Source organism: Pseudodesulfovibrio sp. lm2024 (assembly GCF_051175575.1).
Taxonomy (GTDB): Bacteria; Desulfobacterota; Desulfovibrionia; order Desulfovibrionales; family Desulfovibrionaceae; genus Pseudodesulfovibrio; species Pseudodesulfovibrio caledoniensis.
In genome coordinates, this window is the sequence record NZ_CP195092.1 from 2,938,806 (window position 1) to 3,169,491 (window position 230,686).

Below are 230,686 nucleotides of genomic sequence, written 5' to 3' on the forward strand. Positions count from 1 at the left end.
CATGCCCGCTGTCCAGAAACTTCTTGAGCACGCGCCGGGCGCTGCGCTCGCCGATCCCCAGACATGCGGCGAGGTCTCCGGAATCGAACGTGTTTTTCCCCGTCTTGTCCATGATGGCCCGAATGCGATCCACGTAGCTCGGGGTGACGCCGATCTCCCGGGCGATACGCAACAGGGTGTCGTCCCCGATGCGGGTGCGGTAGTGCAGCTCATCCTCCTCTCCCAGGGGGCCCCGTATCTGATCGTCGTGGGCGAGAAACACGCCGCCGTGAGGCCGTTCCCGGCTGTGGGAGAGAGCCGTGCGTGCGGATTTCTCCGCCTCGAACGCGGTGGAGCCTATGCCTATGCCCGAGCAGACCCTGAGATTGTTCTTGCGGCTCCAGTTCAGGATATCTCCGAACAAGCCCAGATGCACCGGGCTTTCGATGACCCCACGGGTCGAAAAGATGGCGTATTCGCGTTTGCCTATGTTGAAGACGCTGCCCTGGATGGCGCGGACATAATCGAGCAATTCCAGGAAGAAAAGTCCTTCATCCCGCATGCGGTCGTACTGGTTGTTCGAGTTCCCCTCGTTGCGGAACAGGCGGATGATCTGAATGGCGATGCCCGCGGAGCGCAGGCCACGGGCCGCGATGGCCCCCAGGAGATGCTCCACGGTGTCGCGGACTTGCAGGGAGCTGGGAAGCATGCGGAACACCGGGCACCCCAGGCCGATCAGCTGCTGGTAGACCGAGCCGAAACCGGAAATGGCCAGGTCCACCTTGTCGGATTCCAGGAGTTCGCGGTGCCACTCCAGGAACTCCTGCTCGGTGTGCTGCGTCGTGAAGGGCATGGAGTACACCTGGCCGAAGGGGATGCCGAACTCGCGGATGACCTCGGAGATCACCTGCTGGGTGACGACGTCGATGCTGATGCGGTCAAAGGACAGGCCGCGGCGCTGTATTTCGGAAAAGGCGCGTATCAGGCTGTATGCGCCGCGTTCGATCTGGGTGTATGGCTTTGTCAGGACGCCCCTGGCCTTGGCCGCCTCCTGGACGCCGATGCCGGAGAAAAGCAGGCCGTCGCATTCGCTCTGACTCTGCTCCAGGACTTCGTGGACATCCTCGGTCCGCTCCCGGACGTAGGCCTTGAACGCCACATCGGGAAAGAACCGTTTCATCGATTCCCGCATGATCTCCACGGAGTCGGACGGACCGACAAGGGCGAGTCTTTTTCTCATCAGCTTCCAGCGGTTACGCAAGTGATTTCATGAACCGTTCGGCAACGCGGCAATTACGGCCACGTCCCAAAGATGTCCATAATTGGTTACCCAATGCCATTGAAATGGAAGCCCTGTCAATGGCCGCGCACCAAGCCGGGAAGAATACGATTCGCCCCGGCTGCCCGGAGCATCGGAAGCGGTTCCCCGCTGCCGCCCAACCGGATGGCTCCTTTCAGGATACAGTCGGGCAGGCACCCTCCGGGCTGCTACCTTATCCAGCCAATTCCTTTATATTTATCTCACAAAAAGGACTTGGAAGAACACTCTAAGCCGTTACATTCACAGGTGGAGCGAAGGGAATTGAACCCACGGCCTCAAGCCGCTCTCTGCCGTCAGGATCCTCCACCTCAGGGCGTTCCGAAATGCTCCCTGTAAGAGAGCGGAGAAACACCAAAGGCGCGGACAAAGGCTCTTCGCATCAGTTCCGCGCTTCGAAAGCCGCAACGGTCGGCAACCTCCTTGACGCAGACGAATTCGGACACCTCCAAATGCTGCCGTGCAGCCTCCAGGCGAAGCCTTTCGACGTAACGGGCCGGGGTTATACCCATCTCACGGACAAAGACACGGGCAAAATTGCGGGGGCTCATGGCCACGCGTGAAGCCAGGGACTCGACGGAAAGGTCCCCCCCTATATTTTCCGACATCCAAACCTGCAATTCAAACAAGGGGGAACTGGCCGAGCGCTGCTGAGAAAGCGAAACGCTAAACTGCGCCTGACCTCCCGGGCGGCGCAGGTACAGAACCAGCCTTCTGGCCACGTCAAGAGCCACCATGCCTCCGAAGTCCTCCTCGACGAATCGCAGCGACAGGTCCATCCCCGACGTCACGCCGGCCGAGGTATATATGTTCCCGTCCTGAATCCAGATGGGATCGGCATCGACTTTGACCTTCGGATACCGCGATGCGAATTTTTGCGCATACTCCCAGTGGGTCGTGGCCCGCCGTTCATCCAGGAGCCCGGCTTCGGCAAGCAGGAACGCCCCTGTACAGACCGACCCGATTCGGCGAACGCGAGCGGCCATGAACCGAAGCCAATCAAGCACCTCCGGGGCGCTCCCGCGCATTGCGCCCCGGCCGCCGGCGACAAGCACCGTATCGACATCATCATTGATTTCACCAATGAGACGATGCGCAACCAACGTGCATCCGGAAGCCCCGGCCACGTTCATATCTGGTCCCGAGGTCGCCAAGACGACTTTGTATCCCCGCTTCCCGGCAACGATCTTGTTGGCTGCCTGAAAGACATTGAGCGGACCGGTGACATCGAGCTCCAACACCGGCGGGGGAGCAAAAATCACCACATTGCGATAATCGGAATCCATTGTTCCCGCTTTCTGCATATCCATCACCATTGAGACTTGGTTGTGTTCAGTTCCCGCTTCCACTTCACTCTCTCCTGTCCACAATAAGGCGTATTGCCCGAAAGGGAACTGGGGGGGCCGCAGCGTGGCAGAAAAAGTGGGGTGTTTGTCATTTATCGACAAGACCTCCGCCGATAGACAGGGGGCGTGGCTGAACGCCGCACCGCCTGTACCACGAAACATAAGGAGTTTTGGAAATGGCAAATCGAAAATGCGACAACTGTGGCGACTTGATCGACATGAAATCCTTTCCGGAAACGTGCCCGTCGTGCGGTCGGCACCATGGGTTCTCCGCCTTGAAGGCCATCCTCCAGCGGGACAATGAGACGTATGCGGTAGCCCCGCATATCCCCGGAGGAATCATTACGGACTTCAACCTCCTGCGGAAGCTCGCCGACGTGGCGGAGCGTTACGAGGCGCAAGCGATCAAGATCACCTCGGCCGGACGTTTCGCCCTTGTGGGATTCAAGGAGACCGACATCAACTCGGTGTGGGAGGATCTCGGGCTTCCGCCTTCGGCGGGCAGCGGGCTGTGCGTGCGATCCGTCAAGCTTTGCCCCGGCACAAGCTTCTGCAAGCGCGGCCTGCAGGATGCCGTGGGCGTCGGATTGAGGATCGACGAAAAATACTACGGCTACAGCCTCCCCTACAAGCTCAAGATCGGCGTCTCCGGCTGCACCAATACTTGTGCGGAATCCACCGTCAAAGACATCGGGCTGATCGGAATGAAAGGCGGCTGGAGAGTCGTTGTCGGCGGGCTCGTCACCGGCCTGAATCCCCGGTTCGCCGACGTCATCGCCGACAACCTCGATGACGAACAAGCTCTCCGCGTCGTGGACGACCTCATCGAATGGTACTGCGCCGCCGACATCCCCAAACGGATCGGGCGCATCATCGACGACATGGGCCTGGATGCGTTCAAGGCGGAATTGGGGCTTGCCGGATAATTCCGGCCGGGTGTCGAAAGGAGGCTCTCTCAGCCCATGCGGGCTGCATGGAGCGCAAGCATAATCACCGACCTCAACCATATGCCGAAGCGACCCACTCGGCCCGGGCAGATGAACCCTTTCCCTCCTGTTGGGGTTCCCTGGCCGGGCCGGGACTTCAAGGACTGTCGGCTAAAGAAAGAGCACCATGATAGCAGTTTATGATCTCCAAAAGTCTTATGGTCGTATCCACGCGCTGAAGGGGGTAAGTTTCTCCGTCCGTCCGGGCGAATGCTTCGCATGCCTGGGGCCGAACGGAGCGGGAAAAACAACGGCCATGCGCATCATGTCCGGGCTCGCCCGTCCCGACTCGGGGCAGGTCTTCGTGCAAGGGCGTGATCTGCTGCGCAACCCGGCGGGCAAAGGCGCCATCGGCGTGGTGACGCAACGGATCAACATGGACCAGGACCTGTCCGTCGAGCAGAATCTAGACATCCACGGCCGCTTCTTCGGCATGGACAAACGCTCACGCAGGGAAAGGATCAAGGAGTTGCTGGACCGCACCGGCCTTGCCGGTCTGGAGCGGGCCACGGTCAAGTCCCTGTCCGGCGGAATGAAACGCCGGGCGATGATCGCCCGTGCGCTCATGCACGGACCTTCGGTGCTGTTTCTGGACGAACCGACGGTGGGACTCGATGCGGACATCCGGCGTTCCATTCGGGCGCTGCTCAAGGACTTCCAATCTTCCGGCGTGACCATTTTCCTGACCACACATTACATCGAAGAGGCGGAGACCCTGGCCGGAAGAGTCGCCTTCCTCAAGGAAGGCGAAATCACCGCCCTGGATACGCCCGGAAACCTCATACGGAATCTGGGGGCATGGATGGTGGCCGATCGCGATACAACCTCGGCGAGTTTCCATGCGGATCGGGCAACCGCCCTGCTCCAGGCCGTCACGCGCCCGAACTCGACAGTCGGACGGACCTCGCTTGAGGACGCATACCTGCACGCAATGGGCAGCACCCCCGTTGAACGTCGGAAGGAGGTTGAGAACAACCATGCCTGAACACAGGCTAAAGACGGATAATCCGCAAGGCTGCCATCCGACATCATGGCATCCGCTCAAAGGAGCAATCGGACGCATCCTTTCCATCTACTACCGGGAGATAGTCATCATGCGTGGACGAGGGTTGCGCCTTCTGTCCGGCATGGCGGTCTCGCCCACCCTGTATTTCGTCATCTTCACGCAGACCATGGACCACACGCGGCTCGAAGGCGTTCCGTACTCCACCTTCCTCCTGCCGGGACTCGCAGCCATGGCGTCCATGACACAATCCTACGCTCTGGCGACTGAAATCAACATCGCCCGCTTTTACTTCCACACGTTTGACGAGATACAGGCCTCGCCGATCCGGCCAGTGGAATATGTGATGGGAGAGGTCCTGGCCGGTACCAGCCGCGGGTTGGCGGCGGGAGGCGTGGTGGCTGCCATAGGCGGCCTGTTCAGAGTGCCTTTCCACGCCGGGCCGTTATTTTGGGCAGGTATTTTCCTGAACGCCTTCTGCTTCGCATGCATCGCGGTGGCCATTGCCATGGCGGTGCGGTCCCACCGGGATCAGGCTCTGCTCAACAACTTCATCATCACCCCCATGGCTTTTCTCGGGGGCACCTTCTTCTCCGTGAAGACGGTACCGGAATGGGCTTCATTGTTGCTCAATATGCTCCCATTGACGCAGGCGTCATCCCTCATTCGCCAGGCCAGCCTGGCGTCGCCTGTGGAACTGTCCAGACTTGCAGTGCTCACCGGCCTGGGCGCCGTATTTTTCATGGCCGCCGTACTGTTGACGAAGCAAAGCCGAGAGTGACTCATTGCGAAAACAACAATCGGGGAGGTCACGCCATGACCCCGTCTCCAACAACAAAGAGACATTCTCTCGATTTCATTTGTATATCCTTTAGTGTATTCCACGAAAAAGGCTTAGAAGGAAAACTTTCTAAGCCTTTATAATCATAGGAGAGCTGGAGGTAATTGAACCCACGACATCTTGAAAGCCACCACAGCTTCTCCCAACCAAGGGACTCCCTCCTTCTCGTCATTATCCTGGCGGCGCTATTCGCCATCCACGCCGTTGCCGGGCCCCCGGCGCAAACGCTTTGACATCCTCCGGCGTTCGGCTATAAGAGGCCGCATTCTAAGGAGCCTGACATGAAACTGCACCGACTCTTCCTGATTTGCCTTTTTGCGGCGCTGCTTAGCGGCTGCGTCGGAAAGATCACCGCCCCCACCTCCGGTCCCACGGCCAAGGTCACGGTGGAGGTGACGAACTTCGCCCCCAACCGCTCGTTGACGAACATTGAAAACGGCTACTTCACCATCAGCAACGCCGACGAAAGCTGGGGCGGCCAGCAGATCCTGCAGAACGACAGCCCCAACTTCTCCCAGCTGGTTCCGGCCGGCGAGGAGTTGACCTACATCGTCCATCTCATGCAGGGCGGCGGCGGATTCTCCTCCACCTGCGGCGTGAAATTCCAGATGACGCTGCCGGAAAACGCCGACCTGCACATCAAGTTTGAACTGTTCCGGGGCGAGGGCCCCGAAGTCATCGGCTGCGTCGCCACCCTCTACTCGGGCGACAAGCTCATCGGGACCTACAAAGGCAGCTCGAGCATCACCCTCTACAAGGTGAAGTGGGTCTACTGATCCAGGTTGCGCCGCATCCCGGCATCCGCCCGCTCAACGAAGACAAGGCCCGGAAGGACATCCTTCCGGGCCTTTCGTTTTCCTCGCAGAGGCCATCGACATCCGCGACTAGACGCCCCCCCCTCGAAGGAGGCCGGTCCCTATTGGCAAGGAGAATTGCAACCGCAGAAGGAGGTCCCTCCCGCGCCGAGCAAGTTCCTTACGGCATACCCGTCAAAGCATCCCGTCGGAACCGGCGGATACAAAGCGGACATATTTCTTAATCCGCCATCGGGCACAAAAAAGGGATTCCAATTATCAACTTGAAATTCTCATTTTTCTTATGGTGGAGCTTGCGGAAATTGAACCCACGACCTCTTGAAGTCCACTCAAGTGGTATTACTTATAACTATTTTGAATAGTTATTGTTTCTTTAGCGGGAGAGACATCTCAAGAGTATGTCGGCGGGTAAAAGAGACAGCAATATTTCTTAAGCCCCAACAATGTGGTTGGACCACATCGGCTAGCCGACTGGGTTGTTGCCGGGAGTATGCTATGAGCCACAGGAGCTGTATAAACCAATATTTACCCGGAGTTATCTGAGGATGCAATCCAACAACTTTTTTACACGCCATCTGGCGTTCAGGTATATAGGATGCGTACTTGTCGTACTTGTCCTTTTTGCCCTGGCTTTCGGCTCCTATCTGCACAGGAATCAGGTGCAGGAGGAGCTCAAGACCGACCGGGCGGAAAACACGGCCACCCTGCAGGCCCTCTCCCTGGCGTTGACCGACTGGATCAACGGCCAGGTGAACCTGGCCAAGCTCATCGCCAGCACCGAATCGGTGGTCTTGGCGTGCTCCTATCCGGAAGACCTGTCCATGGTGGCGGAGGCGCAGCGTTTTCTGCAAAGCATCCACGACCGATACGGCTTCTACGAGAACATCCCCCTGGCGCTGCACAGACCCAACGGCGCACCGCTGAACACTACGGTCAACGGCGAGTCGCGCGTGGTCCGCGACGGCGGTTTCTTCGTGGACACGGTGGGCGGCAAGACCATCGGCAAATGCAGCACGGAAATGAGCTTCATCAAGGCATCGCGCGAGGGGAGGGAGTATTTCATCAGCCAGGTCTATCCAAGCCTGTTGCGCGGCAATCCGATCTTCGTCATCGCCGTCCCGGTGCTCCGCGAGGGAAGACACGTGGGCACCGTGATCCTTGCGCCGCAGATGGACTACTTCACCAACATGTTCATCAAGAAACGCCGCATCGGGAAAAGGGGACAGGTCTTTTTCAGCGACGACCGCAACGTATTCATCGCCCACAGCGACCCCTCCCTGATCCTGAAGAAGGACCTCGGCGACCACGCGCAATACCTGCAAAGGATCACCGATGGGAACACCGAGTTCTTCTCCTCGGCAGGGACCGGCGAAGAGTTCCGCTATCTCTCGGCGCGGGTGGGCATCCCCGCCTCGAACATTCAGCATGCCTGGTTCCTGACCGCGGCCAAACCCACAGCCGAAATCGAAGCGGGCGCCGACGAGTTCCTCAGCAAGCTGTGTTGGGCCGGGGCCGGACTGATTCTCATGCTCGCCCTGGTGCTCTACGGCCTGACCCGGTGGCTGGTCACCAGCCCCCTCTCCAGGGTCGCGGCCTATGCGGGCAGCATTGAACAGGGCGACTTCGAGGCAACCCTCACCCTTGACCGCTCCGACGAAATCGGCGCGTTGGCGCAGAGTCTGCGCAACATGACCGAAAGCATCATCGGGCAACTGCGCAAGGAGATGGGACTGTTCCGGGGCATCCTGAGCGGGATTCAGAACCCGTTCGCCGTGGTGGACACGGAATTGGGCGTCATCAACTGCAGCGACAGCATGATCCGAACCACGGGAAGGACCGGCCGTGTCGAGGACTTCCGGGGCTGGCCCGTGGCCAGGTTCTTTTTCGACGACCCCAACCGCCATGTCGTCCTGACGGACGTCTTCAAAGACGGCCAGCCGCGGAAAAGGGTGCCCTTCGCCTATACCAACCCCAAGGGCGAATCCTTTGACATGCTCATCGACGTGGTCCTGGTTCGCGATGACGAGGGCGAGGTCCTCGGCGGCATCACCTTCTGGAACGACGTCACCGAAATCAAGGCCCAGCAACGGACCATCGAAGCGCAGAAGGAACGGATCGAAAAGGCTGCCGCCGAAGCGGAGCGTCTTTCCCTGACCACCGAGAAACAGATAGGGCTCTTGATGGAGGATGTGACCAACTCAAGCAGACTGACATCCGAGCAGGAAGACAGTCTGCTGGAGACCGTGGCCGCCATCGACGAACTCAGCGCCACCATCCAGGAGGTCGCCCGCAACGCGTCCCACACCGCGCAAAACGCGGACGGGACCAGAGAGCAGGCTCACAACGGCGTCATGGTTGCCGATGCGACCATCAGCTCCATCCACTCCGTCCGGGAGCTCGTATCCACCACCCAGCGGGACCTGAAAACGTTGGAGCAGCAGGCCGACGCCATCGGCGAGGTGATGAAGATCATCAACGACATCGCCGACCAGACCAATCTCCTGGCGCTGAACGCCGCCATCGAGGCGGCCCGGGCGGGCGAGGCCGGGCGCGGCTTCTCGATAGTTGCCGACGAGGTGCGCAAACTGGCGGAAAAGACCCTCAACGCCACCGGCGAGGTGGATGGCGCCATCAGGGCCATTCAGGGCAACACGCGCCAGTGCTACGCCTCCATCACCCATGTGGAGGCCGAGGTGTCCAACAGCGTTCAGAACGTTCAGAAGACGGACACCGCCTTCAAGAAGATCGCGGAGATTGCCGAGGTGACCAGCGGCATGGTCACCGGCATCGCCACCGCAACGGAACAGCAGTCGGCCGCCACCGAACAGATCGCCAAGACCGCCGCCGAGGTGCGCGCCATGGCCGAAGAGACCAACCGGGTCATGACGCGCTCCGACGACAGCGTGCATCAGCTCAAGGACGCCTTCAAGCAACTGCACGACATCATCGTTTCCATGAACTAGCCGATGCGGCCGGCCTTCCAAGGAGGGCCGGCCGCACCCCTTTCCCCCGTTTTTCCCCCACGTTGGCGTTGTGGTACAGCCAGACACACGCTATTTGCCAATCGTTCTCAAAACACGTTATGAGTCGACTTTCGACCACATATCCAAGCCGCATCACAGAGGACATTCATGCCGGATTCCACTTCAAAACCGAACAGCCATCCCGAAGAAAGAATCCTGGCCAACTATTTTGAGGAACTGCCCGGCATTGTCTGGCGTATCGATGTCGTCAGCAACGAGATCACATTCCTGAACAAGCACGCGGCCTCCCCCGAAGGGGAAAGGATCAGGGCCGTGCTCCAGAATCCGCAGATTCCCCAAGAGGTCATCGTTCCCGAAGACAGGGAGCAGTTCCGTTACAGCCACCAGCTGATCCGCAGCCGCAGGAGAACGGCCTGCTCGTTCCGGGTACGCACGGAAACCGGGCGGATAAAATGGTACAAACTCATGGGCATGCCCGACCCGGCCCACCCCCGTTGCTCCCTGGGGATTCTCCTGAACATCTCCGACCATGCGGAAACCATCATGAAGGCCACCGGGAGTCCCCAGTTGTCGGACAAGATCGACATGGTGGACCAACCAGTGCTGCTGGTCCGCTTCATGGACCGGACCGTTCATCTCGCCAACCAGGCGGCCCGGCAACTCCTGAGCTACGACGACAATACCCTGTCGCAACTGACCCTGCAGGATCTGCTGTGCGACAATCCGGACACCGACCTCTACCAGGTCTACGAAGGGCTGATCTTTTCCGACCACTGGAACGGGGATCTGCTCGTCACCGACGCGCTGGGGCGGAGCCATCTCTGCGCCGCCCGAATTCAGGCCATTTCCCGACAGGAGGACAATCTCCTCTGGATTACCCTCTCCCACCACAACAACTGCACGGCCTGCAAGGGCGTGCCGGTAAGGGGAAACGAAACCGTGGCCCCCAGGTTCTCCGGCGCATCCCTGCGACGCTGTGCGTCGGTCAAGACCCTGCTCAAGACCCTGCTCCGGGCCCTGCCCGAGAAATCCCCCACCAATGCCCTGCTGCTGTCGCGCATCTTCATCGACGAGAATGTCGTGTCGGTCACCGGCGTGGGCACCCCCTTCGACAAGGACCCCGAGGATTTCGCCCACCCCTACGAGGGATCCATCGCGGAAAGCATCCTGCGCTTCAACCAGCCCAATCATGTGGTGGCGGAAACATCCAAGAGCATCAAGGCCATCGACTGGGCACTGTTCATCCCCCGCGGCATCCGCTCCTACTTTGCCCAGCCCTTTTACACCGAAAAAGGGCTCACCTACGTGCTGATCTTCTGCTCGACCGAACCGGACAGCTACGATCCCGACTCGGAAGCCCCCCTCAAGGGACTGCACCAGGAATTCATCGCCAACCTGGAACGCTGCCTGGCCAAAAAACGCTGATTCTGGCCCAACCAATTCCCCCGTTCCCTTTGTCACCGTCCGGGTACACCGGCAGACGCAATTGTCGTATATCCCACTCCATTAGTCAGCTTTTCTTCAATTCCTCACATAATTAAAGCCGGTTACCAGAAACCCTCCCGATTCCTCGCTCTGCCCGGCCTATCTGGTTGGGCCAGTTTGGCAGAAATTTTTGCCTTTCCCCTTGCCTACTTCCATTTTCAGACCGTAGACCAAAGATGAACAGCTACTCAAACGTCAGATAACTCCAACTGGTTGGGCCAGACATGACGACAACAACACAACGTCCCATTATTTGCCGCAGGATGGTGGACATGCTCAAGGGCGGCGCCTTTTCGGTCGGCGACAAGCTGCCCGGAGAGCGCAGGCTGGCCGCCATGTTCGAAACAAGCCGCAACACGGTGCGCGAGGCGCTCTGTAATCTCGAATCCATGGGCTATCTTGAGATTCGGGAAAAAAGCGGCTGCTACCTGAGAAGCATGGACGGTCGTCTCAACTGGGAAAATCTCCGTTCCCGCAAGAATGCCGAGGCCTTCCGCCAGTTGGTGGAGGCATTGGGCATGATCGCGCCGGGGCTGGTCCGCTCCCAGGCGGACAAGCTCACCGCCACGGACATGGCCAGGCTGGAGAAGGCCACGGTCAACATCGGCCGGGCCATCGTCAACTCGGACCCGTCAACCATCGGGAACCGCTACATATCCTTCTACCTCGTCCTGGCCGAGATCGCGTCCAACGACTACCTGATCCTGCTGCTCAAGGAACTGGGCATGGCCTCGGCCAACCTCTCCAGCAGCGGAGGCGGCCTGTCCGAGGTGCAGGTGGATTCCCTGTTCGCCTACCATGTGGAGCTCTTCAACGCGCTGAAGGGCGGTCAGGCGAATACGGCCGAGCAGCTTGCACGGGAATGCATGCAGGCCCTGCATCGACTGGTATTGCCCGAGTATTGATCTCCCCCCGCAAGGACAACCCGTCGGATTGACGCAATGAAAAGAAGAGAATTTTTCGGCCGCTTGATGCCTTTCGGCAGCCAGGCAAGGGAGCGCTCGCGCCAAGAGGCGTCCCGTTCGGAGGAAGAGACCGTGCCTCTGACGGAAAACGAGCTGTTCCTGCGTGCCATGGCCCAAGGCATCGATCCGGCTACCGTCACCCTCGAACAACTGGAAACAATGATTTCGAAATCCGCACCCTCAACAACATTGTAACAAGCAGAGTTGCAGTTCGGGGACCGATCACCCCCGACCGGCAAACTTGGGTCAGGAGTGTAAAATGGACAACAGTAGTGTCAGCTACCTTGAGAGTCGGAAGCTGGTCAAACGCTGGAGCGGGCCGATCCCCGCTCTGGTGAACACGATCGTCATCTTCGCCTTTTTCTATGCCACCTGGTGGATATTTCAGGATCCCCGGGGCCTGATGCGCATGTATACCCCGTACGTGGGCTACATGGTCTGCCGCTGGCTCCTCATCCTCTTCATCTGGGTCGCCTACATCTTCGATTTCTGGCCGTTCAAACGGTCCTGGCTCAAGAAAACGCACCCCCTGATCAAGGGGACGGTGCTCACCCTGGTCAGCGTGGCGGCCATGGTCATCCTCATCAAGGGCTTCTTCGTCGAGATTCTCGGCAACTTCGGCATCGCCTACTTCGACCCGGCCCGGCTCGAAGCCATGGGCATCACCGACTTCTACTCCATCGAATACGCGGCCGAGGCGATCATGATGTTCGCCGCCATCGCCTCCTGGCTTTCTCCGAGTTGGGTGGTGGCCTGCGAAAACGCGCCCTGGCAAAAACTGGAGCAGCCCGCCCGAGGCATCACCATCGCCGTGGTGACCTTCTTCATGAGCATGATCGTCTACTTCCTGACCATGCACTCGCACATGGCCATCCTCTTCTATCCCTGGCAGAAGTTCACGGCCATCTGCCCGCCCTACTGGGAAAACTTCGCCCACACGGTCTCCGGCAACTTCCACATCGCCTGGATCATGTGCTGCACCGTGGTGGTCTGGCTCTTTGAGACCATCTGGGAGCGCTACCCCTTCAACCTGATCAAGCACAACGCCCTGCGCAGGACCGCATCCTTCTTCGGCATCATCGCCATTGCCGTATGCCTGTGCTTCTTCCTGTACTACGCCCAGGATCTGGTCTGGGGCGAGACCATCCGCGGCACCCGCCGTCTGATGGCTCCGGACTGGCGCTGGCTGCACGTCGGAGAAATGGCCATCTTCTGGCTGGTTCCCTCCCTGTACCTGACCTTCTACTGCAACAACTGGCCGACCAAATTCAGCCGACCGGTCAACGTCTGCATCCGCACGCTGCTGACCGCCGTCATGGCCGCCGTGGTCTACATCGTCTACTACAAGACCTCCCACCTGTTCCTGGGAACCCAGAAGGGCTTCTCCCATCCGCAGCAATTCCCGATGATCCCGATGATCTGGCTGATCAACATCTTCCTGATCAACGTCTGGTTCATGGACGGCTGGCCGGGCTGGAAGGCCGTGCCCAAGACCGAAGCCGAGATAGCGGAAGTCCGGGAAGAGATCGTGGCCCACGATGTCAAATGGACGCCGGGCCTGGCCAAGGGCCTGCTTATCGGGCTGTGCGTCGGTGTGCTGTTGTACGTCGCCATCATCAACATCCTGCCCTGGATCGGCGCCAACTTCACCGTTATCAAATAAGCGGGGAACAAGGAGAATACTATGAGCAACGATAAAAAGAATATCAGCAGACGCGACTTCGTGAAGGGAGCCGCCACCGGCCTGGTGGCCGGGGCGTTCGCCGGCATGGGAATGTATTCCTACACCTCCTCGGCCTACAACCGCCTGCCCAAAATCGAAAGAAAGATGCAGAACTTCGGCGCCTGCCGCAGCGTGCGCGTGACCAACATCTCGGAGACGAGCTGGTTCAACAACGCCCACCTCATCGGCGACATCCACGAGGCCGGAGGCCTGCTGGTCAACCAGTACACCCTGAACTGGGCCCCGTTCGCCAACGGCAAAGGCTCGGCCAATGGCTCCTACGAGGAAGGCATCGGCTCCATCAAGGAACTCCTGCCCAATGACCTGAAAAAGGCCTGGGAGATTCAAAAGAAGCTGGCCCTGCACCCGGAAAACCCGGGCGGCTACTCCTGCCTGCTGGAGGTCGAAGCCCTGGACGGAACGGTCCACAAATACCTGCTGGACACAGGCTGGTCCTATGAGTGGATGGAGGACAGCTTCAAACGCGAGGGCATCGACAAGATGCTCGAGGAGCAGCAGATCGAGGCCCTGTTCATCTCCCATGAGCACTGGGACCACTTCTGGGGCCTGCCGGTCACGGTCAAATACGACAACCGCATCCCTCTCTACGTGCACGACGGCTTCTACAAGGAAGGCCTCCAGTACATCAAGGACTGCGGCTACAAGGGCGACATGACCATCGTGGACAAGCCGATCACCGAGATCATCCCGGGCATGGCCCTGCTCAAGTTCGACGTGCCCATCATCAACCGCGTGTTCGGCGAGACCTCCCTGGCCTTCAACATCAAGGACAAGGGGCTGTTGCTCATCTCCGGCTGCTGCCACCAGGGCATCCTCAAGTTCGCCAACTTCGCCCAGGCCAACCTGAAATACGACAATGACCGGTTCTACGGCATCTACGGAGGGCTGCACATCTCGCCGTTCGAGGACTGGGATCCCAAATATGACGACCTTGTCATATCCCTCGGCCAATGGGGCTTCGAGCGCATCGGCTGCAACCATTGCACCGGCCACCTGACGGCCAAGAAGTTCATCGAAGCCGGTTATCCGGTGGTGCGCGGCACCGCCCGTTTCCGTTCGGCCTCCAAGGACTACCTGGGCAATGGAGACAAGATCAGTTTCGGTTGTTAGTCACCTCACCTCAACACCACCCCCATCAGGCCCGGTCCGCCGTCACGGCGGGCCGGGCCGCCCCAAGCGAGGACCCGCCATGCGACTCACAGCCGTACTGCCGAATCAACGGAGCCTGAACAGACGGATCGACCTGCCTGAAATGCTGACCAACTGCCTGTTGGCAGCCTGCCAACACCAGGAGTTCAAACGGCTGGTCGGCTGGAAGGGGATGGCCGTGAGTCCCCGGGGCGCACAGGGCTGGACATTGAAAATCCGCGCCCGGCCGGGTGTTTTCGGGCTGGCCACGGAACACACCTGGAAGGACGGGCAGGGGCAGCACGCCCGGCTCGGGGTGCACTATTTCCCGGCGGCGGAGGAACCGCTGCTGGAGACCATGTCCCTGGCGGCCAATCACGCCTCGGCCCAGCCTGACTATCTCGAAACGGTGCGCCGTTTTACGGCCATGGGCGAATGGGCGGTCCCCTTCCGCATGGGCGCCCTGACGGCGTCGCTCGCGCCGGAGGAAAACGGGCTGATCCTGCAGTGCGAGGCACTGAACAGGAAATTGAGCATTGCCCGGGACGGCGTGAAAACGCCGGACGACAGGTGGGTCATCCCTCCCGGCGAGGCCGAGGAGGATTTCCCGGCCCACGAGATCTCCCTGGATTTCCTTCTGGTGCTGGCCGCGGCCGTAGCCAACAGCCTGAACGAGCCCCCGTGCAGGGTGGGACGCGGCAGGACCCCTGACAACGGGATACTCTTTGACGGCACCGGCAGGCGGTCGCTCCTTGACCATGGCATAGAGAGGGTCAACGACCTGCTCTGCTGGGGCGACCGGGAAACCCTGGCCGCCATGGCGTCTCTACCGCTTGCGCAGTGCGAGGTTGCCGCCGGTCCCGATGCAAGGGCCGCCCTGCCCGCCCCGCTGAACGACGCCCTGTTCTGGAGGACCCACGACATGCAGGGACTCTCCCTTGACCGGACCTATGCCCCGGCCTTTGACAACCGCCCCGGCCTGATCGTGCTCAGCGGTTTTCTCGGCTCGGGGAAAACCACATTTCTCAACCAGCTGCTGGAGTACTACGCGGCCCGCGACGAGCTGGTGGCCATCATCCAGAACGAAATCGGCCAGACCGGCGTGGACGGTAAGTTGCTGGAAGGCGACGATTCCATCGTGGAGCTGGACGAAGGGTGCGTATGCTGCACCCTGGCCGGCAACCTCTCCAAGGGCATACGACAGCTCAAGGCCCGGTTCTCCCCCAAGGTCATCGTGCTGGAGGCCACCGGGCTGGCCAACCCGTTCAACATCCTCAACGAATTGGACACGCTGCGTCCCCTGGTGCGCCTGGAGTCCATCACTACCCTGGTGGATGCGGCCAATGCCCCGAATATTCTGGCCAACCACGAAATCGCCCGCGACCAGATCTCGGCGGCGGACACGATCCTGCTCAACAAATGCGATCTGGCGGACAAGGATGAACTGACCGCCCTGCGCGAGACACTGCGCGAACTGAACCATCGGGCCGTTCTGGTGGAAACGGAGTTCGGGGCCGTCAACCCCGGCCACATCTACGACATGGACCCGTTCGAACAGCACGCGGGCCTCCTGCCCTCCTTGCCGCACCGGACGCACCACGATCATGCCCGCGAAGGCTTCACCTCGCAGCGGTTCATCTTTTCGTCCGCCCTCGATCGCGGTCAACTGCTGAACACGCTGGACGGCCTGCCTGAATCCGTATTCCGGCTCAAGGGGATAGTCCACCTCGCGGACTGTCCGCAGCCTGTGGTGGTTCAATATGTATGCGGCCGCCACGAACTCTCCCCCCTGGGCGACGAATTCGACCAGCCGGGCTTCCTGGTGGCCATCGGCAAAGACCTTATCGACCTCCCCCGGCTGGAGGAACTGCAAAGAGGAAACGCATGAGTATTCTGCAACAGGGCGGCTTCATGATGTGGCCGCTGCTCATTCTGTCCGTGGCGGCCCTGGCGGTGATCCTGGAACGGTTCGTGGCCTTCACCACCCGCCGCTTCCCCTCTGCGGAGGCGCTGAGTTCCCTGCTCGACACGTTCCGCACCCAGGGCGGGGAGGCCGCCATCAAAAGCGTGGAGGAAACAGCCCCGGCCTTTGGCCCCTTTTTCTCGGCCTGCTTCTCCCCGGATACGGGAAACCGTGAAGCGGACATCCAGGCCGCCGGCGACGAGGTCCTCTTCCAATTCAACGCCCGGCTCGACTTCCTGTCCACGGCCGCGGCCACGGCCCCGCTCATGGGACTGCTGGGCACTGTACTGGGCATGATCAACGCCTTTTCCCGGCTCTCATCGTCGGGAGACGTGGACATCACCATGCTGGCCGGGGGAATCTGGCAGGCCCTGCTGACCACGGCCGCCGGGCTGAGCATCGCCATCCCGGCCGTGCTGGCTCACCGCTGGTTCTGCCGCGAATACGACAAGATCGCCCATACCATGCAGCACGCGGCGCGCCACATCCCCGTTCCGGATACGGAGTCATGATCAATTTCAAGCGCAACGCCCCCAGACCGGCCTCTCCGGACATCACTCCGCTGCTGGACGTCGTCTTCATCCTGCTCATTTTCTTTGTGGTCTCCGCGGTCTTCACGGCCAAGGGCGTGGACATCGAACTGCCCTATGCCGAGACGGCCAGGGCCGTGACCGGCAGGTCCATGGAAATCGAGCTGAAGGAGAACGGGGATATCCTCTGCGACACCGCACCGGTCACGCTGAACGACCTGACCCATCTTTTGCGCGACACCTCCGACCGGCCCGTCTCCCTGCAACCGGACCACATCCTGTTGAAGTCCTCACCCGAGGCGCGGGTGGAGCGTTTCGTGAAGATCGTCGACCTGGTGCGCAAGACCGGGTTCAACAACCTGGTCATAGCGACCAACACCCGCCCCCACGACACGGGAGAAACGGCCCAGTGACTTCCCGGCGGACAATCTGGGCCTGCCTGGCCATATCGCTCTGCCTGCACTGGTTCTTGCTGCAGCAGCCCTTGAGGCAGGCCCCGGAACCTTCCGGCGAGACCATCGCTATCCAGGCGAACTTCGACCTCTCAGTCTCCACCACGGGCAGCACCGAACTGGCCCTGGAACAGGGGGTGACGCCCGACGAGGATGAAATCGACCACGAGGATGCGGCCAGACGGCTTCGGCAACAGGCCCTGAAAAAATTTCTGGCCCGGGTGCACAGCGCCGTGGAACAACGCCGACGCCCGCCGGGAAGCGACCTCGCCGACCTGATCGGCAATGCCCGCTACCAATTCCGCATCCGCCCGGACGACACCTTCTCCGACATCGTCATGCTCCACTCCTCGGGCAATTCCAGGCTCGATGCGGCCGCGCGGCAGGCCATCCAATCCGCCAGCGGCACGATCCAACGTCCCGCCATCCTCAAGGGCCAGACATGGACCATTTCCATTACGGTCAAGTACCAGTATTCGCTTTAAATCCTAGGTGGATGGCAAGGCGGAAAACAGGCGCCCACAAGGGAATAGCGCCCCAGTAAACTCAAGGAAGGCTTCGGGATCGACAGTTCAAATCGCCCAAAGCGGTCCGCCGAAAACGGCGGACACAGAGCGGGCATGTTCCTGAAATTCCGCCATCGGGCATGAAAAATAATTCAGTACATCTACTTTAACCCATGGACTGTATTGCTTCGCAGCTGAAGGGAATTAACCCCCCGCCCCCTTGAAGGCCATTCCAACTCTTACGGGGGACACTCAGAGAATGTCCGAAATGTCCGAATTCAAAAACACTGAAGAAAACTGTCCATCGATAGACTCAGTCGATGAAAACCTTTCTATACGTTGTCAAAACTATAGAATAACGTATCCGTCATTACCTTTTGTTGTCGGCACTCTCATGCATCCTGGCCCTCGGCACTTATCTCGGGGAACCGCTTTTCCGATACCTCCGAGTGCATGGGAGGGTGTCGGAGTGAGACGACTACTCAATTGACAACACACACTTTCCTATGCAAATTGAGCCCCCTCTGAAGCGCGCGTTGGTCGCGGTGCCAAGGAGAATCAGGACGCCGAAAACAGTCCTTTATCCCCTCCGACATCCGATTCCTCCCTCCCGCAACTCCCGTCCGCTTCCGGCATCCTGTTCCGGAATATTGTTTTTCTAATTTTTGAGAGGTGTTGATGAGCTTCAAGTCCCTGCTGAGAAAGACGGCCAAATGGCTGCTCCCGTCCCTGCTCCTTTTGACCGTCGCTGCGCCCGGGGCCATGGCCCGGACGTCCAGCCACCCCGACACGCTGGTCGTGGCCACCACCTACGACGCAAAGACGCTTGACCCCTACATGACCAACGACGTGGCGTCTTCCAACGCCATGCGCCAGATCTACGAAACCCTGGTAGCCATCGACGACGCGGGCAACGTGGTCCCGTCCCTGGCCGAGAAGGTCGAACGCGTCGACGGCACCACCTACCGCTTCACCCTGAAGAAGGGCGTGAAGTTCCACAACGGCGAGCTCCTGACCGCCGACGACGCCCTGTACAGCCTGCGGCGCGCCTACGAGAAAGGTGCTGCGGTCCGCCACATCATGGGCGTCATCGACCCCGTCGGCTTCAAGAAGATCGACGACTACACCTTCGAGGTGAAGACCAAGGAGCCCATGAGTTCCTTCCTGGCCGCCCTGACCCACTTCGGCGGCGGCGTCATCCTCAACCGCAAGGCCGTCGAGACCGCCGGTGACGACTACGGCTTCAACCCGGTCGGCACCGGCCCCTACGAGTTGGTCACCTGGAGGAAGGGCGACCGCATGGAGCTGGAGCGGTTCGAGGACTACCACGGCGCCAAGCCCGATTTCCGGAAGATGGTCCTGCGCGTCATCCCCGAGGCGTCCAACCGGACCATCGAGCTGGAGAGCGGCAACGTGGACATCGCCTTTGAATTGTCCTCCCTGGACGTCTCCCGCGTGAAGGCCAATCCGAACCTGAAGCTGGTCTCCCTGGTGGACAACTCCGTCACCTATCTCGGCTTCAACTGCAGCAAGCCGCCCTTCGACAACCAGAAGCTGCGCCAGGCCATCTTCACGGCCATCAACATCCCGGCCAGCGTCAAGGCCGTGTTCCGCGGCAACGCCTATCCGGCCGCCGGCGTCATCGCCCCCAACGTGAAGTACGCCAACCCGGCCCTGGAAGTGCCCAAGGCCGACCTGGAAAAGGCCAAGCAGCTGCTGGCCGAGGCGGGCTACCCCGACGGCCTGACCACCACCCTGTGGACCAACTCCAAGAAAGTCCGCGTGGACATGGCCACTATCATCCAGGCCCAGCTGAAGAAGATCGGCGTGGACGTGAAGATCCAGGTCCTGGAATGGGGTGCCTATCTCCAGGGCCTCAAGGAGTTCAAGCACGAACTCTTCCTCGTGGGCTGGACCTGCCAGACCCCCGATCCGGACATGGCCGTGTACCCGACCTTCCACTCCTCGCAGATAGGCGGCAACAACTTCGCCGCCTTCAGCGATCCCGCCGTGGACGAGCTGCTGGCCAAGGCCCGCGTCACCCCCGACGGACCAGAGCGCCAGTCCATGTACTACGAGATCCAGGACCAGCTGCGCGACAAGGCCCCGTGGGTGCCCCTGGCCAACAAGAAGTACGCCTTCGGCCTCCAGGACTACATCACCGGCTTCACGCCCAGCCCGTTCGGGTTCCACGCCCTGTACGAGGTCAAACTCAAGAAGTAGCGATTGCGCGGGGAAGACGGCCCGAGGGCCGTCTTCCCCTTTTCCTTCCACTGCCCGGCGCACGCCCGACAGGCCGCGTCCCTCGGAAGGCGGACTTTATCCAACAGCACTCCTCTTGCTCCGGCGCGCTGGGCCCGGCCCCATCCGGTCCGCCCCCAGACCGCCTCCGAGCGAAACGAAAAGGAGATTCCCGTGCTCAGATACATCCTGAGACGTTGCGTCATGCTGATCCCCGTGATCCTCGGCGTCGTTTTTATCGTATTTCTCATGCTCTACGTCACGCCCGGCGACCCTGCGCGGATGGTCCTCGGCGAACAGGCGCCCCAGGCCGACGTGGACAACCTGCGCCAGGAGATGGGCCTCAACGATCCCTTCCTGCTGCAGTTCGGCCGCTACGTGTACAAGGCGGCCGTGGAAGGCGACATCGGTCGTTCCTACATCACCAAACGGCCCGTCTGGGATGAGCTCATGGCGGCCTTCCCCGTAACCCTCAAGCTGTCCGCCCTGGCCATGGGCATCGCCCTGCTCGTGGGCATCCCGTGCGGCATCGTCACGGCCGTCAAGCAGTACTCGATCTTCGACAACATCGTCACGCTCTTCGCCCTGATCGGCATATCCATGCCCGTGTTCTGGCTCGGCCTGCTGCTGATCCTGCTGTTCACGGTCAAGCTCAACTGGCTCCCGCCATCGGGCTTCGACAGTTTCGACGCCATGATCATGCCCGCCGTAACCCTCGGATTGCAGAGCGTGGCCATCATCACCCGCATGACCCGCTCCTCTATGCTTGAAGTCGTGCGCCAGGACTACATCTGCACGGCGCGGGCCAAAGGCCAGAAGGAGAGCGTGGTCATCCGCAAGCACGCCCTGCCCAACGCCCTGGTGCCGGTGGTGACCATCGCGGGCATCCAGTTCGGCATCCTGCTCGGCGGCGCGGTCCTGACCGAAATCATCTTCTCCCTGCCCGGCCTGGGCAGGCTCATGGTCAGCTCCATCGAGATGCGGGACTATCCCGTGGTCCAGGGCGGGGTGCTCTTCATCGCCCTGGCCTTCTGCCTGGTCAACCTCGGGGTGGACCTGATCTACGCCTGGCTCGATCCCCGGATCAAATCCCAGTACACCTAAAGGACCTTTCCCATGCAAAACAAACGGCATTCCCTCTGGGGCCAGGTCTTCGTCCGCCTCAGGAAGAACCGCATGGCCCTGTTCGGCCTGGCCATCCTCCTCGGCCTCGTGCTCACCGCGATCTTCGCCAATGTCATCGCCCCGTTCCCCTTTGACGAACAGGACCTGTTCGCCACCCTGGAGGGACCGTCCGCGGCCCACTGGTTCGGCACGGACGAGTTCGGCCGCGACATATTCAGCCGCATCATCTACGGCAGCCGCATCTCGCTCCAGGTGGGCTTCGTGGCCGTGGGTTTTTCCGTGGCCGTGGGCGGCTTCCTCGGCGCGGTGGCCGGCTACTACGGCGGCAAGATCGACAACATCATCATGCGCGTCATGGACGTCCTGCTGTCCATCCCCCAGCTGCTGCTGGCCATCTCCGTGGCCGCCTCCCTGGGACCCGGCCTGCTGAACCTGATGCTCGCCGTGGGCATCGCCGCCATCCCGCAGTACGCCCGGCTGGTGCGGGCCTCGGTCCTGTCCATCCGCGACCAGGAGTTCGTGGAGGCGGCCATCTCGGTCGGCTCCAGCGACCTGCGCATCATTTTCAAGCACATCCTGCCCAACTGTCTGGCTCCGATCATCGTCCAGGCGACCCTGGGCGTGGCCTTCGCCATCCTCATTGCGGCGGGGTTGAGCTTCATCGGCCTGGGCCTGGAGCCGCCCACCCCGGAATGGGGCGCCATGCTCTCCGGCGGCCGCGAGTTCATCCGAGACTACCCGTACATGACCCTGTTCCCCGGCCTGGCCATCATGATCACCATCCTCGGCCTCAATTTCCTGGGCGACGGCCTCAGGGACGCCCTGGACCCGAAGCTGCGCAACTAGACAGACAACAGTCCCCAACGGGAGTGACCATACATGTCGAACACATCACTGTTATCCATCAAAGACCTTCACGTCCGCTACACCACGGACAACAGCACCGTGCAGGCGGTCTCCGGCCTGAACCTGTCCATCGAGAAGGGCCAGACCCTGGGACTGGTGGGCGAGACCGGCGCCGGAAAGACCACCATGGCCATGTCGGTCATGCGCCTCATCGCCGAGCCGCCGGGCAGGATCACCGACGGCGAGATCCTCTTCGAGGGCCAGGACCTGCTCAAGGCGTCTCCCGCGACCATGCGCAAGGTGCGCGGCGGCAAGATCGCCATGATCTTTCAGGACCCGATGACCTCCCTGAACCCGATCATGCCGGTGGACGAGCAGGTGGCGGAAATGATCGCCCTGCACAACGACGTCAACAAGCAGGAATCGCTCAAGCGGGCGCTGGCCATGCTCGAAACCGTGGGCATCCAGCCCGACCGCGCCGGAGAATACCCCCACCAGTTCAGCGGCGGCATGAAACAGCGCGTGGTCATCGCCATCGCCCTGGCCTGCAACCCCGCCCTGCTCATTGCCGACGAGCCGACCACGGCCCTGGACGTGACCATCCAGGCCCAGGTCCTGGAGCTGATGAAAGGGCTGAAACGTAAATTCGACACCGCCATGATCATGATCACCCACGACCTCGGCATCGTGGCCGAGACCTGCGACCACGTCGCCATCATGTACGCGGGCCGCATCGTGGAGCAGGCGGACACCGCCTCCCTCTATGCGGACCCGAGGCACCCCTACACCAAGGGGCTGTTCGCCTCCATCCCCAACGTGGAGGAGGAGCGCGAGTCCCTGGCCGTGATCCCCGGCCTGCCGCCGGAGCCGACGGACATGCCCACGGGCTGTCCCTTCCATCCGCGCTGCTCAAAGGCCATGGACCAATGCAGGGTGGCCGCTCCGGCCCCGGTGTCCGTGGGCGGCAACCACCTCGTGGCCTGCTTCCTGGAAGGAGGTGCGGCATGAGCGCGCCCTTCGTTCAGGTCAGGAACCTGAAAAAGTACTTTCATACCCGGAAGGGACCGCTCCACGCCGTGGACGACGTCACCTTCGACATCGCCAAAGGCGAGACCCTCGGCCTGGTGGGCGAATCCGGCTGCGGCAAGTCCACCACCGGCCGCGCGGCCATCCGGCTGCTGGAGCCGTCCGAGGGCCAGGTGATCATCGACGGCCAGGACATCCTGCTCCCCCAGCGCCGGGAGGTGAAGGCGCTGCGTTCCAAGATGCAGATGGTCTTCCAGGACCCATACTCCAGCCTCAACCCCCGGCTGTGCGTGGCCGATCTCATAGCCGAACCCCTGGACGTGAAGCGCATAGGCTCCTCGGCCGAAAGGGCCAAGCGCGTCCGAGAGCTGTCGGACATAGTCGGCCTGAGCCGCAACCTGGAGAACGCCTACCCGCACGAGCTGGACGGCGGCCGCAGGCAGCGCGTGGGCATCGCCCGTGCCCTGGCCCTGAACCCGGAGTTCATCGTCCTGGACGAGCCGGTCTCGGCCCTGGATGTATGCATCCAGGCGCAGGTGCTCAACCTGCTGGACACCCTCCAGAAAGAGATGGGACTGACCTACCTGTTCATCTCCCACGACCTGTCGGTGGTGCACCACGTCTCCGACCGCATCGCGGTCATGTACCTGGGCCGCATCGTGGAGCTGGCCGACTACAAGACCATCTTCGCCAACCCGCTGCACGCCTACACCAAGGCGCTTCTCTCGGCCATCACCATCCCCATTCCGAACCTGGCACGCAATCGCATCATCCTGGAAGGCGACGTGCCAAGTCCGATCAACCCGCCCTCCGGCTGCCGCTTCGCGGGCCGCTGCTACTACGACAAGATCGACGCCTGCACCTGCGAGACGCCCAAGCTCACGGAAGTGGCCGAGGGGCATTTCGTGGCCTGTCACGTGGTCGAACGCCAACTGGCCGGGCTGGTCTAGCCGGACCGCGCCGATCAGCCGCGTCAACAAGGAGAATACATGTCCGCTTCAAAACTCGATATCATGGAAGAACGGTTCGTCCGCTACTGCAAGGTGGACACCCAGAGCGATGCCGATTCCCCCGCCACTCCCAGCACCTCCTGCCAGCTCGCCCTGTCCCGCATGCTGGTGGACGAATTGAAGGGACTCGGCATCGACGACGCCGAGCTCACCGAATACGGCGTGGTTTTCGGCACCCTGAAGGGCAACGTCGCCGACCGCGAGGTCCCGACCATCGCCTTCGTGGCCCACGTGGACACCGCCCCCTCGTTCTTTGCCGAGGGCGTCAAGCCGCTGGTCCACCGCGACTGGGACGGCCGGGCCATCGTCCTGCCCGATGACCCCGAAGTGGTCATCGACCCGACCATGCAGCCCTACCTGAGAAACAAACAGGGCGAGACCATCGTCACCGCCAGCGGCACCACCCTGCTCGGGGCCGACGACAAAGCGGGCATCGCCATCATCATGGGCCTCATCGACCACCTCAAGGCGCATCCGGAGATTCCCCGTGGCGACGTCCGCATCTGTTTCACCCCGGACGAGGAGATCGGCCGGGGCGTGAGCGACGCCATGGTCCGCGACCTCAAGGCCGACTTCGCCTACACCCTGGACGGCGAGAATCCCGGCGACCTGGTGGCCGAGACCTTCTCGGCGGACAAGGCCGTGGTCAACATCAAGGGTGTCTCCATACACACCTGCTGCGCCAAGGACAGGCTGGTCAACGCCCTGTACCTGGCCTCGGAGATCATCGCCCTGCTGCCCAAGGACCATCTCAGCCCGGAATCCACCGAAGGGCGCGAAGGATTCATCTTCGTGGACAGTATCGAAGGCAACGCCGCCGAGCTGAACATGGCGATCAACCTGCGCGACTTCGAGCTGGACGGCCTGGAGAAGCAGGTCACGCTGCTCCGGACCCTCTGCGAGCAGGTCAACCGGACCGAGCCCAGGGCGCGGATCACCTGCACCGTGACCCCCCAGTACCGGAACATGCGCTACTGGCTGAAGGACGACCCCCGGCCCGTGGACATCGCCAAAAGGGCCTACGCCGACGAGGGATTCCCCCCGAACATGCTCGCCTTCCGGGGCGGCACGGACGGTTCGATCATGACCGAGAAGGGCATCCCCACCCCGAACATCTTCTGCGGCATGCAGGCCCCCCACGGCCCCATGGAATGGGTCAGCCTCCAGGACATGGACAAGGCCCTGAGCATCTGCGCCCGCGTGGTCCGCTACTGGGCCGAGGACGCCCGGGCGTAACCTCGCCTTGCGGACGCCACGAACCGAAAACAAGGGCCTGCGGAGCAACCCCGCAGGCCCTTTGGTTTGTCGCGCGGCCACAATCCCCGCTCCACGGTTCCACGCACGGACTCCGGCCAGCCCCCCTGCCCTCCGGGCTCTCACCAAAAATCGGCGGGAAGCCTCTACTACTAGCTGGCCCTAAGATGGGGGACTTTACATCATCACAAGTTCTTCACGACAAAGTAAGAAACTGTCCTATTGATAATTACACAGACAAAAAGCGTTACGAAGTACAATCCCGCGAATATGGGAATTGTATGAGAAAGGCTACTTGCCGGAAAGTTGCCTATGGAATGATACGGATCAATGCGCCATGTCAGAAGCATCGTTCCTGCCGCCACGAATGAAATTAGTCCGATTTCGATGAGAACCATTTTCCCTTTGATGCTTTCAACGAAAAAATACAGTGGGATCGTTGCGGCAGCACAGGCTCCGAACTTGATAACGTCATTGCTCGTTGCCGCGCTCGCATAGAAAAACAATTGAGATACGAATGCAGGCCATAAAACGATGAGGACAATACTTGTTTTGTTCATATCTCATTTTGGGGAGGCTTCGTTCCAACGAAGCCTTCCCAACCTCGCTATTTCACTTTGACTTTCACAGGTCTTCTTTGCTTTTGCAACAAGGGGAACAATTCCTCGTCGCTGCTTCCGACATCCACACATCCTGCCGATCCAGGCCGCTTCCCTCCGTGAAGGAAGAATCCAGATCTACCATGCGTGTCTGTCTTGCCGTCAGGGTGCATCGGGGCACGATATTTTCCCCAGTCACGCCAATCCAGATGCTCTCTCATCCAACCGGCCTTGCTCACTTCGTCTGGCTTGACAAGATACTCACCGGGAGGAATCGGACCCTTGTTCTTTAATGTATAATCCTTGACTCCAGGCTTGCCCGATGTGGCTTCGAACCGTTTCCGCGTTTGGCCGTCTTCATCAAGTACATCCAACTCCTCCTTGTCGTTGGTGTACTGCAATCCGCCAATATTGAAAAACAGCCCGGCCTCGGAATCCGCACCGGCGTACTTCTTCGAAGCAAGCCCCAGCGGGTCCACCTCGTTGACCGGGTCATCAAGGCAGTACCCATACCAGTCCGGATCGCCACCGCGATCTCCAATCGGATCAGGTGCGGTCCATCGGCCGGTGAAGGTGTCGTAGTCCCGCCAGCCGAAACGGACGAATCCCAGATCCCGGTCATGCAGGCCACCCGCAAAGCCTATGGGGACGCGGAAACCGGGGTTGGTGTCCTCGATGATCCCGCCGAAGGGATCGTACAGGATTTCCTTTATCACGTCGCCATCCGTGTCGACAACCACACGCAGGGAACCGACCTGGTCGTAACGCAGGGTGAACACGGCCCCGTCCTCGCGCCGCATGGCCGATGGAAGGCGTGCATTATCCGCGTAGCCGAACTCGTAGCCCATGCGCCCGTCGTGGAACGCGCCGAGCCGGATGAAGTCGAGCCACCCATAGGCCTCGACAAGCTGGCCGTTGAAATACTTGGCTGCCCGCTGGCCCTGCTCGTCGTGGCGAAAGGCGTAGACGCGGTTCTGGTTCTCCACTTCCATTTTGAGCAGCCGGTAGTCCGGCGCGTACTCGTACAGGTGGTAGGTGCCGCCGTTTGGCCAGATGGACCGGAATCCGTTTTCGTCGTGCGTAAACCCGTTGTTGCCCGCGCTCATAAGCCGGTCGTCCAGGTTGTACCGGTAGTCGCGGTAGCTGGACCCCACGATGGCCGGGAAGTAGTCCCGCTGGCGGCGGCCGTCCCGGTCGTAGTAACACTGGCAGACAAGCCGGTTGTCCAGGTGCGCCTCGAAGAGCCTCCCGGCCTTGTCGTAGGCATACTTCCAGACTACGGGCCGACCGGCCACGATTTCCGTTTTCTCCACGATTCGACCGTCCCGGTCATGTTTCAGCCTCATTGCAAATACACTGATATTTATCTCCTTCGGGCCACTGAGCAGGACGGCCCTGTCGTTATTTGCGAGGAGCGTATCACGGGTTTTTCGGCCGAAACTGCCGGAACACGGCGATGTCGATGGAATGCAGCCGAATGTCGGTCGAATGCACGGTGCAGTCGATGAAATACATCGGAAAAACCGTATGTTCCACTTGACAAATTTCACCCAAGGGGCTGGTGGGGCGAAATGGTTGGGAGCACACTTTCCGGCGGGGGGAAAGATCGTCTCGCGTTGCGCGCCAACGACTTCCGGTTTCACCGATCCCGATTAGCTCGGGGGCGTCTGAACAATTGATGACAATCTTTGAATCCTTTTCTTGGGGTTGCTGACAACACTTTCAGATCCCCTAGAAATGGGGGGACTACCGTAGCAGCGCAACTCTTCATAAGCTGCCATGAGACTAGCGAGAGCATTTTGCTACTGATTCACCAAGGGCGGCTTTGGGATGCCGACATCCTCATGCGGTCGATACTTGAAGGGTCAGTAAAGTATTGCTTCATGTTAAGTGGAACCGAAGAGGAAATTGAGGCCAACTGCAGGGAATTTTGGGATATCCACCCTGAACTACTCTTGCGCAGGGACGGAGCGCGGGCAAAAGAAACACTCAGCAGAATAGGCACATCCGGCAATGGCGACAATCCCATATGGGAACCCTTAAGAGATATGGTTGTTTTGGGAGAGAGCCCAAATGATTCATGGGACAAGTACGGACGAAAAGGCAAACAAGCACTCGATTATAAATGGTCTGTCTCTGGAATATTAAAGCATTTCGCATCATGTGACGATGGACTATTCGCCAGCCTAACAGGACCACATTATGGATATGGCATGAGCTGTCACCAGTCACATCTTGATGGCATTGCATTAGGCCAAAGGAGGGACAGAATAACAGGGCCACGGAATAGAGAACGGGCATTGACAATCGGTCACGCTGCCCGACTAGTATCGGACATAATAACATATTATCAGATCAGAATACTCGTCTTCAAACGTGCATACAACGAAGCGCCAATTGACATATTCAATGGCAATAGGGATTTTCAAAAGTTAGTTGGTGAGTTGGAAGAGGCACAAAACGAATTTGCTAACGTCGAATTTGGCGACAAGCGACAAGCCTCAACCCGCGACAAATAAAAGCCAGGAAGCATGCTTCAAGAATAGCAACTGGTTAACAATTGTCCGTAAAAAGCACTCACAACTACAAACAGCCCTAGAGTGATGTTGGCATGCCAACCACGCAGGGCAAATTGGCGCATGGCCAGATAGTGCGTCCCGGCTTGATCTTACTCAAAAGTTTCTAAGCACATCCGATGTAAGGCATTGCTGATCTCACCCCGTTGTGTGGTGAAGGGCTCCTCACTCGGATAGCCACAATCAAACTCAGGATCAACTCAGATGGATCTTCTAGGATGGTATGGTGGGTTATTCATTAAATAGGTATGGTGTCCCTCTCCCCCCCAGTATATAAGGAAAAAGCCGTTGACTACGAACCTGACAAAGAGATGATGTGAGCAAATCGCCATAACATGCCGAACATGGGCTGGGTCGGAATTTCCAGTCCTTTCATTTTTGTAGCTTGCAGTCCATTACATGATGTTCTATTTGGTGTGAATATGTGTGCAGCAATCAAAATAGAAGACTACTTTACTTTGGATAATATTTCTGAAGTTTACGACAAACGAATCCGATCCAAATCAGGACGTGGAATTGATCGAACATCCGTTGTTGATTTCGATAAAGACGCAGAAGGGCACTTCGAAGTAATTAGGAGAAAATGCGCAAACTCGACATATCGCTTTTCACCCTACCTACAACGCTTGATTTTGAAAGGTCCAAAGAAGTTTCCGAGATCAATCTCGATTCCTACAGTGAGAGATAAAATAGTTCTAAGCATTTTGAATTCTCTTCTCCAAGACGCTTTCCCCGACAGTGTTAAACGGGAACTACCCAATGTGAAAGTCAGAAACCTGGCAAAGGCACTCAACAAATCTAACGGAGCACGAAGCCTTCATAGAGTGGATGTCGAAGCATATTATGACAACATTGATCACGAGCAACTATTTTCTGAATTAGACTCAAGTGAGTTGGCAAGTGAATTTCTAACCCTCATTCGAAGAGCGGTAAGAAACCCTACAGTCCCTGAAGGTTACCACAGAGAAGATCGGCAAAACTATGCCCACAAAGACGGCAAAGGTGTCCCTCAAGGTCTTCCGATTTCAAATGTACTCGCAGAAATATACCTCAAAGATACAGATAAGGTGCTTGAGAAACTTTGCTTCCACTACGACCGATATGTCGATGACATCGTAGCATTGACCGACCCAAAAGTTGATTTTGAGGCTGTGTGCCAAAGTGCACTTAAGGACAAAGACCTTGGACTGAACACCGACAAATCAGATTTCTGCTGTCAGGACGAGTGCACGATCTACTTGGGGTATACTCTTTCCGGCTCCGATATTTCTGTTAGACAAAGCACCTTAGAGAAGCACCTTCACTCCATCTCGATGATGTTCGTCAGGCTAAAAAAGGCCATCTACATCGATGGAAAACGAAAGGACAAGCAGATCGGAGTAGAGAATATAAAAATGGCTTTCCTTGAAGACCTCAACGTCAAGATCACTGGCGCAAAGTTTCAGACCAAAAGATACGGCTGGCTCCAGTATTTTTCAGAAATTAATGACAAAAAGATACCGTATCTCATTGACAATTTCGTGCGTGGTCAATTCAAGCGGTGCTCGGTTTTCCCGGCGATCCCAGATGACCTTAAGAAAGCATCAAGAGCTTTTTATGAGCTTAAATTCAATTGGCGGGATTCAACCTATCTGCATGACTATGAACTATCGGACTTCAAGGATAAACGTGCTTGGTTGACAAACCGAGGACTGGCCTTGGGACAATTCAGTAAGGACGAGATCGATAGACTATACGACTATCATGTTGGACGGTTTTTAAATCAAATCGAAAAGGATATGGGAGTTGACTACAAAATTTGAGGAGGGGGATCTCCACCCGAGAACCTGCGACAGCTTTAATGAGGTTGCGGCTAATCTAACCTACACGTTTAAGTACAGCTAACCGAACGGGCATGACCCTAGTAAGTACAAGAACCCCTGAGCATTGCTTTGGATGGTAACTGCTTTAAGGTTTTTCCCCTCCTCATCCTTTTACCGACACAACGAGAGGCAATATGCGAAAGAAACTTGAAGCACTGTCCAACAGAGTGTGGAGCACTGAGAAATCACGCTACACTGCGGCTGAAAGATCAAGAAAGAAGCACCAGGCCCTTGTCTTTGCTATTTCATTCCTATCAATTTTCCAGGTAGTTATCGCAATATCAACAATTTGTGGATTTTACATCCCCTTTGTTGGTGAAAGTAAGTCAGAATACTTAACCTTGATGGCATCTGTAATCATTCTCGTGATCGCCAACCAAGACTCCTTGAGCAAACTGCTAAGCCATTCAGATAGCTACCATAGATGTGCCAATAGGCTCCACAGGCTGCAACAGGCAATTGCAATTGAACTAGGCAATGAAGCTATTGACCCAAATGAAGTTCAGGACTTTGCTGATCAATACTCTGAGATAATAGACTGCCATGACCTTAACCACCTCCCTGTAGATTACAGGAAGATGATCTCAGAATACCCAGAGGATTTTACCACAACTCGCTGCGCTAGAAACTTTTATCGGCTAATGTACTTTATCAATATTTACATGCTGCCAACAGTATACTGCGCTGCTCCATTTGGGGTTGTCCTGATAGCAAAAAAAGTAATCTCAAATTAGTAAAAATTAGAGATTTCAACGAACTAATCTATAAGAGCGTATCGGAATTAGGAGGAGACATCATACCTAATTCCCCCATCCCCAAATCAAAATTTCATCCACCCGATATCATTTGTATATTCTTTTGTATATCCCACGAAAAAAGGCTTAGAAGGAAAACCTTCTAAGCCTTTATAATCATTGGTGGAGCTGGAGGGAATCGAACCCACGACCTCTTGAATGCCATTCAAGCGCTCTCCCAACTGAGCTACAGCCCCACGTCGTTGGGAAAGACAACTTGTCCCAAGGGGGTGGTTTTTGTCAACAGGAAATGCGCACAAAATTCACCGGTTCAGGACACTTTTTTATCGGGGTCAGAAATCCGCCCTGCGGATGGTCCCTCCGGGGCGTTGGACCGTGCGGTGATATTTCACTGCGGGCTTGCCGAAGGACATGGCGCAGACCAGGAGGTGGTCCTCCGGGATGCCGAGCCGGGCACGGAACTGGGGCACGATACCCGTGAACAGGGCGCGGACGATGCCGTTCCAGACCGTGCCCAGGCCATGGCTGCTGGCCAGCAGATCGAAATAGCTCATGGCGATGTGGCAGTCCGCCATGGGCGCGAGCGAATCCTCCGGGGCCGAGGCCAACAGCAGATGCGGGGCGTTGCGGAAAAGGATGTCCGTGCCGTCCTCGCAGCCGCGCACATAGTCGCCCAAGCGTTCCCAGCCCGTAGGGAAGCCTTCCTCGTGCAGTATCCTCAGGGCCTCGGCGGTCACTTCGCCGCGCAACCGGTCCATTGCGGCCGGATCGTCGACCACGGTCAGGGTGACCGGACGGAGGTTCACGGCCGTGGGCGCGTGGGAGGCGACATGCAGCAAATGATGAATCAGGGCCGGGTCCACGCCCTCCTGCTTGTACCGGCGGGTGGAGCGGCGACCCATTATCAGGGTCTCCATCTTCGCCGGGTCCGGGAACATGTCCTTGAGCGGCAGACTGTCCGCCGGGTCCTTGCCGAAGACGCTCAGCGCGCCGGGCTTGCACACGGCCAGGCAGTGCTGGCACTCGATGCAGCGGCCCTCGTTTTCAGGCCGGACCACAGGCAGGTCGTCCATCTCGATGAGGCCCCGCAGGCAATCCCTGGCGCACTCCCCGCAGCGGGTACACTTGTCCGCATCCACCATGAAATCCATCATGATCATTCTCCTGTCTGGTTGGTTTCGCCCACAATAACAGGATTGGCCGAAAACGGAAGCAGGCACTTTTCCGTGCGGAGGTTCCCCGCAGGGAGGAATCAAGTCTTTCCGCCCGGTTAGGCAATCACCTACAGAGCCGCACCGGCATGCCGGTCCGGGCCTGAAGAAACGCGTCCCGGCGGGCGTCTTCATATGAATAGGGCCGAGTTCCGAGCCGTCCGCAATAGGCAGCCTTGGGGCCAGAGAACCGTTCAGCAACCACATCCTGTTCTCCAGCAGCCCTAAGCCGATTCAGCCCCCCCAGGCAGCGACCTGTGACACGGTCCGGGGCATGACCGGCGAACCGCTGCTTCCTCCTCGAACCGTGCGAAAGCCTTGCGGGACGGGCGTTCCAGGCGATCCTTCCCCTGCCTGCGACGCATCCGCATGCCTTTCTTGCCGTTTTTTTCAAGGCACTATCCGGCTCCAAAACCCCACAAAATAAAATGAAGATAAGACTGATTCCTTCTTTGAAAAATTTTATCCTGTAATCTTTTGGCGTTGTCGATAGCGGTAAAACTACCGGGCATGGGGAAAAACCTTCGGCCACCAACTATTTTTAAACATACCCATGTTGAAAACATGAATTTTCATTAACCATTTACCGATAACACCGATTTCAAATCAAGCTTGCAACCACTGTTCTAAACACCCGATATAGCGTTTTATCCACACCTTAACTCACTGGCTTATTGAATTATTTAATTTTGACTAAAAATCGATCAATAGGTATAAAATAGGACAGATTGCTCACTAAAAAAAACCTTAAAGCACATTAAGCCCCAGGAGATCACCATGGCCGACACAACCATACAAGAAATGCAGATTTCGCTTCCCGGCAGTGGCAATACCGAGGTGTATCAACTTGACGGCGACATCCCGGTCAAATTCAACTTCGACCCGAGCAACGCCGTGTTCACCGGCGAGAACGGCAACCTCGAGATCGCCGTCGAGGGGGGCGGGACAATCATCCTGGAGAACTACCAGGACCTTGCCGACGCCGGACAGCTGCCGATGTTCGAGATGCCCAGCGGTGAAGTGGTGGCGGGCGACGCCTACCTCTTCGCCTTCAATGGCGCAGATCAGAACGGCGACCTGGAAACCGCGGCCGGCAATGCCGGATCGGGTTCCGGCGCGGGCCAGTACAGCGACGACCACGGCGCGCTCTTTGACGGCATCGACGCCCTGGGCGGCCAGGGCGACGCCTACGACCCGCACGCCTTCCCGACGTCCGACCCGGTCACCGGCCTGCTGCTCGAAGACGCGGCCGGACCGGGGAACGAGGCCCCGACCCTCGACCTGTCCGCCCGCACGGTCACCTTCGTCAGCGAGGATGCCGACAACAACAACATGATCGGCCTCTACCATCTCGACGAGAACGGCAACCCGACCAACCCGGAAATGATCCTGCTCAACTCGAACACGGCCACGCCTGGACAGGTCCTGACCACACTCGAAGACGGCGAGGAACTGCACTATTTCCTGGTAGTCGGCGCAGACCATGGCGGCGCCAACCCCACCTTCAGCCAGAACAGCTCCGGAGAATGGGTCATTACCTTTGAAGGAGACCCCAAGAGCTATGAAGTGCGTTTCGACGACCCGTCCATAAACAACAACTTCGAACCGACCTTCCTGATCACCGACGGCCCCAACGGACGCGTGATCGCGGTGGACGACCAGATGCGCAACGACCAGAGCGAGCTGGGCGACGATGACGACGACTTCAACGACACCATCATCCAGGAAAACGCCAACGCGGGCACCGGATTCGACAACACCTTCCATGAAGGACTCGGCTCGGTACACATCGCCGCCGAGGTGAACATCTCCGACGCCGATTCCACGCACATGTCCCAGGCGGTCATCACCCTGACCAATGCCCAGGCCGGAGACGTCCTGGCTATCTCGGGCATCCTGCCCGGCACCATCACCGCCACTGTCGTCGGCAACGTCATCACCCTCACCGGCGACGCACCCATCTCGGACTACGAGTCCGCCATCGAACTCATCACCTACAACAACACCGCCACCCACCCGAACACCGACCCCAGAATCATCGAGGTCCAGGTATGGGATAACTACACATCGCCTACCGGCGCAGCGAGCAATGTGGCCACGTCGACCATCGAAGTGATCGCCGACCCGGTGCCCGAAAGCGCGTCCCTGGCCGCCGCCAGGCTCGCCGCCCCCGCGGACGACGCGGTCGACGCCCACACCCAGGTCGCCGACGCCGACTCGGCCGACAGCGCCATGATCTCGACCGCAAGCGGCGAGACCGCCCAGGCGACCGGCAACCTGCTCGACATCTACGGCGGGGACGAAGCCAATTTGACCGCAGGTATCGTCGGATCGGCCATGGGCTCCTGGGGAGCCCTGGATATCGCGAGCTCCGGCGAATGGGTCTATACACCGTATAATAGCGACAGCATCGGCGACACCTCCGGTCTCGACCAACCGACCGTGGAGGCGTTCACCTACCAGGTGACAGACGCTCACGGAGGCACCGAGACCGCGACCCTGTACATTCCCGTACATGTGGACGCCGCTGTGGCCGCGGACGGCACCCCGGGCAACGACGTGGTTTACGGCGACAACAACGGCAGCACCATCAGCGGCCTGGAAGGCAACGACTTCCTCTACGGAGGCGCGGGCAGCGACCATATCGACGGCGGCGCAGGCCACGACTACATCAGCGGCGGCGCGGGCAACGATGTGTTGAACGGCGGCGACGGAAACGACTACCTGTTCGGCGGCAGCGGCGACGACGCCATCCAGGGAGGCAACGGAAACGACATCATCTGGGGCGGCGACGGCAACGACACCATCGATGCCGGCGCAGGCAACGACACCGTGTTCATCAGCTCCGGACATGACACCGTGACCCTGGGCGCAGGTGCGGACACCGTCTCCATCGACCCGACTTACCTGACCCCCGACGGCGGAGACGGTTCCATGACCGTCACCGACTTCAACGTGAATGAAGGCGACCAACTCGACTTGAGCGGCCTGACCGGCGGCGTCGTGGACGTCACCTCCAGCAGCACCAGCGGCGACCTGATCCTGACCATCGCCGACGCAAACCATGCCGGGAATGATATCACCATCACCCTCCAGGGCGTGATGGCCTCCTCCCACGCGGACATCGCCCACTCGGTGGACCTCACCGCCACAGGGGACGAGCTGAACCATCTGATCCAGCACATCATCAGCACCGGCACGGACACCACCACCTAAAAGAACCACCCACCCCCGGCCCGGTCGTCCGACCGGGCCGGGATTACACCCGCCAAACCGCCTTTTCTGATCGCTTCACTGGACCGCCTCTCCGGCCCGCCCTACAGGCCCGTTCGCCGTCATAACCGTTTTTTGGCTCGAACCGCCCCTCGCCCCGTGACCGATCGAGAATCGCCTCCATGCCGTTATCACCGCCCATAGCAGGAGTAGGACGCGGCCTCGCCCCGACTGCGACCGGTCTCAAACACACTCCCACAAAAATCAACCATCTTTACATATTGTGACAACAGGCATCCGCCAGCCGTCGGCTTCATCACCCGGCAATCGTGAAGCCGCAAGAACTCACCCCAACCAAAAAACAGCAACCATTCTCATTATTATTTTTTAATCAAGTTAAATCACAATGTTAAAATAGGGAAAAGGCTTGGCACGCATGGGGAAAACCGTAAGTGGCAAGTAATGTTTTCAACATATTGCTGTTGAAAAATACTAGTTATGGTCAGAAACAATCAGAAAACAGCAATCTCAAGACACCCCGCAATTTCAGCCTCAAACGCTCATCGCATGCTTTTTTCCACATAACAACACATTGAATTACAATATTTTTTCTTAATTGACTAAAAAACTGCCATTGAGGTACCTTAGCGAATACGACGTACAAACAATCGCTTTACTTCAATACCAGGAGTTCACCATGGCGGACACGACGATACACCAGCTTCACATTTCGCTTCCCGGGGCTGGAAACATACAGACCTACCAATTGGATGCCGACACCCCGGTCAAGTTCGACTTCGATCTGGCCAGCGCTGTGTTCACCGGCGAGAACGGCAACCTGGAAATCACCGTCGAGGGCGGCGGAACCGTTATTCTCGAAAACTATGAAACCCTGGCCGATACGGGCAGCCTGCCGCTGTTCGAGATGCTCAACGGCGAGCAGGTGGCCGGAGACGTCTACCTCTTCGCCTTCGAGGGCCCGGCTCAGAACGGGGACCTGGAAACCGCGGCGGCCAACGCCACCGGCAGTTCCGGCGCGGGCCAGTACACGGACGACGCCGGCACGCTCGGGGACAGCCTCAACGCCCTGGGCGGCCAGGAGGACGCATACGGCTCGCACGCCTTCCCGACCCTCAGCGGCGTCCTGGGCCAGGCAGCCCCCATCGCCCCCACCGCCAACGACGACTTCGCGTCCACCACCGAGCAGGGCGACCCCGACTTCATCGTCGGACGCCACATCGTTTTCGTGGACAACGTGGAGGCGTACCAGGAAGCCGTTCATCTCTACGCCAACGGCGAAGGCCCCGCAGTGGGCGAATTCTTTCCCCTGTCCTCGGGCGGCGGGTTCTACATCAACAACCCCAACCCTCCCCAGACGGACGAGACCATCGAGGGCAACGTCATCGACAACGACGTGGACCCCGATGGTCCCAACAGCCAGCTGTCCATGTACTCCTTGGACTACGACGGCGTGAACCATGACGGCGTGGACCCCGGCGCGGTGCAGATAACCTCCGACGACACCGTGATCGTGGGCAAGTACGGCGTGCTGGTCATGGATACCGACGGCCACTGGGAATACACCCTGAACCAGGAATGGGCCGACGCGCTGAACGAGGGCGAGTCCTACGACGAAATCTTTCAGTACAATATTATCGACTCCGACGGGCTCGTCTCCAACTCCGCCACCCTGACCATCACGGTCAACGGCGCCAATGACATGCCCGTGGCCCACGACGACCTGAACGTCCAGGCCGTGGAAGGCGGCGACTCCACCGACTACGGCCTGCACGCCAGCGTGTACGACGCCGACCTGAACGACGGCGCGGGCGGCGACGTGACCGTGCACGACAGCGAGCACCACGACTACAGCCAGGACGGCTCCGTCGTGGTCCACGGCAACGTCCTGTCCGGTGACGACGCGGGCTCCGTGGCCGACACCGACGTGGACAGCGGCGACTCCCCGGACGGCCAGACCATGTTCGTGGTCGGCGCTTACTCCCACGCCACCGAGACCATGGACTACGTCCTGCCCCACGAGCAGAACCCCGATTTCACGCCCTCCGCCGACCAGGCCTACGACCAGGCCCGGATGGACCCGAGCGCCTCGGTCACGGTCAACGGCGAGTTCGGCGTGCTGACCATCCACGCGGACGGCTCCTACGACTACCGCCTCTACACCCCCGGGGACGGCGACGCCTACAACGCCCTCAACGCCCTGAACTACGGCAGCGAGGACAACGTGGACGCCTTCTCCTACGGGATCATGGACGACTCCGGGGCCCTCAGTTACGCCAACATCTCCTTCACGGTGAACGGCGCCAACGACGCGCCCGTGGCCAATGCCGACCAGAACAACGTGGCAGAGTTCGGCCTCAGGTTCGAGGGCGGCGACTACTCGGCCGTGGTCTCCGGCAACGTCGTCACCGGCGACGCGCACGGCGGCGTGGCCGACACCGACGTGGACGACACGCAGATGTTCGTCTCCTCGGTCTCGTCCCAGACCGACCACAACGGCACCCTGTACACCGACGACAACATGGACCCCAACGGCTCCGTGACCATCGACGGCGAATACGGCACCCTGACCATCCACGCGGACGGCAGCTACGACTACACGCTGCACAACGAGTGGGACAACGTCCAGGCCCTGCAGGAAGGCGAAGTGAAGACCGACGTCTTCACCTACACCCTGACCAACCCCTACGCCGACGGCGTGTACAGCGAACCCGCCACCCTGACCATCAACGTGACCGGTTCCAACGACGCCCCCACGGCCATGGCGGACACGAACACGCTGACCGAGTCCGTGGACCTCGACCCGGTCGCCAGCGTGAGCGGCAACGTCCTGGCGGGCGACGCGCACGGCGGCGTGGCCGACACCGACGTGGACAACGAGGTCGGCGACTTCACGATCACCTCGGTCACCGGGCACGGCGGGACCGACTCGGATGCCGACGGCGGGTTCGACATCGTCGGCCAGTACGGCACCCTGCACATGAACGCCGACGGCTCCTACACCTACACCGAGAACCCGGACGCCACCGATTTCCTGAACAACGACAGCGCCCCGGTCACCGACGTGTTCACCTACACCATGACCGACAACGCGGACGGCCACCCCGGCACCGCCTCCTCCACCCTGACCATCACCATCAACGGGGCCAACGACGCCCCCACGGCCATGGCGGATACGAACACGCTGACCGAGTCCGTGGACGACGCGGCCCCCGCCAGCGTGAGCGGCAACGTCCTGGCGGGCGACGAGCACGGCGGCGTGGCCGACACCGACGCGGACAACGAGGTCGGCGACTTCTCGGTCACGGCCGTGACCGGCCACGGCGGGACCGACTCCGACGCATCCGGCGGATTCGACATCGTCGGCCAGTACGGCACCCTGCACATGAATGCCGACGGTTCCTACACCTACACCGAGAACCCGGACGCCACCGACCACCTGAACAGCGACAGCGATCCGGTCACCGACGTGTTCACCTACACCATGTCCGACAACCAGAGCGGCGACGCCAAGGAAAGCTCCGCCACCCTGACCATCACCATCAACGGGGCCAACGACGCTCCGGAGGCCTCCGACGACTACAACCTCGCCAAGGAAGCGGGCTTCTACACCGACGGTTTCGACGCCTCGGGCAACGTCATCCACGGCATGGACCTGCCCATTATCGGCAACATCGGCGGCGACACCGACGTGGACAACACCGACCTGACCGTGACCCACGTCTCCTCGGACGACAACGCGGGCAGCGAGGCCGACGTCAGCGGGACCACGACCATCACCGGCCTGTACGGCACCCTGTACATCGAGCCCGACGGCTCCTACCACTACGAGGTCAACAACGACCTCGACATCGTCAATGAACTGAACGTGCAGGACCACCCCACGGACAACTTCACCTATACCGTGTCCGACGGCATGGGCGGCACCGACACCGCCACCCTGCACATCACGGTCTGGGGTTCCGACGACGCGCCCACGGCCGTCGACGACGCCAACAACGGCTCCGTGATCGAAGCGGGCTCGGAAAACGAGGGCAACGCCATCGCCCACGGCTTCGTCCTGGCCAACGACAGCGACGTGGACAGCTCCGTCATCTTCGTGACCAAGGCCGGAGCCGGGGCCGAAGGCTCTGAAACCGGCGGCCAGGCAGGCTCGCACCTGCTCGGCTGGACCTCGGTCGAAGGCCAGTACGGCACCCTGTACTTCAAGCCCTCGGGCGAATACCGGTACGAGTTGAACAACAACGACCCCGACACCCAGGCCCTGGCCGAAGGGCAGGTGGTCCACGACGAGTTCAACTACACCGTCAGCGACCTCCTCGGCGCGACCGACACGGCCACCCTGTCCATCGAGGTCACCGGCGCCAACGACGCGGCCACGATCACCGGCGACTCCACCGGGGCCGTGACCGAGGACGTGAACGTCTCCACCGGGGGCCTTTTGACCGATTCAGGCCAACTGTTCGCCTCGGACCCGGACAACCCGGACAACCTGTTCCAGGCCGACACCATCACCGACTCCCAGGGCGGCACCTTCCACATCAACGCGGACGGCACCTGGACCTATGAGATCGACAACGGCTCGGTCCAGCACCTGGGCGAAGTGGACGGCGTGAACAGCGGCTTCTCCAACGATTTCACCGTGCACTCCGCCGACGGCACCGAGCACACCGTGACCGTGACCGTGAGCGGCGAGAACGACGCCCCGCTGGGCGCCGACTTCTCGGTCCACGGCAACGCCTACGGCGAGCCCATCGGCATCGACTTCGACCAGGCTCCCATCACCGACGTGGAAGACGACCACAACGCGGGCGACGGCCTGGACACCGGCGTGGTCATCACCGGCCTGCCGGATCACGGCACGCTCTACTACGGCGACCATCAGGTGACCCAGGATGACGTCGACAACGGCACCCGCTTCGACGACCTGGACAACTTCACCTACAAGGGCGAAGCCCCGGCCGGCCAGGGCGTGCTCATCGGATCCCGCCTGGCCGAAGACGCCGGGCTGGACACCTGGGGCGAGGCCGACGGCAACGCCACCCGCAAGCTGTCGGTGGACACCGACGGCGACGGCACCCCTGACGTGACCGTGACCACGCACATCAGCGAGGGCAGGCTCAAGGTCTACGCGGACCAGCAGAATCACATCGACCACGGCCTGGCCAACCAGAGCCACAACGGACTGGATTCGGGTGAGACCCTGACCATGACCTTCGAGGGCCGGGACGTCTCCTACGCCGACATCGGCTTCGGCGGCCTGGGCGGCTACTTCGACCACGGCAGCCAGCAGAACGGCCAGGCCACCTGGGCCGTTTACGACGGCGACCAGCTGATCGCCTCGGGCACGGTCGACAACTCGGTCATGACCTGGACCAACGCGATCACCGGCCAGTCCGGGACCATCACCGGCGGCGACGGCGACACCTTCCAGTCCCTGGTCCTCGACCAGACCATCCTGGGCGGCGAACACTTCGACAAGATCGTCTTCGGCACCACCGAGGACGGCCCCCGCGACTGGAACGCCAACTGGGAGCTGCAGTACGTGGACGTGGAGTTCGCCGGATCCGACACCATCACCTACCGGCCCGTCGACAGCGAGGGCCAGGTCAGCGACAGCGACTACACCGTGACCGTGGACGTGCTCCCCGGCCAGGCCAACGAGGACCCGACCGCCGTGAACGACGCGGCGTCGGTCAACGAGCCCAACAGCGACGGCCTGGACTACTCGGTCTCGGCCAACGTCCTGGCCAACGACGTGGACACGGACAATACGCACGGCGAGATGTCCGTGACCAAGGTCACCTTCGGCGACACCACCGTGGACTTCGCGAACCACCAGATCACCGGCACCCATGCGGAATGGGGCGCGGACGGCACCGTGATCATCCACGGCGAGCACGGCGACCTGGTCATCGGCGCGGACGGCGACTACACCTACACCGCCACGGACAACACCCTGGTGCCCGGCGACGCGCCCACAGAAACGTTCAGCTACACCATGACCGACGGCCACAGCGTGGACAGCGCCGACCTGGCCATCACCGTGAACGGTCTCAACGACGCGCCCGACGCCGTGGACGACGGCGTGTCCGGCCTGACCGGCGCGACCCACGACGTGGCCTTGAACATCGCCAACGGGTTCGCGGCGGACGGCATCACCATCGTCGAGGACCAGACCACGGACAACACGATCATCCACGACACCTTCGGCCTGGGCGTGAAGACCGGCCCCGGGGACAACCCGGCCATCGACACCACCCAGGGCGCGGGCACCGAGAAGGTCACCTTCCAGTTCGACGACCCGCAGACCCACGCGACCATCACCCTGGCCGACTTCAACAACACCGACCACGACGACGACGCGATCATCACCCTGCTGAACGCGGACGGCGAGGTGGTCGGGACCTACAACGTGGGCGTGGACCAGACCAACCCGACCATCGACCTGACCGGCTCCGAGCCGTTCGTGTACGTGGTCGTGGAACCGGCCGGCAGCTCCGAGGACGGCTTCTACATCCAGTCCATCTCCGGCCAGGTGACCGACTACTCGTCCACGGACGGGGCCATCGTGGTGGCCGAGGACTCCTCGATCACCATCGACGTCCTGGCCAACGACACCGACCCGGACCTGCCCAACGACCATCTGTCCATCACCGGCCTGGGCGACCCGGCCCACGGCTCCGTCGCCATCGTGAACGGCGAGGTCGTCTACACCCCGGACGCCGACTACAACGGCGCGGACTCCTTCACCTACACCATCACCGACGACCATGGCGCCACGGACACGGCCACGGTCTATCTGAACGTGACCCCGGTGAACGACGCGCCGGTGGCCGCGAACGACACCGTCACCGTGCTCGAGGACCACACCGCCACCGGCAACGTCATCCAGGGCGCGGGCGCGGAACACCTCGGCCAGGACACCGACATCGACGGCGACAGCCTGACCGTGACCGGTTTCACAATCCAGGGCGACGCCACCTCGTACGCGGCGGGTGAAACCGCGCACATCGACGGCGTGGGCGACCTGGTCATCAATGCCGACGGTTCCTACACCTTCACCCCGACGGCCGACTACGACGGCGAAGTGCCCACGGCCACCTACACCGTGACCGACGGCAACGGCGGCTACGACTCCGCCGACCTGTCCATCGACATCACCCCGGTCAACGACGCCCCGACCATCGACCTGTCCATGGGCACGGTCACCTTCCAGAGCGAGGACGCGGGCAACAACAACATGGTCGGCGTCTACGAACTGGACGCCGAGGGCAACCCGGTCAATCCGCAGATCATCCTGGTCGACTCAAACCACGGCACCGACGGACAGCTGCTGACCACCTTCGGGGACGGCCAGGAACTGCACTACTTCCTGGTCCCGAACACCAACGTCGGCAGCGGCGTCCCGACCTTCGTCCCGAACGGGTCCGGCGGATGGGACATCTCCTTCGACGGCGGGGCCACCTCCCACGAGGTCCGGTTCGACGACGCGGGCATCAACAACAACCCGGAGAACACCTTCCGGATCACCACCGACGCCAACGGCCGCCTGGTCTCGATAGACGACCAGATGCGCGACGACCAAAGCCCCCTCGGCGACGATGACGACGATTTCAACGACCTCGTCATCCGGGAGAACGACCACGCGGGCACCGGATTCGAGAACACCTTTGTCGAGGACGGCGGCCCGGTGCACGTCACCGGCGAGGTGCACATCTCGGACGTGGATTCCGCGAACATGTCCCAGGCGGTCATCACCCTGACCAACGCCCACGACATGGACGCCCTGAACATCGACACCAGCGCCCTGCCCGACGGCATCACCGCCACGGTCAACGGCACCCAGATCATCCTGTCCGGCGACGCGCCCATCTCGGACTACGAGTCCGCCATCGAGCAGATCACCTTCTCCAACGGCTCGGACGACCCGGACGCCAGCGATCGGCTGATCAACGTCCAGGTTTGGGACGACGCCTCCGACCCGACGGGCGCGCCGAGCAACGTGGCCACTACCGTGATCCACGTGGTCCCGGTGGACGACAACACCCCGCCCGTCGCGGTTGACGACACCGGCTCCGGCTCGGGGACCATCTCCGGCGACGGCGGCGTGGGCAACGCGGAAGGCTCGGACGCGTTCCACCTGGTGGCCCAGGAGTTCGACGCCCAGTCCGGCAAGTGGGTGCAGGCCACCTTGAGCGACTGGGGCAACAACAACGGCTCCCACTACGGTGTGGAATCCGCCTCGGGCGGCAAGGGCAACGGCAACGGGAACGGCGGCAACAGCGGCGACGACAAGTTCATCGAGAACAACAGCAACGCCGAGCGGCTGCTCATCCAGTTCGACGACCCGCAGACGTCCGTGAGCCTCAAGCTCACCGGCGACGGCAACGGCCAGGAATCCCTCCAGGCCTGGGATGCCGACGGCAACCCGATCACCGACCTGACGATCAGCGAATCCGGCGACGTGGTCACGCTCTCCAGCCCGACCGCCGCCATCGGCACCGTCGTGGTCATGGCCGATCCCGACGATCCGAACGCCTCGGTGGCCCTCAAGGAGGTCACCGGCTCCGATCCGGTGGACCACCTGTCGGGCACTTATGAAGCGGCCGTGATCACCGGCAACGTGCTGGCCAACGACCACGACGCCCAGGACACCGACTACACCGACGGCCCGGGCTTCCCGGCCGGTTCCACGGAACTGACCGTCACCGGCGCGGCCGCGGGCGACCTCGACGACCTGACCCAGGCCCAATACGACCAGCACCTGGCCAACGGCGACTTCACCGGCGACTCAGGGACCTTCAGCCTGTCGGATGACGGCGTGGGCGTGACCGTCCACGGCCAGTTCGGCGACCTGGTCATCGCCGAGGACGGCTCCTACACCTACACCACCCACGACGGCCTGCCCGTCGGCGACTACACCGAGTCCTTCACCTACCAGGTGTCCGACACGGACGGTGCCGTGGACTACGGCGTGATCGAGGTCAACGCGACCATCAACACCCTGGTCGCCCACGCGGACCTCGGCCACGGAGCCATGGTCACCGACACCCTGGAGCCCGCCTACCAATGGCAGGGCGCTTCGGGCCACGACATCAACTTCGCCAACCAGACCGACGGCAACCCCAATGAATGGCAGACCCTGGCCGACAACATGGGGCTCAAGGTGTCCGCCACCATCGACGGACTCCCGGCCTGGGTGGGCGAAGTGGAGGGCCTCGGCATCGGCGTGAACACCCCGCTCGTTCCCGACACCCATGAGATCGAAAACGGCCCGCTTTACCGCGAGGCCCTGACTCTGGATTTCGGCCAGGATGGGCACGCTCTGCCCGAGCAGCTCTACCTGATGCTGAACAACGTCAGCACCGGTGAAGACGTGATCTTCACCATCACGGACAGCAACGACCACACCTACACCGTGCACGTCGGCTCCGGCGGCAACAACGCGACCTACAGCGACGGAACCGGCACCATCGTGCTGACCAAGGCCAACAACAACCAGTACTACATCACCGGCAGCCACCAGGGCCAGGACGGCACGGGCGAACTGCTCATCAAGTCCGTGACCCTCGGCGGCGCGTGGCACACCAGGTTCTCGCTCAACTACATCAACGCCACCACGGGCGGCCATTGGGTCCAGAACGGCACTACCGGCGAACTGACCCTGCCCTCCGTGAACGGTTCCCTGTTCGGCAATGTCTACAGCTCCGACGACGCGGCCATGACCGCGGCCATCGTGGGCTCGGGCGTGGGCGCATGGGGCACCCTGCAAATCGCGGCAAACGGCGAGTGGACCTACACTCCGAACGAGAACGCCCACTCCATCACCACGGACGGGCTGACCGAGCCCACGGTGGAGCAGTTCACCTACCAGGTGACCGACTCCCACGGCCTGACCGATACCGCGACCCTGTACATCCCGGTCCACGTCAACGCCACTGTCAACAACGGCACGGACGGGGTCGACGTGATCAACGGAACCGACGGCAACAACGTCATCTACGGTCACGGCGGCGACGACGTCATCCACGGCCAGGGAGGCAATGACTTCCTGTACGGCGGCGCAGGCGACGACATCATCAACGGCGGCGCGGGCCACGACTACATCAGCGGCGGCGACGGCAACGACACCCTGCACGGCGGGGACGGCAACGACTACCTGTTCGGCGGCAACGGCGACGACGTCCTGTGGGGCGGAGCCGGAAACGACGTCATCCACGCCGGTGCGGGCAACGACACCGTGTTCATCAGCTCGGGCCACGACACCGTGACCCTGGGCGCTGGCGAGGACACCATCATGATCGACCCCAGCTACCTGACCTCCGGCGAGGGCGGCGGGTCCATGACCGTGACCGACTTCAACATCGGCGAGGGCGACCATCTCGACCTGAGCGCCCTGTCCGCGGGCTTGGCGGACGTCACCTCCGCAGGCGACAGCGGCGACCTGATCGTGACCATCGCGGACGTGAACCCGGCCGGAGACGACATCACCATCACCCTCCAGGGCGTGCTGCCTCCGACACACGACGCGGTCGACCATCAGGTGGATCTGTCCGCCACCGGCGAGGACCTCAACACGGTGATCCAGCACATCATCAATTCCGGCGGGCACTCCTCCTAAACGAACGACACCCCCGGCCCGGCGGCAAAACCGGGCCGGGGGATGATTCCGGATGGATTTTTCTCCTATACAAGGAGACCAATATGACCGATAGTACTACTATGACCCAGACCACCATGCTCGGCACCTTCACCCTTGACGGGAACATCCCGGTCGATCCTGAGATAGTCCTTTCCGACTGTCAGGACACGGCCATGCTCGGCCAGTTGGTGGGCATGTTCGCGGGCGACGCCGACATCCGTTTCTTCCTGCTGCCGGACGTGGACCGGGCGGCCGTGGACATGGGCGCGGACTTCCATTTCATCAAGGATTCCGGGAACTGGGTGCTGGCCAACAGCAACACCTTGCACGACGTCCTGTTCGACGACGCCGGGTTCAACCCGGGCGGCCATGAAGGGACCTTCTCCATATCCCTGCTCGGCGACGGCTCCTATGCCCTGAACCTCGGCTCCGCCGACCCCGGCGCGGACCTGCCGCACGACTCCCTGCTCGTGGATCTGCCCGAACACGATATCTTCGCGGAGGGCCACGCCCACCTGGACGGGCACGCGGACCACACCGGCGGGAGCGAGCTCCACGCGGGCGGAAACGCCGACGGTTTGTTCATCGACCCCTCGGTCCTCGACCACGGCCAGAGCGAGATCGTCGTTTCCAACTTCACCCTGGGCAGCAACCATCTGGAACTGCCGGACACCCTGTCCGTCAAGGACGTGGTGGTGGACAACGAGCACGACCTGACCTCGGTGATCCTCGCCCAGAACGACCACGCGGGCGACGACATCGTGGTCAAGCTGCTCGGCGTCTCGCATCCGGACATGCCCGGCCACGATCTCCATATCGACGCGGACCACTCCGGAGACGACCTCATCGCCCATCTGATCCATTCCGGGCGACACGTGGACTAGGCCGCAGCGGGCGTGCCCGAGGGGGCGGTTTTCAGGATGGCGGCCGACACCGCCGTGCGTACTATATACGACAATGGATCACACCCAGACTTGAACCCGTCTTCACAGCGAATATCGCATCCCCTGTATCAGCCTGATATTTCATAAAAAACGATCACCTCTGCCGAAAAGCCGACATTTTCTCGTTTTTAAGAGATCAGGTCCCCTACATTCTTGACCATATTTATATAAACGGCTACAAGTCTAGCAGTAAGTACCTTTCACAACCCTTACATGGGGAAAAAAATGAAAAAACATGTTCTCGCAATCCTCATCCTTGCCCTGTCGCTGTCGGTGCCCGCTTTTGCCGACAACGGCACGATGACGCTCAAGGACAGCGTCGTCGCTGCGGTCAAGCAGCATCCGCAGATCAAGTCGCTCCTGAACAACAAGGACGCCGTGGCCAAGGCGAAACTTTCCGCTCTGGGCCGCTTCTTCCCGTCACTCGACCTGACCGGCGAGTACGGAAAGCAGCAGTACAGCAGCGCCGCCACCCGCAACAACGACACCGATGAACGCTGGCGCACCCCGACCGACTTTCGGGCGACCCTGACCCAGCCCATCTTCGACGGCTTTGACCGCTGGCACGATTTCAAGCGCGAAGGCGCCCGCCTGACCTCGGCCGAAGGCCGCCTGGTGGACAACGTCGAGACCGTGGGTCTGGACGCCGTCCGCGCCCATGTGGATGTGGTCCGTCTGCGCAAGCTTGTCTCCCTGGCCGAAGACAACATCACGGCGCACCAGAACCTCCTCGATTCCATTTCCGAGCGCGTCCAGGGCGGAGCGGGCAACCGCGCCGACGAGATGCAGGCCAAGGGCCGCGTGGCCCGCGCCGAGACCACCCTGGTCACCTACACCGGCGAACTGCGCACCGCCGAGGCCCAGTACATCCGCACCGTGGGCAAGTCCCCCACTTCCCTGGCCGACCCCCAGTACCTGCCCAACTACATCCCGGGCCAGGCCGACCAGATCCTGGAGATTTCCCTGGACAACAACCCGAAGATCGCCGTGTACAAGGCCGAGATCGATGTGGCCGAACAGACCAAGGGCCAGCTCGAGTCGACCATGTACCCGACCGTTGACGCCTACCTGTCCACACGCCACACCGACAACCTCGACGGCGTGGACACCTATGTCCAGGACAACAAGGCCATGCTGCGCGCCCAGTGGAACATCTTCAACGGCACCAGCGACTATTACGACATCCAGACCGCCGCCGCCCGCATCCGCGAGGCGCAGGACAACCTCCAGGACACCACGGACGACATCATCCGCCAGGTGGCCTCCACCTGGGCCGACTACCAGTCCAGCCTGAACCAGATCGAGAAGTACCAGGAAGCCCTGCAGTACAGCCTCGAATCCCTGGACATGTACCTGATGCAGTTCAACGTGGGCCAGCGCTCCCTGCTTGACCTTCTGGACGCCACCAACGAGGTGTTCTCCAACCGCGTGCAGCTCGAGACCGCGACCATGAACCGCGACTACACGGTCTACAAGTTCCTGGCCCTCGAAGGCCAGCTCATGAAAACCCTGGAGATCGCGCCCGACACCTACGAGAACGCGTCCATGGAGACCGCCGCCAAATAGCAAAGAAGAACTGCGAGAACAGTCTTCAAGGGACGCAGCCGTCGTGGCTGCGTCCTTTTTTTTATGGTCGAACGCCACGTACTTCCAGTCCAGCGGGCCAACGCGGCGCAGACGCCAGGGATTGTCTGAAGGGCCCATGAATCCAGACTTTCCAAGTGCGCCTTGAATTATATAGACTTATACATTTAATGACGTTAATACTAGGCCACTGATATTTGATCCGGCGACTTTAACGGCACGCATTAGATATTGCATATTCGAATTGCTTCCGCGCCAATATCCCGGAACTGTCGGCAGGGGATTCAAAATCAACCGGTGCCCCGATACCGTCCGGTCCATCATGCAAGGCAGGAGGCCGGACCAAGGGTTGATCCGATGCCCCGGCGAACAGCATCCATCCAAACAGGCGATGCATAAAGACGACCTTGAACAAAGCCCGGCGGATAAAGCCGGAACGCGCCGCCCGCGACAGGAAGGGGCCGAAGCCGAAGTATCCGCCGGAACGCATCCACTGGGAGCAGCGCGGGACGACAGGGCCCCGGCTTCCGGTTGCTGCGCCGGGATGCTCAATGAGTGGATCGGCAAGGCTGACCTCTGGTTTGCCACGCATCGGCGGCTCGCTCTCTTCCTGGCGCTGCTGCTGATCGCCATCGTTTCGCTTTCGGTGCGCTTTTTCTGGTCGCAACCGATCCACATGGGCGGCGACGCTTTCTACAAATGGGGCCTAGTCAGACGGGCGGCGGAAAACCTGGCGTTCCCCATCGACGCCACCCACCACGGGATGCGCTGGTCGATCATGCTCCCGGTCTACCTGATCCAGCTGGCCTTCGGCGATGCGCCTGAAAACTATTACATCTGGCCGTTTGCCTCCTCCACCTTGCTGGCCTGTTTCGCCTTCCTCCTCCTGGAGAGGATGTCCAACTGGCGTTGGGGCCTGTTGGCGGCGTTCATGTTCATCACCTACAACGGCATGGCTTTCAGCGGCTCCCAATTCCTGCCCATGGGACCGGCGGCCATGTACCTCGTAGCGGCCCTGTACTGCCTGGCCCACCATATCCAGGAACGCAGTCAATGGGCCCTCCTGGCCTGCGCAGCGCTATTGTTTTGCAGTTATGGCGCGAAAATCACTTCCATCTATTACTTCCCGGCCTTCTTCCTGATCATCGCGCTCTCCGCCGCCGACACCCCCGAAAGGCGCATGGCGCGCTGGAAATCACTGGCGGTCTTTTTAGTGGCCCTCGCGTCACTGTTCATGGTCGAAACAGCGGTGGTCCAGGTGACGCTCCATGAGCCGAACCGCATCGCCGTCTTGAAAGACGGCATCCACGGGGACAAGCCGACTCACCATTTTTACGACAACCTGGACAAGGCTGAGAGCTACTTCGCCCAAAACCCCTATGCCCTCCCGCCGTACCCGCGTGACATCAACTGGATACAGCTCTCCGTCACTCCATGGGAGTATTCTTGGAATTTCCTGGTCTACTTCGACCATAACCCCAGGTCTCTGTCCTTCAATCTGACCATCTACGTGGCGTTCCTGCTCGCAATCGTCACGCTCGTCCGCCGAAACAGTCGGCTTTACCTCCTCAGCATCCCCTACCTGTTCGGCTTTCTTGCGCACGCCTACGCCATTCGCGGCCTGAACCCCTTCCTGCGGCCTGAACGCATCCTCGGCAGATACCTTCTCCTGCTATCCCTGCTGGCAATCGCGATGATAGTCGCCTTCACGGCCGATATGATGAAGAAAAGGAATACGCATGCCATCCTGCGATACGCACTGTTTGGCCTGGTGATCGTCCTCGCTGCGAAACAGGCCATTGAAACCCTGACGACCTTACCCGGAAGAAGCGGATACACCGTGACCGTCGAGACGGCACACGAGGTGGCCGCCGCCAGACGAAACGGCCAGGCAATCGTCGTTTCCGCTTCGAATTACAAGAATATTTGGGGATACCACCAGATCTTCGGAAATCCGGAGGTCGTACCCGATTACCTGGATTTATTTTTTTACGTGGAAGATTGTCCCGATTACCACTTCCCGGCGTTTCGTGCCGGTGATACGTCGATCTACGATTACCAATTCGCCGGCCGTGCCGACAAGGATTGGAGCAACTACCTGGTTATTGTCGAGCACAACGGCAATTCGGACCTCAACGCAGCAGAAAACTACAGGGAGATCAGTCTCCAGGGTCAACCGTGAAGAACTACGACGCCAAGGCCATGGTAAACGGCCGTACCCTTGCCACCGAAAATGGAATTGTCGTTGGCAACGTGGAAAACAAATACGCTTCCAACAACGTGGTATTCAGATATGTCACAGGCAGATTCCTCCATGCCTTCGATGACTTTGTTCAGCTGACCGGGGCGACATCCGCGCTGGAAGTCGGATGCGGAGAGGGCGAGCTGTCGAACAGGATGACCGGCATGGGGCTCGACGTCCGGGCCTTTGATATGTCCACGATGATCATCGACAACGCCAAGGCCGCCCACGCGGGCAAGGGAATCCAATTCGAGGTAAAGAGTATCTATGACCTCACAGCGTGCGACAAGGCACCCCTCATCGCATGCTGTGAGGTCCTCGAGCACCTGGAAGATCCTGTGCTCGGCCTGGAACGCATCAGCGATGTGGCGGAAGACTGGGTGATACTCTCGGTCCCCAGAGAGCCGCTGTGGTGCATGCTGAACATGTTGCGCGGCAAGTATTTGGGATCATGGGGCAACACGCCGGGACATATCCATCATTGGAGCAAATGGGAGTTCCTCGACATGGTCAGCGGCTTCTTTTCCATAATAGAGGTCAACACTCCGCTCCCCTGGACCATGTGCCTATGCCGAAAGATGTAATGAAGATTGCCAAAGCCATATTCTCCTGGCTTCTGCTGCTCGCCTGTCTATACTATATCTATACTGTATACGACAGAAACGCGGCCAAGCTGACGGAATACGCCTGGACCGCCGAGCACCTGTCGATCCTGACGGCAGGAGCCGTCTTGCTCGGTGCCTTCTACTTGTCCCTGGCCTGGGCCTGGGTCCACATGGCGACGGAATCGAACCAGGGATACGCAAGATGGCAATTGCTCTTCATCTACGCCCGGACATCAATATACAAATACCTCCCCGGGAACGTGTTTCACCTCCTGGGGCGCAACGTGGTCGGCGCCAAATCCGGAGTATGCCAAGCCCAGCTCGCTTCCGCGACCTTTTTCGAGATGGTCCTGAGCGTGTTGAACTCCTTCGGCGTGGCCGCGCTCCTGCTCCTCCTCTCCCACTCGCGTCTCTACCCCCGCAACCTGATCCTCATCACTTGCGGCGCGTACCTGCTTCTCCTGGCGATCATCATCCTCATTCCCACAAGAGGCAGGCTGCCCGAGGGCCAAAGGAGTTTGAGGAAATTATGCGCCACGGTGATCACCCCGCCCCGGGGAGTCATCGTGGCCATCCCGCTGACCATTCTGCTCTATGCGGGCATGGCCTTCGTCGCCGTATTCATCTGGGTGCAGCTGATCGGGATTCCCCTGAGCTGGGCCGAGATCGGCGCCTGTTATGTATTGGGTTGGCTCGCAGGGTATGTCGTCCCGGGCGCTCCGGGGGGGATTGGGGTCAGGGAAACCTTTCTGCTCTTCGCCATGTCCACGCAGGCCGGAGAAGCGGACATCCTGCTTTTCGCGCTCTTCATGCGACTTGTCGCGACTGGCGCTGACATCACTTTGTTCCTGCTGGGAAAATTGCTCGAAAAGGCATTCTCGGCGAGACCTGACGCATCCTTCCACGCTCATCGGGAAGACGCGCGCCCATAACCGCAGCCCCCTCATGCGGAGGACGCTCCCTGCAGTCCTCCTTGCCCATTGAGATCATAAAAAAAGGCCCCGGCATGTGCCGGGGCCTTTGCGCAACCAGATGGAGTGGAGGTTAATCCTTTTCGGCTAGCAGCCTTTCACCGACCGGGGTCCTGATGACGTCGGCCAGGGCGGCGACCACGGCGGGGTCGAAGCGGTTGCTCTCGCTGGACAGGATCTCCAGGGCCTGTTCCGGAGCCTTGGCGCCCCGGTAGGAGCGGGGGCGGATCATGGCGCAGAACGAGTTGAGCACGGCCAGGATGCGGGCCAGGACGATGATGTCGCCGTCGCTGAGCTTCTTGGGGTAGCCCGTGCCGTCCAGCCGCTCGTTCATCTGGTAGATGGCCGTGAGCACGCCCTCGGCGATGTCGATGTCCTTGAGGATGCGGTAGGCATGCTCCACATGCCCTTCCATGACGGTCATCTCCTCGGGGGTGAGCTTGCCCGGCTTGGTCAGTATCTCGTTGGGCACGAACATCTTGCCGATCTGGGACAGGTTGGCCGCGGTCTCGATCTCGGCGATGTCCATCTCGGACAGGTGCATGGCCTTGGCCACTTCCACGGACAGCCCGGCCAGCAGCTTGGTGTGCCCGCCCAGGTACGGGTCGGCCGCCTCGATGGTCGAGCCGAGCGCCTCCATGGCGTTCTTGATCAACCGCTTGTTCTTCTCCTGCGCGGCCACGAATTCGGTCACGTCGCGGTAGACCTCGACGATTCCCTGGCAGTCGCCTTCCTTGGTGCAGTACGGCGACTTGGACACCTGAAACTGGTGACGCCGAGAACGCAGGAAGATGGGCTCGCTGATGGTCATCTTGCGGTTCTCGCGCACGACCACCTCGTCGATGGACTCCAGCCGCTTGGCCGTGTCGAAACCGAACACGGCGGCGGTGTCCATGCCGATGAGCTCCTCCTTGGGCCGCCCGGCGGCGGCCGCGAAAGCGTCGTTGACGTAGGTGAACTTGCCCTGCGCGTCCTTGAGCACGATGAACTCGTCGATATTGGCGTTGATGGAGTCGATGAACAGCCTCTGCTCCTCGATCTGGGTGGCCAGGGCGCGGAACTGCTCGGCGATGCGCTGGCTCTGGACGCCGGTCAGTATCCACCAGGCCAGCCCGGCGATGAGCAGCGCGGTCAGGATGCCCAGCCCGGCCACGATGTAGACGGTACGGTCATAGTCGACCACAGGCTTCATGGCCTGGGCGTAGTCGATCTCCTGGACCAGCCACCAGGCCGGGCCCGGGATGCGCACGCCCAGGGAGAAGACCTGTGTGTCCGCGTCCTCGATGCTCGGCCGCAGCCCGAACGGGATGTGCCCGTCCTCGTCGACCTTGACCGGGAAGCCCACGTCCAGGAAGCCGTCAGCGGTCCAGGGCGCGATCTCGCGGTAGCCCGCGCCGCTCTTCTGCATGAGGCGGGTCTTCTCGCCCTTGGCGGCCAGGGGCGAGTTGGACAACAGCTCGGTGATCTTGCCGGAAATCTGGCGGGTCATCATGAGCACGCCCACGGCCTTCTGGCCGGTGGCCTCATCCGTGCCGCCCACCGCGTCGGGCGGGTAGACCGGCACGAAGACGTCCATCTCCAACCCCTGGGCGGTCTTGCGCAGGGTGGAGTATTGCGGACCGTTTTGCTCGATGGCGGCCGTGGCCAGCCCGATCTGCTCCTGATTCATGGGCGGCAGGTAGCCGTCGGTGGCGATGTACGCCTCGCCCTTGCGGCTCAGGATGCGGGCGTTGAGGAAGCCCGCGTATGTGGAGAACTCGCGGAGCATGTTCTCCATCATGGGCAGCTGTTCGGCCAGGGTCGCGCCCTCCTGCCCTTCCACGGACTGGTCCGAATGCAGCCGCCCGAAGAGGTTGGACAGGTCGCCCGCATAGGTGTCCACCTCCGAGGCATAGAGCCGAAAGAGGTCAGACTTGATCAGCCGGTCGCCCTGGTGGGACAGGTTTTCGAGCCAGGAGCCGATAACCTCGGTACGCCCCTGGGTCAGCAGTTGAAATCGCTTCTGCTGGTTCTCGAGCACCGAGGCCTCGTTGTCCCGCACGGCCCTTGCGGCCAGCAGGACGATGCCCACCGAGATGACCAGCACAAAGGCCAGGACCACGCCTATCTTGACGCCCTGTCCGGCCCCTCCGATAGACTTGGGGACCTCTGCGGTCTTGGTAAGATGTTCAGCCATGTCGATTCTCCATCTGGTTTATGGCCAGCCCGAGCGGGCGGGCCTTATTGCTTCGCCTTTTGATAGGTGGTCCGCTTCTGCGGGGCCACGTGCATCCAGCGGTAGTGCTCGTTGACCGAGTACTGCGGGATGTAATGCTTGTATTTCTCGTGGGACAGGACCATGTCGGTCTGGTTGTCGAGGATGTAGATGTCGTCCTTGGCGTAGACCGCCAGCACGGCGTGACCGATGCCCCGGATGGCGTCCCGGACGGCCACGATGCGCAGCTGGTCGCCGGTGAAGCCGAGCTCCTCGAGGGCATAGAACTTGGCGATGGAATAGTCTTCACAATCGCCCGATTTCTTGAGGAATTCCCAGGGTGTCGCCCAGTAGTCGCTGACGCCCCAGTTGGCCTTGTCCAGCCGATACGGCCACTTGTTGAAAAATTTGGTCACCGCCTTGAGCCGGTCCAGCTCGGACTTGCCCTTGGCCTGGGCCTTGAGGGTCTCCCAGGCCTTCCTGGACGGATGGTTGGCGGTCCTGTCGTCCTTGAAGTACCCCTTCCAGGCCTTCATCTTGGCGAGCACACCGGTCCACTTGGGCAGCTTCTGCAGCTTGCCCTTGAACTCCATGGTTCCGAACAGTTGGCGCTTGCCGGACTGGGCCGAGGAAGGTTTGGACGCGGCGGGCTTGGCCGACGGGGCCTCGGCAGCCATGGCCGCCTGGGGACGGAGCAGGGCTGCGGCGACGCAGGCCGCGCAGAGCGCGGCCGCGAGCGCCGAGTATATCCCCCGCACCGCCCTCATCCGCGCCTCATCGTTCCCGCAGCGCGTTCTGCTTGGCCTTGAGCAGCGGCTTGAGCAGGTAGGCCAGGACCGACTTACGGCCGGTCAGGATGTCCACGCTCGCGGTCATGCCCGGAATGATGGGCAGCTGCTGGCCCCGGTAAGTGATGGCGTTCTCCTTGGTGCGGACCTTGACCAGGTAGTGGCTCTCGCCCTTCTCGTCCTCGATGGTGTCGGCCGAGATGTTCTCCACGGTGCCGTCCAGGCCGCCGTAGATGGAGAAGTCGTAGGCCGTGATCTTGACCTTGGCCTTCTGGCCGGGGTGCAGGAAGGCAATGTCCGAGGGCTTGACCTCGGCCTCGACCAGCAGGGTGTCGTCCAGGGGCACGACCTCCATGATGGACTCGCCGGGCCGGATGACGCCGCCGATGGTGTTGACCATGATGTGCTTGACGATGCCCCTGACCGGCGAACGGACGTCGGTGCGGGTCACGCGGTCGCCGCCGGAACTCAGGTTCTCCAGGATGGAGTTGAGCTCCTGCCTGCGGGCGTTGATCTCTTCCAGGGCGTTGGCGCGGTACTCGGCCTTGGCCTGGTCGATGCGCCCCTTGGCCTCCTTGGCCGCCCGCTGCACGCGGGGGATGCCCAGGGTCAGGGCCTGCATGTCGCCGTGCAGCTGGACCACGGTCTGTTCCAGGCGCAGGTAGTCGAGCTCGGAATGGATGTGCTTCTCCACCAGGGGCTTGGCGATGTTGCGCTGCTTCTCGGCCACATCCAGGCTCTGGCGCAGCTGGTTGCGCCTCGCGACCATCTCGTTCACTTCCTGCTGGCGCTGCTGGTACTGGTCCTCGAGCAGGCCGATGTCGATGTTCAGCTTGTTGCGCTGGGCCATGAAGATGCGCCGCTGGTCCTCGACCAGTTGCGGGGCCTTTTCGACCACGCCGGCCGGAAAGTCCGGTTCGTCATCGCCGTTGGCCTCGGCCGTGAGCCGGGCGATGGCAGCCTGGTGCTCCAGGGCCTTGCTCTGGGCGTCGCGATAGTAGCTGGCGGCCTGCTCGTTGGACAGGCGACAGAGGATGTCGCCCTTTTCCACGGTCTGGCCTTCCTGAACGAACAGCTCGTTCATGATGCCGCCCTCCAGGTTCTGGATCTCCTGGATGCGCTGGGACGGGATGACCCGGCCGAAGCCGCGCGTGCGCTCGTCGAGCATGGCCCAGTTGGCCCACAGGATGAAGATGATCAGCAGCAGCAGGATGGACGTGGACATGATGTAGGCGAGCTTGTGGCCCTTGCCGTACATGGCCTGGTCCACCTCGCTCATGAACAGCAGCGTCTCTCTATCGAATTTCTTGCTCATTGCGTCCTCACAGGGAAACCTTGATTTGACCCGACCGCAGTCCGTCCAGCACGGCCTTCTTGGGCCCGTCCACGACGATCCTGCCCCGGTCCATGATCACCAACCGGTCCACGAGATCGAGCATGGAGTGGCGGTGGGTGATGACGATGAGCGTCTTGTCCTCGATATAGTCCTTGAGCCGCTCCTTGAGGCGGAATTCCGACTGGTTGTCCATGTTGCTCGACGGCTCGTCCATGATCAGGATTTCCGGGTCGGGCAGGATGGCCCGGGCGATGGTCACGGCCTGGCGCTGGCCGCCGGACAGGGAGGTGCCCCGCTCGCCGACCATCATGCCGAAGCCCGCCGGGTGGTCGCGCACAAAGTCGTTGACCCCGGCTATCTCGGCCGCCGCGTTGATGGACTGGTCGTCCGCCTCGGGCAGGCCGAAGGCGATGTTGTCCTTGAGCGTGCCGTAGAAGAGCAGGCTGTCCTGGGAGATGTAGCCCACCTTGCGGCGCAGGTCGGCCACGTCCATCTGCCGCAGGTCGATGTCGCCCACCTGCACCGAGCCCTCCACCGGCTGGTAGAGGCCCACGCAGAGCTTGCCCAGCGTGGTCTTGCCCGCGCCGGTGCGGCCCACGATGCCGACCTTCTCGCCCGGCTTGAGCTTGAGGTTGACTTCGTGGAGCACGGCCTTGTCCGTGCCGGGATAGCTGAAGGACACGTCGGTCAAGGTCACGGACGGCTCGATGGCGCCGTAGTGGAAGGTCTCCTTGTCGTCGGGCCGCTCGGACGGCATCTCCATGAGCATGTCCAGGGCGTTCAGGGCCATGCGGGACTGCTGGAAGCGGGAGAGCAGCCCGGCCACGGCCGACAGCGGGGCCATGGACCGGCCGGACAGGATGTTGCAGGCGATCAGTCCGCCCACGGTCAGCTCGCCCTTGGAGATGAGATACACGCCGGTGATGACCACGGCCACGGAGACCATCTGGGTGACGAAGACCGAGAAGGTGATGGACACGTTGGCGAAGATCTTGGCGCGGCTGTTGGAGTGGGCGGACAGGCCGACCACGTTCTCCCAGCGCGCCTGGATGCGGCCCTCGGCCATGCTGGTCTTGATGGTCTCCAGCCCCTGCACGACCTCGAACAGGAGCGCGTATTTCTGGGTCGATTCCTTGTAGTGGTTCTCGATGATCCGCTGGAAGGGAATCTGCATGAACACGCCCACCAGAATGACCAGGGGCACGGCCACGAAGATCGGATAGGCGATGGGCCCGCCGATGTAATAGATAACGCAGATGAACAGGAGCAGGAACGGCAGGTCGATGAGCGCCACCAGCGACGACGAGCCGAAGAACTCGCGCAGGGACTCGAACTCGCGGATGTTGTTGGCCACCGCCCCCGCCGACTCCGGCATGTAGTCCAGCCGCGCCGAGGTCAGGTGGTTCATGATCCTGGAGCCGATGAGCACGTCGGCGTTGCGCCCGGCCACGTCCACGAAATAGGAGCGCAGGTTCTTGAGCAGGAAGTCGAACAGGTAGGCGATGCCGATGCCGATGGCCAGGGCCCAGAGGGTCTCGGTGGCGTTGTTCGGAATGACCCGGTCGTACACGTTCATGACGAACAGCGGCGAGGCGATGATGATTACGTTGGTCATGATCGAGGCGCCGATGACGTGCTTGTAGATGGGCCAGAACTTGGCGATGACCCCCCAGAACCAGCGCTTGGTCTTGAGCAGCTTGAGCTCGCTGGCCCGCTTGTCCAGCTTGGACGTGCGGTGGCAGAAGATGGCGTAGCCGGTGTACTCCTCGTTGAGGGTGGCCACGGGAATCTCGGTCTCGTCCATGCCGTGGCCCGGCACGATGACCCGGGCCGTGGTGCCGGCGAAGTCCAGGAGCACGCAGGCGTTGCCGCCGCGCAGCAGCAGGATGCAGGGCATGACCAGCTTGGTGATGTCCTGGAGCTTTTCGCGGTACACGGTCTTGGCCTTGATGCCGATGCGCTCGGCCGACCGGACGATGGAGGCGGCGGTGATGACGCCCTCCTGCTGGGGGATGCCCGCCTTGAGCGTGGCCGAGGAGACCGGCTTGCCGAGCAGGCGGCTGATGATCGACAGGCAGATGACCAGGGGCGGCTGGAAATCGATGTCCTTGGGGGTCAGCCGCTCGTCGGTCTCCACCCGGATGGGTTTCTGCTGGCCCGGCATGCCGGGCATTCCGGCCATGCCCGGAGGCATCTGCCCCTTGGCGGGCTGACCGGGCTGGGCCGGTTGGGGCTGCCCGGCCTGCGGCTGTTCGGGTGTGGACTGGCCCGGTTGGGGCTGGGCCTGCTGCGGCTTGCCCTGCTGCGCGCCCTGCCCCGCCGGGGCGGAATCGGCCTGGGCGGGTTGGCTCCCCGAAGCACCCCGCGCGTCGGCCGCGCCCGAAGCGGCCGGTCCGGCAGGCTTGGCGGCGTTGCCCGGCATGGGGCCGGTGTCCAGCCGCGTGGATCCGGCTGCGGCCTTTCCGTCGCCGGCCTTGTCCGGTACGGGACGGGACACGCCCGAGGCGGGCCCGGTTCCGGCCCGGCTGGGCGTGGCTTCGGCCCCGTTGGCAGGGGTCTGTGCGGGCTTCGAGACTGCTGGTGACGCTGGCTTTTTCTCGGCAGGCATAAATTTCACTTGGATGAGGATTGGTTTCGCTCGCGGCGACCGCTCAACAGGGCCGCCGTCCAATTCTTACAGTTATAGTGACATAATCTTTATCTTGAGACGTATTTTGTCAAGTTTCAATTAGATTCTTCCTTGTATCCCGCACAGTTCAAATTACGTCCGGGAGGAAATACCGGCTCCGCGATATTCGGCGGCCCGGCGGTTCAACTTTGAACCGAAATCCCGATCTTGCCCATGGCCTGTCCCTCTTCCCAATAGCGGTGGGCCGAGGCGATGTCGCGGAAGCCGAAACGGCGCTCGTCCAGAAGCACGGCCAGCTCGTCCGCGTCGATCAGTCCGGCCACGCGGTCCAGGATCTCGCCGTGCCGCTCCCGGCCCTCACCCGTGACCAGGGGCAGGAGCATGAAGACCACGTGCAGGGACAGGCTCTTGGCGTGCAGCGGGCCCAGGTCGTGGCTGGAGCGGGTGTTGGTGGAGACCACCCGGCCGCCGATGCGGGCCGCCTTGAAGGAATCGTCCAGGACCGGACCGCCCACGGTGTCGAAGACCGCGTCAAACCCCTTACCGCCGGTGTATTCGGCGACGTACGCGTCCACGTCCATGGCCGTGTAGTCGATGGGCGTGCCGCCCAGAGCCTCGACCACGGCCGCCTTGTCCGGGGACGAGACCGTGGCGAAGACCTCGGCCCCGGCGTGGACCCCGAGCTGCACGGCCATGTGGCCCACGCCCCCGGCCCCGCCGTGGACCAGCAGCCGCTCGCCCGAGGCCAGCCCCGCCTTGTCGAACAGGCCGAGCCAGGCTGTGACGGCCACCAGGGGCACGGCCCCCGCGTCCACGAGGTCCATGGTATCCGGCGCGCGGCCCAGCAGCCGCTCGTCCACAGCCACGTATTCGGCCAGGGTGCCGGGCAGCCCCTTTACCCCGCCCGGACAGCCGAAGATCCGGTCACCGACCTTGAAGCGGGCCGCACCGGGCCCGACCGCCTCGACCACGCCGGACATGTCCATGCCCAGCAGGGCGGGCAGTTCGGGCGCAAAGGCCAGGGCCGGGCCCAGGGTGGCGATCTTGTTGTCTATGGGGTTGAAGCTGGTCCCGGCCACGCGGACCAGGACTTCGCCCGGCCCGGGTTCGGGCATGGGCACGTCGTGTTCGGCAAAGGGATATTCCCCGCCGTATTCCTTCAGCAGCATGGCTTTCATGAGCAAATCCTCCGGTCTGAACATAGTACCCGTATCCCCCGGGCCTGTACAGGGCCGAAGGCGGGCCGGACAACGGGCGGCGGCATGGGGCGGACGCGGAAAATTGGTGGACCTGGGCGGGCGCGTGGTTCATCATGGACGGATGTCACGCAAAGAACACACGCACCCCCTCCGCCAGCCCAAGGTCCTGCCCATGTCCCGCGAGGAGATGGACGCCCTCGGCTGGGATGAGCTGGATATTCTCCTGGTCTCGGGCGACGCCTACGTGGACCATCCGTCCTTCGGCGCGCCCCTGCTCGGCCGCTGGCTGATCCGCCACGGCTTCCGCACCGGCATCTGCGCCCAGCCCGACTGGGACAGGCCCGACGACATCCTGCGCCTGGGCCGCCCCAGGCTGTTCGCGGGCGTCACCGCCGGGTCGCTCGACTCCATGCTGGGCCACTACACGGCCTTCCGCAAGAAGCGCTCGGACGACGCCTACACGCCGGGGGGCAAGGCGGGCGCGCGGCCCAACCGGGCATGCATCGCCTACACCAACGCGGTGCAGCGGGCGTTCCCCGGCCTGCCCGTGATCCTGGGCGGCATCGAGGCGTCGCTGCGGCGCATCTCCCACTACGATTTCTGGTCCGACTCGGTGCGCAAGTCCGTGCTGCTCGACTCCAAGGCCACGGCCATCACCTACGGCATGGCCGAGAACTCCATCGTCACCCTGGCGCAGACCATAGCGACCATCCTGGACGAGACCGGCGAGGTGGACCTGCGCGCCCTGCGCCCCCAGCTGGCCGGGCTGCCCGGCCTGGCCGTGGCCGGAACCCGGGACGACATCCCGGCCGACGCCGAGGTCATCGACTTGCCCTCCCACGAAGCGATCCTGGACGATCCGAAACAGCTCATCGAGGCCACCAAGCTGCTTGAGAAACAGGTCCACCAGAACAAGGCCTGGGCCGTGCAGGAGACCGGCGGCCGGATGGTCCTGGTCGCCCCGCCCGGCCCCCTGCTCGACACGGCCGGGCTGGACGAACTGGCCGGGCTGCCCTTCACCCGGCTGCCCCATCCGGCTTACAGGGAGCGCATCCCGGCCGCGGACATGATCCGGACCAGCGTGACTACCCACCGGGGCTGCTCGGGCGGCTGCTCGTTCTGCACGCTCGCCCTGCACCAGGGAAGGACCATCCGCTCGCGCAGCAAAAAATCCATTCTGGGCGAGGTCCGGGCCATCACCGAGGTCAAGGGGTGGACCGGGTCCATCTCGGACGTGGGCGGCCCGAGCGCCAACATGTGGGGCGCGCACTGCGCCTCCGACCAGTCGGCCTGCGAGCGGCCCAGCTGCCTGACCCCGCGCATCTGCAAGCACTACCGCGTGGCCCAGCGCGACTTCGTCTCCCTGCTGCGGGCCGTGTCCGACGTCAACTCCGTGGACCACGTGCGCGTGGCCTCGGGCTGGCGCATCGACCTGGCCGTGACCGACATGCAGGCCCTGACCACCATGATCCGCGAGTTCGTGGGCGGCCAGGCCAAGGTCGCGCCCGAGCACCAAGTGGACCACGTGCTCAAGCTCATGCGCAAGCCCGGCTTCGAGACCTTCGAGACCTTCCTGGACCTGTTCGACAAGGAGTCGAAGAAGGCCGGGAAGAAGCAGTACGTCATCCCGTACCTCATGTCCGCCTTTCCGGGCTGCACCGAGGAGGACATGCGCGCCCTGCACGACTGGCTCGACGCGCGCGGCTGGAAACCCGAGCAGGTCCAGTGCTTCATCCCCCTGCCCGGCACGGCGGCCGCGGCCATGTTCCACGCGGAGTGCGACATGCAGGGCAAGCCCATCTTCGTGGCCAAGACTGACGCGGAGCGGCTGCGCCAACACGCCATCCTCATGCCGGACACCGGCCGCGCGCCGGGCGGCAAGGGGCGCGGGGGCAAGGGACGGCACGGCAAGGGGCCCGGACAGGGGCGGCCCGCCGGAGACCGCCGCCCACGCAGGCGACACTGAGGGACCGCGCAATATTGCAGATATGTACATCCTGCGTCTTTGAATTACATATTTGTTAAATTAATTCTCCTTTTTCGTATGTGGCGGCGGCCCGCAAAGCCAAGCACCGCGCCACATTCCGCGCATGGCATCGTGCTTGCTTATCACTCGCCATGCTCGCGAATGTCCCAGGATTGAAACTGTCGGCCCTGCAGTCCATCTGCCAAGTCATCGACCAGGCCATAGACCTGCAGTCGGCACTGGACGGCGTGCTGAAGATTCTTTCCGAGCAGCTGTCCATGCAGCGGGCCACGGTCACCCTCTTCGACCCCGAGACGGGGCAGCTGTCCATCAACGCCTCCTACGGCCTGACCATCGAGGAGAAGCGGCGCGGCGTCTACAAGCTCGACGAGGGCGTCACCGGACGCATCTTCCAGACCGGCGAGCCGTACTACGTGCCGGACATCGACAAGGAGCCGCTCTTCCTCGACAAGACCGGGTCGCGCCGGGTCAAGCGCGGCATGATCTCGTTCATCGGCGTGCCGATCATCCTGCACGGCGACCCCATCGGCGTGCTCAACGTGGACCGCCTGTTCGAGGACGAGATCAGCTTCGAGGAGGACGTGGACTTCCTCAAGGTGGTGGCCACGCTCATCGGCCAGTTCCTCAGCCTGAACGAGAAGATCATGGCCCGCGAGGCCGCGCTCAAGCGCGAGAACACCTCGCTCAAGTACCAGATTTCCAAAAATTCCAAGGGCCCGTATATCGTCGGCCAGAGCTCGGCCATGGTCGAGGTGCAGCGCCAGATGGAGAAGGTCTCGCCCACCCGGGCCACGGTCCTGCTGCTCGGCGAATCCGGCGTGGGCAAGACGCTCATCGCCCGGATCATCCACGAGCTGTCCGAGCGCAAGGGCAACCCGTTCATCAAGGTCAACTGCGCCTCCATCCCGTGCAACCTCCTGGAGTCGGAGCTCTTCGGCCACGAGAAAGGGGCCTTCACCGGGGCCACGGGCACCCGGCCCGGCCGGTTCGAGGAGGCGGACACCGGGACCATCTTCCTGGACGAGATCGGCGAGCTGCCCATGGGCTTGCAGGCCAAGCTGCTGCGCGTGCTCCAGGACAAGGAGCTGGAACGGCTCGGCTCCAACCGCACCCGGACCATCGACGTGCGCATCCTGGCCGCCACCAACCGCGACCTGGGCCACCTGGTGGAGCGCGGGCGATTCCGCTTGGACCTCTACTACCGGCTGAACGTCTTCCCCATCCGCGTGCCCGCCCTGCGCGAGCGCAAGGAGGACATCACCGGCCTGCTCAACCATTTCCTGCACAAGATGGCCAGCGACTACGGCCGGAGCATCCACCTGACCTCCACGGCCCTGGACGCCCTGATCCGCTACGACTGGCCCGGCAACGTGCGCGAGATGCAGAACCTCATCGAACGGCTGGTGATCATGTCCGAGGAGGACCGCATCAGCCTGGAATTTCTTAAGTCCTACCTCGCGCCCGGACAGTCCGCCACGGTCCAGGAGGCCATCCCCATGTCCGAGGACGCGCCGCGCCACACCTCGCTCAAGGAGTTCGAGCGCAACGAGGTCATGGCCGCCCTGGAGCGCAACGGCTGGGTCCAGTACAAGGCCGCCGAGGCGCTGGGCTTGTCCGCCCGCCAGATGGGCTACCGGGTCAAGAAGTACGGCCTCGAATCCATGATCGCCGAGGGCAGGGCCAAGCTGCGGCGCATCAAGGAAGGCCAGACCTAGAATTTCGGCATACACACCTCCACCCCACGCAAGACACCCCTCGCCGGACGGCCCGGCGGGGGGTGTCCGCCGTTTGAAACAGCGGCTTCCTGTTGCCTTTGCGCCGGGAGGCCTTATGTATTTGGGAGTTGACATCGTCCGGCCAAGGGCCGGAAAGGAGGCTGCCAAGACCTATGTTACCGCAGCGCGATTCGACAAAAACCGTCTGGAGACCGACGAGGCGCTCCGCGAAGAGGCGAACCGGGTCCAGCACTACCTGGAACAGATAGCCCTGGACGTCGGCCTCGACCCGAACAGGAACGTGACCCGCGTCGTGGTGGACGATGAAGTCCGCATCGGCATCAGCGAGGAAATGGACGAGTTCTACCGCGAGGCGCCCGGAACCTGGCGTTTCTACTGAAGCGCCGACGAACGCACAAGAACAAGGCCCCGCCGTGATCGGCGGGGCCTTGTTTATTCGACGGGACGGGGGCCGCTATTCGACCGTGCCCAGGGTACGCACCGAGGCGATCTTTTCCCAATCGTAGTAGGTGTTGATGTTCATGCCGTCCTTGACGCAGGTCACGCGGACGAACTCCTCGCCCAGGAACAGGGTGGCCCCCTCGTAGACCTCGCCCTCGTTGACCTGGATCTTGACGTCCTTGCGCAGCTTGCGGGACATGGTCCCCTGCACCGGTTTGGACGCGTATTCGAAAACTTTCTCCAATGTCGCCTTGTTCATGCGTTCCTCCATGGGTTCCTTCTGGTTGCGGGCCGAAGCCCGGAAAGACCGTTGTCCCGGCGGGTTAGCCGCAGCCCGCGCCGCCCCCGGCGCAGCCCGAGCCTATGCCCGCCCGGCGGACCTTGAGGGCGTTGATGTCGCCGCCCTCGAAGACGAAGCGCAGGGCGTCCTCGATGAAGCCGTCCACGGTATAGGATTTGATGTCGTGCTCCTCGAGGAGCATGCGCGGGGTCTCGCCCACGGCGGCGCAGAGCACCGCGCGGCAATCCTTGAGGACGGCGGCCAGCTCGGACCAGCGCTTGGGGCCGCAACCGGCCTGCGGGGCCTGGCGCTCCTCGATCAGGCGGTAGCCGCCGGTCTCGGACTCGCCCCAGATCTGGAAGGACTTGGCCTCGCCCAGGTGCTGGTTGACCAGCAGCCCCTCGCGGGTGGCCACGGCCACGAACGGGCGCGCCATGGTCGCCTCCAGGGGCTTGAGCTTGGAGCAGGCCTGGAGCGTGCCGCACAGGGCCACGGACTGGTCGTCGCTGAGCAGGCCGACCGCGTCGGCGCGGCAGCGCTTGCAGTGGGTCATCTGCTCGATGAACGGCTCGGCCTCCTTGCGCAGGGGCAGGACGGTCTCGCGGCCCGGCTCGGGAATCCCGGCGAACGGGGTATCGGCCGTGGGTTTGAGCGGAATCATGTTCTGGATGTCCGCGCCCAGCGAAGCACAGACCTTGGCGACCTCGACGATGTGGTGGTCGTTGACGCCGGGGATGACGATGGAGTTGATCTTGACCGTGATGCCGCGCTCCTTGAGGCCCTTGATGGCCTTGAGCTGGCGGTCCAGGAGGATCTCGGCGCCCTTCTCGCCCCGGTAGACCACGTTGCCGTCCTTGACCCAGGCGTAGATCTTGGCCCCGATGGCCGGGTCCACGGCCGAAATGGTGATGGTCACGTGGGACACGCCGAGTTCGGCGATGTCGTCCAGGTACGGCAGGATGCTCATGCCGTTGGAGGACAGACAAAAGAGCAGCTCGGGATGGCGCTCGTTCAGCAGGCGCATGGTCTCCAGGGTCTCGCCGGGGTTGGCGAAGGGATCGCCGGGACCGGCGATGCCCGCCACGGTGATGCGCGGTTCCTTTTCGAGGACCTTGTCCATGTATTCAGCGGCCTGGAACGGCTTGAGCACGCCGGAGGTCACGCCGGGGCGGGACTCGTTCACACAGTCGTACTTGCGGTTGCAGTAGTTGCACTGGATGTTGCACTTGGGGGCCACGGGCAGATGTACGCGGCCGCAGCTCCCGGCGCTCTTCTTGTTGAAACAGGGGTGCTTGGTGGTATCCTTGGACATATCGGTTCTCCTGTGGTTGTCCGGCGGCCGGGGACGGGGGCCGGGCTGCTTGTCGGTTCTGGCTCTGCCGCGTTGGAGTTTCGTTCCGGGTTAAATATATCCGTAGCCGATGGGTGAATCGGCCTGTTTCTTCTCGATGACCGCGTTGACCACGCGGTCGAACAGGGTCTGGGTGCCCTTGTAGCCGAGCGTCAGGGTGCGCTGGCCGCCGAACCGGTCGTGGATGGGGAAGCCCACGCGCACCAGGGCACGTCCCACGCCTTGGCGTAGCGGTAGCCCTTGGAGTGCCCCACCAGCAGGTCCGGGGCGAGCTCTCCGGCCTCGGCCGCGATGTCGTGGAAATCCACGCCCTCGCGGACCTCGGGGGCCATGCGGGCCACGCCGTCGGTGACCTTGGCGATGGCCTCCTCAAGCCCCTTGCCGCGCGCGCCGGTTCCGGCCAGGACCACGTCCACGCCGATCTCGGACAGGAAGGCGCACAGGCCGACGACCAGGTCCTCCTCGCCGTAGACCACAGCGCGCTTGCCGAAGATGTACTTGTGGCCGTCCACGTAGGCGTCCACCAACCGGCCGCGCTCCAGTTCGTAGCGCCGGGGCATGGGCTTGCCGGAGATCGTTTCCAGGGTCTCGAAGAAGCGGTCGGACTCGCGCAGCCCCATGGGCAGGCCGATGCGGTGGTTGGCCACGCCGAAACGCTCCTCCAGGCTGGTGCCGCCGGTCTTGGGAGGCAGGCAGCGGCCGAACTCGATGGTCCCGGCCGCCGCGCTCATGGTCTTGATCTCGCTGATCGGCGTGCCGCCCTCGGGGATCTTGACGTAGTCCTCGAGCGCCGGGCCATCCAGGGACTCGGAAATGTCGGGCAGGATGGTCGCCTTGATCCCGAAGTGGTCGCAGATGTCGCGCAGGTGGCGGACATCCTCGCAGGAGAACAGGCTGGGCAGGATGTTCACCCGGCCGTCGCCGTCCGCCTTTTCCAGGCAGAGCTGCTCCACCAGGGAGCGGACCGCGCCGTGCCAGCCGTCCATGTGCGTGCCGTTGTAGCTGGGGGTCGAGACCCGGACCAGTTCGGGCAGGTCGAGGTCGCCGAACTCCTTGAAGAATTCATTGAAGTACATGGGCACGTCGTCGCCGATGGTCTCGGTCAGGCAGGTGGTGGCCACCCCGATCAGCTGCGGCTCGTACTTCTTCATAACGTTGAGGATGCCCTTCTTCAGGTTCGGGCCGCCGCCGTAGATGGCGTTCTTCTCGCCCAGGGCCGAGGAGGCTATGTCCACGGGTTCGCGGAAGTGCGAGATGATGTAGCGGCGCATGTAGGTGGCGCATCCCTGGGAGCCGTGCAGGAAGGGAATGGCCCCCTCCACGCCCCGGAAGGCCATGGAGGCCCCGAGCGGCGTGCACAGCTTGCAGGCGTTGGTCGTGGAAACGAAATTGGGCCTTGCGGTCTTGACCTTACTCATTGACGGCCTCCTTCCGGGCTTCCTTGATACGGTTGGCGCGCCTCGGGGCGAACCGCCAGACCGGGGACATGGCCGAGGCGTGGATCTCGCGGGCGAAGTTGAGCATGCCCGCGAACCCTTCCAGGGCCTCCTTGCGCTCGTGGTTGTGGTCGCAGAAACCCACGCCCAGCTTGTAGGCGATGGGCCGCTCCTTGACCCCGCCCACGAACACGTCCACGTCCTTCTCCTTGATGAAGTGGGACAGCTCGAGCGGGTTGGCGTCGTCGATGATGACCGTGCCGGGATCGGTGATCTCGGCCAACTCGGCGTAGTCCTCCTTGGTGCCGGTCTGGGAGCCGACCATGACGACCTTCATGCCCAGATGGCGGAAGGCCTTGACCAGGGAGAACGCCTTGAAGGAGCCGCCCACGTACATGGCCACGCGCTTGCCCTCCAGGTCCTTGCGGTAGCGGGCCAGCTCGGGCATGAGCTTGTTCAACTCGTCGCGGACCAGGGCCTGGGTCCGTTCCACGATGCCGGGGTCCTTGTCCTTGAAGAAGTCGGCCACCTTGTACAGGGAGTCGGCCATGTCCTCGATGCCGAGGTAGGAGACGCGCTGGTACGGGGTGCCGAACTCCTCCTCCATCATCTTGGCCAGGTCCATGGTGGCCCCGGAACACTGGACCAGGTTCAGGGCCGCGCCGTGGCAGCGGCCGATGTCGGCCACGCGGCCGTCGCCGGTCACGTTGGCGACCACCTGGACACCCATCTTCTCGAAGTACTCGCGGATGATCCAAATTTCGCCGGCAAGGTTGAAGTCGCCGAAAATATTGATGGAAACAGGCGAGATGTCGGACGTGTCGCCCTGGCCGATGAGCCGGAACATGGCCTTGCACGCGGCCAAATACCCGGCCCGCTTGTTGCCCTTGAACCCTTCGGACATGACCGGGAGCACGGGGATGCCCTTCTTCTCGGTCATCTTGCGGCAGACCGCCTCCAGGTCGTCGCCGATGAGCCCCACGATACAGGTGGAGTAGACGAAGGCGGCCTTGGGGGAATGCCGGTCGATGAGTTCGTCCAGGGCGGCTTCAAGCTTTTTCTCGCCGCCGAAGATCACGTCGGTCTCCTGCAGGTCCGTGGAAAAGGACAGCCGGTGGAGCTCCGGGCCGCTGGACAGCGAGCCGCGGATGTCCCAGGTGTAGACCGCGCAGCCGATGGGGCCGTGCACCAGGTGCAGGGCGTCGGCTATGGGATACAGGACCACGCGGGAACCGCAGAACACGCAGGCGCGCTGGCTGACGGCGCCCGCCAGGGACTCGCGGTTGCAGGCGATGTCGATGGCGCCTTCGCCGGTCCGATGGATCTGGTCCTGTCTTTCCTCGAGTATGGTCGAACTGGTCGTACTCATTATACTTCCCCTATATCGATAGATTACAGTCGGTTGCCCGGACGTTGGGCGTTGTTTTCCAATCCGGGAGCCGGGGCCGCGTCCGGGTCTGCGAGGAGCATGAGCCTCCCCGCGCTGTCGGCCCTGGCCCACTCGGTGAGCCGGTGAATCAGCAATTCGCCGAGGCCCTGGCCCCGCCAGTCCTCACGGACAACCACATCTTCGATGAGGACGGCGGGACCGCCTTCAGCCACTTGGATCGTCAGCCGTCCCGAGCACATGCCGACCACAGTCCCGTCGGCCACGCTCGCGATCAGGATGCGTCCCCGACCGTTTTTCAGCATCAGTTCCGGATCGCGCCGTTGCCCGTCCCTCGCGGCCGGCCCCTCAAGGAGAGAGGAGACCGGGCCGAGCAGGGACACGAGACCGGGAAGGTCCGTGCGGGTTGCGGGGCGGATGACGACGGCTTCAGGCATGGGACTCTCGATTCCTTAGGACGCCAGGTATTCTTCGGCGGGTTCGCCGTCTTCCAGGCCGTCCAGAATAGCGTCGATCGCTTCCTCGGAATCCACGCCCTTGAACCACCAGTTCTCAGGCTGGATGACCATGACGGGACCGGATTCGCACTGCTTCAGGCAGGTGGAGCCGACCACCAGGGCGTCCAGGCCGCGATCCAAAATTTCCTCCTCCACGTACTGCAGGAATCCGTCGGTCTGCTTGTGGCAGATGCCTTTGGGGTCTCCGGCCGCACGGAAGGACTGACAACAGATGATCATTCTCTCGGGAATCGCCATTTCCTTTACTCTCCTTCTTGTTACTTCCTGTTCTTCTTGCCTTTCTTACCGCCCCCGTAGAGCACATCCACGGTTCCCTCGATCTCGCCGTCCGTGATCAGGACGGACAGACCCTTGCGGCTCAAAATTTGTCTCGGGTTCTCGCCGGCCGACGCGGTCAGCAGGACGAAGCAGTCGGCCAGCGTGTCGGCCAGGTTCTCCCAGCGCCGGTTGCCGGAACCGGGCTCGGGCAGGTCGCGCACGCCCAGCAGGCAGGCCAGGCCGTCGCCGCGCGGGCCGTAGATCATGGCCTTGACGGCGTGGCCCAGGTGCAGGTCGATATCCATGCCGGTGGAGCTGACCACGGCCACGTTGGGCCGCTCCTTGGTGGGCTTGGGCAGGACCGTGACCGGGGCCCCGGGCTTGTCCGGGGAGTCCAGGCCGACCATGTTCTCGCCGCACTCGGTGAATGTGGGCATGAGCTCGATGTGCCGTCCGGCGCGTTCGCGGATCTCGGACAACAGCTCCATGTCCGTGGCCTGGGGCGCGTCCTCCACGCCCTCCTCGGGGTGAAACGGGACCACGGCCATGATGTCCGCGCCGAGTCCGGACATGACGGAGGCGATCTTCTCGACGTGGCCCGCGTTGTAGCCGGGGGTACACGGTGGTGTTGATCTTGACGGTCAGCCCGGCCTTCTTGAAGGCGGACACGGACCGGGCCTGATCCGTGACCAGCAGCTCGGCGGCCTCCTTGAGCGGCAGGGTCCGCTTGGCGGGCCGGATCCAGGCGTAGATGTTCTCCGCCACCTCGGGGTCCACGGCGTCCACGAGCACGGTGATGTGGGACAGGCCGATCTCGGCCAGCTCCTCGGCGTACTCGGCGCCGTTCATGCCCAGAGTGGTCAGGCAGAGGGAAAGATCGGGGTACTTCTCCCGGACCAGGCGCAGGGTGCGCAGGGTCAGTTCCGGGGAGGTCAGCGGGTCGCCGGGCCCGGTGATGCCCACCACGGAGACGGGCTTGCCCTGCTCCATGACGTGGTCGAGCCAGGTCACGGCCTCCTCGGGCATCATGGCGGGCTTGGTGCCGTTGCCGCCCGCGAAGCGGACGCGGGCGTTGGCGCGCGGGGCCACGGGCAGGTGCAGGCGGCCCACGGTCTTGCGTGCGGTCATGCCGAAACAGGGATGGGCGGAACGGTCAGCATTGGGGGACATGACGGCCTTCTTGGGTTGAGTGTTTGGTCCGGGGCGGAGGGGGAAGGACTCCGCCCCGGACCGGGTATGAACGCTACAGGACGAGTTCGAACGTCGTCTCAGGATCGTCGCGGTCCTTACGATCCATCAGCAGTCCCAGAATCTTCTCGAGAAGCCTGAGTCCGCCCTTGTAGCCGACTGTCGGGAAGTACTGATGCCCCTGGCGGTCCAGGATGGGGAAGCCCCAGCGCAGCAGCGGGATGTCCTCGTCGCGCGAGATGTACTTGCCGTAGGTGTTGCCGATGAGCAGGTCGACCGGCTCGTTCTTGATCCACTGGTGCATGAGGAACATGTCGCCCTTGGCCTTGACCTTGACCTCGAAGGGCTGGTCGGCGCAGATGGCCTTGATGCGGCGCTCGAACGCCTTGCCCGGGGTGCCGGTGACCACGTAGACGGGCTGCATGTCGAGGGAGACCAGGAACTCGCACATGGAGATGAGCTGGTCCGGGTCGCCCCAGATGGCCACGCGCTTGCCGTAGAGGTACTGGTGCATGTCGGAGATCATGTCCACGAGCTGGCCGCGCTCGAAGGCTACGGAGTCGGGGACCGAGACGCCGGCAACGGTGCGCAGCACGTCGATGAAGCGGTCGGTGGCGGCCAGGCCGAACGGCATGTCCAGCACGGTGCACGGGACCTTGCACTTGGCGTCGAGCCAGCGGGCGGCGTCGGCCGAGCACCACTCGCCCAGGGCCAGGGTGCCGAGCGCGTCGCCGGTCTTCTTGAGCTCGTCGATGGTCACGCCGCCGTCGGGGAACATCTTGTACTCGCCGGTCAGCGGGGCGTTGAGCACGCCGTCGGTGTCCGGAAACAGGGTGACGTCCACGCCGACCATGGCGCACAACCGCTTGATCTCGGCCATGTCGGCGGGCTCGACCCAGCCGGGGATGACGTTGACCTTGTGGGTCTTCTTCCCGGAGGGCTCGGCCAGTTGGGCCATGGCCTTGACCATGTTGGAGAAGCCGGTCACGTGGGAGCCGACGTAGCTCGGGGTGGGCGCGCCGATGCAGGTCTTGCCCTCGGGCACCTTGCCGCTCTTCTGGGCCTTGTCGAAGATCTGGTTCAGGTCGTCCCCGATGGTCTCGGACAGGCAGGTGGTGTGCACGGCGATCACTTCGGGGTCGTAGACCGTGAAGATGTTGTCGATGGCCTGGACCAGGTTCGCATGGCCGCCGAACACGCTCGCCCCTTCGGTGAAGGACGAGGTCGCGGCGGAGATGGGCTCCTTGTAGTGCCGGGTCAAGGTCGAGCGGTGGTAGGCGCAGCAACCCTGGGAGCCGTGGGAGTGCGGCAGGCAGCCGTGGATGCCGAGCGCGGCGTACATGGCGCCGATGGGCTGGCACGTCTTGGCCGGGTTGATGGTGAGCGCCTTGCGCTCCTTGATCTCAACGGGTGTATGTTTCAGTAAAGCCATTGTATTCTCCTATTCCCAAACAAAGGTCGCGGTCAGTTCGGGGGATTCCTGCCAGGGGGCCTTCATGTAGGACCACACCTTGGAGGACACGAGCCGATCAATTTCCTTGTAGAAGTTGATGGCGCCCTTGAACCCGGCATACGGTCCGCCGGAGTCGTAGCTGTGCAGCTGCTTCATGGGCACGCCGAGCTTCTGGATGGAGAACTTCTCCTTGATGCCCGCGCAGAAGATGTCGGGCTTGAGCAGTTCGACCAGCTTGTCGGCCTCGTACTGGTTCAGGTCGTCGATGACGAGGGTGCCCTTGTCCATCTGCTCGTTCAACCCCTCGTAGTGCTTGAACTCGTAACCGGCGTCTTCCAGGGCCTTGATTTCGTCGGGCGTCTTGCGCGGGTTGTAGAGCTTTTCGTCGGCCTCGACCGTGATCTCCTCGATGTTGCGGGAGTCGGCGTCGGGCTTGAGTTCGGGGATGACCTGACGGCCTTCGTAGTCGTCGCGGTGGGCGAACTCGTAACCGGCGGACAGGGTCTTCATGCCCATCTCGGCGAAGAGGTCCTGGTAGTGATGGGCGCGGGAACCGCCGACGAACAGCATGGCGGTCTTGCCTTCGGTGCGGGTGCGCACGTCGGCGGCCACGGCCTTCACATCGGGCATTTCCTCGGCGATGACCTCCTCGACGCGGTCGATGAGCTCCTTGTCGCCGAAGTACTCGGCTATCTTGCGCAGGGACTTGGCCGTGGACTCGGCGCCGATGAAGTTCACCTTGATCCAGGGGATGCCGTACTTGGTCTCGAGCATGTCGGCCACGTAGTTGATGGACCGGTGGCACATGACGCAGTCGAGGTCGGCGTGCTGGGCGGACGCGAACTGGTCGTAGGTCGAGTTGCCGGAGAAGGTCGAGATGTTGGTGATCCCGCACTTCTTGAGGATGCGGTCGATCTCGAAACCGTCGCCGCCGATGTTGTACTCGCCGAGCAGGTTGATCTTGTACTTGCCTTCCTTGGGCTCCTCGTTCTCGCCGACCAGGTTGGTGAAGACCTGGTTGTTGGCGATGTGGTGCCCGGCGGACTGGGAAACGCCCTTGTAGCCCTCGCAGGAGAAGGCGAAGACGTTGCAGTCGCCGAACTTCTCCTTCATCTTCCTGGACACGGCGTGGATATCGTCGCCGATCAGGCCCACCGGGCAGGTGGCGAAGACGCAGATGCCCTTGGGATGGAAGATGTCGTAGGCTTCCTGGATGGCGGCGGCGAGCTTCTTCTCACCGCCGAAGATGATGTCCTGGTCCTGCATGTCCGTGGAGAAACAGTAGGGCATGTAGTTCACGCCGTCCTTGCTCGCATCGGTCTGGTTGCGGCGGGTCAGCCAGGAGTAGAATCCGCAGCCGATGGGGCCGTGGGTGATGTTCAGGATGTCGCGGGTCGGGCCCATGATAACGCCCTTGCAACCCGCGTAGGTGCAACCGCGCATGGTGATGATGCCCGGAATGGTGCGGACGTTCGCCAGGATCTCGGGCGGCGCCTCGGCTTCCGTGGCCTCGTTGATCATTATCTGCTTGGCGCGCTTGCGGGCGACCTTGGGAGGGTACTTCTTGAGAAGTTCTTCCTTGATGTCGGCGGGCATGAGCTGCACCACTTTCTTGGTCTTGGCCATTCTCAATACTCCTTGATCTCGGCTAGGCTATGGCCTTTGCACCGGTTTCGGCGGTTCTGACGCGTACCGCGTCCCCCACGGGCAGGACAAAGATCTTGCCGTCGCCCGGTTTGCCGGTCTTGTTGGCGGCCATGACGGCTTCGACGACGTCTTCCACCATGTCGTCGGGGACCACGACCGTTACCATGCGCTTGGGATAGAGCTTGCCCTTCTCGCCCAGCACCGCGGCGGCCTCTTCGTAGCCGCTCTCGGCGCCCTCGACGACGGCCGAATTGACGAACCCCTTGCCCCGGCCTTCCGCTGCGTGGGCGAAGAAGGCGTCCACGCCGGCTTCGCTCAGGGCGGCCTTGGTCTGGTTCATCATGTTCATGCGCACGACTGCGATGACTTCCTTCATTACGCGGCCTCCTCGCTGGCTGCGGCGGTCTCGTTCACGCCGGAGCTGATGGTGTAGACGTCCTCGACGTCGGAGACGAATATCTTGCCGTCGCCGAACGCGCCCTTGGTGCCGGAGCGGGCGGCGTCCATGATCGTGTTGATCACGAACTGCTTGTCAGCCGCGTTGACGACGCACATGAGCATGGTCTTGGGAATTTCGTCGTAGGTGACCTCGCCGATCTTGATGCCGCGCTGCTTGCCGCGACCGGCCACGGAATATTTGGTGACGGCGGGAAAGCCGTTGTCCATCAGAGCGGCCAGGACGGTATCCGCTTTCTCGGGCCGCACAATTGCTCGTACCATGATCATCATTTTTGCTCTCTCCTATCTCTTCGTTATTAAAGGACTTTGATTGTTTTCATTTTCCACATCCGCCCTGTTTTCGGGCTGGTTGTCCCCTGTAGGCACGGAATCCTTTCGAATTCCGCGCCTGCCGGGGCCGCCGACCGGGCGAAATGTGAGGGGAGAACTAGGCGGCTTCCATGATGCCGTAGTCCATGAGTAGCTGTTCCAGGTCTTCGATCTCGAGCGGGGTCGGGATGGTGAACATCTCGTTCTCGTCGATGGCCTTGGCCAGACCTCGGTACTCGTTGGCCTGGGGCACGGTGCCGTCCCATTCGATGACGGTCTTGCGGTTGATCTCGGCGCGCTGGACGTCGTTGTCGCGGGGCACGAAGTAGATCATCTGGGTGCCCAGCTTGGCGGCCAGCTCGGTGATCAGGTCGGCCTCGCGGTCGGTGTTGCGGGAGTTGCAGATCAGGCCGCCCAGACGGACGCCGCCGGATTCCGCGTACTTCATGATGCCCTTGCAGATGTTGTTGGCCGCGTACATGGCCATCATCTCGCCGGAGCAGACGATGTAGATCTCCTGGGCCTTGCCGTCGCGGATGGGCATGGCGAATCCGCCGCAGACAACGTCGCCGAGGACGTCGTAGAAGGCGTAGTCCAGACCCTCGGACTCCTCGTAGGCGCCGAGCGACTCGAGCATGTTGATGGAAGTGATGATGCCGCGACCGGCACAGCCGACACCCGGTTCCGGGCCGCCGGACTCGACACACCAGGTGCCGCCGAAGCCGGGCTTGCGGATATCCTCGAGTTCCACGTCCTCGCCTTCTTCGCGAAGGGTGTCGAGCACGGACTTCTGCGCCAGGCCGCCGAGCAGCAGACGGGTGGAGTCGGCCTTGGGGTCGCAACCGACGACCATGACCTTGCGGCCCATCTCGGCCAGACCGGCGACAGTGTTCTGCGTGGTGGTGGACTTTCCGATTCCGCCCTTTCCGTAAATTGCTACTTTCCTCATGATTTCTCCTCCATGGGTTTGTTTGCGTCGATGAAGCCCTTAAGGCAAACGCCGTGCCAAATCACCTACACAGTGTTAACAACCTGCAATAAAAGGAAAAACCAAGATTCCTACAGCGGTGTAGCCTCCTACAAAAAGTGTAGGTTCACACCAAACACGCAGACACAAGTGTTGCAACCTACAAAAACGTAGGCAAATCACTCTCTTTTTCGTAAATTATTTAGTATTATAATATCAACATGTTAGATTCATTTTTAGAATTGGCATCCTTCCTGCTCATGGAGAGGCAGCATCACCCGCAACAATAAGAAGAGGACAAACCACATGCTGATCGACACCACACTCAGAGAAGGCGCACAGCTCTTCGGGGCCTACTTCTCCATGGAGGCGCGGGAGAGAATCGTGTCCGGCCTCCTGAGTATAGGAGTGGACGAGATCGAGTTGGGCTGGGTGGGACAGGAAGGACTGGACGAGCTCATACGGAGGATAGGCAAGCGGCGCGGCCGCACCGCCCTGTCCGTGTGGTCTCCCTGCCGCGACGCGGACATCCGCAAGGCCGCCGGTCTTGGGGTCGACCGCATCAACATCGGCGTGCCCGTGTCCGATCTGCACATCGAAAACCGACTCGGGACCGACCGCGAGGGGCTGCTGGAACGCCTGGCCCGAACCGTTCTCGCGGCCGGGCTCCTGGGCTTGGAATACGTGTCCGTCGGCCTGGAGGATGTCTCCAGGGCCGACCTGGACTTCGCCCTCAAGGCGGCCGGACTGGCGCAGGACGTGGGCGCGTCCCGCGTGCGCCTGTCCGACTCCCTGGGGCTGCTGACCCCGCCCGCGACCACGGCGCTGGTCGCAACCTTCAAGAAGGAACTGGACATCGACCTGGCCGTGCACTGCCACGACGACTTCGGCATGGCCACGGGCAACGCGGTCACCGCCCTTTCCTGCGGCGCGGACTACGCCGACGTCAGCCTGCTCGGCATCGGCGAACGGTCCGGCATCGCGGCCACCGAGGAACTGGCCGCCTACCTGACACTCAAGGAGAAAAGCCATGCATACAAGATTGAAGACCTTCGCGGCCTCTGCCATTTCGTTTCTCAAGCTGCCGGGGTGCCGATTCCCCGAACCAAGGCGATCGCGGGCAAGGACATTTTCGCTTGCGAGTCCGGCCTTCACGCGCACGCCCTCAGCAAGTCGCCTGAGCTTTTCGAGCCCTTCGATCCCGGCCGCATCGGCGCGGACCGGATGGTCGCGATTGGCGGAAAAAGTGGGCGAGCGGCGGTCGCCAGCGCCCTTGCGGACAACGGCCTCGATCTTCCGGAACAGGGCCTCCCGGCCCTTGTCGATGAAGTAAGAAAACTGGCCTGGGAGCTGGAACGCCCCCTGACCCGCAGCGAACTCTCGAAACTCGTCAAGAACTAGGAGGTCCCGTGTTCAAGAAGCTTCTGTACGTCTGCCTGTGGCTCTGCGTCCTGTCCGGCACCGCCTCCACGGCCACGCCCCCGGCTGCGGCTCCGGCCCTAGCGGCGTCCGTGTTCGTGACAACCGTCACCCCCTAGAAGCGGCATGGACTTCACGGCGCTGACCATAACCGGCAAGCTGGCCCTGGCGGTCACGCCCCTGCTGCTCTGCCTGTGCATGCCCCTGGCCTACTGGCTGGCCGTGTCGTGCATGCCGGGCAAGCGGTACGTGGAGGCGGCCTGCAACCTGCCCATGGTCCTGCCGCCCACGGTGCTGGGCTTCGGCCTGCTCATGATCATGAGCCCCAGCGCGCCCCTGGGCGCGGCCTGGGAGTCGCTGTTCGGCTTCCCCCTGCCCTTCTCCTTTTCCGGGCTCGTTGTCGGCTCCCTGATCTATAGCCTGCCCTTCGGGGTGCTGCCCATGCGCGCGGCCTTCGAGAAGATCGATCCGGGCATCGTCGAGGCGGCCCGCTGCTCGGGCATGACCCACGTCCAGGCCTTTTACCACGTCATCCTGCCTAACGCCATGGGCGGGCTCACGGCCTCGGCCGCGCTGATCTTCGCGCACACCGTGGGCGAGTTCGGCGTGGCGTTGATGCTCGGCGGGTCCATACCGGGCGAGACCAAGGTCGCCTCCATCGCCATCTTCGAGCACACCGAGTCCCTGGAATACGGCCAGGCGGGCCTGCTCTCCCTGGCCCTGCTGATCATCAGCTACGCGACATTGCTTTTCATCGGACGCCACGGCCTGGCCGGACGCCCCGCACCCTCACGGATTCCGGACGGCTGCCGCTCCCGGCGCCGCCCCGCCTTCCAAGACTCCAGGAGAGGTTATCATGCAGACCATATCCACGCAGTACGGTGAGTTGATTCCCCAGCACACGTCCGACGATTTGCGCAAACGGGAGATTCTGCCCGTGGAGTACCACGACTCGGGCGGGCTCAAGTCCGTGCCCCTGGAGATCCAGACGGTCATCGCCACCCCGGCGGGCGACATCCCGGCCGAGCTGATCTCCTTCCACGAAAACGGGACCATCAACCGCATCTTTCCGTTGAACGGCAAGCTGTCCGGCTACTGGAGCCAGGACGACGAGGCCGCGTTGGCCAAGCCGCTCACCCTGACCACGCCCATCGGCCCCATCCGGGTCAAGGCCATGAGCGTCAGCTTCTACGACGACCGCAGCCTACGCAGCCTGACCCTGTGGCCGGGCGAGACCCTGTCCGTGCCCACCCCGGCCGGGCCCATCGAGGCGCGCATCGGGGTCAGCTTCACCCGCGACGGCAAGGTCCGTTCCCTGGAACCGGCCAAGCCCACCTCCGTGCCCACCCGGGCGGGCGAGATGACCGCGTACGACCCGGACGCCGTGGGCGTGAACGGGGACGCCAATTCGCTGGTGTTCGACGAGGAAGGGAAGGTCTGCCGGGTGATCACCACCCTGACCAAGCTGACCGTGGTGCACCCGGACGGGCACACCCATTGCCATATCCCGGAGAACCGGGAGAGCCTGTGCAGCGAGGCGGAACAGGAGGTGGTGCCCATGATCGTGACCTTCACCAAGGACGCGGTCAGCGTGTCCACCGACCCGGACCTACCGCCCACGACCCTGCCCGGGGAGGGACACGTCTTCTTTGCCGAGCCCTACCTGCCGCAGCTGGCCAACCCCTTTGTGGAGCTGCACTGCTCGGTCTAGGCCGGGCTATTCCAGCCCCTGTTGCATCATGAACCGGAAGATGGTCTCCACGAACTTGCCGGAGACCACGTCCGGCAGGGCGAAGCGCGGCATGTCGCCGGACGCCATGGAGCTGGTGTAGGCGAACCATATCTCCGCTGAAATCTTGTTCAGGGCCGGGTTGATCATGGTCCCCCACAGCCCCGCGTCGTCCTGGTCCAGGCCGAAGGCGCGACACTGGATGGGCCGGTGCTCGAAGAGCAGGCACTTGTCGTTCTCGAGCAGGGGGCATACGGCCCCGGCCTCGGACAGGCAGTATTCCCCGTCCTTGCCCACCGCCAGGTCCCTGGCCGCCTTGCGTTCGGCCTGGGCCGTGGCCACGGCCCGCTCGATGACCTTGAGGCGCTCCTCGCCGGACAATTTCTGGTTGATGCGGTGGGAGATGTACACGGCCTCGGCCAGGGTCAGGGAGACCGGGGTGGTGCAGCACTGGCTATGGTCCAGGCCGCAAGCCAGCCCCTCGGTGGCCTGGCCGCTCTCGTCCACCCGCGCGACCAACTCCGAATAATCGTTGAAAAACGGCGACAGGTCCACCAGCCGCTTGAACTCCAGGGACGGCTCGCGCACGGTCAGCTGGCCGGACTGCTTGCCGTATTTGCGGATGGTCCGCCACTGGACGAAATTGGCGGGCTTGCTCTTGAGCTTCTTGAGCGCCTTGCCCGCCAGCTTGTGGCCCAGGCCGCGCCGCAGCAGGTAGGCGTTGAGCACCGTGCCCGTCCGCCCGATGCCGTGGCGGCAGTGGATGAGCACCTTCTTGCCCAGGTAGATGGCTTCGTCCAGCCAGGCCAGGGTCTTTTCCAGCTCGATCAGACCCGGGGCCTCCTCATCCTCCAGCGGCAGGTAGTGGACCTCGAAGCCCGCGTCCTTCTCGATGTCGTGCAGGTCGCAGAACTCGCCGCACAGGTTGAGGATGGCGTCCACGCCCTGGGCGCGGATGGCCTCCAGCTGCGGATAGCTCATGGGCGCGCTGCCCACGCCGAGCTGATCCGTGACCCAGGTGACCTTGTAGGCGGCGGTCTTGTCAGCCATCGCGCGACTCCGCATCAATGATGAACCGCTCGACCTCGGCCGCGACCTGCTCCTCGTTGTCCATGCGCATGTCCATGAGCCGGGTCACGGCCATGAGGTAGCCCAAGCGCATGAGCAGCCGCCGGGTGTCGTTCTCGGGCAGCCGGGAGCACTTGGCGTCGATCATGTCGCCGCGCGTGGCGGTCTCGAACCCGTAGCGCTCCAGGACCCGGCGGATGAACTCCAGCCGGAGCAGCCGCTGGTCGAATCCGGCCCCGCCGCCCTTGAAGCGGAAATTGATGTAGTTGGCCCCCTGCTCGGGCCCGCAGATGGAGTCCACCACCGAGAAGTGGTAGCCGAAGCGGACCATCAGGTGCAGGTAGTCCTCGGAGATCAGCCCGTAGCTGGCCAGCAGCTTGGAGTCGAAGCTGAAGATGCCGCCCGAGACCTTGTCGAACTCCTCCCAGTCCATGGCCGTCAGCCGCGAGGGCCATTTGACCCGGTCGTCGGCCAATCCGTACCACAGGGCCCACATGGGGCGGCACTTGATGTCCTGGGGCGAGACGGTCCTGCCCTCGCCCGCGTTGGCGAAGAAGCCGCCGCCCAGGTCCAGGACGTACATGACCAGGGGCAGGCTGGTCTCCAGCCGCTTGGCCGAGTGCATGCCCCGCCCCTTCTTGTCCATGACCGCGAACATCTCGTTCACGGATTTCTCGTGGCAGAAGCGGATAACGTCGTGCAGGGACTTGCAGCCCATGGGGGTGAAGTCCTCACTTTGGGGATCGGTCAGGTTCAGGCGCACGGTCAGGGGCGCGACCTTGGCGTACTGCTCGACCACCCGCGCGGAGACCTGCTGTCCTTCGCGGGCCCGGGTCATGATCTCCTGCACGCAGCCGTCGTAGATGGCCCCGTTCGTGCCGTCCACGGTGACCAGCTGGCCCTGTTCGAGCTTGGCGTCCACGTCGCCGACCACCACGGGCACGCCGGATTCGCGGGCCACGGAGGCGAAATGGCTGGCCCGGCTGCCCGTGGCCGCGATGACCCCGTTCATCTTGCCGATGAAGGTCAAAAGCGACGGCTTGAGGCTCGGGGTGACGACCACGGCCCCCTCGGGAATCTGGGCGATGCGCTCGCCCGTGGAGGCGAAATACACGGTCCCGCAGCCCGCGCCGGTGGAGGCGCGCTCCAGCCCCTCGGCGATGGGTTGCAGCGATATGGGCAACGGCTCCTGGGCGGCCAGGGCCTCCTCGCGCTCCTCCTGCAGGGGCCGGGTCTGAAGGATGTACAGTTCCCCGGTGACGTCCTCGGCCCACTCGATGTCCTGGGGCCGCCCGAAGGCCTCCTCCAACCGCATGGCCAGCTGCCCGAGCCGGACCAGGGACTCCTCCGAGGGCAGGCCGCCCGTATCCGGGGTGCAGTCCGCGTCCAGGCGCGGGGTCGCCTCGCGGGTCAGCACGGCCTTGTCCGGGGAGGTGGAGCCGTCTACCAGCCCGTGGCCCAGGCCGCGCACGCCGTACACGCCCATGGCCTCGCGCCCCCGGCAGTCCGGGTCGCGGGTGTAGAGCACGCCCGCCGTGTCCGCGTCGATCATGGGGATGACCAGCACGGCCATGGCCGTCTCGCTGTCGGTCAACCCGTTGGAGATGCGGTAGGCCACGGCGCGCGGGCAGTACTTGCCCGCCAGGACCCGCTTGTACGCCTCGAGCACGTCGTTGGGCTGGACGTTCAGCTCCGAGGCGTACTGCCCGGCAAAGGATATCTCGCCGTCCTCGGCCAGGGCGCTGGAGCGGACCGCGATGAGGTCGTCGCCGTCGATGATCTCGGACACGCCGTAGCGGATGCCCCGGGCGATCTCCTCGGGCACGTCGGCGGCCAGGATGAGCTCCTGCATCTCGGCGGTCAGCCGGGCCAGCAGGTCGCGGTCGCCCACGACCATCTGCCGCAGCCGTTTTTCGATCTCCTCGCCCAGCCCGTTGAAGTCGATGAAATAGTTGAAGGCGTTGGCCGTGACCACGAAGCCGGGCGGCACCGGGATGCCGTCCAGGGACTTGGCCCGGCCCAGATTGGACGCCTTGCCGCCCGCAAGCCTGGGCAGGGCCCCGGCCTCCTCCAGGGAGAGGATGTACGGCGGGCCCACCTCGGGCTGTTCGAGCTCGAGCGCCATGTGCACGTAGAAGTCGATCTTGCGGAAGTATTCGGGCAGGTCCATGTACCGGGTCGGGTTCATCTCCACCAGCTGCCCGGCCATGGTGGACACGGCCGAGGACAATCGGTTGGTCATCCAGAGCGCGCGCTGGCGGTCGGCCAGCCGCTTGCCGTAGAACATCTCCTCCAGGTCGGCGACCAGTTCCAGAGCCACGGCGTCGTGGGCCAGCAGGGACTTGAACGCTTCGTACTTGCGCCGCAGCAGGGTGCCGGGAGCGAAGACCTGATAGGTCCAGTGCCTGAAGAGCTGTTTGAGATACATGGATCGTCCTTGGCTTTACGGTGTGGTTCGCGGCCCGCGGGCCTACGCCCTGTCCTAGTCGCCGCTTTCGAGGACCTCGGCCACCTTGGCCTCAAGCTCCTCCTTGTTGATCGGCTTGACGCAGTACTCCTGGGCCCCGAGCCGGAGCGAGTCGCGGGCGGTCTCCAGGGTGGGATAACCGGTCAGCATGATCGCCTTCATGTCCGGGTTGACCTTCTTGAGTTCCTCGAGGGCCTCCACGCCGGTCATCTTCTTGAGCTTGATGTCCAGTATGGCCAGGTCCATCCTGGTCCCGGCCGCGTGTTTCAGGGCGTCTTCCTCTTCGGTGAAGTTCCACACCTTGTGCCCCTTGCGTTCCAGGATGCGCTTGACCAGCATGCCTGCGTCGCTGATATCGTCGAGTACCAGTATATTCGCCATGATCTACTCCTTTTCCGGTTCCCCGCCATCGGCCTGATGGTCCAGGGGGAGGTTCACTTCAAAGACCGTTCCACCGCCCTCGGTCCCCTTCTTGGCGTCGGGGAACCCGAACTCGTCCGGGACCGGGCTCTCGGCGCGGATGTCGCCGCCGTGGTCCTCGATGATCCCGAAGGACACGGACAGCCCGAGACCGGTGCCTTTGTCCACGGCCTTGGTGCTGTAGAACGGATCGAAAATCTTCTTGAGCGCGTCCTCGGCGATGCCCGAGCCGCTGTCGGCCACCCACAGGGAGACGATGCCGCCCGGGGTGTCCAGCCGGGTGCGGATGAGGATGGTCCCGCCCTGGCCCGCCATGGCGTCGCGCGCGTTGGTCAGCAGGTTGATCCAGACCTGCTTGAGCTTCTCCGGGTCGCCGTAGATGATCGGGTAGCGGTCGTCGAGCTGGGTGACGATCTCCACCTTGTCGAGCTCAAGCGTATGGCGCACCAGGGAAACCGCCTCCATGACCGAGTTGTTGAAGCACATCTCGCGCTTGGCCGACTGGGTCTGGCGGGAAAAGCCGAGCAGGTCGGCCACGATCTTCTTGCAGACCTGGGTCTGCTTCTCGATGATGGCCAGGTCCTGGTGGATCTGGCCGCCCTCCTCCACGTCCTCCTGGAGGAGCTGGGCATAGCCCAGGATGATGCCCAGCGGGGTGTTGATCTCGTGGGCCACGCCGCCGGCCAGAAGGCCCAGGGACTCCATTTTCTGGGCCTGGATGAGCTGGTTCTCGTAGCGCTTGATGTCCGAGATGTCGCGGTCGGTCCGCAGCAGCCCGTCGATGCGCCCCTCGTCGTTGAAGACCGGCACGCAGACCACGTGGAACCAGTGCTCGCCGCCGCCCGCCTCGACCATCAGCTGGGTGTCCAGCCTGCGCCCGGACTGGAGGATGTCGCGGGCGGCCATGTGGCGCTCCTCGGCCTCGGCCTCTGGGAAGAGGTCGAAGTCGGTCTTGCCCTCGATCTCGGCCAGGGACATGCCCACGGACTCGGCGAAGCTCTTGTTGCAGCCCCGGTAGCGCATGGTCGAGTCCACCAGGGAGACGCGGTCCGGAGAGACGTCCAGGATGGTCCTGGTCAGCCGCTGCTGGTCGCGCAGGTTGCGCTCGGCCTCGCGCAGCTCCTCGATGTGGGTCTTCAGCGACAGGGCCATGACGTCGAAGGTCTCGGCCAGATCCTGGATCTCGTCGCCCGCGTTCTCGCGGTAGACCACGCACCGGCGGCAGGACTCCAGCCTGCACTGAAAATTGCCCTCGTTGTTGCAGTCCGGACACATGGTCCCGGCGATGTACCAGCACCGCCGCCTCGTCTCGCCGTAGGCCGGGCACTGGGTGGTGCCGCACTCCTGCTTTTCCCAGCAGTGGATGCCCCACGTGGGACCGGAGGTGATGTCCAGGTTGCCGGTCAGCATCTCCTCGGCGTGGGAGCGCAGCCGCCCCAGCCGGGCGGTGACGCGCCGGGCGAAGACCGTGCCCAGCGAGGTGGCCAGGATCAGCGCACCGGTGAACAGCCCGGCCATGAGAGTCAGCTGGCGCTGCACGGCCATCTGGATGCGCGCCTGGGACAGGCCGATGCGCACGGTCCCGAGCCGCCCGTCCGAGACCAGGACCGGGGCCGCGAAGTCGTAGATGCGCCGCGAGCCGTCGGCCAGCAGCTGGATGTGCAGGGACTCGCCCGAGGCCGCACTGTTCGCCTTGATGAGGTCCACCGGGAATCCCTTCTGGAAGGTGTGGACCAGGACGAAGCCGCTCTTGTCCTGGATGAAGGCGTAAATCACGTCCTCCACCGTGGACTGCTTGTCGACCATGTTCTTGAGCCGCAGGAAGTCGCGGGCGAGCATGGGGTCCACGGCGCGCACGGACAATCCTTCGGCCAGGGCCGAGCCGCGCTTCTTGCTCTCCTCCACCAGGGAGTTGGCGCTCATGGTCCCGACCAGCGGCAGCAGAAGCACGGCCATGCCCACGAGGATGGCGGACATGCCCAGGTTGAGCTTGGTGCGGAACTTGAGGCGGGGGAAAATACGCATGAGCGGTTACCGGTTCAGGTCCAGTTTTTCGGCCAGCTCCCTGACCGGATCGTAGTCGAGATCGCGTGCCGGAATGATGCCCTTCATGCCGGCGGCGGACAGGATGGCCCGGTGCTCGGGGGTGTCCACGTCCAGGGCGAACATGGCCCGGGCAATGGCGTCCACCACGGCCGGGTCGAGCCCCTTGCGGGCCGCGTAGACCCAGCCGGGAAAGGCGCGGGTCTCGGCCAGGACCCGGATGGAGCCGAGGTCGATCTTGTTCTTGACCACGTCCAGGGTGCCCTTGCGGATGGTGCCGATGTCGTACACGCCCGCGTGCACGGCCAAGACGACCTTCTCCTGCTTGCCGCCCGGACCGGGCGCGAAGTCCACGGTCTCGAAGTCGGAGTGGCGGATGCCGTGATCATAGAAAAGCCCCAGAGGAAAAAGATAGCCGCCCGCCGAGTTCGGGTCCACCGCGATCCACCGCTTGCCCCGGCAGTCGCTGATGGTGTTGATGGCCGCGTTGTCCGCGCGGGAGATGATCTGCCCACGGAAGTAAGGTTCGCCCGAGGGCTCGATGACCCGCGCGAACGCCTGGGCCCCGGCCTTGGCCAGGCGCACGTAGACGAACGGGTTGGAATAGGAGATGTCGATCTCCCCGCGCTCGACCATCTTGACGTGCTCCTCGAAGGTGTCGGGGAATATCTGCCTGAGCGGCAGACCCGTGGCCTTGCGCAGGTACTCTATCAGCCTGCGGTGACGCTGGTAGGAGATGGTGTGGGAGTACTGCGGCAGGTAGGCGTAGGTGATGGCCTCGTCCATGCGGGGGGCCACCAGGTCCTCGCGCTTGGACAGGTCCACCTTGACCGGCTTCTCGTCCGAGCACCCCGTTACGAGGACCACGGGCACGAGGAGCGTGAACAGGACCATCCAGGTCGTCATGTGGATTTTCAACGTTTTCATCATCGAATCATCGGTTTCGGACGCTCCCTGCGCCCCGTTTCGGACGTGCCTGGAAACAGTACAGAAATTCAGGACGCATTCCAACAAGTCTTATCCCTTGGCAACTCGCTCCCAAGTCAGTATGAAAGGAGGCCAGCACACGGGCGTGCCCAAGCAAGGAGACGTACATGACGACTATTTTCAAGATCCCCATGAGCAAGACCGTGCTCACCTTCTTCCTCCTGATCGTGGCCGTTGTCGCCGCAGCCGTGGCCTGGAGCTTCAACTCCGGCCTGAACTGGACCGCCATCTGCCTCATCGCCGTGGCCGGGCCGCTGTCCATGTTCTACTGGTACATGCTCTACATCACGCCCAAGCGGGCCACGGTCACCGTGGCGGACGAAGGCGTCCTGCTGTCCGCCCCGCCGTTCGCCTCGGCGGTCATCCCCTGGGCCTCGGTGGTCAAGACCTTCCGCGTGGACCTGAAAAAGGACGCAGACTTCAAGTTCACCAAGACCAGGAAGTTCATGACCTTCGGCGCCTACAGGTCCGGCGTGGTCGAGATCGGGGACGGCCTGGAGACGGTCGTGGTCACCAACCGCTCGGACGTGCTCTGCATACAGACCGAGGACCGGTATTACCTGATCGGCCCCTCGGACCTCCCCGGCTTCCTGGAGGCCGTGGAAAAGGCCGCTCCCTAGACCGGCCCGGCCGGACATATCAAAGAACAAAGCCGCCCCATGGGGCGGCTTTTCCTTTTTTCGAAATCGCTAGGACCCTTCGGGGACCGGCTTGCTCTCCATGAGCCCGGGCTTGGACTTGGCCCGCTCCTTTCTCTGCATGTATGCCTGCTTGTCCTCTTCGCTGAGCAGGTCCGTGAACTCCAGCATCTCGTCGCCGGCCTCGTTGTCCTTGACCTTCTGGCGGATGGTCTTGAAGACCGGCAGCCACGGCTTGGCCAGGCTGAACAGGTAACGGACCAGGATGTAGACCGGGATGAACACGAAGGCCGGGCCCACCGAGCCGAGGAACGGCACGGTGAAGTCCACATGGCCGAAGCGGTAGAACAGCCAGCCGATGCCGAACGGGACCACCCACAGGGACGATGCGAACAGCGCGATGCGGGCGAAGAAGTTCTTGCCGAAGGCGTCGTTGGCGATGGAGTTGCAGGCCTTCCACGCGGCCTTGTTCTTGGCGCCCAGCGCCTTGACCGACAGATTGTGGTGGTCGACCATGTCGCGGTTGATGGTCCTGAAATGCTTCTTGTTGGTGAAATAGACCCCGGCCATGCACAACTCGCCGATGACGGTTGCCACAAGGGAGACCCAGATCAGGCCGATGGCGAAGCCCACGTAGGCGTTGCCTGTGGTGCGGAAGGCCCAGATCATCCAGGGGTCGAGAAATTCGTATACGATTTGGCCGGTCATGTTCTTTCCTGTCAGAGGTTGGTTATGGGGGCCGCCCGAAACGGGCGGCCCCTCTTTCTTGCTGTCAGTCCGCGCGACTTAGAAGGGCGGGACGACGGAGTAGCCCAGGAAGCCCTTGGTGGTGTAGCGGATACCAACGTACAGAGCCAGGACGATGAAGATGTACTTCAGGACCTTGTCCGGGATGAACTTGGAGGTCTTGGGTCCGACGATGGAGCCGATGACGATGCCGACGAGTTCGGCGCCGATCAGGCCCCAGGCCACCGGAGTCTGCTTGAGCAGCATGTAGGAGGCGATGGAGTTGGCCATGCCGATGAGGACCGCCAGGGCGGAGGTACCGGCGACCAGGTACATGGGCAGACCAGCCACGGAGGTCAGGAACGGCACCAGCAGGAAGCCGCCGCCGACACCCAGGAAGGAGGCCAGGGCCGCGATGCAGAAACCGCCGACCACGGGGATCAGGGGATTGAACTTGAACTCGACGCCGAAGAAGGTGAATTCGCAGATGGTCGGGGTGAACTTCTGGACCTTCACGCCCATCTCGGCCATGTCGACGGTGCCGCCCTGCTGCTGTTCCTTGACGGACTTCTGGAAGGCCTCGGCGGCCTTCTTGGCGGCCTGCTTGCCGGCCTGACCCTTCGGGGTGGTCTGGTAGAACAGGTAGCAGCCCAGGAACAGGACGAACAGACCGAAGTAGCCCAGGTAGGCCTTCAGGCTGATCTTACCGGCGGTCAGCCAGGGCACGAGCCAGGAACCGGCCACGGAACCGATGGCCAGGGCGATGCCCAGGGGCAGCACAAGGCGACCGGCCTTGTAGTAGTTGAAGGAGGACAGGGCGGCGGAACAACCGACCAGCCACTGGTTGGACACGCGGATGGAGTCGGTGACGACCTTGTTCATCTTGGAGCCCTTGCCGAAAGAGCTGGCGTAGTCGCCCAGGCCATAGATGGTGATGTGACCGACACCGGCCATGATGCCGCCGAAGGCGCCGACGGTGGAGAAGATCCAGCCTACCCAGATCGCCCACAGGAAACCGATGATGATGTTCAGTTGCGGGCCGCCGGGGATGCCCATGTAGCCGGGCTCACCGGTGGGTTTGGCCTCGGCGATGGCGTCGGCCAGACGATCGGCCAGGGCGGGCTGAGCCATGAGGCAGACAGCCGCAACCAGAGCCAGCATCAGGAGAGTTTTCTTGGAACGTAACACAGTTACCTCCTCCTCATAATGAATGTTAAAAGGACCCCAAAATGTCACTCCGCGTCCCCCAAGGCCGCGAAGTTGGTACCTAGACTATTCCGGCCGCACGAAGCTCAGGGCGTTCGCCGTGCAGCCTACAACGCAGGCAGGGGTGCCGCCGGCATCGACCCTGTCCACGCAGAAATCACACTTCATGATCTTGCCGGTGGCGTCGTTGAACACCGGCACGGTCCACGGACAGGCGTCGATACAGCTCTTGCAGCCGTCGCACTTGTCCAGGTCGACCAACACCAGCCCGTCCTCGCGCTTGTACATGGCCCCGGTGGGACACGCGCTCACGCACTCGGGCTTCTTGCAATGCCGACAGTTGGTATACTTCAGCTTTGCCGAAGGCTTGCCGTCCTCGTCGGCCACGGGCCCCTCCGCCTCCAGGCGGTTGAGGGAAAGCCCGGCGGGCACCTTGTTCTTCACCTTGCAGTGAACCAGACAGGCGTTGCACGCAATGCATCGCTTCTTGTCAAATTTCATTCTGTAACCAGCCATTTTCCACCTCTGCAGACTTGGATTTGGGCGCGCAGTCTTGTTTGTAGTCCAGGAACTGAAGAAAAATCCGCACTTGGTCAACAACCACCCCTCTTGTGAGAAATTTCTCAATCAAAAGAGATCATAACCCGAATTTTTCCTCGAATGGAAGAAAAATCATGTTATAGATTTCACATGCCGGGTATGTATTGCCCACGGTGGATAGCCACGCATAAGGTCCATCATAATTCAAAGAGCGCGCAGAATTCATCACTGTCTGTACAGGAGGAGTGTATGGGTAAGGAATTGGTTAAGAGCATATGCGGCATGTGCTCTGTACGATGTCCTATCGAGGTCGAAGTGGTCGACGGCAGAGCGGAGTATATCCAGGGTAATCCCGATGCCCCCGGCATCATGGGCTCCCTGTGTCCGCGCGGCGCTGCCGGTACGGCCCTGACCTACGATGAGGACCGCCCGCAGTACCCCATGGTGCGCACGGGCAAACGCGGCGAAGGAAAATGGAAGCGTGTGTCGTGGGACGAGGCCCTGGATTACGTGGCCGACGAACTGACCCGCATCCAGGACACCTACGGCAAGAATTCGGTCCTGTTCTCGGACCGCGGCGGACCGTTCCGCGACTTTTACCGCGCCTTTCTGCGCGGCATCGGCACGGCCAACTACAACAACCACGATTCCGCCTGCGCGCGCAACGTGCAGAACGCGGCCCTGTCCGTGTTCGGCTTCGGCCGCAAGGGCGTGTCCTACGATCTGAAGAACGCCAAGCACGTGGTGCTCCAGCAGCGCAACATGCTCGAGGCCATCAACGTGGCCGAGGTGAACAACCTGTTCGCGGGCCTCGAGAAAGGCGGCAAGCTGACGGTCATCGACATCCGGGCCAACGTCCCGGCCACCAAGGCCGACAACTTCTTCATGGTCCGGCCCGGCACCGACTACGCCTTCAACCTGGCGGTCATCAACGTCCTTATTAATAATGAACTGTACGACAAGCAGTTCGTGGCCGACTGGGTCGAGGACTTCGACAAGCTCGTCGAGTTCGTCAAGCCCTACACCCCGGAGTGGGCCGAGGCCGAGACCGGCGTGCCCGCGGCGAGCCTGATCGACTTCTGCAACCAGCTGGCGGAGGCCGCGCCGAGCGTGATCTGGCATCCGGGCTGGATGACGGCGCGCTACTCCGACTCCTTCTACATGACCCGGACCATCTACATCATCAACGCGCTGCTCGGGGCCATCGGCGCCAAGGGCGGCCTGCCGTTCATGAACAAGCCGGGCGACGTGGGCGCCAAGGGGCTGAAGAGCTTCATGGAGCTCTATCCCAAGCCCGAGGGCCAGCGCGCGGACGGTATCGGCTGGATGGAAGGCCGCAAGCACTTCGACGCGGGCCCGGGCTTGGTCCATCTGGCCTACGAGGCCGCGGTGGAGGAAAAGCCCTACCCGATCAAGGCGTATATCGCCCAACGCCACGACCCGCTCATGGCCTTCCCGGACAAGGACGACGTCATGGCCAAGTGGAAGGACATCGAACTGCTCGTGGCCGTGACCTTCTCCTGGTCCGACACCGCCTGGAACGCGGACGTGGTCCTGCCCATCTCCCCGTATCTCGAACGGGACGAGATCCTGATGACCAAGAACGGCCCCAAGCCCTGCTTCCAGGTGCGCAAGCGCGCCATCGAGCCGGTCTACGACACCAAGGCCATCTGGGAAATCTACGCGGGCCTGTCCAAGCGCATGGGCCTCAAGGAACTGGACTACACCAACATCGAGGACATCTGGAAGTTCCAGCTCGAAGGCACCGGCGTGTCCATCGAGGACTTCGAGAAGACGGGCATCGTGTCCCTGGCCTCCGATCCGCTGTACAAGCCGGTGAAAGAGGGCTCCTTCAAGACCCCGTCCGGCAAGGTCCAGATCATCGACGCCAAGCTCGAGGGCGACGGCCTGCCGTCGCTCAAGCCCTACGAGGCCCCGGAGCGGGTGCCGGACGGCAAGTTCCGCATCACCTTCGGCCGCTGCGCCCTGCACACCCAGGGCCACACCGTGAACAACTCCCTGCTCTTCGAGCAGATGCCCGAGAACGTGTTGTGGATCAACACCAAGCGCGCCGAGGCGCTGGGCATCGCGCAGGACGAATACGTGACCGTGGCCAGCAACGGCTACAAGGCCAAGATCAAGGCGTTTGTCACGGACTTCGTCCACCCCGAAGCGGTCTTCATGATCCACGGTTTCGGCCACGACCTGCCGTGCGAGTCCCGCGCCAAGGGCATGGGCGCCGCCGACAACATGCTCATGCCCAAGGGCATCGACAAGTGGGACCGGGGCGGCGGAGCCATCGCCATGCAGGAGCACTTTGTCTCCGTATCCAAATAAACCTACCACACCCCCATAATATGAAAAGGTCGGCACCTATGGTGCCGGCCTTTTCTAGTTAAGCGGCTTCCGATAGCGGGCCATCTACACATTTTTTCCGGCCGGGCCAATCCTCACGTAGACGGCTACGCTGCGGTTGCCCCGGCCGGAAGAAAATGCACAGCTGATCCACTCTCGAAAGCCTTGTGCTAACGCGATAAATGAGCCGCTGTCGGGTGTTGCGCACCCGAATCGCTCCATTAAGAGAAAGGCAGGACCTTCGCCTCATTTTTGAGTAGAAGGCTTTTTTAGCGACCAGCCCCGCGAAGCGGCGATAAGAAGTTTAGGAAAGGATGGGGATGGGGGTCCGGGGGAAGGGGAAGGAAAAGCCCTTTTCAAAGGGTTTTCCTTCCCCTTTCCCCGGCCGCCGGAGGCGACAATCAAAAGGGCGCGGACCTGATGATCCGCGCCCTTTTTAGTGATGTAGATTGATACGCCTAGCCTTCGGCGATCCAGGCTTTGAGTTTTTCTTCGAACATGGACCGGATTTCGTCGAGGCGTTCCGGGGTTTCGGCTTCGAAGCGCAGGACGAGGACGGGCTGGGTGTTGGAGGCGCGGATGAGGCCCCAGCCGTCTGGGAACACCGCGCGCACGCCGTCGATGTCGATGGCGTCGAACTTGGAGCTGAAGTATTCCACGGCCTTGCCGACCACGCGCTCCTTCATGCTCTCGGGGCAGTCCACGCGGATCTCCGGGGTGGACCAGGTCTTGGGCCAGTTGAGCTGCTCGCTCATGGGCTTGTCGGACCGGGACAGAATCTCGACCATGCGCAGCGCTGCGTAGGTGGCGTCGTCGAACCCGTAGTAGCGGTCGGCGAAGAACATGTGGCCGGACATCTCGCCCGCAAACTTGGCGCCGATCTCGCGCATGCGCGCCTTGATCAGGGAGTGGCCGGTCTTCCACATGACCGCGTCACCGCCATGGGCGCGGATATCGTCGTACATGAGGTGCGAGCATTTGACCTCGCCGATGATGGACGCGCCCGGGAAGGCCTTGAGGATGTCGCGGGCGTAGATGGCCACCAGCTGGTCGCCGAAGAGCAGCTCGCCCTTTTCCGTGACCACGCCGATGCGGTCGCCGTCGCCGTCCAGGCCGATGCCGATATCCGCCTTCTCCCTGAGCACGGCCTGTTGCAGGGCGACCATGTTCTTCTCCACCACCGGGTCGGGGTGATGGTTGGGGAAATCACCGTCCGGCTCGCAGAAGATGCGCACCACCTCGGCCCCGGCCTTTTCCAAGGCGTCGGCCGTGAGCGTCCCGCCCGTGCCGTTGCCGCCGTCCACCACGACCTTGACGGACTTGGCGAAGGTCACGTCCCCGGACAACTCGTCCACGTACTTGCCGAGCATGTCCTCGTGCCGCGAAGAGCCCTGTCCTTGGGGGAAAGCGCCCTTGTCCATGAGCTCGAAGACGTCCTGAATCTCGTCGGAGTGGATGGTGCTGATCCCCTGCCATACCTTGAACCCGTTGTATTCCGACGGGTTGTGGCTGGCGGTGATCATCACGCCCGCGGACTCGCCGAGCTTGGTCACGGACCAGTAGAAGGCCGGGGAGGAGACCTGGCCGATGGTGATGACGTCCACGCCCGTGCCGTTCAGGCCGCGCGTCAGGGCCTTGGCGTAGCCGGGCGAGGAATGGCGGCAGTCATGGCCGACCACGGCGGTCTTGGAGCCGCGCTCCAGAAAATACTGGCCGCAGGCCCGGCCGAGCCGCTCGACCCATTCCTCGTCGAAATCCCTGTCCACCACGCCGCGAATGTCATAGGTTCTGAACACTTCCCGCGAGATAGGCTTCATGTGTATTCCTCCCTGCCCGTATGCCGGGCGATAGGTCTTTTCGTACTTTGGTTCCGGCCACCGGGCCGGTGTGTCATTGCGTCATTCGCCGGGGTCCGTCGCCGGGGAGTCATCCCCCGGGCCGCCGGTTTCCACCGGCGCGCACCCCGACACATGACACTGTATACAGACATTTCAGCGGAAATTCCACCGGACTGTTACACATGCCCGGCGTGAAATCGTCACGCAATTGCCATTGACATATCCGCATAAGCGGATATTTATCAATCCATGGAACAACTCGCACTGCGATTCAAGGGGCTCAGCGAGCCCACCCGGCTCAGGGTCCTGCGGCTGCTCGACCACGGAGAACTGTGCGTCTGCGATCTGATGGCCGCCCTGAACATGCCCCAGTCCACGGTCTCCCGGCACATGTCCTTTCTGCGCAACGGAGGCTGGGTGAACAGCCGCCGCAAGGGCAAGTGGGTCTATTACACCCTGGCCACGCCCGGTGACGCGATCCAGTCCGAGGTTCTCGGGATACTGAGAAAACGGCTGCCGGACCAGGAACAGGCGAGGCGGGACCATGAACGGCTCATGACCCACCTGGCGAACAAAACCGAAGAAACCTGCTCGAACTAGGCAAAGGAATCCGCAATGACCGAAACCACTTTGAAAAGGCTCTCCTTCCTGGACCGTTACCTGACCCTGTGGATATTTTTGGCCATGTTCGCGGGCGTGGCCTGCGGCTACTTCTTCCCGGGCGTGAAACGGGTCATTGACGCCTTCCAGGTGGGGACCACCAACATCCCCATCGCCATCGGCCTGATACTGATGATGTACCCGCCCCTGGCCAAGGTGAAGTATGAGCAGTTGGGCAAGGTCTTCCGCAACGGCCGGGTGCTGGCCCTGTCCCTGGTCCAGAACTGGGTCATCGGCCCGGTGCTGATGTTCGGCCTGGCCGTGACCTTTTTGTCCGGGCAGCACGAGTACATGGTCGGCCTGATCCTCATCGGCCTAGCCCGGTGCATCGCCATGGTCATCGTCTGGAACGAGCTGGCCAGCGGGGACTCCGAGTACTGCGCCGGACTGGTGGCCTTCAACTCCGTGTTCCAGGTGCTCTTCTTCTCGGTCTACGCCTATGTCTTCATCACGGTCCTGCCCGGCTGGTTCGGGCTCGAGGGCGCGGCAGTGGACGTGTCCATGGGCCAGATCGCCCAGAGCGTGTTCATCTACCTGGGCATCCCGTTCCTGGCGGGCATGGCCTCGCGCTTCATCGGACTCAAGATCAAGGGGCGCGAGTGGTACGAGACCGTGTTCGTGCCCAAGATCAGCCCGCTGACGCTGGTCTTTCTGCTGTTCACCATCCTGGTCATGTTCTCGCTCAAGGGCGACCGCGTGGTGGCCCTGCCGCTGGATGTCGTCCGCATCGCCATTCCCCTGACCGTCTACTTCCTGGTCATGTTCCTGGTCTCCTTCTACCTGTCGTGGAAGGCCGACGCCACCTACGAGCAGGCCGCGACCCTGAGCTTCACCGCCGCCTCCAACAATTTCGAGCTGGCCATCGCCGTGGCCATCGCGGTCTTCGGCATCGACTCGGGCGAGGCGTTCGCCGCGGTCATCGGCCCGCTGGTGGAGGTCCCGGTGCTCATCGCCCTGGTCAACGTGGCCGTACGCTTCAAGCGCCGCTACTTCCCCTTCGCCAAGGAAACCATCGGCGGCGTGTGCCACGTCCGCTGCGAAACCTCCAACGCCGAATAGGAGCCGCGCCATGAACATTCTCTTTCTGTGCACCGGCAACTCCTGCCGCAGCCAGATGGCCGAAGGCTGGGCCAGGGCGCTCAAGGCGGACGCGTTCACGGCCTGGTCCGCCGGGGTGGAGACCCATGGTCTGAACCCCCTGGCCGTGCGTGTCATGGCCGAAGCGGGCGTGGACATCTCCGGCCACACCTCCAAGCTGACCAGCGACCTGCCCGAGGACGTGGACTTCGACTACGTGGTCACTGTCTGCGGCCACGCCAACGAGAACTGCCCCTATTTCCCGGCCAGGACCAAGGTGGTCCACGTCGGCTTCGACGACCCGCCCGCCCTGGCCAAGAACCTGACCGACGAGGCCGACATCCTGGACGCGTACCGCCGCGTGCGCGACGAGATCAAGGCCTTTGTCCAAGGGCTGCCCGGCTCCCTGGAGGAACCGGACGGCCGTTGAGGAGTTCACAATGAAAAAGCACTGGTGGAAACGGATCCGGTCCTGGTCGCCCCTGAGCGCCTGGACCGCGTGCATCCGGGTGAATGAAAGCGGCGAGCTCCGCTTCTCCCTGTTCTCCTAGGCAATACGCAACCGGACACATAACAAGGCCCGGCGGGACTCCCGCCGGGCCTTTGATTTCATGCGGACACGGCCACGCTCGCTCCGAACCAGCCGCCGCCCCGCGATCACCTGCCCCTCCCCGCGCCCCCTCCGGCGTCTTGCCGCGTCCCACCGAGCCGCTACTCGCCTGACGCCCCCTGCGACGGATGCTCGCCTGAGCGCCTGTCGCGCCCATCCATAAAATTGAGAAAGATCATTTTCCGCAGTGGGTTACGATAACAGCCCCGACTCCCGGTCGCCCTCGCCGCCCCCCGTCAAAACGCGTCGGAAATTATTTTTAAAATATTGTCGCTACCAAGCCGTTTTCGGTCTATGTTAATCGTGATTATCGCCAGAAAAAACGCGTCGTACAATCAATAAAAAATCAATTTTTGACATGATGGAGTTAATCCGATAGGATCATGAATTGGAATTTGACGATGCACATCGAAAACTGTTGTTTTCAAACTGTAACAAAAAATTACAGCGATAATACAGTAATAAATCCACTCTTACAGTTGCTCCTCTCTGATACAAAAGATTGTTGCAGCAATTGATAACTGTATTATTGGAAAAACAACATAAACTTTAGTGCACCAATAAGATTTACATGCCACTGACTTCGAAATGCCATAGCGGACAAGGAACCCTGTCCGTACGTCGGCCACGCGCGGCCACCCCTTGCGGTCTCCGCGATCGGGTTCCCCTCCTCTGATTCCACATTTCGACCGTCTTCTTTCCGGACGCTCCCACGCCAGCACGCGCGGGAGCCCGTCGCCACTTTCAACGGAGTAACCATGGGACAAATCAAAGTAGAAAACCTTTACAAAATCTTCGGGAGCAAGCCCCGAAAAGGCCTTGAGCTGCTGCAGAAGGGGCTCGACAAGGCCGAGGTCTTGGAAAAGACCGGCATGACGGTGGGCGTGAACAACGCCTCCTTCACCATCGAGGATGGCGAGATCTTCGTCATCATGGGACTGTCCGGCTCGGGCAAGTCCACCATCGTGCGCATGCTCAACCGGCTCATCGAGCCTACTGCCGGGCGGGTCCTGGTCAACGGCGAGGACGTCACCGCCATGGACGACGACGAACTGGTCAAATTCCGGCTGCACAACATGAGCATGGTTTTCCAGTCGTTCGCACTCATGCCGCACCAGACCGTGCTGGACAACGCCGCCTTCGGCCTGGAGCTGGCCGGGGTGGACAAGGCCAAACGGCACGAGCGCGCCCGCGAGGCCCTGGCCCAGGTCGGCCTGGCCGGGTGGGAGGACCAGTATCCCAAACAGCTTTCCGGCGGCATGCAGCAGCGCGTGGGGTTGGCCAGGGGCCTGGCCGTGGACCCCGAGATCCTGCTCATGGACGAAGCCTTCTCGGCGCTCGACCCGTTGATCCGCACCGAGATGCAGGACGAGCTCATCAGCCTCCAGGAAGAGCACCAGCGGACCATCGTCTTCATTTCCCACGACCTGGACGAGGCCCTGCGCATCGGCGACCGCATCGCCATCATGGAGGGCGGCAACGTGGTCCAGGTGGGCACGCCCGATGATATCCTGCAGAACCCGGCCAACGACTACGTGCGCGCCTTTTTCCGGGGCGTGGACCCCACCGGGGTCATCAGCGCCGGCGACATCGTGCGCGACTCGCACCCGACCATCGTCATCACCAAGGGCGGCAGCCTGCGCATCGCCCACGAGATTTTGAGCGGCAGCGAGCTCGAGTACGCCTATGCCGTGGACTCCCGCCGCCATTTCCTGGGCGTGATTTCGTCCGAAGGCATCCGCAACGCGCTCGAGGCCGGGCTGCCCGAGCATCCGCTGAGCCAAGTGTTTCTGCCCGAGGCGTTCTCCGTGCACAAGGACGACTCCATGCAGGACATCCTACCACAGGTGGCCGCCGCCACCTGGCCCGTCCCGGTGGTGGACGACAACAACCGCTACCTCGGCGTGGTCTCCAAAAACCGATTCCTCAAGACCCTGCACAAAACGGAAGTCACCCTTTCCGAAGGAGGTGAGCAATAATGTTTCAAGACGCAATCATCCCCCTGGACCAATGGGTCTCCGTGGCCGTGGAATGGCTGGTGGACAACTATCGTGAATTCTTCCAGATGCTCAAATGGCCGGTGGACTGGCTGCTGACCGGCTTCGAGCACGGCCTGAACAACGTGCACCCGCTCGTGATTATCATTGCGGTCTGCCTCCTGGCCTTGAAATTCTCCGGCAAGCGGCTGGCCATATTCTCTCTGGCCTCCATGCTCCTGGTCGGCTTCCTCGGACTGTGGGAGGACACCATGATCACCCTGGCCATGGTTCTGTCCTCCGTGGTCATCTGTGCGGTCATCGGCATCCCGCTCGGGATCATGTCCGGCCGCAGCGACCGCTTCGAGGCCGGGCTCCGGCCGGTGCTCGACGCCATGCAGACCACGCCCGCGTTCGTCTATCTCGTGCCCATCGTCATGCTCTTTTCCGTGGGCAACGTGGCGGGCGTGCTGGCGACCATCATCTTCGCCCTGCCACCCATCATCCGCCTGACCAGCCTGGGCATAAGAGGGGTCCATCCGGAACTGGTGGAAGCGGCCCAGGCCTTCGGGGCCACCCGCTGGCAGGTTCTTATCAAGGTTCAGGTTCCCCTGGCTATGCCGACCATCCTGGCCGGCCTGAACCAGACCATCATGATGGCCCTTTCCATGGTCGTCATCGCCGCGCTCATCGGCGCGGGCGGACTCGGCTCCCCGGTCATCCTCGGGTTGAACACCCTGGACATCGGACGCGCCGTGGTCGGCGGCCTGGGCATCGTTCTCATGGCCATCGTCCTGGACCGCATCACCCAGTCAATGGCCCAAAAGAAATAAACGAAATCGAATCCGAGGAGGTTCCATGAAACTAATGAAATTCCTGCTGGCCGCCCTGTTTGCGGCCCTGATCGCGTCTTCCGCGTTCGCCATGGACATGCAGCCCGGCAAGGGCGTCACGGTCCAGCCCGCGCGCGCCACCTGGAACACCGGCTTCTTCCAGGAAGCCCTGGTCCGCAAGGGCCTCGAAGCGCTCGGCTACGAGGTCAAGAAACCCCGCGACCTGACCAATCCCATCTTCTACAAGTCCGTGACGCTCGGCGACGTGGACTACTGGACCAACGGCTGGTTCCCCATGCACAACGCCCAGCTGCCCAAGAACTTCGACAAGAAGGCGCAGAAGATCGGCTATGTGGCCAAGGCTGGCGGCATGCAGGGCTACCTGGTGTCCAAGAGCGACGCGGAGAAATACAACATCAAGTCCCTGGACGACTTCAAGCGTCCCGAGGTCATGAAGGCCTTCGACTCCAACGGCGACGGCAAGGCCGACCTGACCGCCTGCCCTCCGGGCTGGGGCTGCGAGCAGGTCATCAGCCACCACATGAAGGTCTACGACCTCGATGACTACATCAACCCGGTCAAGGCTTCCTACGAAGCGGGCATGGCCGCGGCCATGGGCGAATACAAGTCCGGCAAGCCGGTCTTCTTCTACACCTGGACGCCCAACTGGACCGTGTACAAGTTCAAGCCCGGCCAGGACGTGGTCTGGATCAACGTGCCCGAGATCAAGCCCACCGAGGCCCAGTCCGCCAACGCCGACCGCATGACCGTGTCCGGCGTCGAAGGCGCGGTCTCCGATCCGCTCAAGGCCGGTTTCGTGGTCTCCGACATCCGCGCCGTGGCCAACAAGAAGTTCCTGGAAAAGAACCCGGCGGCCGCCAAGTTCCTGGAGCTGTTCACCCTGCCCCTGGCCGACATCAACGCCCAGAACACCCGCATGAACGAAGGCGAAAAGTCCGACAAGGACATTGCCAAGCATGCGGACGAGTGGATCGCCGCACACCAGGACGTCTGGAACGGTTGGCTGAAAGCCGCCCGCGAAGCCGCAATGTAATCCGGCGAAAATACGGCGGCCCTTTTAGGGGCCGCCTTCTTTCGCATGGGGGCGGCTTCCGATAGCGGGCCATTTGCACATTTTTTCCGGGGGCTTCCATCCTCACGTAGACAGCTACGCTGCGGTGAAAGCCCCCGGATGAAAATGCACAGCTGACCCACTCTCGACAAATCCGCAGGACAGCGGATTTGGACGTTGCGGTCTTCCGCAACGCCCCGAAGGGGTGAGCCCCAGGACGGGGCGAATCAAAGCCTTGTGCCAGCGCGATAAAAGAGCCGCTGTCGGGTGCTGCGCACCCGAATCGCTCCATTAAGAAAAAGACGAGGCCTTCGACTTGGTTATGAGTCGAAGGCCCTTTTTTGCGCCCTACCCCGCGAAGCGGCCACAAGAAGTTTAGGAAAGAATGGGGATGGGGGTCCGGGGGAAGGGGAAGGAAAAGCCCTTTTCAAAGGGTTTTCCTTCCCCTTCCCCCGGCCGCCGGAGGCTCCCTACTCGCCCGTCAGTTCGTAGCGGGTGGAAGGGCCTTTGCCTGTTTTGGTCAAAAGTCCCCGTTTGACGAAGTCCTGGAGGTCGTAGATGGCGGTGCGGGTGGGCAGGTTGCCGCCGACCAGGTCCTGGTATTGTTTGCGGGTCACGGTGCCCTGCCTGCGGATGACGTCCCAGGCCTCTTTCTGGCGCGGGTTGAGGCCGGTGTCGGCCTCAGGGGCGGCGGGCTGCGGGGGCTGGGACGCGGGGATGTCCGTGGGCTGGACGTGCGGGGCACGGACATCCGTTGGGTCGACGGCCTGGGGTTGCACGGGCCAGGCGTAGAAGTCGCTCTCCAGCCGGATCTCCTCGGGCTGGATGACGTCGGTTTCGGCCATGACGGCGGCGCGGGTGATGCAGTTGACCAGTTCGCGGACGTTGCCGGGCCAGTCGTGGGACACGAGCTTGGCCAGTGCGCCCTTGCTCAGGTCCAGATGCTCGCGCCCGGCCAGAGCCTCGGCCTGCTTGAGGTAGTACACGGACAGCAGCGGGATGTTCTCGCGGTTCTCACGCAGGGCAGGCGTGTTGATGGAGATGACCTTGAGCCGGTAGTAGAGGTCCTCGCGGAAGATCTTGTCCTCGATGAGCGACGGGATGTCCACGTTGGTGGCGGCCAGGATACGCACGTCCACGGTGACCTCGCGGTCGCTGCCCAGCGGCTTGATCTTGCGCGACGCCAGGGCCCGGAGCAGGGACTGCTGGACCTTGCCGGACGCGGACTGGATTTCGTCCAGGAAGAGGATGCCGCCGTCGGCCTCGACGAACGCGCCGTTGCGGTCCTCCCTGGCCTCGGAAAAGGCCCCCTTGACGTGACCGAACAGGGCGTCGAGAAGCAGGTTCTCGTCCAGGGCCCCGCAGTTGATGGAGATGAACGGGCGGTCGGCCCGGCTGGAGTGAGCGTGGATGGCCTCGGCCACCAGCTGCTTGCCGGTGCCGGTCTCGCCCGCGATGAGCACGTCCACGTCCACCTGGGCGGCCTTGAGGATGTTGACCTTGAGGTTGGCCGTGGCCGAACCAATGCCCACGATCTCCGGGATGCGGCTCAGCTCGTTCTCGACCAGCAACTCCCGCTCGCGGTCCAGCGAGGCGCGCTCGCGCTTGTTCACGTTGAGGATGGCCTCGTCCTTGGCCTGGATCTCGACCACCTGCTGTTTGACCCGGCGGATGATGTTGTTGATGGACTCCTGGAGCACGGTGATGTCGTAGCCGCTGTACGGCAGATGAATTTCCTCCATCTCTTCCAGAGAGTTGAGGGTGTTCATGCGGGCGGCCAACTCGCGGATGGGCTTGGTCAGGATGCGCCCGAAGAGAAAGATGAGGATGGAGATGACCACAATGCCGCCGAGGGTCACGAAAAGCATGACGTCCATGTTCTTGTAGCCCGCGATGATCGGCAGCTGGCTGCGGTCCACGAAGATCACGCCGCCGTAGACCGTGGGCGGCCCGGCCGGGTCGGCCCTGAACAGGACCGGGGCGTAGCTGAAGTAGTGGAAGTCCACGCCGGACCGCTGCGCATGGGACTCCTCCACGCGGGTCAGCCCGTTCTCGCCCTTGCCCATGGCGGCCACGGCGTCCCAATACAGATTGTACTTTTCGTTGGGCCTGAACGCGGCCGCGTTGCCGGGCTTGCCCAGGGAACCGTCGAACCCCTCGCGGGCCAGATAGGTGGTCAGCTCGTTCCCCTGTTTGTCGTAGTCCTCGGACTGAAAAAGCATCCACCCGTCATGATTGAGAAAATAGCTGAACCGGAGTTCGTCGCTGCGGGGGAAGGCCCATAGCGGCGACTTGCGCGAATTATACCAGGAGAGGATATTGCGCAGGGTGGTGGCTTCCACGGACAGGAAGAGCAGGCCCGGAGGCTCGGCGCCGTTGCCGGGGCAGGCGGTGTAGAAGCGGACCACGTTGGCCGTGGTGTAGCGGTTGGCGCTGTCCTTGGTAGGCATGGGGTAGGAAACCTCGAGCACGTCCGAGGCCGCCACCTGGCCCGGCTTGAGGTCGGCCAGCCGGTCCAGTTCGGCAAAAGGGTTGGGCCGCACCCGGTCCAGGGTGTCCGGGGCAACGGCGCGGACCGTGCCGTCCCGGCTGACCAGGACCACGGGCTCCCCGCCCGAGGCCGGGAGATAGCAGAGTTCGAGGTATGGCTTGCCGCCCGCCTTCATGAGCCGGGAAAAGGCGTCGCGCAGGCTGTTGGTGTCGGTCCGCCCCCCGGCGAAGAAGAGCAGGTCCGTGCGGCAGCCTTCCAGGTACTGCTCCATCTCGTGGGCCACGGCCATGGTGTTCTGGCGCACGGTCCGGCTGAGCGCGATGTCGATGAACTCGTCCGAGACCCGGTAGGAGGCCCAGCCCGTGAACAGGAGGATGCACACGATGGACGGCATCAGGGCCAGGAGCAGCTTGCCGCGCAGGCCGAGCCTGCGCACCAGCCCGGGCAGATGCCTCCGTATCCAATCGGACGCCCAGGACCCCGAAGAGGGAAATGACGACATGACAACCTCCATCGTCTGCTTGCGGCGGATCGAACCGATGCATCCCGCCTCATATGTTTTGCCGTTATGCCGTCCAAAACCACTTTGTCAAATCTTTTCCGGCACGATGGTTGCTAAATATACCATGACGCCATTACGCAAGGTGCGTATTTTGCGCGATTTTTTAACTATTTGGAATAAATATTAATTTTCAAAAAATCTTGCAAAAGAAATCAGGCAGAGAAACCATGGCCAAGCAAAAGTCCCTTTGCGGGATTCACAGACTGCTCCTCGTCACCATGATTGTCATCCCGGCGATCCCCCTGCTCATATCGGCGGCCATCGGGTTCTATTCCTTTGCCGGGGCGTCCAAACGGTTCGCGGTTTCCTCCATACGCCAGGCCGCCGTGGACCGGGCCGCGCTCATCGACGAGTTCCTCCGCGAACGGCGCAACGACCTGGAGTCGTTCATGGCCCTGCTTCCCACGGACGCGCTGCACGGCCAGAGGGCCCGGGAGGAGGTGGCGGACTGGCTGCGCTCCGGCGGCCCGGTCTTCCAGGACATGGGCCTCATCGACCCGCAGGGACGCCACGCGGCCTACGTCGGGCCCTTCGGCCTGGCCGACAAGGATTACCGGGACGCGGGCTGGTACAAGGAGACCCTGCAAAACGGCTATTTCATCAGCGACGTCTATCTCGGCTACCGCAAGGTGCCCCATTTCGTCATCGCCGTGACCCGGCACATCGACGGACGGGTCTGGACCCTGCGGGCCACGGTCAACCCGACCCTCTTCGGCAACATGGTAGGCGCGCCGGGCATCGGCGACACGGGCGAGGCGTACATCCTCAACCGGGAGGGGCTGCTCCAGACCAACCGGCGGTCCGGCGGCGGACTGCTGGAACGCGACGGCTACGCCTACCCTCCCCAGGACGAGAACCTGATTACGTTCACGGGCTCGGACAACGGCGAGGGATACCTGTTCGCCTCGGCCCGCCTGAACGACGGCAAGTGGCGGCTCATCGTCCGCCAGAAGAAGGAGGAGGCCTTCCAGACCGTGGTCATGGCGGGCTACACGGTCATCTTCGTGCTACTCTGCGGCGGGGCGGTCATCGTGTTCCTGGCGCTGATCGTCAGCCGCCGGTTGTCCGAGACCCTGCGCGGCCAGGCCGAAGCGGTCAACAAGCTGGAAGGCCAGCTGCTCCAGGCCGCCCGGCTGGCCGAACTGGGCGAGATGGCGGCGGGCTTCGCCCACGAGATCAACAATCCGCTGCAGATCATGAAGACCGATCTGGCCCTGCTGGAGCTGACCCTGAAGGACGTGACCGACGTGTGCGCCAACCGCGAGGCGTGCGACGAGCTCAAGGAGATCGCGGACCAGTTCCAGATCCAGATCGGCCGGTGCGCGGCCATCACCCGCGAGATACTGCGCTTCGGGCGGCAGGACGCCCCGCATGTGGAGGATGTGGACCTGGCCGAATTCCTGCCCAAGGTCGGGGCCATGGTCCAGAACAAGGCACAGGTCAACGGCATAGACGTGACCTGCGACGTGTCCCCGGACGTGCCGTCGGTCCTGGCCGATCCGGGCCAGCTGCAGCAGGTCATGGTCAACCTGCTGAACAACGCCATCCACGCGGTGGTGGACCGCCACGGGTCAAAGGGCGGGCGCATCGACGTGGCCGCCCGGAGCGACGACCGCGGCCGGGCGGTGATCACCGTGGCCGACAACGGCTGCGGCATCAATCAGGAGAGTCTTTCCAGAATATTCATGCCCTTTTTCACCACCAAGGCGCCCGGCCAGGGGACGGGGTTGGGCCTGTCCGTCTGCCACTCGATCGTCGACTCCCTGGGCGGGGAGATGACCGTGGACAGCACCAAGGGCGAAGGCACTACCTTCACCGTTCGTATCCCCGGCAAGGGCGCATGACGCCGCCCCCGCGCGGGATGGGACCCCAACGGGGGGGGCGGAGCCTAGGCTTCGTCCCCCGCTATCTTCCGCAGGGCCTCGTCGGTCATCCTGCCGATCTCGTCCAGGTAGGCTCCGTAGCGCGTCAGGTAGAAGGACAATCCCTTGGCGAAGTTGCGCCCCACCAGGCCGTCCACGAAGAGCATGGACACGGATTGCTCCTCGCGCAGGATCTGCTGCGAGGCCAGGAACACGGCGACCTCGTCCTCGGACATGGCCTCCAGGGCCTGGCGCAGCGCCTCGTGGGCGCGCGGCTTGTAGGCCATGATGTAGAGCAGGTCCAGGGCGTTGGCGATGACCTCGGGCACGTGGTTGAAGTTCGACTCCCGGGAAAAGGCGATGAACTCGGCGGGCCGATTGAGCATGCCGAGCATGTCCCTGGTGGGGAAGGCGATCTCCAGACGCGAGTAAATCTCGAAGACCTGGCGCAGCTTTTCCGAATAGTCCCAGCGGCGCATGGCGATGTTCCGCCTGCGATCCGCGAATCCTTCGATAACCCCGGCCACGCAGTCCGAGGCCAGCTTGGAGATGACCGCCGCCCACAGCTGGAGCGCGGCCATGGGATCGGCCGAACCGGCCAGGACGAGCATGCCCTGGATCGCCCAGTTGAAGAGCATGGCGATGGGGATGGACAGGACGCTGCGGAAGAAGTTGGCCGCCGCCGCCTCACGGGGCAACCCGCGGACCACGTTATGGGTCGAGATGTACACCCCGTTGGTCAGGGCCATGATGGAGTAGAGCAGCAGCGGATTGGTGGCCGTGGTCACCCCGAACCCCTTGTCCAGGACCACGGACTTGCACAGCCAGTCGAGCAGGGGCACGGAAAAGCCCGTGTAGAGCAGGGATTCCGAGATGCGCTCCCAGTCGATGTAGTCGTTCCAGGCCAGAAACGGCGAGCGCCGGAGCCCCCCGCCGCCGAGCACGGACTGGATGACGTTGCGCAGGCCGGTGATGGAAAACCAGATGACCCCTCCGAGGTAGGCCAGGACCCACCAGTCCTTGGTCAGGTAGAAGGTCAGAAAGGCGGGTATGAATCCGGCCAGAATCTTGAGCACGTTCTTGAGCCGGGTGTTCAGGTGGCCGGGCGAGGGACGGCGCTTGCACGAATCCTCGGCCTCGAACAGGGACAACCCGTTGCCCTCCTGCCGCCGTCCGCCCAGGGCGACCAGATTGCCGCCGGTCTCGGTCACGGCATATTCCTCCACGCGCCACCGGGTGCACATGCGACAGACCAACCGCCGCAGGCCGGATAATTGGGAGGCCATGTGGACCAGCCTGCTCCAGACGCCCTTGGTCTGTCGCGGCATGACGTATTCGTTGGACCGGATGGCCGTGCACTGCACCGGGATGCGGTCGCCCGGACGCAGCCGCGCGGCCTCGCGCTGGGCGCGCATGGGCAGGGTCTCCAGGACCGCGAAGCCCATGCCGTGGGTTCGGGTGGAACGGCCCGTGGAGCCGGAGCCGATGCTCGTGCCCAGCGGCACCCGCCGGTAGAATTCCAGGAGTCGGTCGAACCGCTCCAGCAACCCTTCCAGGACCTCCAGCCGGTCCTCGCCGTCCGGCCCTCCCCGTTCGCGCACCGCTTCCATGCACCCCCGGATGAGGCGCTTGAGCTTGACCGCGTTCTGCTCGTTGAGGGCCTGCTGCAACTGGCTGAACGGCATGCGCAGCCGGGTCTGGCCGGGGTCGAGATGCTTGGTGTTGAAGACCTCCAGGTGGGTGATGCGTCCCTGGCACCGGAACAGGATTTCCAGGACGTCCTCCAACTCGAGATCGGCCAGAATCAGGGTCAGGTGACTGGAGTGGGCGGCCTTGCGCAGCCTGGTGGTCAACTCGGTGGGCGTCAGCGAGAGAAGCGCGGGCATGCCCTCGTCGCGGGGCAGGTCCGGGTCCGGGATGTCCCGGTTCTCTTCCGGCGAAAGATAGCGGGCCACCAGGGTGTCCACGTCCAGGGCGTCCAGGGACTCCACCTGCATGGCGATAGCCGCCCGCGCGTCGTAGTCGGCATCGTCGGCCCCCTGTCGCAGGGCGGCCACCCGCTCCTCGAAGAGCGGCATGGCCTGTGAGTGGATGTAGTTGCCCAGGTGCAGTAGGGACGGCTGGTCCACGCCCACGGCGGCGACCATCTCATCATAATCTACGGGCGGCAGCATGACCCCGAATTCCTTGCGGATGGACTGGCGGTGCCGCTCGTTGTAGGCCCCGATCACGGCCCGCACGTATTCGCTGCGGGTCTCGCGCACCTCCCTGCCCTCCTCCATGAGTTCGCGCACGGCGTCCACCCGGAACAGGCTATCAATGTCGCAGTCCTCCCGGAGCCCGCCGGGGCACCAGACGAACTTGACGAACCGGCCCCGGTGCATGGCCCGGTACTCGATGCCGATGCGCACCTTGATGCCCAGGATGGCGGCCGAGGCCAACAGCTCGCGGGCCACGGGCAGGTCCACGCAGTCATAGTAGACCACGGTCAGATAGCGGATGCCCTTGATCCAGGCGTCCATGACCAGGTGGGTGGCGGACTTGCGGCCCTTGCTGTTGGCGTCGTGCACGCGGTCGTCAAAGGCGATCTGGTTCCACTCCTCGGGCATTTCCAGGAGATGGTAGCGGCGCATCTGCTGCCTGAGGAAGCCGATCTTCCCGGCCGCGGCCCGGCGGAAGTCGTGGGCCAGTGCCAGCTGGCGGCAGCGGTCGCCCTTGGCCCGGACCAGCTCCTTGCCGATCTGGACCAGGACCCGGGCACGGTTGTTGCGCATAGCCCCCTTGGCCGCGGTCAGGGTCTCGTCGCGCAGGGCGATGAGCGCCTTGGTCCGCTCCGAGGCCTGGTCCGATTTGAGGGATTCGAGCAGATGCATGATCGCATAGGCGATGCGCAATCCCCGATCCGCTGCCAGTTCCTTGATGCCGTGCGGCTTCAGATACGGTTCGAGCAGGGTCTTGAACTGCGCCTTGTCCACCCCGCGATTTAAAACATCTTCTACTATTTCAAGTAGTTTATGATCATTCTTATCGTAATACAGCGAAGGCATGAGACACCTTTCCCCTTGGTCTGCGCGACCTCTTTCTTAACACGAACGTAACATAGCCTAGCAGTATCCATGCCTTCCGTCATGTGGGATGTGTCTGCCAGCGCCGGATTTCTTCAGCCATCCCTTGGCGCTGTAGGCCCTCGTCCCCCCAACAGCCGCCCCTGCTTCGCCCGCAACTACATGCGCCACGGCCGGATTTTGCGTGCAATACCATCTCGCAAGGCTTTCTCGCAATCAATTTTGCAAGAAAATATGAAGTAAAACCCAATTGTTACAGTTGGCATGTGAGTTGCTTAGTCGGAGCAGATTTTGCGGAATAACAACCGATCAACCCAACGGTGACATCATGGAACAGATGAAAATCCTGCTCGTGGACGATGAGGAGCGACTGCTCAGCACCACGAAGAAGCTCTTCGAGAAACTCGGCATCGAGACCCGCACGGCCACTTCCGGCGCCGACGCCCTCGACGTGCTGAAGACCTATGAAGCGCATGTCATCTTTCTCGACATCAAGATGCCCGGAATGGACGGCATGGAGACGCTGCAGCACATCAAGAAGGACTATCCCATCAGCGAGGTCATCATCCTTACCGGACACGCCACCATGGAGACCGCTGTGGAGGGCCTCAAGCTCGGCGCCCTGGACTACCTGATCAAGCCCGTCAGCATGAAGGACTTCCTCGGCAAGGCCGAGGAAGCGTTTGAAAAAGTTACGCTTCAAAAAAAGAAAATACATTCTGCCCGGATGGCCGAGTCCGCCGGACAGGGTGAACTGCGCTAGCTAACTTCAAGGAGGTTGTAATGGTTAAAATCAAGGTCCTCATGGTCGACGATGAGGAACGCTTCCGCACCACCACTGCGAAGATATTGGCCCGCAAAGGATTCGACACGATCCTGGCGGCCAGTGGGGAAGAGGCGTTGGAAAAACTGGCCGAAAAGCCGGACGTCGTCATCCTGGATGTCAAAATGGGCGGCCTGGACGGCCACGAAACACTCAAACTGATCAAGGACAAGCTGCCGGAGCTGCCGGTGATCATGCTCACGGGCCACGGCGACATGCCCGGGGCCAAGAAGGCGCTCGACACCGGGGCCTTCGACTACCTGGCCAAACCCTGCGACGTGGACCTCCTGAGCACCAAGATTCAGGACGCCTTCGAGTACGCCACCAAGGCGCCCTACGTCGAGAAGCTGGCCAAGGGGATCATGATCCCCCTGGACGAGTACACGCAAATCCCCCTGAACAGCACCGTTCGCGACGCCATCAAGGCCCTTGAGGAGTCCATGCGCCATCTCCTGGCCACGGACCGGCTCATGGACACCGGGCACCGCTCGGTGGTGGTCACCGCCCCCGACGGCAGCGTGGCCGGCCTGCTCAGCCCCCTGGACCTGGTGGAGGCCATCCGGCCCGACTACCTGTCCGCGCCCAAGCCGTCCATGGCGGACAGCCTGCAGTATTCGGCCATGTTCTGGCAGGGGCTGTTCTCCTCGCGCGTCAGGGAAATCATGGGCAACCCTGTTCGCGACATCATGTCCGACACCCTTCCGTTCATCAGCGCCGACGCCAACCTCATGGACGTGGCCAACACGATGATCACGCTCCCGGCCAGGCGCATGCTCGTCCGGGAAGGCAACCGGGACATCGGCATCGTCCGCGAACAGGAACTCTTCTACGAAATCGCCAAGATCATTTCGTCCAGCTAACCCGAAGCCCGATTGCGAGGTTACAACATGGCTCAAGCAAAGAAGAAAGCGACCGGTTACGATAAGTTCGTCAACTGGAAGCTGCTCATAATTCCGGTGGTACTTTTCGCTGTGATCCTGGTCCTTCCCACCCCCCAGGGGATGAAGAAGGTGGGCATGCAGTATTCGGTGGGCCCCAAGGTCGTGACCAACTATCTCTGCCAGGAGCTCTTCCAGAAGAAAAGCTCCGACTGCGAGCAGTGGGAGATCCTGACCGCGCGCATGATGGAACAGAACATGCGCATGGGCGCCCTGTCCAAGGAACGCTTGATGAAGCGCAACGAGAAGTGGGCCAAGAAGTACAAGATCCCCGTGGACGCGGCCAACTTCAAGCGCGCACTGGCCTTTGTGGGCGACACCATACCCGCCGACAAGTATTTGGTCATCATGAAGGGCGCGTTCGACAAGCGCATGAAGGGGATGGACTACCAGGAACTGTCGCAGAAGGACCAGAAGAGCGCCAACAAGGGTGCCTGGAGCATCAAGGTGGCCATCGCCATGGTCGTGTTCGTGGTCTTCTGCTTCATGACCGAGTGCATGCCCCTGCCCGGCGTGGCGTTCTGCATCGGTTTGATCCTGGTCTTCACCGGCGTGGTCTCGCGCAGCGAGGTGGCCGGACTGTACTGGGATGACGCGGTCTGGTTCATCATGGGCTCGCTCATGTTCGCCGCCGCCTTCGTCAAGACCGGCGTGGACAAGCGCATGTGCCTGCTCATGTTCAAGAAGCTGGCCGTGCCCAACGTCCGTTGGATCACGCTCATCTTCTTCATCGTCATCTCCCCGCTGGCCGCGTTCATCTCCGACCACGCCCTGGCCGCCATGTTCCTGCCCATCGGCATGCTGCTCTACCAGAACAGCCTGACCGACGAGGTGCCCGAGGACAAGGAGCTGGCCAAGATGCTGATGATCTCCATCGCCATGGCCTGTAACATCGGCGGCCCCGGCGCTCCGTCCGGCGGCGCGCGCAACGTCATCATGATGACCTACCTGACCGACATGTTCGGCATGGACATCGGGTACGCGCAGTGGATCATGTACTGCTTCCCGTTCGTCATCATCATGATCCCGATCACCTGGTTCGCCACCAACCTGCTCTTCAAGCCCCGGATCACCTCCCTGGCCCCGGCCATGCGCCACCTGGAAGGCGAGATCAACAAGATGGGCAAGTGGAACAAGCACCAGATCTGGGCCATGGTCATCTTCGCCGTCATGGTCTTCGGGTGGTTCACCGAGAAGGAATTCTACAACATGGGCATCTACCCCATCCGTCTCGGCATCGGCGTCATCGCGGTCGCGGGCGCTGTGGCCTACCTGCTGGCCGGCGTGGTCAACTGGCGCGACTACCAGGAAAAGGTCGACTGGGGCGTTGTCTGGCTGTACGCGGGCGCGATCATCTTCGGCCGCACCCTGGACAAGACCGGCGCCGCCTACTGGCTGGCCCAGTCGGTCATCGACCTGCTGGCCCCGCTGGGCATGGACCACGGCATCCCCTTGATGCTGACCTCCAACGGCCTGACCGCCGTGCTGACCAACCTGATGGCCGACGGCCCGGCAGCCGCCGCGGTCGGTCCCATCACCCTGAACATGGCCAGCATCGTGCACCCGGGCACCACCTTCCTGCCGTTCATGGCCATGTCCACCGCGGTGGCGTCTTCCTTCGCCTACTGCCTGATCATCGGAACCCCGCCCAACGCCATTGTCTACGCCTCCGGCTACCTGGAGCCCAAGGACTACCTGCGCGTGGGCATTCCCATGTGGTTCATCGCCAACATCATGATCGTGCTCCTCACGGCGGTCTACTGGAGCGGCATAGGATTCGGCAGTCTGCCATCGTTCTGACGACCCTGACCTGAAACAACACAACCGGCGGCCCGCCTCCGGGCGGGCCGCCGACAACAAAAGGAAGACACGATGCAAGAGCAAGACAAGCAAGAACACGAATTCGTCCACAAAAACGGCGTGACCTACTTCAGCAAGCAGACCGAACGCAGGATCCTGTTCGTGCTGACCATGGCCATGCTGATCTGGGGCCTCTTCGAATGCACCAGGGACCTGTTCTAGACCTTCGAACCATCAAATTACGTGGGGGCACCATGGAAGCGACGCGCGAAACAACCGCCAGGATGGGGATCCGGGAATATTTCGAGACCTTGATGGACGTCATGCGCACGCCCGTGCGCCATTTCGAGCGGGTGGCCGACGAGCCGGGCTCCCGCCGGGCGCTCTTTTTCCTGATGATCTCGGCCCTGTTCTACTGCTCGGTGAGCATGGCCTACTTTTTCGAGAACTCCCTGGTCATGGGGGTGGTCATGATGCTCAACGCCATCCTCATGCCCGCCTTCGGAGCGGTCATCACCTTCATCCTCATGGGCATGACCGGCCGGGACCGGACGCAGTTCGGCCGGGTCTTCAACATTTACGCCTACGCCAGCGGCGCGGTCATGGTCGTCTCCTGGATTCCGGGCCTGGCCATCATCATGGAGCCCGTGCGCGCCGTGCTCATCGGCGTGGGCCTGCACAAGGGGCTCGGCGTGAGCAAGGCCAGGGCGCTTCTGCTCATCGTCCTGACCGCCGTGGTCATGCTCCTCTTCTTCTGGACCGCCGCGCCCATGGTCATGGAGCTGAAGCAATTGTTCCAATAGGAATGTCCCCCTGCGCACGGGCGACCGCGCGCACGCATTCCTTACCCTCCCCATCCGGCCGGGGGCGCGCCCCCGCCCCCGGCCCCTGGAGGGGAGACTCCACACGGGAGGACCGCCATGAAGAAGATACGCCTGCTCCTGGTCGACGACGAACCCGACTTCCTGACCGCCTACGCGCGCCGCTTCAAGCGGAGGAACGTGGAGATCACCGAGGCCCAGAGCGGCCAGCAGGCCATCGACCATGTCCGCGAGAGCGACTTCGACGTGGCCATCCTCGACGTCATGATGCCGGAGATGAACGGGCTGGAGACCCTGCGCCGGATCAAGGCCATCAAACCGGACCTGCCGGTCATCATCCTGACCGGCCACGCGGACTCCGGCGTGCTCATAGAGGGCATGGACATGGGTGCATTCGACTTCCTGCTCAAGCCCGTGGGCACCGACGAGCTCTATTTCAAGGTGCTGGACGCCGTCCGCTCCCACCGTCGCGGCCAACCGTAGCCCCGGAGGTTCGCCATGAAGACCGCGCTCAAGACCCTGTTCCACTTCATCCACGGAAATCCCGAGGGAAAGCGTGAAGCGGTTGAACATTTTCTGAACAAGTCCGAAGACTTCAGGCTTCTTCTTGCGGCCAACGGCAAAGCCCTGGAGCTCATGGCCGAGATGACCGAGGCGGCCCGCTCCGGCCAGCCGTCCGGGATCACCCGGGTACGGGCTTACAGCGTCATGGTCGCCTCCAGCGTGCGCCAGATGATCGAGCGGCTGTGCCGCATGGCCCCGGGCCGGTACGACGGTCTGCGCGATGTGTTCAACGGCATAGTCCGGGACATGGACCAGGCCTTTGCCGGGCCGCCCAGAGGACCGCTCGGGCCGCCGGTCGTGCGCATGGCCGACCTGCGGGCCATCGACCTGCCCGAGACCGGGTCCAAGGTGGCCATGCTCGGCGAGATCAAGGCCGAACTCGGCGCGGTGGTGCCGCGCGGCTTCGCCATCACGGCCTCGGGCTTCCGCCTGTTCATGGAAGCCACGGGCCTGGACGACGAGATCAACCGGCTCATCCAGATCCACGACGGGACCTCGCTGGAGGAGCTCAACGACCTGGCCCGGAGCATCCGCCAGGCCATCGACCTGGCCCCCATGCCTGACGAACTCGAAGCGGCCGTGCGCGCGCAGTGCGCCCGGCTGGGCGACATCCGTTTCGCGGTCCGTTCGAGCGCCCTGGGCGAGGACTCGGAACAGGCCGGGTTCGCCGGGCAGTTCGTCACCCGGCTCGGGGTCAAGCCCGCCCAGGTGACCGACGCCTACCGCGAGGTCGTCTCCAGCATGTATTCGGCCACGGCCATGACCTACGTGCGCAACCGGGGGTTGCGCGAGGACGGCATGGTCATGGCCGCCGGATGCATGGAGATGATCAACGCCGTGGCGGGCGGGGTGGTCTACACCCGTCCCCCTGTGGACGGCGACTCGGACGCGGTCATCGTCAACGCCGTGCCCGGTCTGCCCTGCGCCGTGGTGGACGGCAGCTCCATGGCCGACTCCTACGCCGTGGACCGCGAGACCGGCAGGATCATCGGCCGGGACATCGCGGAAAAGGAGATCCGCTTCGTGCTGACCTCGGGCGGCAAGGTGCGCAAGGAGAAGCTCTTCGGCGGCAGGGAACTGGAACCGGCGGTTTCGGACCGCGACGTGGAGCGGCTGGCCGCCCTGGCCCTGCGCATCGAGAAGCATTTCGGGCACCCCCAGGACATCGAGTGGGCCAAGGACCGCGACGGCCTGATCGTCATTCTGCAATGCCGTCCCCTGACCGTATGCGGGGACGCGGCCTGCGCCGGGTCCAAGCCGTGGGCCGATGACGAGGAGAGCCGGGGATTGGCCATCCTGTCCGGGTGCATCCCGGCCAGTCCGGGCGCGGCCGCGGGCTACGTGGTCAAGGTCGAGACCGAGGAGGACATGTTCCGCTTCCCGGACGGCGCGATCCTGCTGGCCCGCAACGCCCGCCCGCAGCTTTCCGCCCTGCTGCCCAGGGCCGCGGCCCTGGTGGCCGAGTTCGGCAGCTCCGTGGGCCATCTGGCCAACGTGGCCAGGGAATACGCCGTCCCGGCCCTGATCGGCGCGCCCGGGGCGGTGGAGCGGCTCTCGGGCGTGGGCGTGGTCACGGTCAACGGGACCAACGGAACCATCTACCTGGGCCGCCGCAAGCGGATGATCCGGCAGGAGGCCCGGCCCACAGCCCGGGTGCGCGTGACCGACGTGGGGCTGGCCCTGGAACGGGTCCTCAGATTCATCACCCCGCTGTCCCTGACCGACCCCGAGTCCCCGGACTTCCGGCCCGAGGGATGCCGGTCCATGCACGACATCACCCGCTTCTGCCACGAAAAGGCGGTCAGCGAGATGTTCGCCCAGGACGACCGCCCGGTGTCGGGCGCGCGCAGGCTGGCCGGAGAGCGGGCCATGCAGTACTGGCTGGTGGACATCGGCGGCGGGACCTCGGCGGACGCTGCCGGGGAAGCCGATTCCCGTCGGGACGTGACCATCGAGGCCGTGCGCTCCACCCCCATGCGCGCCCTGTGGTACGGCATGATGGCCGTGCCCTGGGAGGGCCCGCCGCCGCCGACCATGGACGGATTCATGTCCGTGATGACCAGCGCGGCGCAGAACCCGGCCCTGGCCGCCGGGGCGCGCAACGACATGGGCGAGCGCAACTACTTCATCGTGGGCGGCCGCTACTGCAACCTGCAATCAAGGTTCGGCTTCCACTTCTGTACCATCGAGGGATTCGCGGGCGACGATCCCAACGTCAACTACGCCCTGTTCCAGTTCAAGGGGGGCGGGGCGAGCATGGACCGCCGCCACCTGCGCTCGCGCCTGGTAGCCGAGATACTGGAAAAGCGCGGCTTCATCGCCGAAATCCGGGACGACGCCCTGTTCGCGCGGCTGGAGGGCGTCAGCCGCCAGGCCGTGGAGCAGGCCATGGCCGTGCTCGGCTACCTGCTCATGCACACCCGGCAGATCGACATGTCCCTGGCCGATCCTGCCATGGTCGTCCGCTACCGCGACAAGTTCGAGGCGGACATCGAAAAGCTGCTGGAAGGACTGCCCGAGGAACTCCGGGAAGCGGGGTGCGCCGCATGAACGCCACACCGTATTCCCGGCTCAAGTGGTATCTGGTGCTGATCACCCTGGGGCTGTCCCTGGTTCCCCTCTTCGCGCTGGGCTACGTCATCCACAACGAATTCCGGCAGACCTACGAGGAGAAGCTGACCGACAACCTGCGCCTGATGGTCGCCAACCGGCGGGACGCCATCTCCATGTTCCTGAACGAGCGGGTGGTCCAGCTCCAGATGCTGGCCGACATCCACTCCTTTGACGAGATGTCCAACCAGAAATACCTGGACCGGGTCTTCGCCGCGGTCCACGGCACGTCCAGCTCGTTCTTCGACATCGGGGTCATCGGCCAGAACGGCGGCCACGAGGCGTACTGCGGGCCTTTCGATCTGAAGGACGTGAACTACCGCGACGCGCCGTGGTTCCACCAGGTCATGCTCAAGGGGCTGTACGTCAGCGACGTGTTCATGGGTTTCCGCAACTTCCCGCACTTCATCATCGCGGTGAAGCGCCAGGAGGCGGGCCGGACCTGGATTCTGCGGGCGACCATCGACTCCGAGGTGTTCACCTCGCTGGTGCGCAACGTACGCACCGGCAAGCAGGGCGACGCCTACATCGTCAACGACAAGGACGTGCTCCAATCCCCGTCGCGCTTCGGCGGCAAGGCCCTGGAAAAGGTCACCCTGCCCCCGCGCCAGGAGGGCGAGGGCGTGGAGATCGCCTCCTGGCGGCGGAACGGCGTCCCGGTCATCGCCGGGATCACCCCCCTGCCCGACACCAACTGGCGGCTGGTCATCACCGAGAACCCGGACGAGGAGCTCTCCCCCCTGGTGCGCACCCGCTCCATCGTCTACGCCCTGCTCGGCGCCTGCGGCCTGATGATCTTCCTCGGCGCCTACCTGACCGTGTCCTCGGCCGTGGCCCGGCTGCGGGCCTCGGACCGCCAGCGCGCGGACATGGACGCGGCGGTCATGCAATCGAGCAAGATGGCGTCGCTGGGCAAGCTGGCCGCCGGGGTGGCCCACGAGGTCAACAATCCCCTGTCCATCATCCGCGAGAGCGCGGGCTGGATCAGGGATATCATCAACGACGGCGAACTGGGCGAAGGCCCGGCCGTGGACGAGCTCGAGGAGGCGGTCTCGGACATCGACCGCCACGTGGAGCGGGCGCGCACCGTGACCCACCGCATGCTCGGCTTCGCCCGGCGCATGGAGCCGCTGCAGGAGGACGTGGACCTGAACATGCTGGCCAACCAGACCGCCTCCTTTCTGGAGAACGAGACCCGGCACCGGAACATCGCGCTCAAGACCGACCTGGACCCCGAACTGCCGCTGATCACGACCGACGCCAACCAGCTGCAGCAGGTCATCCTGAACCTGCTGGAAAACGCCATCGACGCCATCGACCGGGACGGCGAGATCTCGGTGGTCACCCGCACGGGCCGGGACGGCGTGGTCCTGAACATCGCCGACAGCGGCGAGGGCATCGCCAAGGAAAACCTGGCCAAGGTGTTCGACCCCTTCTTCACCACCAAGCCCACCGGCGAAGGGACCGGCCTGGGGCTTTCCATCGTCTACAGCGCCCTGAGCAAGCTGGGCGGGACCATCAAGGTCAACAGCGAACCGGGCCAGGGCACGACCTTCACCATCCGCCTGCCCCTCACCGGGCCGCAATTCCCTGGCGGTAAGGAGGAACCATGAACCAGATCCGCGTACTAGTGGTCGACGACGAACCCGATTTCCTGAAGCTGATCAAGCGCAGGCTGACCAAGCGCAACGTGCACGTGGACACCGTGACCAACGGCGAGGCGGCCCTGGCCTTCCTCCGGGAGAACCCGGTGGACGTGGTCATCCTGGACGTGCGCATGCCGGGCCTTTCCGGCATCGACACCCTCAAGGAGATCCGCAAGCGGTTCCGCGACACCGAGGTCATCATGCTGACCGGCCACGGCTCGCTGCAGTCCGGCATCGAGGGCATCAGCCTCGGGGCCTACGACTACATCCTCAAGCCGTTCTCCATCGACAACCTGCTGGGGCGCATCCGGGCGGCCAACGAGCACGCCAAGCTGCGCATCGCCAGGCGGGGGCAGCAATGAGCCTGACCTACGCCCGACGGGTGGTCATGCTCGGCCGCTCCGCCTACCCCGTGTCGTGCCTGGCCGTGGGCGCCGCCGCCTGGTTCCACGGGCGCACCGGCGACGCCCTTGCCCTGTTCGTGGCCCTGGCCGTGGCCGCGGGCATGTGGCTGCTGCTCTGGGCCTCGTCGCGCTGGCTGGACCAGGCCGAGGCCGAGCGGACCGAGATGGGCGACCAGCTCATCCAGTCCCAACGGGTCCTGGCCCTGGGCGAGTTGTCCACGGGCATCGCCCACGAGATCAACAACCCCCTGAACATCATCCTCCAGGAGGCCGAACTGATGCGCTGCGACCTGGCCGAGGCGACCTCGCCCGAGGCCCTGCCCGAGGTCCTCGAAGAGGTCCGCAACAGCCTGAACGTCATCCATGCCCAGGTCTCCCGCTGCTCGGACATCACCCACAAGCTCCTGGACCTCGCCCGCAAGCGCAAGCCCGTGTCCCAGCCCGCTGACATCAACCAGCTGGTGGAGGACATGCTCGAACTGGTGGGACGCGAGTCCGAGCCCCGGCGCATCCGCATCCACCGCAGGTTCGACCCGAACCTGCCCACCGTGACCTCGGACCCGCCCCTGCTGCGCCAGGTGTTCCTGAACCTGCTCATCAACGCGGTCCAGGCCGTGGACCGCGACGGCGACATCTTCATCACCACCTACGGCGAGGGGACCATGGCCTGCACCGAGATACGCGACACCGGGCCGGGCATCTCCGAAGAGCACCGGGAGCGCATCTTCAACCCGTTTTTCACCACCAAGGCTCCTGGCCAGGGCACCGGGCTCGGCCTGTCGGTCAGCCTGCGGATCATCAATGAACTGGGCGGGGACATCCTGGTAACGTCCTCCCCGGGCAAGGGAGCGTCGTTCACCGTGCGCATTCCCTTCAAACGATAAGAGGTGTACCATGACCCCCAAGGCGAGAATTCTCGTGGTCGACGACGAAGACCGGTTCCGGCAGTCCCTGTGCCGCCTGCTGCACGCGGAGGGGCTGACCGTGGACTCGGCCGCAAGCGGGCTCGACGCCCTGAACAAGCTGGCCACGAACGAGTTCGACGTGGTGCTGCTGGACATGAAGATGGACGGCATGTCGGGCGCGGAGACCTTCAACGAGATACAGTTGCAGGGCTTTGACGTGGAGACCGTCTGCCTGACCGGACACACCTCCATCAGCGACGCCATGAAGCTGTTGCACAACGGGGTCTTCGACTACCTGCTCAAGCCAGCGTCATTGCAGGAGATCCTCGATACCGTGCAGCGGGCCATGGAGCGCAAGCTGCTGCGGCACGGGCAGATCGGGGTGTCGGAACTGATAGACGGAACGGGCTCCCGCTAGGCCGCAGGCCAGAGGGAAGCGCACGGAACGGACCGGAGGACGTTCATGGACGATTTCGCATACGAGAACCTCGGCGTCTGCTACTGGAACGGGACCCTCGGCCCCTTCAACGTGGGCGTGGTCGGCACGGGCTCCATGCTCCGGGTCCTGCTCGACATCATCTACAACGAGGCCTTCCGCGAATTCCTGCCCGAGATGTGTTTGTCGGCCATCAGCGACACCACGCCGGGCGAGCCGCTGCCCGAGGACTGCGAGACCTGCCCCGTCTACCCGACCTACCGGGAGATGCTCGACGCCCACCCGGAGATCAACCTGGTGGTCGAGATCACCGGCGACCGGGGGGTCGCGGCCGCGCTGCGGACCATGCTGCCCCCCACCGTCGCGCTGATCGACCACCGCGAACTGATCTTTTTGTGCGGGCTGCACGATATGGCCGTGGTCAAGGGCCACTACATGACCAGCCTGGACCACCAGCGCACCCTGATCCGGTCCATCATCGACGAGATCCGCGAAGACATCTTTCTCCTGGACAAGAGCGGGAACATCCAGGACCTGAACCGCACGGTCTGGCAGCGGGCGGGCGTGCCGCGCAAGGAACTGCTCGGCAAACCGTGCTGGGAGGCCGCCAGGCTGCGGGACGGCTCGACCTTCTGCAACCAGCTCGACCCGGTCTGCCCCTTCCACAAGACGCTGCTCAGCGGCCGCAAGGAGGAGGCCCTGGTCACCCGGGTCAACGGCAGCGGGTTGCTGCAGTACTACCGGCTCTACGCCTACCCCATCTTCGACATGCGCGGGCACATGTCCCACATCATGGTCATGCACCGGGACATCACCGAGCGGACCCAGCGCGAGAAGTACCAGCAGCAACAGGACAAGTTCGCCATCATCGGCGAGATATCCACCTACCTGGCCCACGAGATCCGCAACCCGCTCTACGCGGTGGGCGGGTTCGCCAACGCCCTGCTGCGCTCCCCCAAGCTGGACGAGCAGGAGCGCGAGAAGGTCCAGATCATCGTGGAGGAGACCCGCCGCCTGGACAAGTTGTTGACCAACATGCTCAATTTCGTGCGCCCCTCGCCCGGACCGGGCTCGGCCGTGGACCTGGAGGAGGTCTGCCGCGACGTGGCCGAGCTCATGGACGTGGGCTACGGCCGCCAGGGATACGCCATCGTCATCAGGGCCAACGACCACCTGCCCTCGGTGCAGGGCGACGCCGACTCCCTGAAGCAGTGCCTGGTGAACATCATCAAGAACTCCATCGAGGCCATGCCCGGCGGCGGCGAGATCACCATCGGCCTGTCCATGGGCGACGGCGACGTGGTCGTGCGCATCACGGACTCGGGCACGGGCATGAGCGAGACCGAGCTGGACCGCGCCTTCAACCCCTTCTACTCCACCAAGGCGGACGGCAACGGGCTGGGCCTGCCCCTGATCAAGAAGATCATCGAGGAGTCCGGGGGGAGCGTGACCCTGGCCAGCCGTCCGGGCCAAGGCACCACCGTGACCCTGCACCTGCCCCCGGCCATGGACGTGGAACACCCGATCCGGGACGGATCAACCGATATTTAGACCCCTCCCCCTCAACCCCAAGCAGCGAGCCCCCGCGTCGAAAGGCGCGGGGGTTCCGGCTTGGAGGCGTCCGCGCAGCACCTGCGGCCGGGGTTGAAAAGCAAAGGCCCCGCGCATTGCTGCGCGGGGCCTGCCCTGCGGGGCTGCGGATGCCCCTGACGGGAAGAGGAGTGCCCGGACTATTCCGGGGACTTGGGAGAAGGAGTGGTGTGTTGGGGGGAGGGGAAAGCGGGGCCGATGTGCTCCGGACCGCCCTGGGCCAGCTCGCGCCTGACCTCTTCAAGGTCGATGATGCGCGGAGCCACCAGGGTGAAACCCGAGGCGTCGCACCAGTCGTGGCTGGTGGCGAACTCGTTGCCGTAGCGGATCTCGTCCAGAATGTAGTAGCCCTCCTCGCCCATGATGCGGTCCCACTGGTGGACCATGAACTCGAACTTGGAGGGGTCGTACTCGGAGGCATCGCTCCACTTCCAGGAAAACTTGCACATCTCGTTGTCGAAGCCGAGCACGCAGAGATACTTGGCCCGGCTGTCGAGGTACATGCGGCGGCGGATCTTCAGCGGATCGGAGATAATCCGGTTGTAGTCGAACTCCACGGGCCTGCCGTCCACCGTGACCTGGATGTTGCACATGTCGTCGATGCGCATGCCCCAGGTGGCGGTCTTGCCCTTGCGCCACCACTCCAGGGCTCTCATGGAGTAGACTTCGGCCCCGTACTTCTGGATGGTCTTGGCCGTCTTCTCGGAAACCGGATGCAGTGCAAGGTCACAGGAGTGACCGTGTGCGCTAAAAACTATTTCCATTATCCTTTCTCCTTGTTGGGTGGTCGCGTTTCTTGCCTCACAACTTTGCATAGGGCATGCCGCATGGGGCGAAATCAAAATATTTTTTTCACTTGATTGATATAATTGAATAATTATAATTGCGAGATGTGCCAAAATCCCTGTCTTGCCAGACTCCGGTCACGCTGGCGCAATCTTGCAAGGCACGTTCGCGGTCCTTGCGCGTTCAGGGAGGGATTTTGCGGGATGGGACGGGGCGACCCGTCGGCCGCTACAGCCATGGCCCGCCGCTATCCAGAGCGGCGCGTCCAAGGCAATTCGCGCGGCTCGCGATTCGGCCGAAGCGGGAAAGGACTCTTGTAAGCAGGGGCGCGGGCTGCTAGCCTGCCCGCATGAACAGTGAAGAAATCAAGAAATTCGCGATGGAGGCGGGCGCGACCGTGGCGCGCATAGCGGACCTTGACCGGCTCCGGGGCATCGAGACCATGCCGCCGGACCTGCTCGACGGATTCCGCTACGCCGTGTCCATGGCCGTGGCCCTGAGCAGCCCGATCATCGAGACCATTACGGACCGGCCCACGCCCATCTACGCCTCGCACTACTCGCGGGTGAACGCGCTCTTGGACGAGGCGGCGCTGCGGCTCACGCGGTACATGGAGGAGCGCGGGGCCCGGGCCATGCCCCTGCCCGCCAGCCAGGTGCTCGACGCCGAGCGCAACGTCTCCTACCTGTCGCACAAGGCCGTGGCCGTGGCCGCCGGCATCGGCTGGCAGGGCAAGAGCCTGCTCACGGTCAGCCCGGACTACGGCCCGCGCATCCGCCTCGTCACCGTGCTGACCGACGCGGACCTGGTCCCGGACGAGCCCGTCAGAAATCGCTGCGGCGGCTGCACCAAGTGCACGGACGCCTGCCCGGCCGGGGCCATCCGCAACGTGAACACCGACTCGCACTACGCATCGCGCGACGAGGCCCTGCGCTTCGAGCGCTGCGTGCACCACGTGCGCGAGGTCTGCGCCAGGATGGAGAACATCGGCTCTTCCATCTGCGGCGTGTGCATCAAGGTCTGCCCCTGGGGCGCGAAGAAGCGGGTCAAGGCGGCCTGAGGCCCGACCGCCTTGTCATTCGGGTCGGAACTCCGGAATCAGTGGGTGCCGCCCATCAGAGCGACGCAGAGCTGGTCCGCGCAGGAGGTGTCCTTCCTGCCGCAGGTGATGCCCTTGAGCTTGTCGACCACGTCCTCGACCTTCATGCCTTCCACCAGGGCGGCAATGGCCTTGAGGTTGCCGTCGCACCCGCCGGTGAAGTCCAGGCGGGTCAACCGGCCGTTCTCGACCTTGTAGCGGATCATCTTGGAGCAGACGTTCTCGGGCTTGAAGGTTTCGAGGTCCTGGTCGGCCGGAGCGGCCAGATCGAGGGAGGCGATCGGAGCGAGTTCGGAGAGATTGGTTTTCATGTCTGAAGCAGTGGGGTTGATGTTGGCGAAACGGCTCGCAGCGCCGGAGCGGCCCGCGCGAGCCAGTGAAAAAACCGCTTTCCGCCCAAAGGCGGTCCGCGGTCCCGGCCGGTCAAAAGGAACCGGCGCGCTCCCGACGTTGCGGCGAGATATTCAATATACCCCCCGGTGGCATGTTCCGCAAGGACAAACCCGCCTCCTTTTCCGAATGGGCCCGAATTGTATGCCACATAATTGTCAACTTGAGTATCAATCCGATAACATCCCGTTACCCGCCGCCGCTCTCCCCTGAACTATCGTCATATCAACGAGTTGAAACCACGTCGCAGCCTGCCGCAGCCATATCTGTTCTCAAATTGATACGAAAGAGGCTTTGCCCGACCGGGTCCAAGGTGCGCCCACCTGAAATCCCCGCCTCACCATTCGCGGTCCCGGTTAACCTCTTTCAGGTCTCTCTGAAATACGGGCGCAGACGAGACAGGCCAATGGCTGGTCTGTTTTTGCAATAACGGCAAAATGTAAAAACTAGATCATGAACACACCCGTTATTTTTTACATTTTGAACAATATACGCCGCTCTCGCCGCCGTAGTGGTACGCATATTGCTCAACTCGACCATATCAACAACGCGCGCCTGCCACTCGAGCAGAACCACACCAAGGAGGACATATGCGCAGAAGGGAGTTCCTGAAATATTCGGCCATGGGCGCCATGGGCACCATGCTCGGAGCCGTTCCGGGCATGTCCTGGGCCGCCGACAAGGCGGTGCACTGGCTGACCTGGGAGAATCTGGCCTACGACAAGTACGTGGCCGACTTCGTCCAATCCACCGGCATTTCCATCGACAAGGGGTTCATCGGCTCCGATGACGAACAGTTCGCCAAGATCCGCGCGGGCGGCGGGGCCGACTGGGACCTGATCACCCCCGGACTGGACAAGGTCGAGCTCTACGTGGCCGCCGATCTGCTCCAACCCCTGGACCTTTCCAAGATCCCCAACGCGGCCAAGCGCTACGCCCCGTTCATGAACACCCCGCTGGGCAAAAAGGACGGCCGGGTTTACGGCATCCCCTTCTACTGGGGCATCAACCCCCTCGTCTACCGCGCCGACCTCATGGACGAGGAGCCCGACTGGTCCACCCTGTTCGAGGGTGAGAAATACAAAGGCCGCCTGGCCATGCGCGACTACGCCCTGGAGGCCATCGCCATCGCCGCCATGTACGTGGGCATTCCGCGCGACCGCATCTTCAAGATGGACGACAAGGAGCTGGCCGAGTGCAAGAAGGCCTGCATCGCCCAGAAAAAGCTGCTGCGCACCTACTGGAACTCCATCGCCGACCTGACCAACCTGTTCGCCACCGGCGAGGTGGTCTGCGCCTTCTCCTGGGTCCCGCCCTACTACGACCTGCGCGCCAAGGGCATCGACATGGGCATGGCCAAGCCCAAGGAAGGGGTCATCGGCTGGTGCGACACCTGCGCCATCCCCAAGGACGCCTCCCCGGAAGGGGCCGCCGCGGCCCACGAGCTGATCAACTACGTGCTCGGCCCGGACTACGGCTACAAGCTCGCCCTGGACGGCCCGTACGCCATCTCCACCTCCACGGCCCGCGAAAAGCTGACCCCCGAGGAGCAGGACCGCATCTTCATCAAGGACCTCAGCGTCATGGATAACTTTGTCTGGAAGGAAAACCCCGCCGACTACGGCAAGTGGGTGCGCATCTGGAACGAAGTGAAGGCCAGCTAATACATGAACCGCCATTGCACCACGACCCCGGCCTCCAGCGTCCTGCTGGAGGCTCGGGGCCTGATCAAGGATTACGGGTCGTTCCGCGCCGTGCACGGGGTGGACTTCGACATCCCGGATGACTGTTTCGTGACCATCCTGGGCCCGTCCGGCTGCGGCAAGACCACCATCCTGCGCATGATCGGCGGGTTCGAGTCCGTGACCGACGGCTCGCTGACCCTGCAGGGGACCCCGCTCATGGGGGTCATGCCCTACGAGCGGCCCATCAACACGGTCTTCCAGAACTACGCCCTGTTTCCACACCTGCGCGTGGCCGACAACGTGGCCTTCGGCCTGAACCTGCGCAAGCTGCCCAAGATCGAGGTCAAGCGGCGTGTGGACAAGGCGCTCGAGACCGTCAAGATGGAGTCCATGGCGGCCCGCTACCCGTCCCAGCTCTCGGGCGGGCAGCAGCAGCGCGTGGCCCTGGCCCGCGCCTTCGTCAACGAGCCCAAGCTGCTCCTGCTCGACGAGCCGCTCGGCGCGCTGGACCTCAAGATGCGCCGCCACATGCAGGTGGAGCTGAAAGACCTCCAGCAGCGGCTGGCCATGAGCTTCCTCTACGTCACCCACGACCAGGAGGAGGCGTTCGCCCTGTCCGACATCCTCATCGTCATGAACGGCGGGCGCATCGAGCAGGCGGCCTGCCCCGAGGAAATCTACCACGCCCCGGTCAACGCCTACGTGGCCGACTTCATCGGCGGCGCAAACCTTATCCCGGGCACGGTCGCGTCCGTGGACAAGGCGTCCGGCAAGGCGGTCATCCAGACCCCGCTGGGCACCATCGAGGCCGCGTGCAGCCCCACGGTCGAGGTGAACGAGCCCGCCTGCCTGTGCGTCCGGGCCGAGGACACCCAACCCGTGGGCGTGCCCGAGAGCCCGTCCCTGACCTTCAAGGCCACGGTCACCCACGTGGTCTTCCAGGGCAGCGTCAAGATGGTCGAGGTGGAGGTGGCCGGTCAACGCATCGTGGCCAGGCTGTCCCACGACGTCCCGGCCGAGCCCGGCGATTCCCTGGACCTGGCCGTGCCCGGCCACCGACTGCGCGTGGTCCACGGCACGCCCCCCGAGGGAGGCGGCGCGCTATGAGTGCAACGCGCATCGACCGCGTCCGGCAGCTGACCCTGCTGGCCCTGACCGGGCCCAATGTCCTGTTCCTGACCTTCTTCTGCGTGGCCCCCCTGGCCGTGCTCTTCAGCTACAGCTTTTTCCAGGTGGATTTCGTGTCCATCCTGCGCGAGCCCACCCTGGCCAACTACGTCCGGGTGCTCGAAAGCGAGACCTATCGCGGCCTGGTCGTCAAGGCGCTCATGTACGGCATCGGCATCGCGGCCGTCTGCTCTGTCATCGCCTACCCGCTGGCCTTCTTCATCGCGAAAAGGGTCAAGATCTACAAGGCCCCACTGCTCACCCTGCTGCTCATCCCGCTGTACACCGGCGACCTGATCCGCATCTTCGCATGGCGCGTGGTCCTCGGGGCCGAGGGCGTGCTCAACTCCCTGCTCATGTGGCTGGGGATCATCAAGGAACCCATCTGGGTCCTCCTGTTCTCGCCATTTTCCACGGCGTTGGTCCTGACCTACAACTACCTGCCGTTCATGGTCCTGCCCCTGTGGGCGGCCATCGAGGCCATGGACGACTCCTACCTCGAAGCGGCCATGGACCTGGGCTGCCGCCACACGGCCACGTTCTTCAAGGTGGTCCTGCCCCTGACCGGGGCCGGGCTCGTCGCGGGCTTCATGATGGTCTTCGTCCTGGTGGTCGGCGACTACCTGACCCCGCAGCTCATCGGCGGGTCCTCGGGCGTGACCGTGACCAGCGCCATCCACGACATGTTCGGCGCGGCCTTCGACTGGCCCACGGGCTCGGCGCTGGCCTGGGTGCTGTTGACCGCCATGGCCGCGTTCATCACCGCCGCCGTGTACCTCTTTTACAAGTCCCCCTGGGGACGCGGCATCCGGAGGGCGAACTAATGCGCTTCTCCGGCTGGGCCGCCCTGCGCGGCTATTCCATCGTCGTCTACGGCTTCGTCTACCTGCCGATCATGCTCATGGGGCTGTTCTCCCTGAACTCCTCGGACATGATCGCCTTTCCCCTGACCGGGTTCACCTTGGACTGGTACAACCAGATCCTGCACGACGGGCGCATCTTCAAGGGGTTGTTGACCACCATGGCCGTCGCCTTCCCGGTGACCATCATCACCACGGTGCTCGGCTCCATGGCCGCGCTGGTCCTGACGCGCCACAAGTTCAAGGGCAAGACCGCCTTCCTGGCCCTGCTCGTGCTGCCCTTCTTCGTGCCCAAGCTCATCTTCGCCATCGCCCAGGTGACCTTCCTCAACGACGTGGGCATCGCCAAAGGCCTCTACACCGTGTGGATCTCCCAGGCCATGATCATCCTGCCGTTCGTCACCGTGATCATCGCCTCGGTCCTGTTCCGCGTGGACAAGCGGCTGGAGGAGGCCGCCGGAGACCTCGGGGCTACCCCCTGGCAGACCTTTTGCCGGGTCACGCTTCCGCTGATGAAAAACGGCATCCTGGCCGGTTCGTTCATCTCCTTCGTACTGTCCAACGCCGAGTACACGGTCTCCTACTTCACCAGCGGCCGGGCCCAGCCCCTGTCCGTACTGGTGGCCTCGGACTTCCGGTTCCACCTCTCGCCGAGCCTGAACGCCCTGGCCATGCTCATCGTCCTGTTCAACATCCTGGTCATCGTCGTCAGCGAATGGTTCCGGCGCCGCTCAGTACAGGCCTGACCGGAACGCGAGGCAATACAATGAAACTGCTCATCAAAAACGGCCTGGTCGTGAACGCCGACCGCTCGGATAACGCGGACGTGCTCATCGAGGGCAACGTCATCAGGGAAGTGGCCCCCACCCTGTCCGCAGGCCCGGACTACCGCGTCATCGACGCCCAGGACCTCATGGTCATCCCCGGCGGCATCGACCCGCACACGCACCTGGAGATGCCCACCCCGGTCACCCGCACCGCCGACGGCTTCGACAACGGCGGCCTGGCGGCCCTGTCCGGCGGGACCACCATGGTCATCGACTTCATCAACCCCAAGTACGGCCAGTCCTATCTCGAGGCCTGCGACATCTGCATGGAGCGCGCGGCCAAGGCCACCTGCGACTACTCCTACCACGCCACCGTGACCTGGTTCGACGACCGGGCCGCCCGGGAGCTGCGCATCCTGGCCGAGGAGCGCGGCGTCAACTCTTTCAAGCACTTCACCACCTACAAGGGCTCGCTCATGCTCGAGCCCGACCAGATGCTCGCCAGCTTCTCCCTGGCCCGCGAACTCGGCGCGCTCTGCACGGTCCACGCCGAGAACGACGAGATCATCGCCTACATGCGGAAAAAACTCCTGGAAAACGGCATCACCCACCCCAAGGGCCACGCCCTGTCCCGGCCGCCCATCGCCGAGGGCGAGGCCACCTACCACGCCATCGCCCTGGCCAAGATCGCGGGCGCGCCGATCTACATCGTGCACATGAGCTGCGAGGACGCCCTGCACGCCGTGACCCGCGCCCGACAGTCCGGCCAGGAGGTCTACGCCGAATCCCTGTGCGGCCACCTGCTCCTGGACGATTCGGTTTACGACAACGATCCCGAGATCGCCGCCCGCTACGTCATGAGCCCGCCCTTCCGCTCGCCCGAGCACCGCGAGGCGCTGTGGGAAGGCATCCGCAGCGGCGACATCCAGATCACGGCCAGCGACAACTGCACCTTCACCCAGGCCGACCGCAACCGGGGCCTGACCGATTTCACCCAAATCCCCAACGGCGCGCCCGGCATCGAGGACCGCATGCGCATCGTCTTCAGCGAAGGCGTGGCCAAGGGCCGCATCACCCCGGAACAGTTCGTGGCCGTGACCTCCACCAATGCAGCGAAAATCTACAATATCCACCCGCGCAAGGGCGTCGTCGCGCCCGGCGCCGACGCCGACGTGGTCCTCTGGGACCCGAAAAAGCAGCACACCGTGTCGGTCAAGACCCACCGCCACGCCATCGATTACAGCATCTTCGAGGGCATGACCTTCACCGGCTCGCCCACCATGACCATCCTCGGCGGCGACATCGTCTTCGAAAACAGCCTCGTCACCGCCAAACCGGGCCAGGGCCGCTTCATCCCCCGCCCCCCACGCCAACGCATCCCGCCCTGCCATAGCTAGGCGGCGACGAAAAGGCCGGATGCGCTGACGCGCACCCGGCCTTTTTTGCCTCCGGCGGCCCGAGGGGGAACTTTTGGAAAAAGTTTTCCCCTCGGGGCTCTCCTTTCAAAACTTTTTGTGTGCCTACGGCATGGGGGAAGCGACAAGTTGAGATACTGTATTTTCATCGGTGCTTGGGTGGCTTGACCCGGCTCTGCGTTACTCGGTATGCTGAGGGGTTATAAGCGGTAAGCATCCTATAAAACCGCTTTTCTTCAGCCCTGAAATGGGGAGATATGCATGTCGGAAAATATAGAAATCAAAGCCCGTGTTGCCGACCCGGATGAATTGAAAAGAAAAATCGAGGCGGTCTGCGGCCCCTGCCACGGTCTGCTATTTCAAAAGGACACCTTTTACCAACTGAACAGGTATCGCATTAAGCTCAGAAATGTTAACGGAAAATCCGAGCTGATCATCTACAGCAGAAGCGACGCCCCCGGGCCGAAACACTCCAAGTACCTGCGCATCCCGATACTCTTCCCGCAGATCATCCACGCCCTACTCTCCACCATTCTCGGGGTACGCGGCAAAGTAGGTAAAAAACGGACGCTCTTCTTCTCAAGAAATACGCGAATCCACTTGGACGAGGTAGATAATCTCGGCAATTTCCTGGAATTTGAAGTTGTTCTGGGTAAAGAAGACACCACCACAGACGGCGCCAATATTGCCAAAGAGCTAATGCAACGCCTCGAGGTCAAAGAAGAAAACCTCATCTCCGGATCCTACATAGACCTTCTGGAAAACAACCCCTCAAACTAAAAGCCAGCAAACCCGCCGCCACCAAAAGCGGTTGAAGCCCCCGGAAGAAAATGCACAGCTGACCCACTCTCCCAAGCCGCCTACTCCAGCCCGTACTTCTTGATCTTGCGATAGAGCGTGGCGATGCCGATGCCGAGTTTTTGGGCCACGAGTTCTTTGGCCGCCTTGGTGCCGGTATCGTTGCCGAAGGCCTTGAGGGCCTGTTGGATGAGGGTGCGTTCCATGGTTTCGAGATTGTAGTCGGCGTATTCGGACTCGTGCACGCCGGACCGGACCTTGAGGGGCAGGGTTTCGCGGGTGACGACGGCCGGGGAATCGACCACGTTGGCCACGTACTCGATGGAGTTCTGCAATTCGCGGACGTTGCCGGGCCAGTGGTATTCGCTGACGGCGGTCCAGAAGGACTCCTTGATGGTCAGGATTTCCTTGTCCAGGCGGCTCATGCTCTGTTCGAGGAAGACCTTGGACAGCAGATGGATGTCTCGGGGGCGTTCGCGCAGGGGCGGGATGTGGATGGGGATGACGTTGAGGCGGTAGAAGAGGTCCTCGCGGAAGGTGCCGTTGTGGACCATCTCCTCGAGGTTGCGGTTGGTGGCCGAGACCACGCGCACGTCGATGGCCGTGGGCTGGGTGGAGCCGAGCCGGGTGACCTCGCGCTGTTCCAGGGCGCGCAGCAGCTTGGCCTGGAGGTGCAGGGGCATGTCCCCGATCTCGTCCAGGAAGAGCGTGCCGCCGTTGGCCTGCTCGAACCGGCCCATCTTGCCCTTGGGGTTGGCCCCGGTGAACGCCCCGCCCACATAGCCGAACAGTTCGCTTTCGAGCAGGGTCTCGGGGATGGCCCCGCAGTTGATGGCCACGAACGGGCCCTCCTTGCGGCCGCCCTCCTCGTTCAGGGCGCGGGCCACGAGTTCCTTGCCGGTGCCGGACTCGCCGGTGACCAGGACCGAGGAGTTGGAATCCGCGAACCGGGCCACCTGCTCCTTGAGAGTGGCGATGACGTCCGAGGTGCCGAGGATGGCGTCCAGGCCGAGGCGTTCGTGGGAGGAGGCCAGCCGCAGGGCGTCGTCGTGCATGAGCTGGGCGTCGCGGAACATGAACATGCTGGCGCTCTCGCCGTGCTGGAGACGGTATTCGTTCCCGGCCACATCGTGGGACCGGCCCAGGAGGTTGACCGTGTACTCGGTGTATTGGAGTAGCCGGTTTTCGCCGCGCCGGAGTTCGACCGTGATGGCGTCCTGGCCTTCGAGAGGAAAGTCGAGAATCTGCTGGGCGGCCTTGTTGGAACGCACGATGCGCCCGTCCGGGGCGAGCAGGAGCACGCCCTCGTCGACCTTGTCCACCACGGTCTCGAGCAGCTGGCCGAGCGCCAGGCTGCGGGCGTACTCCATGGACTCGACCACCTTGGAGGCCAGGATGTCGGACATCTGGGCCAGGAAGTCGAAGAAGACCTCGAAGTTGTCCTGAATGTGATCCTTCTGCTCCTCGGTGAAGCAGACGAACCCGATGACCCCGACCACGGTGCCCTTGTACAGGATGGGCGTGCTCATCTCGAAGGTCTCGTCGCAGGACTGCCAGTTGGGGCAGTCGGCGCAGAACTCGGAGAATCCGGGTTCACGGATGACCAGGGGCCGCCCGGTCTTGAGCACCTGGCGGTACACCCCGCTGGCCGAGGACATCTGCTTGCCCACCAGCCCGGCGAACCGCCCGGTCCCGGCCACGCGGTACAGGTTGCCGTCCACGATCTCCACGTCCACGCGCAGGACCTTGGATATGACCGCCGCGTACTTGCCCGCCGCCCCGCTGATCTCCCACAGGTCCTGGGGCACGTTCTCCATGTTCACTTCCATCATCTGCTCCGTCGGGGCGTCATCCCCCGTATCAGAACGATACCAGCCTTGCGCCGCAACCATTGACGGATGGCCGCAACAACCCGGCATCGTGCCGTTTTAGCCCGACGGCCAGGCAAAGCCTCCGCCGTTATCAAAATGAAAACACTTGTGACATAATCGTAATCGCTCCGGGGTTCAAGCAATATCGCACCGTGCCGAAAGAAATCTACTGGTTAATAATTTGCAGTTAACATACTGATATCATAGTGTATATTTAAAAAATACCAAAACGGCAAAAAACCCGGCAGCAGCCTCCGGAACTGGCACGGTATCTGCTCTATAAGGGCATCACCTCAACCACACACACTATGCACACACAAGAAACAACACCCTTCGTCAGCCTCGCGAACTCCGTGGAACGGTTTTCCTACCGGTTGAACTACGTCCTGGAGCGGGTCTGCGCCCTCCTGGTGGCCGCCATGATCGGCGTGGTCTGGTTCGGGATTCTCGAACGCTACGCCCTGGCGCTGGGGGCCACCTGGACCGAGGAACTGGCCCGCTACGTCATGATCTGGGCCGCGCTCCTGGCCGTGCCCTGCTGCGCCTACCGGCGCGAGCACATCGGCCTGGACCTGGTCTTCTCGCGGCTCCCGCTCTCCTGGCAGATGCCCGCGCGCATGCTCCTCGACCTGCTCGGCCTGGCCTTCTTCCTGTTCCTGACCTGGTACGGCGTGACCATGGCCAAGGGCGGGGCCAACCAGTACGCGACCATCTTCGGCATGACCATGTTCGTGCCGTTCACCGCCGTGCCGGTCACGGCCGGGCTCACGGTCTTCCAGATCGCGGCGGTCATGATCCGCGACGCGGCCGGGATCACCCCCGTTTTCGCCAGGAAGGAGGCCGCCTGATGCTGACCGTCGCCATCATCTTCTTCGGTCTGCTGCTCATCGGCGTGCCCATCGGGTTCGTGCTCGGCATCGCGGGCGTGGCCGGACTCGTCCAGGTGGGCGGAGACAACTTCCTGGTTATGGCCCCCAAGCGATTCTTCGAGGGACTCAACCTGTTCACCTTCATGGCCATGCCCTTCTTCATCCTGGCGGGCGAGATCATGAACCGCGTGGGCATGACCCAGCGCATCGCCAACTTGGCAGACGCCCTGGTGGGCTACCTGCGCGGCGGCCTGGCCCACTCCAACATGCTGGCCTCCGTGCTCTTCGCGGGCATGACCGGCGCGGCCGTGTCGGACACCGCCGCCTTCGGCAACACCCTGGTCCCGGCCATGGTCAAGCAGGGCTATACCCGCCCGTTCGCCTGCGCGGTCACCGCAGCGGGCTCGATCATCGGCCCGACCATCCCGCCGTCCAACCTGATGGTCATCTACGGCTCGCTGGCCGGCGTCTCCATCGCCGGGCTGTTCGCGGCGGGCATCCTGCCCGGCCTGCTCATCTGCCTTGTGTGCATGGCGCTCATCGTGGCGCTCGGGCGCAAGCTCGGCCTGCCCAAGAAGGAGGGCTGCCCGTCGCTCAAGGAGATTCTCTGCGCCTTCAAGGGCAGCATCCTCGCCATGATCATGCCCGCCATCATCCTGGGCGGCATCCTGGGCGGCATCGTCACCCCCACCGAGGCGGCGGCCATCGCGGTCTTCTACGCCCTGTTCGTGGGCGTGGTCATCCACCGCAACCTGACCTTCAACGACATCGTTCAAATGCTCATCCGCACGGCCAGGATAACCGGCGTGGTCTTCCTGATCATCGCCTCGGCCTCGATCCTGAGCTGGTGGATGACCTTCATGCAGATCCCGCAGCAGATCGCGGACGCGTTCCTGTCCCTGTCCACCACCCCGTGGATGGTCAAGGCCATGATCCTGGCGCTGCTGCTGGTCATCGGCATGTTCATGGACATCAACGCGGCGCTGATCATCCTCACCCCCATGCTCGGCACCCTGACCCAGGCCATCGGCATGAACCCGGTGCACGCGGGCGTGATGATCGTCCTGACCCTGAACATCTCGCTCATGACCCCGCCCGTGGGGGCCTGCATATTCGTGCTCTCCTCGGTCACCGGCGAGCGCATAGAGCGCATCAGCGCCGCGCTGTGGCCGTTCATACTCGTGGAGGTGGGCGTGCTCTTCATCACCACCTTCTGGACGGACCTGGCTATGTTTTTCCCCAAACTTCTGCTCGACATGTAGCGGAACAAACCATGAGAGGATCCTATGAGAATCGGTAAGAGACTGACTGTCCTGATCGCCGTGGCGGCTCTGATGCTGTGCTCGGCCCAGGGTGCGCTGGCCGCCAAGGTCATCAAGATGCACCACCTGAACAAGAACGGCGCGTTCGACAATCCGTCCGGCGCGGCCGCCGTGGTCTTCAAGAACCTGGTCGAGTCCGGCACCAACGGCGAGGTCCAGGTCCAGATATTCCCCAGCGGCCAGCTCGGCAAGGACGCCGAAGTGGTCCAGCAGGTCAAGGACGGCATCATCCAGCTCGGCGTGCACTCCGTGGGCGCCATCGGCAGCGTCTACCCCATGATCTCCGTGCTCGACGTGCCCTTCGCCTTCCCGAACCACGCCGTGGCCTATGAAGTCTTCGACGGTCCCTTCGGCAAAAAACTGGCCGGCGACATCTCCGCCAAGACCGGCATGAAGTGCCTGGGCTTCTCCGACTCCGGCGGCTTCTTCCAGTTCACCAACTCCAAGCGCCCGATCAAGACCCTGGAAGACATGAAGGGGCTGAAGATCCGCACCATGGGCCTGGACACCCACAAGATGCTCGTCTCCTCCCTGGGCGGCCAGCCCGTGTCCATCGCCTGGTCCGAGGTCTACACCTCCCTGCAGACCGGCGTCGCCGACGGCCAGATGAACCCGGTGCCCATCGTCGAGTTCGCCAAGCTGTATGAGGTCCAGAAGTACCTGACCATCTCCAACCACCTGTTCGCGCCCCACGTCTGGATGATGAACGCCGACTTCTACAACTCCCTGACCCCGGCCGAGCGGGAGGTCGTGGAGAGCGCCGCCAAGACCGCCATCGTGGTCTCCAGGGGCATCGCCAACGCCATCGAGGCGTCCGATCGCGGCCTGCCTTTCCTGTCCTCCAAGATGGAGGTCTACACCCTGCCCGAGTCCGAGAAGGAGCGCTTCCGCGCCGCTTCCCAGCCGGTCGTCATGAAGTACCTCGAAGAGCACTTCGGCGACGAGGGCAAGGCCATGCTGAACGCCTTCCTGGACGCCATCAAAGAGGCCTCCAAATAACCCGGCCCAAGGCTTGAACGCCGGGCGGCAGGCTCATCCCGCCGCCCGGCCATAACAACCGCAAGCAGAAAACATGAACAAGACACCAAGGCCCGATCACATCACAGGAATGCGCTGCACCATCTGCGGCAGGACCTACCTCCCCGGCGAGGTGGACTACGTCTGCCCGGACCACGGCAACGAAGGCATCCTGGACATCGAATACGACTACGACGCCATCGGGCGACGGATTTCCCCACAGAGCCTGGCCCAGGACAGGACATGCAGCCAGTGGCGCTACCGCCCGCTCCTGCCGGTGTTGCCCGACACCCCGGTCCCGGCCGCCGCCGTGGGCTGGACCCCGCTTTACAAGACCGACCGCCTGGCGAAATCCCTGGGATTGAACGCCCTGTACGTCAAGGACGACTCCCGCCAGCCCACCGGCTCCCTCAAGGACCGGGCCAGCGCCCTGGCCGTGATGAAGGCGCGCGAGGCCGGAGCGGACATGATCACCACCGCCTCCACCGGCAACGCGGCCGCCGCCCTGGCGGGCATGTGCGCGGCCAGCGACATGGCCTGCACCATCTTCGTGCCCCGCTCGGCCCCGAGGGCCAAGGTGGCCCAGCTGCTGGCCTACGGGGCCCGCGTCTTCCTGGTGGACGGCAGCTACGACGACGCCTTCGAGCTGTGCCTCAAGGCCGCCGACAGATACGGCTGGTACAACCGCAACACCGGCTTCAACCCCTACATGGCCGAGGGCAAGAAGACCGCCGCCTTCGAGATTTGCGAGCAGCTGAACTGGCAGTGCCCGGACACCGTGTTCGCGGGCGTGGGCGACGGCTGCATCATCTCCGGCCTGCACAAGGGGTTCATGGACCTCTTCCGGCTGGGCTGGATCGACCGCATGCCCCGGCTCATGGGCGTGCAGGCGGAAGGCAGCGACTTCCTGCACCGCTGCTGGAAACAGGGGGCCGATCCGGTGACCTTCCCTCCCATCCAGGCCCACACCGTGGCCGACAGTATTTCCGCGGGGCTGCCCCGCGACCGCCGCAAGGCCATGGCCGCGGTCAACGGCACGGGCGGGGCCTTCCTGCGCGTGTCTGACGAGGCCATCCTGGCGGCCATCCCGGAACTGGCCCGCATGACCGGCGTGTTCGCCGAACCCGCCGGGGCATCGCCCCTGGCCGGGCTGCACGCGGCCCTGGACCAGGACCTGGCGGCCCGTGACGAGACCTGCGTGCTCCTCGTGACCGGCTCAGGGCTCAAGGACGTGGACGCGACCATCAGGGCGTGCGACGCCGCGCCCCCGGTCATCGCTCCGACCCTGGACGCCCTCGCGAACGCGCTGGGGAACGCCCTGGACAACGCCCAACGCAAACAAGAATCATAACCGATAAAGGACGGACAACCATGCTTGACCTGACCATCAACCCGCAGGGTCTGGAAAGCGCCGTGGCCTGCGCGCGCGAGAAGAATATCATCATCCCCACCCTGGAACAGATGTGCCACCCGGAGAAGATTCCGGCCGCCATCAAGGAGAAGCTCGGCGCGGTCGGGCTGTGGGATCTCAACCCGATCAACCTCTTCCGCATCTCCTGGAAGAACGAGCCCGCCGTGAGCGGCGGCGCATACGCGGGCGTCAACCACATCGAGCTGCCCTCGTCCCTGACCGGGGTGGACGCGCGCATCGTCCTGCTGGTCGGCAAGTGGTTCCCCACCGGGGCCCACAAGGTCGGCGCGGCCTTCGGCTGCCTGGCCCCGCGCCTGGTCACCGGCCAGTTCGACCCGCGCAAGCAGAAGGCGGTCTGGCCGTCCACCGGCAACTACTGCCGTGGCGGGGCCTACGACTCCAACCTGCTCGGCTGCGAGTCCATCGCCATCCTGCCCGAGGGCATGAGCCGGGAGCGGTTCGACTGGCTGTCCAAGGTGGCGGGCGAGACCATCAAGACCCCGGGCTCCGAGTCCAACGTCAAGGAGATCTTCGACAAGTGCTGGGAGCTGCGCAAGTCCGGCGACGACATCATGATCTTCAACCAGTTCGACGACATGGGCAACTACCTGTGGCACTACACCGTGACCGGCCGGGCCATGACCGAACTGATCGAGTCCCTGTCCGACGACGCCCAGAAGCACTTCAAGGGCGTGGTCCTGTCCACCGGCTCGGGCGGCACCTTGGCCAGCGGCGACTACCTCAAGCAGCAGTTCGCGGGCGTCAAGGTGGCCGCCTGCGAGGCGTTGCAGTGCCCCACCCTGCTGAACAACGGGTTCGGCGCGCACCGCATCGAGGGCATCGGCGACAAGCACGTGCCCTGGGTCCACAACGTGCGCAACACCGACATGGTCATCGCCGTGGACGACGAGGTGCCCATGAACCTCATCCGGCTGTTCAACGAGCCCGCCGGCATCGAGGCGCTCAAGGAGAACGGCGTGCCCGCCGAGATCGCCGAGAACCTCCACCTGCTCGGCATCTCCTCGGTGGCCAACATGATCTCGGCCGTCAAGTTCGCCAAGTACTACGAGCTGGGCAAGGACGACGTGGTCCTGACCGTGGCCACGGACTCCATGGAGATGTACCAGAGCCGCCTGGCCGAGTTGACCGCCGAAAAGGGCGAGTACGACGCCAAGGACGCCGCCTACTCCCGGGGCATGATGGCCGCCACGACCATCGACAACATGCAGGAGCTCGGCTACTACGACCGCAAGCGCATCCACAACCTCAAGTACTACACCTGGATCGAACAGCAGGGCATGGCCTTCGAGGACATCCAGGCCCAGTGGTTCGACGAGAGCTACTGGACCGGCGTCCAGAAGCTGGCCCCCGAGGTGGACAGGCTGATCAATGAATTCAACGCCAAGACCGGCCTGCTCGAGGGCTAGGAGGGCGACATGGCGAACATGGAAAAATACTGCAACCTGAGCGTGGCCCTGTGCCAGGAGCTCGTCTCCCTGCCCAGCGTCTCCGGCGAGGAGGAGGACGTGGCCAAGGCCCTGGCCGCCGCCATGGAGGCCAACGGCTTCCACAAGGTCACGACCGACCGCTACGGCAACGTGGTCGGCCGCATCAAGGGCAACACGCCCGGCCCGTGCATCCTGTTCGACGGGCACATGGACGTGGTCCCGGTGCCCGACCCGTCGGCCTGGACCCACCCCCCGTTCGGCGGCGACATCGTGGACGGCAAGGTCTACGGTCGGGGCACCTCGGACATGAAGGGCGCGCTGTCCGCCATGGTCGGGGCCGCCTGCTGGTTCGCCAAGGAGACCAAGGGAAGATTCGCGGGCGAGGTCTGCGTGGCGGGCGTGGTCCACGAGGAGCTCTTCGAGGGCATCGCCGCGCGCGAGATATCCCAGGCGGTCAAGCCGGACTTCGTCATCATCGGCGAGGCGTCCGAGCTGAACCTCAAGATCGGCCAGCGCGGCCGCGCCGAGATCGTGGTCGAGACCATGGGCGTGCCCGCCCACTCGGCCAACCCGGACGCGGGCGTCAACGCCGTGCACCTGATGACCGACCTGATCCGCGAGATCGACAGGATTCAAGCACCCTCCCAGGACGTCCTGGGCAAGGGCATCTGCGTGCTCACGGACATCAAGTCCACGCCCTACCCCGGCTCGTCCGTGGTGCCCAGCGGCTGCCGGGCCACTTACGACCGCCGCCTGCTGGTGGGCGAAACCCCGGAATCGGTCCTGGCCCCCATCAACGAGGCCATCGCCCGCTTGTCCGAGGCCAACCCGGACTTCAAGGCCAAGGTGTACTTCGCCAAGGGCCGCGAGAAATGCTACACCGGCGTGCACATCCAGGGCGAACGGTTCTTTCCGGGCTGGCTGTTCGACAAGGAAGCCCCGTTCGTGACCGCCGCCCTGGACGGGCTCAGGGGGGCCGGGCTCGAACCCGGCCTGTCCCACTACTCGTTCTGCACCAACGGCTCCCACTACGCGGGCGAGGCGGGAATCCGCACCCTGGGCTACGGCCCGTCCCGCGAGAATCTGGCCCACACCATCGACGAACACATCGAGGTGGACCAGCTGCACAAGGTCACCAAAGGCTACAAGGCCATCATCGAGGCCCTACTGGCCTGCGAATAGCCTTCAAGGAATCGCCATGAGCATCCGCATCGAAAACGCCCGCATCATCGACGGCACCGGCAGCCCGGCCACGCCCGGCTCCGTGCGCGTCGAGGGCGGCGTCATCACCCACGTGGGCCCGGAAGCGCCCGAGGCCGACCAGACCATCGACGCCGAGGGGCGCGTGGTCTGCCCCGGGTTCATCGACACCCACTCCCACTCGGACCTGGTGGTCATGGAGGACCCGTTCATCCTGCCCAAGATCCGCCAGGGCGTGACCACGGAAATCCTGGGCCAGGACGGCATCTCCATGGCCCCCCTGCCCAAGCGGCACATCCCGGCCTGGCGCAAGAACCTGAGCGGCCTGGAAGGCGAGTCCGAGACCCTGGACTGGACCTGGGAGACCACCGACGGCTACCTCTCGCGCCTGGAGCGATCCGGCGCGGGCACCAACCTCTGCTACCTGGCCCCGCACGGCAACGTGCGCATGGAGGCCATGGGGCTGGACGACCGCAAGGCCCGCCCCGGCGACCTCAGGCTGCTCCAGGCCGTGCTGCGCCGCGAACTGGAGGCCGGGGCCTTCGGCTTGTCCACCGGGCTGATCTACCCCCCCTGCACCTACGCGGACAAGGGAGAGATGGAGGCGCTCTGCTCGGTGGCCGCCGAGTTCGGCCGCCCGCTGGTCATCCACCAGCGCAGCGAGGCCGACACCATCCTCGAATCCATGGACGAGGTGCTCGACATCGCCCGGCACACCGGCGTGCACGTACACTTCTCCCACTTCAAGATCTGCGGCAAGTACAACGCCGACAAGTTCGAGCGCGTCCTCACCCTCCTCAACCGGGCGGCCGACGACGGCCTCAAGGTGACCATCGACCAGTACCCCTACGTGGCCGGTTCCACTATGCTCGGGGCGATACTGCCCCCCTGGGCCCACGCGGGCGGCACGGACAAGCTCCTGGAACGCCTGGCCGACGAACAATCCCGCGCGCGCATGCTCCGCGACATTCGCCAGGGCATCCCCGGCTGGGACAACTTCGTGGCCTTCGCGGGCGTGGACGGCATCTTCGTCACCAGCACGCGAACCAAAGCCAACAGCGACGCCGTCGGCAAGACCCTGGTCCAGCTCGGCGAGATGCGCGGCAAGCCGCCCCTGGAAGCTGCGCTCGACCTCCTGCTCCAGGAGGAAAACGCGGTCGGCATGGTCGATTTCTACGGCCTGGAGGAACACGTCAAGGCGATCATGGCCCGCCCGGAAATGAACGTCTGCACCGACGGCCTGCTCGGAGGCACGCCCCACCCGCGCACCTACGGGGCCTTCCCCCGCGTGCTCGGCAAATACGTGCGCGAGGAAAAGGTCATGCCGCTCGAAACCGCCATCCGAAAGATGACCGGCAAACCCGCCGAGACATTCCGGATCGACAAACGCGGCCTGCTCAAGCCCGGCTACCACGCCGACATCGTCCTGCTCGATCCGGACACCGTGCGCGACAACGGCACCTACACCGAACCACGCCAACACCCCACCGGCATAGACCTGGTCATGGTCAACGGCACCGTCCTCCACGGCCCCACCGCCCCGGACACCCCCACCCCGTGCGGGCAAGTGCTCAGGTTGGGAAGATAAGATTGCCTCCGGCGGCTGGGGGAAGGGGAAGGAAAACCCTTTGAAAAGGGCTTTTCCTTCCCCTTCCCCCAGACCCCCATCCCCATCCTTTCCGAAACTTTTTGTCGCCGCTTCGCGGATGTGCGGGCGCGTAGATTCACCTTTCTTTACCGACCATTCATCTAGCTCGAATAAAGTAAAGAAGAGAAACACGATTTATCGTGCCCCTCCGCACGCGCGCATGCGCATACAAAAGGTTTAGAAAGGGAGAGAGGATGGGGGTTCGGGGGAAGGGGAGAGGGAAAACCTTTTCCCAAAGGTTTTCCCTCTCCCCTTCCCCCGATTCTTCCCTACGCCACACAGTTCGCCGTAGCGCCGGATTCAGTGCGGGAGAAGGTGCAGAACCGGGAGCGGTCTTCGTCGTTGCCGATGAAGGCCACGAGGTCGCCGGTTTCGAGGACATAGCTCGCGTCCGGGTTGGTTTTGAGCTGGCCGTCGCGGACCACGCCGACGATGGACGCGCCGGTAGCCTTGCGGACATTGCTGTCGCCGATGGATTTTCCGGCCAGGGGGCTGGTGGCCGGGACCTTGATCCACTGCAGGTCGAACTGTTGTTCCGCGCCCCGGAACTGGACGAGTTCGCGATATTCGTTGGAGGAGTCGGCCAACACGGAATAGAACTCCTGGCGGATGCGGTCGGTGTGGCGCTGTATTTCCACGGGCGGCTTGTTCAGCCGCAGCAGGGACTGGCGGGACATCTCCAGGCTGGCCTCGAGTTCCGGGAGCACGGCCTCGTCCGCGCCCAGTTCCTTCATGTCGTGCAGGTGGTCGCGGGTGGTGGACCGGGCGATGATGTCCAGATCCGGGTAGTCCTGCCGGACGTGCTGGATGATGGTCCGGATGGTCACCAGGTCGGGCACGGTGACGATGAGCTGGGCCGCATGGTCCAGCCCGGCGGCCTCGAGCACGATCTCCTGGCTGGCGTCGCCGTAGACCGCCGGTATGCCCGCCTTCTTGGCCTGCTCGAACCGGCGGTGATCCAGTTCCACGACGACGTGTGTCTGGTCGAACCGCCTGAGGATCTGGGCGATCTGGAGCCCCACCCGGCCTGCGCCGAGGATGATCACGTGGCCGTCCAGGCCGTTTTTGGGCATGTTGGTCGATTCCAGCTCCTCGTGGGAGAACCAGCGCTTGCGCAAGGCGTAGAGCCGGGCGGTTTGGCCGGAGATGATCGGGGTCAGGACCATGGAGATGATGGTCACGGTCATGATCATGGAATAGACCTCGCGCGGAATGGACCCTGTGGACAGGCCGAGCCGGGCCAGGACAAAGGCGAACTCGCCGATCTGGAACAGACCCAGGCCAACGGCCAGGGGCACCACGTTGCGGTAGCGAAAGACCTTGGCCACCACGGCGAAGATGAGCCCCTTGCCCGCGCAGAGCACGACGAGCAGCCAGAATATCTGGCTGAAGTGCTCCACCAGGTACATGGGGTTGAAGAGCATGCCCACGGAAGAGAAGAAAAGCAGCCCGAAGATGTCGCGCAGGGGGATGATGTCGGACAGGGCCTGGTGGCCGAAGTCGGACTCGGACAGGACCATGCCGGCCACGAACGCGCCGAAAGCGAAGGACAATCCGGCCAGGTAGGTGACGTAGCCCACGCCCAGGCCGATGGCCGCGATGGCCAGCAAAAAGAGTTCGCGCGAGCCGAGTTGGGCGATGCGGGCCATGAGCCAGGGCAGCAGGCGCGTGCCGAGCAGGATCATGGAGGCCAGGAACAGGGCGGCCTTGACCAGGGCGAAGCCGAGCTTGGGCAGGCCGACCACCGGGTCGTTCAGTTCGGGCAGGACTATCATCATGGGCACCACGGCCAGGTCCTGGATGATGAGCATGCCGATCATGACCTTAGAGGACAGGGTGCCGAGCCACCCCTGGTTCATCAGGGTCTTGAGGATGACCATGGTGCTGGAAAAGGAGGCCAGGGCGCCCAGCCACAGGGAGGACTTCCAGTCGAAGCCCATAAACTGGCCTATGGCGAAGCCGAGCGCCATGGTCAACAGCATCTGTATGGGGGTGCCGACGAGGGCCACCCACTTCACCGGCTTGAGGTCCTTGAAGGAGAACTCCAGCCCCAGGGCGAACAGGAGCAGCGCGATGCCGATCTCGGCCAGCAGTTCGATCTCGTGCGCCCCGGACACGGTCAGCCCGCCGGTGTACGGCCCGAGCAGCACCCCGGACAGGATGTAGCCGAGAATGATCGGCTGGCCCACCCGCTGGGCGGCCAGCCCGCAGAAGAAGGCGAAGACGATGATCAGTATGATGTCCGTGGCAAGGCCCATGTTCAGGTCCACCTCGTGTTGCGTTGTTGCGCGCGTGCCGGGAAACCGGCCCTGTCGGCGGGAGGGCGACAGGCCGTCCCGTGGGCGCGGACTTTTACCATAAAGGGTATCCCGGCCGGAATCCAGATGAAAAGGAAACGGACGGCCGACTGTACAACACATCTGTTTTATTACCTTTCCGCCTGCCACCCCCGCCTGGCCCGCCACCGTGCGCACGTTCGCACAAGGCCCGCGGGCCGAGCCTGTCGGGCGATATGCCGCCCCTGGACGCAAATACTACATTTTTGTGTACAACTTATTTCAAATATGTACGAAAACGCACAATTGTAGACATGATCAGATGTTCATTGTATTGTGATCATTACATTTCCAGTGATGGCACAGTGTATGCTCACAGAGACATAAATACCCAAACAAGGCGTACTGAATGAAGATCACCTACCGACCCATAGGCTTTTTCCATACCCCGCACAAAAACACCACGGGCATGCCCATCCAGCCCTCCGGGGCCCAGGGCATCAAGGGGACCATCAAGATCCTGCCCGAGTTCCGCGAAGGCATCCGGGACATCGAAGGGTTCTCGCACCTGATCATCCTCTACCACCTGCATGAGATACAGGGCCAGGAACTGACCGTGATCCCCTTCCTGGACAAGAACCCACACGGCATCTTCGCCACAAGGTCGCCCAAGCGGCCCAATCCGCTGGGGCTGTCGGTCATGTCCCTGTGCGGGGTCTCGGACGAGGGCATCATTCTGAACAACGTGGACGTGCTCGACGGCACGCCGGTCATCGACATCAAGCCCTACGTCCCGGACTTCGACGTCTGGCCCGCCGACCGCGTGGGCTGGTTCGAGGGCAAGTCCTGCAACGCGACCACCAAGCGCAGCGATGACCGGTTCGCGGCCTGTTCCCTGGAGGACACGGGGAGCTAGGGGAATTTTTCGCAACGGCATCCCGAAGCGCTCGCGGACCCAAGGCCCGTGCCCGGCCGACCGATGCAAACACCATGTGAGGTGAACCATGGCAGTCTTCGTTCTTTTGCACGACGCATTCCAGGGCGGTTGGGTCTGGCGCCAGACGGCACGCGAGTTGCGCGACCTCGGCCACGAGGTCCACACCCCGAGCTACGCCGGGCGCACCCTGCCCTTTGACCCGGACAAGGCGGACAGCCCCGCCCGGGCCGCCCTGGACAACCTGGTCCGCTATTTCGAGGCCGAGGACATCACCGGCGCGGTGGTCGTCTGCTCCGGCTGGTCCGGCCTGCTCGGTCCGGCCCTGGCCGAGGCCCTGCCCTCGACCATACGCAGCCTGGTCTTCTGGGACGCCGTGATCCCCGAACCCGGCAAAAGCTTCATGGAGGTCTGCCCCGCCTCCCTGGCCGCAGCCATCGACGGCAACAGCGAGTCCGCCCAGGTCGCGCCCTTCGTGTCCGGCCCGCTGCTCTGGCTCGGGTTCGGCGAAGACAGCGCTTCGCTCCTGGCCCCCTTCCCCAGGCGGGCCTTTACCGAGCCGTATGGCGGACCGGCGCGTGGCCATTGGCCCGTATCCCTGTTCGTGCACTCCCCGGACGAGGACGCGCCCGGCTCGCCGTTTTGCCGCGAGGCGGTCGACGGGGCGGGCATGCCGTGGTTCGAGTTGAACATGGACGAGTATCCGCTCCTGGGCCGGGCGCAGGAACTGGCCCTCCTCCTGGCGTCCCGGACCACGTCCGGCCTCCCGCGCAATGAAGACGGCTGCGGCCGGAACACCATGCCGCACGAGATGCGCATGCAATATTGTTCGCATTACAGGAAACGCCACGAGATGGCCGTGGCCTGCGAAGGAATTGACGCCTGACGGCGGGCTACCTCCTCCCGCCCGTCGGCATGACGGCCCTCGCCACCCGGGCCGCCAACCCTCGTCACCGTCCGCGCCGGAAGCCGCACCCTTGTCCGGCGCGGACGGGTCGTCGGGGGATGATCCCGCCTATTGTTCCTTCTTGAAGATGATCAACGGGCAGTTCTTGCACACGTCCGCGCCGGGGAAACCGTCGCCGGGCCGGGTGATGGAGCTGCTGCCCGCCTCGATCCGATCCATGAGCCGGCTGAAGACCGCGCCGAACTGCTTGCCCGGGATGATCACGTTGATCTCGCCGCGCTCGGTCTTGCCCGCGTTGTAGCTGCCCGAGCAGGCCGGGAGCATGTTGAACTCCTGGGACACGTAGGTGCTGACGTTGCCGCCGCAGGCCGACGAGTTCATGGTGATGGTCGGACGCAGGGGGTGGGTGTCCGTGGCGGCCATGTAGTCCACGGCCAAGTGGTAGGCCTGCATGTTGTCACAGTAGAAGTGCACGGTGTCCGGCTCGTAGAGACCGTCCACCGAGCCCAGCGGGGCCACGGCGATGCCGAGCAGCCCCTCGGGCAGGCGCGATTTGGAGCGCACGAACCGCTCGGCCTGGTCCAGGTCCTTGGTGTACTTGGCGTGGCCCTTGATCTCGGCGTCGTCCAGCTCCTTCCAGCCGAAGCTGTACTTGGCGTTGCCGCAGCCCAGCCCTTCCGCGCCGGAATAGACGATCTGGCCCTTCATGCGCGCGCCCAGCTCCCACTGGCAGAAGGTCATGGCCTTGACCGGCGTGTAGATCTCCGGGGCCGCCTTGTGAAAGGCGTCCAGCTCGGCCTGGTCAAAGAAGAACTTGACCGCCACGGGGTAATGGTAGAGGCGCAGCTCGCGCATCAGAACTTCCTGCATTTCCTTGTACGACATGAGATTCTCCTTCTTGTCTTGGGATGTAATGGACACCGGATCGGACAAGAAGGCCCTATCCGGCATTCTCCCGCTATGCCCCGGCCTTGCCGTGGTCAAGCGGACACCGCCTTGTGAAATCCGTCACACCATTATGCTTGAAAAAGCATAATACTCTCTTTGGAACCCCTGATCTTTGCACCGCATTTCGCAAGCGGCAAGAGAGTCACGAAAACAGGTCGGTTGCGGACCTTTTTCCGATACGGTGAAACAAGAGGGAGTGGATGGGAGGGTGGCGGCGGAGCCCCCGGACAGGGGTGGGGGCTCCGCCTCCGGTTCGGTCATGGGTCAGCGCAGGATAAGCATGGATGAGGAGGCGTGATTAACCAACGCATTGACCCGTTTGGAGTGAAAAAACCGTTGCAGGGGCGACTTGTGCCTGAGCCACAGGGCCATGAGGTCGTCCTTGCGCCCGGATTCGATGAAGGTCTCGAGCGAGTCCTCGTCCACCACCCGGATCAGGGCGTTGACGTCCCGCTTCAGGTAGTAGTCCAGGACCTCGCCCATCTTGGCCTCCACCGCCTCGCGCAGCTCGCCCTTTTTGAGCACGCCGACCACCTCGAGCCCGGCGGCGTAGATGGTCACCCACTGGTTGATCAGTTCGAGCGACTCCTGGGAAATGTCGCCGTGGTCCAGGCAGCAGACCACGCGCGAGGTGACCGGCTCCTCGCGGATGACGAAGACCGAGCAGTCGGCATCGTCGGCCACCCGGCCGGGCACGTCCGAACCACGGCCCCAGCCGCCCTCGTGCTGGCCGCAGCCGAGGATGACCAGGTCGCATCCCTCGGCCCGGGCCTCGGCGGTGATGGCCTTGACCGGGTCGCCGCCGCGCAGATGAAGCTTGAAGGTCTTGCGCCCGGAGAGGTCCTGTTCCAGGACCTTGTCCTCCCGACGGGTAAGCGGTCCGTCCCCGCGTCCGTCGTACAGGTCCACGCCGGGCCCCAGGGCGTCGAGAAAGTCGGCCCGGTAGCGGTTCAGCAGCCGCAGCCTGGGATGGGCGTGGGACGGGTCCAGCTCCTCCTCGGCGATGTAGGAGCGGTTCTTTTCGATGGCCAGCATGACCACGTCGGCCCAGGTGTTGGCCGCCAGACGGGCGGCCTGGCGCACGGCGTACCGGCTGTAGGCGTTTTCATCCACGGCGACGAGAATCTTCATGTCAACTCTCCCTTGGTGCGGTTACCAGCAAATGAGGATGGGGCTGGAGGCCAGGCCCAGGACCTCGGACAGGGGCGACTTGCGGTTGGACCTGCGGTCCATGTGGGCCACGATCATGCCGTAGTCGCCCAGGTTGCGCGCGGCGGTCTCGGGCGAGCCCAGCAGGGTGAAGGCGCGGGCCGGTTTGTAGCCCAGCCCGGCGAGCAGCTCCCCGCCCTCGCTGAGGAGCTCGTCCGGGTGCGGGTCCTGGTGCAGGTCGTCCATGGCGTAGGCGCACAGGTCGAAATCCACGTCCCGGCCGCCGAACAATTGGTGGAAGCGGGCCACCAGGGACTCCACGTCGGTCTTCTCGTCCAGGACCAGGGCCAGCCGGTCGGACTGGATCATGTTGCGCACCAGCAGGACCGGGCACGGCATCTGGCGGTAGAGCTTGGAGCGCAGCCGCTTGCGGAAGGCGCCGGTGTTGAAGTTGGCCACCTCCCCTTCCACGAAGAAATCGTATCCGCCCAGGCGCAGCTCCTCGAGCAGGGTGTCGTCCCTATCGCCCACGCGGACGATGGGATTGGGCAGGATGAAGCAGTCGAGCTTTTCGCTGTTCAGGATGCGCTGCACCTCCTCGAGCCCGGCCTGGCGCAGCCCCGATTCCCAGGAGCGGCGTATCCAGCCGGTTTCCGAGGAGTGCGGCTTGTGGTCCGGTTCCTCCACATGCACGGGCTGCACGGCGATGCCGAGCAGCTCCGCCTTCCGGCACAGGTATCGCAGGGCCACATTGGACGCCAACGTCATCTCCACGGGGACAAGGGCTTTCAGCATGTCCATGGGCGCACCTCGCTTGTTGAATGGTTCATGAAATTCCTATTCCTTCCCTTCTTTGCCGAGGCGGATGTGCTCCTCGGCCTTCCTGATGACCTCCTGGATCTCGCCGAGCTTGAACGGCTTGGCCAGAAAGTCGAACACACCCTTGCGCATGGACTCCTTGGCCGTGTCCATGGTGGCGAACCCGGTGATGACGATGACCTCGGTGCGCGGGGAGAGCTTCTTCACCTCGGCCAGGAACTGCATGCCGTCGATGCCCTCCATCTTCAGGTCGGTGACGACGATGTCGAAGCTCCGCTCGCGGATGCGGGCCATGGCCCGGGCGCTCTCGTAGAAGCTCTCCACCTCGTAGCCCTTCTTTTCCAGGGCGGGCTGGAGCCGCTTGCTGACGATCGGTTCGTCGTCGAGAATGAGAATACTGGTCTTCGATGTGGCGGTCATACTGCCAACCTCCAATAGCTAATTGCCCACCGCCTCTTCGGCGATGTGTTCAAACTCCTGACAATGCTCGAAAATCACGGCGTCGCTGACCATGGAGACGTCCAGCTGGCGGGTGTAGGCCACCAGCAGGCCGAGGATGCGCATGAGCCGGTTCAGGTCGCGGGCCATCCACCCCTTGGCCCGGGCCACCACCAGGTCGTCCTTGACGGTCACGGAAAAATCGAACCCCTTGAGCACCTCGGACAGAAAACGCGCCCGGCGGGAGCGGCGCACCGCTCCGGTCACCCCGCCCGCGAAGCGGAACTGCACGCTGTTGCGCGAGTCGTCCTCGCTCTTGTAGCAATCGATGAGGGTGAAATGGTAACCGAGCTTGAGGCTCAGGTGCAGGTAGCGGTCAGAGACCACGGCCAGGTTCTGGCCCATGCGATTGACCCCGGCCGAGTCTGCTGAGAACGTCCGGGTCATGCTCGACATGAAGCTGGAGAAATCCACGGGCACCGGGTGGGACTGCCAGACCCCCTCCAGGGTCACGCCGTCGATGAAGGCGCGCAGGGTCTGCGAGCGGACCTGCTCAGGCCGGATGGTCCTCCTGCGGCTGGGCGTGTCCTCCCCGGCGCACTCCTCGGCCAGCCCGCCGCCTATGTCCAGGACCACCAGGTCAATGGGCACCGGGAGTTCCAACCGCCCGCCGGGGCAGGCCCCGCCCGCCCGGGCCGTGGTCGGGATCTCGGTCAGGATCTCCACGGCCTTCTCGTGGATGAACCGGGCGATGTCGTGCATGGTCCGGCACCCCTGGGGGGTGAAGTTGTTCTCCTCCGGGTCCACCAGGTAGAGGGGCTCGATGAGCTTGAGCATGCGCCGCAGCAGCCGGTACTCGTAGGTCTCCTCCATGCGGTCGCTCATGAAGTCGTGCATGCGCAGCTCGCGGACCAGACCCTGGTAGACGGTCTTCTGCTCGGCATCCAGGGTGACCACCTCACCCTCCTTGAGGACCAGCGTGGCCCGGCTGGCGTTGAGCAGCGCGGGTACCCGGTACTCGCGGGCGATGGTCGCCATGTGCCCCAGCGGCGAGCCGATGTCCGTGATCACGCCCGAAGCCTTGGGCAGGACCGCCGCGTACTGGGGCGAGGACAGGTGGGCCACCAGGACCGCGCCCACCGGGAAATCCTCCAGGTCGCGTCCTTCCCAGGCCACGAAGACCGGGCCCGAGGCCACGCCCTGCTGGGCCACGTCTCCCTCGCCGCTGAGCAGCACGGGATACTCCTTGAGGATCTCGCTCAGGGCCGGGGACTGCGGGTCGTCGCCCGCCTCCATGCGCAGGGGCCGGGACTGGAGCACGATGAGCGCCCCGGATTGGTCGAAGGCGAACTCCATATCCTGGGGCTTCTTGAAATACTGTTCCAGCCGGATGGCCGTGTCGGCCAGCTGCCGGACCTCTTCGGGCGACAGGCTGGGCGCGTCGCGCAACGGTTCGTCCACCTCCTCGGTGACCACCGACCCCTCTGGGCCGGGACGCAGGGCCGTGGGCTTGTGGGCCACGGTCTGCCGGAGCAGCTTGTGTTCCGGCCCCCGCCCCACCAGGAAGCGGTCCGCCTCCACCTCGCCCGAGACCACCGGGGAGCCGAGCCCCCACGTTGCGGCGATCTCGATGCCGCTCACCCCCTGCCGGACCGGGGACAGGGAGTAGACCACGCCGCTGGACCGGGCCTTGACCATGGCCTGCACGGACACGGCCATGAAGACCTCGTCGGGCTTGAAGTCGTACTCGCGCCGGTACTCCATGGCCGCCGGGGAGTAGGTGGAGGCCAGGACCTTGCGGTAGGCGTCGTGCAGGTCCTCGGGCCGGACGTTGAGAAAACTGTCGTACTGACCGGCAAAGGACAGGTCGCCGTCCTCGCCCCAGGCCGAACTGCGCACGGCCAGGCGCAGGCCGCCCTCGCCCGCGCTGCGGCGCAGGGCCTCCAGCTCGCGGCCCATGGCCCGGCGCACGCGCGGCGGGATGGACCCGGCCAGAATGCGCGAGCGGATCTTGCCCGAGGCCTCCTGCACGGTCATCCCGCCGTCGCGCCAGCCGCCTTCCAGGCGGACGATCTCGTCCTCGATGTCGTTGAGCTCCATGAACAGCCGGTACGCCGAGGTGGTCACCGCGAAACCGGGCGGCACGCTCCCGGCCGAGGCCTTGGCCAGCATGACCAGCCGGGTGGACTTGGCCCCGGCCGCGTCCATGTCCCGCAGGCGGATGTCCGCAAAGGGGATGGCCATGACGTCGGGCAGCACCGGGCGGCGCTCCATCTCGCTCTCCAGCTTGTGCCGGATGTCGCGGAACGCGGCGTACAGGCCGGGATACCGTCCGGGGGCCATGGCGTCGAAGGCGTCGATAAGCTCCCGGACGGTATCCACGATGAACTGCTTGGACGAGCGCAGGTACTGCACGTCGAAGATGTAGTCCCCGCCCAGCTTGTCGTGCATGGAGGCGATGGCCGTGAGGATGCGGTTGTTCAGTTCGAGCACCTGCTGGAACTGCCGGAACAGGGCGGCCAGGGAAACGCGTTCCCTGCGCCGCCTGCGCAGCAGCCTGGTGCGGATATGCTCAAGCAGCCCGAACATGGCCGATCCCCCCGCCCTAGTGGGCGCCTCCGCGTTCCTTGAAGACCAGGCTCATGAACAGTCCGGCCAGGATGGCGATGATCACGGCGGCCACCCCGTAGAGCAGCGAGTGGTCGAAGGCCAGCCTGGACAGGAAGGCGGGCAGGCCGGTCAGCCGGGTGTGCAGCTCCTCGGCGGCCATGTCCGCGATATGGCCGTCCTTCACGGCCAGGACCTCGACCCGGTACACGCCCTGGTGCATGGCCGACGGGATGGACAGCTCGGCCCGGAAGGAACGCTTGCCCTCTCCCTCGCCGGTGTATTGGATAATGCCGTTTTCGACCTCATAGAAGCCGTCCTCTTCCATGAGCTTGATGAACTCGTCATAGATCCAGTCCTCGGTTTCGCCCTTGACCGAGCTGAAGCCGAGGTCCGAGTGCTCCCAGTTGATGTTCGACGCGCCGTCCGTGCCCACCAGGAAGACGTCGGGCACGCCCTTGATCTCCACCTCGCCGAGGTTCATCCACAACAGGCCGAGCGCCTTGCCCTTCTTCTTGAAGGTCTTGTCGCTCGGCTCGCCGAGCAGGCGGATGACCGCCGAGTCGCCCTCGGGCACCGAGCCCGTGACGGTCACTTTGGTGCCGTTGAAGCCGGTGCCGATGGTCACCAGGTTGGGCCGGATGGTCATGCCCACCGGGGCGGCGGCAAAGGCCGGACAGGACAGGGACAGGGCGGCCAGCAGGGCCGCGCAGACGTATGCGATCTTCTTCATGACTAGTGACCTCCGGCCATGGCCAGCAGCACGTCGGGCGTGACCAGCAGGTTGAGCAGCATCTTGACCATGACGGCCAGGACCAGGGTTGCCAGCAGGATTTTGAGCTGTTCGCCCTTGAGCTTGCGGCTGATGCGGGTGCCGAACTGCGCGCCCAGGGTGGAGCCGAGCAGGAGCAGGACCGCCAGGACGAAGTCCACGGTGTGGTTTGTGTAGGACTGCAGGATGGTCACGTTGATGCAGGTGAACAGGATCTGGAACAGGCTGGTGCCGACGACCACGTGCATGGGCATGCGCAGCAGATAGACCATGATCGGGACCATGATGAATCCGCCGCCAACGCCCATGATGGCCGCGAGCACGCCCACCAGGACGCCGAGCACCAGAGGCATGAGCATGGACAGGCGCACCCCGGACTTGACGAAGTCGGTCTGGAACGGAAGCGCCTCCATCATGGCCGCGTAACGCGATTTCCTGACCGGCTTGGCCGGCGCGTCGGCCTCGGGCGCCTTCTTGCGCAGGCTCTGGACCGACTCGATGAACATGTAGGCCCCCACGCCGCCGAGCATGAGCACGTAGGTGATGTTGATCAGAAAGTCCGCGTTGCCCATGGCCCGCAGGACCTTGATCACCTGGACGCCGCCGAAGCCGCCGAGCACGCCGCCGATGAGCAGCAAAAAGCCCATCTTGAAGTCCACGTTGCCCAGCCGGTAGTGGGCCAGGCAGCCCGAGGTGGACGCGCCCACGATCTGGTTCGAGTCGGAGGCCGCGGCCACGGTCGGCGGAATGCCGAACATGATCAGCAGCGGCGTCATCAAGAAGCCGCCCCCGACACCGAAGATGCCGGAGAGCAGGCCGACGAACCCTCCCAGGGCGAATACCAGGAACACGTTGACGCTGTTCCCGGCGATGGGAAGATACATATGAAACATCGATACTCCTCCACTAGGTTGAATTCCATGTTCAGGCCCAAGCCCGCGACCGGGCTGGACCCGAGCCGACCTGCGCCGTCCGCCTCGCCCCCTTCGGGAGGCGGACTCACCTGCGCTTGCCGTGCGCGGACACCTTCTGCACCACCTCCACCTCGCAGCGGGTGGTGGTGTTCACCGCGTCGATCACCTTCATCAGTTTCAAGTAGAGTGATTGGCGGCCGGACGGAGGGGCGCCGATGAAGAGCTTGGTCACACTGTTCTCGCGGATGAACTTGGGGATCTCCTCCTCCATCCGGCCCCGGACCACGTAATAGTCGAGGCGGGCTCCTTCGGATCGGCCTTCGGCCAGGATCGACTCCAGCCGCTTCTCGGGCGAGCCGATCCACTCCTCGTCGTCCCCGGTCCCGCCATCGAACTCCTCGTCCACCACCAGGAGGATGGAGACGTTCACGGCCATGCGCCGGGTCAGCCCCATGGCGTAATAGGCCAGCCACAGGCTCGATTCCGATTTGTCCACAACGATCAAAACATTCTTCATTTTTTCCTTCCGTCGACCACCCAAGAGCAAGGCCGGTGCCAAGGAAGGATCAGAGAGGAGTCAATCAACTTGTTAATATATAAGGAGTTTTGTTTTCGAGAATGGCTGTCGGAAGCGATTTATCCCTGTTTTATGTTTCAAAATGAAAAACAATACACTTGTGCCACTGACCCCCTGCCGGATCGGGAACGGCAAAGCGAATAACCACTCAACTCACTATAATAATAGATATTTCTTAAAAATAGGTCATGGAAACGGACTGTATGGCCACAAGACATGGTTGTTTCATTCTGAAAAACCAGGGCCGGATATTAGCGATTCGGACCACTTTTGCGGCAAAACGTGTTTCAAAATGAACAGGCAGGAGAAAACGGTTCTGAACGCGGAAACGATAATCCGCATTTTTTCTTGAAGGCGGGCTAAAAAAAAGGGCGTCCGGAAAGCGCCGGGGGTTGGCGGGAAGACGATCGGTATTGCCGAAAAAGCCCGTGGGGCGAGGGCTCACGGGGACGAGCGGCGGCTATTCCTCGTCCGTGTCCAGGCCGAACTTCTTGAGCCGCCGCCAGAGGGTGGTCCGGGGGATGCCCAGTATGGAGCTGGCCAGTCCCTTGTTGTTGCCCGTGGCCTCGAGCACATGGAGGATGTGCCGTTTCTCGACCTCGTCCAGGGGGAGCAGTCCCGGGGTGCCGAGGTTGCTGAAGGTCAGGTTGAGCAGGTCGGGCGGCAGCTCGCGCAGGCCGATGACTGCGCCGTCGGCCAGGGCCACGGCGCGCTGGACGATGTTCTCCAGCTCGCGGACGTTGCCCGGGTAGTTGTACTGGGTCAGGACCTCCATGGCCTGGGGCGAGATGGACGCCACCTCCTTGCCGAACCGGGCGTTGAAGGTCTTGAGGAAGTGCTCGGCCAGCAGCGGGATGTCCTCGCGCCGCTCGGCCAGGGTGGGCAGGTAGATGCGGACCACGTTGAGGCGGTAGAAGAGGTCCTCGCGGAACTGCCCGGCGGCCATGGCCTCCTGCAGGTCGCGGTTGGTGGCCGCGATGATCCGGATGTCCAGGTCGATGGGCTGGGTGCCGCCCACGCGCAGGATGCGCCGGTCCTGGATGACGTGGAGCAGCTTGACCTGCATGTTCAGGGGCATCTCGCCGATCTCGTCCAAAAAGACCGTGCCGCCGTTGGCCGATTCGAGCAGCCCGATCTTGGTGGCCGTGGCCCCGGTGAAGGCCCCCTTCTCGTGGCCGAACAGTTCGCTGGAGATGAGCTCCTCGGTGAACCCGCCGCAGTTGAAGGACACGAAGGTCCGGTTCTTGCGCGGCGAGAGGTCGTGGATCGCCTTGGCCGCCCGCTCCTTGCCCGTGCCGGTGTCGGCCTGGAGCAGGACCGTGCAGTTGACCGGCGCGACCTTGCGGATCATGGCGAAGACGTCGAGCATGACCTGGCTGGCCCCGAGAAAGTCCTTGAGCGGCGGGACGTCATCCAGGGCCGCTTTCAACCGCCGGTTCTCCTCGCGCAATTCGAGTTTCTCCAGCGCCTCGCGGGCCACGGCGCGGATTTCCTGGAGCCGGAACGGCTTGACGATGTAGTTGGCCGCGCCCTTGGCCGTGGCCTCCACGGCCGAGGCGATGGACCCGTGCCCGGTGATGATCACGGCCTCCACGTTCTCGAACCCGGTCTTGACCGCCTCGAGAATCTCGATGCCGTCCATGTCCGGCAGCTTGAGGTCGATGAAGGCGAGCTGGAAGGGGTCCTCGGCCATGCGCGCCAGAAAATTGTGCCCCAGCCCGAAGGTCTCCACCTCGAAGCCGAGCTTGGTCAGCGCCCTGCCGACCATTTTGGCCGCCTGGGCCTCGTCGTCGATGACCGCCGCGCGGAACAGGGTCATGCCGCTTCTCCTTCGGCCAGGACCGGCAGGCAGACCGTGAAGGTCGTGCCCTCGCCCTCCCGGCTCCGCACGTCGATGGCCCCGCCGTGCTTCTTGAGGATGCCGTAGATGATGGACAGTCCGAGCCCGGTGCCCTTGCCCACCGGCTTGGTGGTGAAGAAGGGATCGAAGATGCGGCTCTGGGTGTCCTTGTCCATGCCGCAGCCGGTGTCGGACACGTCCACGCAGACGTGCTCGCCGTCGGTCCGGGCCGCCACGGTCAGGATGCCGCCCCGTTCCATGGCCTGGTCCGCGTTGAGAAAGAGGTTGATGAAGACCTGCTGGAGATAGTGCATGTCGCCGTGGATGTCGGGCAGGCCGTCGGGCAGGCTGGTCTCCACCCTGATGCCGTTGAGGGAGAGCTGGTTGCCGACCAGCTTGAGGGTCTGGCGGATGACGTTGTTCATGCTCAACCGGGCCAGGGGGCGCTCCTCCTGGCGGGAAAAGTCGAGCAGGTTGCGGACCACCTCGGAGGCCCGGCCGGTCTCGTTGATGATGTCGCCGAGCAGCTCGCGGACCTCCTCCTCGGGCAACTCCTCAAGCTCCTCCAGCAGGGTGTCGGCGGTCAGGGAGACGTTGTTCAGCGGATTGTTCAACTCGTGGGCGATGCCCGAGGTCAGGGTGCCGATGGAGACCAGCTTGCGGGCCTCGACCAGCTGCTCCTGGCGCTCGTCCAGCTGGGCGGCCATGGACCGGAAGGCCGAGCGCATCATCACCGACACCGGGTCCTCGCTGGTCAGGTGCTGGATGGCCTCGTAGTCGCCCTTGGCCACGCCGTCGGCGGCCCGCTGCACGTAGTTGAGCCGCCCGAGCATCTTGCGCGCCTGCCAGACATAGACCGCGGTGATCAGCACCAGGATCAGAGAGCTGACCGCAAGGGGCATGAACAGGATGCGGTTCAGGGCGTCGTGGATGGTCTGCTTCTTCTTCACGAGCAGGGCCTGGGCCGTCTCCACCAGCCGGGTGCCGTGCTGCCGGGTTTCGTCGGCCACGGACTTGTCGCCGTTGGCCAGGGAGTGCAGCAGCGTGCGGTAGGCGGCGATGTCCTCAAGCACGCCGTCATAGGTCCCCCGGCCCAGGATCTCGACGATCTGGGGCTCGAGCAGGACCACGGTGTGCTCGGCGCGGTCCAGGTAGACCAGGGCCTCGGACAGGCTGCCCGGCTCGGGATAGAACATGAAGTTCTTCTCGTAGCGCCGGGTCTCCAGGATGTCGGAGACCACGTCGTGGAACTCGTCCATGATGATCAGCCGCTCGCGGAAGGCCACGATGTTCCACCAGTACATGCCCATGGTCAGGAGCATGAACAGGACAAAGGCGAGGACCACCAGAAAAACCTTGATCTTCAACGAGTGCATACGGGCTCCGAAGTTTGCTGCGGCGGGCCCGGCGACGCGTCCCCCCGATCGGACGGGGAGGCGCCGGGCGCAGACCGTACCTTCGCCCCAAACCGGGGTAAAAATCAACTTCCGTCCCGATACCCCGTGAAAATCCGGGTCATTGCGACCCGGTTTTTTTTTGCGTTTGGGTCATTAGGCCTCGGAATGGCGGGCCTCGGCGCAGCCCGGAAACAGCGTTTTACCCGACACGTAAAATTTCATGCATTTTTTACAAGCAATCGGTTTTGCACAGCTAGTATTATGCCCAAATCATGCACGAAATGGCTCTGCGGAACCCTGTCTGGAAACGCTGGTCCCGGAATTGCTCACAAAGGGGCATGCGGTTCAATGCGAAAACCAACAGGAGGCTTCTGTGAACACCATCAAGGCAACGGACCATACATCGGTTGAAGAGACGGCCGCCGATAGCGTGGCGGTCAAGAAGGAAACGACACCGTCCAAGGGCGGGGGCATATCGCGGCGCAAAATGCTCGGTTTCCTGGGCATCCAGGTCGTGGCCGGAACCCTGGCCACCGCGGCCATCGCCGCCCCGAAGAACTTCAACCCCAAGCACTACAACCGGGGGATCACCCCCGACCAGCTGCCCGCCACCCGGGCCTGGCTGGTCACCGATCCGACCACCTGCGTGGGCTGCCGGACCTGCGAGATCGTCTGTTCGCTGGCCCACGACGACATATGCCGACCGGCGCTCTCCCGGATACATACCACCTATGATCCCCAGCACCGGCTGATCAAGCTGGCGGTCATGCCCGATGTCTGCCGCCAGTGCAACATGGCCGACTGCTACCTGGCCTGCGAGTACGACGCCCTGGTCCTCGACCCCAAGACCGGGGCGCGGATCATCGACCCGGCCAAGTGCGAAGGGTGCGGCGAATGCTTCGCGGCCTGCCCCTACGACATGATCGTGGAGAACGAGGAGAAGAGCGTCTTCTCCAAGTGCGACCTCTGCGGCGGCGACCCCATGTGCGTCAAGTACTGCCCGGCGGACGCGCTGAAGTTCATCGAGCTCGGTTAATCAGACAATGCAAGGAGATAGCACTATGTACGGATGGGCTGGAAAGATATTGCGAATCAACCTGGACGACGGCTCCGTCACCACGGAGGACACGTCCAAGTACGTGGAATACACCGGCGGCATCGGCTTCGGCTACAAGGTCATCTTCGACGAGGCCCCCATGGCCGGGCCCTTTGACCCCGAAAACCGGATCGTCTTCGCCGTGGGCCCGCTGACGGGCTCCCTGGCGCCCTCCTCCGGACGCTCCGAGGTCATCTCGATCTCGCCCCACGTCTACGCCCCCAAGTCCAAGAAGCCCCTGGTGACCCGTAGCGGCTTCGGCGGATACTGGGGCGCGGAATTGAAGTTCGCCGGGTATGACGCCCTCGTGGTCCGGGGAAAGGCCAAGAAGCCCGTGTTCATCAACGTGGTCAACGACGAGGTGACCATCGAGGACGCGAGCGCCATGTGGGGCAAGGACACCTTCGAGACCCAGGACATGATCAAGGCCAGGACGGGCGACGAAAAGACCCAGATCGCGGTCATCGGCCCCTCGGGCGAAAACCTGGTGCGCATCTCGCCGATCATCCACCGCATCGGCAACGCGGCGGGCCAGGGCGGCTTCGGCGCGGTCATGGGGTCCAAGAACCTCAAGGCCATCGCCATCCGGGGCACCAAGGGCGTGCGAGTGGCGGACAAGAAGAACCTGATCAAGTACGTCAAGAGCGTGCGCGAATTCCAGCCCGGCCCCCTGGGCTCCACCCCGCTGTCCCACGGCCCGCTCAGCTGGACCGAGAAGCACGTGGATCCCAAGGACATCAACAAGCAGGCCCTGCGCTTCGACCAGACCGAGAGCTGCGCGCCGTGGCTGAACAAGTACCACGTCAAGTCGCAGTCCTGCTACTCCTGCCCCCAGGGGTGCTACTCGTACATGAACGTGGACGGCATGGGCGGCGGCGCGGTCAGCTGTACCCAGTGGTTCTACTCCTGGCTGGGCAACCGCGACAAGACCACCTTCCTGGCCAACCAGCTGGCCAACAAGCTCGGCGTGGACACCTTCGAGATGTTCCCCATGGTCCAGTTCGTCTGGTTCCTGCAGGACGAGAAGGTGGACGGCAAGTCGCTGCTCGACCACATGTACGACAAGAAGCTCGTCAGCGCCGAGATCAAGAAGGAGCTGGAGAACGGCCACTACACCCCCGACGGCGTCCTCGGTTCCGGCGGGCTGGAAACGCTGATGAACATCATCACCTACCGCACCGGCTACCTGGGCGACACCCTGGCCGAGGGCTTCTGCCGGGCAATGTACAATATCGCCGCCAAATTCGAGTCCCTCGGCATGAGCGAGGTGGCCCGGCGCGTCACGCGCTTCGAGGACATGGAAGGCATCATGGGCGGCGTCGTGGGCGGCAACGGCGGCTGGGGCATGTCGGCCCACTACGACCCGCGCACCTTCGGCTACTACTGGGCGGTCAACTTCGCGGTGGAGAACCGCGACCCCAACCGCCACTCCATGACCAACCTGGTGGAATGGACCGGCCTGACCTTCGAGCAGGCCATGCCCGTGGCCATCAACCTCTGGGGCAGGGACATCGCCGAAAACGCGCTCAACGACCTGCACCGGGAGCGCGACGTCTCACTGACCTGGAACGGCGACAAATCGGCCAAGGCCAACGCCTACCTGGGCCAGTTCATCCACTACCGGGGCTGCGTCAAGGACAGCCTCACGGTCTGCGACTGGGTCTTCCCGATCATGACCAGCGGCCGCAAGGACCGCGACTACTCCGGCGACATCTCGGTGGAGTACAAGCTCTTCGAGCTGGTCACCGGCCAGAAGATGACCCAGAAGACCCTGGACGACAAGGCCGCCCGGATATGGGTCCTGCACCGGCTGCTGACCGCCATGGAATGGGGCGGAGGCCGCAGGGTCAACCTGCGCGAGGAGCACGACCAGCTGCCCGAGCACTTCTTCGCGGCCGAGGAATCGCGGCTGCTGCCGCCCTTCCCGCCCGCCGAGCCCCCGCATCCCCCGCTGGTCCGCGAGAACTTCGAGGCCGTCAAGGACGAGTACTACAAGCTCATGGAATGGGACGGGACGACCGGCCTGCCCACACGCCGCCTGATGAAGCGGCTGGGCATGGACAAGGAACTCGCCCGGTTCGAGAAGGAGGCCTTCGCCCTGCCGGCGTAACGCCGCAACCGTTCCTGGTTCACCTCCGTGACAGGGGCGTCCGACACCCCCGGCTCCCCCCACCGTCCTTCCCGGGGGAGCCGGGGCATACCCCGTTAAAAACCGTTCGCGCGCAACACGACAAGGAGAAGATGGATGAAGGTACTGCTGCTGACCCCGCCCGCGCCCCGGCTGCGCAACCCGGCCACAGCCGAGGAGGACCTGCTCCCGCCCAGGACCTGGGTGCCGCTGGGCATCGCCTACCTGACCAGCGCCCTGCGCAAAAACGGCGTGGAGACCGCGTTCGCCGACCTGCACGAACACTCCTGGCCGCGCGTCGCCGCCCTGCTGCGGCGCGAGCGCCCGGACGTGGTCGGCATCAGCTGCTTCACCCTGGGCCGGACCAACGCCCTGCGCCTGGCCACCGAAGCGCGGCAGGCCCTGCCCGAGGCGCGCATCGTCATGGGCGGGCCGCACGCCACCTTCTTCCCGGAGCACATGCTGGACAACCCGGCCGTGGACGTGGTCGTCCTGGGCGAGGGCGAGGAGACCATCGTCGAACTGGCGGCCCGCTTCGAGGAGGGCGGCGGACTCGCGGACATCCCCGGCCTGGCCCTGCGCTCGGCGGACGGCGTGTTCCGCACCCCGCCGAGGGAACGGTCCACGGACCTCGACCACCTCGCCTTCCCGGCCTACGACGCCTTCGACCTCGCGCGCTACAAGTCCCCTGAGATTCCGGAGCAGTACCGCGCCCTGACCGGCACCCACCTGCTCAGTTCGCGCGGCTGCCCCTTCCACTGCGGCTTCTGTTCCGTAAACCGGTTCTTCGAGGGCCGCTGGGCCAGACGCTCGCCGCGAAACGTGGCCGACGAAATCGAGCACCTCATCGAGGACAGGCACGTCCGCCACCTGTACTTCTCCGACGACCTGTTCACCCTGGACCGGCAGCGCGTCCTGGATCTGTGCCGCGAGATCATCGTGCGCAAGCTGCACTTCGTGTGGATGGCCGAGACCCGCGTGGACCTGGTGGACGAGGAGCTGCTGGGCTGGATGTACAGGGCCGGGTGCTACCGCATCTACTACGGGGTGGAGTCCGGCAGCCCGCGCGTGCTCAAGGCCGCGGGCAAGGGGTTCACCGTGGAGCAGGTCCGCCGGGCCTTCGTCATGACCCACGAGGCGGGCATGGAGCCGTGCTGCTTCCTCATGGTCGGCAACCCCGGCGAGAACCCGGAGACCATCGGCGAGACCGTGGAGCTCATCCACGCGATCCGCCCGGCGACCATGCCCATCCTGGGCATCAACACCCTGCTCCCAGCGTCAAGCCAGTACGACCGGGCCAAGGAGGTCGGGTTGATCAGCGACGACTACTGGCTCGGGACGGACCCGCCGCCGCCCTACACCCTGGAGCACGACGTGGACGACCTGATCTACCTGCAGATGCTCCTGACCCGGGGCATCGCCCCGGAGCTCTTCGAGCAGATGCGCGCCATGGGCTTCGACGAAAAATACTTTCTCATGCGCCGCATGGCCAAAGGGTTGATGGACCGCGTCTGACGACGGACGGGATATCGCGGCAACATGCCTGGGAGAATGAAAATATCACGGCAAGCGCCTTGATAGGAGATGGGCTAGGCGATATAACCGTACCAAAGGATAACACCGTGGACATATTCAAGTTCGCCATACCGGAAGTGATTTTCGGCAGGGGAAGCCTGCAGTACGCCAGCATCTGCGCCAAACGCCTGGGCGCGTCCAAGATCTTCGTGGTCTCGGACGCTGGCGTGGAGGAGGCGGGCTGGGTGGACGCCCTGCTCGACATCCTGCGCCAGGAAAATCTCGATTTCGTCTATTTCAACGACGTGGTCCCCAACCCGCGCGATTTCCAGATCCACAACGGCGCGGACCTGTACCGCCGGGAAGAGGCCGACGTGGTCATGGCCCTGGGCGGGGGCAGTCCCATGGACGCGGCCAAGGGCATCGCCCTGATTGTCAGCAACGGGGGCGTCATCGCCGACTACGAGGGTGCCAACCTGGTGCGCAACCCCCTGCCGCCCATGGTCTTCATCCCCACCACCATGGGCAGCGAATCGAACATCTCCCAGTTCACGGTGATCACGGACGTGGACCGGCGGGTCAAAATGACCGTCATCAGCCGGACCCTGGTGCCGAACATCTCCATCACCGACCCGCTCCTGCTCCAGACCCTGAACCGCGAGCAGATCATCCCGCCGCTGTTCGACTCCCTGGCCCACGCCGTGGAGTCCTACGTCTCGCCCATCGCCAACACCTTCACCGAGTCGCTGAGCCTCAAGGGGCTGGACCTGCTCATGAAGCACATCCGCCCGGCCCTGGACCGGCGCGGGCTGGACGACCTCGAACAATTGGCCATCGCCGGGACCTCGTCCGGCATGGCCTTCACCAACGCCAGCGTGGGGCTCGGGCACGCCCTGGCCCACGCCCTGGGCGGCATGCACGACGTGGTCCACGGCGTGGCCCACTCCCTGCTCCTGCCCAGCGTCATGCGCTACAACCTTCCGGTCTGCGAGGCCAAGATGGCCCGGATGGGCGAAGTCATCACCGGCAAACGCCTCAAAACCGACGAGGCCACGGCCCTGGCGGGCATCGAGGCCCTGGAGAGGCTGCGCGAGGAGATCGGCATCCCCTGCCGCCTGCGGGAGATCCTGCCGGAGCGGACCATGCTGCCCCAGGCGAGCCACAACGCGGTCAAGGACATCTGCCTGCTGACCAACCCGAGGCCGGCGGACTGGAAGGATATCCTGAACATCTACTACGAGATGTGGTGACATGACCAAAGAGAACGGCAGCGGCGGACCCGCCGGGAGCGCGAGCCTCAACGACATCATCGGCATCGAGTCCATCAAGCTCGGGTTCTTCAAAGAGGTCCAGAAGACCATCAACGAGCTCAAGGCCTCCAACAGCGAGCTCGAGCGCAAGCGGCGCGACGTCCAGGACATCCTCAACGGGATTCCCGACGTGGTGGCCGTGGTCTCGCCGGACTACCTCGTGCTCTCGGTCAACAGCGCCTTTTCCCAGACCTACGGCGACCGCGACCCCATCGGCCGGCCCTGCTACGAGGTCTTCAAGGGCGGCCAGCGGCCGTGCTCGCCCTGTCCCCTGGTCATGGCCCGCGAGGAGGGCCGCAAGGTCTGCCGCCAGTTGCAGATCATGAACGTGGACGGCGAGAACCGGCAGATCGAGTGCTCGGCCGCGCTCATGCCGGGCACCGGGGACACGCCGGGCAAGGTTCTGCTCCTGCACCGCGACGTGACCGTGGAGAAACAGTACCAGGCCAAGTATTTCCAGGCCGAGCGCATGGCCACCGTGGGCGTGCTGGCCGAGGGCGTGGCCCATGAGATCAACAACCCCCTGACCTCCATCTCGGGGTTTGCCGAGGCCCTGTCCGGGCACCTGGGCCGCCTGGCGGCCTGCCTCAAGGACGACGAGTCGTGCGGGGACCTGCTCGGGACCTTCGAGGAGTACCTGGACATCGTCCTCCAGGAGTGCCGCCGCTGCTCGGATATCGTCCAGAACCTGCTCAGCTTCGGCCACCGCGACCTGCGCGCCATGGCCATCGTCAACATCAACAACATCATCCTCAACTGCCTGAAGCTGCTCCATCCCCGGCTGTCCACCCTGCCCTCCGGGATCATCCGGCTTTCCCTGTCCGAGGACGAGCCGTGCGTCATGGGCCACCCCGGCGAGCTGATGCAGGTGGCCCTGAATCTGATCCTCAACGCCCTGTACGAGGTACAGGACATCGGGACCATCGACATCTCCACCCGCGTGGCCGGGAGCATGGTCCTGCTGCGGGTCTCGGACTCGGGCAGGGGCATCGCCCCGGAGAACATCGACAAACTCTTCGAGCCGTTCTTCACCACCAAGCCCGCCGGCCAGGGCATCGGCATCGGCCTGTCCACCTGCTACAACATCATCATGAAGCACGGCGGCGATATCACCGCCTCGAGCGAGCCCGGCGAGGGCGCGGTCTTCGAGGTCATCCTGCCCCTGCTCGAGGAGTAGTGACGCCATGGCGAATCCCGAGACGAACCGTGTCCTGGTGGTGGACGACGAGCCCTTCATTCGCAAGCTGGCCGAACGCGAGCTGGCCCGGCCCGGCCGGGAGGTGACCACTGCGGCCACGGCGGCCCAGGCCATGCGCATGGTCAAGCGGGGCGGCTTCGACGTCATCCTGCTGGACGTCCGCCTGCCCGACGGCAACGGCAACCGGCTCCTGGAGCACTTCCGGGAGACCCTGCCCGACGTCGAGGTGATCATGATCACCGGCTACTCCGAGGTGGCCAGCGCGGTGGAGGCCATGAAGGCCGGGGCCTACGACTACGTGACCAAGCCCTTTTCCCTGGACCGCATCAACCTGCTCATCGACCGGGCCTACCAGCGCCGGATCATGCAGCGGGAACTGCGCAGGCTGCGCATGAACAAGGGCGGCAAGCCCAGGCAGCAGCTCATCGGGACCTCGGCCGCCATGCGCCGGATCGGCTTCCTGATAGACAAGGTCGCACCCACGGACGCGCCGGTGCTGATCACCGGAGAGAGCGGCGTGGGCAAGAACGTGGTGGTCAACGTCCTGCACGGCCGCAGCTCCCGGGCGGACATGCCGCTCATCGTCAAGAACTGCGGCGCGTTCAACAAGGAACTGTTGCGCAGCGAACTGTTCGGCTACTGCAAGGGCGCGTTCACCGGGGCCGAGACCTCCCAGGAGGGCGTCCTGGCCCAGGCGGACAAGGGTACCCTGTTCTTCGACGAGGTGGGCGAACTGCCGCTCGAGGTCCAGGCCAGCCTGCTGCGCGTCTTCGAATCCCAGCGGTACCGGCGGGTGGGCGACCGCGAGGAGCGCGGCGTGGACGTGCGCTTCCTGTTCGCCACCAACCGCGACCTGGCCGGGGAGGTGGAGGCGGGCCGCTTCCACGAGGCGCTGTACCACCGCCTGAACGTCTTCAGCATAGATATCCCGCCGTTGCGGGAGCGCAAGGAGGACATCCCCCTGCTCGTGGCGCACTTCCTGGAGAACCTCTACCCGGACCGTCCGCCCTACCGCTTGTCCAAGCGGGCCGGGCAGAGCATGATCGCCTACGACTGGCCGGGCAACGTCCGCGAACTGCGCAACGTCATCGAGCGCGGCATCATCCTGGCCGAGAACGACCTGATCACCACCAAGTGCCTGCCCTCGGACATCGCCCGCTCCCTGGAGGAGTGTGAGAACTGCGCCCCGCTGCCCACCCTGGAGCAGCAGGAGAAGCGCTACATCCTGCGGGTCATGGAGCACGTGAACCAGAACCGCACCCAGGCCGCGCGCATCCTCGGCATCGGGCGCAAGACCCTGTACCGCAAGCTGCTCGCCTTCGAGGAGAGCTAGGCCCGGCGGCCGGGTCAGTACTCCCCGGCCGACAGGTCCACGCCGAACGTCTTCCACTGGGCATCGGCCAGGGCAGTGGCCTTTTCGACCAGCTCCGTCTCCCACGGCTCCAGGACCAGTGTCTCGGCCACCAACTGCCAGATGTACTTCACCTCATACTGGTAATCCTTGTAGTACTTGGGCAGCCGCTTCATGATCTGGTCGCGGCAGTTGGAGCAGCCGACCACGACCACGTCGGCCCCGGTGCGCTTGATCTGCTCGAACTTGTGCCGCCCGTGCCAGGCGGACTGGTCGTCGAACGGGGCTGGCCACATGCCGCCGCCCGCGCCGCAGCAGTAGTTCAGTCCCCGGTTTGGGGTCATGTCCACGAAGTCGTCCACGCATTGGGAGATGATCCAGCGCGGCTCATCAAAGTACCCCTTGCCGAAGTGGCGCTGGAGCTCCCGGCCGTGCTTACAGGAGTCGTGCCAGGTGAACCGCTTGCCCGCGTTGACCGACTTGTCGAGCCGGATGCGCCCCTCGCGGATGATCCCGACCAGGTAGTCATAGAGGTAGGTGAAGCCGACCTCGTTGTTCGGGTCCTCGAGCACGCAGGCCTCCATGCCCTTGCGGCAGCCGTAGGACCCGCCGCCGCAGTCGGGCATGATCATGCGCTCGATGTTGTACTTGTGCATGTAGTCGATCTTGCGTTTGGCCAGAAACTTGTTGGCCGCGTAGTTGCCGGTGAACAGGGCCCAGTCCACGGCCTCCCACCCCTCCGACGGCACGGTCCAGTCCTCGCGGGCCGCGTAGAATATCCTCCACCACCAGAACTGGTCCTCGAAGTCGCCGTAGACCTCCTTGGAGTTGGGGAAGAAGAGGATCTTCGCGTCCTGCTTGTCCACGGGAACGTAGAAGCCAGGACACTCCTCAGCCAGTTCGTTGCCCAGGTCGGCCATGCCCTCCAGGTATTCCCCGCGGGCGATGGCCAGGTTGTTGCCCGTGTCCACGTTGTTCTGCATGCCCTTGTGCAGGGAGCCCGGCACCCTTTCCCTGTCGCGCAGGGACTTCATGTGGGCCATGACCGCCGGGATGTCGATGTTCACGGGGCAGGAATAGGCGCACCGCCCGCAGCCGGTGCAGACCCACGGGAAATCGGACTCGACCACCTCGTCGACCATGCCGTAGGCGAGCATGCGCATGACCTTGCGGATGTCCCACTCCTCCATGCCCGGGGTGGTGGTCACCGGGCACCCGTTGGAGCAGGTACCGCAGGCCAGGCACCCGCTGAAATCGAATTTGTTCAGGAACTCCCTGACTTCCGCGTCCAAGGGCTTGGGCATAACCGTCATGGCTCACTCCTTTCGCATCGCCCGGCGCACGGACGCGCCCGGGCGTTCCGGGGACGGCCGCCCGCCCCCGGAACCGGTTTGGTTCAACGCCGGATCAGGCCAGGGCCTCGGCCTGGACCACCTGGCCGCCCTGGTCGTACATCAGGCCGCAGCGCAGGTCGAAGTGCCGGTTGACGCTCATGGTCGGGCACGGCGCGTTCAGGGCCACCTGGGTCACGGTGGAGCCCAGAAACGCCTTTTCCGGGTCGCGCTCCTTGGAGTGGTGGGCCATGATCAGCAGATCCGCCTCGCCCTGGCGGGCCGTGCGCAGGATCTCCAAGGCCGGTTCGCCCATCTCGGCCTTGAACGAGCACTCCGGGATACCGTCCAGCCGCTTGCCGTAGGTGTCCTCCAACCGGGACAGGCACTGGCCGCGCCCCTCGCCGCCGGGCTCGCTGACGTGCATGACCACCAGATTGGCCTTGTACTGGCGGGCCATCTGCCCGCCGTAGGACACGGCGCATTCGGCCTGGTCCGAGAAGTCCGTGGCCACCACGATGTTGGTGAACAGCGGCTCCTTGCAGGCCACGTCCTTGTGCACGATCATGACCGGGCAGCGGGCGCGCTGGCTGACGCGCTCGAGCGTGCTGCCCGCCATGCCCCACATCTTGGAGCGCCGCTCCTCGTACTCCTGGGTGTGCGGGCCCATGACGATGAGGTCCGTGTTCTTGGACCGGGCCAGACGCAGCAGCTCGTTGTGCGGGATGCCCGGCACGACCACGATCTGCGCGCCCGGCACATCGCCCAGGTATTCGTTGTACATCTCGCGTATCTTCTCGCCGATCTGGTCGGTCTCGCCCGAGGGCGCGAGGTGCTCGATGGAGCCCCAGCCCTGCTCCATGCCGGCCACGTGGACCAGATAGAGCTTGGACTCGAACTTGGCGGCGAACTCGGCCGCCGCCCGAACCGCACAGGCATCGATGCCGGTGGGCGTGACGCCCACGATGATGTCCTTGAACATGACTACCTCCCTCTCCTTTCCGGTTTATCCGTTCAAACCCGCTGTTTCCTCGTCTTCGGCGGGCGCGGGCTCGGCCCACGCCCTGATTGCAATGTCCCGCCTGACCGCCGGGGTCATGGTCAGGTTGGCGGCCAGTTGCACGTCCTTCTCGGACAGCCCCATGGCCAACCCCATCAGCTGAGTCAGGTAGAGCACGGGCACGCTCTGCCCGCCCGCCTTGCGCGCCCTGGCCTGGTACGCCTCCAGGTTCATCTGGCACAGCGGGCAGACCGTGACGATGGCGTCGGCCCCGGCCGCGTCGCTCAAGATGTCGGCCACGGACCGGATGGCCACTTCGGCATGGCCCATCATCAGCGAGGCCCCGCAGCACCGGTTGCCCATGTCCCATTGGTGGACCTCGCCGCCCATGGCTTCGATGAACGGCTCCATGGAGACCGGCCTGCCCGGCTCGTCGAAGACCGGATAGGGCCGCAGAATCTGGCAACCGTAGTACGGCGCGATCCTCATGCCCTGGAGCCCGTCGCTGATCTTCTGTTCCACGATCTTCGCGCCCACGTCGTTCTTGAGCACGTCGAGCAGATGGCGCACCCGGACCTCGCCCCGGTAGTGCAGGCCGGACGCGGCCAGAACCTCGTTGACCCGGCCGTGCAGACGCCGATCGCCGAGCACCTCGCGGTTGACCTTGAGCAGATTGAGGTAGCAGGCCGAGCACGGCGCGAGCACGTCGGTGAGGCCCTGGTCGGCCATCTCCCGTTCCACGATTGCCAGGTTGCGCGCGGGCAGGGCGTAGTTCATCAGTTTGCTGACCGGTTCGGCCGCGCTCGCCCCGCAGCAGGTCCAGTCCGGAATCTCGACCAGCTCGCAGCCAAGCCGCTCCACGACCAGCCGGGTGGACACGTCGAACTCGCGGGCGCTCTCGGTCAGCGAACAGCCGGGATAGTACGCGTACTTCATGACAATCCCTCCATTTCACGGGCCTTGGCGAACAGGGGCCTGAGCACCCCGCCCCGCCCCCTGCCCGGCATGCGCACCTTGCCCTTGCCGAGCATGCGCACGCCCAGCGGGACGTAGGAGAGCGGCAGCATGGGGTCGCGGGCCTTGATGAAGTACCGCTGCATCATGCTCGTCTCCTGGACCCGGCCGTGGGCCTCCACGTCGTCCATAAAGGCGGCGTAGAAAGCCCGGTTCTTCCGCGCGCCCTTACTCCCCTCTATCCCGGCCAGCCGCTTCAGGCCGGCCATGGCCGAGGTCAGCTTCAGGCCGCGCGGGCAGCGCAGCGTGCACATGTAGCAGGCCGAGCACATCCAGAATGTCCTGCTCGCCAGTATCTCGTCGAGCATGCCGAACTGGACCATCCGCCACATGGCCCTGGGGGTGATGTCCATGGCGTGCCGGTTGGGGCACGACGCCGTGCAGGTGCCGCACTGCATGCACGCGCCCACGGCCTCCCGCAGTTCCTTGAGCACCATCCGGTCGGCCTCCGGGGCCGGGCTCCACGTTTCCCTGACTGCTTGGTTCATGATCCGTCACTCCTTGGCAATGTGTTGCCCGGCCCTAGGCCGGTTCCTCCAGGGCCGCGTCGATGACCGACAGCATCGGCCCGTCGTGGAACCCCTTGAGCACGGTGGCGCTGTTGGGGCAGACCGCCGCGCACGCCCCGCACCCCTGGCAGAGGATCTCGTCCACGATAATCCGCTCCTCGGCCATGTCCACGCTTCTGGCCCCATACGGGCAGGCGCTGACGCAGGCCTGGCACAGGGAGCACAGGGAGTCGCGCACCGTGGCCACCACGGTCTCGCGGGCGATCTTCTCGGCGTTGAGGATGCGCAGGGCCCGCTGGGCCGCCGCCTTGGCCGAGGCCACGGTCTCGCGCATGCGCCGGGGCCCCAGGGCGATGCCGCACAGGTAGATGCCCTGCTTGAGGAAATCCACGGGCCGCCACTTGAAGTCCGCCTCCCGGTAGAAGCCGTCCTGGTCGATCTCCACGTCGAAGACCTCGAGCAGGTCCTCCACGTCGTTGGGCTCGATGCCGCTGGCCAGGGACAGGATGTCCGGGCGCAACTCGATCTGTTCGCGCAGAATGGGATCGAAGCCCCGGACAACAGGCCTGCCGTCCTCGAAGGTCACCTGGGGCGAAGTCAGGTCGTCGTAGCGGATGAAGACCGCCCCGGCCTTGCGCGCCCTGGTGTAGTATGTCTCCAGGAACCCCTGGGTCATGATGTCCCGGTAGAAGACGTAGATGGGCAGGTCCGGATTGCGCTCCTTGAGGGCGAGCACGTTCTTGAGCATCTCCGGGCAGCAGACCTTGCTGCAATAGGTCCGGTCCTGGCCGTCGTTGCGCCAGCACTGGATCATGACCACGGAGGACAGCGCCTTGGCGTCGAGCTGGCCGGTGGCCAACTGCTCCTCCAGGGCCAGGTGGGTCATGACCGGCTTGTGCACGCACAGCCCGGACTCGTAGACCTTGGCCTCGTGCCCGCCCGTGGCCAGGATGGTCACCCCGTGCTCCAGGGGGAAAACCCCCTGCGGGCTGGCGATGGCCGAGCGGAAGTGCCCGGCGTGGCCCCTTGAGAGAACCACCCGCGCCTCCTTGAAGACCTTGATGTTCGGGTGCTTCTCGACCTGGGCGATGAGCTCCTCCATGTAGGCGCGCGGGTCCGAGCCGTCCAGCTGGGTGTGCAGCCGCATGGCCGTGCCGCCGAGATTCTCCTCGGCCTCCACCAGGCAGACCCCGTACCCCTGGTCCGCGATGGACATGGCCGCGACCATGCCCGCCAACCCGCCGCCGACCACCAGGGCCGAGCGGACCACGTCCACGGTCACTGCCGGGCCGGACGGGTCCACGCCCTGCAAGCGGGCCACGGCCGTGGCCAGGGAGGAGTAGATCTCGCGCTCGATGCGCTTGTCCCCGTTGCCGCCCACGGTGGCGGTGTAGACGTCGACCACGTCCATGAGCGCGGGGTTCAGGCCGATGGTCCGGCCCAGTTCCTTGAGCTTCGGGATGTAGGCGTACGGCATGCACGCCCCGATGAGCACGCGGTTGGGCTTGTACTCCATGGCCGCAGCCTCGATGTCCTTCCACCCCTGCGGCGTGCAGGCGCTGCGCACGCGCATGACCTCGCAGACCGAGTGGACACGCTGCATGCGCTCGGCCAGCGCGTCCAGGTCCACGGCCTGTTCCAGGGTCGGGCAGGAGGTGCAGATGGTCACCAGGGTCCGCGCCGGGTCCCTGGACACGTCCGGGTATTCGGGCTCGGGCTCGGACTCGATGCCCGCCAGGACGTCGTAGGCCTTGATGATCCTCGACGCGGCCTGGGCCGCCGCCCCGGCGTGGATGACCGACTCGGAGATGTCGCGCGGCTCGCCGCAGGCCCCGGCCGCGAACACGCCCACCCGGCTGGTCCTCTCGGGCCGGTACGGCAGGGTGTCCACAAAGCCCCACTCGTTGAGGTCCACGCCCATGGTCAGGGCGAACTTGTCCATGCCCTTGGGCGGCCGCGCCCCGGCGGCCAGGACGACCATGTCGTATTCCTCGGCGACCAGTTCGCCCGAGTCGGTCAGGTACTCCAGCCGCAGCCCCCTGCCGTCGTCGGTCGGCTGGATGGAGTGCGGCCGGCTGCGCACGAAGCGCACGCCGTATTCCTTTTCCGCATTGGTCCGGTAGCGCTGGTACTCCTTGCCCGAGGTGCGCATGTCCATGTAGAAGATGGAGGTCTCCGCCTCCCCGCCCGTGGCCCGCTTGGCCAGCAGCGCCTCCTTGATGGAGAACATGCAGCACACCCCGGAACAGAAGTCCGCGTTCTTCTGCGCGTCGCGCGAGCCCACGCACTGGATCCAGGCGATGCGCCTGACCGGTTCGCCGTCGGGCCGCCGCAGATCGCCGCCCGTGGGCCCGGTGCCCGAGAGCAGCCGCTCGAACTCCACGGCGGTGAGCACGCCGGGATGATGGTAGTTCCAGATGTCCGCCCCGCCCTCGGGGTCCATGTCCGGGGAGTAGCAGTCGAAGCCCCCGGCCAGGACCACGGCCCCGACCTCGAGCTTGTCCGTGCGATCGGACAGAATGCGCACGTAGAGCTTGTCCAGCCAAGGCACGAAGGCCTTGCCCGCAAGCGGCTTGACCAGATATTCGCGCGCCCCCTGCATGACCAGGTCCCCGGCCTGCTCTTCGCCGCCCGCGTCGGCCAGGACCACCACGGGCAGGTCGGGCCGCAGTTCGCGGCTTCGAGTCAGGACCCGCTCGGCGTCCATGTCGTCCAGGTCCATGCCCACCAGCAGCAGACCCACGGGGGCGTCCGAGGCGAGCATGTCCACGGCCTCGCGGCCGGATTCGGTGAAGTGCAGCGGGAAGTTCTGCTCCTCGAGCTCCTTCTCCATCATGGCCCGCACCTCGGGGTCGCGGTCGGCCACCAGGATGTGGAACTCCTTGCGCTCCTCGAACTTGAAGTCGATGGCCCCGGTGGGGCACGCCTCGAAGCACTTCCAGCAGCGCTGGCAGCTGTCCAGGTCGAGCACGTAGTGGTTGGGGATGGCGTGGGGCACGGGCAGGTGGACCGCCGTGCGCTCGGTCAGCCCGGCGTTGAACTCGCTGGGCACGCGCACCGGGCAGACCTCGGCGCACCGGCCGCAGCTGATGCACTTGGCCGGGTCGATGAGCGTGGACTTGCGCTTGAGCGAGACCAGGAACTTGCCGGGCTCGCCCTCCATCTCCTCCACCTCGGTGGACAGCATGAGGTCGATGTTGTCGTGGAACAGCCCCTTGCGCAGGCAGAACTGGCTGGAGGAGTCGCGCGACATCAGCGGAAGCATGCGGCACATGCCGCAGTGGTCCGTGGGGAACTGGTGGTCCAGCTGGCTGAGGATGCCGCCGTGGCTGGGCCTGCGGTCGATGAGCGCCACCTTGTGCCCGGTGACGGCCAGGTCCAGGGCCGCGCGGATGCCGCCGATGCCCGCTCCGACCACCAATGCGCCGTATTGCTTTCTCATGTCTTTCCTCCCCTATGTCGGGCCGTGAATCGGATCAGGCCATGTGCGAAACCGCTTCCTGGAACTCGTCTTCCTTGAAGACCGACAGCGGCGGCGGTTCGTCCAGGCTGCGGCCCGGCACGTAGTCGAAACTCTCCTGGGTGCGCGCGGCCACGGTGCGGAACAGCTCCATGACCGGGATGTCGTTGGGGCAGGCGTTGGAGCACTGGCCGCAGCCCACGCAGGCCATGGACATGTGGGCCATGCGCGTCAGGTGGTAGAAGACCGTGTCCGTGGGCATCTTGAGCGAGCCCTTGCGCTTGGCCCAGCCCATGTACTGCCACGGCTTGTGCTCGAACACGTCGGTGTTGAAGACGCACTCCTTGCAGTAGCAGACCGGACAGGCCACCCGGCAGTTGTAGCAGTTGACGCAGGAGGACAGGTACTCGGACAGGTCGGTCAGGGTGCCGGTGGCCGCCCGGGTGCGCTCGAACATGGCGTCCCGGTTGGCGGTGCGGACCTCGACCATGGCCTTCAAGGCCTCGTCGCGGCCGCCGCCCGCCTCGGCCTCGGGCAGCCCCAGGCCGAGGAGCAGGGATTCGCCGCGCGGCGTGGCGGCCGTGACCGGGATGTGGCCGGCCAGGTCGGCCCCGGCCAACCCGAGGATGATGTCCGCGTTCTCCGGGGCCGGATGCTCGCAGGCCATACAGGCCGGGGCGATCTCCGCGCCGCCGTTGCCCACCCGCTCATGGAAGTCCAGGGTGGACTCGAACGGGTCGCGGTCGCCGCGAAACGCCTTGTAGCCGACGTTGTCGTATGCCCCCATGCAGTCCAGGCCGACTAGGATGACGTCGTCGATGCTCCCCTGGTTGAGCTTGACCAGCTCGACAAAGGCGCGGATCTCGCACGGCCGCATGACCGCCGCGATGCGCTCGCCCGCCTGGCCCCGGGTCAGCCGGGCCAGGAGCTTGGCGCTGTTCATGGGAAAGGCCGGGGCCAGCGGGTCCGCCCCGGAGAGCTGGGCCGGGTCCGTGACCAGGGTCGGCATGGGGATGCCCTTGCCGAACAGGTGCATGGGCACCAGCACGCCGCCGATGTCCGCGTTGTCCATCAGCCCGCGCAGGAACTCCTGTACCGCCGTGATCGGGTTGCCCCCGTCGATCCGGATCATTGCCGTGGTAGCCATGTCACGCCTCCCGTGCCTAGATCACGGCCATGGAACGCGCTTCCATGGGGCCGAGCTCTCTGATTTCGTTGATGAAGTTGTTGACCGTCGCGGCGAACTCGTTACCCTCGCTCGCCCCCACCCAGGTCAGCTTGACCCGCTCCTTCTCAATGCCGAACTGGGGCAGGATCTCGTTGAGGAGCTTGATCCGCCGCCTGGCCTTGTAGTTGCCGTTGATGTAGTGGCAGTCGCCCGGATGGCAGCCCGAGACGAGGACCCCGTCCGCCCCGGAGAGCAGGGACTTGACGATGTACTTGGGGTCCACCATGCCGGTGCACATCATGCGCACCATGCGCAGGTTGGGCTGCTGGATCATCCGCGAGGTCCCGGCCAGGTCCGCGGCCGTGAAGGTGCACCAGTTGCAGACAAAGGCCAGAATGGTCGGTTCGAACTCGCTACTCATGACGCGCCTCCTTGACGGGCCGTTCCACGGGAATCTCCACCGGCCGCGCCCCGCCCTGTTCCGGCGGCGGCCAGCCGGGGACCATCCCGAGCAGCCCGTCTATTTCGTTGAATATCTGTGTCTCGTTGAAGTGCTTGATCCGGGCCGCGCCGCTCGGGCAGTACCCGGCGCACGAGCCGCACCCCTTGCACATGGCCTCGTTGATCACGGCCACGTTGCGCCGCTCGTCGAACTCGATGGCCGAGTAGGCGCACAGCCCCACGCAGACCCGGCAGCCCACGCAGATGTCCGGGTTGATCCAGGAGGTGGTCGGCGAGATGGAGACCGTGCCCTTGGCCGCCAGGGCCAGGGCCTGGGCCGCGCCGCCCGAGGCGTGCGAGACCGCGTCCGGGATGTCCTTGGGCCCCTGGCAGGCGCCGGCCAGGAAGACCCCGTCCGTGGCCGTGGAGACAGGTCCGAGCTTGGGGTGCTCTTCCAGCAGGAAGCCGTCCTGGCCCTGGGCCACGCCGAAGACGCGGGCCACCTCGGTCATGTCCGCCCTGGGCTCCATAGCCGTGCACAGGACGACCATGTCCACGGGCAGGCGCACGTTCATGCCGAGCAGGGTGTCCTCGCCCACCACCACGAGCTTGCCGTCCTCCTGCACGATCTCGGCGGGCCGCCCCCGGATGAAGGTCACGCCCTCCTCCTGGACCCGCCTGAAGAACTCCTCGTACCCCTTCCCGAAGCAACGCATATCGATGTAGAAATTGTACACCTGGGTGTCGTGGCCGACCTTGTCCTTGATCAGGTGGTCGTACTTGAGCGCGTACATGCAACAGGTCCGCGAACAATACTCGTGGTAATTCTTGTCGCGGCTGCCCACGCAGTGGATGATGGCCACGGACTCGGGCTTCTCGCCGTTCTTCATGACGATCTTGCCCCCGGTGGGGCCGACCGCGTTGTTCAGCCGCTCGAACTGCAGGGCGGTGTAGACCTCGTCGTAGCGCCCGAAGCCGTATTCGCGCATGGGTGTCGGGTCCATGGTGTCGTAGCCCGTGGCCAGGACGATGGAGCCCACGTGGAAGACCTCGCGGGTCTCCTTCATGTCGTAGTCGATGGCCCCGGTGGGACAGATCTTCTGGCAGACGCCGCACTTGTCCTTGGTGATCTTCTTGCAGATCGTCCCGTCGATGACCGGGGTGTTGGGCACGGCCTGGGGCGAGTTGCGATAGATGGCCTTGCGGTATCCCAGCCCCTCGTTGAACTCGCTGATCGCCTTGGTCGGGCACTTCTCCAGGCAGGCCCCGCAGCCGGTGCAGACGTCCGCGTTCACGAAGCGCGGCTTGTGCTTGACCGTGACCGTGTAATTGCCCACGAACCCGGTGACCTCCTCCACCTCGGACCAGGTCATCAGGTTGATGTTCGGCTCCTGGCTGACCGCGACCATCTTGGGCGTGGAGATGCAGGCCGCGCAGTCCAGGGTCGGAAAGGTCTTGTCGAACTGGGCCATGTGCCCGCCGATGGACGGGCTCTTCTCCACCAGGTGGACCTTGTGCCCGGACTTGGCGATGTCCAGCGACGCCTGGATACCCGCTATGCCCGCCCCAACGATCATGACGTCGGGCAGGACCTCGACCTCGCGCGAATAGAGCTTCTGGTGGTCGGCCACCCGCTCCACCGCCGCCTCGACGATGTGCCGCGCCTTGGCCGTGGCCTCAAGCGGGTCCGCCGTGGTCCAGGAGCAGTGCTCGCGGATGCAGCAGTGCTGCATCAGGTACGGGTTGAGCCCGGCCCGGGCGCAGGCCTGCTGGAAGGTCTTTTCGTGCAGCCGGGGCGAACAGGAGGCGACCACCACCCGGTCCAACCCGTATTGCCGGATGTCCCTGATGATCATCTCCTGGCCGGGGTCCGAGCACATGAACTGGTAGTCGCGGGACACGACCACGTCCTTGAGGGTGCCCGCAAACTCGGCCACGCCCTGACTGTCGACCTTGCCCGCGATGTTGGACCCGCAATGACAGACATAGACACCGATCTTTCTGGACATGTCCCCTCCTCCATGAAAAGCGCGTTCACCGCGTGGGTTTGCCGCTGGTCAACTCCAGGGTCAGCTCGCCCACCAGCTTCTTGAGTTCCTCGTTCTCGGCCGCCAGCTCCATGTCGCCAAGCGGCAGGGGCGGCTTCTCGAACACGAGGTGGCTGTTCTCCAGAAAATGCCCCCGCCACTTGTAGTACTGGCCCGGCCGCAGATCGTGGGCCCGGCAGAGATCGTTGACGCACTCGCCCATCAATCCCGCCAGCACGATCCTGGCCTTGGTCTTGGAATCCCACTTTCTCCTCATCCGCCGACCCTCCTGCCGATATTCCAGGTCTCACCGCTGCCTGTGCTTCCCTCTGGAGAGCCGGTGAGTCCGACACCCTCCTCCGCCATCTTTCGGCCCATGCTCTGTCTCCGGCCAACCGCCCGGATCGGAAGACGAAATCCGCGATCTTCAGGATCAACACGCCGTCCGCGCGGCCGACTCACTTTGTCTCCAAGTCAAGATGCGTGCCGTTTCAAACATAGAGAGGAATATGAAGATGATAATGAAGAGACATGCCGACAGGAGCCGCATAACCGCAAAGAAAAACGGGTTTTTTTCGTCTTGTCGCGCAAGACGGTTCTTGCGCGGCAAGACGGGCCGGACCGGCGAAGAGAGTCGAGAACCGTTTTCATCTGGTGTTTCAAACACCTTGCGAAGGGGCACACTCTCCTCGTCCTCCCGGGTTTTCCGGCAAGACGCCATCTCGCCGGGCAAGATACCGGAGCGGGACGGGAGAGAATCGAACGGGATTTTCTCAATGATCCCAACACACAAAATGCATTGCTCAAAAATCGAAAATCGTGCTACCTATGAACCGTCATTCATGCTGCAAGGGGAGAGGCGCCCCATGACAGACATTCTCATCGTAGACGGAGACGCGGCCTTTACCGGGGGGTTGGCCGAATCGCTGTTGGAGCACGGCTTCGCGTCGATCTCCTGCAACTCGCTGTCCAGGGCACTGGGCATCCTGCACACCGGCTCGTTCAAGGCGGTGCTGCTCGGGGACGACCTGCCCGACGGGGATGTGGTGGACTATCTGGCGCATATCCGCGAGGTACCTTCCTTTCCCGAGGCGATCATCGTCACCCGCAGGCGGGACCCGGACATAGCGGAAAGGGCCATCCAGTCCGGGGCCTGGAACTACGTGACCAAGCCCCTGAACCTGCAACGGCTCCTGGTCCTGCTGGAGCGGGTCATCACCTACCACACCAAGGTCCACTCCGGGTTCTGTCCGGTGTCGCTGAGACGTCAGGGGATCATCGGCAACAGCCGGCCCATGCTCTCCTGCCTGGACGCCGTGGCCCAGGCCGCGACCTGCGACATCAACGTGCTGCTCATCGGCGAAACCGGCACGGGCAAGGAGCTTTTCGCCCGGTCCATCCACAAGAACTCGGCCCGCATGAACAAGCCGTTCGTGGTCGTGGACTGCGCGGCCATGCCCGACACCCTGGCCGAGAGCCTGCTCTTCGGGCACGAGCGCGGCGCGTTCACCAGCGCGGACGCGCCCTCGGTGGGGCTGGTCAAGCAGGCGGACGGGGGCACTCTGTTCCTGGACGAGGTGGGCGAGCTGCCCGTGCCCCTGCAAAAGGTCTTTTTGCGCGTGCTCGAGGGGCGCAGCTTCCGGCCGGTGGGCTCCGCTCGCGAGATCGACAGCGACTTCAGGCTGGTGGCGGCCACCAACCGCGACCTGGAGCGCATGGTCGAGGACGGCGAGTTCCGACGCGACCTCTATTTCCGGCTACGCGGCATGCACATCCGCCTGCCCGCCCTGCGCGACATCACCGAGGACATCAACGAGATGACCTGCAAGTTCATCCAGCGCCACTGCGAAAAGCTGAAGATATCCACCAAGGGATTTTCCCCGGACTTCCTGGACGCGCTCATGCATTACCAGTGGCCGGGCAACGTCCGTGAGCTGATCCACACCCTGGAACAGGCCCTGTCCCGCGCGGGCAACGACGCCGTGCTCTTCCCCCGCCACCTGCCCAAGGCGATCCGCGCCCAGATCGCCCGCCGGGCCATGGAACCGGAACACCGTGCCGCCAAACCGGCCCACCACCACGAGATCGCCCCGCCCGAGGCGTTCCCGGACCTGCGCACCTACCGCGACCAGCAGATCGCCCAGAGCGAGGAGCGCTACCTCAGAAACCTCATGGAGATCACCGGCGGCGACCTACCGTCCTCCTGCCAGATCTCCGGCCTGTCCCGCGCCCGCCTCTACGCCCTGCTCAAACTCTACGCCATCACCCGCAAATAATTAACCCATTCCCGCTCCTCACACCCAACGCACCACGGCCAGGGTCATGTCGTCGCGTTGGGGGGCGGTGGAGCGGAAGGCGGTCACGGCCTGGTTGACGGTCCGGACCAGGTCGGCGGCGCTCTGGTCCGCGTGTCCGCGAACCAGGGCTCTAAAGCGGTCCTTGCCGAACATATCGCCGCCGGGCGAGACGGCCTCCCAGATGCCGTCGGTGCCGATGACCGCGATCTGGCCCGGAGCGGCCTTCCGGCGGCCCACGGTGAATTCGGCGTCCGGGATCACGCCCAGGGGCAGCCCCTCGCCCTGCAGCTCCTCGAAGCGGTCCCCGTCGGGATCGAAAAGCAGGGCCGGGTCATGGCCCGCGCGGACCCATTCCACGGTCCCGTCCTCGAAGAGTTCAAGGAGGAACAGGGTCATGAACCGGCCCGAGCCGTCCGTGTCCTCGAAGACCAGCCGGTTCACGGCCGGGACCGCCTCGCCGAGCGGCGCGCCGCCGTACAGGAGGCTGCGCAGATAGGCCCGGGCTGAGGCCATGGTCAGGGCCGCCTGGAACCCGTGGCCGCTGACGTCGCCCACGGCCACCACCAGGCTGTCGCCACGGTCGGTGGCGCGGGGGATGAAGTCGTAGTAGTCGCCGCCGGTCTCGTCCGAGTAGGCGCTGGCCCCGGAGACGTCCGCGCCCGGAAATTCCGGGTCATGGCCGGGCAGGAGGCTGAGCTGGACCTCCTGGGCCACTTCCAGAGAGTTCTGCATGCGCACCTTGTCCTGGAGTTCGGGGATCATGGCGTTGAAGGACCGGGCGAGCTGGGCCACTTCGTCGCGGGAGCGCACCGCGACGCGGACCGAGAAGTCACCACGGGCCACGCTGCGGACCGCCTGGGCCAGTTCCCGGATGTTGCGGGTGAAGAGCTTGGACAGGAAAAAGGCCATGAAGACCACGACCAGGGCCACGGCCAGGACGACCGCGCCCATCTTGGCGTTGTGCTCGCGCACCTGGCCGGCCACGTAGCCGCGCGCGGCCCGGGCATCCCGGACGATATCCTCCTCGGGCACGATGAGCAGCAGGGAGACGCCGCTTTCGTCCATGGGCGCGAAGGCCCAGAGTTCGACGCCCGAGGGTTCCGACATGCCGATGACGCCCGGTTTCCCGGCCAGCATGGATTCGGCCATGCGCTGCAGGGGCTCGGTGTCCTCCGGGGTCAGCCAGGCTTCGGCCTCGGGTATCCACATATGGCCCATGCCGACCTGCCCTGCACCCTCGCGGGCCACGATGCGCAGGCCCGCCTTTCGGGTGGCGGGATCGAGCTGGGGCGCGACCAGCAGGGATTCGGTGTCAGCGGTGAACGGACTGTTGCGGCTCTCCTCGTTCAGGACCGCGTCCACGGGCACCACCAGGGTCAGACGGCCCTCGACCGCGCCCTCGACGTCCCGGATGGGCGCGCTCAGAGCAAAAACCATGCGCCCGGTGACGCGGTCCACCCTCGGGGCCGCCCAGATCAGATCCGAGGGAAAGGCGTCGCCGCCGGGCTCCAGGCCCATGGGGCCCTTCATGTTCCGCCCCCGGCCCATGCCGCCCTGCCTGGCGCCCATCATGCCCATGGGGCCGCCCGCCATGCCCTGGCGGACCTCGGGATAACGCACCCGCTCGCCCTCCTTGAGGGCCACGTCGATCCACAGGAGCAGGCCGGGATGATCGAGCTTGGCCTCTCCCAGGACCGGGGCCAGCTCGGCCAGGGGCGTTTTGGCGTCGCCGGACCGGACGGCCACCCGGCTGAAGTCGACGTCCAGCGGCTGAAGGGTCCCGCCCATACCCAGGCCGTAATACTCGCTCTTCAGACCGGCCAGGCGATCTTCGGGCGGGGCGTAGGCGCTGCCATGCGCGATGTGCTCATGGCCGGACAGGACGCCTTCCACCCGGGAGGCCAAAAGCCGGGCCGTGGCCTCGAGAAGCTGGCGTTCGCGCAGCAGGATGGCCGCGTGGTCGGCCACCACCCGCTCCAGGGACTGGCTGGCCTTGTGCACCAGCAGGTTGCCGCTGCGGTCGGCCAGGTTCTCGCCCATGGCGGCCATGTCGCGGCGCACGCTGCCCCAGACCAGCAGCAGGGGCGCCAGGGAGATGAGAAGAAAGAAGACAAGCAATTTCGATCGAATACGCATTGATCCATCCTGTAATTCATGGCCACCGCGCCCGGGGGGGGAGCGGCCGGGACGCGGGCGGTCACAGTGCACTCCCATTGTACGGACGATCCCGCCGCCGGACAGTATTAATTATCCGCCTCCGGTCCAAGGAGACGGCCCTTGTGCGGCTATCTGCACGACCGCTTTGCACATGACGTGCAACAACGTGCAGCATTTTACCCTGTAAATCCGTAAAAACAGCTTTTAGAAAGCGGAAAATCGGATCATACATACCCCAAAAGGCCCTATTCGCGACAAAAACAGGCTATGGCACGAACATTGTTGCAAACCCGGGTCCAAGAGGGGCCGAACGGAGCCCCCACCGCCCGGCCCATCGCCGGTGGACAAAACGACAACCACCCTTTCCCCAAGGGCCCGGGACGGGTCCGGGGAGAGCGACGAGCGGGCCCGCCCCGCAAAAGGAGAATAGCATGAACAAGGTCACCCCTCTCATCCTGACCTTCACCCTGACCCTGATGGCGGGCTCCCTGGCCCTGGCCATGGACGACGAGCTCAAGCCCGAATACATGGCCATGCGCCAGGACGTGCTCGCCATGGACAACAGCATGCGCGGGCTGGAGCGGGCTGTGAAGGATTTGGATGACCCGGACCTGTGCCAGGAAGCCCTGAAGACCATGGACGGCCACATGACGGAGATGCGCCAGCGCATGCACAAGGTGGATACCTACGCCGAGCTGTCCGGCGACATGACCCTGACCGCCTCCATGCACCAGTTGGACAAGGCGTTGACCGCCACCATGCAGGGCATGGGCCTGTGCCTCAGGGACAGGGACACGGCCATCCCCATGGTCCGGAACGGCCTGGACCGGATGCGCATCGCCCTCGACGAGGTCAGGGCCGGGATCTAGCCCGGACCGCTGTATGGAAAAAGGCCCGGAAGGTTTCCCTCCGGGCCCGTGAAGACTTGCCTTGGCCGCGCGGATCAGACGCGGTCGCTCAAGAGAATGCCCCCGCCCATGGCGATGAACAGCCCGCCGGTGAGCTTGTCGATCCTGCGCCCGAAATCCTTGAACGACAACCGGTGGCCCGGGGAGGCGATCAGGTACGAGTAACCCAGGTGCACGCTGGCCACGATGCCGCAGATGGTCACGAACATGACCGTGAACTGCTCGGAAACGGGGTGCACGGTATCCAGGAACTGCGGCAGGAAGGCCGCCGGCAAGAGGCTGTCCCTGGCGGGCGGAAAATGGGCGTGATCGGCATGCTTCTCTCGCTGCTTGGCAAAATCCCGCCAATCAGGCTATCCTTCCGGACGAGGCGACAACCCGCCTCCGGAGGATGACCGACAATGCAAGATTTTTTCGCACCGCACCTGCTGGACCTGCTCTGCCTGGCCGTATCCGCCGGGCTGTTCACCTTCTACCACCTGTACGTGCGGTACAGGCTCAAGGACAACCCGACCTATTCGCTGTACGGGGCCACCACCATCGCCAGGACGGCCTGGGTGGTCAACGTCATGGAGGAGAAGAACGACATCCTGGCCGTGCAGACCCTGCGCAACTCGACCATGGCCGCCACCTTTCTGGCCTCGACCTCCATCCTGCTGGCCGTGGGACTGCTGACCCTGTCCGGCCAGGCCGACAAGCTGGGCGAGACCTGGCACGCCATGAACCTGTTCGGCTCCAGGGCCGAAAGCACCATCACCCTCAAGCTGTTGATCATCCTCGGCAACCTGTTCATCGCGTTCTTCAATTTCTCCTTCGCCATCCGGCTGTTCAGCCACGTGGGCTTTTTGATCAACACCCCGCCCGAGGAGGGCAGCTACGGGGCGTCCATCACCTTCGTGGCCATGGAATTGAACAAGGCGGGCGGCTACTTCCACATCGGCATGCGGGCCTACTACTTCCTGGTGCCGCTCATCTTCTGGCTGTTCAGCCCCCTGTTCATGGTCGCGGCCACGGTCACCCTGGTGGTGCTCATGTCGCGCATAGAGAAGACCCCGCACCTGGACTGCGAGTACCTGAACACCCTGTTCAAGAACGCCTGCCCCCTGCCGCACAAGTAGCCCCGGTCAGGAGACCACCCACACGGTCCGGTCCTTGGCGTGGTGGATGAGCTTGTTGGACACGCTGCCGAACAGGAACTCCTCGGCCTTGGACACGCCCCGGCGGCCGATGACCAGGGTGCCGCACCCCTCCCGCTCGGCGATGGACAGGATCTCCAGGGCGATGTTCCGGCCGTGGCTGCAATCCTCGGCCCCCTCGGGCCGGACCGCGCAGCTGTCGATGTACTGGCTGCACACGGCCTCGCCGGACAGGCCGCCCTCCTCCAGCACCTTCCCCGCCTCTTCGAGAAACTCGCGCATGGCCTGGGAATGCTCCCGGCACTGCCCGGCCCAGGCCGACTCGTCCGGGAACATGTCCCGCTCCGGCAGCCGCTCGATGTGCACCAGCCGCACGGCGTACCCCATGCCGCCGCCCAGGATGGCGGCCGCGTAGCGCACGGCGCGCAGCGAATTTTCGGAACCGTCCACGGCGATGAGCACGTTCTTGAAATCCATGGCGTCCTCCCCTTTGGGCCGAGGTTGACGGCGCGGCTTCCGCTCACCCGAGGAGCCCGCGGCACGGCCGCAGCTCGTCGAGGAACTCCTCCACGGTGTCGTAGAAGACCTCGGTCTGTTGCGAAAAATGCATGAACACGTTGTTCAGTTCGGCCGGGATGTAGGCGAAGAGTTTGCGCAGGTTGACCACCCGGTTGCGGATGACCAGGGAGTGGTCCCCCGGCCCCAGCCCGTTCAGGGTCTCGGCGGAAAAGCCGCCCTCGCCCAGGTTGCCCACGTTCCAGACCTGCTTGCCCGCGCAGTAGATGAGAATGTTGCCCAGGCCGAAAATATCCAGGCCGTAAGGATTCTCGTGGAAGTCGAAGGTGTAGTCGAAGTCAATCCAGCGGTACTGGCCGGTGCCGTACTCGATGAACAGGTGGTCGCGCCGGATGTCGCCGTGCTTCTCGCCCTTGGCGTGCAGGGTGGCGATGGCCTCGCACGCGCCCAGGAAGTGGTCGAGAACGGTGGGGAAATGCTCGCGGAAATAGGTCTCGTGGTCGGCCTTGATCCCGTAGACGTACGTGCCGATCTCCCGGCCCTGGACGATGTCCAGGACGCGCACTGGGTTGTCGTGATCGTCCAGGCGGGTCACGCCGTGCATGAACCGGGGATCATCGGCCACCAGGTCCAGGATGCGCGATTCCTTCTTGGGGCTGCGGTAGCACTGGACCTCGAACTCGCCGACCTTGAGGGGGAAACGCTCGTAAAAGACCAGCTTGAGGATCTTGCGCTCGCCGGTCTCCAGCTCGCGGCACCGCTTGACCCAGTACTTGGGGTCCTCCATGCCGAAACGCCGCTCGCTCTCGTCCTTGAGCACCAGGTAGTGCAGGCCGCCCAGCGCGATGACGTCCCCGTGGTTGATGTCCATGAACTGGGTGGTGTCCGTGAACACCCTGCCGCATCGCCGGACGGGAAACTCCGGCATGTACCGTTCCACCAGACCCCTGACTTCCTCGGACATGGCGAACCTCGCTTGGCCGGTTCTCGGGGGAATTCCCTACTCTTAAACAGTATGGGCCCCGGCGGGGAATGGCAAGTAGAGATTCCGGCGCGCGGCCGGGCACAATGCGGGCGAAAGAACGGGCGAATCCGGCGGCCGGGCGGCTAGCGCCCGTCCAACCGCTTGCGCAGGGTGTGGGTGAAGTCGGTGATGATCCCGAAGCAGCCCGCGTCGATGAGGGACAGGGCCCGGTCCATGTCGTTGACCGTATACGGGGAGACCCGGACGCCCGCGCCGGTCAGACGGCGGACCAGGTCCTCGTCCAGGATGGCCTCGTCCGGGTGGTAGCCCACCGCGCCCAGGTCCGCGAGGTATTGCTCGATGTTATCGGGGTGCTCGCCCTCCACCAGCGCGGCCAGGGGGATCTCCGGGGCCAGCCGGTGCATCTCGGCCAGGTAGTCGTGGTTGAAGGAGGAAACCAGGATCAGGTCCTCGGCCTTGGCCTCGCGGATCCGGCGCAGGACCTGGGAGACGATGGACAGGTCGCCCGGGGCGTACTCCAGGTCCTTGATCTCCAGGTTCATGGGGAAGTCGTTGCGCCGGGTGAAGGCCAGGGCCTTTTCCAAGGTGGGGATGCGCTGGCCGCGCATGCGCCCAAGATCGGCCGGGCGCACCTCGCCGCGGGCGATGGTCCCGTAGGGGTCGGCCTCGGCGAACCACGTCCCGGCGTCCAGGGAGCCCAGCTCCTTCAGGTCGAACAGCCGGATGGGCCACGGCGCGCGCTCGCAAAACTCGGGCCGGGCCGAGACGTCGGTGGTCCGGCCCAGGTCGTCGTCGTGGAAGACCACCAGCTCGCCGTCGGCGGTCCGCTGGACGTCCATTTCCCAAAAATCCGCGCCGTGCACCAGGCCCAGCTCGGCGGCCAGCATGGTGTTTTCCGGCGCCAGGGCACGCGCGCCACGATGGGCGCAGACATAGCCCGCGCCCTGCAGGTGATCGAAGAACATCAGTCCGTCTTCCTGGTAAAATAGAAGTTGATCAGGGCAAGCAGCGAGGTGCCCACGATGAGCATCAGCGACACCGCGTTGATGACCGGCGTGGAGCCGTCGCGCACCTGAAGGTAGAGGTTGATGGGCAGGGTCGGTTCCGAGCCCACCAGAAACAGGGTGGTGTTGAAGTTCTCGAAGCTCATCAGGAAGGCCACGGCCCCGGCCCCGACGATGGCGGGCCGCAGGAACTTGAGCGTGACGTGCCGGATGACCCCGAAGTGGGTGGCCCCGAGGTTCAGGGCCGCCTCTTCCAGGGCGGGGTCGAACTTGCGCAGCCGGGCCGAGACCACCAGGGTGACGAAGGTGGTGATGAACGAGAACTGACCCAGCACCACCAGCCAGAAGCTCGGTCGGAAAAAGGGAATGTCGATGCCGAAAGTCTCGTCCACAAAGGTGCCCGCCGTGTTGGCGGCCAGCAGCTGGGAGATGCCCAGGATGACGCCGGGGATGACCAGCGGGGCGAGCATGATCATGTACAGCAGCCCCTTGAAGCGGAACTCCTCCTTCTCAAACAGGAAGCTCGCGCAGGTGCCGACCACCACGCTCAGGATGGACACGAAGAAGGCGGTCTCGAAGCTGGTCACGATGGAGCGCAGGTTCTGCGCGTCGTGGAACAGGCCGATCCGGTCCGGGCCGTCGGCCACGAACCAGTCCAGGCTGAACCCTTGCCACGGCAGGGACGGGAAGTCCGAGTTGTTGAAGGCCAGCACGCAGGTGACCACCAGCGGCGCGAACAGGAACACGAAATAGAGGATGATGAACGCGTTGAAGGACCAGTCGTAGGCCTTGGAGCGCGGCAGCGAACGGATCATGAGGCCACCTCCCCGAGTTTCTGGCCCGAGAGCTTGAGCCCGGCCCAGATGATCAGGGAACTCAAGACCAGGAGCAGGAAGCCGAAGGCCGAGCCCTGGTTCCAGTTGAAGCTGGCGATGAACTGGTTGTAGATCTGCTCGGTGAACCACAGGGAATTCTTGCCGCCCATGAGGTTCGGGGTCAGGTAGTTGCCCAGGGTGAGCATGAAGACCACGATGGCCCCGGAGGTGATGCCCGGCTTGCAGTGCGGGATGATGATCGTCCGCCAGATGGCCAGCTTGCCCGCCCCGAGGTCGTGGGCCGCCTCGATCAGGCTGTCGTCCAGGCTGTCCATGACCGAGACCAGGGGCACGACCATGAAGAGCATGGAGGTGTAGACCAGCCCCATGATCATGGTCGCGTCGTTGTAGAGCATCTCCACGGGCTTGTTCAGGATGCCGATCTTGACCAGGAAGAAGTTGAGCACCCCGGACTCGCGCAGCAGGATCATCCAGCCGTAGATGCGCACCAGCTCGCTGACCCAGAACGGCAGCAGGATGAAGATCATCAGCGCGCCCTGCAAACGGTGCCGGGCGAGCTTGGAGATGTAGAAGGCCACGGGCATGGCCAGAACAAAGGTGATGGCCGTGGTGACGACCGCATAGAGCGCGGTGCGCACAAAGGTCAGCCAGTAGATGGGCTCGGTGAAGAAATTCAGATAGTTGTGGGCTGTCCAGACCATATCGCCGTAGTCGTTCTCACCCCGAAAGCTCATGGTCAGCAGATCGAGGTGAGGCAGGACGATGAGCAGCATGAGCCACATCAGCACCGGCGCCAGGAATATCCAGAAGGCGAGTCGCGAGCGGGGCACGGATCAATCCTCCGCCCGGAAACAGATGCCGGACTCCGGGTGCCAGCCCACGTTGATGGCGTCACCGGGCCGGATGTGGTCGAACTTGCGGTTCTGGGGCAGGGTGACGATCAGCTCGCGGTCCTCCTTGGTGACCGTGAGCAGACGGCTGTTGGCCCCGTCGAAGAGGATGGACTTGACGGTCACGTCGAAGGTGTTCAGCCCCTCGCTCTCACGGGGCTCGATGCGCATGGCCTCGGGCCGCAGAAATAGGTCCACCCTTTGTGCGCCCGCGCAGGAAGTGTGCGCCAGGGTGCGGAAGGAGTACCCCTCGTCGGTCGTGAGGATCACCTCGCCGCTGTCCAGGGCCTGGGAGACGGTCCCGCTCCAGCGGTTGTTGTCGCCCACGAACTGGGCCACGAACGGGGTCTCGGGCTGGCCGTAGAGCTCCTGGGGCGTGCCCACCTGTTCGAACCGCCCCTTGTTCATGACCGCCACGCGGTCGGACATGACCAAGGCCTCGGACTGGTCGTGGGTGATGTAGATGAAGGTCGTGCCCACCTTGGCCTGGAGCTTCTTGAGCTCCACCTTCATCTGCTCGCGCAGCTTCAGGTCCAGCGCGCCCAACGGCTCGTCCAGAAGGAGCACCGACGGCTCCAGGACCAGACAGCGGGCGATGGCCACGCGCTGCTTCTGTCCGCCGGACAACTGGTCGATGCGCTTGCCCCCGAATCCGGGCAGCCCGACCCGTTCCAGGATGGCCTCGGTCTTCTTCCTGATCTCGGCCCCGGCCACGCCGCGCCGCTTCAGGCCGAAGGCCACGTTCTCGGCCACGTCCATCATGGGGAACAGGGCCAGGTGCTGGAACACGAGGTTCACGGGCCGCTGGTTGGGCGGCACGCCGAGCATGTCCCGGCCCCGGATCTCGATGGTGCCCGAGGTCTGGGTCTCGAATCCGGCGATCATGCGCAAGAGCGTGGTCTTGCCGCAGCCGGACGGACCGAGAATGGAAAAAAAGGACCCGTCGGGAACATCGAAGGTCACGTCGTCAACTGCGGTGAAATCGCCGAAACGCTTCACCAGGGCTCGTACGGAAAGATCGTTGGGCATATATTTACAACTGCTGAGGTACGGAATGAGGCGGGGAGCCTCCTCGGCTCCCCGCCCCGTGCCATTGTCGTTGGCCGGGTCAGATTAGTTGGCGGCCTTGATCTTGTCCAGGACTTTGCCTTCGATGCTTTCCAGCTTGGCCGGAACCGGCGGATACCACTTGATGTTGTCGATGGTCTCCTGCGGGAAGGAACGGGCGAAGTTGTCGGCCACGGCCTTGTCCGTGAACTTGAGGGCGTCCTTGGACGCGGTGGCGTACTTTTCCTGGGAGGAGAAGTAGCCGCAGTTCTCGGGCTTCATGATGAAGTTGATCCACTTGTAGGCGGCGTCCACGTTCTCGGCCTTGGCCGGGATGGCGAAGGTGTCGATCCAGCCCAGCGCGCCTTCCTTGGGGGCCTTGAAGTCGATGGCCGGATTCTCGGTGTGCAGCTTCCATCCGCCCGCGTCCCAGGCCATGGCCACGAAGACCTCGCCGGAGCGCATGGACTCGAGCAGGGCGTCGCCGTTGGCCCAGTAGTTCTGGACGATGGGCTTGGCCTCGATCAGGGTTTCGGCGATCTTGTCGAGCATGGCCTTGTAGCCTTCGACGTCGCTGTACAGGGCGAACGGGTCATAGCCCAGCGCGAAGCCCATGGCGATCAGGGTCGGGCGCTTCAGGCGGTAGCTCACGCGGCCCTTGAACTTGGGATCGAGGAGCGCCTTGAAGGAGTCCACGCCCGGGGCCTTGTCGCTGTTGATGATCAGGCCGGAGGTGCCCCAGCAGAACGGCACGGCGTAGGACTTGCCGTCCACCAGGGTGTTCTTCTTGACCGCCTCGAGCATGGACGGGATGAACAGGGGCGCTTCGATCTTGGAGTAGTCCAGGGCCTGGTAGATGTGGAATTTCTCCTGGACAGAGGAAATGCGGTCCTGGGAGGGCTGGGCCAGGTCGAACCCGGCGCCTCGGGTGGCGCGCAACTTGGCGATCATCTCCTCGTTGTTGGAGAAGGTCACCTCGACCTTGATGCCGGTCTCCTTTTCAAACTGCTCGATCAGCTTCTGGGGGGCGTATCCCTTCCAGGTCAAGAGTTTCAGGGTCTCGGCCTGCGCCGTACCGGCGAAGGCGAACATAGCCAGCATGAAAAGCACGAAAATCCGTTTCATCATCGTCTCCGTTTGCACGTAGTGGGTTAAATTCAAACGCTTGTTACATTTATCCGGTCCGTTGCGCAATAACGCATTGTTACAAACACCTTACGTTATCAGACATGTTGCGGAAACGTCACCTACTCGGTCAGCCGCCCGGCCTCCTCGCCCGGCGCAAGCGCCAGGGCGTCGTCCACCTTCAGGGCCACGCCCGACACCCCCCGCCTGAACGCCTCGCGCATGAGCGCGCACAGGGTCCGGACGGCCTCCGCGTACCCCAGCCCGGCGGGCCGGATGTTGGAGATGCAGTTCCGGGCTTCGTCCGTCGTATCAGATTTCGGGCCGTATGTCATATAAATGCCCATGCTGTCCGGGGAGCTCAAACCGGGCCGCTCGCCGATGAGGACCACGGCCATGCGCGCCCCGAGCGCCAACGCCACGCGGTCCCCCAGGGCCACCCTGCCCTGCTCGGCGAAGCACGGCGGTGCCGCCTTCAGGCCGAGCCCGTCCAGCGCGGGCGCGAACGCCCGCCAGAAGGGCGCGAAATTCTTTTCCACGGCCGTGGACGACAATCCGGCCGAGACCGTGAAGGCCACGTCGAAACCGTCGCCCGCGCGGGCGGCCAACATGGCCTCGCTCTCCGGGGTGAGCAGCCGCCCGAGATCGGGCCGCCGCAGGAACACCGTCCGGTCCGGGGCCCGGCTTTCCACCTCCAGATATTCGATTTCCCCGAAGGCGGCCTCGCGGTCCAGGACCTGATGCACCGCGTCCCGCGCCCGGGCGTGGTCCAGCTGGAAGGCGAGCACGTCGCGGGTGCGCTGGCTGACCCCGGCCCGGCCCAAAGCGATGCGCGCGTCGGTCCAGGACCGCAGCCCGGCCCAGAAATCCTCGGCCACAAGGTCGTCAGGCTTCGCGTCACCGACGGGATGCACGGATTTACGAGGACAGGCCACGGAACCGCTCCTTGTCGGGGATGTGCAGGGAATGCTTCGGGGCCTTGAGCCGGCCATCCTGGAACACGCCGGTGCGCTCCAGCCAGGCCGCGAACTCCGGGGCCGGGGAAAGGCCGAGCTGGCGGCGGGCGTACAGGGCGTCGTGGAAGGAGGTGGACTGGTAATTGAGCATGATGTCGTCCGCGCCGGGCACGCCCATGATGAAATTGCATCCGGCCACGCCGAGCAGGGTCAGCAGGGTGTCCATGGAGTCCTGGTCCGCCTCGGCGTGGTTGGTGTAACAGACGTCCGTGCCCATGGGCACGCCGAGCAGCTTGCCGCAGAAATGGTCCTCCAGCCCGGCCCGGACGATCTGCTTTTCGTCGTAGAGATACTCCGGACCGATGAAGCCGACCACGGAATTGAGCAGGAACGGCTCAAAGCGCCGGGCCACGCCGTAGGCGCGCGCCTCCAGGGTCTGCTGGTCCACCCCGCAGTGCGCCCCGGCGGACAGGGCCGACCCCTGGCCGGTCTCGAAATACATGACGTTGTCGCCCACGGTGCCGCGTTTAAGCGACCGCCCGGCCTCGAGCCCTTCCCGCAGAATGTCCAGGGTCACGCCGAAGCTCTTGTTTACGCCCTCGGTGCCGCCGATGGACTGGAAGACCAGGTCCACGGGCGCGCCCCGCTCCACGGCCTGGATGGTGTTGGTCACATGGGTCAGCACGCAGGATTGGGTGGGGATGTCGTACTCCCGGCGCAGACGGTCGAGCAGCTCCATGAGCCGCATGGCCGAGGCCGTGCTGTCCGTGGCCGGGTTGATGCCGATGCAGGCGTCGCCGCTGCCGTACATGAGCCCGTCGAAGACCGAGGCCACGATGCCCGCCGGGTCGTCGGTCGGATGGTTGGGCTGCAACCGAGCGGCCAGGGTGCCGGGCAACCCTACCGTGGTCCTGAACCGGGTGACAACGCGGACCTTGGAGGCCACGTGAATGAGGTCCTGGACGCGCATGAGCTTGGACACGGCGGCGGCCATCTCGGGCATGAGCCCCGGAGCCAGGGCCGTGAGCGCCTCCCCGTCGGCCTCGGCCGAGAGCAGCCAGTCGCGGAACCCGCCCACGGTCAGCCCGGCCACGGGCTTGAAGGCCTCGCGGTCCAGGGTGTCGACGATCAGCCGGGTCACGGCGTCGTCCTCGTAGGGGATGACCAGGTCCTCCGGGAAGGCGGACAGCGGGGCCTCGGCCAGGCAGAGCTGGGCCACGGCCCGTTCATGGGCCGAACGCGCCCCGATCCCGGCCAGTTCGTCCCCGGACTTGGGCGCGGAGGCCGCGGCCAACAGGGTGCGCAGGTCCGCGTACTCTCGGGTCACGCTGTCTATGGTAATGGCATACATGGCGGCACGGTGTTCAGGGTTAGGTTGAGGAGGCCAGGGGCTCGAACGGCTTGTTTCGATTTGCGAAAACCGTTCCACTTTCCGGGAACAGTCCCCGGCCCGGCCCGATCCGTCCCACCATACCCCGTCCGGCCCGCCCGAGACAAGGGAATTGCCGTCCTTTCCGCCCGCCCGGGCTGCGCGGCCCGGAGGAGACGGACGGCCCTGCCCGCTGACAACATTGTCAGACCAAGGGAGCCGATTGCCCGATATTGTGCAAATATCACATGTTGCGCGGACTAGACCCGCTTGGGCATTCCCATGCAGCCGAGGACGCAGTGGGCGAACAGGGCCGCGCCCGGAGCCAGGCAACGCTCGTCGAAATCGAAGCGCGCGTTGTGATGCCCGGCGGCCAGGTCGCTGCCGAGCATGAGGTAGGTGCCCAGCCCGCCCCGCCGCTGGACCTCGGCCAGCATCAGGGCGAAGTCCTCGCTGCCGCGCAGGTCCAGGCTGTCGAGGATCGCGGCGGGATCGAAAAAGTCCATGGCCTCGGCCGCCCGCCGGACCACCGCCGCCAGCTCCGGGTCGCTCCGCCCGCTCACGCTGCGCCCGACTTCGGCCAGGGTGAGGTCCACCCCGTACATCCGCGCGGCCCCGGCCAGGACCTCACGGGCGCGCTCAAACGTGAAGTCGTTGATCGCGGTGGTCGCGCCGCGCGTCTCTCCCTTGATCAGCGCGTTCGGGGGCACGACATTGCGCCCCTGGCCCGCGTTGAGCACGCCCACGGAAATCCGGGAAGCGCCCTGCCCGTGGCGCGGTATGGCGTGTAGGTTCAGGGCCGCGCTGGCCGCTGCCAGCAGGGCGTTGCGCCCCTGTTCCGGGGCCGCCCCGGCGTGGGCCGCCACCCCGGTGAAGGTGGCGTCGAACTTGGTTGTCGCCAAAAATCCGCCCACGCCGCAGACCAGCTGCCCGGTCCGGGGGGCGCGGAACCCGATATGCCCGCCCAGGAGATAATCCACCCCGTCAAGCGCCCCGGCGTCGACCATGGGCACGGCGCCGCGCACGCCCTCCTCGCCGGGCTGGAAGATCAGCCGGACCGTACCGTGAAGCCGGTCCCTGAGCCCGGCCAGGAGCTCGGCCACGCCCAACCCCATGGCCACGTGGCCGTCGTGCCCGCAGGCGTGCATGGCACCGGGGTTGATCGAGGCGAACCCTTCTCGCCAGGGGCGGTGGCCGTCGTCGCACGCCTCGTCCAGGTCGTTGGCGTCCATGTCGAAACGCAGGGCCACCACCGGGCCCTCGCCGCAGACAAGCTCCCCGACCACTCCGGTCAGGCCGCCGCGCATGCGCTCGATCAGGTCCGGGTCGCCGCCCTGGGTCACGGCGCGCTCCATGTGGGCCGCGAGCTCGTCTTGAGAAGGCACGCCGAGCATGGACTCGCGGCACACCGTGTCCCCGCCCAACCGGACCTCATACCCGGCGGCCGAGAGCGCGGCCGCGACCATGGACGCGGTCCGAAATTCCGTCCAGGCGGTCTCGGCACAGCGGTGCAGATCGCGCCGCCGTTCGATGAGCCTTGCTTCCAACCCCGCAGCCAGCCGTTGTATATCCTCGGTCATGTCGCCCTCCGATTGTGCGTCCCCCTGTTTTGGCCCATCGGCCGAGCAAATGCAAAGGGGAAGCGGCACTCGTTCACCGCCGCGACCTCAGGCCGCCGCCCACGCAAAAGGCCCGGAAGTCTGCCTTCCGGGCCTCTGCCGCGCGGCCCCATGGCCGTGGAGAAATCGTTCGCTATACCGTTTGCGCCTAGTCGTGGCTGTGCCCGTGGCCGTCGCCGCCGTCGTGGGCGTGGTCCGCGTCATGGCTGTGCGCACCGTGTCCATGGGTGTGTTCGCCCTCGGCCCCGTGGCTGTGCCCATGGCTGTGGCCGTGGCTGTGCACGTGGCAGTGCTCATGGGTATGGGTGGTGCCGTCCTCGTGGGTATGCTCGTGCACGTGGGCGTGTTCGTGCTCATGCTCGTGCTGGTGCGCGTCCTGGCCGCCATGGGCGTGCGTATGGGCCTTTCCCTTGCCGTGATTGCAACCGCAGTCCTTGCACATATCGTTGCTCCTTTTGTGGCTGGATTACTTCCCTCTATGGAGAGTATGTATTTGATCCATGCCGCTGGCAAGCCCCGCAAGAAAAGACTTTTCATGCCCGGACCGGGAGAACTTCGCCTGACGGATGACACGCTTTCGCACGAAATCCGCTTGCGTCGCTGCCCCGGCGCACGGTGCGCCGCCAAGTGCCCGAAATCAGCCGTCCAACCCGGCCACGTAGTCCATGATGGCCCGGGCCGAGCGCTTGGAGCGGGAGACGGCCTCGGCCACGGTCTTGGCCCCGGTGACCACGTCGCCCGAGGCGAACACGCCCTCGCGGGTGGTCCGGCCGTCCTCGTCGGTAATGATCAGGCCGGTCTTGCCCACCTCCAGGCCGACCAGGTTGGAGCGCGGGGCCTGGCTGACCGCGATGAAGACCGAGTCGGCCTCGAACAGGAACTCCGAACCCTCCACCGGAACCACGCGCGCCCGGCCGTCGTCGCCTTCCACAAGTTGCGTCTCCACGCAGACCACGCCCCGGTCGTTGATCTCCTCGGGAGAGGTGTAGAACTGGAAGCGGACCCCGTCGACCTTGGCGTACTCGTACTCGTATTGGGTGGCGGACATGTCGCCCTCGCCCCGGCGATAGAGCACGGTGACCTCGCGGGCGCCCTTGCGCAGGGCGGTCCGAGCCACGTCCATGGCCACGTTGCCCGCGCCGATGACCGCGACCTTGCGGCCCAGGCTGTAGACCGAGGGGTTCTTGAGGTAGTGGATGGCGTAGTGCACGTGGCCCAGGGTCTCGCCCTTGAGCCGAAGCGGCCTCGGGTTCCACACGCCGGTGCCGATGAAGACCGCCCGGTACTCATCGCGGAACAGGTCGTCGATGCCGATGACCGGCCCGATGAGCGTGTTGGGCCGAATCTTCACGCCCAGTCCCATGAGCTTTTCCTTGAGCTTCTCCAGGATGTCCTTGGGCAGACGGAAGTCCGGGATGCCGTATTGGAGCACGCCGCCGATCCTCTCCTTGGACTCGAACAGGGTCACGTCGAACCCCTGCCGGGCCAGGATGAAGGCCACGGTGATCCCGGCCGGGCCGGAACCGACGATGGCGATGCGCTTGTCGTTATTTTCGTTGACCGGGCGCTCGGGCTGGAACTGCTCCAGGTAGTAGCGGGAAATGTACTGCTCGATGCTGCTGACCTGCACCGGCGCGCTTTTCCTGCCCAGAATGCAGTGCCCTTCGCAGAAGTTCTCGTGCGGGCAGATGAGCGAACAGACCGAGGTCAGCGGGTTGTTCTCGAAGAGCATGGCCCCCGCCTTGCGCATGTCGCCCTCGAGCAGGGCCTCGACCATCAGATTGGCCGGGGTCGATACGGGGCAGCCCTTGCTGCACAACGGTTTCTTGCACTGCAGGCAGCGCGACGCCTCTTCGATTATATGCTTGCCCATCTCGTTTCCTCGTCTGTTGTCGTTGCGGCCCGGCGCGCCGGGCGGAAGGATGGTCCTACAGCATGTGCGGCCGGGGTGCAATTCCCGCGCGATCCTCCACCCCGGAGCCGGTGCCGAATCATCACCGGCTTCGATGCTGTTGACATGTTAGATAGAGCATAATAGGCGAATTTGTGGTCGGCGGTCCGTCCGCCGTCCGTCACCCGTCAACTCACGGCCGGGAGCCCGCTCCCCCGAAACCGGTGGATAACCGAGAGGCCCGCATGCGTTACTATCTGTGCATCGACGATACCGACAATCTGGAGACCAAGGGGACCGGCTGGCTGGCCGAACGGGCCTGCGACGGGATGCTGGAGCTGGGGCTGGGCTCGTTCTCGGCCATCAGCCGCCACCAGCTTTTCGTCCATGAGGACGTGCCCTACACCTCGCACAACAGCTCCATGTGCGTGGAGATAACCGAATGCGCCGAGCCCGATGCGGTCATTCGGTACATGCGGAACTTTCTCGAACAGAACGGCGCGCCCGGCTCCGACCCCGGCCTGTGTCTGGTCCCCGAGACCCTGCCCCATGCCGCCAGGGAACGACTGATCAGCTTCGGCGTCGAGGCCAAATGCACCGTGTTGAACAAGGGGCTGGCATACGGGCTGGCCCAGGAGATCGGCGTGCACCTGTCCGAGCACGGCGGCACGGGCGACGGCGTGATCGGAGCCCTGGCGGGCGTCGGGCTGCGCATGAGCGGCGATGACGGCCGCTACCGGGGCTGGATGCACCTGGGCCCCGAAGGCTCGGCCATGCCCGCAGGCGAGATAGCCCGACTGTGTGGTGCCCGTCACGTGCAGGACGAGGCGGACAACGCCCTGGCCGCCGACACCCCGGTCCTGCTCCAGGAGCGCATCAAACTCATCCGCCGCCACGGCATGCCCGTGCTCATGGCCCGCCCCGACGCGCAGGGCGGCGCCATGCGGCTGCTGCACAAGAGCGAAGTGAAGGCATACTGACACCCAAGCCCGAGCGCGGCCCGAGAACGCCCGGTGCCGGGGCGCGTTGCCCGGCTTTCCCGTCGACACCTCGATAATACCGGCCATCCGCGCGGCTTGAGCTCATGCACTCTCCCGCAATGACGGACGCTCCGCTTTCGCCCCGGAGCGCGATACATTGCGGAACGTTGCACCGAGGCCACGGGGTTGACGCCGGACTGTTTTTCCCCTAACCACCTCGCCAGGAACGCCATGGACCGATCGAGCGGCGCCACGGGTTCCTCATGGTTATGCCAGGCCAAAGGCCATCCCGACCAAATCGGGATGGCCTTTTTTTGTGTCCAACGACCAACAGGGGGAACCAACATGCTGGGCAAACTGCTCGTCCTCGTCACCTACATCATCGCCATGCTCGGGCTGGGGCTGTACATCCGGGGCCGGGTCCAGGACTCGCCCGCCGAGTATTTCCTGGCCGGGCGCAGGCTCGGCCTGTTCGTCCTGCTCGGCTCCATGGCGGCCACCAACTTCAGCGCCTTCACCGTGTTCGGGGCCTCGGGCGCGGGCTACCTGCACGGCCTGGCCTTTTTCCCGATCATGGGCTTCGGCACCGGATTCATGGCCCTGACCTTCCGGCTTATCGGCAAGCGGGTCAACCGGCTGGGCAGGCTGCACGAGCTGGTCACGCCCTCGGAGCTGGTCCAACACCGCTACGGCAGCCGCCCGCTGTCCGGCCTGTTCGCCCTGGTCATGGTCGTCTTCACCATCCCCTACCTGGCCCTGCAGCCCATGGCGGGCGGCTACGTGCTCAACCAGCTGGTCGGGCTGCCCCAGGCAGCGGGCGCGGGCATCGTCACCCTGGTCATCCTGGCCTACACCCTGCGCGGCGGGCTGCGCTCCGTGGCCTGGACCGACACCCTCCAGGGGCTGATCATGATCGCCATGCTGGCCGCCGCCCTGGTCATGGCCGCCGAACACCACGGCGGATTCGCCCAGGCCATGGGCAAGGCGCTCCAGGCCGATCCCGAGCTGTTTTCCCGCCCCGGCGGACTGGGCCGGTTCGGGCCGGGCATCTGGCTGTCCTACATCCTGCTCTGGTTCTTCTGCGACCCCATGTTCCCGCAGCTCTTCCAACGGTTCTACACGGCTCGGGACGAGAAGGCGCTGCAACGGACCATGCTCCTCTACCCGCTCATCTGCACCGTGGTCTTCGCCATGCCCGTGCTCCTCGGCGTGCTCGGGCGGCTCGACTTCCCGGGGCTGCACGGCAAGGAGGCGGACGCCATCGTTCCCCTGCTCATGACCTCGGTGGGCGGCGACTTCATGGGCGCGCTGGTCCTGACCGCCGGGCTGGCCGCCCTGATGTCGACCATGGACTCCCAGTTGCTGACCCTGTCGTCCATCTTCACCCGCGACGTGTACCCCTTCTTCACCGGCGGCAAAACCGGCTCGTCCACGGTGGGCCGCGTCTTCGTCTGCTGCCTGGCGGCGGCCGGATACGCCATGGCGATCAACCCTCCGGGCAGCATCCTCAAGATCGCCACCCAGACCTTCACCGGCCTGGCCGTGCTCTTCCCGACCATCTTCTGCGGCCTGTATCTGGATCGCCCCCGCGCCCTGCCCGCCATCGCCTCCATCCTGGCCGGCGAGGCGGCCATGGTCTGGTTCGCCCTGGCCGGTCCCGGCGATATGTCCGTCCTGCCCGCCATACCGGTCATGGGCGTGGCCTTCGGCGCGTACATCCTGGCCCACCTGCTCAGCGGTGCCGGGTTCGCCTGGCAATGGTCCGCCGCGTCCCACAAATGGGCGGCGGCCTTCGGACTGCTCCTGCTGGCGGCCTGCGACTTCTGGCAATGGACCGACCACACGCCCCTGTTCCTCGGCCTGCCCGGCTGGGTCTGGTATTTCGTGGGCCTGAGCGGCCTGCAGACCGTGCTCATGTGGCGGATGTGCCGGGAGGAGAGCGGAAATATTGCTGCTCCTCTCGGAAATGAGAGTCCTTCGAGATAACGGGAGGGAGGAGGGGGAAAATGGACCCGCCCGACAGCGGCTCAAGCCGGGGGCAAGAGAGTAATGCCCCGCGCCCAAGTGCCGGTGCGGCTCTCCGCTATCGGCTTTTGCGGTATGCGCCGGGGCCGACGCCGAATTCCTGCTTGAACCTGCGGGAGAAAGACGCGGCCGAGGCGTAGCCGCAGCGCACGGCGATGTCCTCCAGGGAGGCGCTGGTCTCGGCGAGCAGCGCCCTGCCCTTCATGAGCCGCCACTGGGCCAGGTAGTTGATCGGGGGCACGCCGACCAACCTGGCGAACCGCTCGGCGAACCGGGCCCGGGACATGCCCGCGGCCGAGGCCAGGGATTCGAGTGTCCAGCCCGCACTGGGATCGCCGTGGATGGCCTGCAGCGCCTTGGACACGTTGTTGTCCTGCATGGCCGCGATGAAGCCCGCCGGGTGATGCGCGTCGGCATCCCCCCTGCCCCGGACCGCCTGCAGGAAGACGATCTCGATCAACCGGCTCACGACCCCGATCATGCCCGGGTGCTATTGCGAGGACCGCAACCGCTGCCGCATCGCCGTGTTGAGCGAGGTCCTGGCCGAGCTCGACGCCGAGTTCAGGGACGGCGGGTAGCGGCGTACGCCATGTGACGGAGCGCGGCGCACCCGGAGGCCGGTCAGGATTTCAGTTTCAGGAAATCCCCGTCGATGATCAGCAGCTTGACCCCGGTCTCGGTCACGGACCGGTGGGAGCTCAGGTCGTCGGAGACGATATAGGACATGCCCGGCTTCAGGACCGAGCTCGGACCGTCCTGCCGCTCGTTGACCACCTCGCCCTCCAGGCAGTAGACAATGTGCCCCTTCTCGCACCAGTGGTCCGCCTTGTACCCTTTCGAGTACTCCACCACCCGGACCCGCAATCCGTCGAAGTGCAGCGTCCGCCAATAGGCGACGCCGGTCTCCCCCTTGTGCTCCGTTCGCGGAACCAAGGACCAGTCCACAGTCTGAAAGGGGATGTTCTTCTCGCTCATCGTTGCACCTCTCGGCTCTTCATTCAGTGTTCACAAGAAGATACGCAGATATCCGTGCTCCACAAGGGCTTTCTTGCGGACGCCGGTTCACGCCGGAGGAGCATCCTGGACACCTTGGGCGCAACCAGGGTCAAGGGTTCTGAGCGGGGGCTAATCGAACGTATCCGCTGCGGACCTGTCGGCCAGCATCCAGGCCGCGCCGAGCATGAGGAACTCGGCCGCCATGAGAACGATACGGAACAGGACCAGGGCCACGACAATGAGGGCCGGATTGACCACATGCAGACACCCCCCCAGCAGATACGCCGCCACGCCTTCCCGCACGCCGATGCCGGACGGCGCGAAGAGAGCCAGGATACCGGCGGCCGAGGCGAATGAATACGCGCTGATCACCATGGAGACATTGTAAAAGGTCCAGGGAAGAGGCGTAAAGCACCGCAACAGGGCGAACAAGGCCAGGCCGGTGGAGACCGCAACCAGGAAGGCGTACGGCAGCACGCTGAATATCTGCCCCTTGGTCAGGAAAAGGGAGTTTTCAGGGGCCTCCATCTTGAAAATCCTCAGGGCCACCAGGAAGGACTTCTCGAAGTAGGGCGAACCGATGAAAAGCAGGGCCATGACCATGAAAACAACGCCCGCTACAACGTAATGCATCACATCCTTGTCACTCCGCAGCGCGGCCACCAGGGAAGGGAAGGCGAGCATGGTCGCGACGATCACCAAAAAAAGATTCTCATAAAGGGTGCTGATGGTCAGCGCCTTCTTGGAAAAGCCGAACTTCTGGAAGTAGTTGATGCGCCCGAAGATCATCGCCACCTTGCCCGGGACATAGCGACCGACATGCCCGAAGATGAAACCGCAGAACCACTGGCTCCATGAGAGAGGCCGCGCCGGTTGCTCCACGCCCTTTTGCGTGGACACGAAATTCAGCAACAGACCGATGTAAATGGGTGCCGACAGGATGACGGACGCGGCAAGCCAATAGAAATCGAGTCTGGCCAAGCCCTCTTGCAACGAGTCGGCGTTGGCATGGATATACCAGACACAGGAGAGAAGGACGATCGTTATGTAGATGATATTGAATATCTTTTTGAGCGAAGGCATGGAAACCGCTTTGAATGGACTTTGCATTGTTACGACTTTCCGGGGGCGCGGTCGACCTGTCGCCGCAAAGACAGGAAAACCTGCTTGTATTTCTCGCCGCACACATCCCAGGAGAAATGGCTGCGGGCGTATTCCTGGCCCTGCAACCGGACCCGGTCCGCCTCTTCCGGATTCGCCAGCACCCTTTCGACGCAATCTCGAATCGATGCGGGATCCTTTTGCTTGAATCGATAGCCGGTGACACCGTCTTCGATCATGCCGTCTATGGTCTTGATATCGCTCGTGAGCGTCAGGCATCCGCTCATCATGGCTTCGGTGAAGACCACAGGCGCCCCTTCATTGAGCGATGGTCCCAGGAGCATGTCCGCGGCAGCATAGTACCGCACCAATTCCCGGTTCGGTTTCGGGCCCACAAATGACACATGGGATTGAAGTCCTAGCCTGTCAAAAGCCAATGCTTTCAGATCGTCCTCAATCTCACCGGTGCCCACTATCACCAGATTGATTTCAGGGTGCCGGGCGACGAGGTCCGGCATGGCCTCAAAAAGATATTCAAGCCCCTTTTCCATGCACAACCTGCCCACGGCAAGCAACACGGTTCCCTGCAAGCCGAGTTCTTCCCTCAGGGCATTCTTGGATTCGGCGCTGAGAAAACGGTCCGGGTCGGCCCCCATGGGGATGACGGCCCTGGAGATGTCCTCTCGAACGCCCATATCCAGCATCTTTTCCTCCAGGTCACGCGAGACGGCGGTAAAGCAATCGCACCTGTTCACAAAGAAGCCCTTTACCCCGTCCAGCGGGTGCAAGGTATTCAAATCACTGCCGTGCGCTGTACAGACGATGGCGCAATCGCCTCGGACCAGGAACCTGGCCATTACGGCCAGCACTCCCTGCGGGATGACCCAGTGGGCATGAATGAAATCGGGACGCAAGCTCCTGATCGCCCGAGCAATGGCGATCAACTCGAAAAGCAGCAGGAACGGCACCTGGAACAGGAACCATTTGTTCTTCTTCAAGGAAGGCAGTATGGCGCCGTCCGTCACCCGATTTGAAAAGGGCCAGAAATTGAAACGGGTAATGTGCATGCCGTCTTTTTCCTCCCGGGGAGCGCTTCCCCGGGAATAAGGGGCCAACACGTGCACATCAAAGGATTCCGCCAGCCGCTTCGACAACTCGTAGACAAAGGGAGGCGTATGGTCATTCTCATACTTGGGGAAGGTGGAAGCCACAACCAAGATGCGTTTACATCCCTTCTCCACTTCTGACGTCATCTTAGAATCCTATTGTTTTATTTGAAAGCACGACCGCAGAAGCCACGGAGAGCCCATGCCCTGGACAAAGGCCATCATCCCGGCCTTGAAGCTAATGCACTCCAATCAGCGATTTGATGGCGTTCAATGCAATATCCCACACCCAGCCATCGCTCGACTGCGAAACCCATGCTGTCCGGTACAGTATGGAGTGGACCACGCAGACGAACGCGGAAAAGACACTCCAGGCGGCAAAAAAGCCGATGAAACGAGCGTTCTTTCCATCGGACCGGACCGGGCCTTTGGCCGCGAACAAAACACAGAACCCCAGGAACAGAAACGGCCAGAATTCAGCCTTATATCTCACCGTTATTGTCGGATACGACAAGATCAAAATGACCGGGATCAATACCGTCAGGGCCAGGACCAAGTAGGATTGTCCGGCCGTCTCCCCGATCAGTTTCCTCCGCATCCTCCGAAAGACGTAGAACCCGGAAAACAGCCAGGGGCCCCACATCAGCAAAAGCGGTGAGGGGTTCTCCAGGCGCATGACCCCGGTGCCGAACATGCCGGTGAGACCGTCATAAACCGAATAGGCTCGCCCGGCCATCCCGACGCCGGTGAGGTGAAAAACCAATCCGGGAACAACGCGGCGCAGGTTGAACCGGCCCAGCTTCTTGACCGCGGCGTGCCGCCCGGACCATCCTTCCCCCTGGACAAGGAAGCCGTATCCCTCAAGGGGCGCGGGGTTGAGGGGGTCTCCCCATTTGACCCAGTTCGTGAAGAGAAGAAGGGCACCGAACACAAAAAGAATGAACATGGGGGCCACAACGTATTTCGGAGACAGCAGCGCCTTGAAGAAGCTTCTCCAAGGCCCGTTCTCGCCTCTTAATTGTTGGTACAACCGCACGATATGGAGCAGACAGAACAGGCAAACGCCGAAATACAGTGCGAGGGCAAACGTCAACCGCATGTGAAGGACGCACCCGGCGATCAGCGCGAGCAGGCTCATTTTCTCCGGTGCCGCCTCGGAATGCAGCAATATGCCGCGCAACACCACCCACATGAACAGCATCACACCCAACAGCCCCAGGACTATCGGCTCATGGTACACCGATCCGTTGGAGGAAAGGATCAGTACGGGCGAGGCGAACCAGATCAGTAGATTGGCGGACAGGATCAGCCACTCGTTCCATGCCTGATCCGCCGTTTTCCGCATTATGTCTTTCACGATATTCTGAGAAACAATGGCCACCAGCACCGCGCTGACGAAAACGATTATCCTCGAAACCGGAACCGTTTTCAGATCGACAAAAGGATGAAACGGCGCCCTGAGCAAAGCGGGGAATACCCCCCAGTAGGCATACGCCCGCCCGTCCGGGCTGAAGAAGGCCTCCTTGCCTATGCACGCCGGATCGATATCCAATCTATGGTCCATGATGCTCAGGAAAAAATGGTTGAACACCATGCCGTATTTCCCCATTCCGAAGAAATTCAACGTGCCATTGGTGATCAACAATGCGCACCAGACTATCCCGACAAAGGAAATCGCATAGTATAGGGCTCTTTTCATTCCTGAAAGGTGCAAATCTCTGCTCGCAAGAATCATGCATCAACCCTCATAGCGCGTAGCAGGACAACGCCACCGCCCAACCGTCATCCACTTTTCAACAGGAGTTCCAAGCCGCAAGACAACGTCCGGCGACATCACAGATCGTCTTCTTCCCCCAACTCGAGCCTTCTTACCTTTTCCAGCGTGATCTCTATCAAGTGTCTGTTGAAGTTGACGATGTCGGCTATGATGCCGAACATATACGCGATAAAGCCCAGCACGAGAAAAACGCCGCCTATGACGAGAGATTGAATGTGCCCGGCCCCATTGCCCGTGGCGTACAGAATGATGAAGCGGACGATCGGAAACAGCCCGATAAGCCCCAGGATGGTGCCGACGTAGAAACACACCCGCAACGGCTGGTACATCGCGTACATGCGCACCATGGTGGACAGCTGTTTCTGGATGAAGGAGGGAATACTCTTGAACAGCCGGGATTCCCGGGTCTTTTGGTTGGTCTCCACCGGAACGGAAGCTATGGCCATGTGCTTTTTGCCCGCCTGGATGAGCATCTCGGTGGTGTAGCTGAAACTGGAAACGATATTGAGCTTCAACGCCGCTTCCCTCGAGATCGCACGGAACCCGCTGACGGCATCCGGTATATCGACCCCCGCAAGCCTCCCCACGGCCCTGCTGCCGAACCGCTGGAGCAGCTTCTTGCGTTTGGAAAAATGGTCCACCTTGTCCGTCTGCCTGTCGCCGACGACGAGTTCCGCATTTCCATCCAGAATCGGCTGGATCAGCTTCGGGATGTCCCACCCGGCGTATTGGTTGTCCCCGTCTGTGTTCACGATGATGTCGGCACCCAGCTTGAGGCAGGCATCCAAGCCTCTTCTAAACGAACGAGCCAGCCCTAAATTCCTCGGATTTTTAACTATGTGATCCACGCCATGCTCTTGAGCGACCCGGATCGTGTCATCCGTCGACCCATCGTCGACAATGAGTATCTCCACGACGTCAACCCCTTCGATCTCACGCGGGATGTCCGCAAGCGTGGCGGGCAGCGTATGCTCTTCGTTGTAACAAGGGATTTGGATAACCAGCTTCACGTCGCGTCTCCCCATCTATAACAATTCCACTCAAAAATTGCGTTCTTGATATGGCAAAGCGAATTTAACACCATAGCATTGATATATTAGTTTATAGTCTGTCGCAAGTACTGACTTTCATCAGGCTTTTTCCTAACAGTTACGCTACGCTTCTCCCTTTCCGGTCCGGCGTTGCGCCCCCGTCATCGCGCCCGCTGACCGACACCGAATCAACCCATGGAATCGGGCCGCCCTATAAGGGGCCAAGAGCGCGCGAAGGACCGAAATGCCGAATACGGGACCAGGCAAATCGGATACGCATCTTCTTACATGCCATATATAAGGATAAACGGTCCGCAATTTGATTTTCCGGACACGGCCCGCCCGCTCCGGTCCGCCGGATGCCGCGCCCGCCGGGGATTGCGTCCCTTTCGGCCGACGGGGAAATCACCCTTTTGACTTGGTTTGAAGTCTCAGGTAGGGGGGATTTTCCTTTGGGGCGGACCGGGCTTTTCCCGGTCCTTCGGCCCGAGGGTTTTCGCACCGAGCGAGGAAAACGAGATGCAACGATCCATGGCCTGCAATGATTTGGAATTTCTGGCCGACTTCAATTTCGCCAACTGTCTGGTATGCGGCACCTGCGCCAACGTCTGCCCGACCACCGGGGCGCCGGGGCTGGGCGGGCTGGATACGCGCAAGGTCATGCGCATGCTGGCCAACGGGCTGGTGGAGGAGGTCGTGGCCTCGGACTTCCCATGGCTGTGCACGGGCTGCGGGCGGTGTACCGGGGCCTGCCCGGGCGGCATCGACATCACCTCGCTCATGGGCAAGCTCAAGGGGCTGCGGTCCCGCGACCAGGTGCCGGGCTCCCTGCACAAGGGCATGCTCAACAACCTGGAGACCGGCAACAACCTGGCCATCCCGCAGCAGGAATATTTCGAATCCATGGCCGACCTGGGCAACGAGCTGGCCGAGGAGGAGTGTCCCGGTTTTTACGTGCCCATCGACAAACAGGGCGCGGACACCCTGTTCTTCCCCAATTCCAAGGAAGTGTACGGCGATTTCGAGGACCAGTTCTGGTGGTGGAAGATTTTCTACGCCGCCAGGGAGAACTGGACCGTGCCCGGCAAGAACTGGGAGGCCGTGGACTGGGCCCTGTTCACCGGCAACGAGGAAGGCAACAAGGAACTGGCCCGGCGCAAGATCGAGTACATGAAGGAGCACGAGATCCGGCGGATGATCATGCCCGACTGCGGCGGCGGCTCCTACGGCGCGCGCAAGGGCATGGCCAAGCTGGCCGAGGAGAACCCGGACAACCGGGTGGATTTCCTCTACCTCTACGACTACCTCATGGAGATCATCCGGGACGGCCGCATCCGGCTCGACAAGTCGGTGCACGCGGGCCGCACGTTCACCTTCCACGACTCCTGCAAGCACGGCCGCGAATTGCAGCGGACCTTCGGCAAGGGATATTTCGAGGAGCCGCGCTGGATCATGAAACAGTGCGTGGACGACTTCGTGGAGCTGACCCCCAACCGGGAGAAGAACTACTGCTGCGGCGCGGGCGGCGGCCTGTGGCCCCTGCCCTATGAGAAGCAGTCGGCCTGGCACGCCCGGATCAAGCAGCAGCAGATCGAGGACAGCGGGGCCGACGTGGTGGTCGTGGGTTGCTCCAACTGCCGCGACCAGCTCATGCGCCGCATCCCCAAGTTCTACCAGGACCGCAAGTTCGAGGTGAAATACCTCTGGCAGTTGGTGGCCGAGGCCCTGGTCATCGAGCCGTGGGACCGCGAGCGCATCGACGCGGCCGAAGCCGAGGCCAAGGCCCAGTGGGAATCCCTGGGCGTGGCGCTCGACTGATCCCGTCTTCGGCTTCCATCACGAAATCATGCCCCGGACCGCTCGACTGCGGGCCGGGGCTTTTTCTTGCGATCGGGCAGAGCCCGGTGCTACCCTGCCCTCTCAACCGACTTCAACCCGGAGATCCCATGCAGTTCACCTTTGCCACGGCCTCGAACATCCTGTTTGCAACCGGCGCGGCGCAGCGCATCCCGGAGCTGGCCGAAACCCTGGGCAGCCGCCCCTGCCTGGTCACGGGCTCCGATCCCGAACGCGCCCGCTGGCTCGTGGACGGGCTGACGCAAACCCTGTGCGAGCCGCTGGTCGTCCCGGTCTCGGGCGAACCGGATACCGAAATGGCTTCGGACGCCGCCAAGGCGGCCCGCGAGGCGGGCTGCGACGTGGTTATCGGGTTGGGCGGCGGCTCGGTCATGGACACGGCCAAGGTCGTGGCCGCGCTGATCACCAACACGGACGACATCTACGAATATCTGGAGGTCGTCGGTAAAGGAAAGCCGCTGACGCAGCGGCCCGTGCCCCTGATCACCGCCCCGACCACCTCGGGCACGGGCTCCGAGGTCACGGCCAACGGCGTGCTCCTCAGCCCAAGTCACGGGGTCAAGGTCAGCCTGCGTTCCACGGACATGATCGCGGATATGGCCGTGGTGGACCCGCACTTGGCCGCGTCCATGCCGCCCCATGTCACGGCGGCCACGGGCATGGACGCCCTGACCCAGCTCATGGAGGCCTTCGTCACCCACAAGAGTACGCCCATGACCGACGCCCTGTGCCGGGAGGGGCTCATGCGCGCGGCCACGGCCCTGCCTCTGGCCTATGAGGACGGCTCCGACATGTCGGCCAGAGAGGACATGGCCCTGGCCGCCCTGCTGTCCGGCATCTGCCTGGCCAACGCGGGGCTCGGCGCGGTGCACGGGTTCGCCGCGCCCATCGGCGGCAGGAGCCACGCGCCCCACGGCGCGGTCTGCGCCGCCCTGCTGCCCCACGTCATGGAGGCCAACTTGCGCGCTCTGCGCGAACGCGACCCCGATTCCCCGTCCCTGCACGCCTACCGGGAGGTGGCGGTTATGCTGACGGCGGACGTCGCCTGCGAGGCCGAGGACGGCGCGGCCTGGGTACGCGAACTATGCGAAGACCTGTCCATTCCCACCCTCGGGGAACTGGGGGTTACGCGCGCGGACTTCGGCCTGCTGGCCGATCAGGCGGCCAAGGCGAGCAGCATGCGGGGCAACCCCGTGGAGCTGACCCGCGACGAACTGATCGGGATCCTGGAAAAGAGTTGGTAGAGCCGATTCACGACACCAGGCGCGGCAGCAGCGGCCCCTTTGTCCGGGGTTTGCCCGCCAGTTGCGGCAGGTAGCGCTTGAGCAGCCAGATGGCGGGCAGGCAGGCTGCGAGCGAGAGCACCGTGAACCCGAAGGTCACGGCGGTGACAGCCGCCCAATGGTCCGGAAAAGTGCGCACGTACCAGTCCGCGAACGGACCGTTGAAGTAGTGATAGAATATCCCGTTCAGGCAGAACAGGATGAGCACGTTCTCCCCCAGGAACATGAGGAACCGGTTGGCCCCGACGCTGCGGGCCACAAGCAGCAGGAACAGGCTGCCGATCAGGGCGGTCAGCGGGAAGAGCAGCACGTTGCCGTGCCCCGAGACCAGGACGACCACGGCCTGGAACAGGCGAAACGGCCCCTGGTTGAGGTCGAAGGTCAGGATGACGCCGAGCAGGCACAGCCCGGCCCCGGCCAGGAACCGCCAGCGCGGCTGCCCGCCGATGAACGCGGACTCCCGGCGCATGAGCACCCCCACCAGATAGAAGGCGTAGGACACCGGGGCCTCCGGGATGAGCCAGTAGGTCGGGCCGGGCAGGAGCGTGACGTGCAGGGTCAGGTAGTAGCCGCCCACATAGCAGGCCAGGGCGGCCACGATAATCTTCAGGTTGGTATCCAGGAACCGCCCCACCGCGAAGTGGAGGACTTCCACCACGACCAGGGCGGCCAGGAACCACAGGGGGATGTTGAACAGGGGGAAGCCCAGGAGCGTGTACCACAGTCCCTTGAGGTACTGCTCCCCCTTGGTCAGGTCGAGCAGCGGGAAATGCCCGGTAAAAAACAGGCTCAACCCCAGCAGCAGGGCCGAGAAGACCACGTAAGGCACCAGCCGGGAGGCGGCCAGCCGCTTGAGGAAGCGGCCCGCCGGCAAACTGACCTTTTCCGGGGCCAGGGTAAACCCGGCCAGCAGGAAGAAGAACGGCATGTGGAAGGAGTAGATGAACTTGTACTGGGCCGTGGCCACCGGGCTCTGGAGATACATGATCCGCTCCACGGCATGGCCGTAGTAAACCAGGAACATGCCCAGGAACCGGGCCACGTCCAGCATGGGGATACGCCCGGCCGATCTCGCTCCGCTCGCCATCTCGCCTTCCTTCGCTGAGTTACTCCACCCAGCCGTAGGTCCGTTCCACGGCCTTTTTCCACCCGGCGTATTTCTCGGCGCGGACCTTTTCGTCCATGTTCGGCTGCCAGGTCTTGTCCTCTTCCCAGTTGTTGTAGAGCTCCTCGCGCCCCGACCAGAAGCCCGAGGCGATGCCCGCCGCATAGGCCGCGCCCAGGCAGGTGGTCTCGGCCACCTTGGGGCGGACCACCGGCACGTTCAGGATATCGGACTGGAACTGCATGAGCAGCTCGTTGTAGACCATGCCGCCGTCCGCCTTGAGGGACTTGAGTTCCACGCCCGAATCCTTGTTCATGGCCTCGACGATGTCCTTGGTCTGGTAGGCCGTGGCCTCGAGCACGGCCCGGGCGATGTGGTTGCGGTTGATGTACCGGGTCAGCCCGACCATGACGCCGCGCGCGTCGGGCCGCCAGTACGGGGCGTACAGGCCGGAAAAGGCGGGCACGATGTACGATCCGCCCGTGTCCTCCACCTTGGCGGCCAGGGCCTCGATCTCGGGCGCGGATTCGAACATCTTGAGGTTGTCGCGCAGCCACTGGACCAGGGCCCCGGCGATGGCGATGGACCCTTCCAGGCAGTAGGACGGCTTGCGGTTGGAGAACTGGTAGGCCAGGGTGGTGATCAGCCCGTGCTTGGACTGGATGGGCTCGTGCCCGGTGTGCATGAGCAGGAAGCAACCGGTGCCGTAGGTGTTCTTGGCCTGGCCGGGCGCGAAGCAGGTCTGGCCCACCAGGGCGGCCTGCTGGTCGCCCACCGCGCCGCAGACCGGCACGCGCGCCCCCAAGGGGCCGCTCTCCGAGGTCGGTCCCCAGGTCCCTTCGTCGGACGAAGGCACGATGCGGGCCAGCCCGCTCATGGGCACGCCCATGATCTTCATGATCTCCTCGTCCCAGGCCAGGGTCTTCAAATCCATGAGCATGGTCCGGCTGGCGTTGGTCACGTCGGTCACGTGCGCCCCGCCCTTGGGCCCGCCGGTCAGCCACCAGATGATCCAGGTCTCGATGGTCCCGAACAGAGCGTCGCCCCGCTCGGCGGCGGCCTTGGCTTCGGGCACGTTGTCGAGAATCCAGCGGATCTTGGGGCCGGAAAAATAGGTCGCCACGGGCAGGCCGGTGGCCTCGCGGAAGCGGTCCTGGCCGCCCTCCTCGGTCAACCCCTTGCAGATGTCGTGGGTCCGGGTGCACTGCCAGACAATGGCGTTGTAGAACGGCTCGCCCGTACAGCGGTCCCAGACCACGGTGGTCTCGCGCTGGTTGGTGATGCCGATGGCCGCCAGGTCGCTGCCCTTGAGCCCGGACTTGGTCAACGCGCCCCGGATGACCTCGCCGGTGTTGCGCCAAATCTCCATGGGGTCGTGCTCCACCCAGCCGGGCTTGGGGTATATCTGGCGGTGCTCCTTCTGGTCCTGGCCGACGATGCGGCCGCGCTCGTCAAAGATGATGAACCGGCTGCTGGTGGTTCCCGAATCGACGGCTCCGACATATTTGGCCATGGTTGCTGCTCCTTGTGGTCAGGGTACGGGGAATCCCCCGCATATCACGAAACGTCTTTGGACAAAACCGATTTGGACCAGGGGATGCGGTTGCGGGAAAGCCCGAGCCGGGCCTCCTCGAACCCCAGGGCCGCGCCGACCAGCTGGCTGATGAGCACGGCAGGGACCATGGCCCGCCAGGGGCTCTTGAACGGGTGGCGATCCCGCTCCACGTCGAACTGCAGCTGGCAGTAGGTGCAGGCCGTGGCCAGGACGTGGGCCCCGGCATCGTCCGCGCTCTCCAGCTTGCGGCGCATGAGCGATTCGCTGATGACCTCGTCGCGCCCGCGCAGGGGATGGCCGCAGCACTCCAGGCGCAACGCCCAGTCCACGGTCTCGGCCCCCAGGGCGGTGACCACCCGCTCGAACACGGTGGGGGCCAGCGGGTCGTCGAACCCGGTGACCTTGCCCGGCCGCAGCGCGTGGCAACCGTAATGGCAGGCGACCTTGAGGCCGTACAGCGGCAGGGTCGCCCGCTCGGCCAGCAGGTCCGCGCCCACGTCGCGGTCCAGCACGGTCAGCAGGTGGCGGACCTCCATGCGGCTTGGCAGGGCCAACCCCTCGCGGGCCAGCAACCGCTCCACTTCACCCGCCAATACCGGGTTCTCATGAAGGCGCGAGGCCGCGTACTTGAGGTTGCCGAAACAGCATTTGCAAGGGGTCATGATCCCCAGCCCGGCCCGTTCGGCCAGGGCGAAGTTGCGCGCCGCCGAAAACACGGAGGCCAGCTCACTCTCGTTGCGCACCGGGTAGCCGCAGCAGTTGAATTCGATGTCCACCAGTTCCACGTCCAGGGACCGGCACACGGCCCGGACTGAATCCCCGTACTGGGGCAGGTGGTGGGGGATCTTGCATCCCGGAAAATAGGCGTAGCGCATCAGCCCTCCTCGCCCCCGGCCTGGCGCAGCCGCGCGGCAGCCGTGTTGCGCAGTTCATAGAGCACGTCGGCCACGCGGATGTCCTGCGGGCAATGCTCCTGGCACTTGTAACAGGTGGTGCAGCTCCAGACCATGCGCGCCCCGAGCGTCTCGTCCTTGAGCCCCATGCGCAGCAGGTTCATGACCTGTTGGGGGAGCAGGTCCAGGTCGCGCGACGGGTCGTCGCTGACCGCCACCACCGGGCAGACGCTGGTGCAGGTGGTGCACTGCACGCAGGCCCAGAACGATTCGCGGTTGTCGGCCAGCCCCTCGGGCTCGATGCGGCAGCAGATGGCGCTGCGCGCGGCCACGGTCATGGCCCGGACCGCCTGGTTCGGGTCCGGCACGGACGCGGCCGCGTCCGGCTTGGAGGCCAGCCATAGGTCCTGCAGGTTGATGCCCGCCGGGCAGATGTCGGTGCAGCGCAAACATTCGGTGCAGATGCGGCTGCCCTCGGCGAACCGCTCCAGCCCCAGGCCGGACAATCGACCGTCCCGAAACGCCCGGAGCGAGGCGAGCTTTTCCGAAGGCAGGATGTCCGGGTTGCCCAGCACGGTGAAGGACGGTGCCACGCTGCAGAGCAGGGAGCACTCGCCGCAGCGGGTGCAGGCGTCCATGCCCAGGCCTCGGGCCACGGCGCTGCCGGGCGAGCCCAGGTCGCGCCGCCCCTTGCGCACGGCCAGGTTGGCCGGGGTGGTCAACGGGTGCAGGAACTTGGCGTACGGCAGGGCCGCCAGCCCGACCAGACAGAAAAGGATGTGCACGTACCAGAAGACGCGGTCGGCCCGGCTGCGGTTCATGGCCGGGGCCAGGGGTGTCAGGGCCGAGGCCAGGGGCTTGGAGATGAAGGCCGAGGCCGTGTCGCTGTGGCAGGCCGTGCAGCTCTCGTCGTTGATCTCGAGCCCCTGCTCCACCCGGTCCGGCGTGACCAGCCGGTCGGACGGGAAGACCACGCCGAAGCGGTCGGCCCAGGCCGCCTGGAGCGCGGTGGTCTCGGGCCCGCCCGTATAGACGCCGTATTCGGCCACCATGGAGTCGAACATGGCCGGGGAGATGATCTTGGAGGCCTCGAGCAGGAACCCGGAGCCGACGATACCGCCGACCACGAGCAGCAGCGCCCAGTCCTGGAACCGGGAGAGCGCCCGTAGCCGCCGGTCGCGCCGGCGGCGGACGACCATCAAGGCTAGGCCGATGAGGACCAGGCCGCCCAGCAGGTCGCGCAGGAACTGCCAGGGATCGAGCGTCGGCTCGTAGCCGGAAAAGAGATTGGCCGTGACCAGGGAGCCCATGGCGTGGAACAGGAGCAGCCCCATGAACCCGAAGAAGACCAGGCAATGGGCCAGCCAGCGCAACGGGCCGGTACGGGCCGCGCGCTTGAGCAGCAGGACATCCAGGACAACGGCCTTGAGTATGGACAGGAGCGCCTTGGCCGCCCCCTCCTTCCGGAAGGGACGCGCCCCGTCCGGACAGGTCCGCCACCCGGCCAGCCTGCGGGCCAGGAAGGCGACGCAGACCACGGAGGCGACAATCAAACCAATGTCCAGGAAATCCATACAGTTGTCCTTATGCCAAATTAATCAGCTCCCTGCACCAGCCCCTGCACGGCGCGCCAGGCCGAGGTGATGGCCAGCCCGGCCCCGCACTTCATGCGCATCCAGTCCTGATGGGCCAGGATTGCCCCGGCCGCGAACAGCCGCTTGTGGGCGGGGCGCCCGTCCCTGCCCAGCGGCCGGAACAGGTCGTCCACTTCAAGGCCGGATGCGTTGGCCGCGTGCCCGTCGGTGTGGAAGAATTCCTTGTTGTGCCATTGCTCGCGCGTCTCGGGCTGGACCACGGGCAGGCCGAAGACCGCCTCGCGGATGGCGTGCCGGTCGGCGATCAGCCCCTTGCCGAAGAAGCGGCCCGTGGCCAGGATGGCGGCCTTGGCGCGGACTTCGGTCCTGCCGCCGCCCCTGCCGACCGTGAAGCGGAAGCCGTCCTCCACGGCCTCGGCCTCGGTCACCGTGGCCTGGGACAGGGTGCGCACGCCGAGTGCAGGCAGCCCCCGGTCAAAGGCCCCGCGCAGCCTCGGCCCCGCGATGGACGGCGGGATGGTCGGGATTTCGAAGACCTGCCTGCCGGTCAGCTCCTCCAGGTGGTCGACGACCCGGCCCGGATCGACCAGCCCGAGCACGGCCGGAAAACCCAGGTATTCGGCGTCCCCCAGGTGCGGGGCCACGGCCTCGGCCAGCTTCTCCCGGTACTTGGGATCGGCCAGGGCCCAGGCCATGTGCTCGGGGTAAAGTTCGCCGCTGCCTCTCGGGAAGGTCACGCGCGCGGCGCGCAGGCCGGACCAGGTTTCCTTGCGCATCTCGACCAGCTGGTTGCCGCTGAATCCCTTGAGCCCGTGGAAATCCACGATGAGCGTGGGGGCCGCGCTCTCCAGGGCGAGGACGCCCTTCCAGGCGGTACGCGGCACGCGCCAGGTGCGCTTGACCGTGCCCACGGGCGTCAGGGCCCGGCAGTTGTGGTCCGCGTGGCCGGTGTAATCGAGCCCCTGGACGGCCAGAAAATCCGTGAACCCGTCGATGGCCCTTTCCATGTCGGGCCGGACCATGCGGGCATAAGGGTGCTTGGGGCAGTCCCTGGACACGGCCTCGACCGCTGCCCACGGATCATCCCAGCGGATGCCCTCGGCCACCGGATGCACGCCCATGAGGTCGATGAAGCCGGTGCTGAAATCGATGCCGCCGGTGACCCCGGACTGGGCCACGGACAGCCCTGCCCTGGCCGCGAACAGGGCAGCGGCCATGCCCGCGAACCCCGCGCCGATGACCATGACGTCATGGGTGTTCCCGCTCACAGGTCACCTCCGTCGTCGCGCGCGTCCGCTTCCAGCTCCAGGTCCAACGCCCCGCAGTACAGGGCCTCCTGCAAGTCGGCCTGGACCAGGGGCAGCCCCCACAGGACCGGCCTCAGACCGCGCCAGCGCCTGCGGGTGAAGGCATGCATCTCGTGCACGCCGCGCAGGCCGGAGACATAGCCCTCGTCGTACAGGTGGCCGGTGACGCGCAGGCCGCAGAACCCGCCCTGGCACGGCCCCTTGCCCACGCGGCTGCGCAGCCCGATGCTGTTCAGCAGCGACGAGCCGTACTGGCCGTCCATGCCGTCGATGATCTGGTTGACCGCCTTGCGCGAGACCATTTCGCACTCGCACAGGATGATGTCGTCCTTGTCGCGCTCGCCGATCCACCGTTTGGGTCCCAGGCCGGGCTCGGTCCACTCGCCCCTGGTCGAGGCGGGCAGCGGCTCGGTGCGGGTGGTGCACGCCGCGTCCACGCCGAGCTTGGCGCAGACGAGGTCCGCCGTGCGCTCGGCCATGAGCCGGTAGGTGGTCAGCTTGCCGCCGGTGATGGTCACGAAATTCTCCACATTGTCCTTTTCGTGGTCGATGAGCGAGAAATTGCGGCTCACGCTGCGCGCGTCCCCGGCCCCGGCCACCAGGACCAGGGGTCGTACCCCGGCATAGGCCCGGATGTAGCGGGCGGTCTCCAGCACCGGGATCATGGCCCGCGCGTCGTCGATGATGGCGTCGGCCTCGGCCACGGTCGGGCGGCAGAGGTCGGGCGAATCGATGGTCACCGAGGTGGTCCCGAGGACCGAGACCGTGCCTCCGGGCACCAGGATGTCCGAGTCCGCGGCCTTGCGCAGCCGGTTGACCACGCGCGTGGTCAGCCGGTCCTGAGTGACCAGCAGGCTGCCCGAGGAATAGAGGATGTCGATGTGCGCCCCGGCCAGGGCGGCGACCATGCCGGCCCAGGCGCCCGTGGCGTTGACCACGATGTCGGCCTGCACCGCGAACCGCTCGCCCGAGGTCTGGTCCAGGAAGATGGAGCGGCCGATGCGCCCGTTGTCGCGCTCGAATGCCACCAGCTTGGCGTTGCGCAGGTAGCGCACGCCCCGGTCCACGGCCTGGGCCAGGTTGTCCAGCGAGAGCATGAACGGGTCCACGGACGCGTCCTCGGTGGCGTAGGCCGCGATCAATTTATCGGACAAAGCGGGTTCCAGATGGCGGGCCTCATCGAGGTCCAGGGGATGGGTGGGCACGGTGCTGGCCGCGCACATGGACTCGAAATTCGCGATATAGTTCTCATCGTCGCCCTGAACGGCCACGAACAGGCCCCCCGTGTCCTCGATGCACTGCGGGGCCAGCCGCTTGAGCAGCTCGCCCTCCTCGCGGCACTCGATGGCCGCGGCCGCGTCCGAGGCCACGTAGCGCGCCCCGCTGTGCAGCAGGCCGTGGTTGCCGCCCGAGGCCCCCGCGTTGATGTCGCGGCGCTCGGCCAGCAGGCAGTCTACGCCCCGCAGGGCCAGATCACGGGCCAGGCCGGTTCCGGTCGCCCCGCCGCCGAGTATGAGCACCCGGGTCTCCATGGTCTTCATCTTCCTATCAGCCCCTTTTCCCCAATCGCGCAGTGTGGATTTTCATTTTCTCTTGTAGCAAAAAAACGAACATGATATGAACAAAAATCATCTTTCCAAATCAAAATTACGGGTGATCTTATCCCAAAAACGGGAATTGGTCACTATCAATTTTCACTTTCCAACACAATAGCGGACTCTTTTCCGTTCACAATCGAACAAAGCGAACACCAAATGAAACAAAAAGTGAGCACGGAGATATCCGGGGAGACAGGGGAAAAAAGCGGACGACACGTCTCGGTCCGCAGCAGGCGGGCCAAAATAGTCACCCTGGTGCGCGAGCAGGGGTTCATGGCCATCGGCACCCTGGCCGAGACCTTCGACGTCACCCCCCAGACCATCCGCCGGGACATCAACGCCCTGACCGACCAGGGGCTGCTCCAGCGCCACCACGGCGGGGCCGGGCCCATGCTGAGCACCGAGAACGTCGACTACACCAACCGCAAGATACTGTGCCTGCGGGAGAAACAGATCATCGCCCAGCTGGTGGCCCAGCACATCCCGTCCCGCTCCTCGCTGTTCATCAACATGGGCACCACCAACGAGGAGGTGGCCAAGGCCCTGACCCGGCACGACCGCTTGCGGGTCATCACCAACAACCTCAACGTGGCGAAAACATTGAGTTCCAACGAGGGGCTGGAGGTCATCGTGGCCGGCGGCGTGGTCCGCCACAAGGACGGCGGCATCGTCGGCGAATCGACCATCGAGTTCATCCGCCAGTTCAAGGTGGACTACGGGATCATCGGCATCAGCGGCGTGGACCTCGACGGCACCCTGCTCGACTTCGACTACCGGGAGGTCACCGCGGCCCGCTCGATCATGGACAACTCGCGCAAGGTCTTCCTGGTCACGGACCACAGCAAGTTCGGGCGCAACGCCATGGTCAGGCTGGGCAACATCAAGGAGGTGGACGCCATGTTCACCGACGAAACGCCGCCCGCCGAACTGGTGGAGGTCATGAAGCTGAACGGGGTGGAGCTGCACGTGGCCAAATAACGATCCATCCATCCCTATTAATAGGCCGGGAGGTGCGATTATCCTGATTTTCGCTTGCGAACATTTTGTGAGGATGTTATGCTATAATGTGACTAATCAGTACAGTTTTGACCGCAATCGATCACCCGGAGACCTAACATGGGGCTTAAACTCAACGGTATCGGCAAGACGGTTGGAAGAGAGATTCATCTCAAGGGGATAGATCTCGATTTCGAATCCGGCTCCCGCTATGTGGTGCTCGGCCGCACCCTGGCGGGCAAGACCTCGCTCTTGCGCATCATGGCCGGGCTGGACCGACCGACCACCGGCACGGTGGTCGCCAACGGCGTGGACGTGACCGGCGTGTCCGTGCGCAAGCGCAGCGTGGCCATGGTCTACCAGCAATTCATCAACTACCCCTCCCAGACAATCTACGACAACATCGCCTCCCCGCTGGCCATCCACGGCCTGCCCAAGGAGGAGATCCGCACGCGGGTCATGCAGGCGGCCTCCATGCTGCACATCGACAACATGCTCGACCGGCTGCCCGCCGAGCTGTCCGGCGGCCAGCAGCAGCGTACGGCCATCGCCCGTGCCCTGGTCAAGGACGTGGACCTGCTGCTGCTGGACGAGCCCCTGGTCAACCTCGACTACAAGCTGCGCGAGGAGCTGCGCGACGAGTTGCGCAAGATTTTCCGGGCCCGCGACTCGGTGGTCGTCTACACCACCACCGAACCCACCGAGGCCCTCATGCTCGGCGGCAACGTCATCGTCATGCACGAGGGCGAGGTCCTCCAGGTGGGGCCCACGGCGGACGTCTTCCTGCACCCGGCCAACACACGGGTGGCCGAGGTCTTCAGCGACCCGCCCATCAACTTCATCAGCGGCTCGGTGGACGACGGCAAGGTCAACATCGGCCACGCCCTGTCCCTACCCGTTCCCCACACCATGTCCGATTTGACGCCCGGGGAATACACCTTCGGCATCCGCGCCAGCCAGCTCAACCTCAAGTGCGAGGCCGAGGAGTGCGCGCGCATCCGGGGGAGGATCGGGCTGGCCGAGATCAACGGCTCCGAGACCTTTGTCCACTTCAACTACGGCGACGAGTCCCTGGTGGTCCAGGAGAACGGCGTCCACGCCTTCGAGGTGGGCAACGAGGTGTCGGTCTATGTCCGGCCCGAGGCCTTCTACGTCTTCAACGCCAAGGGCGATCTCGTTATCGCGCCGGCCAACCAGTGACAGGTTCCCATGGCACGAATCGAACTGAACGAAATCAAGCACAGCTACCTGCCCAACCCTTCAGGCGAGCAGGACTTCGCGCTCAAGCGCATCCATACGGTCTGGGAGGACGGCGGGGCCTACGCCCTGCTCGGCCCCTCGGGCTGCGGCAAGACCACCATGCTGAACATCATCTCCGGCCTGCTCAAACCGTCCCACGGGTCCATCCTGTATGACGGCACCGACGTCTCGGCCATGCAGCCGGAACAGCGCAACATCGCCCAGGTCTTCCAGTTCCCGGTGCTCTACGACACCATGACCGTGTACGACAACCTGGCCTTCCCCCTGCGCAACCGGGGCGTGGACAAGCAGAGCATCCGCGAGCGCGTCCTGGAGATCGCCGAGGCCCTGGACCTGACACAGGACCTGAACAAGCGGGCCGCCAACCTGTCGGCCGACGCCAAGCAGAAGATATCCCTGGGCCGCGGACTGGTGCGCAGCGACGTGGCCGCCATCCTGTTCGACGAGCCCCTGACCGTCATCGACCCGCACCTGAAATGGGACCTGCGGCGCAAACTCAAGGAGATCCACTCCAAGTTCAACCTGACCATGATCTACGTGACCCACGACCAGGTGGAGGCCATGACCTTCGCCGACCAGATCGTGGTCATGTACGAGGGCGAGATCGTCCAGATGGGCACGCCCCAGGAGCTGTTCGAGAACCCCGAGCACACCTTCGTCGGCTACTTCATCGGCAGCCCGGGCATGAACTTCCTCGAATGCGCCCTGGACGGGCACATCGCCCGGGTCGGGAGCATCGACGTCCCGCTGCTGCCGTCGCTGGCCAACATGTGCACCGGCCAGAACCTCAAGATCGGCATCCGGCCCATGTACGTGGGGCTGCACGACGGCCCGGTGGAACACGGCATCGAGGGCACGGTCATCGGCATCGAGGACCAGGGATTCTGCAAGATCGTCACCGCGACCTTCAACGGCAGCGAGATCAAGGCCCGGGTCAACGAGAACGGCAGGGTGCCGGAAGGGAAGTGCTGGATCTCGCTGCCGCCGGAAAAGATCAAACTCTACTGTGACGAGCGGCTGGTCCGACAGGGGGGCTCCCATGAATAAATGGCATGACAACAAGGCGTGGTTCCTTGTCCTCCCGGTCTTCGCGATCGTGGCCTTCTCGGCCATCATCCCGCTGATGACCGTGGTCAACTACTCGGTCCAGGACATCTTCGGGCCTGGCCAGCGCTTCTTCGTGGGCGTGGAGTGGTTCCGGGACGTGCTCCTGGACGAGCGGCTGCACGACGCCCTGTTCAAGCAGCTGGCCTTCTCCTTCATGGTCCTGCTGACCGAAATACCGCTGGGCATCGTCATCGCCCTGATGATGCCCAAGAAGGGCTGGACCTCGTCGGCCTGCCTGGTCATCCTGGCCCTGCCCCTGCTCATCCCCTGGAACGTCATCGGGACCATCTGGATCATCTTCACCCGGCCCGACATCGGCCTGTTCGGGGCCATCGTCAACAACGCGGGCATCGCGTTCGACCACACGGCCTCGCCGGTGGACGCCTGGATCACCCTGATGCTCATGGAGATATGGCACTGGACCCCGCTGGTCGCCCTGCTGGCCTACGCGGGTCTGCGAGCCATCCCCGAGGCGTACTACCAGGCGGCCAAGATCGACGGGGCGTCGAGCTGGGCGGTCTTCCGCTACATCCAGCTGCCCAAGATGCGCGGGGTGCTGACCATAGCCCTGCTGCTGCGCTTCATGGACAGCTTCCTGATCTACGCCGAACCGTTCGTCCTGACCGGCGGCGGGCCCGGCAACACGACCACGTTCCTGTCCATCTACCTGGTCAAGATCGCCGTGGGCCAGTTCGACCTCGGTCCGGCTGCGGCCTTTTCGCTCATCTACTTCCTCATCATCCTGCTTTTCTGCTGGCTGTTCTACCAGGCCCTGCAGGCGGTGGGCACGGGAGACAAGGCATGAAACTGAAAAAACGACACATCGGGCTGATCGCCTACCTGATCCTGCTCTTCCTGCCCATCTACTGGATGTTGAACATGTCCTTCCGGACCAACGCGGACATCATGCGGTCGTTCTCGATCATCCCGACCCATCCCACGCTGGTCAACTACATGAAGATATTCACGGACCCGTCCTGGTATTCCGGGTACATCAACTCGATCATCTACGTGACCATCAACACCGTGATCTCGCTGACCACAGCCCTGCCCGCGGCCTACGCGTTCTCGCGCTACCAGTTCATCGGCGACAAGCACGTCTTCTTCTGGCTGCTGACCAACCGCATGGCCCCGCCCGCGGTCTTCCTGCTGCCCTTCTTCCAGCTCTACTCCACCTTCAACCTGATCGACACGCACATCGCGGTGGCCCTTTCCCACTGCCTGTTCAACGTGCCCCTGGCCGTCTGGATCCTGGAAGGGTTCATGTCCGGCGTGCCCAGGGAGATCGACGAGACCGCCTTCATCGACGGCTACTCCTTCCCGCGCTTCTTCATCCGGGTGTTCATCCCGCTGATCCGCGCGGGCATCGGCGTGACCGCGTTCTTCTGCTTCATGTTCAGCTGGGTCGAGCTGCTGCTGGCCCGCACCCTGACGACCACCGCGGCCAAGCCCATCGCCGCGACCATGACCAGGACCGTCAGCGCCACCGGGCTTGACTGGGGGCTGCTCGCAGCGGCGGGCATCCTGACCATCGTGCCCGGCGCGCTGGTCATCTGGTTCGTCCGCAACCATCTGGCCAAGGGCTTCGCCCTGGGCAGGGTCTAGGAGGAGGCAATCATGAATCTCGAATGGATGGCATGGACTCCGGTAACCGCCGGGTTCTTCCTGACCATTGCGGTCATCCTCGTCGGCATGACCATATGGGAGATCGTCTCCCCCTGCGTGGCGCGGCGCGGCTTCCTGCCGCTGACCACCACGCGCGGCGACCGCCTGTTCATCGGGCTATTGGGCAGCGCGTACATTCACCTGTCCTGGATCGGACTGACCGCTTCACCCGTCTGGATCGCTACGGCTATATCCGTTTGTTTCCTCGTCATCGTCATGCGGTGGGGATAGCTAGGCCGCGTGTCAAACGCGAACGGGAAACAGGAGGAACGGAAATATTGGGTATTACGGCAGAGGTCTTTTCTTAATCAGCATACGGAGGTACGTATGAAGTTGCGGCGTTTATTGATCACGGGAATGCTGACCCTGGCATTCCTCAGCCTCGCCACCGCCGGTATGGCGGACATGAAGGCAGCGGAGAAATGGGTGGACAGCGAGTTCCAGCCTTCGACGCTGAGCAAGGCTGAGCAGATGAAGGAAATGGAGTGGTTCATCAAGGCGGCCGCTCCCTACAAAGGCATGGAGATCAAGGTCGTCTCCGAGACCATCCCCACCCACGAGTACGAATCCAAGGTGCTCGCCAAGGCTTTCTACGAGATCACCGGCATCAAGGTCACCCACGACCTGATCCAGGAAGGTGACGTCATCGAGAAACTCCAGGTCCAGTTCCAGTCGGGCGAAAACGTCTTCGACGGGTACATCAACGACTCGGACCTCATCGGGACCCACTTCCGCTCCGGCAAGGTCGTCAACCTGACCGACTGGATGGCGGGCGAAGGCAAGGACGTGACCCTGCCCACCCTGGACGTCGACGACTTCATGGGCAAGTCCTTCACCACCGGCCCGGACGGCAAGCTCTACCAGCTGCCCGACCAGCAGTTCGCCAACCTCTACTGGTTCCGCTACGACTGGTTCAAGAAGCCCGAACTGCGCAAGGCCTTCAAGGCCAAGTACGGCTACGAACTGGGCGTGCCGGTCAACTGGTCCGCCTACGAGGACATCGCCGAATTCTTCACCAACGACGTGCGTGAGATCGACGGCGTGGCCATCTACGGCCACATGGACTACGGCAAGAAGGCCCCGGACCTCGGCTGGCGCTTCACCGACGCATGGCTGTCCATGGCCGGTGCCGGCGACAAGGGTCTGCCCAACGGCAAGCCCGTGGACGAATGGGGCATCCGCGTGGAAGACTGCCGCCCGGTGGGCTCCTCCGTGTCCCGCGGCGGCGCCACCAACGGCCCGGCCGCCAAGTACGCCCTGCGCAAGTACATGGACTGGCTGCGCCGCTACGCGCCTCCGGGCGCCCTGGGCATGGACTTCTACCAGTCCCTGCCGTACCTGGCCAAGGGCAACGTGGCCCAGCAGATCTTCTGGTACACCGCCTTCACCGCCGCCATGGTCGAAAAGGGCACCCCTGTGGTCAACGCCGACGGCACGCCCAAGTGGCGCATGGCTCCGTCCCCGCACGGCCCCTACTGGGAAAAGGGCCAGAAGCTCGGCTATCAGGACTGCGGTTCCTGGACCCTGCTGAAGTCCACCCCGGTGGACCGCCGCAAGGCCGCCTGGCTGTTCGCCCAGTTCTGCGTCTCCAAGACCGTGTCCCTGAAGAAGGCCCACGTCGGCCTGACCCCCATCCGGGATTCCGACATCCGCGACGAGTCCTTCACCAAGCGCGCTCCCATGCTCGGCGGCCTGGTGGAATTCTACCGCTCCCCGGCCCGCGTGGCCTGGACCCCCACCGGCACCAACGTCCCCGACTACCCCAAGCTGGCCCAGCTCTGGTGGCAGAACATCGGTGAGGCCGTCGCCGGCGAGGTCACCGTGGACACCGCCATGGACAACCTGGCGGCCGAGCAGGACAAGATCATGATGCGCCTGGAGCGCGCCAACGTGCTCAGCATCTGCGGTCCCAAGCTCAACGAGCCCAAGGACGAGTCCTACTGGCTCAACCAGCCCGGCGCTCCCAAGGCCAAGCTGGCCAACGAGAAGCCCCAGGGTGAGACCGTGGACTACGACGAGCTGATCAAGGCCTGGAAGCAAGGCAAGGCCATGTAACCCGGCCCACAAGCCAAAAAACAAGGGGCGTCCCGACGGGGCGCCCCTTTTTCCTGCTCATGATTCACGGCCGACCGGCCTTTTCCCTTGTGTTCCATCCCATCCTGAGCAATCATTTCACCGTTCCCACCCCATAACGCTTCCCTCTCCCCTATTCTTCCCGAAAGAGTTTCTCCGCGTCGTGCCCGCGACCAATCCTCGCGGCGTCTTGACGCAGGGCCGCCCCGCTCCGCTGTCGCGGCCCCGGCCATATGTAGTTTAACACCCAACACAGGAGTCCATCCAACGATGCGCAGCAAATACATCGTCTTCACGGGCGGCCCCGGCTCGGGAAAGAGCACGGTCATCGAAGCACTGCAACGGCTCGGCCATGCCTGCTCCGAGGAAACGGGGCGGAGAATCATCCAGGAGGAACTCGAACGTTCGGGCAACGCCCTGCCCTGGCGGGACAAGACAGCCTTCCGGGACCGGATGCTGGACGCGGAACTGCGTGCCCACGCGCATCACCAGAGCCACGCGGCCCCTGTCTTCTTCGACCGGGGAATCATCGACACCTACGGCTATTCGCTGCTCGAAGGCCTGACCATCTCTGGCGAGCTGTTGGCGGCCTGCGCCTCGCACCGCTATGCCAGCCCGGTGTTCATCTTCCCGCCCTGGAAGGCGATCTTCACCAATGACGCCGAGCGCAGGCAGGACTTTGCCGAGGCGCAGAGAACGCACGAGGCCATGCGCCGGGCCTACGACAGATTCGGGTATGCGCTGACAACGGTCCCATGCGCTCCGGTCGACGAGAGGGTCCGCTTCGTTCTGCGCGAACTACACCTGGGACTTTAATACCAAAAGAAGGAGGAACTCCGGTTCAGCCAATCCCGATCCGGCTGTTCACAACCGCCATCCATTGCCCGGGCCTGAGCCAATGCGCGGTACTTTCCAGGCTATTTCACTTTGCGTACGGAATCGCGCTCCACGAGCCGGGGCTCGATCCGGATGACCCGGCCCTTGTCCCGCTTGGAGCCCACACGCTCAATGAGGGTGTCCACGGCCATGGCCGCGATCTCGCTGGTGGATTGGTGAATGGTCGTGAGGGGCGGGGTCATGTAGCGGGCGATGTAGATGTCGTCGTAGCCGACGAGGGACAGGTCTTCGGGGACGCGCAGTCCCGTGCGGGCGGCCTCGTTGATGACGCCCAGCGCCATCATGTCGTTGCACACGAAAAGGGCGGTCGGCCGGGCCGGCAGTTTCATCAGCCGCTGCAGGGCGCGGATGCCGCCGCCGCAGTCGTAGTCGCCCTCGACGATCCATTCCTCGCGCACCGGCAACCCGGCTTCGGCCATGGCCGTGCGCATCCCCTGGAGCCGCTCGATGGCCGAACGGCGGCCCAACGGGCCGGTCACGCAGCCGATTTCCGTGTGCCCCATTTCAATGAGATGCCGGACGGCCATGTACCCGCCGTCCGGGGAGTTGTCGTAGATCCGGTCGACGTTGTTCGACTCCGGCCCCCAGTCGAAGACAACGGTCGGGGTGGCCCGCTCGGTTTCCAGCAGGCGGAGGATGTCGTCGTTCGCCTCGCTGCACAGAAGCAGCAGCCCGTCCACGCGCTTTTCCTCAAGCGCGTCGAGGTTGGCTTCCATGCGCTTCACGTCGCCTTCGGTATTGCACAGAAAAAGAGTGTAACCGCGTTCGTAGCACCGCCTTTCAACGGCGTGGACCACTTCGGCGAAAAACGGGTTCCTGCTGGCCGTGACCAGCATGCCCAGCGTGTTGGTCGTCTGGACCTTCAGGCTGCGGGCGATGGACGAAGGACGGTAATTCAGCTCACGAACGGCGGCGTTGACCCGCTGGCGGGTGTCCTCGCGGACAAAGCGGGTCTTGTTCAGGACATGGGAGACCGTCGATGTCGACACCTGGGCGAGTTTGGCAACATCCTTGATGGTCGACATGATCGGTTATCCGTTGTCCTTGATGAATCTGTCCACTTCCCCACGGTAGGGAATGGAGGTTTGCGCCCCGAGCCGGGTTACGGAGATGGCTGCGGCACCGTGGGCGAAACGGACGGCTCCGGCCATATCCAACCCCTGCTGCAGGGCCGCCACGAGCGCCCCGTTGAAGGTATCACCGGCGGCGGTGGTGTCAACCGGCGTGACGCTGTACCCCTCGATCCGCCGGGAAATCCCGTCGGCGCTCAAAAAAGCCCCATTCTTGCCGAGGGTGATGATGACGGTCTCCACCCCCTTGCCGTGCAGAATGGCCGCGGCCCGTCTCGCATCGTCTTCGGTGACGACCTTGACGCCCGTGAGCAGCTCCGCCTCGGTCTCGTTGGGGGTTATCACGCTCACGTCGGCCAGGAGCGAATCGGGCAGCGGCCGGGCCGGGGCCGGATTGAGCACCACGGCCGCACCGGCCTCCCGCGCCTTGCGGGCGGCCAGCTCGATGGTCTCCAGCGGGCTCTCGAGCTGCATTAAGAGGGTGTCGGCCTGTTGCAGCAAGGCAAGTTGCCGCTCCAGCACTTCCGGGGTCAGGCAGCCGTTGGCTTCGGACGAGACCACGATGGAGTTCTCCCCGCTGGCCGCGACCTGGATGAGCGCAATGCCCGTGGGCATGCCGTCCACAACCGTGACCGCCGTGGTGTCGATGCCGTCGTCGCAAAACCGCTTGAGGATGCGCGCGCCGAAGTCGTCGTCGCCCACGCAGGCGATGAACCCGACCTCCGCGCCGAGCCGGGCCGCGGCCACGGCCTGGTTGGCCCCCTTCCCGCCCGGCAGGACCTGATAGCCGTGGCCCATGACGGTTTCGCCGGGACGGGGAAAATCATCCAGCCGGACGATGTGGTCGGCGTTGACGCTGCCCAGGACTATCAATTGTTTAGCGCTCATGACGTTACTCGGACACCTGAATCTTGGTCAGGAGCCGGTTGCGGTAGGTGTCGATGATGACCGCGGCCACGATGATCAGGCCGGTGACGATCTGGCGGGCGAAATCGCCCATGCCGAGCAGCAGGAGCCCGTTGTTCAGCACGCCGATGATGCAGGCCCCCAGGAAGGTGCCCACCAGGGAGCCCTTGCCGCCCATCATGCTGGTGCCGCCGATGACGACCGCCGCGATGGCGTTGAGCTCGAAACCGACGCCGAGGATCGGGCTGGCCATGGACAGGCGCAGCATATACATGATGCCGGCCACGCCGACGCACCCGCCGCAGATGACGAAGGCCGCGATCTTGTAGAGGATGGTCCGGTGCCCGGAAAGGCGGACGGCCTCCTCGTTGTTGCCGATGGCATAGATCATCCGCCCGAACACGGACCGGTTCAGGACAATGGTCCCTATGATGACCAGCGTCAGGGCCATGATGAAGATGACGGGCAGGCCGAACACGTTCTGCGCGCCCAGGTCGGTAAACACGTCCGGAAAACCGAACAGGGTCCTGGAGTCGCTGATCTGGAGCGCCGCGCCCCGGGCTATGTTGAGCATGCCCAGCGTGACCACGAACGAGTGGATCTTCCAGCGCTCGCACACGAACCCGTTGAACAGGCCGCACAGCGCCCCGACCGCCAGGCTGACGACCACGGCGAGGAAGAAGGCCAGTCCGGGAGACAGGGCCTCATTGGTGAGTATCAGCCCGGCCACGATGGTGCAGAGCGCCAGCACGGACCCGACCGAGAGGTCGATGCCGCCCAGCAGGATGACAAAGGTCATGCCCACCGCGATGACCGTGTTGATGCTGATCTGCGTGCAGATGTTCATCATGTTGATGGGCGAGGCGAAATTGGGCGCGACGAGCATGAAAATGACGATGAGCAACACCAGCGCCACGCCGATACCGGCCTCTCTGAGCAGCAGATATGCAAGTTTCCTGAAATTCATCAGACTCCCCGTTTGACTGATTCTGTTTCCGATGCCGCTGCCGCGTCATCCTGGATGTATTCTTCGTACGCCATGGTCAGAATCCGTTCCTGATCGAATTCGTCGCGCGGCAGTTCGCCGGTGATCTTCCCGTCGGAGAAGGTGATGATGCGGTGACAGATGCCGAGCATCTCCGGCAGGTCGGACGAGACGATGATGATCGCCTTGCCCGCTGCGGCCAGCTGCCAGAGCAGAAGATAGATCTCGTATTTGGCGCCCACGTCGATGCCGCGCGTGGGCTCGTCGAAGATGAGCACCTCGGCGTCCCGGAACAGCCATTTGGCCAGGACGACCTTCTGCTGGTTGCCGCCGGACAGGTTGCCCACCCACTGGTCGATGGACGGCGTCTTGATGCCGAGATCGGCCACCAGCCTCTCCGCCACTTCCCGCTCCGTGTCCCGCTGGATGAAGCCGTAGCGGGCCACGCCGGCCAGGTCCGTGAGCGTCGTGTTCACGGCGCAGGACATCTCGAGGATGAGCCCCTGGTCCTTGCGGTCCTCGGTCAGCAGACAGATACGGTTCTTGACCGCGTCGCGCGGCGTTTTGATGGACAGCCTCTTCCCGTGCAGCAATATCTCGCCGCCGTCCTTGGGGTCCGCCCCGAAGATGGCGCGGACCACGTCGGTCCGTCCGGAACCGACCAGCCCGGCCATGCCGAGCAGTTCGCCCCGCCCGACCTCGAAGGAGACCGCATGGGCGCTGCCCTTGCAGCGCAGGTTCCGCACGCTGAGCAGGGGCTCGCCCACGGTCACGTCGTCCCGGAAGGGATACTCCTCGTCCATGGACCGGCCGACCATGAGCTTGACGATCTCCGGGATGGAGATGTCGCTGGCGACATGCGTACCGGCGTTCTCGCCGTTGCGCAGGACGGTGATGCGGTCCCCGATCTCGAAGACCTCCTGCAGGTGGTGGGAGATGAAGATGATGGTCACGCCCTGGGCCTTGAGCTTGGCGACGATGCCGAAGAGCATCTCGATCTCCTTGCTGGAGAGCGTTGCCGTGGGCTCGTCCAGGATGAGCAGCCTGCTCTCGGACGAGATCGCCTTGGCGATCTCGATGAGCTGCATCTGGGCCACCCCGAGCAATTCGACCGGCGTCTTGGGAGAGATGTCCAGCCCGACGACGTCCAGCAATTCCCGGGTATTGCGATACAGCGTATGATAATCGACCAGCCCGTATCTGCGGGGCAGGTTGTCGAAAAACATGTTCTCCGCCACGGAGAGATAGGAGAGGAGATTGAACTCCTGATAGACCACCCGGATGCCCGCATTCATGGCGTCGTGCGGCGTCTGCGGCGCGTAGGGCCGCCCCTGGTAGAGCATCTCCCCCGCATCGGGGGCGTAGATGCCGCACAGGACCTTGATGAGGCTCGATTTGCCGGCCCCGTTCTCGCCCACCAGGACGTGCACCTCGCCCTTCCTGATGTCGAGATCGACGTCGTTCAAGGCGACGACGCCGGGGAACTGCTTGGTAATGCCTCGCAGTTCTATAATGTTTTCATTTGTATCCATCCGCGCTCCCAGCAAAGGCAAACCGAAAAAACATTGCAACCCATTCAAAAAGGCAGCGGGCGCAGGGGCCCGCTGCCGCTGTTCACGTCAGGCCTACAGGTCGGCCTTGGTCACGAGCTTGATGGGGGTCTTCTGCCAGCCGGTCAGCTTCTCGCCGCCGAGAATGCGGAACCCGACCTTGATGGCGTTGGCGGCCATCTCGGGGCCGAACTGGTCGACGGTGGCCAGGCACTTGCCCTGCTTGATCAGCTCCTGCACCGCGCCGATGTTGTCGAAGCCGACGATCTGGATCTTGCCGGTCATGCCCGCGGCGGCGATGGCCTTCTCCACGCCCAGCACCATGGAATCGTTGGCGCACATGACGCCCTGGACGTCCGGGTGCATGGTCAGCAGGTTGGTCATCAGGGTATTGGCTTCCTCGGTTTCCCAGTGGGCGGTACGGGAGGTCAACAGGTTCAGGTTGTACTTCTCCACGGAGCGCATGAAACCGGCCTTGCGCTGCTTGGCGTTGTCCGCGCCGGGGTTGCCTTCGATGATGATGACCTTGGCGCCCTTGCCGAGGGTCTCGGCCAGATAGTCGCCGACCATTTCCGCGCCTTCGGCGTTATCGGGGCCGACGAACAGGAAATCCTTGGGCAGACCGGCCTTGACCAGCGCTTCCTTGTTCAGGGTGACGTCGAAGTTGACGACGGTGATGCCCGCGTCAACGGCCTTCTTGACCGGGATGGTCATGCCGACGGAGTCGGCCGGGGCGACCACGATCATGTCCACCTTCTGGGCGATGAAGTTCTCCATGGCGCTGACCTGGGTGTCGATGTCGGTCTCGGAGTTCATGCCCACCGGAATCAGGGTGAAAGTGCCGTCTTCCTCGGCATACTTGCGGGCACCCTCTTCCATGGTTTTGAAAAATTCGTTGGCCAGGGACTTCATGACCAGACCGACGACCGGCTTCTCGGCGGAAGCGGGCGCGATGGCGACCGTGAAAAGGAACGCCAAGGACATCAGTGCAACAGTGATTTTTTTCGAAAGACTCATACCGGATACCTCCAAATAATTAATGAACCGCACTCATACAATCGTTTGCGCAATCGTTTGCGTAACCATTCCCACCCTACCTTCCGTGACATTTCTGTCAAGATAATTTTGATCAAACACGAACAGCTACTCCCGCCCCAAGAGGCCCAAGACCGGCGGGATAAATGAATATTCAAATGATGTCAGATGGATAATTTCGCGACGCGCAACAAGGCGTGGGGAGACGGGTCGGGGAGAAAGGCCGCGCCCACCTTTTTGTATGCAAACGCATACCCCAAAAGGGTCGGCTCAGGGCGTGCCCGATAGACAGCGGCAACAAGTTCAGCAGGTCGGGCTGCAGCGCCTTGCGGCCATACAGCGTCCCAAATGACGGTCAACCGGGCCGAGCCGCTAGGTCCAGACGTTCCTTATGAGATTCACCATCGCCGCGATCATGGGATCCTCCGCCCGACGCGCCAGCGAGAGCAGGTGGAGAGTGAGCGTCTGTTCCAGGTTCATGACGGGAAATATGCCGTAGGCATCGGCGAGGTCCTCCACCTTGAGCGCGGGCATGACGCCCAGGCCGACCCCGTCGGCCACCAGCCGCAGGATGGCCGACTCCTGGTCCACGACAACGGCCTTGACCGGCTCTTCCCCGATTTCGTGGAACAGGCCGGTGAGAACCCTGTTCACGGGGCAATGGTCGCTGGTCCAGACCCAAGGGAACGAGGCGAGTCCCTTGAGGTCCGAGCCGCCCACCCGGTCTCTCCAGGCCTCGGGGGCGACGATGGCAAGCTCGACCTCCCCCAGGCGTCGCGCGGCGATGCCGTCGGCATCGGGGAGAAGATAGGAAAAACACAGATCAATGTTTCTCGACGTCAGCTCGGCCGCCGCGTCCCAGCTCATGGTCTCTTTCACCACGAGGGAGATTCCGGGATAGTCCCTGGCGAGCGCGGCGTGGACGTCCTTGAGCCGCAACAGGCCGGGGTCGGTGTTGACCCCGAGGACGACCGATCCGTGGCCGCCGCCCCGGGCCTTTTCGGCCTCGATCCGGAAGTCCTCGACGTCCCGCAACACGGCGTTGGCCTTGTCCTTCAGCCGCCTGCCGTCCCCGCTCAATTCCATCCCCCGGGAGGTCCGCAGGAAAAGCCTGACCCCGAGCTCTTCCTCCAGGGCCTTGATCTGCGCGCTGACCGCAGGCTGGCTCATGTGCAGCCGACCTGCCGCCCGCGTCATGTTGCCCTCTTCGGCAACGGCGACAAAGGATATGAGTTGGTACAGCTCCACGACGGTCACTCCAGGCAATCCATGGCGTTTATCGGCGCAATCCAATCATGCAATTGGACCTGACACGGGTCACCGCCTAGATTGTTGGTACAAGAAAACAATTCAACAGCGAGGCAACAATGCTCTCTCTCATTGCCGCCATGTGCGTATTCTCTCTCACAATGTCCATTTCTCCCGGGCCGGTCAACATGACGATCATCGCCTCGGGAGCATCCCATGGATTCCGGAGGACGTTTCCGTTCGTCTCCGGCGCGACCATCGGGTTCATCCTGCTCCTGCTCTCCCTGGGACTCGGGCTCATGCAGTTCGTGACCGCATATCCCGCCCTGCTCAAGTATCTGTCCCTGGCCGGTTCGTCGTTCATCATCTATGTCGGCTACAAAATCGCCACCGCAGATCCCGAGCTCTCGGTCGAGGAAGTCTCCTGCCCCGACTTCAAGCAGGGCTTCCTCATGCAGTGGCTCAACCCCAAGGCCTGGCTGGCCTGCATCGCGGGCATCTCCATGTTCACGAGCCCGGACTCCCATGCCCCGCTTTTCCTCTTCTCCGGCCTCTATTTCATCATCTGCTATCTCTCACTCACCACCTGGGCCGTCATGGGAACCCGATTCGGCATGCTCCTCGACACCCGAAAGAAGATGCGACGCTTCAACATGGTCATGGGCTCGCTCCTGTGCCTGTGCGCACTATATCTTCTCCTGACATCCATTGGGGCCTAACCCTCAAGGGTGCAGGCGACTCATATCTTATCGCATATCCCACAAAAGACGGAGGGCAGACCACATATTCAGGCCCCTGCCAGGGAAGACCGATAGAGTATCCCCCGACAGACGGCATGGGTGCAGCGATGAGAAAGAATTATGATGGGTATCAGATGTACTGCCATACCTTGCCGATTGTTGTTTTCACAACGGCAACGGCGCAAAGGTCGGTGAAGGCTATTTCGACAAGCTCGGCCCGGAGATCCCCCGCCCCCTGGCTCTTGTTGTAGGCTTCCATTACGGCAATGGACTCACCGAGGGAGCGAGACTGCGGAGAGCTGCCGTCCTGCGTCCGGGGGTGGTAGCCCAAGAAAATCTTTTCAAGCTTTTCCTGTTCTCCGTTCATGTCCTTTCCTCGTTGGTTTGCGGGTGTCGCATGCTCGATCCCGGGGCCTATATCCGGTTGACCGGGGAGCTTTTCAAACGGCCTCCCGACTGTGGACCATAACACGAACTGAATGATTCCTTCCTATTCAGTCACCGCCCTAATACCGGGAGTCCGTGTCAAGGTAGAACAAATCTTCAACCACTGCAATCCCCCCGGTTTTCTTTGCTTATTTTTGCTTTTCCACAAAAGAGGCTTGGAAGCGAACTTCCAAGCCTCAAGCTTTCCGGTGGAGCTGAAGAGGATTGAACCCACGACCTCTTGAAGGCCATGCAAGCAGCGAGGGGGCGTTTGCTTTGTCCTATGCAACGAGCGAGTCTAATGAAAGGGAAAGGAGGCGAGCGCCAATCCCCCGCTCCACAGACTCTCACCAGCCATAGGATCGGTTCAAAGTGCTTCTAATACAAA

At 63.6% G+C, this 230,686-nt stretch carries 185 protein-coding genes, 1 tRNA gene and 2 pseudogenes (2 of these 188 only partly in view); 97 read left to right on the forward strand and 91 right to left on the reverse strand.

The window, feature by feature from the left end:
• Positions 1-1,219 carry the 5' portion of a hypothetical protein gene (locus tag ACR42D_RS13865; RefSeq protein WP_484567381.1) on the reverse strand. 71 nt of this gene lie to the left of the window's left edge, so the window shows 1,219 of its 1,290 coding nt (coding positions 1-1,219); it begins with the start codon at positions 1,217-1,219; the stop codon falls past the left edge of the window.
• A 389-nt stretch (positions 1,220-1,608) separates the two neighbouring features.
• Positions 1,609-2,646 (reverse strand): GlxA family transcriptional regulator, encoded by a 1,038-nt coding sequence (locus ACR42D_RS13870; RefSeq protein WP_484567382.1) that lies wholly within the window; start codon positions 2,644-2,646, stop codon positions 1,609-1,611.
• A 173-nt stretch (positions 2,647-2,819) separates the two neighbouring features.
• Here ACR42D_RS13870 and ACR42D_RS13875 point away from each other — a divergent pair, with 173 nt between their 5' ends.
• The 20 genes from ACR42D_RS13875 to pepT all read left to right on the forward strand — a co-directional run bounded on the left by ACR42D_RS13875 (position 2,820) and on the right by pepT (position 25,529).
• Positions 2,820-3,569: an NAD(P)/FAD-dependent oxidoreductase gene (locus tag ACR42D_RS13875; RefSeq protein WP_484567383.1), complete on the forward strand. Its 750-nt coding sequence runs from the start codon at positions 2,820-2,822 to the stop codon at positions 3,567-3,569.
• Between the two features lie 187 nt (positions 3,570-3,756).
• Positions 3,757-4,614 carry an ABC transporter ATP-binding protein gene (locus tag ACR42D_RS13880; protein ID WP_484567384.1) on the forward strand — a complete coding sequence of 286 codons (858 nt, stop codon included), beginning with the start codon at positions 3,757-3,759 and terminating at the stop codon, positions 4,612-4,614.
• On the forward strand, positions 4,607-5,413 hold the full coding sequence (locus tag ACR42D_RS13885; RefSeq protein WP_484567385.1) for an ABC transporter permease: 807 nt from the start codon (positions 4,607-4,609) through the stop codon (positions 5,411-5,413). Before ACR42D_RS13880 ends, ACR42D_RS13885 begins: the two co-directional genes overlap by 8 nt.
• A 341-nt stretch (positions 5,414-5,754) precedes the next feature.
• Positions 5,755-6,249 (forward strand): hypothetical protein, encoded by a 495-nt coding sequence (locus tag ACR42D_RS13890; RefSeq protein ID WP_484567386.1) that lies wholly within the window; start codon positions 5,755-5,757, stop codon positions 6,247-6,249.
• A 698-nt stretch (positions 6,250-6,947) separates the two neighbouring features.
• Positions 6,948-9,251 carry a methyl-accepting chemotaxis protein gene (locus tag ACR42D_RS13895; RefSeq protein ID WP_484567387.1) on the forward strand — a complete coding sequence of 768 codons (2,304 nt, stop codon included), beginning with the start codon at positions 6,948-6,950 and terminating at the stop codon, positions 9,249-9,251.
• Positions 9,252-9,419: 168 nt separating this feature from the next.
• Positions 9,420-10,697, forward strand: coding sequence for a diguanylate cyclase (locus ACR42D_RS13900; protein WP_484567388.1), 1,278 nt, complete (start codon positions 9,420-9,422; stop codon positions 10,695-10,697).
• Positions 10,698-11,029: 332 nt separating this feature from the next.
• The gene (locus tag ACR42D_RS13905; RefSeq protein WP_484567389.1) at positions 11,030-11,662 is read left to right on the forward strand and encodes a FadR/GntR family transcriptional regulator; all 633 of its coding nucleotides are present in this window, start codon (positions 11,030-11,032) and stop codon (positions 11,660-11,662) included.
• Positions 11,663-11,698: 36 nt separating this feature from the next.
• Positions 11,699-11,917, forward strand: coding sequence for a hypothetical protein (locus ACR42D_RS13910; RefSeq protein WP_484567390.1), 219 nt, complete (start codon positions 11,699-11,701; stop codon positions 11,915-11,917).
• Positions 11,918-11,981: 64 nt separating this feature from the next.
• Positions 11,982-13,385, forward strand: coding sequence for a hypothetical protein (locus ACR42D_RS13915; protein ID WP_484567391.1), 1,404 nt, complete (start codon positions 11,982-11,984; stop codon positions 13,383-13,385).
• A gap of 21 nt (positions 13,386-13,406) precedes the next feature.
• Positions 13,407-14,576 carry an MBL fold metallo-hydrolase gene (locus tag ACR42D_RS13920; protein WP_484567392.1) on the forward strand — a complete coding sequence of 390 codons (1,170 nt, stop codon included), beginning with the start codon at positions 13,407-13,409 and terminating at the stop codon, positions 14,574-14,576.
• 79 nt (positions 14,577-14,655) lie between these two features.
• Complete coding sequence (locus tag ACR42D_RS13925) at positions 14,656-16,482, forward strand: CobW family GTP-binding protein (protein ID WP_484567393.1); 1,827 nt, start codon at positions 14,656-14,658, stop codon at positions 16,480-16,482.
• The gene (locus ACR42D_RS13930) at positions 16,479-17,069 is read left to right on the forward strand and encodes a MotA/TolQ/ExbB proton channel family protein (RefSeq protein ID WP_484567394.1); all 591 of its coding nucleotides are present in this window, start codon (positions 16,479-16,481) and stop codon (positions 17,067-17,069) included. The genes ACR42D_RS13925 and ACR42D_RS13930 overlap by 4 nt, the downstream gene beginning before the upstream one ends.
• Positions 17,066-17,500 carry an ExbD/TolR family protein gene (locus tag ACR42D_RS13935; RefSeq protein WP_484567395.1) on the forward strand — a complete coding sequence of 145 codons (435 nt, stop codon included), beginning with the start codon at positions 17,066-17,068 and terminating at the stop codon, positions 17,498-17,500. Before ACR42D_RS13930 ends, ACR42D_RS13935 begins: the two co-directional genes overlap by 4 nt.
• Positions 17,497-18,024, forward strand: a complete 528-nt coding sequence (locus ACR42D_RS13940) for a TonB family protein (RefSeq protein WP_484567396.1) — start codon at positions 17,497-17,499, stop codon at positions 18,022-18,024. The genes ACR42D_RS13935 and ACR42D_RS13940 overlap by 4 nt, the downstream gene beginning before the upstream one ends.
• A 699-nt stretch (positions 18,025-18,723) precedes the next feature.
• A complete protein-coding gene (locus ACR42D_RS13945; RefSeq protein ID WP_484567397.1) occupies positions 18,724-20,268 on the forward strand; it encodes an ABC transporter substrate-binding protein in 1,545 nt (514 codons plus the stop codon).
• A 192-nt stretch (positions 20,269-20,460) separates the two neighbouring features.
• A complete protein-coding gene (gene nikB, locus ACR42D_RS13950) occupies positions 20,461-21,390 on the forward strand; it encodes a nickel ABC transporter permease (protein WP_484567398.1) in 930 nt (309 codons plus the stop codon).
• 12 nt (positions 21,391-21,402) lie between these two features.
• Complete coding sequence (locus ACR42D_RS13955; RefSeq protein ID WP_484567399.1) at positions 21,403-22,257, forward strand: ABC transporter permease; 855 nt, start codon at positions 21,403-21,405, stop codon at positions 22,255-22,257.
• Between the two features lie 33 nt (positions 22,258-22,290).
• A complete protein-coding gene (locus ACR42D_RS13960) occupies positions 22,291-23,265 on the forward strand; it encodes an ABC transporter ATP-binding protein (RefSeq protein ID WP_484567400.1) in 975 nt (324 codons plus the stop codon).
• Complete coding sequence (locus ACR42D_RS13965) at positions 23,262-24,233, forward strand: ABC transporter ATP-binding protein (RefSeq protein WP_484567401.1); 972 nt, start codon at positions 23,262-23,264, stop codon at positions 24,231-24,233. Before ACR42D_RS13960 ends, ACR42D_RS13965 begins: the two co-directional genes overlap by 4 nt.
• A gap of 39 nt (positions 24,234-24,272) precedes the next feature.
• Positions 24,273-25,529: a peptidase T gene (gene pepT / locus ACR42D_RS13970; protein ID WP_484567402.1), complete on the forward strand. Its 1,257-nt coding sequence runs from the start codon at positions 24,273-24,275 to the stop codon at positions 25,527-25,529.
• Between the two features lie 625 nt (positions 25,530-26,154).
• On the opposite strand, the gene ACR42D_RS13975 is transcribed toward pepT, so the two are convergent.
• Positions 26,155-27,492 (reverse strand): RHS repeat-associated core domain-containing protein, encoded by a 1,338-nt coding sequence (locus tag ACR42D_RS13975; protein ID WP_484567403.1) that lies wholly within the window; start codon positions 27,490-27,492, stop codon positions 26,155-26,157.
• Between the two features lie 342 nt (positions 27,493-27,834).
• On the opposite strand from ACR42D_RS13975, the gene ACR42D_RS13980 reads away from it, so the two are divergent.
• The 3 genes from ACR42D_RS13980 to ACR42D_RS13990 all read left to right on the forward strand — a co-directional run bounded on the left by ACR42D_RS13980 (position 27,835) and on the right by ACR42D_RS13990 (position 31,318).
• Complete coding sequence (locus tag ACR42D_RS13980; protein ID WP_484567404.1) at positions 27,835-28,665, forward strand: DUF5677 domain-containing protein; 831 nt, start codon at positions 27,835-27,837, stop codon at positions 28,663-28,665.
• Positions 28,666-29,144: 479 nt separating this feature from the next.
• The gene (locus ACR42D_RS13985; RefSeq protein WP_484567405.1) at positions 29,145-30,524 is read left to right on the forward strand and encodes a reverse transcriptase domain-containing protein; all 1,380 of its coding nucleotides are present in this window, start codon (positions 29,145-29,147) and stop codon (positions 30,522-30,524) included.
• 194 nt (positions 30,525-30,718) lie between these two features.
• The gene (locus tag ACR42D_RS13990) at positions 30,719-31,318 is read left to right on the forward strand and encodes an SLATT domain-containing protein (RefSeq protein ID WP_484567406.1); all 600 of its coding nucleotides are present in this window, start codon (positions 30,719-30,721) and stop codon (positions 31,316-31,318) included.
• Between the two features lie 181 nt (positions 31,319-31,499).
• On the opposite strand, the gene ACR42D_RS13995 is transcribed toward ACR42D_RS13990, so the two are convergent.
• A tRNA-Ala gene (locus ACR42D_RS13995) sits at positions 31,500-31,575 on the reverse strand.
• Positions 31,576-31,671: 96 nt separating this feature from the next.
• Complete coding sequence (locus tag ACR42D_RS14000) at positions 31,672-32,493, reverse strand: nitroreductase family protein (RefSeq protein ID WP_484567407.1); 822 nt, start codon at positions 32,491-32,493, stop codon at positions 31,672-31,674.
• Between the two features lie 834 nt (positions 32,494-33,327).
• Between ACR42D_RS14000 and ACR42D_RS14005 the strand changes: the two genes are divergently transcribed.
• The 7 genes from ACR42D_RS14005 to ACR42D_RS14035 all read left to right on the forward strand — a co-directional run bounded on the left by ACR42D_RS14005 (position 33,328) and on the right by ACR42D_RS14035 (position 52,733).
• Entirely contained in the window at positions 33,328-35,766 is a 2,439-nt protein-coding gene (locus ACR42D_RS14005) for a calcium-binding protein (RefSeq protein WP_484567408.1), read from the forward strand.
• Positions 35,767-36,460: 694 nt separating this feature from the next.
• Positions 36,461-46,405, forward strand: coding sequence for a VCBS domain-containing protein (locus ACR42D_RS14010; protein ID WP_484567409.1), 9,945 nt, complete (start codon positions 36,461-36,463; stop codon positions 46,403-46,405).
• A gap of 83 nt (positions 46,406-46,488) precedes the next feature.
• Complete coding sequence (locus tag ACR42D_RS14015) at positions 46,489-47,310, forward strand: hypothetical protein (RefSeq protein WP_484567410.1); 822 nt, start codon at positions 46,489-46,491, stop codon at positions 47,308-47,310.
• A gap of 285 nt (positions 47,311-47,595) precedes the next feature.
• Positions 47,596-48,936: a TolC family outer membrane protein gene (locus ACR42D_RS14020; RefSeq protein WP_484567411.1), complete on the forward strand. Its 1,341-nt coding sequence runs from the start codon at positions 47,596-47,598 to the stop codon at positions 48,934-48,936.
• A gap of 409 nt (positions 48,937-49,345) precedes the next feature.
• Complete coding sequence (locus ACR42D_RS14025; protein ID WP_484567412.1) at positions 49,346-51,136, forward strand: hypothetical protein; 1,791 nt, start codon at positions 49,346-49,348, stop codon at positions 51,134-51,136.
• Positions 51,133-51,780 (forward strand): class I SAM-dependent methyltransferase, encoded by a 648-nt coding sequence (locus ACR42D_RS14030; RefSeq protein WP_484567413.1) that lies wholly within the window; start codon positions 51,133-51,135, stop codon positions 51,778-51,780. The genes ACR42D_RS14025 and ACR42D_RS14030 overlap by 4 nt, the downstream gene beginning before the upstream one ends.
• On the forward strand, positions 51,780-52,733 hold the full coding sequence (locus ACR42D_RS14035) for a hypothetical protein (RefSeq protein ID WP_484567414.1): 954 nt from the start codon (positions 51,780-51,782) through the stop codon (positions 52,731-52,733). Before ACR42D_RS14030 ends, ACR42D_RS14035 begins: the two co-directional genes overlap by 1 nt.
• A gap of 112 nt (positions 52,734-52,845) precedes the next feature.
• Here the strand turns inward: ACR42D_RS14035 and ACR42D_RS14040 are convergent, their stop codons facing one another.
• The 5 genes from ACR42D_RS14040 to ACR42D_RS14060 all read right to left on the reverse strand — a co-directional run bounded on the left by ACR42D_RS14040 (position 52,846) and on the right by ACR42D_RS14060 (position 60,897).
• The gene (locus ACR42D_RS14040) at positions 52,846-54,948 is read right to left on the reverse strand and encodes an HD domain-containing phosphohydrolase (RefSeq protein WP_484567415.1); all 2,103 of its coding nucleotides are present in this window, start codon (positions 54,946-54,948) and stop codon (positions 52,846-52,848) included.
• 44 nt (positions 54,949-54,992) lie between these two features.
• A complete protein-coding gene (locus ACR42D_RS14045; protein WP_484567416.1) occupies positions 54,993-55,733 on the reverse strand; it encodes a transglutaminase-like cysteine peptidase in 741 nt (246 codons plus the stop codon).
• Between the two features lie 7 nt (positions 55,734-55,740).
• A complete protein-coding gene (locus ACR42D_RS14050) occupies positions 55,741-57,069 on the reverse strand; it encodes an HlyD family type I secretion periplasmic adaptor subunit (protein ID WP_484567417.1) in 1,329 nt (442 codons plus the stop codon).
• 7 nt (positions 57,070-57,076) lie between these two features.
• A complete protein-coding gene (locus ACR42D_RS14055; protein WP_484568468.1) occupies positions 57,077-59,284 on the reverse strand; it encodes a type I secretion system permease/ATPase in 2,208 nt (735 codons plus the stop codon).
• Positions 59,285-59,901: 617 nt separating this feature from the next.
• Complete coding sequence (locus ACR42D_RS14060; protein WP_484567418.1) at positions 59,902-60,897, reverse strand: zinc-dependent alcohol dehydrogenase family protein; 996 nt, start codon at positions 60,895-60,897, stop codon at positions 59,902-59,904.
• A gap of 142 nt (positions 60,898-61,039) precedes the next feature.
• Here ACR42D_RS14060 and ACR42D_RS14065 point away from each other — a divergent pair, with 142 nt between their 5' ends.
• The 3 genes from ACR42D_RS14065 (at position 61,040) to ACR42D_RS14075 (ending at position 65,020) form a co-directional block, all read left to right on the forward strand.
• Positions 61,040-62,884: a YgiQ family radical SAM protein gene (locus ACR42D_RS14065; protein WP_484567419.1), complete on the forward strand. Its 1,845-nt coding sequence runs from the start codon at positions 61,040-61,042 to the stop codon at positions 62,882-62,884.
• 152 nt (positions 62,885-63,036) lie between these two features.
• Complete coding sequence (locus ACR42D_RS14070) at positions 63,037-64,620, forward strand: sigma 54-interacting transcriptional regulator (RefSeq protein WP_484567420.1); 1,584 nt, start codon at positions 63,037-63,039, stop codon at positions 64,618-64,620.
• 115 nt (positions 64,621-64,735) lie between these two features.
• On the forward strand, positions 64,736-65,020 hold the full coding sequence (locus ACR42D_RS14075; RefSeq protein ID WP_484567421.1) for a hypothetical protein: 285 nt from the start codon (positions 64,736-64,738) through the stop codon (positions 65,018-65,020).
• Positions 65,021-65,095: 75 nt separating this feature from the next.
• Here ACR42D_RS14075 and ACR42D_RS14080 read toward each other — a convergent pair whose 3' ends face one another.
• From ACR42D_RS14080 to nifH, 13 genes and pseudogenes are all read right to left on the reverse strand, one after another.
• Positions 65,096-65,341 (reverse strand): hypothetical protein, encoded by a 246-nt coding sequence (locus ACR42D_RS14080; protein ID WP_484567422.1) that lies wholly within the window; start codon positions 65,339-65,341, stop codon positions 65,096-65,098.
• 64 nt (positions 65,342-65,405) lie between these two features.
• On the reverse strand, positions 65,406-66,674 hold the full coding sequence (locus tag ACR42D_RS14085) for a radical SAM protein (RefSeq protein WP_484567423.1): 1,269 nt from the start codon (positions 66,672-66,674) through the stop codon (positions 65,406-65,408).
• Positions 66,675-66,764: 90 nt separating this feature from the next.
• Positions 66,765-68,131, reverse strand: a pseudogene (locus ACR42D_RS14090) (nitrogenase component 1).
• Positions 68,124-69,518 carry a nitrogenase iron-molybdenum cofactor biosynthesis protein NifE gene (gene nifE, locus ACR42D_RS14095; RefSeq protein ID WP_484567424.1) on the reverse strand — a complete coding sequence of 465 codons (1,395 nt, stop codon included), beginning with the start codon at positions 69,516-69,518 and terminating at the stop codon, positions 68,124-68,126. Before nifE ends, ACR42D_RS14090 begins: the two are co-directional and overlap by 8 nt.
• A gap of 23 nt (positions 69,519-69,541) precedes the next feature.
• Positions 69,542-69,973 (reverse strand): N-acetyltransferase family protein, encoded by a 432-nt coding sequence (locus ACR42D_RS14100; protein ID WP_484567425.1) that lies wholly within the window; start codon positions 69,971-69,973, stop codon positions 69,542-69,544.
• 15 nt (positions 69,974-69,988) lie between these two features.
• Positions 69,989-70,291: a (2Fe-2S) ferredoxin domain-containing protein gene (locus ACR42D_RS14105; protein WP_484567426.1), complete on the reverse strand. Its 303-nt coding sequence runs from the start codon at positions 70,289-70,291 to the stop codon at positions 69,989-69,991.
• 20 nt (positions 70,292-70,311) lie between these two features.
• Positions 70,312-70,884, reverse strand: a complete 573-nt coding sequence (locus tag ACR42D_RS14110; RefSeq protein ID WP_484567427.1) for a NifB/NifX family molybdenum-iron cluster-binding protein — start codon at positions 70,882-70,884, stop codon at positions 70,312-70,314.
• 100 nt (positions 70,885-70,984) lie between these two features.
• Positions 70,985-71,482, reverse strand: a pseudogene (locus ACR42D_RS14115) (radical SAM protein); the annotation flags it as partial.
• Positions 71,483-71,555: 73 nt separating this feature from the next.
• On the reverse strand, positions 71,556-72,932 hold the full coding sequence (nifK, locus tag ACR42D_RS14120) for a nitrogenase molybdenum-iron protein subunit beta (RefSeq protein ID WP_484567428.1): 1,377 nt from the start codon (positions 72,930-72,932) through the stop codon (positions 71,556-71,558).
• Between the two features lie 9 nt (positions 72,933-72,941).
• Positions 72,942-74,579, reverse strand: coding sequence for a nitrogenase molybdenum-iron protein alpha chain (nifD, locus tag ACR42D_RS14125; RefSeq protein WP_484567429.1), 1,638 nt, complete (start codon positions 74,577-74,579; stop codon positions 72,942-72,944).
• A 22-nt stretch (positions 74,580-74,601) separates the two neighbouring features.
• A complete protein-coding gene (locus tag ACR42D_RS14130; protein WP_484567430.1) occupies positions 74,602-74,976 on the reverse strand; it encodes a P-II family nitrogen regulator in 375 nt (124 codons plus the stop codon).
• Positions 74,976-75,329: a P-II family nitrogen regulator gene (locus ACR42D_RS14135; RefSeq protein WP_484567431.1), complete on the reverse strand. Its 354-nt coding sequence runs from the start codon at positions 75,327-75,329 to the stop codon at positions 74,976-74,978. The genes ACR42D_RS14130 and ACR42D_RS14135 overlap by 1 nt, the downstream gene beginning before the upstream one ends.
• Before the next feature lie 157 nt (positions 75,330-75,486).
• Complete coding sequence (nifH, locus tag ACR42D_RS14140) at positions 75,487-76,317, reverse strand: nitrogenase iron protein (protein WP_484567432.1); 831 nt, start codon at positions 76,315-76,317, stop codon at positions 75,487-75,489.
• A 324-nt stretch (positions 76,318-76,641) separates the two neighbouring features.
• On the opposite strand from nifH, the gene ACR42D_RS14145 reads away from it, so the two are divergent.
• The 4 genes from ACR42D_RS14145 to ACR42D_RS14160 are packed head-to-tail and all read left to right on the forward strand — an operon-like array spanning position 76,642 to position 79,465.
• Positions 76,642-77,736 (forward strand): LeuA family protein, encoded by a 1,095-nt coding sequence (locus tag ACR42D_RS14145; protein ID WP_484567433.1) that lies wholly within the window; start codon positions 76,642-76,644, stop codon positions 77,734-77,736.
• A gap of 8 nt (positions 77,737-77,744) precedes the next feature.
• Positions 77,745-77,873 (forward strand): hypothetical protein, encoded by a 129-nt coding sequence (locus ACR42D_RS14150; protein ID WP_484567434.1) that lies wholly within the window; start codon positions 77,745-77,747, stop codon positions 77,871-77,873.
• A gap of 7 nt (positions 77,874-77,880) precedes the next feature.
• Positions 77,881-78,639, forward strand: coding sequence for a molybdate ABC transporter permease subunit (gene modB / locus ACR42D_RS14155; RefSeq protein WP_484567435.1), 759 nt, complete (start codon positions 77,881-77,883; stop codon positions 78,637-78,639).
• Positions 78,611-79,465, forward strand: coding sequence for a hypothetical protein (locus ACR42D_RS14160; protein WP_484567436.1), 855 nt, complete (start codon positions 78,611-78,613; stop codon positions 79,463-79,465). Before modB ends, ACR42D_RS14160 begins: the two co-directional genes overlap by 29 nt.
• A 6-nt stretch (positions 79,466-79,471) precedes the next feature.
• On the opposite strand, the gene ACR42D_RS14165 is transcribed toward ACR42D_RS14160, so the two are convergent.
• Genes ACR42D_RS14165 through ACR42D_RS14185 form a run of 5 tightly spaced genes read right to left on the reverse strand, consistent with a single transcriptional unit; the run spans position 79,472 to position 86,408 of the window.
• Positions 79,472-80,533: a phosphatase domain-containing putative toxin gene (locus ACR42D_RS14165; protein WP_484567437.1), complete on the reverse strand. Its 1,062-nt coding sequence runs from the start codon at positions 80,531-80,533 to the stop codon at positions 79,472-79,474.
• Positions 80,526-82,979 (reverse strand): PEP/pyruvate-binding domain-containing protein, encoded by a 2,454-nt coding sequence (locus ACR42D_RS14170; RefSeq protein ID WP_484567438.1) that lies wholly within the window; start codon positions 82,977-82,979, stop codon positions 80,526-80,528. The genes ACR42D_RS14165 and ACR42D_RS14170 overlap by 8 nt, the downstream gene beginning before the upstream one ends.
• 54 nt (positions 82,980-83,033) lie before the next feature.
• A complete protein-coding gene (locus tag ACR42D_RS14175; RefSeq protein WP_484567439.1) occupies positions 83,034-83,399 on the reverse strand; it encodes a response regulator in 366 nt (121 codons plus the stop codon).
• Between the two features lie 3 nt (positions 83,400-83,402).
• On the reverse strand, positions 83,403-85,463 hold the full coding sequence (locus tag ACR42D_RS14180; protein WP_484567440.1) for an ATP-binding protein: 2,061 nt from the start codon (positions 85,461-85,463) through the stop codon (positions 83,403-83,405).
• Between the two features lie 6 nt (positions 85,464-85,469).
• Positions 85,470-86,408 (reverse strand): phosphate/phosphite/phosphonate ABC transporter substrate-binding protein, encoded by a 939-nt coding sequence (locus ACR42D_RS14185; protein WP_484567441.1) that lies wholly within the window; start codon positions 86,406-86,408, stop codon positions 85,470-85,472.
• A 167-nt stretch (positions 86,409-86,575) separates the two neighbouring features.
• On the opposite strand from ACR42D_RS14185, the gene ACR42D_RS14190 reads away from it, so the two are divergent.
• Entirely contained in the window at positions 86,576-87,088 is a 513-nt protein-coding gene (locus ACR42D_RS14190) for a PH domain-containing protein (RefSeq protein WP_484567442.1), read from the forward strand.
• 69 nt (positions 87,089-87,157) lie between these two features.
• On the opposite strand, the gene ACR42D_RS14195 is transcribed toward ACR42D_RS14190, so the two are convergent.
• From ACR42D_RS14195 to ACR42D_RS14205, 3 genes are all read right to left on the reverse strand, one after another.
• Complete coding sequence (locus tag ACR42D_RS14195; protein ID WP_484567443.1) at positions 87,158-87,814, reverse strand: hypothetical protein; 657 nt, start codon at positions 87,812-87,814, stop codon at positions 87,158-87,160.
• Between the two features lie 78 nt (positions 87,815-87,892).
• Positions 87,893-89,020 (reverse strand): sulfite exporter TauE/SafE family protein, encoded by a 1,128-nt coding sequence (locus tag ACR42D_RS14200; RefSeq protein ID WP_484567444.1) that lies wholly within the window; start codon positions 89,018-89,020, stop codon positions 87,893-87,895.
• Between the two features lie 84 nt (positions 89,021-89,104).
• Complete coding sequence (locus ACR42D_RS14205) at positions 89,105-89,554, reverse strand: 4Fe-4S dicluster domain-containing protein (RefSeq protein WP_484567445.1); 450 nt, start codon at positions 89,552-89,554, stop codon at positions 89,105-89,107.
• Positions 89,555-89,827: 273 nt separating this feature from the next.
• On the opposite strand from ACR42D_RS14205, the gene ACR42D_RS14210 reads away from it, so the two are divergent.
• Entirely contained in the window at positions 89,828-91,915 is a 2,088-nt protein-coding gene (locus ACR42D_RS14210) for a molybdopterin-containing oxidoreductase family protein (protein WP_484567446.1), read from the forward strand.
• A 476-nt stretch (positions 91,916-92,391) separates the two neighbouring features.
• Here ACR42D_RS14210 and ACR42D_RS14215 read toward each other — a convergent pair whose 3' ends face one another.
• Positions 92,392-93,750: a phosphomannomutase/phosphoglucomutase gene (locus ACR42D_RS14215; RefSeq protein WP_484567447.1), complete on the reverse strand. Its 1,359-nt coding sequence runs from the start codon at positions 93,748-93,750 to the stop codon at positions 92,392-92,394.
• A gap of 270 nt (positions 93,751-94,020) precedes the next feature.
• On the opposite strand from ACR42D_RS14215, the gene ACR42D_RS14220 reads away from it, so the two are divergent.
• The 6 genes from ACR42D_RS14220 to proX all read left to right on the forward strand — a co-directional run bounded on the left by ACR42D_RS14220 (position 94,021) and on the right by proX (position 99,981).
• Positions 94,021-94,371 carry an ArsR/SmtB family transcription factor gene (locus tag ACR42D_RS14220; protein ID WP_484567448.1) on the forward strand — a complete coding sequence of 117 codons (351 nt, stop codon included), beginning with the start codon at positions 94,021-94,023 and terminating at the stop codon, positions 94,369-94,371.
• A 15-nt stretch (positions 94,372-94,386) separates the two neighbouring features.
• A complete protein-coding gene (gene arsB / locus ACR42D_RS14225) occupies positions 94,387-95,490 on the forward strand; it encodes an ACR3 family arsenite efflux transporter (RefSeq protein WP_484567449.1) in 1,104 nt (367 codons plus the stop codon).
• A 10-nt stretch (positions 95,491-95,500) separates the two neighbouring features.
• Complete coding sequence (locus ACR42D_RS14230; RefSeq protein WP_484567450.1) at positions 95,501-95,938, forward strand: arsenate reductase ArsC; 438 nt, start codon at positions 95,501-95,503, stop codon at positions 95,936-95,938.
• A 938-nt stretch (positions 95,939-96,876) separates the two neighbouring features.
• A complete protein-coding gene (gene proV, locus ACR42D_RS14235; RefSeq protein ID WP_484567451.1) occupies positions 96,877-98,097 on the forward strand; it encodes a glycine betaine/L-proline ABC transporter ATP-binding protein ProV in 1,221 nt (406 codons plus the stop codon).
• On the forward strand, positions 98,097-98,927 hold the full coding sequence (locus tag ACR42D_RS14240; RefSeq protein WP_484567452.1) for an ABC transporter permease: 831 nt from the start codon (positions 98,097-98,099) through the stop codon (positions 98,925-98,927). Before proV ends, ACR42D_RS14240 begins: the two co-directional genes overlap by 1 nt.
• Before the next feature lie 25 nt (positions 98,928-98,952).
• A complete protein-coding gene (proX, locus tag ACR42D_RS14245; protein ID WP_484567453.1) occupies positions 98,953-99,981 on the forward strand; it encodes a glycine betaine/L-proline ABC transporter substrate-binding protein ProX in 1,029 nt (342 codons plus the stop codon).
• 488 nt (positions 99,982-100,469) lie between these two features.
• Here proX and ACR42D_RS14250 read toward each other — a convergent pair whose 3' ends face one another.
• Positions 100,470-102,992 carry a sigma 54-interacting transcriptional regulator gene (locus tag ACR42D_RS14250; RefSeq protein ID WP_484567454.1) on the reverse strand — a complete coding sequence of 841 codons (2,523 nt, stop codon included), beginning with the start codon at positions 102,990-102,992 and terminating at the stop codon, positions 100,470-100,472.
• Here ACR42D_RS14250 and ACR42D_RS14255 point away from each other — a divergent pair.
• Positions 102,991-103,179 carry a hypothetical protein gene (locus tag ACR42D_RS14255; RefSeq protein ID WP_484567455.1) on the forward strand — a complete coding sequence of 63 codons (189 nt, stop codon included), beginning with the start codon at positions 102,991-102,993 and terminating at the stop codon, positions 103,177-103,179. The two genes, ACR42D_RS14250 and ACR42D_RS14255, sit on opposite strands and share 2 nt — an antisense overlap.
• Positions 103,180-103,219: 40 nt before the next feature.
• Complete coding sequence (locus ACR42D_RS14260; RefSeq protein ID WP_484567456.1) at positions 103,220-104,896, forward strand: sensor histidine kinase; 1,677 nt, start codon at positions 103,220-103,222, stop codon at positions 104,894-104,896.
• A 44-nt stretch (positions 104,897-104,940) separates the two neighbouring features.
• Here ACR42D_RS14260 and ACR42D_RS14265 read toward each other — a convergent pair whose 3' ends face one another.
• Positions 104,941-107,889: a hypothetical protein gene (locus ACR42D_RS14265; protein ID WP_484567457.1), complete on the reverse strand. Its 2,949-nt coding sequence runs from the start codon at positions 107,887-107,889 to the stop codon at positions 104,941-104,943.
• Positions 107,890-108,307: 418 nt separating this feature from the next.
• Between ACR42D_RS14265 and ACR42D_RS14270 the strand changes: the two genes are divergently transcribed.
• From ACR42D_RS14270 to ACR42D_RS14325, 12 genes are all read left to right on the forward strand, one after another.
• On the forward strand, positions 108,308-108,742 hold the full coding sequence (locus ACR42D_RS14270; RefSeq protein ID WP_071544405.1) for a response regulator: 435 nt from the start codon (positions 108,308-108,310) through the stop codon (positions 108,740-108,742).
• A 20-nt stretch (positions 108,743-108,762) separates the two neighbouring features.
• Positions 108,763-109,662, forward strand: a complete 900-nt coding sequence (locus ACR42D_RS14275; RefSeq protein ID WP_484567458.1) for a response regulator — start codon at positions 108,763-108,765, stop codon at positions 109,660-109,662.
• Between the two features lie 27 nt (positions 109,663-109,689).
• Complete coding sequence (locus tag ACR42D_RS14280) at positions 109,690-111,540, forward strand: SLC13 family permease (RefSeq protein WP_484567459.1); 1,851 nt, start codon at positions 109,690-109,692, stop codon at positions 111,538-111,540.
• Between the two features lie 72 nt (positions 111,541-111,612).
• Positions 111,613-111,762, forward strand: a complete 150-nt coding sequence (locus ACR42D_RS14285) for a hypothetical protein (protein ID WP_484567460.1) — start codon at positions 111,613-111,615, stop codon at positions 111,760-111,762.
• Between the two features lie 32 nt (positions 111,763-111,794).
• Positions 111,795-112,343, forward strand: a complete 549-nt coding sequence (locus tag ACR42D_RS14290) for a Yip1 family protein (RefSeq protein ID WP_484567461.1) — start codon at positions 111,795-111,797, stop codon at positions 112,341-112,343.
• A 117-nt stretch (positions 112,344-112,460) separates the two neighbouring features.
• On the forward strand, positions 112,461-112,844 hold the full coding sequence (locus ACR42D_RS14295) for a response regulator (RefSeq protein ID WP_484567462.1): 384 nt from the start codon (positions 112,461-112,463) through the stop codon (positions 112,842-112,844).
• A 15-nt stretch (positions 112,845-112,859) separates the two neighbouring features.
• Positions 112,860-115,475 carry a PEP/pyruvate-binding domain-containing protein gene (locus tag ACR42D_RS14300; RefSeq protein ID WP_484567463.1) on the forward strand — a complete coding sequence of 872 codons (2,616 nt, stop codon included), beginning with the start codon at positions 112,860-112,862 and terminating at the stop codon, positions 115,473-115,475.
• Entirely contained in the window at positions 115,472-117,148 is a 1,677-nt protein-coding gene (locus ACR42D_RS14305) for a sensor histidine kinase (protein ID WP_484567464.1), read from the forward strand. The genes ACR42D_RS14300 and ACR42D_RS14305 overlap by 4 nt, the downstream gene beginning before the upstream one ends.
• Positions 117,145-117,543: a sigma-54-dependent transcriptional regulator gene (locus ACR42D_RS14310; protein ID WP_484567465.1), complete on the forward strand. Its 399-nt coding sequence runs from the start codon at positions 117,145-117,147 to the stop codon at positions 117,541-117,543. The genes ACR42D_RS14305 and ACR42D_RS14310 overlap by 4 nt, the downstream gene beginning before the upstream one ends.
• Entirely contained in the window at positions 117,540-118,469 is a 930-nt protein-coding gene (locus tag ACR42D_RS14315) for a sensor histidine kinase (protein ID WP_484567466.1), read from the forward strand. Before ACR42D_RS14310 ends, ACR42D_RS14315 begins: the two co-directional genes overlap by 4 nt.
• Positions 118,470-118,479: 10 nt before the next feature.
• Positions 118,480-118,908: a response regulator gene (locus ACR42D_RS14320; protein ID WP_484567467.1), complete on the forward strand. Its 429-nt coding sequence runs from the start codon at positions 118,480-118,482 to the stop codon at positions 118,906-118,908.
• Between the two features lie 45 nt (positions 118,909-118,953).
• A complete protein-coding gene (locus ACR42D_RS14325) occupies positions 118,954-120,477 on the forward strand; it encodes a two-component system sensor histidine kinase NtrB (RefSeq protein WP_484567468.1) in 1,524 nt (507 codons plus the stop codon).
• A gap of 179 nt (positions 120,478-120,656) precedes the next feature.
• On the opposite strand, the gene ACR42D_RS14330 is transcribed toward ACR42D_RS14325, so the two are convergent.
• Entirely contained in the window at positions 120,657-121,280 is a 624-nt protein-coding gene (locus ACR42D_RS14330) for a hypothetical protein (RefSeq protein WP_484567469.1), read from the reverse strand.
• 371 nt (positions 121,281-121,651) lie between these two features.
• Between ACR42D_RS14330 and ACR42D_RS14335 the strand changes: the two genes are divergently transcribed.
• Positions 121,652-122,362: a 4Fe-4S double cluster binding domain-containing protein gene (locus ACR42D_RS14335; protein ID WP_484567470.1), complete on the forward strand. Its 711-nt coding sequence runs from the start codon at positions 121,652-121,654 to the stop codon at positions 122,360-122,362.
• 38 nt (positions 122,363-122,400) lie between these two features.
• On the opposite strand, the gene ACR42D_RS14340 is transcribed toward ACR42D_RS14335, so the two are convergent.
• Positions 122,401-122,712: a TIGR03905 family TSCPD domain-containing protein gene (locus tag ACR42D_RS14340; RefSeq protein ID WP_484567471.1), complete on the reverse strand. Its 312-nt coding sequence runs from the start codon at positions 122,710-122,712 to the stop codon at positions 122,401-122,403.
• Positions 122,713-123,381: 669 nt separating this feature from the next.
• Here ACR42D_RS14340 and ACR42D_RS14345 point away from each other — a divergent pair.
• The 6 genes from ACR42D_RS14345 (at position 123,382) to ACR42D_RS14370 (ending at position 129,465) form a co-directional block, all read left to right on the forward strand.
• On the forward strand, positions 123,382-124,455 hold the full coding sequence (locus ACR42D_RS14345; protein ID WP_484567472.1) for an ABC transporter substrate-binding protein: 1,074 nt from the start codon (positions 123,382-123,384) through the stop codon (positions 124,453-124,455).
• 3 nt (positions 124,456-124,458) lie between these two features.
• Complete coding sequence (locus ACR42D_RS14350) at positions 124,459-125,583, forward strand: ABC transporter ATP-binding protein (RefSeq protein WP_484567473.1); 1,125 nt, start codon at positions 124,459-124,461, stop codon at positions 125,581-125,583.
• Positions 125,580-126,467 carry an ABC transporter permease gene (locus ACR42D_RS14355; RefSeq protein ID WP_484567474.1) on the forward strand — a complete coding sequence of 296 codons (888 nt, stop codon included), beginning with the start codon at positions 125,580-125,582 and terminating at the stop codon, positions 126,465-126,467. The genes ACR42D_RS14350 and ACR42D_RS14355 overlap by 4 nt, the downstream gene beginning before the upstream one ends.
• A complete protein-coding gene (locus tag ACR42D_RS14360; RefSeq protein ID WP_484567475.1) occupies positions 126,467-127,249 on the forward strand; it encodes an ABC transporter permease in 783 nt (260 codons plus the stop codon). The genes ACR42D_RS14355 and ACR42D_RS14360 overlap by 1 nt, the downstream gene beginning before the upstream one ends.
• A 20-nt stretch (positions 127,250-127,269) precedes the next feature.
• Positions 127,270-128,667 (forward strand): dihydropyrimidinase, encoded by a 1,398-nt coding sequence (hydA, locus tag ACR42D_RS14365; RefSeq protein ID WP_484567476.1) that lies wholly within the window; start codon positions 127,270-127,272, stop codon positions 128,665-128,667.
• 279 nt (positions 128,668-128,946) lie between these two features.
• Positions 128,947-129,465 carry a class IV adenylate cyclase gene (locus ACR42D_RS14370; protein ID WP_484567477.1) on the forward strand — a complete coding sequence of 173 codons (519 nt, stop codon included), beginning with the start codon at positions 128,947-128,949 and terminating at the stop codon, positions 129,463-129,465.
• A gap of 80 nt (positions 129,466-129,545) precedes the next feature.
• Here ACR42D_RS14370 and ACR42D_RS14375 read toward each other — a convergent pair whose 3' ends face one another.
• A complete protein-coding gene (locus ACR42D_RS14375; protein WP_484567478.1) occupies positions 129,546-131,312 on the reverse strand; it encodes a sigma 54-interacting transcriptional regulator in 1,767 nt (588 codons plus the stop codon).
• Between the two features lie 395 nt (positions 131,313-131,707).
• Here ACR42D_RS14375 and ACR42D_RS14380 point away from each other — a divergent pair, with 395 nt between their 5' ends.
• The 7 genes from ACR42D_RS14380 to ACR42D_RS14410 all read left to right on the forward strand — a co-directional run bounded on the left by ACR42D_RS14380 (position 131,708) and on the right by ACR42D_RS14410 (position 140,209).
• Positions 131,708-132,202, forward strand: coding sequence for a TRAP transporter small permease (locus tag ACR42D_RS14380; RefSeq protein WP_484567479.1), 495 nt, complete (start codon positions 131,708-131,710; stop codon positions 132,200-132,202).
• A complete protein-coding gene (locus ACR42D_RS14385; protein ID WP_484567480.1) occupies positions 132,202-133,485 on the forward strand; it encodes a TRAP transporter large permease in 1,284 nt (427 codons plus the stop codon). The genes ACR42D_RS14380 and ACR42D_RS14385 overlap by 1 nt, the downstream gene beginning before the upstream one ends.
• 24 nt (positions 133,486-133,509) lie before the next feature.
• On the forward strand, positions 133,510-134,544 hold the full coding sequence (locus ACR42D_RS14390) for a TRAP transporter substrate-binding protein (protein ID WP_484567481.1): 1,035 nt from the start codon (positions 133,510-133,512) through the stop codon (positions 134,542-134,544).
• 73 nt (positions 134,545-134,617) lie between these two features.
• Positions 134,618-135,913: a threonine synthase gene (gene thrC / locus ACR42D_RS14395; RefSeq protein WP_484567482.1), complete on the forward strand. Its 1,296-nt coding sequence runs from the start codon at positions 134,618-134,620 to the stop codon at positions 135,911-135,913.
• Between the two features lie 20 nt (positions 135,914-135,933).
• A complete protein-coding gene (locus ACR42D_RS14400; RefSeq protein WP_484567483.1) occupies positions 135,934-137,400 on the forward strand; it encodes a pyridoxal-phosphate dependent enzyme in 1,467 nt (488 codons plus the stop codon).
• Positions 137,401-137,409: 9 nt separating this feature from the next.
• Positions 137,410-138,603, forward strand: a complete 1,194-nt coding sequence (locus ACR42D_RS14405; protein ID WP_484567484.1) for a YgeY family selenium metabolism-linked hydrolase — start codon at positions 137,410-137,412, stop codon at positions 138,601-138,603.
• 16 nt (positions 138,604-138,619) lie between these two features.
• The gene (locus ACR42D_RS14410; RefSeq protein WP_484567485.1) at positions 138,620-140,209 is read left to right on the forward strand and encodes an N-acyl-D-amino-acid deacylase family protein; all 1,590 of its coding nucleotides are present in this window, start codon (positions 138,620-138,622) and stop codon (positions 140,207-140,209) included.
• 329 nt (positions 140,210-140,538) lie between these two features.
• On the opposite strand, the gene ACR42D_RS14415 is transcribed toward ACR42D_RS14410, so the two are convergent.
• Complete coding sequence (locus tag ACR42D_RS14415; protein WP_484567486.1) at positions 140,539-142,527, reverse strand: monovalent cation:proton antiporter family protein; 1,989 nt, start codon at positions 142,525-142,527, stop codon at positions 140,539-140,541.
• A 427-nt stretch (positions 142,528-142,954) separates the two neighbouring features.
• On the opposite strand from ACR42D_RS14415, the gene tsaA reads away from it, so the two are divergent.
• Both tsaA and ACR42D_RS14425 read left to right on the forward strand, forming a co-directional pair.
• Complete coding sequence (tsaA, locus tag ACR42D_RS14420; RefSeq protein WP_484567487.1) at positions 142,955-143,461, forward strand: tRNA (N6-threonylcarbamoyladenosine(37)-N6)-methyltransferase TrmO; 507 nt, start codon at positions 142,955-142,957, stop codon at positions 143,459-143,461.
• A gap of 88 nt (positions 143,462-143,549) precedes the next feature.
• Complete coding sequence (locus tag ACR42D_RS14425) at positions 143,550-144,365, forward strand: alpha/beta fold hydrolase (protein ID WP_484567488.1); 816 nt, start codon at positions 143,550-143,552, stop codon at positions 144,363-144,365.
• Positions 144,366-144,494: 129 nt separating this feature from the next.
• Here the strand turns inward: ACR42D_RS14425 and ACR42D_RS14430 are convergent, their stop codons facing one another.
• The 10 genes from ACR42D_RS14430 to ACR42D_RS14475 form a co-directional block, all read right to left on the reverse strand.
• A complete protein-coding gene (locus ACR42D_RS14430) occupies positions 144,495-145,271 on the reverse strand; it encodes a DUF169 domain-containing protein (protein WP_484567489.1) in 777 nt (258 codons plus the stop codon).
• Between the two features lie 327 nt (positions 145,272-145,598).
• On the reverse strand, positions 145,599-146,465 hold the full coding sequence (locus tag ACR42D_RS14435) for a universal stress protein (RefSeq protein WP_484567490.1): 867 nt from the start codon (positions 146,463-146,465) through the stop codon (positions 145,599-145,601).
• A gap of 21 nt (positions 146,466-146,486) precedes the next feature.
• Positions 146,487-147,284 (reverse strand): universal stress protein, encoded by a 798-nt coding sequence (locus ACR42D_RS14440; protein ID WP_484567491.1) that lies wholly within the window; start codon positions 147,282-147,284, stop codon positions 146,487-146,489.
• Positions 147,285-147,320: 36 nt separating this feature from the next.
• On the reverse strand, positions 147,321-147,722 hold the full coding sequence (locus ACR42D_RS14445; protein WP_484567492.1) for a response regulator: 402 nt from the start codon (positions 147,720-147,722) through the stop codon (positions 147,321-147,323).
• Between the two features lie 18 nt (positions 147,723-147,740).
• Positions 147,741-150,329 carry a PEP/pyruvate-binding domain-containing protein gene (locus tag ACR42D_RS14450; RefSeq protein ID WP_484567493.1) on the reverse strand — a complete coding sequence of 863 codons (2,589 nt, stop codon included), beginning with the start codon at positions 150,327-150,329 and terminating at the stop codon, positions 147,741-147,743.
• Positions 150,330-150,345: 16 nt separating this feature from the next.
• Complete coding sequence (locus ACR42D_RS14455) at positions 150,346-151,080, reverse strand: TIGR02186 family protein (RefSeq protein WP_484567494.1); 735 nt, start codon at positions 151,078-151,080, stop codon at positions 150,346-150,348.
• Between the two features lie 2 nt (positions 151,081-151,082).
• Complete coding sequence (locus ACR42D_RS14460; protein ID WP_484567495.1) at positions 151,083-152,012, reverse strand: sulfite exporter TauE/SafE family protein; 930 nt, start codon at positions 152,010-152,012, stop codon at positions 151,083-151,085.
• Between the two features lie 106 nt (positions 152,013-152,118).
• On the reverse strand, positions 152,119-152,550 hold the full coding sequence (locus tag ACR42D_RS14465; RefSeq protein WP_484567496.1) for a universal stress protein: 432 nt from the start codon (positions 152,548-152,550) through the stop codon (positions 152,119-152,121).
• A gap of 520 nt (positions 152,551-153,070) precedes the next feature.
• Entirely contained in the window at positions 153,071-154,429 is a 1,359-nt protein-coding gene (locus ACR42D_RS14470) for a sigma-54-dependent transcriptional regulator (RefSeq protein ID WP_484567497.1), read from the reverse strand.
• Positions 154,426-155,826, reverse strand: coding sequence for a sensor histidine kinase (locus ACR42D_RS14475; RefSeq protein WP_484567498.1), 1,401 nt, complete (start codon positions 155,824-155,826; stop codon positions 154,426-154,428). Before ACR42D_RS14475 ends, ACR42D_RS14470 begins: the two co-directional genes overlap by 4 nt.
• Before the next feature lie 394 nt (positions 155,827-156,220).
• Between ACR42D_RS14475 and ACR42D_RS14480 the strand changes: the two genes are divergently transcribed.
• From ACR42D_RS14480 to ACR42D_RS14505, 6 genes are all read left to right on the forward strand, one after another.
• Positions 156,221-156,883, forward strand: a complete 663-nt coding sequence (locus tag ACR42D_RS14480; protein WP_484567499.1) for a 4Fe-4S dicluster domain-containing protein — start codon at positions 156,221-156,223, stop codon at positions 156,881-156,883.
• A gap of 25 nt (positions 156,884-156,908) precedes the next feature.
• On the forward strand, positions 156,909-159,053 hold the full coding sequence (locus ACR42D_RS14485; RefSeq protein WP_484567500.1) for an aldehyde ferredoxin oxidoreductase N-terminal domain-containing protein: 2,145 nt from the start codon (positions 156,909-156,911) through the stop codon (positions 159,051-159,053).
• 135 nt (positions 159,054-159,188) lie between these two features.
• A complete protein-coding gene (locus ACR42D_RS14490) occupies positions 159,189-160,586 on the forward strand; it encodes a B12-binding domain-containing radical SAM protein (protein WP_484567501.1) in 1,398 nt (465 codons plus the stop codon).
• Positions 160,587-160,693: 107 nt separating this feature from the next.
• The gene (locus tag ACR42D_RS14495; RefSeq protein WP_484567502.1) at positions 160,694-161,836 is read left to right on the forward strand and encodes an iron-containing alcohol dehydrogenase; all 1,143 of its coding nucleotides are present in this window, start codon (positions 160,694-160,696) and stop codon (positions 161,834-161,836) included.
• 1 nt (position 161,837) lies between these two features.
• The gene (locus tag ACR42D_RS14500; protein WP_484567503.1) at positions 161,838-163,073 is read left to right on the forward strand and encodes a two-component system sensor histidine kinase NtrB; all 1,236 of its coding nucleotides are present in this window, start codon (positions 161,838-161,840) and stop codon (positions 163,071-163,073) included.
• 7 nt (positions 163,074-163,080) lie between these two features.
• The gene (locus ACR42D_RS14505; protein WP_484567504.1) at positions 163,081-164,427 is read left to right on the forward strand and encodes a sigma-54-dependent transcriptional regulator; all 1,347 of its coding nucleotides are present in this window, start codon (positions 163,081-163,083) and stop codon (positions 164,425-164,427) included.
• 14 nt (positions 164,428-164,441) lie between these two features.
• On the opposite strand, the gene ACR42D_RS14510 is transcribed toward ACR42D_RS14505, so the two are convergent.
• The 9 genes from ACR42D_RS14510 to ACR42D_RS14550 all read right to left on the reverse strand — a co-directional run bounded on the left by ACR42D_RS14510 (position 164,442) and on the right by ACR42D_RS14550 (position 175,672).
• Positions 164,442-165,758 (reverse strand): (Fe-S)-binding protein, encoded by a 1,317-nt coding sequence (locus tag ACR42D_RS14510; RefSeq protein WP_484567505.1) that lies wholly within the window; start codon positions 165,756-165,758, stop codon positions 164,442-164,444.
• Between the two features lie 94 nt (positions 165,759-165,852).
• Positions 165,853-166,758: a universal stress protein gene (locus ACR42D_RS14515; protein WP_484567506.1), complete on the reverse strand. Its 906-nt coding sequence runs from the start codon at positions 166,756-166,758 to the stop codon at positions 165,853-165,855.
• A gap of 24 nt (positions 166,759-166,782) precedes the next feature.
• Positions 166,783-167,712: a CoB--CoM heterodisulfide reductase iron-sulfur subunit B family protein gene (locus tag ACR42D_RS14520; RefSeq protein WP_484567507.1), complete on the reverse strand. Its 930-nt coding sequence runs from the start codon at positions 167,710-167,712 to the stop codon at positions 166,783-166,785.
• Positions 167,709-168,278, reverse strand: coding sequence for a 4Fe-4S dicluster domain-containing protein (locus ACR42D_RS14525; protein ID WP_484567508.1), 570 nt, complete (start codon positions 168,276-168,278; stop codon positions 167,709-167,711). The genes ACR42D_RS14520 and ACR42D_RS14525 overlap by 4 nt, the downstream gene beginning before the upstream one ends.
• A 34-nt stretch (positions 168,279-168,312) precedes the next feature.
• Positions 168,313-171,741 carry a 4Fe-4S binding protein gene (locus ACR42D_RS14530; RefSeq protein WP_484567509.1) on the reverse strand — a complete coding sequence of 1,143 codons (3,429 nt, stop codon included), beginning with the start codon at positions 171,739-171,741 and terminating at the stop codon, positions 168,313-168,315.
• A 34-nt stretch (positions 171,742-171,775) separates the two neighbouring features.
• Positions 171,776-172,906, reverse strand: coding sequence for a 4Fe-4S dicluster domain-containing protein (locus ACR42D_RS14535; protein WP_484567510.1), 1,131 nt, complete (start codon positions 172,904-172,906; stop codon positions 171,776-171,778).
• 16 nt (positions 172,907-172,922) lie between these two features.
• Positions 172,923-173,348, reverse strand: a complete 426-nt coding sequence (locus tag ACR42D_RS14540; protein WP_484567511.1) for a hydrogenase iron-sulfur subunit — start codon at positions 173,346-173,348, stop codon at positions 172,923-172,925.
• Positions 173,341-175,377: a 4Fe-4S binding protein gene (locus ACR42D_RS14545; protein WP_484567512.1), complete on the reverse strand. Its 2,037-nt coding sequence runs from the start codon at positions 175,375-175,377 to the stop codon at positions 173,341-173,343. The genes ACR42D_RS14540 and ACR42D_RS14545 overlap by 8 nt, the downstream gene beginning before the upstream one ends.
• A gap of 25 nt (positions 175,378-175,402) precedes the next feature.
• Positions 175,403-175,672 carry a transposase gene (locus ACR42D_RS14550; protein ID WP_338667884.1) on the reverse strand — a complete coding sequence of 90 codons (270 nt, stop codon included), beginning with the start codon at positions 175,670-175,672 and terminating at the stop codon, positions 175,403-175,405.
• Positions 175,673-176,261: 589 nt separating this feature from the next.
• On the opposite strand from ACR42D_RS14550, the gene ACR42D_RS14555 reads away from it, so the two are divergent.
• On the forward strand, positions 176,262-177,671 hold the full coding sequence (locus tag ACR42D_RS14555; protein ID WP_484567513.1) for a sigma-54-dependent transcriptional regulator: 1,410 nt from the start codon (positions 176,262-176,264) through the stop codon (positions 177,669-177,671).
• Positions 177,672-177,689: 18 nt separating this feature from the next.
• Here ACR42D_RS14555 and ACR42D_RS14560 read toward each other — a convergent pair whose 3' ends face one another.
• On the reverse strand, positions 177,690-179,828 hold the full coding sequence (locus tag ACR42D_RS14560) for a PP2C family protein-serine/threonine phosphatase (protein WP_484567514.1): 2,139 nt from the start codon (positions 179,826-179,828) through the stop codon (positions 177,690-177,692).
• A 452-nt stretch (positions 179,829-180,280) separates the two neighbouring features.
• Between ACR42D_RS14560 and ACR42D_RS14565 the strand changes: the two genes are divergently transcribed.
• Complete coding sequence (locus ACR42D_RS14565; protein ID WP_484567515.1) at positions 180,281-180,718, forward strand: hypothetical protein; 438 nt, start codon at positions 180,281-180,283, stop codon at positions 180,716-180,718.
• Between the two features lie 74 nt (positions 180,719-180,792).
• Here the strand turns inward: ACR42D_RS14565 and ACR42D_RS14570 are convergent, their stop codons facing one another.
• Entirely contained in the window at positions 180,793-181,032 is a 240-nt protein-coding gene (locus tag ACR42D_RS14570; RefSeq protein WP_484567516.1) for a LysE family translocator, read from the reverse strand.
• Between the two features lie 126 nt (positions 181,033-181,158).
• Here ACR42D_RS14570 and ACR42D_RS14575 point away from each other — a divergent pair, with 126 nt between their 5' ends.
• Entirely contained in the window at positions 181,159-181,875 is a 717-nt protein-coding gene (locus ACR42D_RS14575; RefSeq protein ID WP_484567517.1) for a DUF599 domain-containing protein, read from the forward strand.
• A 6-nt stretch (positions 181,876-181,881) separates the two neighbouring features.
• Here the strand turns inward: ACR42D_RS14575 and ACR42D_RS14580 are convergent, their stop codons facing one another.
• The 12 genes from ACR42D_RS14580 to ACR42D_RS14635 form a co-directional block, all read right to left on the reverse strand.
• Entirely contained in the window at positions 181,882-182,370 is a 489-nt protein-coding gene (locus ACR42D_RS14580) for a universal stress protein (protein ID WP_484567518.1), read from the reverse strand.
• A gap of 43 nt (positions 182,371-182,413) precedes the next feature.
• Positions 182,414-183,373: a serine/threonine protein kinase gene (locus ACR42D_RS14585; protein WP_484567519.1), complete on the reverse strand. Its 960-nt coding sequence runs from the start codon at positions 183,371-183,373 to the stop codon at positions 182,414-182,416.
• A gap of 143 nt (positions 183,374-183,516) precedes the next feature.
• Positions 183,517-184,359: a glycerophosphodiester phosphodiesterase gene (locus ACR42D_RS14590; RefSeq protein ID WP_484567520.1), complete on the reverse strand. Its 843-nt coding sequence runs from the start codon at positions 184,357-184,359 to the stop codon at positions 183,517-183,519.
• Positions 184,359-185,213, reverse strand: a complete 855-nt coding sequence (locus tag ACR42D_RS14595) for an ABC transporter permease (RefSeq protein WP_484567521.1) — start codon at positions 185,211-185,213, stop codon at positions 184,359-184,361. Before ACR42D_RS14595 ends, ACR42D_RS14590 begins: the two co-directional genes overlap by 1 nt.
• Complete coding sequence (locus tag ACR42D_RS14600; RefSeq protein WP_484567522.1) at positions 185,210-186,064, reverse strand: ABC transporter permease; 855 nt, start codon at positions 186,062-186,064, stop codon at positions 185,210-185,212. Before ACR42D_RS14600 ends, ACR42D_RS14595 begins: the two co-directional genes overlap by 4 nt.
• A gap of 3 nt (positions 186,065-186,067) precedes the next feature.
• A complete protein-coding gene (locus ACR42D_RS14605) occupies positions 186,068-187,153 on the reverse strand; it encodes an ABC transporter ATP-binding protein (protein ID WP_484567523.1) in 1,086 nt (361 codons plus the stop codon).
• Positions 187,154-187,237: 84 nt separating this feature from the next.
• Positions 187,238-188,296 (reverse strand): extracellular solute-binding protein, encoded by a 1,059-nt coding sequence (locus ACR42D_RS14610; RefSeq protein ID WP_484567524.1) that lies wholly within the window; start codon positions 188,294-188,296, stop codon positions 187,238-187,240.
• 122 nt (positions 188,297-188,418) lie between these two features.
• The gene (gene eutC / locus ACR42D_RS14615) at positions 188,419-189,231 is read right to left on the reverse strand and encodes an ethanolamine ammonia-lyase subunit EutC (RefSeq protein ID WP_484567525.1); all 813 of its coding nucleotides are present in this window, start codon (positions 189,229-189,231) and stop codon (positions 188,419-188,421) included.
• On the reverse strand, positions 189,215-190,603 hold the full coding sequence (locus ACR42D_RS14620; protein WP_484567526.1) for an ethanolamine ammonia-lyase subunit EutB: 1,389 nt from the start codon (positions 190,601-190,603) through the stop codon (positions 189,215-189,217). Before ACR42D_RS14620 ends, eutC begins: the two co-directional genes overlap by 17 nt.
• A 278-nt stretch (positions 190,604-190,881) precedes the next feature.
• Positions 190,882-192,201: an amidohydrolase gene (locus tag ACR42D_RS14625; protein ID WP_484567527.1), complete on the reverse strand. Its 1,320-nt coding sequence runs from the start codon at positions 192,199-192,201 to the stop codon at positions 190,882-190,884.
• Between the two features lie 187 nt (positions 192,202-192,388).
• Positions 192,389-192,682 (reverse strand): hypothetical protein, encoded by a 294-nt coding sequence (locus tag ACR42D_RS14630; RefSeq protein WP_484567528.1) that lies wholly within the window; start codon positions 192,680-192,682, stop codon positions 192,389-192,391.
• Positions 192,683-192,877: 195 nt separating this feature from the next.
• Entirely contained in the window at positions 192,878-194,113 is a 1,236-nt protein-coding gene (locus ACR42D_RS14635) for an NAD(P)-dependent oxidoreductase (RefSeq protein WP_484567529.1), read from the reverse strand.
• Between the two features lie 263 nt (positions 194,114-194,376).
• Between ACR42D_RS14635 and ACR42D_RS14640 the strand changes: the two genes are divergently transcribed.
• Positions 194,377-195,111, forward strand: coding sequence for a hypothetical protein (locus ACR42D_RS14640; protein ID WP_484567530.1), 735 nt, complete (start codon positions 194,377-194,379; stop codon positions 195,109-195,111).
• Between the two features lie 345 nt (positions 195,112-195,456).
• The gene (locus ACR42D_RS14645) at positions 195,457-197,097 is read left to right on the forward strand and encodes a sodium:solute symporter family protein (RefSeq protein WP_484567531.1); all 1,641 of its coding nucleotides are present in this window, start codon (positions 195,457-195,459) and stop codon (positions 197,095-197,097) included.
• Between the two features lie 97 nt (positions 197,098-197,194).
• Here ACR42D_RS14645 and ACR42D_RS14650 read toward each other — a convergent pair whose 3' ends face one another.
• From ACR42D_RS14650 to ACR42D_RS14675, 6 genes are all read right to left on the reverse strand, one after another.
• A complete protein-coding gene (locus ACR42D_RS14650) occupies positions 197,195-197,617 on the reverse strand; it encodes a helix-turn-helix transcriptional regulator (RefSeq protein WP_484567532.1) in 423 nt (140 codons plus the stop codon).
• A 140-nt stretch (positions 197,618-197,757) separates the two neighbouring features.
• The gene (locus tag ACR42D_RS14655) at positions 197,758-198,111 is read right to left on the reverse strand and encodes a DHCW motif cupin fold protein (RefSeq protein WP_484567533.1); all 354 of its coding nucleotides are present in this window, start codon (positions 198,109-198,111) and stop codon (positions 197,758-197,760) included.
• Between the two features lie 150 nt (positions 198,112-198,261).
• On the reverse strand, positions 198,262-199,215 hold the full coding sequence (locus ACR42D_RS14660; RefSeq protein WP_484567534.1) for a hypothetical protein: 954 nt from the start codon (positions 199,213-199,215) through the stop codon (positions 198,262-198,264).
• 29 nt (positions 199,216-199,244) lie between these two features.
• On the reverse strand, positions 199,245-200,486 hold the full coding sequence (locus tag ACR42D_RS14665) for a glycosyltransferase (RefSeq protein ID WP_484567535.1): 1,242 nt from the start codon (positions 200,484-200,486) through the stop codon (positions 199,245-199,247).
• Positions 200,487-200,577: 91 nt separating this feature from the next.
• Entirely contained in the window at positions 200,578-202,074 is a 1,497-nt protein-coding gene (locus ACR42D_RS14670) for a hypothetical protein (protein ID WP_484567536.1), read from the reverse strand.
• A gap of 98 nt (positions 202,075-202,172) precedes the next feature.
• Positions 202,173-203,126, reverse strand: a complete 954-nt coding sequence (locus tag ACR42D_RS14675) for a glycosyltransferase family 2 protein (RefSeq protein ID WP_484567537.1) — start codon at positions 203,124-203,126, stop codon at positions 202,173-202,175.
• A 540-nt stretch (positions 203,127-203,666) separates the two neighbouring features.
• Between ACR42D_RS14675 and ACR42D_RS14680 the strand changes: the two genes are divergently transcribed.
• Positions 203,667-204,965 carry a (Fe-S)-binding protein gene (locus ACR42D_RS14680; RefSeq protein ID WP_484567538.1) on the forward strand — a complete coding sequence of 433 codons (1,299 nt, stop codon included), beginning with the start codon at positions 203,667-203,669 and terminating at the stop codon, positions 204,963-204,965.
• Between the two features lie 128 nt (positions 204,966-205,093).
• Positions 205,094-206,248: an iron-containing alcohol dehydrogenase gene (locus tag ACR42D_RS14685; RefSeq protein WP_484567539.1), complete on the forward strand. Its 1,155-nt coding sequence runs from the start codon at positions 205,094-205,096 to the stop codon at positions 206,246-206,248.
• A 7-nt stretch (positions 206,249-206,255) separates the two neighbouring features.
• Here ACR42D_RS14685 and ACR42D_RS14690 read toward each other — a convergent pair whose 3' ends face one another.
• Genes ACR42D_RS14690 through ACR42D_RS14715 form a run of 6 tightly spaced genes read right to left on the reverse strand, consistent with a single transcriptional unit; the run spans position 206,256 to position 214,283 of the window.
• A complete protein-coding gene (locus ACR42D_RS14690) occupies positions 206,256-207,374 on the reverse strand; it encodes an acyltransferase family protein (protein ID WP_484567540.1) in 1,119 nt (372 codons plus the stop codon).
• Between the two features lie 19 nt (positions 207,375-207,393).
• Positions 207,394-208,905, reverse strand: coding sequence for a glycerol kinase GlpK (glpK, locus tag ACR42D_RS14695; RefSeq protein ID WP_484567541.1), 1,512 nt, complete (start codon positions 208,903-208,905; stop codon positions 207,394-207,396).
• A 44-nt stretch (positions 208,906-208,949) separates the two neighbouring features.
• A complete protein-coding gene (locus ACR42D_RS14700) occupies positions 208,950-209,822 on the reverse strand; it encodes a CoB--CoM heterodisulfide reductase iron-sulfur subunit B family protein (RefSeq protein WP_484567542.1) in 873 nt (290 codons plus the stop codon).
• Positions 209,822-211,414 carry a 4Fe-4S dicluster domain-containing protein gene (locus ACR42D_RS14705; RefSeq protein WP_484567543.1) on the reverse strand — a complete coding sequence of 531 codons (1,593 nt, stop codon included), beginning with the start codon at positions 211,412-211,414 and terminating at the stop codon, positions 209,822-209,824. Before ACR42D_RS14705 ends, ACR42D_RS14700 begins: the two co-directional genes overlap by 1 nt.
• A 20-nt stretch (positions 211,415-211,434) precedes the next feature.
• Positions 211,435-212,703 carry a glycerol-3-phosphate dehydrogenase subunit GlpB gene (gene glpB / locus ACR42D_RS14710; RefSeq protein WP_484567544.1) on the reverse strand — a complete coding sequence of 423 codons (1,269 nt, stop codon included), beginning with the start codon at positions 212,701-212,703 and terminating at the stop codon, positions 211,435-211,437.
• Positions 212,700-214,283, reverse strand: coding sequence for an FAD-dependent oxidoreductase (locus tag ACR42D_RS14715; RefSeq protein ID WP_484567545.1), 1,584 nt, complete (start codon positions 214,281-214,283; stop codon positions 212,700-212,702). Before ACR42D_RS14715 ends, glpB begins: the two co-directional genes overlap by 4 nt.
• A 213-nt stretch (positions 214,284-214,496) precedes the next feature.
• Between ACR42D_RS14715 and ACR42D_RS14720 the strand changes: the two genes are divergently transcribed.
• The 8 genes from ACR42D_RS14720 to ACR42D_RS14755 all read left to right on the forward strand — a co-directional run bounded on the left by ACR42D_RS14720 (position 214,497) and on the right by ACR42D_RS14755 (position 222,257).
• Positions 214,497-215,318: a DeoR family transcriptional regulator gene (locus ACR42D_RS14720; protein WP_484567546.1), complete on the forward strand. Its 822-nt coding sequence runs from the start codon at positions 214,497-214,499 to the stop codon at positions 215,316-215,318.
• A 138-nt stretch (positions 215,319-215,456) separates the two neighbouring features.
• Positions 215,457-216,536, forward strand: coding sequence for an ABC transporter ATP-binding protein (locus ACR42D_RS14725; RefSeq protein WP_484567547.1), 1,080 nt, complete (start codon positions 215,457-215,459; stop codon positions 216,534-216,536).
• A gap of 9 nt (positions 216,537-216,545) precedes the next feature.
• Positions 216,546-217,643, forward strand: a complete 1,098-nt coding sequence (locus tag ACR42D_RS14730; protein WP_484567548.1) for an ABC transporter ATP-binding protein — start codon at positions 216,546-216,548, stop codon at positions 217,641-217,643.
• Positions 217,636-218,508, forward strand: a complete 873-nt coding sequence (locus tag ACR42D_RS14735) for a carbohydrate ABC transporter permease (protein WP_484567549.1) — start codon at positions 217,636-217,638, stop codon at positions 218,506-218,508. Before ACR42D_RS14730 ends, ACR42D_RS14735 begins: the two co-directional genes overlap by 8 nt.
• A complete protein-coding gene (locus ACR42D_RS14740) occupies positions 218,505-219,308 on the forward strand; it encodes a carbohydrate ABC transporter permease (RefSeq protein WP_484567550.1) in 804 nt (267 codons plus the stop codon). The genes ACR42D_RS14735 and ACR42D_RS14740 overlap by 4 nt, the downstream gene beginning before the upstream one ends.
• A gap of 12 nt (positions 219,309-219,320) precedes the next feature.
• On the forward strand, positions 219,321-219,599 hold the full coding sequence (locus tag ACR42D_RS14745) for a DUF2160 domain-containing protein (RefSeq protein ID WP_484567551.1): 279 nt from the start codon (positions 219,321-219,323) through the stop codon (positions 219,597-219,599).
• A gap of 96 nt (positions 219,600-219,695) precedes the next feature.
• Positions 219,696-221,423, forward strand: a complete 1,728-nt coding sequence (locus ACR42D_RS14750; protein WP_484567552.1) for an ABC transporter substrate-binding protein — start codon at positions 219,696-219,698, stop codon at positions 221,421-221,423.
• Between the two features lie 288 nt (positions 221,424-221,711).
• On the forward strand, positions 221,712-222,257 hold the full coding sequence (locus ACR42D_RS14755) for an AAA family ATPase (RefSeq protein WP_484567553.1): 546 nt from the start codon (positions 221,712-221,714) through the stop codon (positions 222,255-222,257).
• 101 nt (positions 222,258-222,358) lie between these two features.
• On the opposite strand, the gene ACR42D_RS14760 is transcribed toward ACR42D_RS14755, so the two are convergent.
• The 6 genes from ACR42D_RS14760 to ACR42D_RS14785 all read right to left on the reverse strand — a co-directional run bounded on the left by ACR42D_RS14760 (position 222,359) and on the right by ACR42D_RS14785 (position 229,132).
• Positions 222,359-223,363 (reverse strand): substrate-binding domain-containing protein, encoded by a 1,005-nt coding sequence (locus ACR42D_RS14760; protein ID WP_484567555.1) that lies wholly within the window; start codon positions 223,361-223,363, stop codon positions 222,359-222,361.
• A gap of 6 nt (positions 223,364-223,369) precedes the next feature.
• Positions 223,370-224,296, reverse strand: a complete 927-nt coding sequence (gene rbsK / locus ACR42D_RS14765) for a ribokinase (protein WP_484567557.1) — start codon at positions 224,294-224,296, stop codon at positions 223,370-223,372.
• Positions 224,297-224,300: 4 nt separating this feature from the next.
• Positions 224,301-225,281, reverse strand: a complete 981-nt coding sequence (locus ACR42D_RS14770) for an ABC transporter permease (RefSeq protein ID WP_484567558.1) — start codon at positions 225,279-225,281, stop codon at positions 224,301-224,303.
• Complete coding sequence (locus ACR42D_RS14775) at positions 225,281-226,831, reverse strand: sugar ABC transporter ATP-binding protein (RefSeq protein ID WP_484567559.1); 1,551 nt, start codon at positions 226,829-226,831, stop codon at positions 225,281-225,283. The genes ACR42D_RS14770 and ACR42D_RS14775 overlap by 1 nt, the downstream gene beginning before the upstream one ends.
• A gap of 93 nt (positions 226,832-226,924) precedes the next feature.
• Positions 226,925-227,866: a substrate-binding domain-containing protein gene (locus tag ACR42D_RS14780; protein WP_484567560.1), complete on the reverse strand. Its 942-nt coding sequence runs from the start codon at positions 227,864-227,866 to the stop codon at positions 226,925-226,927.
• A 390-nt stretch (positions 227,867-228,256) separates the two neighbouring features.
• Positions 228,257-229,132, reverse strand: coding sequence for a LysR family transcriptional regulator (locus ACR42D_RS14785; protein ID WP_484567561.1), 876 nt, complete (start codon positions 229,130-229,132; stop codon positions 228,257-228,259).
• A gap of 161 nt (positions 229,133-229,293) precedes the next feature.
• Between ACR42D_RS14785 and ACR42D_RS14790 the strand changes: the two genes are divergently transcribed.
• Complete coding sequence (locus tag ACR42D_RS14790) at positions 229,294-229,851, forward strand: LysE family translocator (RefSeq protein WP_484567562.1); 558 nt, start codon at positions 229,294-229,296, stop codon at positions 229,849-229,851.
• Between the two features lie 151 nt (positions 229,852-230,002).
• Here the strand turns inward: ACR42D_RS14790 and ACR42D_RS14795 are convergent, their stop codons facing one another.
• Both ACR42D_RS14795 and purT read right to left on the reverse strand, forming a co-directional pair.
• On the reverse strand, positions 230,003-230,239 hold the full coding sequence (locus tag ACR42D_RS14795) for a hypothetical protein (protein ID WP_484567563.1): 237 nt from the start codon (positions 230,237-230,239) through the stop codon (positions 230,003-230,005).
• A 437-nt stretch (positions 230,240-230,676) separates the two neighbouring features.
• Positions 230,677-230,686, reverse strand: the final stretch of a protein-coding gene (purT, locus tag ACR42D_RS14800) for a formate-dependent phosphoribosylglycinamide formyltransferase (protein WP_484567564.1). It continues 1,172 nt past the right edge of the window; the window shows 10 of its 1,182 coding nt (coding positions 1,173-1,182); its start codon lies off the right edge, out of view; its stop codon occupies positions 230,677-230,679.

Excerpts from the sequence above, each read along its gene's own strand:
- ACR42D_RS13965 (WP_484567401.1), top strand. The coding sequence starts at position 23,262 with ATGAGCGCGCCCTTCGTTCAGGTCAGGAACCTGAAAAAGTACTTTCAT.
- ACR42D_RS14540 (WP_484567511.1), bottom strand. The coding sequence starts at position 173,348 with ATGAGTAGCGAGTTCGAACCGACCATTCTGGCCTTTGTCTGCAACTGG.
- ACR42D_RS14300 (WP_484567463.1), top strand. The coding sequence starts at position 112,860 with ATGAAGACCGCGCTCAAGACCCTGTTCCACTTCATCCACGGAAATCCC.
- ACR42D_RS14415 (WP_484567486.1), bottom strand. The coding sequence starts at position 142,527 with ATGGGCCTTGCCACGGACATCATACTGATCATCGTCTTCGCCTTCTTC.
- ACR42D_RS14290 (WP_484567461.1), top strand. The coding sequence starts at position 111,795 with ATGGAAGCGACGCGCGAAACAACCGCCAGGATGGGGATCCGGGAATAT.
- ACR42D_RS14040 (WP_484567415.1), bottom strand. The coding sequence starts at position 54,948 with ATGGCTGAACATCTTACCAAGACCGCAGAGGTCCCCAAGTCTATCGGA.
- ACR42D_RS14465 (WP_484567496.1), bottom strand. The coding sequence starts at position 152,550 with ATGAAGAATGTTTTGATCGTTGTGGACAAATCGGAATCGAGCCTGTGG.
- ACR42D_RS14325 (WP_484567468.1), top strand. The coding sequence starts at position 118,954 with ATGGACGATTTCGCATACGAGAACCTCGGCGTCTGCTACTGGAACGGG.
- ACR42D_RS14485 (WP_484567500.1), top strand. The coding sequence starts at position 156,909 with ATGTACGGATGGGCTGGAAAGATATTGCGAATCAACCTGGACGACGGC.
- ACR42D_RS14690 (WP_484567540.1), bottom strand. The coding sequence starts at position 207,374 with ATGGCGAGCGGAGCGAGATCGGCCGGGCGTATCCCCATGCTGGACGTG.
- ACR42D_RS14550 (WP_338667884.1), bottom strand. The coding sequence starts at position 175,672 with ATGAGGAGAAAGTGGGATTCCAAGACCAAGGCCAGGATCGTGCTGGCG.
- ACR42D_RS14220 (WP_484567448.1), top strand. The coding sequence starts at position 94,021 with ATGGAACAACTCGCACTGCGATTCAAGGGGCTCAGCGAGCCCACCCGG.
- ACR42D_RS14355 (WP_484567474.1), top strand. The coding sequence starts at position 125,580 with ATGAGTGCAACGCGCATCGACCGCGTCCGGCAGCTGACCCTGCTGGCC.
- ACR42D_RS14750 (WP_484567552.1), top strand. The coding sequence starts at position 219,696 with ATGAAGTTGCGGCGTTTATTGATCACGGGAATGCTGACCCTGGCATTC.
- ACR42D_RS14055 (WP_484568468.1), bottom strand. The coding sequence starts at position 59,284 with ATGCCTCCGGGCATGGCCGGAATGCCCGGCATGCCGGGCCAGCAGAAA.
- ACR42D_RS14145 (WP_484567433.1), top strand. The coding sequence starts at position 76,642 with ATGCTGATCGACACCACACTCAGAGAAGGCGCACAGCTCTTCGGGGCC.
- ACR42D_RS14555 (WP_484567513.1), top strand. The coding sequence starts at position 176,262 with ATGACAGACATTCTCATCGTAGACGGAGACGCGGCCTTTACCGGGGGG.
- hydA (WP_484567476.1), top strand. The coding sequence starts at position 127,270 with ATGAAACTGCTCATCAAAAACGGCCTGGTCGTGAACGCCGACCGCTCG.
- ACR42D_RS14735 (WP_484567549.1), top strand. The coding sequence starts at position 217,636 with ATGAATAAATGGCATGACAACAAGGCGTGGTTCCTTGTCCTCCCGGTC.
- ACR42D_RS13945 (WP_484567397.1), top strand. The coding sequence starts at position 18,724 with ATGAGCTTCAAGTCCCTGCTGAGAAAGACGGCCAAATGGCTGCTCCCG.
- ACR42D_RS14340 (WP_484567471.1), bottom strand. The coding sequence starts at position 122,712 with ATGAAAACCAATCTCTCCGAACTCGCTCCGATCGCCTCCCTCGATCTG.
- ACR42D_RS14430 (WP_484567489.1), bottom strand. The coding sequence starts at position 145,271 with ATGTCGTACAAGGAAATGCAGGAAGTTCTGATGCGCGAGCTGCGCCTC.
- ACR42D_RS14345 (WP_484567472.1), top strand. The coding sequence starts at position 123,382 with ATGCGCAGAAGGGAGTTCCTGAAATATTCGGCCATGGGCGCCATGGGC.
- ACR42D_RS14585 (WP_484567519.1), bottom strand. The coding sequence starts at position 183,373 with ATGTCCGAGGAAGTCAGGGGTCTGGTGGAACGGTACATGCCGGAGTTT.
- ACR42D_RS14270 (WP_071544405.1), top strand. The coding sequence starts at position 108,308 with ATGGAACAGATGAAAATCCTGCTCGTGGACGATGAGGAGCGACTGCTC.
- ACR42D_RS14680 (WP_484567538.1), top strand. The coding sequence starts at position 203,667 with ATGCAACGATCCATGGCCTGCAATGATTTGGAATTTCTGGCCGACTTC.
- ACR42D_RS14195 (WP_484567443.1), bottom strand. The coding sequence starts at position 87,814 with ATGACCGGCCAAATCGTATACGAATTTCTCGACCCCTGGATGATCTGG.
- ACR42D_RS14065 (WP_484567419.1), top strand. The coding sequence starts at position 61,040 with ATGTCACGCAAAGAACACACGCACCCCCTCCGCCAGCCCAAGGTCCTG.
- ACR42D_RS14435 (WP_484567490.1), bottom strand. The coding sequence starts at position 146,465 with ATGAAGATTCTCGTCGCCGTGGATGAAAACGCCTACAGCCGGTACGCC.
- ACR42D_RS13885 (WP_484567385.1), top strand. The coding sequence starts at position 4,607 with ATGCCTGAACACAGGCTAAAGACGGATAATCCGCAAGGCTGCCATCCG.
- ACR42D_RS14025 (WP_484567412.1), top strand. The coding sequence starts at position 49,346 with ATGCATAAAGACGACCTTGAACAAAGCCCGGCGGATAAAGCCGGAACG.
- ACR42D_RS13975 (WP_484567403.1), bottom strand. The coding sequence starts at position 27,492 with ATGAGGCTGAAACATGACCGGGACGGTCGAATCGTGGAGAAAACGGAA.
- ACR42D_RS13900 (WP_484567388.1), top strand. The coding sequence starts at position 9,420 with ATGCCGGATTCCACTTCAAAACCGAACAGCCATCCCGAAGAAAGAATC.
- ACR42D_RS14630 (WP_484567528.1), bottom strand. The coding sequence starts at position 192,682 with ATGTGCAAGGACTGCGGTTGCAATCACGGCAAGGGAAAGGCCCATACG.
- ACR42D_RS13935 (WP_484567395.1), top strand. The coding sequence starts at position 17,066 with ATGATCAATTTCAAGCGCAACGCCCCCAGACCGGCCTCTCCGGACATC.
- ACR42D_RS13890 (WP_484567386.1), top strand. The coding sequence starts at position 5,755 with ATGAAACTGCACCGACTCTTCCTGATTTGCCTTTTTGCGGCGCTGCTT.
- ACR42D_RS14510 (WP_484567505.1), bottom strand. The coding sequence starts at position 165,758 with ATGACGGTTATGCCCAAGCCCTTGGACGCGGAAGTCAGGGAGTTCCTG.
- nifH (WP_484567432.1), bottom strand. The coding sequence starts at position 76,317 with ATGAGGAAAGTAGCAATTTACGGAAAGGGCGGAATCGGAAAGTCCACC.
- ACR42D_RS14670 (WP_484567536.1), bottom strand. The coding sequence starts at position 202,074 with ATGATTCTTGCGAGCAGAGATTTGCACCTTTCAGGAATGAAAAGAGCC.
- ACR42D_RS14010 (WP_484567409.1), top strand. The coding sequence starts at position 36,461 with ATGGCGGACACGACGATACACCAGCTTCACATTTCGCTTCCCGGGGCT.
- ACR42D_RS14240 (WP_484567452.1), top strand. The coding sequence starts at position 98,097 with ATGTTTCAAGACGCAATCATCCCCCTGGACCAATGGGTCTCCGTGGCC.
- ACR42D_RS14205 (WP_484567445.1), bottom strand. The coding sequence starts at position 89,554 with ATGGCTGGTTACAGAATGAAATTTGACAAGAAGCGATGCATTGCGTGC.
- ACR42D_RS14650 (WP_484567532.1), bottom strand. The coding sequence starts at position 197,617 with ATGATCGGGGTCGTGAGCCGGTTGATCGAGATCGTCTTCCTGCAGGCG.
- ACR42D_RS14720 (WP_484567546.1), top strand. The coding sequence starts at position 214,497 with ATGAAACAAAAAGTGAGCACGGAGATATCCGGGGAGACAGGGGAAAAA.
- ACR42D_RS14700 (WP_484567542.1), bottom strand. The coding sequence starts at position 209,822 with ATGCGCTACGCCTATTTTCCGGGATGCAAGATCCCCCACCACCTGCCC.
- ACR42D_RS14250 (WP_484567454.1), bottom strand. The coding sequence starts at position 102,992 with ATGTCGTCATTTCCCTCTTCGGGGTCCTGGGCGTCCGATTGGATACGG.
- ACR42D_RS13920 (WP_484567392.1), top strand. The coding sequence starts at position 13,407 with ATGAGCAACGATAAAAAGAATATCAGCAGACGCGACTTCGTGAAGGGA.
- modB (WP_484567435.1), top strand. The coding sequence starts at position 77,881 with ATGGACTTCACGGCGCTGACCATAACCGGCAAGCTGGCCCTGGCGGTC.
- proV (WP_484567451.1), top strand. The coding sequence starts at position 96,877 with ATGGGACAAATCAAAGTAGAAAACCTTTACAAAATCTTCGGGAGCAAG.
- ACR42D_RS14790 (WP_484567562.1), top strand. The coding sequence starts at position 229,294 with ATGTCCATTTCTCCCGGGCCGGTCAACATGACGATCATCGCCTCGGGA.
- ACR42D_RS14405 (WP_484567484.1), top strand. The coding sequence starts at position 137,410 with ATGGCGAACATGGAAAAATACTGCAACCTGAGCGTGGCCCTGTGCCAG.
- ACR42D_RS14360 (WP_484567475.1), top strand. The coding sequence starts at position 126,467 with ATGCGCTTCTCCGGCTGGGCCGCCCTGCGCGGCTATTCCATCGTCGTC.
- ACR42D_RS14005 (WP_484567408.1), top strand. The coding sequence starts at position 33,328 with ATGGCCGACACAACCATACAAGAAATGCAGATTTCGCTTCCCGGCAGT.
- ACR42D_RS14280 (WP_484567459.1), top strand. The coding sequence starts at position 109,690 with ATGGCTCAAGCAAAGAAGAAAGCGACCGGTTACGATAAGTTCGTCAAC.
- ACR42D_RS14315 (WP_484567466.1), top strand. The coding sequence starts at position 117,540 with ATGAGCCTGACCTACGCCCGACGGGTGGTCATGCTCGGCCGCTCCGCC.
- ACR42D_RS14180 (WP_484567440.1), bottom strand. The coding sequence starts at position 85,463 with ATGCGTATTTTCCCCCGCCTCAAGTTCCGCACCAAGCTCAACCTGGGC.
- ACR42D_RS13990 (WP_484567406.1), top strand. The coding sequence starts at position 30,719 with ATGCGAAAGAAACTTGAAGCACTGTCCAACAGAGTGTGGAGCACTGAG.
- ACR42D_RS14730 (WP_484567548.1), top strand. The coding sequence starts at position 216,546 with ATGGCACGAATCGAACTGAACGAAATCAAGCACAGCTACCTGCCCAAC.
- ACR42D_RS14175 (WP_484567439.1), bottom strand. The coding sequence starts at position 83,399 with ATGGCGAATATACTGGTACTCGACGATATCAGCGACGCAGGCATGCTG.
- ACR42D_RS14260 (WP_484567456.1), top strand. The coding sequence starts at position 103,220 with ATGGCCAAGCAAAAGTCCCTTTGCGGGATTCACAGACTGCTCCTCGTC.
- ACR42D_RS14350 (WP_484567473.1), top strand. The coding sequence starts at position 124,459 with ATGAACCGCCATTGCACCACGACCCCGGCCTCCAGCGTCCTGCTGGAG.
- ACR42D_RS14085 (WP_484567423.1), bottom strand. The coding sequence starts at position 66,674 with ATGTCCAAGGATACCACCAAGCACCCCTGTTTCAACAAGAAGAGCGCC.
- ACR42D_RS14795 (WP_484567563.1), bottom strand. The coding sequence starts at position 230,239 with ATGAACGGAGAACAGGAAAAGCTTGAAAAGATTTTCTTGGGCTACCAC.
- ACR42D_RS14320 (WP_484567467.1), top strand. The coding sequence starts at position 118,480 with ATGACCCCCAAGGCGAGAATTCTCGTGGTCGACGACGAAGACCGGTTC.
- ACR42D_RS14035 (WP_484567414.1), top strand. The coding sequence starts at position 51,780 with ATGAAGATTGCCAAAGCCATATTCTCCTGGCTTCTGCTGCTCGCCTGT.
- ACR42D_RS13880 (WP_484567384.1), top strand. The coding sequence starts at position 3,757 with ATGATAGCAGTTTATGATCTCCAAAAGTCTTATGGTCGTATCCACGCG.
- ACR42D_RS14580 (WP_484567518.1), bottom strand. The coding sequence starts at position 182,370 with ATGGATTTCAAGAACGTGCTCATCGCCGTGGACGGTTCCGAAAATTCG.
- ACR42D_RS13875 (WP_484567383.1), top strand. The coding sequence starts at position 2,820 with ATGGCAAATCGAAAATGCGACAACTGTGGCGACTTGATCGACATGAAA.
- ACR42D_RS14545 (WP_484567512.1), bottom strand. The coding sequence starts at position 175,377 with ATGTCCAGAAAGATCGGTGTCTATGTCTGTCATTGCGGGTCCAACATC.
- ACR42D_RS14745 (WP_484567551.1), top strand. The coding sequence starts at position 219,321 with ATGAATCTCGAATGGATGGCATGGACTCCGGTAACCGCCGGGTTCTTC.
- ACR42D_RS14625 (WP_484567527.1), bottom strand. The coding sequence starts at position 192,201 with ATGACCGAGGATATACAACGGCTGGCTGCGGGGTTGGAAGCAAGGCTC.
- ACR42D_RS14530 (WP_484567509.1), bottom strand. The coding sequence starts at position 171,741 with ATGAGAAAGCAATACGGCGCATTGGTGGTCGGAGCGGGCATCGGCGGC.
- ACR42D_RS14305 (WP_484567464.1), top strand. The coding sequence starts at position 115,472 with ATGAACGCCACACCGTATTCCCGGCTCAAGTGGTATCTGGTGCTGATC.
- ACR42D_RS14160 (WP_484567436.1), top strand. The coding sequence starts at position 78,611 with ATGCAGACCATATCCACGCAGTACGGTGAGTTGATTCCCCAGCACACG.
- ACR42D_RS14660 (WP_484567534.1), bottom strand. The coding sequence starts at position 199,215 with ATGCCTTCGCTCAAAAAGATATTCAATATCATCTACATAACGATCGTC.
- ACR42D_RS14185 (WP_484567441.1), bottom strand. The coding sequence starts at position 86,408 with ATGAAAACGTTGAAAATCCACATGACGACCTGGATGGTCCTGTTCACG.
- arsB (WP_484567449.1), top strand. The coding sequence starts at position 94,387 with ATGACCGAAACCACTTTGAAAAGGCTCTCCTTCCTGGACCGTTACCTG.
- ACR42D_RS14715 (WP_484567545.1), bottom strand. The coding sequence starts at position 214,283 with ATGAAGACCATGGAGACCCGGGTGCTCATACTCGGCGGCGGGGCGACC.
- ACR42D_RS14685 (WP_484567539.1), top strand. The coding sequence starts at position 205,094 with ATGCAGTTCACCTTTGCCACGGCCTCGAACATCCTGTTTGCAACCGGC.
- ACR42D_RS14490 (WP_484567501.1), top strand. The coding sequence starts at position 159,189 with ATGAAGGTACTGCTGCTGACCCCGCCCGCGCCCCGGCTGCGCAACCCG.
- ACR42D_RS14740 (WP_484567550.1), top strand. The coding sequence starts at position 218,505 with ATGAAACTGAAAAAACGACACATCGGGCTGATCGCCTACCTGATCCTG.
- ACR42D_RS14390 (WP_484567481.1), top strand. The coding sequence starts at position 133,510 with ATGAGAATCGGTAAGAGACTGACTGTCCTGATCGCCGTGGCGGCTCTG.
- glpK (WP_484567541.1), bottom strand. The coding sequence starts at position 208,905 with ATGGCCAAATATGTCGGAGCCGTCGATTCGGGAACCACCAGCAGCCGG.
- ACR42D_RS14230 (WP_484567450.1), top strand. The coding sequence starts at position 95,501 with ATGAACATTCTCTTTCTGTGCACCGGCAACTCCTGCCGCAGCCAGATG.
- ACR42D_RS14575 (WP_484567517.1), top strand. The coding sequence starts at position 181,159 with ATGCAAGATTTTTTCGCACCGCACCTGCTGGACCTGCTCTGCCTGGCC.
- ACR42D_RS13955 (WP_484567399.1), top strand. The coding sequence starts at position 21,403 with ATGCAAAACAAACGGCATTCCCTCTGGGGCCAGGTCTTCGTCCGCCTC.
- ACR42D_RS14130 (WP_484567430.1), bottom strand. The coding sequence starts at position 74,976 with ATGAAGGAAGTCATCGCAGTCGTGCGCATGAACATGATGAACCAGACC.
- ACR42D_RS14460 (WP_484567495.1), bottom strand. The coding sequence starts at position 152,012 with ATGTTTCATATGTATCTTCCCATCGCCGGGAACAGCGTCAACGTGTTC.
- ACR42D_RS14210 (WP_484567446.1), top strand. The coding sequence starts at position 89,828 with ATGGGTAAGGAATTGGTTAAGAGCATATGCGGCATGTGCTCTGTACGA.
- ACR42D_RS14110 (WP_484567427.1), bottom strand. The coding sequence starts at position 70,884 with ATGTCCGGACTCGGCGCGGACATCATGGCCGTGGTCCCGTTTCACCCC.
- ACR42D_RS14060 (WP_484567418.1), bottom strand. The coding sequence starts at position 60,897 with ATGAAAGCCATGCTGCTGAAGGAATACGGCGGGGAATATCCCTTTGCC.
- ACR42D_RS14705 (WP_484567543.1), bottom strand. The coding sequence starts at position 211,414 with ATGGATTTCCTGGACATTGGTTTGATTGTCGCCTCCGTGGTCTGCGTC.
- ACR42D_RS14755 (WP_484567553.1), top strand. The coding sequence starts at position 221,712 with ATGCGCAGCAAATACATCGTCTTCACGGGCGGCCCCGGCTCGGGAAAG.
- ACR42D_RS14645 (WP_484567531.1), top strand. The coding sequence starts at position 195,457 with ATGCTGGGCAAACTGCTCGTCCTCGTCACCTACATCATCGCCATGCTC.
- ACR42D_RS14535 (WP_484567510.1), bottom strand. The coding sequence starts at position 172,906 with ATGGCTACCACGGCAATGATCCGGATCGACGGGGGCAACCCGATCACG.
- ACR42D_RS14215 (WP_484567447.1), bottom strand. The coding sequence starts at position 93,750 with ATGAAGCCTATCTCGCGGGAAGTGTTCAGAACCTATGACATTCGCGGC.
- ACR42D_RS14470 (WP_484567497.1), bottom strand. The coding sequence starts at position 154,429 with ATGACCCTGTTCCGCGCGGCGGTCATCGACGACGAGGCCCAGGCGGCC.
- ACR42D_RS14285 (WP_484567460.1), top strand. The coding sequence starts at position 111,613 with ATGCAAGAGCAAGACAAGCAAGAACACGAATTCGTCCACAAAAACGGC.
- thrC (WP_484567482.1), top strand. The coding sequence starts at position 134,618 with ATGAACAAGACACCAAGGCCCGATCACATCACAGGAATGCGCTGCACC.
- nifK (WP_484567428.1), bottom strand. The coding sequence starts at position 72,932 with ATGGCTTTACTGAAACATACACCCGTTGAGATCAAGGAGCGCAAGGCG.
- ACR42D_RS13905 (WP_484567389.1), top strand. The coding sequence starts at position 11,030 with ATGCTCAAGGGCGGCGCCTTTTCGGTCGGCGACAAGCTGCCCGGAGAG.
- ACR42D_RS14655 (WP_484567533.1), bottom strand. The coding sequence starts at position 198,111 with ATGAGCGAGAAGAACATCCCCTTTCAGACTGTGGACTGGTCCTTGGTT.
- ACR42D_RS14440 (WP_484567491.1), bottom strand. The coding sequence starts at position 147,284 with ATGGACATGCTGAAAGCCCTTGTCCCCGTGGAGATGACGTTGGCGTCC.
- ACR42D_RS14770 (WP_484567558.1), bottom strand. The coding sequence starts at position 225,281 with ATGAATTTCAGGAAACTTGCATATCTGCTGCTCAGAGAGGCCGGTATC.
- ACR42D_RS14330 (WP_484567469.1), bottom strand. The coding sequence starts at position 121,280 with ATGGAAATAGTTTTTAGCGCACACGGTCACTCCTGTGACCTTGCACTG.
- ACR42D_RS13910 (WP_484567390.1), top strand. The coding sequence starts at position 11,699 with ATGAAAAGAAGAGAATTTTTCGGCCGCTTGATGCCTTTCGGCAGCCAG.
- ACR42D_RS14400 (WP_484567483.1), top strand. The coding sequence starts at position 135,934 with ATGCTTGACCTGACCATCAACCCGCAGGGTCTGGAAAGCGCCGTGGCC.
- ACR42D_RS14780 (WP_484567560.1), bottom strand. The coding sequence starts at position 227,866 with ATGAGTCTTTCGAAAAAAATCACTGTTGCACTGATGTCCTTGGCGTTC.
- pepT (WP_484567402.1), top strand. The coding sequence starts at position 24,273 with ATGTCCGCTTCAAAACTCGATATCATGGAAGAACGGTTCGTCCGCTAC.
- ACR42D_RS14000 (WP_484567407.1), bottom strand. The coding sequence starts at position 32,493 with ATGATGGATTTCATGGTGGATGCGGACAAGTGTACCCGCTGCGGGGAG.
- ACR42D_RS14450 (WP_484567493.1), bottom strand. The coding sequence starts at position 150,329 with ATGTTCGGGCTGCTTGAGCATATCCGCACCAGGCTGCTGCGCAGGCGG.
- ACR42D_RS13925 (WP_484567393.1), top strand. The coding sequence starts at position 14,656 with ATGCGACTCACAGCCGTACTGCCGAATCAACGGAGCCTGAACAGACGG.
- ACR42D_RS14165 (WP_484567437.1), bottom strand. The coding sequence starts at position 80,533 with ATGGCTGACAAGACCGCCGCCTACAAGGTCACCTGGGTCACGGATCAG.
- ACR42D_RS14605 (WP_484567523.1), bottom strand. The coding sequence starts at position 187,153 with ATGCCCAACGATCTTTCCGTACGAGCCCTGGTGAAGCGTTTCGGCGAT.
- rbsK (WP_484567557.1), bottom strand. The coding sequence starts at position 224,296 with ATGAGCGCTAAACAATTGATAGTCCTGGGCAGCGTCAACGCCGACCAC.
- ACR42D_RS14455 (WP_484567494.1), bottom strand. The coding sequence starts at position 151,080 with ATGAAGAAGATCGCATACGTCTGCGCGGCCCTGCTGGCCGCCCTGTCC.
- ACR42D_RS14080 (WP_484567422.1), bottom strand. The coding sequence starts at position 65,341 with ATGAACAAGGCGACATTGGAGAAAGTTTTCGAATACGCGTCCAAACCG.
- ACR42D_RS14760 (WP_484567555.1), bottom strand. The coding sequence starts at position 223,363 with ATGTCGACCATCAAGGATGTTGCCAAACTCGCCCAGGTGTCGACATCG.
- nifD (WP_484567429.1), bottom strand. The coding sequence starts at position 74,579 with ATGGCCAAGACCAAGAAAGTGGTGCAGCTCATGCCCGCCGACATCAAG.
- ACR42D_RS14635 (WP_484567529.1), bottom strand. The coding sequence starts at position 194,113 with ATGGGCAAGCATATAATCGAAGAGGCGTCGCGCTGCCTGCAGTGCAAG.
- ACR42D_RS14045 (WP_484567416.1), bottom strand. The coding sequence starts at position 55,733 with ATGAGGGCGGTGCGGGGGATATACTCGGCGCTCGCGGCCGCGCTCTGC.
- ACR42D_RS14370 (WP_484567477.1), top strand. The coding sequence starts at position 128,947 with ATGTCGGAAAATATAGAAATCAAAGCCCGTGTTGCCGACCCGGATGAA.
- ACR42D_RS14525 (WP_484567508.1), bottom strand. The coding sequence starts at position 168,278 with ATGAACCAAGCAGTCAGGGAAACGTGGAGCCCGGCCCCGGAGGCCGAC.
- ACR42D_RS14050 (WP_484567417.1), bottom strand. The coding sequence starts at position 57,069 with ATGAGCAAGAAATTCGATAGAGAGACGCTGCTGTTCATGAGCGAGGTG.
- ACR42D_RS14665 (WP_484567535.1), bottom strand. The coding sequence starts at position 200,486 with ATGACGTCAGAAGTGGAGAAGGGATGTAAACGCATCTTGGTTGTGGCT.
- tsaA (WP_484567487.1), top strand. The coding sequence starts at position 142,955 with ATGAAGATCACCTACCGACCCATAGGCTTTTTCCATACCCCGCACAAA.
- ACR42D_RS14105 (WP_484567426.1), bottom strand. The coding sequence starts at position 70,291 with ATGGCGATTCCCGAGAGAATGATCATCTGTTGTCAGTCCTTCCGTGCG.
- ACR42D_RS14520 (WP_484567507.1), bottom strand. The coding sequence starts at position 167,712 with ATGAAGTACGCGTACTATCCCGGCTGTTCGCTGACCGAGAGCGCCCGC.
- ACR42D_RS14565 (WP_484567515.1), top strand. The coding sequence starts at position 180,281 with ATGAACAAGGTCACCCCTCTCATCCTGACCTTCACCCTGACCCTGATG.
- ACR42D_RS14590 (WP_484567520.1), bottom strand. The coding sequence starts at position 184,359 with ATGTTCTTCGATCACCTGCAGGGCGCGGGCTATGTCTGCGCCCATCGT.
- ACR42D_RS14425 (WP_484567488.1), top strand. The coding sequence starts at position 143,550 with ATGGCAGTCTTCGTTCTTTTGCACGACGCATTCCAGGGCGGTTGGGTC.
- ACR42D_RS14255 (WP_484567455.1), top strand. The coding sequence starts at position 102,991 with ATGACAACCTCCATCGTCTGCTTGCGGCGGATCGAACCGATGCATCCC.
- ACR42D_RS13960 (WP_484567400.1), top strand. The coding sequence starts at position 22,291 with ATGTCGAACACATCACTGTTATCCATCAAAGACCTTCACGTCCGCTAC.
- ACR42D_RS13915 (WP_484567391.1), top strand. The coding sequence starts at position 11,982 with ATGGACAACAGTAGTGTCAGCTACCTTGAGAGTCGGAAGCTGGTCAAA.
- ACR42D_RS14375 (WP_484567478.1), bottom strand. The coding sequence starts at position 131,312 with ATGGAAGTGAACATGGAGAACGTGCCCCAGGACCTGTGGGAGATCAGC.
- ACR42D_RS14775 (WP_484567559.1), bottom strand. The coding sequence starts at position 226,831 with ATGGATACAAATGAAAACATTATAGAACTGCGAGGCATTACCAAGCAG.
- ACR42D_RS14515 (WP_484567506.1), bottom strand. The coding sequence starts at position 166,758 with ATGTTCAAGGACATCATCGTGGGCGTCACGCCCACCGGCATCGATGCC.
- ACR42D_RS14640 (WP_484567530.1), top strand. The coding sequence starts at position 194,377 with ATGCGTTACTATCTGTGCATCGACGATACCGACAATCTGGAGACCAAG.
- ACR42D_RS14410 (WP_484567485.1), top strand. The coding sequence starts at position 138,620 with ATGAGCATCCGCATCGAAAACGCCCGCATCATCGACGGCACCGGCAGC.
- ACR42D_RS14385 (WP_484567480.1), top strand. The coding sequence starts at position 132,202 with ATGCTGACCGTCGCCATCATCTTCTTCGGTCTGCTGCTCATCGGCGTG.
- ACR42D_RS14275 (WP_484567458.1), top strand. The coding sequence starts at position 108,763 with ATGGTTAAAATCAAGGTCCTCATGGTCGACGATGAGGAACGCTTCCGC.
- ACR42D_RS14595 (WP_484567521.1), bottom strand. The coding sequence starts at position 185,213 with ATGATCCGTTCGCTGCCGCGCTCCAAGGCCTACGACTGGTCCTTCAAC.
- ACR42D_RS14295 (WP_484567462.1), top strand. The coding sequence starts at position 112,461 with ATGAAGAAGATACGCCTGCTCCTGGTCGACGACGAACCCGACTTCCTG.
- nifE (WP_484567424.1), bottom strand. The coding sequence starts at position 69,518 with ATGAGTACGACCAGTTCGACCATACTCGAGGAAAGACAGGACCAGATC.
- ACR42D_RS14310 (WP_484567465.1), top strand. The coding sequence starts at position 117,145 with ATGAACCAGATCCGCGTACTAGTGGTCGACGACGAACCCGATTTCCTG.
- ACR42D_RS14725 (WP_484567547.1), top strand. The coding sequence starts at position 215,457 with ATGGGGCTTAAACTCAACGGTATCGGCAAGACGGTTGGAAGAGAGATT.
- proX (WP_484567453.1), top strand. The coding sequence starts at position 98,953 with ATGAAACTAATGAAATTCCTGCTGGCCGCCCTGTTTGCGGCCCTGATC.
- ACR42D_RS14475 (WP_484567498.1), bottom strand. The coding sequence starts at position 155,826 with ATGCACTCGTTGAAGATCAAGGTTTTTCTGGTGGTCCTCGCCTTTGTC.
- ACR42D_RS14335 (WP_484567470.1), top strand. The coding sequence starts at position 121,652 with ATGAACAGTGAAGAAATCAAGAAATTCGCGATGGAGGCGGGCGCGACC.
- ACR42D_RS14135 (WP_484567431.1), bottom strand. The coding sequence starts at position 75,329 with ATGATGATCATGGTACGAGCAATTGTGCGGCCCGAGAAAGCGGATACC.
- ACR42D_RS14620 (WP_484567526.1), bottom strand. The coding sequence starts at position 190,603 with ATGTATGCCATTACCATAGACAGCGTGACCCGAGAGTACGCGGACCTG.
- ACR42D_RS13985 (WP_484567405.1), top strand. The coding sequence starts at position 29,145 with ATGTGTGCAGCAATCAAAATAGAAGACTACTTTACTTTGGATAATATT.
- ACR42D_RS14020 (WP_484567411.1), top strand. The coding sequence starts at position 47,596 with ATGAAAAAACATGTTCTCGCAATCCTCATCCTTGCCCTGTCGCTGTCG.
- ACR42D_RS14610 (WP_484567524.1), bottom strand. The coding sequence starts at position 188,296 with ATGAAACGGATTTTCGTGCTTTTCATGCTGGCTATGTTCGCCTTCGCC.
- ACR42D_RS14075 (WP_484567421.1), top strand. The coding sequence starts at position 64,736 with ATGTATTTGGGAGTTGACATCGTCCGGCCAAGGGCCGGAAAGGAGGCT.
- ACR42D_RS14190 (WP_484567442.1), top strand. The coding sequence starts at position 86,576 with ATGACGACTATTTTCAAGATCCCCATGAGCAAGACCGTGCTCACCTTC.
- ACR42D_RS14015 (WP_484567410.1), top strand. The coding sequence starts at position 46,489 with ATGACCGATAGTACTACTATGACCCAGACCACCATGCTCGGCACCTTC.
- ACR42D_RS14505 (WP_484567504.1), top strand. The coding sequence starts at position 163,081 with ATGGCGAATCCCGAGACGAACCGTGTCCTGGTGGTGGACGACGAGCCC.
- ACR42D_RS14560 (WP_484567514.1), bottom strand. The coding sequence starts at position 179,828 with ATGCGTATTCGATCGAAATTGCTTGTCTTCTTTCTTCTCATCTCCCTG.
- ACR42D_RS14100 (WP_484567425.1), bottom strand. The coding sequence starts at position 69,973 with ATGCCTGAAGCCGTCGTCATCCGCCCCGCAACCCGCACGGACCTTCCC.
- ACR42D_RS14070 (WP_484567420.1), top strand. The coding sequence starts at position 63,037 with ATGCTCGCGAATGTCCCAGGATTGAAACTGTCGGCCCTGCAGTCCATC.
- ACR42D_RS14170 (WP_484567438.1), bottom strand. The coding sequence starts at position 82,979 with ATGTATCTCAAACAGCTCTTCAGGCACTGGACCTATCAGGTCTTCGCT.
- ACR42D_RS14500 (WP_484567503.1), top strand. The coding sequence starts at position 161,838 with ATGACCAAAGAGAACGGCAGCGGCGGACCCGCCGGGAGCGCGAGCCTC.
- ACR42D_RS13930 (WP_484567394.1), top strand. The coding sequence starts at position 16,479 with ATGAGTATTCTGCAACAGGGCGGCTTCATGATGTGGCCGCTGCTCATT.
- ACR42D_RS14445 (WP_484567492.1), bottom strand. The coding sequence starts at position 147,722 with ATGACCGCCACATCGAAGACCAGTATTCTCATTCTCGACGACGAACCG.